The 230,686-nt window shown below is 73.2% G+C and carries 185 protein-coding genes, 1 tRNA gene and 4 pseudogenes (2 of these 190 only partly in view); 106 read left to right on the top strand and 84 right to left on the bottom strand.

Annotated features, from left to right (window positions below):
• From OOK31_RS08040 to OOK31_RS07965, 16 genes are all read left to right on the top strand, one after another.
• Positions 1–2,048: the 3' end of a non-ribosomal peptide synthetase gene (locus OOK31_RS08040; protein ID WP_267011640.1), read on the top strand. The gene continues 3,229 nt to the left of window position 1, outside the view; the window shows 2,048 of its 5,277 coding nt (coding positions 3,230–5,277); its start codon lies off the left edge, out of view; it ends in the stop codon at positions 2,046–2,048.
• On the top strand, positions 2,045–8,566 hold the full coding sequence (locus OOK31_RS08035; protein ID WP_267011639.1) for a non-ribosomal peptide synthetase: 6,522 nt from the start codon (positions 2,045–2,047) through the stop codon (positions 8,564–8,566). Before OOK31_RS08040 ends, OOK31_RS08035 begins: the two co-directional genes overlap by 4 nt.
• Before the next feature lie 4 nt (positions 8,567–8,570).
• Positions 8,571–9,587 (top strand): ornithine carbamoyltransferase, encoded by a 1,017-nt coding sequence (locus tag OOK31_RS08030; protein WP_267011638.1) that lies wholly within the window; start codon positions 8,571–8,573, stop codon positions 9,585–9,587.
• A gap of 17 nt (positions 9,588–9,604) precedes the next feature.
• Positions 9,605–10,984 carry an MFS transporter gene (locus OOK31_RS08025; protein WP_267011637.1) on the top strand — a complete coding sequence of 460 codons (1,380 nt, stop codon included), beginning with the start codon at positions 9,605–9,607 and terminating at the stop codon, positions 10,982–10,984.
• A 144-nt stretch (positions 10,985–11,128) separates the two neighbouring features.
• The gene (locus OOK31_RS08020) at positions 11,129–11,914 is read left to right on the top strand and encodes a Tat pathway signal sequence domain protein (protein ID WP_267011636.1); all 786 of its coding nucleotides are present in this window, start codon (positions 11,129–11,131) and stop codon (positions 11,912–11,914) included.
• A 56-nt stretch (positions 11,915–11,970) separates the two neighbouring features.
• On the top strand, positions 11,971–13,182 hold the full coding sequence (locus tag OOK31_RS08015) for an inositol-3-phosphate synthase (protein WP_267011635.1): 1,212 nt from the start codon (positions 11,971–11,973) through the stop codon (positions 13,180–13,182).
• Positions 13,183–13,265: 83 nt separating this feature from the next.
• Positions 13,266–14,153 carry an SCO3242 family prenyltransferase gene (locus tag OOK31_RS08010; protein WP_323188198.1) on the top strand — a complete coding sequence of 296 codons (888 nt, stop codon included), beginning with the start codon at positions 13,266–13,268 and terminating at the stop codon, positions 14,151–14,153.
• The gene (locus OOK31_RS08005; protein WP_267011634.1) at positions 14,150–15,082 is read left to right on the top strand and encodes a sugar phosphate isomerase/epimerase; all 933 of its coding nucleotides are present in this window, start codon (positions 14,150–14,152) and stop codon (positions 15,080–15,082) included. The genes OOK31_RS08010 and OOK31_RS08005 overlap by 4 nt, the downstream gene beginning before the upstream one ends.
• Positions 15,079–15,774, top strand: coding sequence for an EboA domain-containing protein (locus OOK31_RS08000; RefSeq protein ID WP_267011633.1), 696 nt, complete (start codon positions 15,079–15,081; stop codon positions 15,772–15,774). Before OOK31_RS08005 ends, OOK31_RS08000 begins: the two co-directional genes overlap by 4 nt.
• Before the next feature lie 32 nt (positions 15,775–15,806).
• Positions 15,807–16,679, top strand: a complete 873-nt coding sequence (locus tag OOK31_RS07995) for a TatD family hydrolase (protein WP_267011632.1) — start codon at positions 15,807–15,809, stop codon at positions 16,677–16,679.
• Positions 16,680–16,700: 21 nt separating this feature from the next.
• Positions 16,701–17,900: a metabolite traffic protein EboE gene (gene eboE, locus OOK31_RS07990; protein WP_267011631.1), complete on the top strand. Its 1,200-nt coding sequence runs from the start codon at positions 16,701–16,703 to the stop codon at positions 17,898–17,900.
• Positions 17,897–19,294, top strand: coding sequence for an alkaline phosphatase family protein (locus OOK31_RS07985; RefSeq protein ID WP_267011630.1), 1,398 nt, complete (start codon positions 17,897–17,899; stop codon positions 19,292–19,294). Before eboE ends, OOK31_RS07985 begins: the two co-directional genes overlap by 4 nt.
• A 31-nt stretch (positions 19,295–19,325) precedes the next feature.
• The gene (locus OOK31_RS07980; protein WP_267011629.1) at positions 19,326–20,147 is read left to right on the top strand and encodes a 4'-phosphopantetheinyl transferase superfamily protein; all 822 of its coding nucleotides are present in this window, start codon (positions 19,326–19,328) and stop codon (positions 20,145–20,147) included.
• A gap of 187 nt (positions 20,148–20,334) precedes the next feature.
• Positions 20,335–21,048 (top strand): hypothetical protein, encoded by a 714-nt coding sequence (locus OOK31_RS07975; protein ID WP_267011628.1) that lies wholly within the window; start codon positions 20,335–20,337, stop codon positions 21,046–21,048.
• A 199-nt stretch (positions 21,049–21,247) separates the two neighbouring features.
• Positions 21,248–22,027: an ABC transporter ATP-binding protein gene (locus tag OOK31_RS07970; protein ID WP_267011627.1), complete on the top strand. Its 780-nt coding sequence runs from the start codon at positions 21,248–21,250 to the stop codon at positions 22,025–22,027.
• Positions 22,027–24,588, top strand: coding sequence for an FtsX-like permease family protein (locus OOK31_RS07965; protein ID WP_267011626.1), 2,562 nt, complete (start codon positions 22,027–22,029; stop codon positions 24,586–24,588). Before OOK31_RS07970 ends, OOK31_RS07965 begins: the two co-directional genes overlap by 1 nt.
• A 78-nt stretch (positions 24,589–24,666) precedes the next feature.
• On the opposite strand, the gene OOK31_RS07960 is transcribed toward OOK31_RS07965, so the two are convergent.
• Complete coding sequence (locus OOK31_RS07960; protein WP_267011625.1) at positions 24,667–25,674, bottom strand: TauD/TfdA family dioxygenase; 1,008 nt, start codon at positions 25,672–25,674, stop codon at positions 24,667–24,669.
• A 250-nt stretch (positions 25,675–25,924) separates the two neighbouring features.
• Here OOK31_RS07960 and OOK31_RS07955 point away from each other — a divergent pair, with 250 nt between their 5' ends.
• The gene (locus OOK31_RS07955; protein ID WP_267011624.1) at positions 25,925–26,701 is read left to right on the top strand and encodes a 4'-phosphopantetheinyl transferase superfamily protein; all 777 of its coding nucleotides are present in this window, start codon (positions 25,925–25,927) and stop codon (positions 26,699–26,701) included.
• Positions 26,702–26,813: 112 nt separating this feature from the next.
• On the top strand, positions 26,814–27,395 hold the full coding sequence (locus tag OOK31_RS07950; RefSeq protein WP_267011623.1) for a hypothetical protein: 582 nt from the start codon (positions 26,814–26,816) through the stop codon (positions 27,393–27,395).
• 28 nt (positions 27,396–27,423) lie between these two features.
• Here the strand turns inward: OOK31_RS07950 and OOK31_RS07945 are convergent, their stop codons facing one another.
• Positions 27,424–29,334 (bottom strand): AfsR/SARP family transcriptional regulator, encoded by a 1,911-nt coding sequence (locus OOK31_RS07945; RefSeq protein ID WP_267011622.1) that lies wholly within the window; start codon positions 29,332–29,334, stop codon positions 27,424–27,426.
• A 122-nt stretch (positions 29,335–29,456) separates the two neighbouring features.
• Complete coding sequence (locus OOK31_RS07940; protein ID WP_267011621.1) at positions 29,457–29,906, bottom strand: Lrp/AsnC family transcriptional regulator; 450 nt, start codon at positions 29,904–29,906, stop codon at positions 29,457–29,459.
• Between the two features lie 119 nt (positions 29,907–30,025).
• Between OOK31_RS07940 and OOK31_RS07935 the strand changes: the two genes are divergently transcribed.
• Positions 30,026–31,030 carry an asparaginase gene (locus OOK31_RS07935; RefSeq protein ID WP_267011620.1) on the top strand — a complete coding sequence of 335 codons (1,005 nt, stop codon included), beginning with the start codon at positions 30,026–30,028 and terminating at the stop codon, positions 31,028–31,030.
• Positions 31,031–31,582: 552 nt separating this feature from the next.
• Here OOK31_RS07935 and meaB read toward each other — a convergent pair.
• The 4 genes from meaB to OOK31_RS07915 form a co-directional block, all read right to left on the bottom strand.
• A complete protein-coding gene (meaB, locus tag OOK31_RS07930) occupies positions 31,583–32,566 on the bottom strand; it encodes a methylmalonyl Co-A mutase-associated GTPase MeaB (protein ID WP_267011619.1) in 984 nt (327 codons plus the stop codon).
• Positions 32,567–32,576: 10 nt separating this feature from the next.
• Positions 32,577–34,763 carry a methylmalonyl-CoA mutase gene (gene scpA, locus OOK31_RS07925; RefSeq protein WP_267011618.1) on the bottom strand — a complete coding sequence of 729 codons (2,187 nt, stop codon included), beginning with the start codon at positions 34,761–34,763 and terminating at the stop codon, positions 32,577–32,579.
• Complete coding sequence (locus OOK31_RS07920; protein WP_267011617.1) at positions 34,763–36,625, bottom strand: methylmalonyl-CoA mutase family protein; 1,863 nt, start codon at positions 36,623–36,625, stop codon at positions 34,763–34,765. The genes scpA and OOK31_RS07920 overlap by 1 nt, the downstream gene beginning before the upstream one ends.
• 67 nt (positions 36,626–36,692) lie before the next feature.
• Positions 36,693–37,880 (bottom strand): ROK family protein, encoded by a 1,188-nt coding sequence (locus tag OOK31_RS07915; RefSeq protein ID WP_267011616.1) that lies wholly within the window; start codon positions 37,878–37,880, stop codon positions 36,693–36,695.
• A gap of 1,067 nt (positions 37,881–38,947) precedes the next feature.
• On the opposite strand from OOK31_RS07915, the gene OOK31_RS07910 reads away from it, so the two are divergent.
• From OOK31_RS07910 to OOK31_RS07885, 6 genes are all read left to right on the top strand, one after another.
• Positions 38,948–39,928 (top strand): TauD/TfdA family dioxygenase, encoded by a 981-nt coding sequence (locus OOK31_RS07910; RefSeq protein WP_267011615.1) that lies wholly within the window; start codon positions 38,948–38,950, stop codon positions 39,926–39,928.
• A gap of 42 nt (positions 39,929–39,970) precedes the next feature.
• Positions 39,971–40,534, top strand: coding sequence for an NADPH-dependent FMN reductase (ssuE, locus tag OOK31_RS07905; RefSeq protein ID WP_267011614.1), 564 nt, complete (start codon positions 39,971–39,973; stop codon positions 40,532–40,534).
• A gap of 39 nt (positions 40,535–40,573) precedes the next feature.
• Positions 40,574–41,617 carry an ABC transporter substrate-binding protein gene (locus tag OOK31_RS07900; RefSeq protein ID WP_267011613.1) on the top strand — a complete coding sequence of 348 codons (1,044 nt, stop codon included), beginning with the start codon at positions 40,574–40,576 and terminating at the stop codon, positions 41,615–41,617.
• Positions 41,618–41,625: 8 nt separating this feature from the next.
• Complete coding sequence (locus OOK31_RS07895; RefSeq protein ID WP_267011612.1) at positions 41,626–42,447, top strand: ABC transporter ATP-binding protein; 822 nt, start codon at positions 41,626–41,628, stop codon at positions 42,445–42,447.
• On the top strand, positions 42,444–43,526 hold the full coding sequence (locus tag OOK31_RS07890; RefSeq protein WP_323188188.1) for an ABC transporter permease subunit: 1,083 nt from the start codon (positions 42,444–42,446) through the stop codon (positions 43,524–43,526). Before OOK31_RS07895 ends, OOK31_RS07890 begins: the two co-directional genes overlap by 4 nt.
• Before the next feature lie 98 nt (positions 43,527–43,624).
• On the top strand, positions 43,625–44,968 hold the full coding sequence (locus OOK31_RS07885; protein WP_267011611.1) for an LLM class flavin-dependent oxidoreductase: 1,344 nt from the start codon (positions 43,625–43,627) through the stop codon (positions 44,966–44,968).
• Positions 44,969–45,179: 211 nt separating this feature from the next.
• On the opposite strand, the gene OOK31_RS07880 is transcribed toward OOK31_RS07885, so the two are convergent.
• Both OOK31_RS07880 and OOK31_RS07875 read right to left on the bottom strand, forming a co-directional pair.
• Positions 45,180–46,100, bottom strand: coding sequence for an NADP-dependent oxidoreductase (locus OOK31_RS07880; RefSeq protein WP_267011610.1), 921 nt, complete (start codon positions 46,098–46,100; stop codon positions 45,180–45,182).
• Between the two features lie 85 nt (positions 46,101–46,185).
• Positions 46,186–46,926 (bottom strand): DUF2470 domain-containing protein, encoded by a 741-nt coding sequence (locus tag OOK31_RS07875; RefSeq protein ID WP_267011609.1) that lies wholly within the window; start codon positions 46,924–46,926, stop codon positions 46,186–46,188.
• 157 nt (positions 46,927–47,083) lie between these two features.
• Between OOK31_RS07875 and OOK31_RS07870 the strand changes: the two genes are divergently transcribed.
• The 4 genes from OOK31_RS07870 to OOK31_RS07855 all read left to right on the top strand — a co-directional run bounded on the left by OOK31_RS07870 (position 47,084) and on the right by OOK31_RS07855 (position 50,093).
• Positions 47,084–47,479: a cell division protein SepF gene (locus OOK31_RS07870; RefSeq protein ID WP_189739116.1), complete on the top strand. Its 396-nt coding sequence runs from the start codon at positions 47,084–47,086 to the stop codon at positions 47,477–47,479.
• Positions 47,480–47,977: 498 nt separating this feature from the next.
• Positions 47,978–49,093, top strand: coding sequence for an ATP-binding protein (locus OOK31_RS07865; RefSeq protein ID WP_267011608.1), 1,116 nt, complete (start codon positions 47,978–47,980; stop codon positions 49,091–49,093).
• Positions 49,090–49,485, top strand: a complete 396-nt coding sequence (locus OOK31_RS07860) for a nucleotide pyrophosphohydrolase (protein ID WP_267011607.1) — start codon at positions 49,090–49,092, stop codon at positions 49,483–49,485. The genes OOK31_RS07865 and OOK31_RS07860 overlap by 4 nt, the downstream gene beginning before the upstream one ends.
• A gap of 122 nt (positions 49,486–49,607) precedes the next feature.
• Positions 49,608–50,093: a DUF6099 family protein gene (locus OOK31_RS07855; protein ID WP_267011606.1), complete on the top strand. Its 486-nt coding sequence runs from the start codon at positions 49,608–49,610 to the stop codon at positions 50,091–50,093.
• A 65-nt stretch (positions 50,094–50,158) separates the two neighbouring features.
• On the opposite strand, the gene OOK31_RS07850 is transcribed toward OOK31_RS07855, so the two are convergent.
• Positions 50,159–50,437: a hypothetical protein gene (locus OOK31_RS07850; protein ID WP_267011878.1), complete on the bottom strand. Its 279-nt coding sequence runs from the start codon at positions 50,435–50,437 to the stop codon at positions 50,159–50,161.
• 205 nt (positions 50,438–50,642) lie between these two features.
• Between OOK31_RS07850 and OOK31_RS07845 the strand changes: the two genes are divergently transcribed.
• The 7 genes from OOK31_RS07845 to argF all read left to right on the top strand — a co-directional run bounded on the left by OOK31_RS07845 (position 50,643) and on the right by argF (position 59,697).
• Positions 50,643–51,566: an LLM class F420-dependent oxidoreductase gene (locus tag OOK31_RS07845; RefSeq protein ID WP_267011605.1), complete on the top strand. Its 924-nt coding sequence runs from the start codon at positions 50,643–50,645 to the stop codon at positions 51,564–51,566.
• Positions 51,567–51,580: 14 nt separating this feature from the next.
• Positions 51,581–52,468 (top strand): homocysteine S-methyltransferase, encoded by an 888-nt coding sequence (gene mmuM / locus OOK31_RS07840; RefSeq protein WP_267011604.1) that lies wholly within the window; start codon positions 51,581–51,583, stop codon positions 52,466–52,468.
• Between the two features lie 54 nt (positions 52,469–52,522).
• A complete protein-coding gene (locus OOK31_RS07835; RefSeq protein ID WP_267011603.1) occupies positions 52,523–54,028 on the top strand; it encodes a 3' terminal RNA ribose 2'-O-methyltransferase Hen1 in 1,506 nt (501 codons plus the stop codon).
• Positions 54,025–56,577, top strand: a complete 2,553-nt coding sequence (locus OOK31_RS07830; RefSeq protein ID WP_267011602.1) for a polynucleotide kinase-phosphatase — start codon at positions 54,025–54,027, stop codon at positions 56,575–56,577. The genes OOK31_RS07835 and OOK31_RS07830 overlap by 4 nt, the downstream gene beginning before the upstream one ends.
• Before the next feature lie 264 nt (positions 56,578–56,841).
• A complete protein-coding gene (locus OOK31_RS07825) occupies positions 56,842–57,309 on the top strand; it encodes a hypothetical protein (RefSeq protein WP_267011601.1) in 468 nt (155 codons plus the stop codon).
• Between the two features lie 55 nt (positions 57,310–57,364).
• A complete protein-coding gene (locus OOK31_RS07820; RefSeq protein ID WP_267011600.1) occupies positions 57,365–58,591 on the top strand; it encodes an arginine deiminase in 1,227 nt (408 codons plus the stop codon).
• A 95-nt stretch (positions 58,592–58,686) separates the two neighbouring features.
• Positions 58,687–59,697 carry an ornithine carbamoyltransferase gene (argF, locus tag OOK31_RS07815; RefSeq protein ID WP_267011599.1) on the top strand — a complete coding sequence of 337 codons (1,011 nt, stop codon included), beginning with the start codon at positions 58,687–58,689 and terminating at the stop codon, positions 59,695–59,697.
• Positions 59,698–59,712: 15 nt separating this feature from the next.
• Here argF and OOK31_RS07810 read toward each other — a convergent pair whose 3' ends face one another.
• Positions 59,713–60,129 carry an ATP-binding protein gene (locus OOK31_RS07810; RefSeq protein WP_267011598.1) on the bottom strand — a complete coding sequence of 139 codons (417 nt, stop codon included), beginning with the start codon at positions 60,127–60,129 and terminating at the stop codon, positions 59,713–59,715.
• A 246-nt stretch (positions 60,130–60,375) separates the two neighbouring features.
• On the opposite strand from OOK31_RS07810, the gene OOK31_RS07805 reads away from it, so the two are divergent.
• Both OOK31_RS07805 and OOK31_RS07800 read left to right on the top strand, forming a co-directional pair.
• Positions 60,376–61,203, top strand: coding sequence for an enoyl-CoA hydratase family protein (locus tag OOK31_RS07805; protein ID WP_267011597.1), 828 nt, complete (start codon positions 60,376–60,378; stop codon positions 61,201–61,203).
• A 4-nt stretch (positions 61,204–61,207) separates the two neighbouring features.
• Positions 61,208–63,520: a bifunctional salicylyl-CoA 5-hydroxylase/oxidoreductase gene (locus OOK31_RS07800; protein ID WP_267011596.1), complete on the top strand. Its 2,313-nt coding sequence runs from the start codon at positions 61,208–61,210 to the stop codon at positions 63,518–63,520.
• A gap of 9 nt (positions 63,521–63,529) precedes the next feature.
• On the opposite strand, the gene OOK31_RS07795 is transcribed toward OOK31_RS07800, so the two are convergent.
• Positions 63,530–64,369 (bottom strand): GNAT family N-acetyltransferase, encoded by an 840-nt coding sequence (locus OOK31_RS07795; RefSeq protein WP_267011595.1) that lies wholly within the window; start codon positions 64,367–64,369, stop codon positions 63,530–63,532.
• A 215-nt stretch (positions 64,370–64,584) separates the two neighbouring features.
• Between OOK31_RS07795 and OOK31_RS07790 the strand changes: the two genes are divergently transcribed.
• Positions 64,585–65,169 (top strand): hypothetical protein, encoded by a 585-nt coding sequence (locus tag OOK31_RS07790; protein ID WP_267011594.1) that lies wholly within the window; start codon positions 64,585–64,587, stop codon positions 65,167–65,169.
• Positions 65,170–65,189: 20 nt separating this feature from the next.
• Here the strand turns inward: OOK31_RS07790 and OOK31_RS07785 are convergent, their stop codons facing one another.
• Positions 65,190–65,990: a PaaX family transcriptional regulator C-terminal domain-containing protein gene (locus tag OOK31_RS07785; protein WP_267011593.1), complete on the bottom strand. Its 801-nt coding sequence runs from the start codon at positions 65,988–65,990 to the stop codon at positions 65,190–65,192.
• A 4-nt stretch (positions 65,991–65,994) separates the two neighbouring features.
• Positions 65,995–67,614 (bottom strand): AMP-binding protein, encoded by a 1,620-nt coding sequence (locus OOK31_RS07780; protein ID WP_267011592.1) that lies wholly within the window; start codon positions 67,612–67,614, stop codon positions 65,995–65,997.
• Positions 67,615–67,733: 119 nt separating this feature from the next.
• Between OOK31_RS07780 and OOK31_RS07775 the strand changes: the two genes are divergently transcribed.
• Both OOK31_RS07775 and OOK31_RS07770 read left to right on the top strand, forming a co-directional pair.
• Positions 67,734–68,867, top strand: a complete 1,134-nt coding sequence (locus OOK31_RS07775) for an acyl-CoA dehydrogenase family protein (RefSeq protein ID WP_267011591.1) — start codon at positions 67,734–67,736, stop codon at positions 68,865–68,867.
• A complete protein-coding gene (locus OOK31_RS07770; protein ID WP_267011590.1) occupies positions 68,864–69,277 on the top strand; it encodes a RidA family protein in 414 nt (137 codons plus the stop codon). The genes OOK31_RS07775 and OOK31_RS07770 overlap by 4 nt, the downstream gene beginning before the upstream one ends.
• 55 nt (positions 69,278–69,332) lie before the next feature.
• Here OOK31_RS07770 and OOK31_RS07765 read toward each other — a convergent pair whose 3' ends face one another.
• Positions 69,333–70,712, bottom strand: coding sequence for an aminopeptidase P family protein (locus tag OOK31_RS07765; protein WP_267011589.1), 1,380 nt, complete (start codon positions 70,710–70,712; stop codon positions 69,333–69,335).
• 173 nt (positions 70,713–70,885) lie between these two features.
• On the opposite strand from OOK31_RS07765, the gene OOK31_RS07760 reads away from it, so the two are divergent.
• The 14 genes from OOK31_RS07760 to OOK31_RS07695 all read left to right on the top strand — a co-directional run bounded on the left by OOK31_RS07760 (position 70,886) and on the right by OOK31_RS07695 (position 87,252).
• On the top strand, positions 70,886–73,285 hold the full coding sequence (locus OOK31_RS07760; protein ID WP_267011588.1) for a collagenase: 2,400 nt from the start codon (positions 70,886–70,888) through the stop codon (positions 73,283–73,285).
• A 77-nt stretch (positions 73,286–73,362) separates the two neighbouring features.
• Positions 73,363–74,559: an FAD-binding oxidoreductase gene (locus OOK31_RS07755; protein WP_267011864.1), complete on the top strand. Its 1,197-nt coding sequence runs from the start codon at positions 73,363–73,365 to the stop codon at positions 74,557–74,559.
• 135 nt (positions 74,560–74,694) lie between these two features.
• Positions 74,695–75,012 carry a (2Fe-2S)-binding protein gene (locus OOK31_RS07750; RefSeq protein ID WP_267011587.1) on the top strand — a complete coding sequence of 106 codons (318 nt, stop codon included), beginning with the start codon at positions 74,695–74,697 and terminating at the stop codon, positions 75,010–75,012.
• Complete coding sequence (locus OOK31_RS07745; RefSeq protein ID WP_267011586.1) at positions 74,993–76,456, top strand: NAD(P)/FAD-dependent oxidoreductase; 1,464 nt, start codon at positions 74,993–74,995, stop codon at positions 76,454–76,456. The genes OOK31_RS07750 and OOK31_RS07745 overlap by 20 nt, the downstream gene beginning before the upstream one ends.
• A gap of 75 nt (positions 76,457–76,531) precedes the next feature.
• Positions 76,532–77,470 (top strand): dihydrodipicolinate synthase family protein, encoded by a 939-nt coding sequence (locus OOK31_RS07740; protein ID WP_267011585.1) that lies wholly within the window; start codon positions 76,532–76,534, stop codon positions 77,468–77,470.
• Positions 77,471–77,544: 74 nt separating this feature from the next.
• The gene (locus OOK31_RS07735) at positions 77,545–78,549 is read left to right on the top strand and encodes a proline racemase family protein (RefSeq protein ID WP_267011584.1); all 1,005 of its coding nucleotides are present in this window, start codon (positions 77,545–77,547) and stop codon (positions 78,547–78,549) included.
• The gene (locus OOK31_RS07730) at positions 78,546–79,565 is read left to right on the top strand and encodes a proline racemase family protein (RefSeq protein WP_267011583.1); all 1,020 of its coding nucleotides are present in this window, start codon (positions 78,546–78,548) and stop codon (positions 79,563–79,565) included. The genes OOK31_RS07735 and OOK31_RS07730 overlap by 4 nt, the downstream gene beginning before the upstream one ends.
• Positions 79,562–80,560: an ornithine cyclodeaminase family protein gene (locus OOK31_RS07725; protein ID WP_323188187.1), complete on the top strand. Its 999-nt coding sequence runs from the start codon at positions 79,562–79,564 to the stop codon at positions 80,558–80,560. Before OOK31_RS07730 ends, OOK31_RS07725 begins: the two co-directional genes overlap by 4 nt.
• 56 nt (positions 80,561–80,616) lie before the next feature.
• Positions 80,617–81,336 carry a GntR family transcriptional regulator gene (locus OOK31_RS07720; protein WP_267011582.1) on the top strand — a complete coding sequence of 240 codons (720 nt, stop codon included), beginning with the start codon at positions 80,617–80,619 and terminating at the stop codon, positions 81,334–81,336.
• A gap of 202 nt (positions 81,337–81,538) precedes the next feature.
• On the top strand, positions 81,539–83,287 hold the full coding sequence (locus OOK31_RS07715) for an ABC transporter substrate-binding protein (protein ID WP_267011581.1): 1,749 nt from the start codon (positions 81,539–81,541) through the stop codon (positions 83,285–83,287).
• A gap of 20 nt (positions 83,288–83,307) precedes the next feature.
• Positions 83,308–84,288 carry an ABC transporter permease gene (locus OOK31_RS07710; protein ID WP_267011580.1) on the top strand — a complete coding sequence of 327 codons (981 nt, stop codon included), beginning with the start codon at positions 83,308–83,310 and terminating at the stop codon, positions 84,286–84,288.
• Positions 84,285–85,271, top strand: a complete 987-nt coding sequence (locus OOK31_RS07705; protein WP_267011579.1) for an ABC transporter permease — start codon at positions 84,285–84,287, stop codon at positions 85,269–85,271. Before OOK31_RS07710 ends, OOK31_RS07705 begins: the two co-directional genes overlap by 4 nt.
• On the top strand, positions 85,271–86,275 hold the full coding sequence (locus tag OOK31_RS07700; protein WP_267011578.1) for an ABC transporter ATP-binding protein: 1,005 nt from the start codon (positions 85,271–85,273) through the stop codon (positions 86,273–86,275). Before OOK31_RS07705 ends, OOK31_RS07700 begins: the two co-directional genes overlap by 1 nt.
• Positions 86,272–87,252, top strand: coding sequence for an ABC transporter ATP-binding protein (locus tag OOK31_RS07695; protein WP_267011577.1), 981 nt, complete (start codon positions 86,272–86,274; stop codon positions 87,250–87,252). Before OOK31_RS07700 ends, OOK31_RS07695 begins: the two co-directional genes overlap by 4 nt.
• 78 nt (positions 87,253–87,330) lie before the next feature.
• Here the strand turns inward: OOK31_RS07695 and OOK31_RS07690 are convergent, their stop codons facing one another.
• Positions 87,331–89,388: a prolyl oligopeptidase family serine peptidase gene (locus OOK31_RS07690; RefSeq protein WP_267011576.1), complete on the bottom strand. Its 2,058-nt coding sequence runs from the start codon at positions 89,386–89,388 to the stop codon at positions 87,331–87,333.
• A gap of 83 nt (positions 89,389–89,471) precedes the next feature.
• Between OOK31_RS07690 and OOK31_RS07685 the strand changes: the two genes are divergently transcribed.
• A complete protein-coding gene (locus OOK31_RS07685) occupies positions 89,472–91,037 on the top strand; it encodes an MFS transporter (RefSeq protein ID WP_267011575.1) in 1,566 nt (521 codons plus the stop codon).
• Positions 91,038–91,071: 34 nt separating this feature from the next.
• Positions 91,072–91,644: a hypothetical protein gene (locus tag OOK31_RS07680; RefSeq protein WP_267011574.1), complete on the top strand. Its 573-nt coding sequence runs from the start codon at positions 91,072–91,074 to the stop codon at positions 91,642–91,644.
• Here the strand turns inward: OOK31_RS07680 and OOK31_RS07675 are convergent.
• The 3 genes from OOK31_RS07675 to OOK31_RS07665 form a co-directional block, all read right to left on the bottom strand.
• Entirely contained in the window at positions 91,641–93,032 is a 1,392-nt protein-coding gene (locus OOK31_RS07675; protein ID WP_267011573.1) for a cytochrome P450, read from the bottom strand. The two genes, OOK31_RS07680 and OOK31_RS07675, sit on opposite strands and share 4 nt — an antisense overlap.
• A 366-nt stretch (positions 93,033–93,398) precedes the next feature.
• Positions 93,399–94,928, bottom strand: a complete 1,530-nt coding sequence (locus OOK31_RS07670; protein WP_267011572.1) for a UDP-N-acetylglucosamine 1-carboxyvinyltransferase — start codon at positions 94,926–94,928, stop codon at positions 93,399–93,401.
• A 217-nt stretch (positions 94,929–95,145) separates the two neighbouring features.
• Positions 95,146–97,116 (bottom strand): amidohydrolase, encoded by a 1,971-nt coding sequence (locus OOK31_RS07665; RefSeq protein ID WP_267011571.1) that lies wholly within the window; start codon positions 97,114–97,116, stop codon positions 95,146–95,148.
• A 106-nt stretch (positions 97,117–97,222) separates the two neighbouring features.
• On the opposite strand from OOK31_RS07665, the gene OOK31_RS07660 reads away from it, so the two are divergent.
• The 5 genes from OOK31_RS07660 (at position 97,223) to OOK31_RS07640 (ending at position 104,766) form a co-directional block, all read left to right on the top strand.
• A complete protein-coding gene (locus OOK31_RS07660) occupies positions 97,223–98,230 on the top strand; it encodes a LacI family DNA-binding transcriptional regulator (protein ID WP_267011570.1) in 1,008 nt (335 codons plus the stop codon).
• A gap of 154 nt (positions 98,231–98,384) precedes the next feature.
• Positions 98,385–101,099, top strand: coding sequence for an aconitate hydratase AcnA (acnA, locus tag OOK31_RS07655; RefSeq protein ID WP_323188186.1), 2,715 nt, complete (start codon positions 98,385–98,387; stop codon positions 101,097–101,099).
• A gap of 309 nt (positions 101,100–101,408) precedes the next feature.
• The gene (gene ngcE, locus OOK31_RS07650; RefSeq protein WP_267011568.1) at positions 101,409–102,839 is read left to right on the top strand and encodes an N-acetylglucosamine/diacetylchitobiose ABC transporter substrate-binding protein; all 1,431 of its coding nucleotides are present in this window, start codon (positions 101,409–101,411) and stop codon (positions 102,837–102,839) included.
• A 43-nt stretch (positions 102,840–102,882) separates the two neighbouring features.
• On the top strand, positions 102,883–103,830 hold the full coding sequence (locus tag OOK31_RS07645; RefSeq protein ID WP_267011567.1) for a carbohydrate ABC transporter permease: 948 nt from the start codon (positions 102,883–102,885) through the stop codon (positions 103,828–103,830).
• Between the two features lie 12 nt (positions 103,831–103,842).
• Positions 103,843–104,766 carry a carbohydrate ABC transporter permease gene (locus OOK31_RS07640; RefSeq protein WP_267011566.1) on the top strand — a complete coding sequence of 308 codons (924 nt, stop codon included), beginning with the start codon at positions 103,843–103,845 and terminating at the stop codon, positions 104,764–104,766.
• Between the two features lie 62 nt (positions 104,767–104,828).
• Here OOK31_RS07640 and mgtA read toward each other — a convergent pair whose 3' ends face one another.
• A complete protein-coding gene (mgtA, locus tag OOK31_RS07635) occupies positions 104,829–107,549 on the bottom strand; it encodes a magnesium-translocating P-type ATPase (RefSeq protein WP_267011565.1) in 2,721 nt (906 codons plus the stop codon).
• A gap of 572 nt (positions 107,550–108,121) precedes the next feature.
• Here mgtA and OOK31_RS07630 point away from each other — a divergent pair.
• The 6 genes from OOK31_RS07630 to OOK31_RS07605 all read left to right on the top strand — a co-directional run bounded on the left by OOK31_RS07630 (position 108,122) and on the right by OOK31_RS07605 (position 116,654).
• Positions 108,122–109,336, top strand: a complete 1,215-nt coding sequence (locus OOK31_RS07630) for an ROK family transcriptional regulator (RefSeq protein WP_267011564.1) — start codon at positions 108,122–108,124, stop codon at positions 109,334–109,336.
• Positions 109,337–109,454: 118 nt separating this feature from the next.
• Positions 109,455–110,567 (top strand): sugar ABC transporter substrate-binding protein, encoded by a 1,113-nt coding sequence (locus OOK31_RS07625; RefSeq protein ID WP_267011563.1) that lies wholly within the window; start codon positions 109,455–109,457, stop codon positions 110,565–110,567.
• A gap of 202 nt (positions 110,568–110,769) precedes the next feature.
• Positions 110,770–111,558: an ATP-binding cassette domain-containing protein gene (locus OOK31_RS07620; RefSeq protein ID WP_267011562.1), complete on the top strand. Its 789-nt coding sequence runs from the start codon at positions 110,770–110,772 to the stop codon at positions 111,556–111,558.
• Positions 111,559–111,584: 26 nt separating this feature from the next.
• Positions 111,585–112,874, top strand: coding sequence for a sugar ABC transporter permease (locus tag OOK31_RS07615; RefSeq protein ID WP_267011862.1), 1,290 nt, complete (start codon positions 111,585–111,587; stop codon positions 112,872–112,874).
• A gap of 253 nt (positions 112,875–113,127) precedes the next feature.
• A complete protein-coding gene (gene dxs / locus OOK31_RS07610; protein WP_267011561.1) occupies positions 113,128–115,044 on the top strand; it encodes a 1-deoxy-D-xylulose-5-phosphate synthase in 1,917 nt (638 codons plus the stop codon).
• 113 nt (positions 115,045–115,157) lie between these two features.
• Positions 115,158–116,654 carry an amino acid permease gene (locus OOK31_RS07605; RefSeq protein ID WP_267011560.1) on the top strand — a complete coding sequence of 499 codons (1,497 nt, stop codon included), beginning with the start codon at positions 115,158–115,160 and terminating at the stop codon, positions 116,652–116,654.
• A 56-nt stretch (positions 116,655–116,710) separates the two neighbouring features.
• On the opposite strand, the gene OOK31_RS07600 is transcribed toward OOK31_RS07605, so the two are convergent.
• Positions 116,711–117,805 (bottom strand): LCP family protein, encoded by a 1,095-nt coding sequence (locus OOK31_RS07600; RefSeq protein WP_267011559.1) that lies wholly within the window; start codon positions 117,803–117,805, stop codon positions 116,711–116,713.
• Between the two features lie 236 nt (positions 117,806–118,041).
• Between OOK31_RS07600 and OOK31_RS07595 the strand changes: the two genes are divergently transcribed.
• A complete protein-coding gene (locus OOK31_RS07595; protein ID WP_267011558.1) occupies positions 118,042–119,067 on the top strand; it encodes a hypothetical protein in 1,026 nt (341 codons plus the stop codon).
• On the opposite strand, the gene OOK31_RS07590 is transcribed toward OOK31_RS07595, so the two are convergent.
• From OOK31_RS07590 to OOK31_RS07575, 4 genes and pseudogenes are all read right to left on the bottom strand, one after another.
• The gene (locus OOK31_RS07590) at positions 119,041–120,096 is read right to left on the bottom strand and encodes a hypothetical protein (protein ID WP_267011557.1); all 1,056 of its coding nucleotides are present in this window, start codon (positions 120,094–120,096) and stop codon (positions 119,041–119,043) included. The two genes, OOK31_RS07595 and OOK31_RS07590, sit on opposite strands and share 27 nt — an antisense overlap.
• Positions 120,093–121,010: an N-acetylneuraminate synthase family protein gene (locus tag OOK31_RS07585; RefSeq protein WP_267011556.1), complete on the bottom strand. Its 918-nt coding sequence runs from the start codon at positions 121,008–121,010 to the stop codon at positions 120,093–120,095. Before OOK31_RS07585 ends, OOK31_RS07590 begins: the two co-directional genes overlap by 4 nt.
• A gap of 66 nt (positions 121,011–121,076) precedes the next feature.
• Positions 121,077–121,823: pseudogene (locus OOK31_RS07580) on the bottom strand (NTP transferase domain-containing protein); the annotation flags it as partial.
• Positions 121,820–123,097: a DUF6716 putative glycosyltransferase gene (locus OOK31_RS07575; protein WP_323188185.1), complete on the bottom strand. Its 1,278-nt coding sequence runs from the start codon at positions 123,095–123,097 to the stop codon at positions 121,820–121,822. The pseudogene OOK31_RS07580 and the gene OOK31_RS07575, both read right to left, overlap by 4 nt.
• Positions 123,098–123,363: 266 nt before the next feature.
• Between OOK31_RS07575 and OOK31_RS07570 the strand changes: the two genes are divergently transcribed.
• A complete protein-coding gene (locus OOK31_RS07570; RefSeq protein ID WP_267011554.1) occupies positions 123,364–124,341 on the top strand; it encodes a glycosyltransferase family 2 protein in 978 nt (325 codons plus the stop codon).
• Positions 124,338–126,074 (top strand): polysialyltransferase family glycosyltransferase, encoded by a 1,737-nt coding sequence (locus OOK31_RS07565; RefSeq protein ID WP_267011553.1) that lies wholly within the window; start codon positions 124,338–124,340, stop codon positions 126,072–126,074. The genes OOK31_RS07570 and OOK31_RS07565 overlap by 4 nt, the downstream gene beginning before the upstream one ends.
• 109 nt (positions 126,075–126,183) lie before the next feature.
• On the opposite strand, the gene OOK31_RS07560 is transcribed toward OOK31_RS07565, so the two are convergent.
• From OOK31_RS07560 to OOK31_RS07535, 6 genes are all read right to left on the bottom strand, one after another.
• The gene (locus OOK31_RS07560; RefSeq protein ID WP_267011552.1) at positions 126,184–128,322 is read right to left on the bottom strand and encodes a 3-hydroxyacyl-CoA dehydrogenase NAD-binding domain-containing protein; all 2,139 of its coding nucleotides are present in this window, start codon (positions 128,320–128,322) and stop codon (positions 126,184–126,186) included.
• Entirely contained in the window at positions 128,319–129,545 is a 1,227-nt protein-coding gene (locus OOK31_RS07555) for an acetyl-CoA C-acyltransferase (RefSeq protein ID WP_030010872.1), read from the bottom strand. The genes OOK31_RS07560 and OOK31_RS07555 overlap by 4 nt, the downstream gene beginning before the upstream one ends.
• Positions 129,546–129,673: 128 nt before the next feature.
• Positions 129,674–130,426, bottom strand: coding sequence for a ferritin-like domain-containing protein (locus OOK31_RS07550; RefSeq protein ID WP_267011551.1), 753 nt, complete (start codon positions 130,424–130,426; stop codon positions 129,674–129,676).
• Positions 130,427–130,537: 111 nt separating this feature from the next.
• The gene (locus tag OOK31_RS07545; protein WP_267011550.1) at positions 130,538–131,818 is read right to left on the bottom strand and encodes a ribonuclease D; all 1,281 of its coding nucleotides are present in this window, start codon (positions 131,816–131,818) and stop codon (positions 130,538–130,540) included.
• A gap of 124 nt (positions 131,819–131,942) precedes the next feature.
• Positions 131,943–132,605 carry a response regulator transcription factor gene (locus tag OOK31_RS07540; protein ID WP_007267191.1) on the bottom strand — a complete coding sequence of 221 codons (663 nt, stop codon included), beginning with the start codon at positions 132,603–132,605 and terminating at the stop codon, positions 131,943–131,945.
• A gap of 293 nt (positions 132,606–132,898) precedes the next feature.
• Complete coding sequence (locus OOK31_RS07535; RefSeq protein ID WP_267011549.1) at positions 132,899–133,555, bottom strand: DUF3000 domain-containing protein; 657 nt, start codon at positions 133,553–133,555, stop codon at positions 132,899–132,901.
• A 91-nt stretch (positions 133,556–133,646) separates the two neighbouring features.
• Between OOK31_RS07535 and hemE the strand changes: the two genes are divergently transcribed.
• Positions 133,647–134,711: a uroporphyrinogen decarboxylase gene (gene hemE / locus OOK31_RS07530; RefSeq protein WP_267011548.1), complete on the top strand. Its 1,065-nt coding sequence runs from the start codon at positions 133,647–133,649 to the stop codon at positions 134,709–134,711.
• A 253-nt stretch (positions 134,712–134,964) separates the two neighbouring features.
• Here hemE and OOK31_RS07525 read toward each other — a convergent pair whose 3' ends face one another.
• Both OOK31_RS07525 and OOK31_RS07520 read right to left on the bottom strand, forming a co-directional pair.
• Positions 134,965–136,347: an FAD-dependent oxidoreductase gene (locus tag OOK31_RS07525; protein ID WP_267011547.1), complete on the bottom strand. Its 1,383-nt coding sequence runs from the start codon at positions 136,345–136,347 to the stop codon at positions 134,965–134,967.
• A 76-nt stretch (positions 136,348–136,423) separates the two neighbouring features.
• Complete coding sequence (locus OOK31_RS07520; RefSeq protein ID WP_267011546.1) at positions 136,424–137,446, bottom strand: DUF4349 domain-containing protein; 1,023 nt, start codon at positions 137,444–137,446, stop codon at positions 136,424–136,426.
• A 140-nt stretch (positions 137,447–137,586) separates the two neighbouring features.
• Here OOK31_RS07520 and hemG point away from each other — a divergent pair, with 140 nt between their 5' ends.
• Positions 137,587–139,044: a protoporphyrinogen oxidase gene (hemG, locus tag OOK31_RS07515; protein WP_267011545.1), complete on the top strand. Its 1,458-nt coding sequence runs from the start codon at positions 137,587–137,589 to the stop codon at positions 139,042–139,044.
• 23 nt (positions 139,045–139,067) lie between these two features.
• Positions 139,068–139,781, top strand: coding sequence for a hydrogen peroxide-dependent heme synthase (hemQ, locus tag OOK31_RS07510; protein WP_267011544.1), 714 nt, complete (start codon positions 139,068–139,070; stop codon positions 139,779–139,781).
• Between the two features lie 104 nt (positions 139,782–139,885).
• On the opposite strand, the gene OOK31_RS07505 is transcribed toward hemQ, so the two are convergent.
• The 6 genes from OOK31_RS07505 to OOK31_RS07480 form a co-directional block, all read right to left on the bottom strand.
• On the bottom strand, positions 139,886–141,532 hold the full coding sequence (locus OOK31_RS07505; protein ID WP_267011543.1) for an alpha/beta hydrolase: 1,647 nt from the start codon (positions 141,530–141,532) through the stop codon (positions 139,886–139,888).
• A 126-nt stretch (positions 141,533–141,658) separates the two neighbouring features.
• Complete coding sequence (locus OOK31_RS07500) at positions 141,659–142,708, bottom strand: TIGR04222 domain-containing membrane protein (protein ID WP_267011542.1); 1,050 nt, start codon at positions 142,706–142,708, stop codon at positions 141,659–141,661.
• Positions 142,705–144,060: a DUF692 domain-containing protein gene (locus tag OOK31_RS07495; protein WP_267011541.1), complete on the bottom strand. Its 1,356-nt coding sequence runs from the start codon at positions 144,058–144,060 to the stop codon at positions 142,705–142,707. The genes OOK31_RS07500 and OOK31_RS07495 overlap by 4 nt, the downstream gene beginning before the upstream one ends.
• 120 nt (positions 144,061–144,180) lie before the next feature.
• On the bottom strand, positions 144,181–144,930 hold the full coding sequence (locus OOK31_RS07490; RefSeq protein WP_267011540.1) for an aminoacyl-tRNA hydrolase: 750 nt from the start codon (positions 144,928–144,930) through the stop codon (positions 144,181–144,183).
• 311 nt (positions 144,931–145,241) lie between these two features.
• Positions 145,242–146,111 carry a glycosyltransferase family 2 protein gene (locus OOK31_RS07485; protein WP_267011539.1) on the bottom strand — a complete coding sequence of 290 codons (870 nt, stop codon included), beginning with the start codon at positions 146,109–146,111 and terminating at the stop codon, positions 145,242–145,244.
• A 17-nt stretch (positions 146,112–146,128) separates the two neighbouring features.
• Positions 146,129–147,490, bottom strand: coding sequence for a tetratricopeptide repeat protein (locus OOK31_RS07480; protein ID WP_267011538.1), 1,362 nt, complete (start codon positions 147,488–147,490; stop codon positions 146,129–146,131).
• A gap of 243 nt (positions 147,491–147,733) precedes the next feature.
• Here OOK31_RS07480 and OOK31_RS07475 point away from each other — a divergent pair, with 243 nt between their 5' ends.
• Together OOK31_RS07475 and OOK31_RS07470 are read left to right on the top strand one after the other, a co-directional pair.
• Positions 147,734–148,786, top strand: a complete 1,053-nt coding sequence (locus OOK31_RS07475; protein WP_267011537.1) for an NAD(P)-dependent oxidoreductase — start codon at positions 147,734–147,736, stop codon at positions 148,784–148,786.
• A gap of 35 nt (positions 148,787–148,821) precedes the next feature.
• Positions 148,822–149,514: a transferase gene (locus OOK31_RS07470; RefSeq protein WP_267011536.1), complete on the top strand. Its 693-nt coding sequence runs from the start codon at positions 148,822–148,824 to the stop codon at positions 149,512–149,514.
• Between the two features lie 258 nt (positions 149,515–149,772).
• Here OOK31_RS07470 and OOK31_RS07465 read toward each other — a convergent pair whose 3' ends face one another.
• From OOK31_RS07465 to OOK31_RS07450, 4 genes are all read right to left on the bottom strand, one after another.
• Complete coding sequence (locus tag OOK31_RS07465; protein ID WP_267011535.1) at positions 149,773–150,255, bottom strand: hypothetical protein; 483 nt, start codon at positions 150,253–150,255, stop codon at positions 149,773–149,775.
• A 1-nt stretch (position 150,256) separates the two neighbouring features.
• Positions 150,257–152,323 (bottom strand): hypothetical protein, encoded by a 2,067-nt coding sequence (locus tag OOK31_RS07460; protein ID WP_267011534.1) that lies wholly within the window; start codon positions 152,321–152,323, stop codon positions 150,257–150,259.
• Positions 152,324–152,451: 128 nt separating this feature from the next.
• The gene (locus OOK31_RS07455; protein ID WP_267011533.1) at positions 152,452–154,203 is read right to left on the bottom strand and encodes a hypothetical protein; all 1,752 of its coding nucleotides are present in this window, start codon (positions 154,201–154,203) and stop codon (positions 152,452–152,454) included.
• Positions 154,203–155,645, bottom strand: a complete 1,443-nt coding sequence (locus OOK31_RS07450) for a site-specific integrase (RefSeq protein WP_267011532.1) — start codon at positions 155,643–155,645, stop codon at positions 154,203–154,205. Before OOK31_RS07450 ends, OOK31_RS07455 begins: the two co-directional genes overlap by 1 nt.
• A gap of 96 nt (positions 155,646–155,741) precedes the next feature.
• Between OOK31_RS07450 and OOK31_RS07445 the strand changes: the two genes are divergently transcribed.
• The 5 genes and pseudogenes from OOK31_RS07445 (at position 155,742) to OOK31_RS07425 (ending at position 158,042) form a co-directional block, all read left to right on the top strand.
• Positions 155,742–156,416, top strand: coding sequence for an AIM24 family protein (locus OOK31_RS07445; RefSeq protein WP_267011531.1), 675 nt, complete (start codon positions 155,742–155,744; stop codon positions 156,414–156,416).
• A gap of 5 nt (positions 156,417–156,421) precedes the next feature.
• A pseudogene (locus OOK31_RS07440) lies at positions 156,422–156,574 on the top strand (ATP-binding cassette domain-containing protein); the annotation flags it as partial.
• A gap of 167 nt (positions 156,575–156,741) precedes the next feature.
• A pseudogene (locus OOK31_RS07435) lies at positions 156,742–157,387 on the top strand (ATP-binding cassette domain-containing protein); the annotation flags it as partial.
• On the top strand, positions 157,384–157,836 hold the full coding sequence (locus OOK31_RS07430) for a hypothetical protein (protein WP_267011530.1): 453 nt from the start codon (positions 157,384–157,386) through the stop codon (positions 157,834–157,836). The pseudogene OOK31_RS07435 and the gene OOK31_RS07430, both read left to right, overlap by 4 nt.
• A 14-nt stretch (positions 157,837–157,850) precedes the next feature.
• Positions 157,851–158,042 (top strand): hypothetical protein, encoded by a 192-nt coding sequence (locus tag OOK31_RS07425; RefSeq protein WP_267011529.1) that lies wholly within the window; start codon positions 157,851–157,853, stop codon positions 158,040–158,042.
• A 22-nt stretch (positions 158,043–158,064) separates the two neighbouring features.
• Here the strand turns inward: OOK31_RS07425 and OOK31_RS07420 are convergent, their stop codons facing one another.
• Positions 158,065–158,958, bottom strand: a complete 894-nt coding sequence (locus OOK31_RS07420; RefSeq protein WP_267011528.1) for a polysaccharide deacetylase family protein — start codon at positions 158,956–158,958, stop codon at positions 158,065–158,067.
• A 212-nt stretch (positions 158,959–159,170) separates the two neighbouring features.
• Here OOK31_RS07420 and OOK31_RS07415 point away from each other — a divergent pair, with 212 nt between their 5' ends.
• The 3 genes from OOK31_RS07415 to OOK31_RS07405 are packed head-to-tail and all read left to right on the top strand — an operon-like array spanning position 159,171 to position 161,612.
• Positions 159,171–159,671: a hypothetical protein gene (locus OOK31_RS07415; protein WP_267011527.1), complete on the top strand. Its 501-nt coding sequence runs from the start codon at positions 159,171–159,173 to the stop codon at positions 159,669–159,671.
• 52 nt (positions 159,672–159,723) lie between these two features.
• Positions 159,724–160,371: a DUF5819 family protein gene (locus tag OOK31_RS07410; RefSeq protein ID WP_267011526.1), complete on the top strand. Its 648-nt coding sequence runs from the start codon at positions 159,724–159,726 to the stop codon at positions 160,369–160,371.
• A complete protein-coding gene (locus OOK31_RS07405) occupies positions 160,368–161,612 on the top strand; it encodes an HTTM domain-containing protein (protein WP_267011525.1) in 1,245 nt (414 codons plus the stop codon). The genes OOK31_RS07410 and OOK31_RS07405 overlap by 4 nt, the downstream gene beginning before the upstream one ends.
• A 32-nt stretch (positions 161,613–161,644) precedes the next feature.
• On the opposite strand, the gene OOK31_RS07400 is transcribed toward OOK31_RS07405, so the two are convergent.
• The 4 genes from OOK31_RS07400 to zapE form a co-directional block, all read right to left on the bottom strand.
• Complete coding sequence (locus OOK31_RS07400) at positions 161,645–162,475, bottom strand: PPK2 family polyphosphate kinase (RefSeq protein ID WP_267011861.1); 831 nt, start codon at positions 162,473–162,475, stop codon at positions 161,645–161,647.
• A gap of 349 nt (positions 162,476–162,824) precedes the next feature.
• Positions 162,825–164,168 (bottom strand): alkaline phosphatase PhoX, encoded by a 1,344-nt coding sequence (locus OOK31_RS07395; RefSeq protein WP_267011524.1) that lies wholly within the window; start codon positions 164,166–164,168, stop codon positions 162,825–162,827.
• 167 nt (positions 164,169–164,335) lie between these two features.
• Complete coding sequence (locus OOK31_RS07390; RefSeq protein WP_267011523.1) at positions 164,336–164,761, bottom strand: OsmC family protein; 426 nt, start codon at positions 164,759–164,761, stop codon at positions 164,336–164,338.
• 61 nt (positions 164,762–164,822) lie between these two features.
• The gene (zapE, locus tag OOK31_RS07385; protein WP_267011522.1) at positions 164,823–165,929 is read right to left on the bottom strand and encodes a cell division protein ZapE; all 1,107 of its coding nucleotides are present in this window, start codon (positions 165,927–165,929) and stop codon (positions 164,823–164,825) included.
• A 36-nt stretch (positions 165,930–165,965) separates the two neighbouring features.
• Between zapE and OOK31_RS07380 the strand changes: the two genes are divergently transcribed.
• The 4 genes from OOK31_RS07380 to msrB all read left to right on the top strand — a co-directional run bounded on the left by OOK31_RS07380 (position 165,966) and on the right by msrB (position 169,221).
• Positions 165,966–166,733, top strand: a complete 768-nt coding sequence (locus OOK31_RS07380; protein WP_267011521.1) for a pyrimidine reductase family protein — start codon at positions 165,966–165,968, stop codon at positions 166,731–166,733.
• 147 nt (positions 166,734–166,880) lie between these two features.
• Positions 166,881–167,348: an indole-3-glycerol phosphate synthase gene (locus tag OOK31_RS07375; protein WP_267011520.1), complete on the top strand. Its 468-nt coding sequence runs from the start codon at positions 166,881–166,883 to the stop codon at positions 167,346–167,348.
• 52 nt (positions 167,349–167,400) lie between these two features.
• On the top strand, positions 167,401–168,798 hold the full coding sequence (murC, locus tag OOK31_RS07370) for a UDP-N-acetylmuramate--L-alanine ligase (protein ID WP_267011519.1): 1,398 nt from the start codon (positions 167,401–167,403) through the stop codon (positions 168,796–168,798).
• 15 nt (positions 168,799–168,813) lie between these two features.
• On the top strand, positions 168,814–169,221 hold the full coding sequence (msrB, locus tag OOK31_RS07365; RefSeq protein WP_267011518.1) for a peptide-methionine (R)-S-oxide reductase MsrB: 408 nt from the start codon (positions 168,814–168,816) through the stop codon (positions 169,219–169,221).
• 69 nt (positions 169,222–169,290) lie between these two features.
• On the opposite strand, the gene OOK31_RS07360 is transcribed toward msrB, so the two are convergent.
• The 5 genes from OOK31_RS07360 to OOK31_RS07340 form a co-directional block, all read right to left on the bottom strand.
• Positions 169,291–170,202 carry an NAD(P)-dependent oxidoreductase gene (locus OOK31_RS07360; protein WP_267011517.1) on the bottom strand — a complete coding sequence of 304 codons (912 nt, stop codon included), beginning with the start codon at positions 170,200–170,202 and terminating at the stop codon, positions 169,291–169,293.
• Positions 170,199–171,338 (bottom strand): cytochrome P450, encoded by a 1,140-nt coding sequence (locus OOK31_RS07355; protein WP_267011516.1) that lies wholly within the window; start codon positions 171,336–171,338, stop codon positions 170,199–170,201. The genes OOK31_RS07360 and OOK31_RS07355 overlap by 4 nt, the downstream gene beginning before the upstream one ends.
• Positions 171,339–171,406: 68 nt before the next feature.
• On the bottom strand, positions 171,407–172,915 hold the full coding sequence (locus OOK31_RS07350) for a class I adenylate-forming enzyme family protein (RefSeq protein WP_267011515.1): 1,509 nt from the start codon (positions 172,913–172,915) through the stop codon (positions 171,407–171,409).
• Positions 172,915–173,658: a glycosyltransferase family 2 protein gene (locus OOK31_RS07345; RefSeq protein WP_267011514.1), complete on the bottom strand. Its 744-nt coding sequence runs from the start codon at positions 173,656–173,658 to the stop codon at positions 172,915–172,917. Before OOK31_RS07345 ends, OOK31_RS07350 begins: the two co-directional genes overlap by 1 nt.
• Entirely contained in the window at positions 173,655–174,689 is a 1,035-nt protein-coding gene (locus OOK31_RS07340; protein ID WP_267011513.1) for a 3-oxoacyl-ACP synthase III family protein, read from the bottom strand. The genes OOK31_RS07345 and OOK31_RS07340 overlap by 4 nt, the downstream gene beginning before the upstream one ends.
• Before the next feature lie 185 nt (positions 174,690–174,874).
• Here OOK31_RS07340 and OOK31_RS07335 point away from each other — a divergent pair, with 185 nt between their 5' ends.
• Positions 174,875–176,362 carry a hypothetical protein gene (locus OOK31_RS07335; RefSeq protein WP_267011512.1) on the top strand — a complete coding sequence of 496 codons (1,488 nt, stop codon included), beginning with the start codon at positions 174,875–174,877 and terminating at the stop codon, positions 176,360–176,362.
• 159 nt (positions 176,363–176,521) lie between these two features.
• Here OOK31_RS07335 and OOK31_RS07330 read toward each other — a convergent pair whose 3' ends face one another.
• Complete coding sequence (locus tag OOK31_RS07330) at positions 176,522–178,723, bottom strand: GTPase-associated protein 1-related protein (RefSeq protein ID WP_267011511.1); 2,202 nt, start codon at positions 178,721–178,723, stop codon at positions 176,522–176,524.
• 361 nt (positions 178,724–179,084) lie between these two features.
• On the opposite strand from OOK31_RS07330, the gene OOK31_RS07325 reads away from it, so the two are divergent.
• Positions 179,085–181,145, top strand: coding sequence for a phosphocholine-specific phospholipase C (locus OOK31_RS07325; RefSeq protein WP_267011510.1), 2,061 nt, complete (start codon positions 179,085–179,087; stop codon positions 181,143–181,145).
• Between the two features lie 149 nt (positions 181,146–181,294).
• A complete protein-coding gene (locus OOK31_RS07320; protein WP_267011509.1) occupies positions 181,295–182,050 on the top strand; it encodes an alpha/beta fold hydrolase in 756 nt (251 codons plus the stop codon).
• 50 nt (positions 182,051–182,100) lie between these two features.
• Here the strand turns inward: OOK31_RS07320 and OOK31_RS07315 are convergent.
• Both OOK31_RS07315 and OOK31_RS07310 read right to left on the bottom strand, forming a co-directional pair.
• Positions 182,101–182,173 (bottom strand) — tRNA-His (locus OOK31_RS07315).
• Between the two features lie 50 nt (positions 182,174–182,223).
• Positions 182,224–182,982 carry a hypothetical protein gene (locus tag OOK31_RS07310; protein WP_267011508.1) on the bottom strand — a complete coding sequence of 253 codons (759 nt, stop codon included), beginning with the start codon at positions 182,980–182,982 and terminating at the stop codon, positions 182,224–182,226.
• Positions 182,983–183,076: 94 nt separating this feature from the next.
• Here OOK31_RS07310 and OOK31_RS07305 point away from each other — a divergent pair, with 94 nt between their 5' ends.
• Positions 183,077–183,931 carry a LysR family transcriptional regulator gene (locus tag OOK31_RS07305; RefSeq protein ID WP_267011507.1) on the top strand — a complete coding sequence of 285 codons (855 nt, stop codon included), beginning with the start codon at positions 183,077–183,079 and terminating at the stop codon, positions 183,929–183,931.
• Entirely contained in the window at positions 183,921–185,084 is a 1,164-nt protein-coding gene (locus OOK31_RS07300; protein WP_267011506.1) for an aminopeptidase P family protein, read from the top strand. The genes OOK31_RS07305 and OOK31_RS07300 overlap by 11 nt, the downstream gene beginning before the upstream one ends.
• A gap of 16 nt (positions 185,085–185,100) precedes the next feature.
• Here OOK31_RS07300 and treZ read toward each other — a convergent pair whose 3' ends face one another.
• Positions 185,101–186,861, bottom strand: a complete 1,761-nt coding sequence (gene treZ, locus OOK31_RS07295; protein WP_267011505.1) for a malto-oligosyltrehalose trehalohydrolase — start codon at positions 186,859–186,861, stop codon at positions 185,101–185,103.
• A 110-nt stretch (positions 186,862–186,971) separates the two neighbouring features.
• Between treZ and OOK31_RS07290 the strand changes: the two genes are divergently transcribed.
• Both OOK31_RS07290 and OOK31_RS07285 read left to right on the top strand, forming a co-directional pair.
• Entirely contained in the window at positions 186,972–187,535 is a 564-nt protein-coding gene (locus tag OOK31_RS07290; protein WP_267011504.1) for a DUF1707 and FHA domain-containing protein, read from the top strand.
• A gap of 65 nt (positions 187,536–187,600) precedes the next feature.
• The gene (locus OOK31_RS07285) at positions 187,601–188,062 is read left to right on the top strand and encodes a GNAT family N-acetyltransferase (protein ID WP_267011503.1); all 462 of its coding nucleotides are present in this window, start codon (positions 187,601–187,603) and stop codon (positions 188,060–188,062) included.
• Between the two features lie 19 nt (positions 188,063–188,081).
• Here OOK31_RS07285 and OOK31_RS07280 read toward each other — a convergent pair whose 3' ends face one another.
• Entirely contained in the window at positions 188,082–188,405 is a 324-nt protein-coding gene (locus tag OOK31_RS07280) for a hypothetical protein (RefSeq protein ID WP_267011502.1), read from the bottom strand.
• Positions 188,406–188,444: 39 nt separating this feature from the next.
• Entirely contained in the window at positions 188,445–189,704 is a 1,260-nt protein-coding gene (locus OOK31_RS07275; protein WP_267011501.1) for a M14 family zinc carboxypeptidase, read from the bottom strand.
• 193 nt (positions 189,705–189,897) lie between these two features.
• Here OOK31_RS07275 and OOK31_RS07270 point away from each other — a divergent pair, with 193 nt between their 5' ends.
• Positions 189,898–190,542: a dihydrofolate reductase family protein gene (locus OOK31_RS07270; RefSeq protein ID WP_267011500.1), complete on the top strand. Its 645-nt coding sequence runs from the start codon at positions 189,898–189,900 to the stop codon at positions 190,540–190,542.
• Positions 190,543–190,560: 18 nt separating this feature from the next.
• Here OOK31_RS07270 and lpdA read toward each other — a convergent pair whose 3' ends face one another.
• Positions 190,561–192,000 carry a dihydrolipoyl dehydrogenase gene (gene lpdA / locus OOK31_RS07265; RefSeq protein WP_267011499.1) on the bottom strand — a complete coding sequence of 480 codons (1,440 nt, stop codon included), beginning with the start codon at positions 191,998–192,000 and terminating at the stop codon, positions 190,561–190,563.
• Positions 192,001–192,083: 83 nt separating this feature from the next.
• Between lpdA and OOK31_RS07260 the strand changes: the two genes are divergently transcribed.
• Complete coding sequence (locus OOK31_RS07260) at positions 192,084–192,986, top strand: LysR family transcriptional regulator (RefSeq protein WP_267011498.1); 903 nt, start codon at positions 192,084–192,086, stop codon at positions 192,984–192,986.
• On the opposite strand, the gene OOK31_RS07255 is transcribed toward OOK31_RS07260, so the two are convergent.
• The 4 genes from OOK31_RS07255 to treY all read right to left on the bottom strand — a co-directional run bounded on the left by OOK31_RS07255 (position 192,958) and on the right by treY (position 199,555).
• Positions 192,958–194,076, bottom strand: coding sequence for a hypothetical protein (locus OOK31_RS07255; RefSeq protein WP_267011497.1), 1,119 nt, complete (start codon positions 194,074–194,076; stop codon positions 192,958–192,960). The two genes, OOK31_RS07260 and OOK31_RS07255, sit on opposite strands and share 29 nt — an antisense overlap.
• Complete coding sequence (locus tag OOK31_RS07250) at positions 194,073–195,374, bottom strand: hypothetical protein (RefSeq protein ID WP_267011496.1); 1,302 nt, start codon at positions 195,372–195,374, stop codon at positions 194,073–194,075. Before OOK31_RS07250 ends, OOK31_RS07255 begins: the two co-directional genes overlap by 4 nt.
• 4 nt (positions 195,375–195,378) lie before the next feature.
• On the bottom strand, positions 195,379–197,196 hold the full coding sequence (locus tag OOK31_RS07245) for a protein kinase (RefSeq protein WP_267011495.1): 1,818 nt from the start codon (positions 197,194–197,196) through the stop codon (positions 195,379–195,381).
• Between the two features lie 76 nt (positions 197,197–197,272).
• A complete protein-coding gene (gene treY, locus OOK31_RS07240; RefSeq protein ID WP_267011494.1) occupies positions 197,273–199,555 on the bottom strand; it encodes a malto-oligosyltrehalose synthase in 2,283 nt (760 codons plus the stop codon).
• Between the two features lie 82 nt (positions 199,556–199,637).
• On the opposite strand from treY, the gene OOK31_RS07235 reads away from it, so the two are divergent.
• A complete protein-coding gene (locus tag OOK31_RS07235; protein WP_267011493.1) occupies positions 199,638–200,945 on the top strand; it encodes an MFS transporter in 1,308 nt (435 codons plus the stop codon).
• On the opposite strand, the gene glgX is transcribed toward OOK31_RS07235, so the two are convergent.
• The gene (gene glgX, locus OOK31_RS07230) at positions 200,930–203,044 is read right to left on the bottom strand and encodes a glycogen debranching protein GlgX (RefSeq protein WP_267011492.1); all 2,115 of its coding nucleotides are present in this window, start codon (positions 203,042–203,044) and stop codon (positions 200,930–200,932) included. The genes OOK31_RS07235 and glgX overlap by 16 nt on opposite strands.
• A 295-nt stretch (positions 203,045–203,339) precedes the next feature.
• Here glgX and OOK31_RS07225 point away from each other — a divergent pair, with 295 nt between their 5' ends.
• Together OOK31_RS07225 and OOK31_RS07220 are read left to right on the top strand one after the other, a co-directional pair.
• Positions 203,340–204,599, top strand: coding sequence for an SAV2148 family HEPN domain-containing protein (locus OOK31_RS07225; protein WP_267011491.1), 1,260 nt, complete (start codon positions 203,340–203,342; stop codon positions 204,597–204,599).
• A gap of 101 nt (positions 204,600–204,700) precedes the next feature.
• Positions 204,701–205,420: an exonuclease domain-containing protein gene (locus OOK31_RS07220; RefSeq protein ID WP_267011490.1), complete on the top strand. Its 720-nt coding sequence runs from the start codon at positions 204,701–204,703 to the stop codon at positions 205,418–205,420.
• 142 nt (positions 205,421–205,562) lie between these two features.
• Here OOK31_RS07220 and OOK31_RS07215 read toward each other — a convergent pair whose 3' ends face one another.
• A complete protein-coding gene (locus OOK31_RS07215) occupies positions 205,563–206,423 on the bottom strand; it encodes a phosphotransferase enzyme family protein (protein WP_267011489.1) in 861 nt (286 codons plus the stop codon).
• A gap of 123 nt (positions 206,424–206,546) precedes the next feature.
• Here OOK31_RS07215 and mgt point away from each other — a divergent pair, with 123 nt between their 5' ends.
• Entirely contained in the window at positions 206,547–207,749 is a 1,203-nt protein-coding gene (mgt, locus tag OOK31_RS07210) for a macrolide-inactivating glycosyltransferase (RefSeq protein WP_267011488.1), read from the top strand.
• A 20-nt stretch (positions 207,750–207,769) separates the two neighbouring features.
• A complete protein-coding gene (locus OOK31_RS07205) occupies positions 207,770–208,336 on the top strand; it encodes a DUF1697 domain-containing protein (RefSeq protein ID WP_267011487.1) in 567 nt (188 codons plus the stop codon).
• A 15-nt stretch (positions 208,337–208,351) separates the two neighbouring features.
• Here the strand turns inward: OOK31_RS07205 and OOK31_RS07200 are convergent, their stop codons facing one another.
• Positions 208,352–209,197 carry an aldo/keto reductase gene (locus tag OOK31_RS07200; RefSeq protein WP_267011486.1) on the bottom strand — a complete coding sequence of 282 codons (846 nt, stop codon included), beginning with the start codon at positions 209,195–209,197 and terminating at the stop codon, positions 208,352–208,354.
• A gap of 45 nt (positions 209,198–209,242) precedes the next feature.
• Between OOK31_RS07200 and OOK31_RS07195 the strand changes: the two genes are divergently transcribed.
• Positions 209,243–210,244 (top strand): ketopantoate reductase family protein, encoded by a 1,002-nt coding sequence (locus OOK31_RS07195; RefSeq protein WP_267011485.1) that lies wholly within the window; start codon positions 209,243–209,245, stop codon positions 210,242–210,244.
• A 146-nt stretch (positions 210,245–210,390) separates the two neighbouring features.
• On the opposite strand, the gene OOK31_RS07190 is transcribed toward OOK31_RS07195, so the two are convergent.
• From OOK31_RS07190 to OOK31_RS07130, 14 genes are all read right to left on the bottom strand, one after another.
• Positions 210,391–211,173: a sirohydrochlorin chelatase gene (locus OOK31_RS07190; protein ID WP_267011484.1), complete on the bottom strand. Its 783-nt coding sequence runs from the start codon at positions 211,171–211,173 to the stop codon at positions 210,391–210,393.
• Between the two features lie 4 nt (positions 211,174–211,177).
• Positions 211,178–212,074, bottom strand: a complete 897-nt coding sequence (locus tag OOK31_RS07185; protein WP_267011483.1) for an ABC transporter permease — start codon at positions 212,072–212,074, stop codon at positions 211,178–211,180.
• A complete protein-coding gene (locus tag OOK31_RS07180; protein WP_267011482.1) occupies positions 212,061–212,855 on the bottom strand; it encodes an ABC transporter ATP-binding protein in 795 nt (264 codons plus the stop codon). Before OOK31_RS07180 ends, OOK31_RS07185 begins: the two co-directional genes overlap by 14 nt.
• A gap of 33 nt (positions 212,856–212,888) precedes the next feature.
• Positions 212,889–214,022: an aliphatic sulfonate ABC transporter substrate-binding protein gene (locus OOK31_RS07175; protein WP_267011481.1), complete on the bottom strand. Its 1,134-nt coding sequence runs from the start codon at positions 214,020–214,022 to the stop codon at positions 212,889–212,891.
• Positions 214,023–214,237: 215 nt separating this feature from the next.
• Positions 214,238–215,578, bottom strand: coding sequence for a sulfate adenylyltransferase subunit 1 (locus tag OOK31_RS07170; protein ID WP_267011480.1), 1,341 nt, complete (start codon positions 215,576–215,578; stop codon positions 214,238–214,240).
• Position 215,579: 1 nt separating this feature from the next.
• Positions 215,580–216,521: a sulfate adenylyltransferase subunit CysD gene (gene cysD, locus OOK31_RS07165; RefSeq protein WP_267011479.1), complete on the bottom strand. Its 942-nt coding sequence runs from the start codon at positions 216,519–216,521 to the stop codon at positions 215,580–215,582.
• On the bottom strand, positions 216,518–217,063 hold the full coding sequence (gene cysC / locus OOK31_RS07160) for an adenylyl-sulfate kinase (protein WP_267011478.1): 546 nt from the start codon (positions 217,061–217,063) through the stop codon (positions 216,518–216,520). The genes cysD and cysC overlap by 4 nt, the downstream gene beginning before the upstream one ends.
• 26 nt (positions 217,064–217,089) lie before the next feature.
• Positions 217,090–217,803: a phosphoadenylyl-sulfate reductase gene (locus OOK31_RS07155; protein ID WP_267011477.1), complete on the bottom strand. Its 714-nt coding sequence runs from the start codon at positions 217,801–217,803 to the stop codon at positions 217,090–217,092.
• On the bottom strand, positions 217,800–217,979 hold the full coding sequence (locus tag OOK31_RS07150; RefSeq protein ID WP_267011476.1) for a hypothetical protein: 180 nt from the start codon (positions 217,977–217,979) through the stop codon (positions 217,800–217,802). Before OOK31_RS07150 ends, OOK31_RS07155 begins: the two co-directional genes overlap by 4 nt.
• Entirely contained in the window at positions 217,976–219,682 is a 1,707-nt protein-coding gene (locus OOK31_RS07145; RefSeq protein WP_267011860.1) for a nitrite/sulfite reductase, read from the bottom strand. Before OOK31_RS07145 ends, OOK31_RS07150 begins: the two co-directional genes overlap by 4 nt.
• A gap of 217 nt (positions 219,683–219,899) precedes the next feature.
• Positions 219,900–219,983 carry a putative leader peptide gene (locus OOK31_RS39350; RefSeq protein WP_312847410.1) on the bottom strand — a complete coding sequence of 28 codons (84 nt, stop codon included), beginning with the start codon at positions 219,981–219,983 and terminating at the stop codon, positions 219,900–219,902.
• A 292-nt stretch (positions 219,984–220,275) separates the two neighbouring features.
• Positions 220,276–220,839, bottom strand: a complete 564-nt coding sequence (locus OOK31_RS07140) for a GNAT family N-acetyltransferase (protein WP_267011475.1) — start codon at positions 220,837–220,839, stop codon at positions 220,276–220,278.
• A gap of 5 nt (positions 220,840–220,844) precedes the next feature.
• The gene (locus OOK31_RS07135; RefSeq protein ID WP_267011859.1) at positions 220,845–222,110 is read right to left on the bottom strand and encodes a GAF domain-containing protein; all 1,266 of its coding nucleotides are present in this window, start codon (positions 222,108–222,110) and stop codon (positions 220,845–220,847) included.
• 527 nt (positions 222,111–222,637) lie between these two features.
• Positions 222,638–224,281 (bottom strand): acyl-CoA dehydrogenase family protein, encoded by a 1,644-nt coding sequence (locus OOK31_RS07130; protein ID WP_267011474.1) that lies wholly within the window; start codon positions 224,279–224,281, stop codon positions 222,638–222,640.
• Positions 224,282–224,298: 17 nt separating this feature from the next.
• On the opposite strand from OOK31_RS07130, the gene OOK31_RS07125 reads away from it, so the two are divergent.
• On the top strand, positions 224,299–225,414 hold the full coding sequence (locus tag OOK31_RS07125; protein ID WP_267011473.1) for a YihY/virulence factor BrkB family protein: 1,116 nt from the start codon (positions 224,299–224,301) through the stop codon (positions 225,412–225,414).
• 70 nt (positions 225,415–225,484) lie between these two features.
• On the opposite strand, the pseudogene OOK31_RS07120 reads toward OOK31_RS07125, so the two are convergent.
• A pseudogene (locus OOK31_RS07120) lies at positions 225,485–225,628 on the bottom strand (glyoxalase); the annotation flags it as partial.
• 299 nt (positions 225,629–225,927) lie between these two features.
• Here OOK31_RS07120 and rsgA point away from each other — a divergent pair.
• Complete coding sequence (rsgA, locus tag OOK31_RS07115) at positions 225,928–227,019, top strand: ribosome small subunit-dependent GTPase A (protein ID WP_267011472.1); 1,092 nt, start codon at positions 225,928–225,930, stop codon at positions 227,017–227,019.
• A gap of 292 nt (positions 227,020–227,311) precedes the next feature.
• Here the strand turns inward: rsgA and OOK31_RS07110 are convergent, their stop codons facing one another.
• Both OOK31_RS07110 and OOK31_RS07105 read right to left on the bottom strand, forming a co-directional pair.
• Positions 227,312–227,797, bottom strand: a complete 486-nt coding sequence (locus OOK31_RS07110) for a DUF456 domain-containing protein (protein WP_267011471.1) — start codon at positions 227,795–227,797, stop codon at positions 227,312–227,314.
• A 24-nt stretch (positions 227,798–227,821) separates the two neighbouring features.
• Positions 227,822–228,799, bottom strand: a complete 978-nt coding sequence (locus tag OOK31_RS07105) for a helix-turn-helix domain-containing protein (RefSeq protein ID WP_267011858.1) — start codon at positions 228,797–228,799, stop codon at positions 227,822–227,824.
• 176 nt (positions 228,800–228,975) lie between these two features.
• On the opposite strand from OOK31_RS07105, the gene OOK31_RS07100 reads away from it, so the two are divergent.
• Positions 228,976–230,686, top strand: partial view of a S8 family serine peptidase gene (locus tag OOK31_RS07100; protein ID WP_267011470.1) — the beginning only. Its footprint extends 2,051 nt past the window's final position; only the first 1,711 of its 3,762 coding nucleotides appear in the window; the start codon lies at positions 228,976–228,978; its stop codon lies off the right edge, out of view.

Here is a 230,686-nt window from a genome sequence, read left to right as displayed (position 1 = left end):
CCGGCGCGGCCCGCGCGGCCGACGACTTCGTCCACGCGGTCGTCGAGGGCGTCGCCCGCACCTCCCCGGACGAGATCGCCGTCGTCTGCGGGGACGAGAAGTGGACCTACGCCCGCCTCGAGCACCGCGCCGAGGCCCTCGCGCGGCGGATGCGGGAGCTGGGCGCCGGCCCCGAGACCACCGTCGCCGTCATGCTCGGCCGCACCCCGGACCTGATCGCCACCTACCTCGGCGTGTGGAAGACCGGCGCCGCCTACGTGCCGCTCGACGTCGCCGCCCCCAACGACCGGCTCGGCTACGTCCTGGACGACGCCGGTGCCCGGCTGCTCGTCTCCGACCTGGCCGGCGCCGCCCGGCTGCGCGGCCACCACGACGGGCCCTGGCTCGCCGTCGACACCGACGAGCGTCTCGCGGCCCTGCATTCGGCCGGTCCGCAGGACGGCTCCCGCGGCCCGACGCCGGAGCCCACCGCGGTGCACGCCGCCGACCGCCCCGGCATCGGGCTCGCCTCCTGGGCCCCCAGCGCGTCCTTCGCCGCCGCCGCGGGGGCCGCCGCCCTGGCCTCGTGCAGCGACCCGGCGCTGGCCGCCGACGGGATCGCCTCCTGGTCCGACGCCGCACGCCCGGCCGGGGGAACGGCCGAGGGCCAGGCCGCCGCCCGGCTCGCCTACATCATGTACACCTCCGGCTCCACCGGCCGCCCCAAGGGCGTCGGCGTCGAGCACCGCACCCTGCTCGCCATGCTCCGCGCCTCGCAGGCCCACCTGGACTTCGGCCAGGGCCCCGACGACGCCTGGCTGGCCCTGGCCCAGCCCACCTTCGACATCTCCTGCACCGAGCTGCTGATGCCGCTCGTCGCCGGAGGCCGGGTGGTCCTGGCCCAGGAAGCCGATCTCACCGACCACGCCGCGCAGCTGCGGCTCATCGAGGAGCACGGCGTCAGCCACCTCCAGGTCGCCCCGCCGCACTGGCAGATGCTGATCGACGCGGGCCTCGGCCGGCGCCCCCTCGTCGGCCAGACCGGCGGCGAGCCCTGCCCGCCCGCCCTGGCCCGGGAACTGTCCCGCCGCCTCCTGCGGTTCGTCAACGAGTACGGGCTCACCGAGACCACCATCGCCGCGACCCGCTGGGACGCCGACGACAACGCCCCCTCGGTGCCCGTCGGCCGCGCCTACCCGCACGTCACCGCCCGCGTCCTCGACGAGTACCTGGAGCCCGTCCCGTACGGCACCACCGGCGAGCTCTGCATCGGCGGCGCCGGCCTGGCCCGCGGCTACCACGGCCGCCCCGACCTCACCGCCGCCGCGTTCGTCCCCGACCCGTACGGCGCCCCCGGCGCCCGCCTCTACCGCACCGGCGACCGCGCCCGGATGCTGCCCGACGGCACCCTGGAGTTCGCCGGCCGCGCCGACGGCCAGGCCAAGATCCGCGGCCGCCGCGTGGAGACCGGGGAGGTGCAGGGCGTCCTCGCCGAGCACCCGGGCGTCGCCCAGTGCGCCGTCGTCGTCCACGGCACCGGCTCCACCGCCGCGCTCATCGGCTACTGGGTGCCGCGCGGCGACACCCCGCCCGGCGACGGGGAACTCCTGGACCACTGCGCCCGCCGCCTGCCGGACTACATGGTCCCCGCGCTGCTGATGCCGGTCGCGGAGATCCCCCTCACCCGCCACAACAAGGTCGACGTCAAGGCGCTGCCCGCGCCCGACCTCGCCGCCGCCCTCGCCGACGAGCCCTACACCGCCCCCGAGGGGCCGGTCGAGGAGATCGTCGCCGAGATCTGGGCCGAGGTCCTCTCCGGGGACAGCGGCACCACCCGCCGGATCGGCGCCCGCCAGGGCTTCTTCCGGATCGGCGGCAACTCCGTCCTCGCCGCCCGCGTCATCGCCCGCCTCCACGAGGAGTTCGACGTGGAGATGCCGCTGCGCGCCGTCTTCGAACACCCCACCGTCGCCGGCCTCGCCGCGGCCGTCGAAGAGGCCGTGCGCCTCGAGATCGAAACCCTCGACCACGCCGAACTCGCCATCGCCCACAGGGAGTACCAGCCGTGACCGCACCCACCGCACCCACGCAGGAAGAGCTGCGGGCGGAACTGCTGCGCAGACGGCTCGCCGGACGCGCGGGCCGCACCGCCGGCCGCGGCCCGGCCCGTACCGGGATCCCGCGCGCCGACCGGCAGGCGCCGCTGGCGCTGTCCGCCGGCCAGCGCCAGCTGTGGTTCCTCCACCAGCTCGACCCGGACAGCCCCGAGTACCTGCTGCCGCTCGCCCACCGGCTGCGCGGCACCCTCGACGAGAGCGCCCTGCGCCGCTCCTTCGACGCCCTGGCCGCCCGCCACGAGATCCTGCGCACCCGCTACCTCATCGACGGCGCCGAGCCCCGCCAGGTCGTCGACCCGGCCGGCCCGGTCGACTACGCCGTCAGCGAGGTCACCGGGGTCGCCGAGGCCAACCGGGACGCCGCCGCGGCCGCCTTCGCCCAGGCCCGCGCCACCGAGGTGTTCGACCTGGCCACCGAGGCCCCGCTGCGGGTCCGCCTGCTGCGCCTGGCCGCCGACGACCACGTCCTGGTCGTCGTCATGCACCACATCGCCTGCGACGCCCTGACCCGGCCGCTGATCCTCGCCGACCTGGCCGCCTGCTACCGGGCCGCCGGCGCGATCACCGGCCCGCTGGACGGCGTCCTGCCCGAACCGCCCGTCCAGTACGCCGACTACGCGGCCTGGCTCAACGCCCGCCAGTCCGGCCCCGCCGCCGAGGCCGCCCTCGACTGGTGGCGCGGACAGCTCGCCGCCGCCGAGCCGCTCGGCCTGCCCACCGACCGGCCCCGGCCGTCCGTGCGGGGCTGGGACGGAGCCGTCGCCGAGTTCGACGTACCGGCCGCCGACGCCCAGCGGCTGCGGACCCTCGCCGAACAGGAGGGCGCGACCCTCTTCATGGTCCTGCTCAGCGCCTACCAGGCGCTGCTGGGCCGCTGGACCGGCAAGCAGGACGTCTGCGTCGGCACCGCCGTCTCCGGCCGCACCCGCCCCGAGCTCCAGCAGATGGCCGGCTACGCCTACAACAGCCTCGTGCTGCGCGGCCGCTGGCAGGGCGACCCGGCCTTCCGGGAGCTGCTCGCCGGCAACCGCACCACCGTCCTGGACGCCTTCGACCACCAGGACACCCCCTTCGACAAGATCGCCGACGAGCTGGAACCCCAGCGCGACCTGTCCACCACCCCGCTCTTCCAGGTGATGTTCGACCTGGCCTCCGGCCAGGGCTCCGACAGCCCCGACCTGCCCGGACTCCAGGTCACCCCGGTCGGCGCCAGCGGCCGCATCGCCCGCTTCGACCTCACCATGCACCTGTCCGAGCGCGCCGACGGCTCCCTGCACGGCGCCCTGGAGTACGCCACCGACCTCTTCGAGGCCGCCACCGCCGAACGGTTCACCGCCCACTACGCCGCCCTGCTCGCGGCCGTCGCCGAGCGGCCCGGCGCCCCCCTGTCCACGCTGGAGTTCATCGGCGCCGCCGAACGCTCCCTGCTGCTCGACGGCCCCGCCGAACCGGTCGGCGCCCCCGTGGACGCCGCCGCCCTGCGGCCCGTCTTCGAGACCATCGCCGAGCAGATCGCCGCCCACCCCGGCGCGGTCGCCGTCCGGCACGCCGGCGGCGAGCTCACGTACGCCGAACTCGACGCCCGCGCCGACCGGTTCGCCCGCCGGCTGCTCACCCTCGGGGTCCGCCCCGACGACACCGTCGGCGTCCTCCTGGACCGCGGCCCCGACCTCGTCGCCGCCCTCCTCGGGATCTGGCGCGCCGCGGCCGCCTACGTACCGATCGACCCGGGCTACCCCGACGAGCGCATCGCCTTCATGCTCGCCGACACCGGCACCCGCCTCGTCGTCACCCAGTCCCGGCACGCCGACCGCTTCGACTCCGCCGAACTGGTCGTCGTCGACGACCCGGCCGAGCGGACCGCACTGGCCACCGCCCGGGCCGAACTGCCCACCTCCTACGACCTCGACCAGCTCGCCTACGTCATCTACACCTCCGGCTCCACCGGCAAGCCCAAGGGCGTCCTCATCGGCCACCGCGGACTGGCCAACTACCTCACCTGGACGGCCGGCGCCTACGCCACCGCCGGCACCGGCGGCGCCCCGCTGTTCTCCTCGGTCGCCTTCGACCTCGGCGTCCCCGACCTGTACGCGCCGCTGATGACCGGGCAGAACGTCCACCTCCTGCCGCAGGACTTCGACACCGCCGACCTCGGCGCGCTGCTGGCCGAGGGCGGACCGTACGCCTTCATCAAGCTCACCCCCGGCCACCTCGACCTGCTGTCCCAGCAGCTCACCGACGAGCAGATACGCGACCTGGCCGGCCTGGTCATCGCCGCCGGCGACTCCTTCACCCACCGGCTCGCCGAGCGCTGGGCCGCCGCCGCGGGCCCCGGCGGCACCCGGCTGGCCGCCGAGTACGGCCCCACCGAGATCACCGTCGGCAACTCCGCCTACTTCCTGGCCGAGGACGGCGCCGCCCACGGCCCGGTCACCACCGAGCTCGTCTCCATCGGCCGCGCCATCCCCCACACCACCATGTACGTCCTCGACGAACGCCTGCGCCCGCTGCCGCTGGGCGTCCCCGGCGAGGTGTGGATCGGCGGCCTCAGCCTGGCCCGCGGCTACGCCGGCCGCCCCGACCTGACCGCCGAACGCTTCCTGCCCGACCCGTACGGCGCCCCCGGCGCCCGCATCTACCGCACCGGCGACCTCGCCCGGGTGCTGCCCGACGGCAACCTCGACTTCGTCGCCCGCATCGACCACCAGGTCAAACTGCGCGGCTACCGCATCGAGCTCGGCGAGATCGAGACCGCGCTGACGGCCCTGCCCGCCGTCGCCGAGGCCGTCGCCCTGGTCCGCGAGGACAGCCCCGGCGACAAGCAGCTCGTCGCCTACGTGGTCCCCGCGCCCGGCGCCCCCGAGGCGGAACTCGCCCCGGCCGCCCTGCGCGACGCGCTCGGCGAGGCCCTGCCCGCCTACATGGTCCCCTCCGCCTACCTCGCCCTGGACGCCCTCCCGCTCACCGCCAACGGCAAGCTGGACCGGCGCGCCCTGCCCGCCCCCGGCCGCGAGGCCACCACCGTCGGCGAGCACGTCGAGGCGCGCGACGCCGCGGAGGCCTCCATCGCGGCGGTCTGGGCCCAGGTCCTCGGCCTGGACACCGTCGGCGTCCACGACAACTACTTCGACCTCGGCGGGGACTCCATCCGCGCCGTCACCCTCGTCGGCGCCCTGCGCGAGGCGGGCTGGGAGACCAGCGTCCGCGACGTGTTCGAGCACCGCACCGTGGCCCGGCTCCGCGAGGCCCTCGGCGACCAGGCCGGCGACGGCTCCGCCGAACGCGCCGACGGCCCCGTCGCACCCTTCGCCCTGATCTGCGACGAGGACCGCACCACCCTCCCGCAGGACGTCACCGACGCCTACCCGGTCTCCCGGATCCAGGCGGGCATGCTCGTCGAGATGCACGGCCGCAGCGGCGAGAACCGCTACCACAACATCACCTCCTTCCGGATCCGCGACGAACTCCCCTTCGACCCCGAGGTGTTCCAGCGCGCGGCCGACCTGATCGTCGAGCGCCACGAGGTCATGCGGACCTCCTTCGCCCTCTCCGGCTTCAGCGAGCCCCTCCAGCTGGTGCACGCCGTCGGGACCGTGTCGATGCCCTGCCTCTTCGAGGACCTGCGCCACCTGCCGCGCGAGGACCGCGAGTCCGCCCTGTGGTCCTTCGCGGACCGCGACCGCGAGGACCTCTTCGACCTCGCCGCCGCCCCGCTCATGCGGATGGCCGTCCACCTCGTCGACGACGAGAGCTGGTGGCTGTCCATCACCGAGTGCCACCCCGTCATCGAGGGCTGGAGCTACCACTCCCAGCTGATGGAGCTGCTCCGCGCCTACCGCGCGATCCGCACCGGCGGCGAGCCGGAGCCGGCCCCGCCCGTCCCGGCCGTGCGCTACGCCGACTTCATCGCCGGCGAGCTGCGCTCCCTGGAGTCCGCGGAGGACCGCGACTTCTGGCGCGAACTGGTCGACGGCCACGAGAAGTTCACCATCCCCACGGGCTGGGCGGGCGACCACGACGGCCCCGACGAGCGCTACCGGATGGACATCGAGCTGGGCGAGCTGGAGCCGGGCCTGCGCGCGCTGGCCTCCGCCGCCGAGGTCCCGTACAAGAGCGTCCTGCACGCGGCGCACAGCAAGGTCCTGTCGATGCTGACCCGGTCCGGCGCCTTCCGCGGCGGCATGGTCGCCGACGCCCGCCCCGAGGAGGCGGGAGCCGAGCGGGTCTCCGGCATGTACCTCAACTCCGTGCCCTTCCCGTACCGCAAGGGCGCCGCGACCTGGGGCGCACTCGCCCAGGAGGTGTTCGCCCGCGAGGTCGAGCTCTGGCCGCACCGCCGCTACCCGATGCCCGCCATGCGCGCGGCCGGCGGCGAGAGCCACCTGATCGACGTGCTCTTCCACTACCTGGACTTCCACCAGGTGGACGTGGAGCTCATCGACATCATGGCCAGCCGCGACGACAGCCCCAACGAGTTCCCGCTCGTCGTCGGCACCCCCGTCCGCGGCCACCTGTCCATCGCCTCCCGCACCCGGACCCTGGCCAAGGCCAACGCCGAGCGGCTCGCCTCCCTCTACAAGGCCGTCCTCGCCGACATGGCCCGCACCGGGGCCGACGGCGACGCCCGCACCGCCTTCCCGTCCACCCAGGAGCACTACCGCCTCACCGCCCCCGCCCTGCCGCACCCCGAGACGCCCGTCGACACCCTCGCCGGCTTCGAGGCGCAGGCCGCCCGCACCCCCTGGGCCACCGCCCTGACCGGCGCGGGCACCCCGGCCGACGGCACCTCGTACGCGGAGCTGGACCAGCGGGCCAACCGGATCGCCCGGCGCCTGCGGGACCTCGGCGCCGGCCCCGAGACCCGGGTCGCCGTCCTCCTCGACCGGGGCCCGGAGCTCGTCGCCGCCCTGCTCGGCGTGTGGAAGGCCGGCGCGGCCCAGCTGCCCGTCGACCCCTGCACCCCGGCCGCCCGCGTCGCCGCCCTCGGCTTCGACCTGGCGCTCACCGGGGCCGCGTACGCCGACCGGTTCGCCGCCACCGCCCCCGGGCGGGTGCTGCTCGCCGAGGACGTCCCCCAGGAGGGCGACGCGGCTCCGCTCGGCCTGGACCTCGACCCCGACCGGCTCGCCTACGTCCTGCACACCTCCGGCTCCACCGGCACCCCCAAGGGCGTCGAGATCAGCCACCGCTCGCTCGCCCACTACCTCGACTGGGCCGTACGGGCCTACGCCGAGACCGGCTCCGGCGGCGCACCCTGGTTCACCTCGGCCGGCTTCGACCTGGGCATGCCCGCCCTGTACGCGCCGCTCCTGACGGGGCAGCCGGTGCGCCTGCTGCCGCAGACCTGGCAGCCGGAGGAGTTCGGGCCGCTGCTGATGGCCGCGGCCCCGTACTCCTTCGTCGGACTCACCCCCGGCCACCTCCAGCTCCTGGAGGCCCAGCTGAGCGACTCCGAGCTCGGCGGCCTCGCCGGGATCGCCGTCTGCGCCGGCGACGCCTACCCGACCGCGCAGGCCGAGCGGGTCACCGCCCGGATCGCGGCCGGCGGCGGCCGGATGCTGCTCGGCGCCGAGTACGGACCCACCGAGGCCACCGTCGCCGCCACCTTCGGGCACGTCCGCCCCAACACCCGGCGCACCCTCGTCCCGCTCGGCTCCAACCTGCCCGGGGTGCTCCTGCGGATCCTCGACGACCGGCTCCGGCCGGTGCCCGACGGCATCACCGGCGAGCTGTGGCTCGGCGGCGAGGGTCTGGCCCGCGGCTACGCCGCAGCGCCCGCCCTCACCGCTGAATCGTTCCTGCCCGACCCGTACGGCCTCCCCGGCACCCGGATCTACCGCACCGGCGACCTCGCCCGGATGCTGCCCGGGGGAGTCCTGGAGTTCACCGGCCGCGCCGACGAGCAGGTCAAGGTCCGCGGCCACCGCGTGGAACCCGGCGAGGCCGAAGCGGCCCTCACCGCCGACCCCGCCGTCCGCGAGGCACTCGTCACGCCCGTGGACTCGGCCGACGGGGGCAAGCGGCTCGCCGCCTGGGTGGTGCCCGCCGACGGACAGTCCGTCGAGGTCCCGGCCCTGCGCGACCGGCTCCGCGCGGTCCTGCCCGCCGCCGCCATCCCCGCCGCCGTCACCGTCGTCGCCCGGCTCCCGCTCACCGCGAACGGCAAGCGCGACAAGGCCGCCCTCGCCTCCCGCGAAGCCACCGCGACCCCGCTCCCGTACACCGCGCCGCGCACCGACCTGGAGAAGGTGCTCGCCGAGGTCTGGGCCGAGGTCCTCGGCCTCGAACAGGTCGGCGTCCACGACGACTTCCGCGACCTCGGCGGCGACTCGCTGCTGGTGGCGCCGCTCCTCGTCACCGCCCGCAGGCACGGGCTCACCCTCGACCTCGCCACCGCGCTGCGCAACCACACGGTCGCGCAGACCGCCGCCGCGCTCGAAGACGGCGCAGACCACCCCGAGAAGGGCTGATCCGATGGACCCGCTGCACACCCTCGACCGGCAGGCGCGCCGCCCGGCCCGCCACCTGATCTCCATCGACGACCTCACCGACCGGGACCTGCACCGCATCGTCGCCCGCGGCGCGCAGTTCTCGGCGGGCACCGTCACCCGCTCCCGCGCCCTGGAAGGCCTGGTCGCCGGCATCTACTTCGCCAAGACCTCCACCCGCACCCGCACCGCCTTCTCCTCCGGGGCCCTGCGCGTGGGCGCCCAGATCGTCGCGTACGGACCCGGCGACCTCCAGCTCAACACCGGCGAATCCGTCGAGGACACCGGCCGCGTGCTCTCCGGCATGCTCGACGTGCTCGTCGCCCGTACGGCCGGCCCCGAGGCCGAACTGCGCGGCTGGGCCTCCCAGCACCGGATGGCCGTCATCAACGCCATGAGCGCCGAGGAGCACCCCACCCAGGCCCTCACCGACCTCACCACCCTGGTACGCCACTTCGGCCGCGTCGACGGGCTGCGCGTCCTGTACGTCGGCGAGGGCAACAACACCGCCACCGCCCTGGCGCTGGCCCTGACCCGCTTCCCCGGCGTCCACTTCGAGCTGCGCACCCCGCCCGGCTACGGGCTGCTGCCCTCCTTCACGCAGCGGGCGCGGGCCCAGGCCGAGCGGACGGGCGCCGTGTTCGTGGAGCGGCACGACATGGACGTGCTGCCCGAGGACTTCGACGTCGTCTACACCACCCGCTGGCAGACCACCGGCACCGCGAAGCCGGACGCGAACTGGCGGGAGATCTTCGCCCCGTTCCAGGTCACCACCGCCCTGTGGGACGGCAGCCCGAACGCCGTCTTCATGCACGACCTGCCCGCCCACCGGGGCGAGGAGGTCACCGCGGAGGTGCTGGACGGGCCCACGAGCATCGCCTTCGCCCAGGCCACCAACAAGATGCACAGCGCCATGGCGGTGCTGGAGTACACCCACTCCGGCTCCGAGGACGACACCGAATCCGCCCCGTCCGCCCCGCAGCTCGCGTCGGCCGTACGGTGACCCCGCCGCCGAAGACGGTGACGGACCCCGCGGTCCTGGACTGGCACCTCGCGGAGGACGGGGAGCCGCAGCCGGCCGCCGCCCCCACCGCCGCGACCGGGCCCGTACGTACGGCCGAGGCCGCGCCCGCGCCCGCGCCGCAGGACGGAGCCGACCCCGAGAAGGCCGGAGCCGACGCCGCGCCCGCCGTCGTCCCGCTGCGCCGCAACCGCGACTTCAGCCTCCTGTGGGGCGGCGCCGGACTCTCGCTGCTCGCCGGCCGGGCCACCGCCGTCGCCTACCCCCTCACCGTCCTGTGGTTCACCGGCTCGCCGGGCGACGCGGGCCTGGTCGGCACCGCACTCCTCCTGCCGCAGCTCCTCGTCCAGCTGCCCGGCGGCGCCCTCGTGGACCGCTGGGACCGCCGCAAGATCATGCTGTGGGCCGGCCTCGGCCAGGCGCTCGTCGCCGGAGCCGTCGCCGCCCTGCTGCTCAGCGGCCACTTCCTGCTCCTGGCGCTGCTCGCGGCGGCCTTCGTCGAGGGCACCCTCGGGGTCCTGCACCAGCTCGCCGAGCGGGCCGCGGTCCCCGCGGTGGTCCCCGTGGAGCAGCTGCCCGCCGCCCTCACCGGGAACGAGGCCAGGACCCGCGGCGCCGCCATCGCCGGGCAGCCGCTCGGCAGCGGCCTCGTCGCCCTGGGCTCCTCCTTCCCGTACGTGGCCGCCCTCGTCGGCCAGCTCGCCTCCGTGGCGCTGCTGTTCGGGGTCAAGGGCAAGCTCCAGGCCGAGCGCACCGGCCCCCGCCCCGACCTGGTCCGGGAGATCAAGGAGGGCCTGGTCTGGATGTGGCGCCAGCGCTTCCTGCGCGCCGTCATGGCCGCCGTGGCCGTCTCCAACGTCCTGTTCCAGGGCCTCAACCTGGCCGTGATGACCGGGATCCAGGAGAACCACGGCTCCCAGTTCCAGATCGGCGTCGTCCTCTCGCTCAGCGGGGCCGGCGGGCTCGTCGGCGCCATCAGCGGAGGCTGGTGGGCCACCCGCTTCTCCCTGCGGACCCTGGTCCTCGGCGGCCTGGCCGTCTGGACCGCCCTGATGGTCCCCGTCGCGTTCCTGCGGGACCCCTACGCCCTCGGCGCGCTGTTCGCCGCGAGCGGCTACGTCGGCGGCGTCTTCAACGTCGCGGGCGGGGTCTTCATGGTCCGCGTCGCCCCCGACCGGATGCGGGGCAGGGCCAACTCCCTCGCCATGCTCGTCGGCGGCGGAGCCATGGCCGCCGGCCCCGTCGCCGCCGGCTTCGCCCTGGAGGCGTACGGCGCCACCCGTACGGTGCTGGGCCTCAGCGCCGCCATGGGCCTCACCGCGCTCGTCGCGCTGATCTCCCCCTCCCTGCGCCGCAACCCCCTCGACAAGGCCTCGTAGAGCCCTGTCGGACCCTCCCGCGGCCCCGCCTCTGACCTGCACGGACACCGATATAGGGCAGGTATGGCGGGGCCCGGGAGAGTACAGCCATCGCACCACCGAAGATCCGTCCGCATCCGCAACAGATCCAGAAGGAGCACGACAATGCCGCTCAATTCGATGGACCGCAGGAGCGTCCTGCGGACCGCCCTGGGCGCCGCCGGCGCCGCGGCAGCCGTCACCGTCATCGGAGCCGGCCCGGCGGCCGCGCACGGCCGCCGCCCGCAGCTGCCCAAGGTCGAGGGCCTGGTCGGGGACCGCTGGGCGAGCGAGTTCTGGTACGACTACGACCAGATGTCCTACTACACCCCGTCGGACGAGATGAAGGCGGCGGTCGGGGCCATCACCGCGCCCTTCGGCGGCTTCACCAAGTCCTACGACGCCTGGGCCGCCACCCGCAAGGGCGGCCGCTACCCGCGCAGCTGGATGGAGCTCATCGAGCCCAACCGCGCCCACTTCGAGGTCCTCTCGCGGTGCCAGAAGGCCGTCTACGACAAGTGGTACCACCACGACCCGAAGGGCCTCGTCTTCGCCTTCCAGGAGTTCGGCCAGGGCACCCTGTTCGACCCGCGCCGCCCCGCCGGCAACAAGGTCCACATGATGAACTTCACGCCGCCGGACTTCACCCACGCCTACCACCGCTGGCACCCGTACCTGCAGTCCTTCCAGCTGCTGGGCATCGACCGGTCCTTCTGGGCGCACATCAACCGCCTCGTCGGCGCGGCCTGGGAGCTCCAGTCCCTCGCCCAGCCGAAGACGGACGCCAACGACAACAAGCACCTGCCGAAGCACGTCGTCAACCGCGTCACCGCCAAGTGGCTGGTCCGCTCCAACGACCGCATCAACAAGGCCTTCGACGTCTGGCCCTACCCGGTCGACCTCTCCAAGTAGTCCGGAACGGCTGAACCCCCCCCACGCACGACACGACTCAGGAGGAATGGCACACCATGCGAGACACGACCGGATCTTCACCCCGAATCGGCGTCTGGATGGTCGGCGCGCGAGGCTCGGTCGCCACGGCCGCCGTCGCCGGCGCCGCCGCCATCGTCGCGGGTGCCGCCTCCCCCGTCGGGTGCGTCACCGAAACTCCCCCGTTCCGTGACGTACCCCTCCCGGCCCTCGCCGACCTGGTGTTCGGCGGCCACGACGTGGTCGACACCCCCCTGTCGGTGAGGGCCGGGCAGCTCGCCGAGGCGGGCGTACTGCCCGCCCGGATCCTCAAGGCGCTGGACACTCCGCTGGCCGCCGCCGAACTCGAGATCCGCGACGGCTCCGCCCGCCCCGGCGAGTCCCAGTCCGCGACCGCCGCCCGCCTCGCCGCCGACATGGCCGCCTTCCGCGACCGGCACGGCCTGGAACAGGTGGTCGTCGTCAACGTCTCCTCCACGGAGCCGCTGCCCGAACCCGACCCCGCCTTCCTCGACCTGGCCTCCCTGGAGGCCGCCCTCGCCGCCGGGTCGGTCACCCTGCCCGTCAGCTCCCTCTACGCGTACGCCGCCTTCACCGCAGGCTGCGCCTTCGTCAACTTCACCCCCTCGGCGGGCGCCGCCCTGCCCGCCCTGGAGGAACTGGCCCGGCTGCGCCGCGTCCCGCACGCCGGCCGCGACGGCAAGACCGGCGAGACCCTCGTCAAGAGCGCCCTCGCGCCCATGTTCACCCAGCGCGCCCTGCGCCTGCGGTCCTGGTCCGGCACCAACCTGCTCGGCGGCGGCGACGGCGCGACCCTCGCCGACCCGGCGGCGGCCCGCTCCAAGACCGAGTCGAAGCAGCGCAGCCTCGAGGAGACCGTCGGCCACGCCGTGCAGGGCCAGACGCACATCGACAACGTCCCCGAGATGGGGGAGTGGAAGACCGCCTGGGACCACATCTCCTTCGAGGGCTTCCTCGGCGTCCGGATGACCATGCAGTTCACCTGGCAGGGCTGCGACTCGGCGCTCGCCGCCCCGCTCGTCCTGGACCTCGTACGGCTGGCCGCGCTCGGCGCCCGCCGCGGCGAGTCCGGCGCGCTGGCCGCCCTCGGCTTCTTCTTCAAGGACCCGGCCGGCTCCACCGAGCACAACCTCACCCTCCAGTACGAGGCGCTCACCGCCTGGGCCGCGAACCCGGCCCCCGCCGCCACCGCCGGCCGCGGCAATCCGCTGACGGGGGCCCGGCCGTGACCACCCCCACGGCGGCCACCGCCCCGGGGCGGGCCGCCCGCCCCGAGCCGGCCGCACCCGCCGGAGCATCCGCACCGCTGGTCCTGCCGCCCTTCCCGGGCCGGGCCTTCCACGCCCGGCGCACCCTGCGCGCCTACGCCGAACTGGTCCGGGCACCCGCCGCGATCACCGTCCCCGGCGACGTGCTGGCCGGGGCGCTGGCCGCCGGCCGCGGCAGCGGAGCGCGCACCCTCGGCCTCGCCGGCTCCTCCGTCTGCCTCTACTGGGCGGGCATGGCCCTCAACGACTGGGCCGACCGCGAACTCGACGCCGTGGAACGCCCCGAACGCCCGCTGCCCTCCGGCCGGATCAGCCCCCGCGCCGCCCTCACCACGGCGGCCGGCCTGACCGCCGCCGGCCTGGGCATCGCCGCCCTGGCCGGGGGCCCCCGCACCGCGCTGCGCCGCACCCTGCCGCTGGCCGCCGCCGTGTGGACCTACGACCTCGGCGCCAAGAACACCCCGCTCGGCCCCGCCGTGATGGCCGCCGCCCGGGCCCTGGACGTCCTCCACGGCACCGGCGCGGGACCGGCCCGCCCCGCCCTCGTACCGGCCGCCGCCGTGGCCGCGCACACCCTGGGCCTGACCCGGCTCAGCCGCCACGAGGTCGACGGCGCCCCGCCCCGCGAGGCCGCCCTCACGCTCGCCGCGGCCACCGTGGCGGCCGCCGCGACGCTGCGCCGCGGCACCGGACCCGCGCAGGCCGCAGCCCTCGCCCTCTACGCCGGCAGCTTCGGCCCCGCCCTCACCCGGGTGCTGCGCGGCCCCGGCGCCGCCCCCGAGGTCCGCCGGGCCGTCGGCGCCGGCATCCACGCCCTGCTGCCGCTCCAGGCCGCCCTGGCCGCCCGGGGCGGCGCCCCCCGCGTCGCCGTCCCGCTCGCCGCGGCCCTGCCGCTGGTGCGCCGCCTCGCCCGGAAGGTGTCCTCCACATGAGCACCCCGACCGGGCCGCGGTTCTCCTACGGCACCAACGGCCTCGCCGACCACCGCCTGGGCGACGCCCTGCGCCTGCTCGCCGACCTCGGCTACGAGGGCGTCGCGCTGACCCTCGACCACCAGCACCTGGACCCGTACGCCCCCGGACTCGCCGCCCGCCTGACGGAGATCCGGCGCACCCTGGACGCCACCGGCCTGGCCGTCGTCGTCGAGACCGGCGCCCGCTACCTGCTCGACCCGCGCCGCAAGCACCGGCCCACCCTGCTCTCCGCCGAGCCCGAAGGCCGCGCCCTGCGCCTGGACCTGCTGCGCCGGGCCGTCGGCATCGGCGCCGTACTGGGCGCCGAGGCCGTGCACTTCTGGAGCGGCACCCCCGACGCGGGCACCACCCGCGAACAGGCCTGGCAGCGGCTGACCGACGGCTGCGCCGAGACCGTGGCCCACGCCGAAGCCGCCGGCATCGACCTCGCCTTCGAACCCGAACCGGGCATGCTCGTCGCCGACCTGGCCGGCTACCGCAAGCTCCTGGCCGACCTCGGCCGCCCCGAGCGCTTCCGGCTCACCCTGGACCTCGGCCACTGCCAGTGCCTGGAGCCCCACCCCGTGGCCCGCTGCGTGGAACTCGCCGCCGACCGCCTCGCCCACGTCCAGATCGAGGACATGCGCCGCGGCACCCACGAGCACCTGCCCTTCGGGGAGGGCGAGATCGACTTCCCGCCGGTCCTCGCTGCCCTCGCCGACACCGGCTACCGGGGACTCGTCTCCGTCGAACTGCCGCGCCACAGCCACGCCGGGGCCGAGACCGCCCGCCACAGCATCGCCTTCCTGCGGAAGGCCGCCGCCGCCCGGCGACGGCCGCCCGCCCCACCCCAGCCGCACCCCCCGCACCAGCCGCAAGCGTCGAAGAAGGAGGCCGTACCGGTATGACCGCCCCCACCCTCGCCCCGCACCCCCCGGTGGCGCCCGCCACCGGGACCGACCACGCCGTGCACGACGCGCTGACCCTGCGCACCCTGGAGGAGTCCCTGCGCTCCGTCCTCGACCAGGAGCACCGGGTCCGGCTCGCCGCCGACACCGCGGCCGTGGCCGCCGAGGGCCCCACCGCCCTCGACCGCCGCTTCCCGGCCGCCGGACGCGCGTACGGCCGGGGCCCCCTCCCCGGCTGGGCCGACTGGGCCGTCGAGGACGCCGTACGCACCGTCCTGCTGCTCGCCCTGACCCGCTACGGCACCTCCGGCGCGGCCCTCGCCCGCGAGGCCGGCGAGCGCTACACCCACGGCGACGCCGCCGAGCGCCGCGGCGTCCTGCGCGCCCTGCCCTTCCTCCCGCTCGGGGACCGCGCCGTCCACCTCACCGACGACGCCCTGCGCACCAACGACAACCGGCTCATCGCGGCCGCCCTCGGCCCCTACGCCGCCGCCCACCTCGACCAGTACCGCTGGCGCCAGGCCGTCCTGAAGTGCCTGTTCACCGGCATCCCGCTGGCCAAGGTCGCCGGGCTGCACGAACGCCGCGACGCCGAACTCGCCCGCATGGCCCACGGCTTCGCCGCCGAACGGCGCGCCGCCGACCGCACCGTCCCGGCCGACCTGTGGGCCGTAGCCACCCTCGACCACTGACCGCACCAGCCGACCCCTACCGGAGCCCGACCATGCGCATCTTCGACCCGCACATCCACATGACGTCCCGCACCACGGACGACTACCGAGCGATGCACGCCGCCGGCGTGCGCGCCCTGGTCGAGCCTGCGTTCTGGCTGGGCCAGCCGCGTACCTCCCCCTCCAGCTTCACCGACTACTTCGACGCGCTCCTCGGCTGGGAGCCGTACCGCGCCGCGCAGTTCGGCATCAGCCACCACTGCACCATCGGCCTCAACCCGAAGGAGGCGAACGACCCGCGCTGCACGCCCGTCCTGGACCTGCTGCCGCGCTACCTCGCCAAGGACGGGGTCGTCGCCGTCGGCGAGATCGGCTACGACACGGTCACCGACGCCGAGGAGCACGCCTTCGCCGTCCAGCTCGCCCTGGCCGTCGAGTTCGCCCTCCCCGCCCTCGTCCACACCCCGCACCGGGACAAGGCCGGCGGCACCAGCCGCTCCCTGGCCGTGATCCGCGAATCGGGCATCGACCCCGGCTTCGTCGTCCTCGACCACCTCAACGAGGTCACCGTCCGCGAGGTCCACGACTCCGGCTGCTGGATGGGCTTCTCCATCTACCCCGACACCAAGATGACCCCCGACCGGATGGTCGCCATCCTCAAGGAGCACGGCACCGAGCGGATCCTCGTCAACTCCGCCGCAGACTGGGGCCACAGCGACCCGCTGCTCACCCGCGCCACCGGCGAGGCCATGCTCGCCGCCGGCTTCGACGAGGACGACGTGGACCGCGTGCTGTGGCGCAACCCGCTCGCCTTCTACGCCCAGTCCGGCCGGCTCGGCCTGGACGGCGCAGCAAACCTTGAAGTGGGGGACGTCCAGGCCGCGGGGCTGTACGCCGGGAACTCGATCGCCCGCGGCGGAAACTGATCAGGAAAGAGGAACCGCCTGATGCGCTTCCGCCACTCGGACGGCACCGCCGTCCACCTCGCCTACTGCACCAACGTCCACCCCGCCGAAACCCTCGAAGGGATCACCGCCCAGCTCACCGCCTACGCCGAACCCGTCCGCAAGGCCACCGGCGAACCCGTCATCGGCCTCGGCCTGTGGCTGCCGGTGGACGCCGCGGCGGCCCTCGCCGCCGACCCGGCCGCCACGGACCGGCTGCGCCGCGAGCTCACCGCCCGCGGACTGGAGACGGTCACCCTCAACGGCTTCCCCTACAAGGGCTTCCACGCCCCCGTCGTCAAGCGCGCCGTGTACTACCCGGACTGGTCCGAGCCCGCACGCCTGGACTACACGCTGAACCTCGCCCGGATCCTGGCCCGGCTGCTGCCCGACGACGCCGAACGCGGCTCCGTCTCCACCCTCCCGCTGGCCTGGCGCACGGCCTGGTCGCGGACCCAGTCGGCCGCCGCCATGCGGCAGTTCGACGCCCTCGCGGCGGGCCTGCGCCGGATCCGGGCCGAGACGGGACGCACCGTACGGGTCGCCGTGGAACCCGAGCCGGGCTGCGTCGCCGAGACCACCACCCAGGCCGTCGAAGCCCTCAAGGGCGTCGACCACGACTGGATCGGGCTCTGCCTGGACACCTGCCACCTCGCCGTCGCGCACGAGGACCCGGACACCGCCATCGCCCAGCTGCTGACGGCCGGAGTCCAGATCGTCAAGGTCCAGGCGTCCAGCGCCCTGGAGGCCGGCGACCCGTCGGACCCCCGGGTCCGGGAGGCCCTCTCCGCCTTCGCGGAGCCGCGCTTCCTGCACCAGACCCGGGAGCCCGCCCTGGCCGGCGGCGCCCTGCTGGGCTCCGACGACCTGGGACCGGCCCTGGCCGGAGCCCTGCCCGGCGAGGCGCCCTGGCGGATCCACTACCACGTACCGCTGCACGAGGAGCCGGCCCCGCCGCTGGCCTCCACCGGGCCGGTGCTGCGCGACTCCCTGCGGGCCCTGTTCGGCGGTGACCACGCCGTCACCGACCACATCGAGGTGGAGACCTACACCTGGTCGGTGCTGCCCGAGGACGAGCGGCCCGTCGGTGAGGCCGGACTGGCCCGCGGCATCGCCGCCGAACTCACCTGGACCGCACGCGAGCTGACCGGGCTCGGCCTGACCCCCACCGTTCCCGCCGCGCAGAAGGAGCCCGGCTCATGACCCCCACCGCCGCCGCCCCGGGCAGGAGGAAGACGGCCGTCCTGTGCACCGTCGGCCTCACCCCCCGGCTGCTGCCGCACATGCCGAACGTACGGGCCATCGGCGAGCAGGGCTTCGCCGCCCCGCTCGACACGGTGTTCCCCGCCGTCACCGCCACCGTCCAGGCCACCCTGACCACCGGCACGCTGCCCCGCGAGCACGGCGCCGTCGGCAACGGCTGGTACTTCCGCGACCACGGCGAAGTGATGATGTGGCGCCAGCACAACGCCCTGGTGCAGGGGGAGAAGGTCTGGCAGGCCGCCCGCCGCCGCGACCCCGGCCACACCACCGCCTACCTGTGCTGGTGGTGGGCGATGGGCGCCGACGTGGACACCGTCCTGACCCCGCGCCCCGTCTACCACTACGACGGCCGCAAGGCCCCCGACTGCTACACCGTCCCCGCCGGACTGCGCGACGAACTCACCGCCGCCCAGGGCGAGTTCCCGCTCTTCAACTACTGGGGGCCGACCGCCTCCCTCACCTCCACCCGGTGGATCGCCGGCGCGGCCCGGCACGTCGCCGACACCCGCGACCCCGACCTGTCCTTCATCTACGTCCCCCACCTCGACTACGACCTCCAGCGCTTCGGCCCCGACAGCCCCGAGGCCGTCCGGGCCGCCCGCGAGGCCGACGCCGCGCTCGGCCCGCTCCTCGCCGACCTGCGCGACCGCGGCACCACCGTCGTCGCGCTCAGCGAGTACGGCATCTCACCCGTCAGCCGGCCCGTCGACATCAACCGCGCGCTGCGCCGCGAGGGCCTGTTGTCCGTGTACAGCCAGCGCGGGATGGAGTACCTCGACCCGTACACCTCCCGGGCGTTCGCCGTCGCCGACCACCAGGCCGCCCACGTCTACGTGGCCGACCCCGTCGACATCCCGCGCGTGCGCGACGTACTGAAGTCCCTGGACGGGGTCGACGAGGTCTGGGACCGCACCCAGCAGGCCGACTACGGCATCGACCACCCCAACGCGGGCGAGCTGGTGGCCGTGTCGGAGCCCGACGCCTGGTTCACCTACTACTACTGGCTCGACGACGCCCGCGCCCCGGACTTCGCGCGCGGCGTCGAGATCCACCGCAAGCCCGGCTACGACCCGGCCGAGCTGTTCTTCGACCCCGCCGATCCGGCGGCCAAGGCGAAGGCGGCCCTCGCGGTGCTCAAGAAGAAGGCGGGCATGCGCGCACCCCTCCAGGTGGTGCCGCTCGACCCGGGCTGTGTCCGGGGCAGCCACGGGCGCCTGCCCGAGGACGACCGGGACGGGCCGCTGCTGCTCTGCTCGGACCCGTCCCAGGAACGCGCCCGCTACCACGCCACCGAGGTCAAGGACCTGCTCCTGCGCCTCGGCGGACTGAACTGACAACGCCCTCAAGGGGGGAGAGGAGGATCCGATGACCAGCCAGACCCTGGCCGCCGTCGGCCACCGCATCGACCACACGAGCCGGACCGGGGCACTGCCCGTGCCCGAGGCGGCCGCTCGGGAAGCCGCACGACTGAAGGCCACGGGGGAGGCCCACGTCTGGTGGTGGCTGCTCGAGGACCACGTGGACCAGGCCGACTTCGACCTGCTCGACGAGGTCGAGCAGGTACGCGCACGCCGCTTCCGGCACGAGAAGGACGCCGCCGCCTTCACCCGCACCCGCGCCGGCGCCCGCCGCGCCATCGGCGACCTGCTGGGCGTGGACGCCCGTACGGTGGCCCTGGGCCGCCGGGTCTGCCCCGGCTGCGGCGACCTCGAGCACGGGCCGCCGGCCGTGGCCAGCCCGGCCGTCGGGCTCGCCCTGAGCCTGACCCGCACGAGCGGGTGCGGGGTGCTCGCCCTGCACGCCGGTGACTGGATCGGCGTCGACATCGAGGCGCTGCGGCCCGTCGAATCGGGCTCCCTCGCCAGTGTGGTGCTGGCGCCCGCCGAGCACGCGTACATCCTGTCGCTGCCCGCCGGACCCGAGCGGACCGCGGCGTTCCACCGGGTGTGGACCCGTAAGGAGGCCGTCCTCAAGGGCGTCGGGCTGGGGCTGCTCGGCATCGACCTCAACGCCCTGGACGTCCGCCCCGGCACGCCCGGACCGCTCGTGGTGGACCACGGCTACCAGGGCGAGGTCAGCAGCTGGCAGGTCGACGACCTCGACCTCGACGGGAACTGGTCGGCCTCCCTCGCCCGCCCCGTCGACGGCTCCCCCCTCGGCCCGATCCTCCGCCACCGCCCGGCGTGACCCCACCGGCGGGCGCCCGGGCCGTACGCGCCACCGCACAGGCCGTACGCCCCGCCCGCGGCGCCCGCCGCCCCGGCCCGCCGGGTCCTCCCGCACCCGGCCCGGTCCCGGATCACCTCCCCGCGAGGTCCGGGCCCGGGCCGCCCACCTTCCCGTACGGAGAACCGACCCCTCCCGGAGTTCCCCCATGGCCCACCCCGCCACCACCACCGCCGACCCGGCCGCCACCGCACCCGCCCCCGCGACGGACGTGGCGGCGGCCGCCGCCGCGCCCGCGCCCGTCCGGCAGGGGCCCCCGCACACCCCCGCCCCCGGGGCCCGCGCGGTGGCCGGCGGGCTGCTCGCCGTCGCCCTGCTGCTGTCCGCGGGCGCCCTCGTGGGCGGCGCCGTCCAGGAGTTCCTGGACCGGATGGCCGGGGTCTTCGCGCTGGTCTCCCTCTCCCTCTCCGTGATGCTCGGCGTCGCCACCGTCTTCCGCGACGTCCTCACCCCCGCCCACCGGCAGCTGGCTCAGCTCCTGCACCGCGCGGCGGGCCTGGCCGGCGTCGGCTTCCTCCTCGTCCACATCGGCGTCAAGGTCGCCGGCGGCAGGATCGCCGCGAGCGAGGCCCTGCTCGGCACCGGCGACCTGCTGGTCGACCTGGGCGCCCTGGCCGCCCAGCTGTTCGTCCTCGCGCTGGTCACCGGCCTGTGGCGGGGCGTCTTCGCCACCCGCCGCTGGATACGCCCCTTCCGGATCCTGCACGGCCTGGCCTACGCCGCCTGGGCCGCCGGGGTCGTCCACGGGCTCGGCGCCGGCCGCGCCCCGGCGCTCTGGGTCACCGTCAGCTACGGGCTCTGCCTCGCCGCCACCGCCGCGGCCCTCGGCTACCGCTGGACGAGGGGGCGCCGTAGCCGCTGAACGCTGAAACGCTGAACCCCCTGTGAGCGATCGGATCCGGCCGGAGGCAACCGCCCCCGGCCGGAAACGCGTACCCGGGGGCATTTCTCGTAGAGCGAATATAGAACCGCGGACCAGGATCGGTGGCGTTGCATCCGCCACGGTGCGGATGAGGCTGCTGACATTCCCCCCTCAAAAGCATTGGAAGGACTGGTCGCGCATGAGGACCGAGACGAACAGCCTCCGCAGGCAGAGCGGCTCCGGATCCCCGGAGTTCGCACTGCGCCTGGACGGTGTCGTGAAGGAGTACGGAAAGACCGGCCGGGGCGTGCGCGCGCTCGACGGAGTCTCGGTGGGCATCGAGCGCGGTTCGTTCACGGCCGTCATGGGACCTTCCGGTTCCGGTAAGTCGACCTTCCTCCACTGCGCCGCCGGCCTCGACAAGCCCTCCAGCGGCAAGGCCTACATCGGCGACACCGAACTGGGCGGAATGAACGAGACCCAGCTGACGAAGCTGCGCCGCGAGCGCATCGGCTTCGTCTTCCAGGCCTTCAACCTCATCCCGGCACTGTCGGTACGGCAGAACGTCGAGCTGCCGCTGCGCCTGGCCGGCGAGCGCCTCGACCCCACCTGGCTGGAGGAGATCCTCACGCGCGTGGGCCTGGGCGGCCGTGCCACCCACCGCCCCGCGGAACTCTCCGGCGGCCAGCAGCAGCGCGTCGCGATCGCCCGCGCCCTGATCACCCGCCCCGACGTCATCTTCGGTGACGAGCCCACCGGCGCCCTCGACACCGTGACCGCCAAGGAGATCCTCTCCCTGCTGCGCTCCTGCGTCGACGAGACCGGCCAGACCGTGGTCATGGTCACCCACGACCCGGTCGCCGCCTCCTACGCCGACACCGTCCTCTTCCTCGCCGACGGCCGGATCGCCGACCGGATGCAGGCCCCCACCGCCGACCGCGTCGCCGACCGCATGACCCACCTGGGAGCGTGGGCCTGATGCTGCGTTATGCCTTGCAGACCCTGCGCGCGCGCAAGGGCGGCTTCATCGGGGCGTTCCTCGCCCTCTTCTGCGCGGCCGCGCTCGTCACGGCCTGCGGAATCCTCCTGGAGACGGGCCTTCGGGGGACGATCGGCACCGAGCGCTACGCCGGCGCCCCCGTGATCGTCGGCGGTGACCAGAACGTCCACCAGGTCACCGTCAAGAACAAGGGCGACAAGGTCAAGACGAAGGAGAAGGAGAAGCCGCTCGGCGAGCGCGTCTGGCTGCCCGCCGACACCGCCTCCACCCTGGGCTCGCTGCCCGGCGTCAAGGCCGCCCTCCCCGAGATCACCTTCCCGGCCTACGCGGTCACCCCCAAGGGGCAGGTCGTCAAGGGCGTCGACGAGAAGCCCTCCTACGGCCACTCCTGGACCTCCGCGGCCCTGACCCCCTTCACCCTGACCGAGGGCGCCGCCCCGGCCGGCCCGGACGAGGTCGTCGTCGACCGCGAACTGGCCCGCCGCGCCGGCATCAAGACCGGCGACCGGCTGACCGTCCAGGCCACCGGCTCCCCGCGCGCCTACCAGGTCACCGGCATCGCCGCCCCCACGGGCAGCGACCTCAAGCAGCAGACCTCCCTGTTCTTCTCGGACGCCGAGGCCGAACGGCTCTCCGGCCGCTCCGGCCAGGTCGCGGTCGTCGGTGTCCTGCCCAAGCCGGGGGTGTCCACCTCCGAGCTCGCCTCGCAGGTCAAGAAGGCCCTCGACGGCGCCCCCGTCGAGGTCGTCACCGGCGGTGAGCGCGGACCGGTCGAGTTCCTCGACGCCGCCAAGGCCCGGATCAAGCTGGTCTCCATGGGCGGCGCCATCGGCGGCACCTCCCTGCTCGTCGCGATCCTCGTGGTCGTCGGCACCTTCGCCCTCTCCATCCAGCAGCGCTACCGCGAACTGGCCCTGCTGCGCGCCATCGCGGCGACCCCCAAGCAGGTCCGCCAGCTCATCGGCCGCGAAGCGCTGATCGTCGGCGCCCTCGCGGGTGTCCTCGGCTCCGTCACCGGTCTGCCGATCGCCTACTGGCTGCACGGCAAGTTCGTCGGCTTCAAGGCCATCCCGGACACCCTCGAAGTCACCTTCAGCGTCTTCCCGTTCTTCGCGGCCATCGGCGCGGCCCTGCTGGGCGCCTGGGCCGCCGCACGGATCTCGGCCCGCCGCACCGCCCGCATCCGTCCCGCCGAGGCCCTGTCCGAGGCGGCCATGGAGCAGCGGAACTTCGCCTGGGGCCGGCTCGGCGCCGGCGCCGCGTTCCTGGTCGGCGGCGTCGTCCTCCTCGCGGTCCTCGCCGCCCTGCGCAGCGAGCCCGCGTCCACCCCGGTGACCTTCCTGTCGGTCGTCGTGCTCTCGGTGGCGGTCTCGCTGCTCGGGCCGCTGATCGCCCGGGTCGCCGTCGCCGTCCTCGGGGTCCCGCTGAAGGCCTCCAAGGTCGGCGGCTACCTGGCCACCGCCAACGCCCGCGCCAACACCAAGCGGGTCTCCGCCGCCGTCACCCCGCTCGCCCTGCTGATCGGCATGGCCTGCACGGTGTTCTTCGTCCAGACCACGATGGGCGCGGCGGCCACCGCCCAGGCCCAGGCCGGCAACAAGGCCGACTGGGTCGTCGGCTCCGCCGGCCCCGGCGTGCCCGCACAGGCCGCCGAGAACCTCCGCAAGGTCCCCGGCGTGTCCGCGGTGACCGAGGTCGTACGGACCTCCGTACGCGTCGGCCTGGAGAAGTACCCGGCGCAGGGCGTCTCCACCGAAGGCCTGACCCGCACCTGGGACCCGGGCGTCACCGGCGGCACCCTGGACGGCTTCGGCGCGCAGAGCGTCGCGCTCAGCGACGTCGCCGCCGACAACCTCGGCAAGAAGCCGGGGGACAAGCTGAAGCTGACCCTCGGCGACGGCACCGAGACCGAGCTCACCGTCGCCGCCGTCTACGAACGCGGCCTGGGCTTCGGTGACCTGACGATGTCCCACGCGCTGGTCTCCCAGCACGTCGACAACCCGCTGGCCTCCTCGCTGCTCGTCAAGACCGCCGACGCCGGCAAGCCGGGCCGCGCCGAGCTCCAGAAGGCGATCGGCCCCCTGCCGGGCGTCGGAGTGCTCGACCGCGACCAGGTCGAGGACCTCCAGGCCGAGGTGCAGCAGTCCAACGCCGAGGTGAACTACGTCGCGATGGGCCTGATCATCGCCTTCACCGCGATCGCCGTGGTCAACACCCTGGCCATGTCGGTGTCCGACCGCACCCGCGAGTTCGCCCTGCTCCAGCTCGTCGGCACCACCCGCCGCCAGGTCATGCGCATGCTGCGCATCGAAGCGGCCCTGGTGGTCGTCATCTCCTCGGTCCTCGGCACGGGCATCGCCTTCGCGGTGCTCACCGCCTTCAGCATCGGGATGACGGGCTCCGCGTCCCCCTCCATCGACCCGTGGATGTACCTCGGTGTCCTGGGCTTCGCGGCGCTGCTCACGGCCCTGGCCACGCTGATCCCGGGCCGCCTGGCCCTCGCCGGCCGCCCCGCGGACGTCATCAGCTCGCGTCAGTGACCATCACAACGGCCGGAGGGCCGGCCCCCCTCGGGGGGCCGGCCCTCCGGCCGTCGGTACGTGGTCCCGGTCCGGGCTTCAGTTGAGCACCGCACCACCACCCTTGCGGTCCACCCGGCTGCGGCGGTGGTCCAGGTGCGCGTACACCCGGTGCAGCCAGCGGTCCTGGCCGTCGTAGCGAGGAGTGAAGGAGGTCCGGCCGTGCACCGCGAGCCGGTTGTCGACCACCGCGAGGTCACCGACCCGCAGGGCCAGCGCCGACATGGTCCGCATCAGCGCCTCGCGCAGTTCGCCCATCGCGGCCTTCGCCTCGTCGTCCAGCGGGTGGGTCGCGGCGAAGTCCACCAGGATGTTCGGGTCCTGCGGATCCCCGACGAGCACCGGGTGCGCGGGAGTCACCGAATTCAGGTCGCCGAAGGACGGCGGCGGCTCGGTGAGGAAACGCGGCGCGGCCAATACGGCGACGGTCCGCTCGGAAAGCAGCGGAAGGGCCCGCCGCACGGAAGAAGTGCACAGCTTCGCATCGCCCGTCGGGTCCTCGCGCACGCAGAGGAGACCCACGTAGTCGGGCTTGTTGTCATGGAAAGCGTTCTCGACGTGGAGTTCCAGCAGCACCGAGCCGGCATTGCTCTGCGAACTTTCGCTCCCGGGAACCGGGACGACGTTCTGCACGAGGGCGCCGGTCTTCTCGCTGCGATAGGCGATGACCTCGCCGAGCTGCAGCATCGCCGCCGTGACCAGCGCGGACGCGACGGCGGGCACCCGTTCCACGGAACCGGGCACGGTCGGGGTCTCCGGCAGCGGGTCGTTGGCCACCACAGGCATGTTGCGCAGCAGCAGCACCCCGTCGGGGCCGGCGTCGTGACGGAACCGGCGCAGGGCGGCCAGTACCGTGCGCGGCAGCATCGCCGAGGCGTCGCGGACCGTGTCCAGCCAGGCCGGGTCGTCGATCAGCGCCGGCGTGGCGGTCAGTACGTCGGTGGCGACGGCGATCATCTCGGCGCGCTCGGCATCGGTGAGCGTCATGGCGTCCGGGGTGGTTCCGGTCGCCGTGAGCGTAAGGGTGTGTTCCTGGGTCCGCGGCATGAAGAAATCCTCGGGTTGATGAGCGATGACCCGAGTCAGTTTCCGGACCTGTCCTATTACATTCCTATGGGGATTCCCGTCGTGAATGCGTTCCGGTCGAGCGCGGACATAGGTATAGGCGGGAGATAGTCCCCCGCCTCATGGTGATGGGGCGGCTTTGTCCACACTTTCGCAGAGAAAATCTTCGCGAATTCCGGTGGGTCACCGCATGTCCCGCACCATCCGACGGGGGAGAAGAAGGGAGGACTTCATGGCATTACACGGAGAAGGCCCCACCCACGGCACGGCGATGGCCGTCGCCGACGCCCTCGGCGCCCGGGGAGAGGCCCACGTCTGGTGGTGGCGCACACCGGAACACACCGATCCGGCCGACCTGCCGCTCCTCGACACCGAGGAGTTCCGGCGGGCGCTGTCACTGCCGGCCGAACGGGATGCCGCCGCCTTCGTCCGCTCCCGCGCCGCGGCCCGCCGGGCCCTCGCCGGGCTGTTCGGAATCGAACCCCGGGAGATCGCCCTGGGCCGGCGCAACTGTCCCGGCTGCGGAGACGGCAGCCACGGCCCGCCCAAACTCGTCGTCCCCTCCCTGCGGGTGGCGCTCAGCATGAGCCGTACCGCGGGCTGCGGGATCTTCGCCGTCGGCGCGGGATCCGCGATCGGGGTGGACGCCGAGTCCCTGCGCCCGGTGCGGGGCAGCGCCACCACCGATGCGGACCTCACCGCCGCCGAGCAGCGCTACCTGGGGGAGCTGGCACCCGGGCCGGAGCGGGACGAGGCCTTCCACCGCATCTGGACCAGGAAGGAAGCCGTGGTCAAAGCCACCGGCCTCGGTCTGTCCGGCGTCGAGCTGGGCCGGCTGGAGACCCATCCGGCCCGCAGCGGCCCGGTCCGGGTCACCCACACCCACCGCGGCCGCACCAGTGCCTGGACCGTCGAGGACCTCGAGCTCCTCCCGGACGTCGCGGTGGCCCTGGCCCGCCCGGCGGGACCCGCCGCGCACGGCCCCGTGCACCGGCACACCGACCACTGATCCGCCCACGTTCCCGCCCCCGCCCCCGCTCTCGTTCCCGTTGTCCTCGTTCTCGTTCTCTTCCGTTCCCGCCCACCCGTTTCAGCACCGATCGAGAGAAAGGCCCCAAGCCATGACCATCGAGTCCTTCTTCCCCGTGGAACAGCTGATCGCGGAGAACGCCTTCCAGGCCGCCTCCACCACCGAAGCCCCGGCCGCCGCCCCCGCCTTCGACTCGCCCGAGCAGCTGCTGGGCCTGACACCCGAGGACCTGACCGCGTACTTCGAGGCGATCGCCGAGGCCGTGGAGCAGGACGACCCGGGCCCGGCGGCGCGCGGCGGCTGGGAGGAGCGGGAGCGGCTGCGGTTCTCCACCTGGGTCCGCCAGGTCTACGCGCACCCGCTCTCGCCCGCGGTCTTCGCCCTCCCGGTCAGCCGGCTCATCCGCGAGGTCCAGGCCGGCCAGGCCGCGGAGCTGGCCTTCCGCATCGACGTCGGCCGGGCCCGGGCGAAGGCCGCGAAGCCCTCCGCCGAGGTGCGGGCCACGGCCGCGGTCACCACGGCCTGGGCGATCGCCGCCGACGCGCTGTCCCAGTCGCCGCGTCCGCCGCGCGAGCGCGTCGTCGGTGACGTCTGGACGATCGTGCGGGAGATCATCGAGCCCGCCCTGCGCCCCACCGGCACCGTGTACCAGCGCTCGCACAGCTCCTGGTGACAGCCGCCCCGCGGCCCCTCCGCGCGGCTCATCGCATCGCGGAGGGGAAGGCGTCACGGGTCGTCAGGGAGCCCGCCAGCAGCCGTACCAGGTCGTTCCACCGGTACAGCGGCCTGCCCTGGGCGTCCAGCCCGGACAGCTCCAGCAGGGCGTGGTCCACCAGCTCGTCCAGCGAGGACTCCGCCTCCTCCTCCGCGATGCCCAGCACCAGCGCCGCGTACTGGGCGCAGAACGGCTCCGCGTCCCCGTCGGCCAGTCCGGTCAGCGCCGTCAGCTCCGGGCCGGCCAGCCGGCGTACGGAGTGCACCAGGGCCTCGCGCACGCTCACGTCGCCGTACGCCAGCTCGCCCAGCCGGGCGTCCGGGTCGGCGAGCCGGGCCGCCAGCCGGGACACGGGCCAGTGCGGGCGGGCCGCGAGCCGGGCCCCGGTGATGTGCAGGGCCAGCGGCAGCCCGGCGCAGTACGCCACCAGGTCGTCGGCGGCGTCCGGGTCGGCCTCCAGGCGGGCACGGCCCACCAGCGAGGCCAGCAGTTCCAGCGCCTCCTCGTCCTCGACCAGGGCCAGCGCGGTGGTGTCGGCGCCGGCGACCCGGGCGAGGCGGGCCTGACTGGTGATCAGCACCGCGGACTCCGGGCCGCCCGGCAGCAGCGGCGCCACCTGGCGGTCGCCCACCGCCCCGTCCAGCACGAGCAGCAGCCGGGCACCCGAGGTCCGGGTCCGGTACAGCCGGACCAGCTCCTCCAGGTCGTCCGCGGCGGAGGCCGGGGGCGGCTCGCCGAGGGCGCGCAGCAGCCGGACCAGCACCTCGGCGGGCTCCTTCGCGGAGCCGTCCGGGTGGCACAGCTCCACGAACAGCTGCCCGTCGGGGAAGCGCGCGGCGCAGTCCTGGGCCGCGCGCACCGCCAGCGCCGTCTTGCCCGCCCCGGCCATGCCGGTGATCAGCAGGCGGCGCGGACGGCCGTCCTCGCGGGTCAGCCGCTCGCGCAGCGCCCGCAGCTCCTCCCGGCGCCCGGTGAACTCCCCGTACGGGGCCGGCAGCATCGCCGGAACGCCGCGCCCCGCGGCCGGGGCCGCAGCCGTACGGACGACGGGGGCGGCCGGCGCGGGCCGCGGGCCCTTCGCCGCCGCGGGAGCGGGCTCCGGGGCGGCGGGCGCCGCGGCGCCGTCGTCCGCGGTGGCACGGGAGGCCGGGCCGCGCCCGAGCCCGAGTCCGCCGCCGAGCACCGCCTGGTAGGTGGAGCCCAGCGCCTCGCCCGGATCCACGCCGAGCTGGTCGGCGAGGACCGCGCGTCCCTCGTAGTAGGTGTGCAGCGCGTCGGCCTGCCGCCCGCAGCGGTACAGGGCCGTCATCAGCTGGGCGCGCAGCCGCTCCCGTACGGGGTGCTCGGCGACCAGCCCGGTCAGCTCGGCGGTGACCTGCTCGTGCCGGCCGACCGCGAGGTCCGCCTCGATCCGGCTCTCCAGCGCGATCATCCGCGCCTCCTCCAGCCGGGGCAGTTCCGCCTCGATCATCTGCTCGGTCGCGTTGGCGAGGGCGGTGCCCCGCCACAGCTCCAGCGCGTCGCGCAGCAGCGTGCCCGCCTCCTCGAAACGCCGGTCGGCGAGGGCCTCGCGGCCCTGCCGGTCGAGCCGGTCGAACTCGGTGAGGTCGATCCACGCCTCCGGCGCCCGCAGTACGTAGCCGGGCTGACGGCGGACGATCTCCACCTCCGAGCCCAGGTGCTTGCGCAGCCGTGACATGTACGTGTAGATCTGCGCGCTCGCCGTGGCCGGCGGGTCCCACCCCCACAGGAGTGCGCTGAGCCGGGCATCGGAGACCACGCGTCCTTCGGACAGCAGCAGCGCCGCGAGCACCGTATGGACCTTGGAACCGGAGAGCGGGATAGTGCTGCCGCCTCCCCGTTTGGCCTCGATCGGCCCGAGAAGCCTGAAGTCCATGCGGCACCCCCTTCTGGTGTGAGCATCCGTTCTGGATTCCAGAAGCTAATCGGGGGCCTTATTGGCGGGTTATCGCTGCGGATCCGGCTCCTCGGGCACGGTGATATCAGCAGGTCGGGGCGTCAGACGGGCAGCCCCGTCGGCTCCTTGATGCGCTTCATGATGATCTGGGAGTTGACCTCGGTGATCCCGGAGAGCGCCGTCAGCCTCTCGATCCACAGCCGCTCGTACGCGCGCAGGTCCGCGACGGCGATCCGCAGCATGCAGCCGGGACTGCCGAAGAGCCGGTAGGCCTCTATGACGTCGGGGATGTCCTGGAGCGCCGCCTCGAAGGCCTCGACGGCCTCCCGGTCCCGGCGGACCTCGACCGACACCAGCACCTCGAAGCCGCGGTCCACCGCCTCGGGGTCGATCACCGCGCGATAGCCCTGGATCACCCCGTCCTGCTCCAGCTGCCGGACCCGGCGCATGCAGGGGGAGGGGGTGAGGCCCACGCGCTGGGCGAGCTCCTGGTTACTGAGGCGTCCGTCGCGCTGGAGCTCGCGCAAGATTTCACGGTCGATGGCGTCCATAGCGCAATTATCAGGCCTGCTTTGTTGCAGGGCCGCCGAAACACGCAATCGCATTGCGCGTAGATCTCACTATCATTGCTACCTATAGGAAATCTGTACGAGTTGAGGGAAGGGTGGCCATGGGACGCATCGTCGTCATCAGCACCGGCGGGACGATAGCCAGCCGGTGGATGGGCTCAGGCTTCGCCGCCGAGGCCGACGGACGCGAGGTGATGGCCACCGCGCCGCTGCCCGAAGGCGTCACCGTCGAGGTCGTCGACCTGTTCAAGGTCAACAGCCCCCGGCTCACCACCGCCCACCAGCTGACCCTGCTGCGCACCGTCCACGAGGTCCTCGCCGACCCCGGCGTCGACGGCATCGTCGTCACCCACGGCACCGACACCCTGGAGGAGTCGGCCTTCCTCCTCGACCTCCACCACCACGACCCGCGCAGCGTCGTCTTCACCGGCTCGCAGCTGCCCATGGGCTCCGCCGACGGCGACGGCCCCGGCAACCTCTACGACGCCCTGCTCACCGCCGCCACCACGCGCGGCCTGGGCGTCCTGATCACCTTCGCCGGCCGGGTGCACGCCGCCCGCGGCACCGTCAAGACCCAGGCCGTGGCCCTGGACGCCTTCGCCGACCCCTCGACCGAACCCCTCGGGAAGATCGGCTTCGGCAAGGTCGCCGTACTGCGGGAGCCGCAGCGTCCGGCCCCGCTCGCGCTGCCCGCGATGCCGGAACTGCCGCCGCGCGTCGACATGGTGATGCACCACGCCGACGGCGACCCGCTGCTGCTCAACGCCGCCGTCGAGGCGGGCGCCCGCGGCATCGTCCTCGTCGGCACCGGCGCGGGCAACGCCACCCCCGAGATCGTGGACGCGGTCGCCGCCGCCGTCGCGCGCGGGGTGCTCGTCGCGCTGACCACCCGGGTCGCGGCCGGGCCCGTCACCGAGATCTACACGCACGGCGGGGCCGTCGACCTGGTCGCCGCCGGAGCCGTCCCGACCGGCACCCTGCGGGCGGGCCAGGCCCGCATCGCGGTCCTCGCCGCGCTCCTCGCGGGTACCGACCCGGCTGACCGCACCGCGATCCTCCACCGCGCCTTGGCCTCCCAGAACCCGGCCCTGACCAGCATTTCCTAACGCGCCGCACCCCTTTTTGACGCGCCGCTCGCACGGCTCGGCCGCGAGCGGCCTTACCGGCTTCGCGCCGCTGCGCCGGCCTCCGGCCGTCGGTGGCGGGGCGGGGCGGGGCCGGTTCGGGTGGCCGGGCCCGTCTGCTGTCTGCGGACCGTTGCCGCTGCGCGGGGCGGTGTCCCCTACCCGCCCTTCCACCGTTCCCGCCTCAAGCGCCGGCGGGGCTGGGAGTGCCCTCCGGGCACCCCAGCCACCACTCGGTCACCTGTCCTGGCCCTGGGCCCGGACCTGGCAGTGAAGCTGCATCCGAATGCCTACGCCGGCCACATCCAGCCTCGCCGGCGTTTGAGGCGCGGGGGTCCGGGGGCTGGCCCCCGGGAACGGACCCGCACACGAACGGCGACGCCGGCCAAAAACCAGCCCCTCCGGCGTTTGAGGAGCGGGCCCCGGGAGCGGGCCCGCACGCGGACGGCTACGTCGGCCACATCCAGCCCCGCCGGCGTTTGAGGCGCGGGGTCCGGGGCGGAGTCCCAGGGGCTTCGGGCGCGCCGGCGTTCGTCAGGGTTGGCCGAACGCGTTCAGGATGCGGTGGGCCGCCGTCGTGGCGGTGACGGTGCCCGCCCGGACCTCGGCCTCGAGCGGCGGCGCCAGCTCCCGCACGGCGGGATCGGCCCGCAGCCGTTCCAGCAGCGCGTCGCGGACCATCGACCAGGTCCACTCCACCTGCTGCTCGGCCCGTTTCGCCGCCAGCCGGCCCCCCGCCTCCAGCAGCCGCCGGTGCTGTTCGAGCCGGTTCCAGACCTCCTCCAGTCCCGTCGACTCCCGTGCGCTGCACGTCAGTACCGGCGGGGTCCACGCCGCGTCGGCGGGGTGCATCAGCCGCAGCGCGCCCGACAGTTCACGGGCGGCGGCCTTCGCGTCGCGTTCGTGCGGGCCGTCGGCCTTGTTCACCGCCAGGACGTCCGCCAGCTCCAGGACGCCCTTCTTGATGCCCTGCAGCTGGTCGCCCGTACGGGCCAGGGACAGCAGCAGGAAGGAGTCGACCATGCCCGCGACCGTGGTCTCCGACTGGCCGACGCCGACCGTCTCGACGAGCACCACGTCGTAGCCGGCCGCCTCCATGACGATCATCGACTCGCGCGTGGCCTTCGCGACCCCGCCCAGGGTCCCGGCGGACGGGGAAGGGCGGACGAACGCGGCCGGGTCGACCGAGAGGCGTTCCATCCGCGTCTTGTCGCCGAGGATGGAGCCGCCCGTACGGGTCGACGACGGGTCGACGGCGAGGACCGCCACCCGGTGGCCCAGCCCCGTCAGCAGGGTGCCGAACGCGTCGATGAAGGTGGACTTGCCCACCCCCGGCACCCCGCTGATCCCGATGCGGCGCGCCTTCCCCGCGTACGGCAGCAGTTCCGTCAGGAGCTGCTGCGCCAGCACCCGGTGGGCGGGCAGGGTGGACTCGACGAGGGTGACGGCCCGCGCGATGTAGGCGCGCTTCCCGTCGAGCACGCCCTTCGCGTAGGCCTCGATGTCGATCTTCGGCACCGACGGCCTCCTACAGCTCGTGGCCCAGGTCCGCGGCGAGCCGCGTCACCAGGTCGTGGGCCGCGTCCGGGATGACCGTGCCCGGCGGGAACACCGCCGTCGCGCCCATCTCCAGCAGCGTCGGCACGTCGGCCGGCGGGATCACCCCGCCCACCACGATCATGATGTCCTCGCGCCCCTCCTCCGCGAGCTGCTCCCGCAGCGCCGGGACGAGGGTCAGGTGGCCGGCCGCCAGCGACGAGACGCCCACCACGTGGACGTCCGCCTCGACGGCCTGACGGGCCACCTCCGCCGGGGTCTGGAACAGCGGGCCGACGTCCACGTCGAAGCCCAGGTCGGCGAAGGCCGTCGCGATCACCTTCTGGCCGCGGTCGTGCCCGTCCTGGCCCATCTTGGCGACCAGGATGCGCGGACGGCGTCCCTCCGCCTCCTCGAACCGGTCGACGAGCGCACGGGTGCGCTCCACGGACGGGGACTCGCCTGCTTCGGTGCGGTACACACCCGAGATCGTACGGATCTGGCTCGCGTGCCGCCCGTACACCTTCTCCAGTGCGTCCGAGATCTCACCGACCGTCGCCTTGGCCCGGGCCGCGTCCACCGCCAGCGCGAGGAGGTTGCCCTCACCGCTGCCGGCCGCGTTCGTCAGCGCCCGCAGGGTGTCCTGGGTGTGCGCCTCGTCGCGCTCCTCGCGCAGCCGCCGCAGCTTCTCGATCTGCTGGGTGCGCACCGAGGAGTTGTCGACCTTGAGGACGTCGATCTGCTCGTCCGTCGCCACCCGGTACTTGTTGACGCCGATCACCGGCTGCCGGCCCGAGTCGATACGGGCCTGTGTGCGGGCCGCCGCCTCCTCCACGCGCAGCTTCGGGATGCCCGCGTCGATGGCCTGGGCCATGCCACCGGCCGCCTCGACCTCCTCGATGTGCTGCCAGGCACGCCGGGCGAGGTCGTACGTCAGCTTCTCGACGTACGCGCTGCCGCCCCACGGGTCGATCGAACGGCAGGTGCCCGACTCCTGCTGGAGCAGCAGCTGCGTGTTGCGGGCGATGCGCGCCGAGAAGTCCGTCGGCAGGGCGAGCGCCTCGTCGAGGGCGTTGGTGTGCAGCGACTGGGTGTGGCCCTGGGTCGCCGCCATCGCCTCGATGCAGGTGCGGGTGACGTTGTTGAAGACGTCCTGCGCGGTGAGGGACCAGCCCGAGGTCTGCGAATGGGTGCGCAGGGACAGGGACTTGGCGTTCTTCGGGTCGAACTGCTTGACCAGGCGGGCCCACAGGAGGCGGGCCGCGCGGAGCTTCGCCACCTCCATGAAGAAGTTCATGCCGATGGCCCAGAAGAACGACAGGCGCGGGGCGAACGCGTCCACGTCCAGGCCGACGGCCTGGCCCGCCCGCAGGTACTCCACGCCGTCGGCGAGGGTGTACGCCAGCTCCAGGTCGGCCGTGGCCCCGGCCTCCTGGATGTGGTAGCCCGAGATGGAGATCGAGTTGTACCGCGGCATCTTCTGCGAGGTGAAGGCGAAGATGTCCGAGATGATCCGCATCGAGGGCTTCGGCGGATAGATGTAGGTGTTGCGGACCATGAACTCCTTGAGGATGTCGTTCTGGATGGTCCCGGCGAGCTTGTCGGGGGAGACGCCCTGCTCCTCCGCCGCCACGATGTAGAGGGCGAGGACCGGCAGCACCGCGCCGTTCATCGTCATCGACACCGTCATCTTGTCCAGCGGGATCCCGTCGAACAGCTGCCGCATGTCGTAGATCGAGTCGATCGCCACGCCCGCCATGCCGACGTCACCCGTCACGCGCGGGTGGTCGCTGTCGTAGCCGCGGTGCGTGGGCAGGTCGAAGGCGATCGACAGGCCCTTCTGCCCGGAGGCCAGGTTGCGCCGGTAGAAGGCGTTGGACTCCTCGGCCGTGGAGAAGCCGGCGTACTGGCGGATCGTCCACGGCTGGTTGACGTACATCGTCGGGTACGGGCCGCGCAGGTACGGGGCCACGCCCGGGTAGGTCTGGAGGAAGTCCAGGCCCTCCAGGTCCCGCCCCGTGTACAGCGGCTTCACGCCGATGCCCTCGGGGGTCTCCCACAGCAGGTCGCCGGTGGCGGTCCCGGTGGACTCCTTCACCGCCGCGCGCCACTGGTCCTCGGTGGCGCCGGTGGAGGCGGGGGAGCCCAGGGCCAGTTCGGAGAAATCGGGGATGCTCATCACGCAACTCCCATCCGGTCGAGTACGGAGGACAGCACGGCGACCGCGTCGCAGCCGGCGAAGACGTACTCGTCCACGGAGCCGGCCGACGTACCGGGCCGGCCCGCGAGGAACACGGTCGTGGCGCCCGCCGCGCGCAGGGCGCCGGCCACCGCCTCGGCCTGCTCCTCGTACAGGGCGTCACTGGAGCACAGCACCGCCATGCCGTCCGCGCCGCTCGCGGCGTACGCGGCCGCGGCCGTCGCCGGGTCCACGGAGACCGGGTCGTGGACCGGCTCCACACCGCCCGCCTGGAACAGGTTCGAGGCGAAGGTGGCGCGCGCGGTGTGCGCGGCCGCCGGACCCAGCGCGGCCAGGAAGATCCGCGGCCGGGCGCCGGTGGCGGCCAGGTGGGCGTCGCTGCGGGCGCGCAGGACCTCGTAGGCCTCGTCGCGCCGCACCCGGGGCAGACCCCCGGTGGCTCCCGCGGGGAGCGGTTCGCGCACGACGGGCTTCTCCGACAGCAGCGGGAACTCGCTGACCCCGGTGATCGGTTCGCGGCGCGTCGCCAGCTTCTTCGAGCGCACGGCCCAGGTGGCGGCGAGCCGGTCGGCGACCAGACCGGAGCGCAGCGCGGCCGTCTGGCCGCCCGCCCGCTCCACGGTCTGGAAGAACTCCCAGGCGGCGTGCGCCAGTTCGTCGGTGAGCCGCTCCACGTAGTACGAGCCGCCGGCCGGGTCGATGACCCGGGCCAGGTGCGACTCCTCCAGCAGGACGGTGGAGGTGTTGCGGGCGATCCGGCGCGCGAACGCGTCGGGCAGGCCCAGCTCGCTGTCGAAGGGGAGCACCGTGACGGAGTCCGCGCCGCCCACGCCCGCCGCCATGCAGGCGACCGTCGTGCGCAGCATGTTCACCCACGGGTCGCGGCGGGTCATCATCACCGGCGAGGTCACGGCGTGCTGCCGCTGGGCGCCGGCCCGCGGGGCCCCGCAGACCTCGGCGACCCGGGCCCACAGGCGGCGGGCGGCGCGCAGCTTGGCGATGGTCAGGAACTGGTCGGCGGTCGCGGCGTAGCGGAACTCCAGCTGCCCGAAGGCGGCTTCGGCGCTCAGCCCGGCCTCCGTCAGCGCCCGCAGGTAGGCGACGCCGGTGGCCAGGGACAGCCCCAGCTCCTCCCCGGCCGAACCGCCCGCCTCGTGGTAGGGCAGGGCGTCGACCGTCAGCGCGCGTACGCCGGGCCAGGCGGCGGCCGTCTCCGCGGCCAGGGCGGCGGCCCCGGCCAGGTCGAGCCGTTCACCCGTACGGGCCTCATGGCCCAGCGGGTCGGCGCCGAGCGAGGCGCGCGCGGCCTCCGGGGCCACCCCGCGCTCCGCGTACAGGTCCAGCAGGGCCCGTGCGGCGTCGGCGTATTCGGCTCCGGCGTCGAGCGCGACCGGCGCGAGGTCGAGGTAGACCCCCTCCAGGGCCCGGCCGAGGCCCCCGGCGGGCAGGCCGCCGCGGCCGACGGTCAGCCACAGCGAGGTGGTGCCGTTCTCCAGGTCGGCGAGGGCCGCCTCGTTCACCCGTACCGGATCACTGCCCGCGAGGCGCTGGCGCACGTCCCAGCCGGAGGCGCTGGTGCCTTCGGGGGTGCCGCCGCGCACGAACGGCGCGAAACCGGGGAAGCCGGTGTCGGGGCCGTCCCCGTCGGCGGGCGCGGTGTACAGCGGGCGGGTGGTGAGCCCGTCCTCGAGTGTGGTGGACAGAGCCGCTTCCGCGGCCTCGCCGGATACTTCCTTGCCCGACTTGCGCAGTACGCCTTCAACCAGGCGCTGCCACTGCTCATGTGTCGCGTCAGGAAACTCGGCGGCCAGGGAGAGCCCGTCGTCAGGCAGGACCGTCATGGCTCGAATGCTAGGGGGGCCGCTCAATCGAGACCATAACCGCCGGATGTGATCTCGCACTCCCAGGTCAGACCAGCCGAACGGCCGCAGGATCCCGGAACAGCGGACCCAGCAGAACGGTCGCCGCGGCCACCGGGAGCACCGCCGGACCGGAGTGCGGTGCGACGATCCGACCGGGGTCCGCGCACACGTGCGACTGGGAGGTCGCGGCGGCGCGGATCTCCTCCAGATAGCCCTCGTGCAGGACGCTCGACAGCTCCGTGACGACCATGACCGCCGGGTTGAACACGTCGAGCAGCAGCGCGGCGGCCCGCCCGACGGCGCGGGCCCGCTCGCGCAGCAGCCGGTCCGCGCGCGGGTCCCCGGCCGCCGCCGCGTCGACCACCAGCGCGACGGACGGATCGGGCACGATCCCGCGCCGCACGGCCTCCGCCCCGAGCGCGGTGTCGGACGCGGTCGCCTGGAGGCAGCCCGTACGGCCGCACGCGCAGACCGCGCGCGAACCGGGCACCGGCAGGTGCGCCACGTCACCGGCCGCGGAACCCGGGCCGTGGTGGATCGTCCCCTCGATCCCGAACGCGGCGTCGACGACCGTCCCCACGAACAGGTGCACCAGGCTCCGGCGCGCCTCGGGACGCCCGAAGAGGACCTCCGTCGCCGCGACGGCCCGCGCGTGGTTGTCCACCTGCACCGGCATGCCGAGCACCCCGGACAGCTCGGCGGCCAGCGGCCTGTGCCGCCACCCGAGCGCCGCGTGCCGTACGACGGTCCCCCCGTCGGGGCGGACCCAGCCGCCGAGCGCCGCCCCCACCCCGAGGAGCGGCCGGCCGGTACCGGACTCCCGCAGGAAGCGGGCCAGTTCCTCCGCGATCCGGCGCGGCAGCGCGGGATCCCCGGGATCGGGGTGGGGGAACGCCCGGCGGGCCAGGATCCGGCCGCGCAGGTCGACCAGGCCGAAGGTGGAGGCGGGCACCCCGATGTGCAGCCCGGCCGCGACCGGCCCTCCGACGGCACCCGTGTGCAGGTCCAGCGGGATCCGGGGCCGGCCCGAGGGCGCGTCCGGCCCGGCGGGCTCGGGCAGCTCCCGCAGCAGCCCGCCGCGCAGCAGCCCCGTCGCCTGCCGCGATACGGCGGCGGGACTCAGCCCGCACAACTCGGAGACCCCGCTGCGCGCCACGGGCCCGTACTCCAGCACCGTCCGCAGCACGGTCGCCGCATTGGCAACCCCCCGCCTGTCCCCGGCCCTCACCACCATCCCCCGATCATGCCGGACCCCGCCGCGGGCCGACCGCCGCCCCGTCCACCGACCCCCGGCCCCGTACCGGGGTGGTCCGTGTGGGCGGTGCGTGGCGGGTGCGTTGCGGGGCCGTGAAATCCGGCCACGGTTTTCGGCCGCCATGGGGTGGGGAACGTGCAGGTCACAGGGTGTTCGGGCGGGCTCCGGGGCTTCCCGTGGCGGGGGTTGACCGGGGGCGGGGGCGCTGACAGGCTCCGAGCCATGACCGCGAACGACCACCTCGCCCCGCGGCTCCGCACCCCCGGCCTCTGTACCGTGCCGGGCGAGTGTCCGGGCCGCTGTCCGGCCCCCGGCCGACCCTGACGCCCCCGCGCCCCGGCCCTCCCGGAGCCCGCACGCCGGGCCCCTAGGGCCTGTCGTCAAACTCCCGTCTGCTCCGGCGACGACGCGAGTTTGACGACAGGCCCTAGACGCCCCGGGCGGCCAGGCCCGCAGGACCCGCCCGTTCAAGCCCTCGTCCCAGGTGACGGCCCGCTGATCCTCGGCGGTCCGGCGCATGGTCCGGGTCCCCGCCGGTGTGCTCGCCGGTCCCGCGTCCCGCGGAGCCGAGCGTGCCGCCTGCGGGGCCGTCGTCCCGCGTGACGGTCTGCCGCTTCCCGGCGGGTCCGGCCCGTGGTTCCGGCCCCCCGGGTCCGGGTCTGCGGAGACAGGCCGTCGGAAACTCGACGGTCCGGTTCACGGGACCCCGTCACCGCCACACCGGAACCACCGAAGCCACGCCTGCGCAACGCCCCGCCGATGCCTCGGTGGTCCGGGACCCGCAGGCCCCGGCCCGGTGCCTGTGCGCCGCCACACGGCGGGTTCGGGCGGTCGGGACCGCGTGGGCCTCCGGGCTGAGGGGGCCGGGGGCACCGGGGTCGGTCGGCGGGGTTCCGGCCAGGGGACCGGGCCGGCTGTCTGGCGCGGGGGCGCCCGGCCCCTTTCCCCGCACCCCGCAGCGCCGCAGGCCACCCGCAGGCCACCACCCGTACCGACATTCCTTCCGCAGCGGAAATAAACCCCGCCGCCCTCACTGAGGAGTCCCCATGACCATCACCGCCACCGACACCACCACCCCCACCGTCACGGTCACCCGCATCGGCGGCCGCATCGGCGCCGAGATCGGCGGCGTGCGCCTCGGCGGCGACCTCGCCCCCGGAACCGTCGCCGAGGTCCGTGCCGCGCTCCTCGCCCACAAGGTCGTCTTCTTCCGCGGCCAGCAGCACCTCGACGAGGCCGACCACGAGGCCTTCGCGCAGCTGCTCGGCGCCCCCGTGGCGCACCCCACCGTCCCCTCCGCCGACGGCCGTTACGCCCTCGGCATCGACTCCCACCACGGCGCCCGCGCCAACCAGTGGCACACCGACGTCACCTTCGTCCCCGCCTACCCCGCCTTCTCCGTCCTCCGTGCGGTCACCATCCCCCCGTACGGCGGCAACACCCTCTGGGCGAACACCGCCACCGCCTACTCCCACCTCCCCGAGCCGCTGCGCGCCCTCGCCGACGGCCTGCGCGCCGTCCACTCCAACGAGTACGACTACGCCGCCCTGAAGCCCGACGCCCTTCCCGAGGCCCTCGCCCAGTACCGCGAGGTGTTCACCTCCACCAAGTTCCTCACCGAGCACCCGGTGGTCCGCGTCCACCCCGAGACGGGCGAGCGCACCCTCCTCCTCGGCAACTTCGTCCAGCGGATCAACGGCCTCACCGGCCGTGACTCCCGCACGCTCCTCGACCTCTTCCAGGCCCACATCGAGAGCCCCGAGAACACCGTCCGCTGGCAGTGGCAGGCCGGCGACGTCGCGATCTGGGACAACCGCGCCACCCAGCACTACGGCGTCGACGACTCCGACGCCCACGAGCGCACCCTGCGCCGCGTCACCGTCGACGGCGACGTCCCGGTCGGCCCCGACGGCACGCCGTCCCGCCTGATCAGCCCGGAGACCGTCCCGGACCCCGCCTTCGGCATCGCCTCCGGAGCCTCCACCACCTCCACCACCTCGGAAACCGCCACGACCCCCACCGCCTGACCTGACCCGCAACCCCCGTACGCCGCCGCCCAAGGAGCCCCCGTGCCCAAGCTGCTCGCCCTCACCGGCAGCCCCTCCACCCACTCCCGCACCGCCGTCGTCGCCGAGCACGTGCTGCGCCGGCTCTCCCACTCCGGCTTCGAGACCGCGCACCTCGCCGTACGCGACCTCCCCGCCGCCGATCTGCTGTCCGTCCGCCGGGGCGAGCCGGAGATCCGCCGCGCCCTGGAGGCCGTCGCCGAAGCCGACGGCCTGGTCATCGCGACCCCGGTCTACAAGGCCTCGTACACGGGCCTCCTCAAGGCCTTCCTCGACCTGCTCCCGCAGGACGGCCTGGCCGGCAAAACGGTTCTCCCCCTCGCCACCGGCGGCAGCCTCGCCCACGTCCTGACCATCGACTACGCCCTGCGGCCGGTCCTCGCCGCCCTCGGCGCCCGGCACGTCACCGCCGGCCGGTTCGTCCTGGACTCCTCCGTCGAGCGCGGCTCCGGTCCCGACCGGCTGCGTCCCGACGCGGAGCTGGACCTCTTCCAGGCCGTCGACGAGTTCGCCGACGCCGTCCGTGCGGCCGCCGCCGCCGGCACCGCCCTCACCGCCGCCCCCTGACCCGCGCCCCCGACCCGAACACAGCGACAAGGACCCGTCATGCCCGCAGCCTTCACCCCGCCCGCCCGTTCCCGGCGCCAGTTCCTCACCCTGCTCGGCATCTCGGCGGCCGCGGTGAGCTGCGGCACGGCCACCGCCACCAACGGCTCCTCCGGCAGCTCCGGCAAGCAGATCACCGCCCTCAAGTACCAGGGCAACGTCGGGGCCGTCACCCTCCCCGAACTCGCCGCCGACCTCGGCCACCTCGGGAACGTCACCCTCGAATGGGTGGGCAACACCATCAGCGGCCCGCAGGACATCCAGACCGCCGCCACCGGCCAGACCCACTTCGGCAGCGCCTTCAACGGCGCCGTCATCAAACTGGCCGCCGGCAAGGCCCCGATCAAGGCCGTCGTCTCGTCCTACGGCTCCGACCAGCACTCCTACGGCGGCTACTTCGTCCTGGAGGACAGCCCGATCCGCTCCGCCCGCGACCTCATCGGCAAGAAGGTCGGGATGAACACCCTGGGCGCCCACTACCAGGCCCTCCTGGACGTCTACCTCAGCCGCAACGGCCTCTCCAAGGCGGACGCGGCCAAGGTCGAGGCCCTGGTCGTCCCGCCCGTCAACACCGAGCAGTCGCTGCGCCAGAAGCAGATCGAGGTCGGCGTCCTCACCGGCGTCCTGCGCGACAAGGCCCTCGCGGCCGGTGGCCTGCGCCCCCTGTTCACCGACGTCGAACTGCTCGGCCCGTTCAGCGCCGGCACGTACGTGATGACGGAGCGCTTCATCAAGGAGAACCCGGACACCGTACGGGCCTTCGCGACCGGCGTCGCCAAGGCCATCGAGTGGTCGCGCACCACCCCGCGCGAGGAGGTCGTCGCCCGGATGACGGACATCGTCAAGAAGCGCGGCCGCAACGAGGACACCGCGACCCTCCAGTACTGGCACTCCTACGGCGTCGCCGAGACGGGCGGCCGGATCTCCGACAAGGAGTTCCAGCTCTGGCTGGACTGGCTCGGCGAGCGCGGCGAGATCAAGCAGGGGCAGCTGAAGGCCGCCGACCTCTACACCAACGAGTTCAACGGCTACGGGAAGGGCTGACGACCACCATGGCGAAGATCGTGTTCGAGTCCGTCACCAAGACCTTCCCGACGAAGGACAAGAAGCGCAAGGAGGAGTTCACCGCCCTCGACGGCATCGACCTGACGATCGAGGCGGGCGAGTTCGTGGTCGTCGTGGGCCCCAGCGGCTGCGGCAAGTCCACCCTCCTGGACCTCCTCGGCGGCCTGACCGAGCCGACCTCGGGCCGGATCCTGCTCGACGGCCGGCCGGTCACCGGCCCCGGCCTGGACCGGGGCATCGTCTTCCAGCAGTACGCCCTGCTGCCGTGGCGCACCGCACTGGGCAACGTCGCCTTCGGCCTGGAGGCGACCGGCGTCCCCCGGCGTCAACGCGCGGCGAAGGCCAGGGAGTTCCTGGACCTGGTCGGCCTCACCGGCTTCGAGGACCGGCACCCGCACGAACTGTCCGGCGGCATGCGCCAGCGGGTCGCGATCGCCCGCTCGCTGGCCTACGACCCGGACGTGCTGCTGATGGACGAGCCGTTCGCCGCGCTCGACGCGCAGACCCGCGAGTCCCTCCAGGACGAGCTGCGCCGCATCTGGCAGCGCACCGGCAAGACGGTCGTCTTCATCACGCACGGCATCGAGGAGGCGGTGTACCTCGGGCAGCGGGTCGCCGTGATCACCTCCCGCCCGGGGCGGGTCAAGGAGATCGTCCCGGTCTCCTTCGGCGACCGGGACGCCGGGGCCACCGGGGAGGACCTGCGCTCCAGCCCCGAGTTCGCCCGCCACCGCCACCGGATCTGGACCCTGCTCCACGACGAGGTGGCCCGCGCCCAGCAACTGGAGAAGGAAGAGGCCTCCGTATGACCACCGGAACCGACACCCCGACCCCGACCACCCCGACCCCGACCACCCCGGCGGACCGGTCCGCCGCCTCGGCCCCGGCGGACCGGCCCGCCGCCACCTCCGCCCCGGAGGGCCGGGCTCCCGTCCTCACCCTGGTGACCCCGGCCCCCGCCGAGCCGCCCGCCCCCGCGGTACACGAGGACGCGCCGCCCGCCCCGGCCGACGAGTCCGCCGCGCCCGCCCCGGCAGTACGCGAGGACGCCGCGCCGGCCCCGGCAGACCGGACCCCCGCCCCGGCGCCCGCCAAGACCCCCGCCCTCCGCCCGGCCAGGGCGATCGCCCGGTGGCTGCGCGCCGCCTTGCTCCGGTCGGCGGCCGTGCTCGCGCTGCTGGCCGTCTGGGAGGCCGCGCCCCGGTTCGGCCTGGTCGACGCCACCTTCCTGCCCCCGGTCAGCGAGGTGGCCCGGGCCTGGTGGGAGCTGCTGGGCGACGGCCAGCTCGGCGAGCACGCCCGGGCCAGCCTGACCCGCTCCTTCGGCGGCTTCGCGATCGCCGTGGCCGTGGCGGTCCCGCTCGGCCTGCTCATCGGCTGGTACCGGCCCGTCGCCGCGTTCCTCGGCCCGCTGCTGGAGCTGTTCCGCAACACGGCCGCGCTCGCCCTGCTGCCGGTCTTCGTCCTGCTGCTCGGCATCGGGGAGACCTCGAAGGTCTCGATCGTCGTCTACGCCTGCGTCTGGCCGATCCTGCTGAACACCATCAGCGCCGTGGGCAACGCCGATCCCACCCTGGTCCGGCTGGCCCGCTCCATGGACCTGTCCACGCCGAGGCTCTTCCAGAAGGTGATCCTGCCGTCCTCGGTCCCGGCGATCTTCACCGGCATCCGTCTCGCCGGAGCCGTGTCCATCCTCGTCCTCGTGGCGGCCGAGATGATCGGCGCCAAGGCGGGACTGGGCTACCTGATCAACGCCTCGCAGTTCAACTTCGCGATCCCCCAGATGTACGCGGGCATCGTCACGATCAGCGCGATCGGCGTGGCCTTCAACCAGGTCCTGGTCACCGTCGAACGCCGCCTCTCCCTCTGGCGCGTCCCCACCTCCTGACCCCCGCCGCGCCCGCCCCGCCCGGGCCCACCCCGGCGGAGCCCACCCGATACCACCCGCGGAGCGCACCGCTCCGCCGTTCTTCACAGGGAACAGACATGTCCGCACCCCGTACGCTCCACCTCAACGCCTTCCTGATGAACGCCGGCCACCACGACGCCGCCTGGCGCCACCCCTCCTCCAGCCCCGAGCGCGTCACCGACCTGCGCTACTTCCAGGAACTGGCCCGTACCGCCGAGCGCGGACGCCTCGACTCCATCTTCTTCGCCGACGGCCTCGCCCTCTGGGGCAAGGCCCGCTACAACGCCCTCGGCGGTTTCGAGCCGCTGACCCTGCTGTCGGCGATCGCCGCCGTCACCGAGCACATCGGGCTCATCGCCACCGTCTCCACCACCTTCAACGAGCCCTTCCACACCGCCCGCAAGTTCGCCTCCCTCGACCACATCAGCAACGGCCGGGCCGGCTGGAACATCGTCACCTCCGGCACCGTCGACGAGGCCCGCAACTTCAACCAGGACGAGCACCTGGAGCACCGCCTGCGCTACGACCGCGCCCGCGAGTTCCTCGACGTCGCCACCAAGCTGTGGGACAGCTGGGAGGACGACGCGATCGTCCTCGACAAGGAGCGCGGCATCTACGCCGACACCGACAAACTGCACCCCGCCGCCCACCGCGGCGAGTACTTCGGCGTCGCCGGCCCGCTCAACGTCCCGCGCTCGCCCCAGGGCCACCCGCTCCTGGTCCAGGCCGGATCCTCCGAGGACGGCAAGGAGTTCGCCGCCCAGTACGCCGAGGCCGTCTTCACGGCCCAGCAGACCCTCGCCGACGGCCAGGCCTTCCACAAGGACCTCAAGTCCCGCCTGGCCCGCTTCGGCCGCGCCGAGAGCGAGCTCCTCGTCCTGCCCGGCATCGCCCCCGTCATCGGTTCCACCGAGGCCGAGGCCCGGGCCCTGGAGCAGGAGCTGACCGACCTCCAGGTCCCCGAGTACGGTCTCGCGCAGCTCTCCGGCATGCTCGGCACCGACCTCACCGGCCTGCCCCTGGACGGTCCGCTGCCCGATCTCCCCGAGGAGCGGGACATCAACGGCAACAAGAGCCGCTTCACGCTCGTCGCCGAACTCGCCCGCCGCGACGGCCTCACCCTCCGCCAGCTGATCGCCCGCCTCGGCGCCGGCCGCGGCCACCGCGTCTTCGCCGGTACGCCCGAGCAGATCGCCGACCAGCTCCAGGAGTGGTTCGAGCAGGGCGCCGCCGACGGCTTCAACATCATGGCGCCCGTCCTGCCCACCGGGCTCACCGACTTCGTCGACCACGTCGTGCCGATCCTCCAGCGCCGCGGCCTCTTCCGCACCGAGTACACCGGCGCGACCCTGCGCGAGAACTACGGCCTGCCCCGCCCCGCCAACCGGCACGCCGCCGGCGCCGTCCGGGAGCCCGTATGACCGGCGCCGGCGCCGCCTCGGGCACCGGCGTCTGGTACGTCCCGCCCGAACCCGCCGCCCGCGAGGCGGCCATGGCGAGCCGCGAGGCCCTCGGCGGGTACCTAGTGCTGCGCGCCTCCCTCCACGGGGAGGGACCCGCTCTGGTCCGGGCCCGGGAGGCGGCGGCGCTGGGGGCAGGGCCGCACGCCCGGCGCCCTGCGCGCGTACGCCCTCAGACGGAGAGGACGATCTTGCCCCGGGTGCGGCCGGTGGCGCTCAGCTCCCAGGCCCTGGCGGCGTCCGCGAGCGGCAGTGCGTGTTCGACGTTGACGAGGAGCCGGCCCGCGTCGGCGAGTTCGGCGAGGGCCGTGAGGTCGGCGGTGTCGGGCCGCACCCAGATGTGCCGGGCGCCCTTCGCGTCGGCGTCTCCGTCGGCGATGGAGATCACCGGGGCGCCCTCGCGGACCACGCTCTGGAGCAGCTCGACGCCGCCCTCACCGTAGAAGTCGAGGCCCACGTCCACGCCTTCGGGGGCCAGCGCGCGGATCCGCCCGGCCGCGCCCTCCCCGTACAGCACCGGTTCGGCGCCCAGTTCGCGCAGGAATTCGTGGTTGTGCGCGCCCGCCGTGCCGATGACGCGGGCGCCGAGGGAGACCGCGATCTGCACGCCCAGTGAGCCGGTGCCGCCCGCCGCCGAGTGGATCACGACGGTCTGCCCGGCCGTGACGCCCGCGCGGGTGATGGCCTGATAGGCGGTGAGCCCGGCCAGCGGGATGCCGGCGGCCTGCTCGAAGGTCAGCTCGCGGGGCTTGCGGGCGAGGGTGCGCACGGGCGCGGCGACCAGTTCGGCGTAGGTGCCGAGCTGCACCCACTCCTTGCGGACGTAGCCGTAGACCTCGTCGCCGACGGCGTACTCGGAGGTGTCCGGGCCGACGGCCTCGACGACTCCCGCCACGTCCCAGCCGGGTATGACGGGGTGCCGGACCTCCAGGATCGGGTCGAGGTGTCCGGCCGAGAGCTTCCAGTCCACCGGGTTGACCCCGGCGGCCTTGACGCGGACGAGCACCTCACCGGGGCCGACCTTGGGCTCCGGGACGTCAACGAGTTCGAGGGTGGCGGGATTTCCGTACGCGCTGTATGCGATTGCCTTCATGATCATCCCAACCGGGGCCCCCGCGGGCCTATTCCGGAGGCCGGTCCGGTTCCACGCGCCGTTCACGCGGGACGTACGGGCCCGCTCAGGCGGGCAGGGTGTTGTGGTGCGAGCGGCGCCGGGCCGCGCTGAGCAGGGCCTGGATCTGCGCCCCCGACTGCTCGACGTCGTCCAGGGGGGAGGGGAAGGGCAGCCGTACGTCACGGTGTCCGCGCCGCTCCTCCAGGCGCAGGGTGAGCCCGTAGCGGTCCAGGGCGAGCGGCAGCGCGCGGACCACGGCGGCCGAGGGCAACGGCCGGACCAGCCGCAGCAGCAGGGTGACCAGCTCGGGGTGGTCGTCGAGGAGGTGGGTGAGCATGCCGGCCTCGTACGGGGCGAGGGGGTCGGGCCAGGCCTCGTCCAGCTCCTCCAGCCCGATGTACGAGGTGCCCTCGGCGGTTTCGAGGATCGCCTGGCCGTACTCCACGCAGGTGGTGGCCCCGGGCTCGGCGCTGTCGTCGACGAAGGGGGTGAGCAGGTGGCCCAGGACGGTGATGCGGGCGCGCACCCGGTCGCGTACCGGGGTGGGGGCGATGTCGGTGAACTCCAGCCGGATGCCGGGCAGGCCGTCGTTCAGCAAGGAGGAGGGGTGTCCGGCGGCGGGCGCGGCGGGGTGCAGGTGCAGCCGGCCGAGGACGTCGCCGCCGTCGAGGTGGCACACCTCGGTCCGGACCCCGTCGGTGACCACGGTCATGGAGTGGGCGGCCGCGAGGACGGACCGGACCCGCTCGGCCTCGGTGGGCCGGGCGGCGGCGGGCGTGGCGGCGGGGACACCGGGCAGGCTCATGCGGATCTCTCCATCGTCCGAGCTGGTTAGGTATGCCTAACCTAACCTATTCCCTCTGTGGGGTGTACCCCGCCTCCCTCGTGTCGGTGTTGGGCTGAACGGGTGAAACGCGAGAGGATGGGGGGATGCACATGAAGCGCACGGCCGAGGCGGCCCGGTGAGCAGGTACGACGTCACCGACGAACAGTGGGAGGGGCTCGCGCAGGTGGTGCCGCTGCGCAGTCGCAACGAATGGCCCTCCCGGGTGGACCACCGCACGATCCCGAAGGCGCCCGGAGCGTCGGCGGCGGAACAGCGGCGCTTCGTGGTGATCAGGGTTCAGATCTTCGCGGACGCGCGGGAGGTGGCGGAGTACCTGATCGCGCAGATCCCGGTGCTGCTGGACCTCACGGGCGCGGACAGCGAAGTGGCCAAGCGGATCCTCGACTTCAGCAGTGGCGTGGTGTTCGGTCTGGGCAGCGGGATGCACCGCGTCGACCGGAACGTCTTCCTGCTGGCGCCCGTCGGGACCGAGGTCGAGGGGATCGCGGCGGCAGCCGTCCCCCGATCGTAGGAAGGTCGTGGCGAGGGAACGGTTCGCCGGGCCCCGGGGTGTCCCGGCGGCCCGTACCGTCCGGCCATGGAAGCCACCTTGGACACCCCCGCCACGCCCTTACCCCCACGACCGACACCCCCGCCGAACCCCACCCCCCGAACCCCCGGCCCCGCAGAACGGCCCGAACCCACCGCCCCGGCCGCCTGCGCGGGGACACCCGGCCCCGCCGAAGTGGCCGCCCCGGCCGTCTGTGCCGGGACGCCCGGCTGTGCCGAGCTGCCCGAGTGTGTCGCCCCGGGCGCCTGTGGCGGGGCGGCCGGCTCCGGCGGGGAGCGCGAGGTGGCGGAGCCCGCTCTCGCGACGGGGCGGCCCGTTCGCGTCGTCGGTGCGCGGGAGCCCGGGCGGGACGGGGGCGCGCGTACACCCCGTACGGGCCGTGCGGCCCCCGGGCCGCCGGACACCGGGGCCCACGAACCCGGCGCGGCAGCGCAAGGGCAGGGGTTCCGGCGGCCCGCCGTGACCGAGCTGCGGCTCTCCGCCTTCGGGCCGCACCGGGGCGCCCGCTTCGCGCTAGGGCCCGTCACCCTCTTCGCCGGGCCCAGCGGCAGCGGCAAGTCCCAGGCCCTGGACGCCTACGAGGCCCTGGCCGCGCTCGGCTCCGGCGCCACCCTCGACGAGGTGTTCCCCGACCCCGTCGCGCGCGTGCCCGAGTCGGCCCGCCCCGACGCCGACGGGCGGCGCGGCTTCCGGATCGGCTGCACCGTCGACGGCCTGGCCGGACCGGTCCGCCTCGACCTCGCCGTCCAGGCGGAGCCCGTGCTGCGGATCGCCGGCGAACGGCTCTCCGAGGACGGCCGGATCCTGTTCAGCACCGCCCAGCGCGACCCCCGCCGACGCTCCGTCGAGGCCGCGTGGCTCACCGGCGGAGCCATCGGCGTGACCCGCGCCCCGCTCCCCGACGACCGCCTCGGCACCGCCCTGCTCCCGCTGCGCGTCGCCGGGGCCACCGTCGGGCAGCGGCAGGTGCTGACCGCTGCCGAACAACTCGTCGTCGCCCTGCGCTCGGTGTTCCCCTGTGATCCCCGCCCCGACCGGATGCGGGCCCCCGTCCCCTCGGGGGAGGGCCGGCTGAGCGGCGACTGCGCCAACCTGGCCGACGTACTGCGCCGGACCCGCCACGAGTGCGGAACCCGCCACGCACTGCTCACCGGGGCCGCGCGCACCGGCTGCGCGGGCCCGGTGGCCGGGCTGGCCGTACGCGGCCCCGGCGGCCCCGGCGGAGGGCTCGTCGCGGCCCTGCTGGAGCGCGGCCCCGGCCTGCCCGCCACCGACCTCGCCCGGCTCGGCGCGGGCGAACTCCGCTTCCTCGGGCTGGCCCTCGTCCTGCTCACCGGACCCGGCGTCCTGGCCGTCGACCCGGCCGCCGAACTGCTCTCCGCCCGCCAGGCGCTCACCGTCCTCGCCGACGGCCTCGACCGCGCCCTCGACCGGCGTCAGCGTGCCGAACTGCTGCGCCTGGCCCTGCTGTCCGGCGCCCGCGGCCACATCCGGCTCGTCGGCGCGGTCGGCGAGGACACCGCCGCAACCGCACGCGGGCTCCCGGGCGTCTCGGTGGTAGACCTGTCCCCATGAGTGCTGTCCCGACGAACGAACCCCAGGACCTGCCGGAAGGCGGCGAACGCCTGTACCGACTCCAGCGCCGGCTGGCCGATTTCGCGGCCGCCCGGGACTGGGCCCCGTACCACACGCCCAAGAACCTGGCCGCGGCCCTGAGCGTGGAGGCCTCCGAACTGGTCGAGATCTTCCAGTGGCTGACGCCGGAACAGTCGGCGGCGGTGATGGAGAAGCCGGAGAGCGCGCACCGGGTGACCGACGAGGTGGCGGACGTACTCGCGTATCTGCTGCAGTTCTGTGAGGTTCTCGGGGTGGATGTGCTCGATGCGCTGGCCGCGAAGATCGAGAGGAACGAGCTCCGCTTCCCGGTGACCGGGACATCGACACCTAATCGTCACTCTTCGGAGTGATGGCGTCGTCCACAACCATGTTTGTGTCCACAGATTTCCGAATACCCCTGGCTTTACTGGCTCGTTGCCTTCACTCTGGGTAGTGAAGGACGGCGGGATGTCGTGCGGACGGGGGACGGCATATGGATGCGGTACGGCTCATCGCGGCCGGCCGGCACGCGCTGGCACAGAGCGGGGCTGCGTGGGACATCGTGGGCGAGGCCTGGCAGGCCCAGGCGCTGGCCCAGGGGATAGGGAGCTGGCTGGCGGTCACCGGGCCGCCGGAGCTGAGAGCGGAGGCACGGGGACTGGGGGAAGCGGGAGGCAGAGGCTGCGGCGTCATCGACCGGGCCGCCCTGCGCGGTGAGGGCAGTGCGCCCGAGATGCCGCCGAGAGCGGCGCAGCTGAGCGGGGTCGGTGATGTCCGGCAGGCGCTGCTCGGACTCCAGGCGCTCCTCGGAGAGGTCGGGATAGCCCTCGTCGGAGTGGCGTGCGCGACGGACGACGAGAGCCTGTACTGGCAGTGCATAGAGTCGATCGACGCCGCCGACGAGTCCAGCGACCGGGTACGGGCGCTGCTGCGCCGGATGGCGGTCCGGGAGCGGGGGTCGGCCTCGGGCGTGGTCTGACGCCTCCGCCGGGCCGGCGGGCCCGGGTGAGGGGTCCCGCCGCGCGCGACGGGACCCGCGCACGGTCAGAAGGACCGGTCGGAGTGGCGCTCGCTCTCGTACGTGCGGCTGCCGGGCGTCACCGGTGCGGCGGGGGGAGTGCGGTCCGTGGAGTGCTGGAGGTCGGCGTCGAGCTGCGACAGGTCGGCGTTCAGCGCCGCCATCAGCTCCTCCATCTGCTGCAGCAGGCCCTTCGGCGCGCTGCCCTGGGCGGGTACCGCGGACTCCTGGCGTGCTTGGTCGTGTGCTGCCTGTCCGGTCTGTCCGGTGTGTCGGGGGGTCTCCGGCACGGACTCGTGGGACATGGCGGCCTCCTCGGCCCTGGCCCTTCCGGTGCGGAAGGGGGCGGTGGACGCGTCGGCGAGAGGCCGCCGGCGCGCGGGCCGGGCGGTCCGGCTCCGTCCGAGCCAACGATCCCCATCCGCGCTGGTCACTGGCGGGGCGACGGGCGGACCGCCCGGTTGACGCAGATTCACCCGGCAGGGGTGGGCGAAGGGCAGGATGGAGGGCATGGATCTCCGCATTTTCACCGAGCCGCAGCAGGGCGCCGACTACGACACCCTGCTGGCCGTCGCCAAGGCCACCGAGGACCTGGGGTTCGACGCCTTCTTCCGCTCCGACCACTACCTGCGGATGGGATCGGCCGACGGGCTGCCCGGTCCCACCGACGCCTGGATCACCCTCGCCGGCCTGGCCCGCGAGACCAGCCGGATCCGGCTGGGCACGCTGATGACGGCCGGCACCTTCCGGCTGCCCGGTGTGCTCGCCATCCAGGTCGCGCAGGTCGACCGGATGTCCGGAGGCCGCGTCGAACTCGGCCTCGGAGCGGGCTGGTTCGAGGAGGAGCACAAGGCGTACGGCATCCCCTTCCCGAAGGAGCGGATGGCCCGGCTGGAGGAGCAGCTGGCCATCGTCACCGGGCTGTGGGCCACCGAGCCCGGCGCCACCTTCGACTACCGGGGCGTCCACTACCAGGTGGAGAACTCCCCGGCCCTGCCCAAGCCCGCCCAGGCCAAGGTGCCCGTCCTCATCGGCGGCCACGGCGCCCGGCGTACGCCGCGCCTCGCCGCCCGGTACGCCGACGAGTTCAACATGCCGTTCGCCTCGATCTCCGACAGCGAGCGGCAGTTCGGCCGGGTCCGGCAGGCCGCCGAGGAAGCGGGCCGCAAGTCCGACGACCTGGTGTACTCCAACGCGCTGGTGGTGTGCGTGGGCAAGGACGACGCCGAGGTCGCCCGCCGGGCCGCCGCCATCGGCCGCGAGGTCGACGAACTGAAGGCCAACGGCCTGGCCGGCTCCCCGGCCGAGGTCGTCGAGAAGATCGGCACCTACGCCGCCATCGGCTCCTCCCGCGTCTACCTCCAGCTGCTCGACCTCGACGACCTGGACCACCTGGAGCTGATCTCCTCCCAGGTGCTCGCCCAGCTCGGCTGACGGGAGGCACCACCGTGCCCCGCGCGACCGGCCCGCTCGCCGACACCCTGGCCCGCAGGCCCGTACTCCTGGACGGCGGGCTCAGCAACCAGCTCACCGACCAGGGCTGCGACCTGTCGGGCGGCCTCTGGACGGGCCGTGTGCTCGCCGAGCGGCCGGACCAGGTGGAGGCCGCCCACACGGCGTACGTCCGGGCCGGCGCCGAGGTGCTGATCACCGCGAGCTACCAGATCGGCCACGACCCCGCCCTGCTCGCGCGCTCCGTCCGGGCCGCCGACAGGGCGGCCCGGGCCGCCGTGCACCCGGTCTGGGTGGCCGCCTCCGTCGGCCCGTACGGGGCGGTCCTGGCGGACGGCTCCGAGTACCGGGGCCGGTACGGGCTGACCGTGCCCCAGCTGGCGGCCTTCCACCGCCCCCGGATCGAGGCCCTGCTGTCGGCGGGCCCCGACGTCCTGGCCCTGGAGACCCTCCCCGACACCGACGAGGCCGAGGCCCTGCTGCGCGTCCTGGCCGGTACGGGCGCGCGGGCCTGGCTGAGCTACACCGTCGAGGGCGGCCGCACCCGCGCGGGCCAGCCCCTCGCCGAGGCCCTCGCGCTGGCGGCGGCCGCGCCGGAGGTGTTCGCGGTCGGGGTCAACTGCTGCGACCCGGCCGACGTCCTGCCCGCCCTGGAGACCGCCGCCACGGTCACGGCCGGACCCCTCGTCGCCTACCCCAACGACGGCTCCGTCTGGGACGCCGGCACCGGCGAGTGGCACAGCCCACCGGCCCCCGTCCCCTGGGACGTGCGGGCCTGGCAGGACGCCGGCGCCCGCCTCCTCGGCGGCTGCTGCCGGGTGGGCCCCGACCGGATCGCGGCCCTCGGCCGGCGCCTGCGGGGCCCCGGGCGGACCCATCGCTGAGGCCCTCGGAAAACCAGGGGCGCCGCCCCGGGGCGGTGGATGAGAATCGGCCGTGTGTTCCTGACGATCTCCACCACCGGCATCCCTGAACGACCCGCCACCGACCTGGGCTTCCTGCTGCACAAGCATCCCGGCAAGGCGCAGGAGTTCACCACCTCCCACGGCACCGCGCACGTCTTCTACCCCGAGGCCACGGCCGAGCGGTGCACGGCGGCGCTCCTGCTGGAGGTGGACCCCGTCGCGCTCGTGCGGCGCGGGCAGGGCAAGGGCCGGGGCGGAGCCCCCGACTCGGCGCTGGCGCAGTACGTCAACGACCGCCCGTACGCCGCCTCCTCCCTGCTGGCCGTCGCGCTCAGCGCCGTCTTCGGCAGCGCCCTCAAGGGCCGCTGCACGGCCCGTCCGGAACTGCCCGGGCAGGAGCGCCCGCTGCGGATCGAGATCCCGGTGCTTCCGGCCAGGGGCGGCGCGGACCTGGTGCGCAGGCTGTTCGAGCCGCTCGGCTGGGACTCCGTGGACATCTCGCCCCTCGCACTGGACGAGAGCTTCCCCGAATGGGGCGACAGCCGTTACGTACGGCTCGCGCTGGAGGGCGAGCTCAAGCTCGACGACGCCCTGCGCCAGCTGTACGTCCTGCTGCCCGTCCTCGACGACGCCAAGCACTACTGGATCGCCCCCGACGAGGTCGACAAGCTGCTGCGCGCCGGAGACGGCTGGCTCGCCGCCCACCCCGAGAACGCACTGATCAGCTCCCGCTACCTCGCCCGCCACAAGCGGCTGACCCAGACCGCCCTGGAGCGCCTGGAGCTGGTCCGCCTCGCCGAGGCCGACGGCAGCGAGGTCGAGGAGCTCGACAACGCCGTCGACGAGAACCGCGACACGGAGGAGCGGCCCGTACCGCTGGCCGTGCGCCGCCGCGACGCGATCCTCGCGGCGCTGCGCACCGCCGGGGCCGCCCGCGTCCTCGACCTCGGCTGCGGACAGGGCCAGCTGGTCCAGGCGCTGCTCAAGGACCCGGCGTACACCGAGATCGTCGGCATGGACGTGTCCGTGCGGGCCCTGAACCTGGCGGCCAAGCGGCTGCGGCTGGAGCGGATGGGGGAGCGGCAGAGCGTGCGCGTCCAGCTGCTCCAGGGGTCCCTCGCCTACACCGACAAACGGCTCGCCGGCTACGACGCGGCCGTGCTCAGCGAGGTCGTCGAGCACCTGGACCCGGAGCGGCTGCCCGCGCTGGAGTACGCGGTGTTCGGCGCGGCCCGCCCCCGCACGGTCCTCGTCACCACCCCGAACGTCGAGTACAACGTCCGCTGGGAGTCCCTGCCCGCCGGGCACGTCCGGCACGGCGACCACCGCTTCGAGTGGACCCGGGCGGAGTTCCGCACCTGGGCCGGCGAGGTTGCGCGGCGCCACGGGTACCAGGTGGCGTACGTCCCCGTCGGGGACGACGACCCCGAGGTCGGCCCGCCCACCCAGATGGCCGTCTTCACCGCCGCCGACCGCACGGACCGCACGGACGGCACGGACCACACCGACCACACCCCGAAGGAGGGCGAGGCGGCATGACCAGCACCGAGACCCACCGCGTACTTCCCGTCACCGACCTGTCCCTCGTCGTCCTGATCGGGGCCACCGGATCGGGCAAGTCCACCTTCGCCCGCAAGCACTTCAAGCCCACCGAGATCCTCTCCTCCGACTACTGCCGGGGCCTGGTCGCCGACGACGAGAACGACCAGAGCGCCAGCAAGGACGCCTTCGAGGTCCTCCACTACATCGCCGGCAAGCGGCTCGCCGCCGGACGGCTGACCGTCGTGGACGCCACCAGCGTCCAGCCGGAGTCGCGCCGCCAGCTCGTCAGACTCGCCCGCGAGCACGACGTCCTGCCCATCGCCATCGTCCTCGACATGCCCGAGGCGGTCTGCGCCGAACGCAACGCCGCCCGCCCCGACCGGGCCGGCCTGCCGCGCCGCGTCATCCAGCGCCACCGCAGCGAACTGCGCCGCTCGCTGCGCGGACTGGAGCGCGAGGGCTTCCGCAAGGTGCACGTCCTGCGCACGGTCGAGGAGGCCGAGGCCGCCGAAGTGGTCCTGGAGAAGAGGTTCAACGACCTCACCCACCTCACCGGCCCCTTCGACATCATCGGTGACATCCACGGCTGCTCCTCCGAACTGGAGACCCTCCTCGCCAAGCTCGGCTACGAGGACGGCGTGCACCCCGCCGGCCGCACCGCCGTCTTCGTCGGCGACCTCGTCGACCGGGGCCCCGACAGCCCCGGCGTCCTGCGCCGGGTGATGGGCATGGTCGCCTCCGGTAACGCCCTGTGCGTGCCCGGGAACCACGAGAACAAGCTCGGCCGTTACCTCAAGGGCTCCAAGGTCCAGCAGACCCACGGCCTCGCCGAGACGGTGGAGCAGCTCGGGCGCGAGTCCGAGGAGTTCGTGAAGGAGGTGCGGGAGTTCATCGCCGGCCTGGTCAGCCACTACGTGCTCGACGGCGGCCGGCTGGTGGTCTGCCACGCCGGGCTGCCCGAGAAGTACCACGGCCGCACCTCCGGCCGGGTCCGCTCGCACGCCCTCTACGGGGAGACCACCGGCGAGACCGACGAGTTCGGCCTGCCCGTGCGCTACCCGTGGGCCGAGGACTACCGGGGCAAGGCCGTCGTGGTCTACGGCCACACCCCGGTCCCCGACACCACCTGGATCAACAACACCATCTGCCTCGACACCGGCGCCGTCTTCGGCGGCCGGATGACCGCCCTGCGCTGGCCCGAGCGCGAACTGGTCGACGTACCCGCCGAGAAGGTCTGGTACGAGCCGGTCAAGCCGCTCGCCGCCGAGGTGCCGGGAGGCCACGAGGGCCGTCCGCTGGACCTGGCCGACGTCCACGGGCGCCGGGTCGTGGAGACCCGCCACCTGGGCAACGTCAATGTCCGCGAGGAGAACGCGGCCGCCGCGCTGGAGGTCATGAGCCGCTTCGCCGTGGACCCCCGGCTGGTGCCGTACCTGCCGCCGACCATGGCCCCCACCGCCACCTCCCAGGAGGGGGGCCACCTGGAGCACCCGGCCGAGGCCTTCGCGCAGTACCGCGCCGACGGCGTCGAGCGGGTCGTGTGCGAGGAGAAGCACATGGGCTCCCGCGCGAGCGTCCTGCTGTGCAAGGACGCCGACGCCGCCCGCGAACGCTTCGGGGTGACGGACGGGGCCACCGGCTCCCTCTACACCCGCACCGGACGGCCCTTCTTCAAGGACCGCGCGGTCACCGAGGAGTTCCTCGGCCGGCTGCGCGCCGCCGTCGACGGCGCGGGCCTCTGGGAGGAGCTCGGCACGGACTGGCTGCTGCTCGACGGGGAACTGCTGCCCTGGTCCCTGAAGTCCACCGGACTGCTGCGCAACCAGTACGCCGCCGTGGGCGCCGCCTCCCGCGCCGTCTTCCCGGACGCCCTCGCCGCCCTGGAGGCGGCCGGAGCCCGGGGCGTGGACACCGCGGCCCTGCTGGAACGCCAGCGCGCCCGGGCCGCCGACGCCGCCGCCTTCACCGACGCGTACCGGCGCTACTGCTGGACCACCGAGGGGCTGGACGGCGTACGGTTCGCGCCGTTCCAGCTGCTGGCGGCGGCCGGGCGGTCCCTCGCGGCCGTACCGCACGACGAGCAGCTGGCCTGGCTGGACCGCCTCGCCGACGCCGACGGGCGGGCCGCGGCCCCGCTGCTGCGCCGCACCGCCCGCGTGTACGTGGACACCGGCGACGAGGCGTCCGTGCGGGCGGGCACCGACTGGTGGCGGGAGCTGACGGAGGCGGGCGGCGAGGGCATGGTCGTCAAGCCGCTCCAGGCGTACGCCCGGGACGGCAAGGGCCGCCTCGTGCAGCCGGGGGTGAAGGTGCGCGGGCGCGAGTACCTGCGGATCATCTACGGGCCCGAGTACACCCGCCCGGAGCACCTGGAGAGGCTGCGCCAGAGGTTCCTGGGCCACAAGCGCTCCCTCGCCCTGCGCGAGTACGCGCTCGGACTGGAGGCACTGGACCGGCTGGCGGCGGGGGAACCGCTGTGGCGGGTGCACGAGCCGGTGTTCGCCGTGCTGGCCCTGGAGTCGGAGCCGGTCGACCCCAGGCTCTGACCTGCGGCTCTGACCTGCGGCTCTGACCTGCGGTTCCGGCCTCCGGCTCCGACCCCGGACCTCCGGCGGGATCCCTAACGGGTGAATCCCGCCGGAGGATGGCAGGGCGAGGCCCTCACGTAGGCCGTATGGGGGAACTTTCGTGGGGAACTCCGGGAAACCCCCCGGCGGGATCGTTCATCCAGGGCAGCGGAATGTCCGCGACCCTGGAAGGACGGAACGTCACCTATGAAGATGACCGCGCGCGGAAGCATTGCGGCGCTCATGACCTGTATGGCCGCGGCCGGTGCGGCCTCCCCGGCCGTGGCCGACTCGGTCCCGGTGGGTGTCCCGCTGGACGCCGTCGAGACCACGCTGGGCGTGGCCGCCCCGCGCGTGGCCACCGCGGTCCCGGTGCCGGTCGTCGGCGCCCCCGAGGCGCCCCGCCACCACACGGGCGACCTGCTCCCGACCCCACTGCTCCCGGTGCTGCCGATCGCCACCGACCTCGGCGCCACCCACCTCACCTCGCCGCTCCCCAACCTCGCGGGCTCGCCCGAGACGGACGGCGAGGGTTCGCTGGACGCGCCGGAGACCACCCTGCGCACCCGCAGCCCGGGCGCGGTCCTCGGGGCGCCGCTGAGCATGCCGGACGGGAGCAACTTCGGTATCCCGAACGTGGTCGCCCCGAAGCTGGGCCTCATCGCCCCGGAACTGGTCGGCGCTCCGACGGCGCTTCTCGGCCTGCGCTGAGACCGGTCCCCCGGGGCCGGTTCGAAAACCCGCCCGGTCTGGGAACGTGTACGGCATGGGATTCCATGTCGACTCCGAGACCGGGCGGCTCCGCCGCGTCATCCTCCACCGGCCCGACCTGGAGCTGAAGCGGCTCACACCCAGCAACAAGGACGCCCTCCTCTTCGACGACGTGCTGTGGGTGCGCCGTGCCCGCCAGGAGCACGACGGTTTCGCGGACGTGCTCCGCGACCGGGGCGTCGACGTCCACCTCTTCGGTGACCTGCTGCGCGAGGCCCTCGAGATCCCGGAGGCCCGCCACCTCGTACTGGACCGGGTGTTCGACGAGAAGGAGTACGGGCCCCTCGCCACCGACCACCTGCGGTCGGTCTTCGACGGGCTCTCCTCGGCCGGCCTCGCGGAGGCGCTCGTCGGCGGCATGACCAAGCGCGAGTTCCTCCAGGCGCACGCCGAACCGGTGTCCGTACGCTTCCACGCGCTGGACCTGGACGACTTCCTGCTGGGGCCGCTGCCCAACCACCTCTTCACCCGGGACACCTCCGCCTGGATCTACGACGGGGTCTCGGTCAACGCCATGCGCTGGCCGGCCCGCCAGCGCGAGACCGTCCACTTCGAGGCGATCTACAGGCACCATCCGCTCTTCACCGGCTCCGGCGCCTTCCACTACTGGTCACAGGGGCAGGTGGACTACCCCTCGACCATCGAGGGCGGGGACGTACTGGTCATCGGCAACGGCGCCGTACTGATCGGGATGAGCGAGCGCACCACCCCGCAGGCCGTGGAGATGCTCGCGCGCGGCCTGTTCGCCGCCGGTTCGGCGTCCGTGATCGTGGCGCTCGACATGCCCAAGCGGCGGGCCTTCATGCACCTGGACACCGTCATGACGATGGTGGACGCCGACACCTTCACCCAGTACGCGGGCCTCGGCATGCTGCGCTCCTACACGATCAGACCGGGGGAGGGGGCGAGCGAGCTCCGGGTCGCCGACCACCCGCCGGAGCACATGCACCGGGCCATCGCGGCCGCGCTCGGGCTGGAGCGGGTACGGGTGCTGACCGCCACTCAGGACGTGCACTCGGCGGAGCGCGAGCAGTGGGACGACGGCTGCAACGTGCTGGCCGTCGAACCGGGGGTGGTCGTCGCCTACGAGCGGAACGTGACCACCAACACGCACCTGCGCAAGGAGGGCATCGAGGTCATCGAGATCCCGGGCAGCGAGCTGGGGCGGGGCCGGGGCGGGCCGCGGTGCATGAGCTGCCCGGTGGAGCGGGACGCCGTCTGAGGCCCGGCGCGGGCCGTGACGGGGGGCTGTATATCAATACGGTGTATCGTATACACTTCCATTATCCCCTGTCAGTGCCACCCAGGAGTGCCCCCATGGCCAGCGACCTCTTCGGCCGCAGTTTCCTCAAGGAGCTCGACTTCACCGCCGCCGAGTTCCGCGGCCTGGTCGAGCTCGCCGCCGAACTCAAGGCGGCCAAGAAGGCCGGCACCGAGCGGCCCCGGCTCCAGGGCAGGAACATCGCGCTGATCTTCGAGAAGACCTCCACGCGCACCCGCTGCGCCTTCGAGGTCGCCGCCGCCGACCAGGGCGCCCGCACCGTCTACCTCGACCCCTCCGGCTCCCAGATGGGCCACAAGGAGTCGGTCCGCGACACCGCGCGCGTCCTCGGCCGGATGTTCGACGGCATCGAGTACCGGGGCGACAGCCAGCAGGCGGTCGAGGAGCTCGCCGCGCACTCCGGCGTGCCGGTCTTCAACGGCCTCACCGACGACTGGCACCCCACCCAGATGCTCGCCGACGTGCTCACCATGACCGAGCACAGCGACAAGCCGCTGGAGCGCATCGCCTTCGCCTACCTCGGCGACGCCCGCTTCAACATGGGCAACTCCTACCTGGTGACCGGCGCTCTGCTGGGCATGGACGTACGGATCGTCGCGCCCAAGGCCTACTGGCCGGCCGAGGTCGTCGTCGAGAAGGCCCGCGAGCTGGCGGCGGTCAGCGGGGCCCGGATCACCCTGACCGAGGAGGTCGCGGAGGGGGTGGCACAGGCCGACTTCGTGGCCACCGACGTGTGGGTGTCGATGGGCGAGCCGAAGGAGGTCTGGGACGAGCGGATCGCGGCCCTGTCCCCGTACGCCGTCACCATGGACGTGCTGCGCGCGACCGGCAACCCGGACGTGAAGTTCCTGCACTGCCTGCCCGCCTACCACGACCTGGGGACCAAGGTGGCCCAGGAGGTCCACGCCCGGCACGGGCTGGACTCGCTGGAGGTCACGGACGAGGTGTTCGAGTCCGCGCACTCCGTCGTCTTCGACGAGGCCGAGAACCGGCTGCACACCATCAAGGCCGTACTCGTCGCCCTGCTCGCGGGGCCCGGCGCGTAGCCGCGGCGAGGGCCGTCAGGCGTTCGCGCGCGCCGGCAGGGTGAACCAGACCGCCTTGCCGCGCGCGGTGCGGCGGTGGCCGCAGGCGGAGCTCAGGGCGCGGATCAGCAGCAGGCCGCGGCCGTGCTCCTGCCAGGGGTCGGGCTGGGCGTCCGCCGGGCGGGCGGTCAGGCCGCCGGGCGGCCGCGGGTCGCCGTCGTGCACCTCGACCTGGCAGCCGTCCGTGAGCAGCTCCACCACCAGCTCGATCGGAGCCCCCGCGGCGGTGTGCTCGACGGCGTTGGCGACCAGCTCGGCGGTCAGCAGCTCCGCCGTGTCGCTGTCGGCGGACGGCTCGACGTCGTTGAGCGCCGTACGCACCAGGGCGCGGGCCAGGGGCACGGCGGCGGCCGAGTGCGGGAGGGCGATCCGCCAGGCGGAGGCGTCGGGCAAGGCGGGACCGTCCGTTTCTCGGGGCTCGTGCGGCTCGTAGGGCTCGTGCGGGGCGGGGTTCGCCGGGAGGAGAAGCTCCCGCTTTCAACCATACGAAGTGGCACTCCGGCGTCGTAGGGCACCCCGGCCGAAGGGCAAGGGACCGAGGTCACCTCCGGTGGGGCCCTTCGGCACGTGTGGCGCGACCCCGACCCTCCTGTCGCGTTTCTGTGACGGTAGTCACCAGTCGGTGATACCGTCGTTTCCGTGAGCCCCTTCACCGGTTCCACACCAGCGACCGAACGGTGGCGCCACCTGCGGGTGACCCGGCAGGACGGCGTGGCCACCGTCACCCTCGACCGCCCCGAGAAGCTGAACGCGCTCACCTTCGGCGCCTACGCCGACCTGCGCGATCTGCTCGCCGAACTGTCCCGCGAACGCTCGGTGCACGCCCTCGTCCTGGCCGGGGAGGGGCGCGGCTTCTGCTCCGGCGGCGACGTGGACGAGATCATCGGCGCCACCCTCGCCATGGACACCGCCCAGCTCCTCGACTTCAACCGGATGACCGGCCAGGTGGTCCGGGCCGTCCGCGAATGCCCCTTCCCGGTGATCGCCGCCGTGCACGGGGTCGCCGCCGGGGCCGGAGCCGTGCTCGCCCTCGCCGCCGACTTCCGGATCGCGGACCCCACCGCCCGCTTCGCCTTCCTCTTCACCCGGGTCGGCCTCTCCGGCGGCGACATGGGCGCCGCCTACCTGCTGCCCCGGGTCGTCGGCCTCGGCCACGCCACCCGGATCCTGATGCTCGGAGAGCCCGTACGGGCCGCCGAGGCGGAGCGGATCGGCCTGCTCAGCGAGCTGGTCGAGGAGGGCGGGGCCGACGCCCGCGCCGCCGAGCTCGCCGCCCGTCTCGCCGCCGGACCCACCCTCGCCCACGCCCAGACCAAAGCCCTGCTCACGGCCGAGCTCGACATGCCGCTGGCGGCCTCCGTCGAGCTGGACGCCAACACCCAGGCCCTGCTGATGCACGGCCAGGACTACGCGGAGTTCCACGCGGCCTTCACCGGAAAGCGGCCGCCGGAGTGGAAGGGCAGGTAGCCACATGTCTGCTGACGCCATGCGGGTGGCCGTCGTGGGCGGGGGGCCGGGCGGGCTGTACGCCGCCGCGCTGCTGGCCCGGCAAGGGCACAGCGTCGAGGTCTGGGAACGCGGCGCCCCCGACGACACCTTCGGCTTCGGCGTCGTCCTGTCCGACGAGACCCTCGGCGGCATCGAACGGGCCGACACCGCCGTCCACACCGCCCTCGGCGCCGAGTTCGTCCGCTGGGACGACGTCGAGGTCGTGCACCGGGGCCGGCTGCTGACCTCCGGTGGCCACGGCTTCGCCGCGCTGGGCCGCCGCCGGCTCCTGGAGATCCTGCACGAGCGCTGCACCGGCCTCGGCGTCCGGCTCCGCTTCCACACCGGGGCGCCCGACGCGTGGGCGCTCGCGGACACGCACGACCTGGTCGTCGCGGCGGACGGGGTGCACAGCGCGACCCGCGAGAGCGGCGCCGCCCACTTCCGGCCGACCGTCACCCCGGGCCGCTGCCGCTACATCTGGCTGGCCGCCGACTTCGCCTTCGACGCGTTCCGCTTCGAGATCGCCGAGACCCCGCACGGCGTGATGCAGCTGCACGGCTACCCGTACGCCGCCGACTCCTCGACCGTGATCGTCGAGATGCGCGAAGAGGTCTGGCAGGCGGCCGGACTCGACCTGTGCGACGAGGAGGAGTCCGCCGCCCGCTGCGCCAAGATCTTCGGCGAGGCCCTGCGTGGACGGCCGCTGCGCGGCAACCGCTCCGCGTGGACGCGGTTCCGTACCGTCGTCAACGCACGCTGGTCGCACGGCAACGTCGTCCTGCTCGGCGACGCCGCGCACACCGCGCACTTCTCCATCGGCTCCGGCACCAAACTGGCCGTCGAGGACGCCCTCGCCCTCGCCGAAGCGGTACGCGACCACACCGCGGTGCCGGACGCCCTCGCCGCGTACGAGCGGGCGCGGCGGCCCGCCGTGGCCAGCACCCAGCGGGCGGCGGCCGCCAGCATGCGGTGGTTCGAGGAGATCGACGTCTACGTCGGCCAGCCGGCCCGGCAGTTCGCCTTCAACCTGCTCACCCGCAGCCGACGCGTCACCCACGAGAACCTCCGGCTGCGCGACGCCCGCTTCACCCGGGCGGTGGAACGGGACTTCGGCTGCCCGGACGCCGTCGGTACGGACGCCGTCGGTACGGACGTCGGCGCCGGAGCGGATGCCGGCGCGGGCCCGGCGGCGGTGCCCCCGATGTTCACCCCCTTCACCCTGCGCGGGCTGACCCTGCGCAACCGGGTCGTGCTCTCCCCGATGGACATGTACTCGGCGACCGACGGCGTACCGGGGGACTTCCACCTCGTACACCTGGGCTCCCGCGCCCTCGGCGGCGCCGGACTGGTCATGACGGAGATGGTCTGCGTCAGCGCCGAAGGCCGCATCACCCCCGGCTGCGCGGGCCTGTGGACGGCGGAACAGGCGGCCGCATGGAAGCGGATCGCGGACTTCGTCCACACCTCCGCGCCCGGAGTGGCCCTCGGCGTCCAGCTCGGCCACGCGGGCCGCAAGGGCTCCACCCGGGTCATGTGGGAGGGGATGGACGAGCCGCTGCCCGAGGGCAACTGGCCCCTGGTCGCCGCCTCCGCACTGCCCTACCGGCCCGGTGTCTCCGCCGTCCCGCGGGCCCTGGCCGCCGTGGACCTGGAGGCGATCCGCTCCGATTTCGCCGCGGCCGCCGTACGGGCCGCGGACTGCGGCTTCGACCTGCTGGAACTGCACTGCGCCCACGGCTACCTGCTGTCCGGGTTCCTGTCCCCGCTCACCAACCACCGCGAGGACGCCTACGGCGGCTGCCTGGAGAACCGGCTGCGCTTCCCGCTGGAGGTCTTCGACGCCGTCCGGGCGGTCTGGCCGCAGGACCGCCCGATGACCGTCCGGCTCTCGGCCACCGACTGGGCGCCCGGCGGCACCACACCCGAGGACGCGCAGCGGATCGCCGCCGCCTTCGCCGCGCACGGCGCCGACGCCGTCGACGTGTCCACGGGGCAGGTGGTGTCCGACGAGACCCCCGAGTACGGGCGCTCCTACCAGACCCCCTACGCCGACCGGATCCGCAACTCCCTGGGCGTCCCCGTCGTCGCCGTCGGCGCGATCTCCTCCTGGGACGACGTCAACTCCCTGCTGCTCGCGGGCCGCGCCGACCTGTGCGCGGTGGGCCGGCCCCACCTGTACGACCCGCACTGGACCCTGCACGCCGCCGCCGAACAGGGGTACGCCGGCCCGGCCGCGCCCTGGCCCGCCCCGTACCGGGCGGGCAGCCGCAGGCCGCCGACGGGCAAGGGCTGATCCGTCGGATCAGGCACGCGCGAGGTGGACGCGGTCCTCCAGCGGGGCGTAGCCGAGGCGCCGGTAGAGGGCGTTGCTGGTGGGGTTGGCCACGTCCGTGAAGAGCAGGACCTCGCTCGCCCCGGCCGCGTACGCCGCTCCGCTCACGGCGTGCGTCACCCCGGCGGCGTAGCCCCGGCCCCGCAGCCCGGGCGGGGTGTAGACGGGGAAGACGCGGGAGACCGCGCCGATCGGGCGGGAGAACCCGGCCAGTGACACCGGGACTCCGCCGTCCTCCCAGAGCAGGGCCCCGCCGTACGAGATCCGGTCGCGCAGGGCCGCCTCGGAGGCGGTGCCCGGCTGGCCGAGCTCCCGGTTGAACGCCTCGACCCACTCCAGCAGGAGGGGCAGGTCGGCCCCGGCGGCGGGCCGGGCGCGCCCCGGCGGGGCCGGGTCCGGGGCGGCCAGGGCGCCGAGCCGGTGGAGGCGGCTCTCCTCCACGACCCTGGACCGCGTCCCCCATGCCCGTGCCAGGACCAGGGCGTCCGCGCTGCGGGCGTTGAACTCGTCGACCCCGGCGAGCAGCGGTTCGCGGGAGAGGGCCGCGCCCAGCGCCGGGACCGCCTCGGGCGGGACGGCCCCGAGCAGCAGCGGGAAGGGCGGGGTGCGCAGCAGGGCTCCGCAGACGGCTCCGTCGGCGCCGGTCCACCAGCCGAAGAGGGGGTCGCCGGGGCCGTAGGCGTGCGGTCCTCGCCGCTCCAGGGCGTCCGCGACGGTCAGCAGGAGGGTGTCGACGACGGGCTGCGCGGCCACGACCGGGCGCGCGGCGGCCAGGTAGGCGGCCAGATCAGTGCTGAAGGTCCAGGTCATGGCCCATCCTGACGCCCCGTCGGGTGTCGGCGCACCGGAGTTTTCGCGGGTGTGCGGGGCGGGGTTCACGCGGCGCGGCGGGCTCTCCCCCGTGCGGGGGAGGCGGTCCCCTCTCGTGGGGGACGCGGTCGTACCGGTCCCGCTGGGACCTTGGAGAGGACACGGCGAGAGGGACGAGCCGGCCCCGAGAGGGGCGCGGCGGACGAGGGGGAACCATGAGCACGCGCGCACTGCTGGCGAAACTGCACGGCTCGACGGCGGCGGGCGTACCCCGCTGGGCGGCGATCACCGCGTACGTGACCACCCTGACCGTGCTGCCCGCCTCCGTCTGGCGGATCGCCGGCTTCGTCTTCCAGGCGCCGCTGATGGTGCCCAGCGACACGCCCCCCGAGGGGCACGGGCCGGTGCTGTTCCAGGACGGACCGGTGTACATCGTCGCGCTCACCGTCGTCAGCGAGGTACTGGCCCTCCTCGCCCTCGGGCTGGTCAGCCGGTGGGGGGAGATCTGGCCGCGCTGGATACCGGGCCTGGGCGGCCGGCCGGTGCCGGTCGCGGCGGCGGTCATACCCGCCGGCCTCGGAGCGGCCGCGCTCATGGTCTTCCCGTACGCGCTGGTGATGATGGCGTCCGGCCGCATGCTCGACGGGACACCGGCCACCGGGGGCCTGATCACCCACGGCTGGCAGACCGTCGCCTTCTGGATCTCCTACGTGCCGCTCGCCGCCTGGGGTCCGCTGCTCGCGGTGCTGACCGTCCACTACTACCGGCGCAGGCGCGGCGCCCCGGCCCTGGCGGCCTGAGGCCCCTGCGGGCGCACGCCCTACTGGCGCACGAAGCGGGCGCCCGCCGCGTGCAGACGGGAGTGGAGTTCGGCGAAGACCGCCGCCGCCCGGTCGCCGGGCCAGTCCGCGGGGAGGAGCTCGCGGGGCAGGCCCGGGTCGGCGTAGGGCAGCCGGCGCCAGGTGTCCAGGGCCGGGAGGTAGGCCTGGTAGGCGGCCTCGGGGGTGGGCTCGGGGCCCGACTGGAAGCCGCGCAGGACCGGCTCGTGCAGGTCGAGGAACTCCTCGTGCTGCTTGGCCAGCGCCGCCAGGTCCCACCAGCGGGCCACCGCCTCGGCGGTGGGGGCGAAGCCGAGGTGCGCGCCGCGGAAGAGCTCCACGTACGCCGTCAGGTGCAGCCGCTCCAAGGTGTGCCCGGTCTCGCCGGCGAGGTGCGCCGGGGCGATCCACACCCCCGGGGCCACCGCTCCGAAGCCCAGCCGGGCGAGCCGGGAGCGCAGCAGGTGCCGCTTGTGGCGCTCCTGCTCGGGGACGGAGAACACCGCCACCAGCCACTCGTCCGACACCGGGGCGGGCCCGTAGATCCGCCGGTCCCCGTCCTCCAGCAGCAGCCGGGCCTCCTCGGAGAGGGCGTAGGCCGCCGCACCGTCCGCGGCCTTCGCGGGCAGCAGGAAGCCGCGCCGCTTCAGCCGGGACACCGAGGAGCGGACGGACGGCGCGTCGACCCCGGCCGCGCCCAGCAGGCGGACCAGCGCGGACACCGGCACGGGGCCCTCGAAGGACCGCCCGTAGGCGCCGTAGAACGTGACGATCAAGGATCGCGGGGTGTGCAGCTCGACCACGGGTTCACTCTAGATCGCGCAGCCGGAACCGCTGAAGTTTCCCGGTGGCCGTTCGGGGCAGCGCGGGGACGAAGACGAAGACGCGCGGGCATTTGTGGGGGGCCAGCTCGCCGAGGACGAAGGTCCGCAGGTCCTCCTCTGCCAGCACCGCCCCCTCGCGCAGGACGGTGTACGCCACCGCGATCTGCCCGCGCCGTTCGTCGGGGCGGCCGACCACCGCCGCCTCCACCACGTCGGGATGGCGCAGCAGGGCCTCCTCGACCTCCGGGCCCGCGATGTTGTAACCGGAAGAGATGATCATGTCGTCGGCGCGGGCGACGTAGCGGAAGTACCCGTCGGGGTCGCGGACGTAGGTGTCGCCCGTCAGGTTCCAGCCGTCCCGCACGTACTCGGCCTGCCGGGGATCGGCCAGGTAGCGGCAGCCCACGGGACCGCGCACCGCCAGCAGGCCCGGCTCGCCGTCCGCCACGGGCCGCCCGGCGGCGTCCACCACCCGGGCCTCCCAGCCCGGTACCACCCGGCCGGTGGTACCGGGGCGGACGTCCTCGTCGGCGGCGGAGATGAAGATGTGCAGGAGTTCGGTGGCGCCGATGCCGTTGATGATCCGCAGGCCCGTGCGCTCGTACCAGGCCCGCCAGGTCGCGGCGGGCAGGTTCTCCCCGGCCGAGACGCAGCGGCGCAGCGCGGAGAGGTCGTAGGCGCCCGCGTCGTAGGGGCCCAGGGTGTCCAGCATCGCCCGGTAGGCGGTGGGTGCCGTGAACAGGACGCTCACCCGGTGCTCGGCCAGCGCGGGCAGCAGCCGGCGCGGCGCGGCCTGCTCCAGCAGCAGCGCCGAGGCCCCGGCCCGCAGCGGGAAGACGACGAGACCGCCGAGCCCGAAGGTGAAGCCGAGGGGCGGACTCCCGGCGAACACGTCGTCGGGGCGGGGGCGCAGCACGTGGCGGGAGAAGGTGTCGGCGACGGCGAGGAGGTCGCGGTGGAAGTGCATGCACCCCTTGGGGCGTCCGGTGGTCCCGGAGGTGAAGGCGATCAGCGCCACGTCGTCGGCGGAGGTCTCGACGGCCGGGTAGGGCGCGGTGTGCGCCTCGGCCAGCCGCAGCAGGTCGTCCGGCTCCCGGCCCCCGTAGGTGGTGATCCGCAGCCCGGGCACCCCGGCCTTGGCCAGGTCGTCGAGGGCGTCCACATGGCACAGGGCGTGCCGCACCCGGGCCATGGAACACACCGTCGCCAGCTCCTGGGCCCGCTGCTGGGCCAGTACGGTGACCGCCACCGCGCCGGCCTTCATGACCGCCAGCCAGCAGGCTGCCAGCCACGGTCCGGTGGGCCCGCGCAGCAGCACCCGGTTGCCGGGGACCACGCCGAGATCGACAGTGAGCACGTGGGCGAGGCGGTCGACGCGCTCGCGCAGTTCCCCGTAGGACCACACCTCGCCGGAGCCGCCGCGGAAGGCGGGCCGGTCGGGTCCGAACCGCTCGACGGTCGCGTCGAGGAGTTCGGCCCCGCAGTTCAGCCGGTCCGGGTACGCCAGCTCGGGCAGCTCGAAGAGCAGTTCCGGCCAGGCGTGGGCGGGTGGCAGGTGGTCGCGGGCAAAGGTGTCGGCGTGAGCGGAAGGCTTGAGCTCCAAGGCGGGTTCGCCCCCTTGCAACGTCCGGAGTTCGGGTGGAGCCGGCCGTGCGGTCGCCTCAGAAGCGTATCGTGATGGTGACGGCAGTCAACAGGACGCGATAAGACTGGGGCATTCGGATGACCGGATTCGCGCTCGGGGCGGAAGAAGAGGAATGGTGCGGGCAGTTGCGCGCACTGTCGGAGCAGCGGCTGAGGCCGCTCGCCGAGAAGGGTGAACCCGGCCGGGTGAACCGGCCGCTGCTGGCGGCGCTCGGTGAACTGGGCCTGCTGGAGCGGGTGTTCACCTCAGGGGCGCTGGAGCTGTGCCTGCTGCGGGAATCCCTCGCCTACGGGTGCACCGAGGCGGAGACGGCCCTGGCCCTGCAAGGCCTGGGCGCCGATCCGGTACTGCGCGCGGGCAGCGCGGCGCAGCGGGAGCGGTGGCTGCCGGGGGTGCGGCAGGGCCGGCTGGTGGCCGCCTTCGCGCTCAGCGAGCCGGGCGCCGGCTCGGACGCGGCGGCGCTGGCCCTGCACGCACAGCCGGACGGGGCGCACGGACCCGGCTGGCGGCTGAGCGGGGAGAAGTGCTGGATCTCCAACGCCCCCGAGGCCGATTTCTACACCGTCTTCGCCCGGACGGGTGAGGCGCCCGGAGCGAAGGGCATCACGGCCTTCCTGGTCCCGGCGGACCGGCCGGGACTGACCGGCGAGGCCCTGGACATGCTCTCGCCGCACCCCATCGGCTCCCTCGCCTTCGACGGGGTGCCCGTCGGCCGCGCGGACGTCCTGGGCGAGCCCGGGCAGGGGTTCGGCGTGGCCATGCGGACCCTGAACCTGTTCCGGCCGAGCGTGGGCGCCTTCGCCGTCGGGATGGCCCGGGCGGCGCTCGACGCGACGTTGGCGCACACCTCCGGCCGCACCGCCTTCGGCGGGGTGCTGGCCGACCTCCAGGCCGTCGCGCACCGGGTGGCGGAGATGGCCACCCGCACCGAGGCCGCCCGGCTGCTGGTCTACGCGGCGGCGGGCGCGTACGACAGCGGCTCCCCGGACGTCCCCCGGCGGGCGGCGATGGCCAAACTCCTCGCCACCGAGACGGCCCAGTACGTCGTCGACCACGCCGTCCAGCTGCACGGCGCGACCGCCCTGCGCCGCGGCCACCTGCTGGAACACCTGTACCGGGAGGTGCGCGCACCCCGGATCTACGAGGGGGCCAGCGAGGTGCAGCGCACGATCATCGCGAAGGAGCTCTACCGTGGGGTGACGGCCCGGTGACCCCCGACCCCTCCCCCCTGGAACGCATCAACCCGGCGGAGCTGTCCCCGGCGACGGGCTTCTCGCACGCCGTCGCCGCCACTGGCGGCCGGCTGGTGTTCCTGGCCGGCCAGACCGCGCTGGACGGCTCCGGCAAGGTCGTGGGGGAGACCCTGCCGGAGCAGTTCGAGCGCGCCCTCGCCAACCTGCTCACCGCCCTCGCGGCGGCGGGCGGCACCCCGGCCCACCTGGCCCGGGTCACCGTCTACGCGGTGGACGTGGAGGCGTACCGGACGCACGCCCGTGAACTGGGCCGCGTCTGGCACCGGCTGGCGGGCCGCGACTACCCGGCGATGGCGGTGATCGGGGTGGTCCGCCTCTGGGACACCGAGGCCCAACTCGAACTGGACGGCATCGCGGTGCTCCCGTAGGCGGCCCGCCGGGCCGGCCCCCGCCCCCGGCCCCCCGCCCCCGGCCCCGGTCGGGTCAGCCCTCGGCGGAGTCCAGGAGGGCGCCCATCCACTCCTCGATGCCGTCCACCGTGCGCGGCAGTGCGCCCGACATCAGGCGGGCGCCGTCGGCCGTGACGACGAGGTCGTCCTCGATGCGGACGCCGATGCCGCGCAGCTCCACGGGGAGGGTCTCGTCGTCCGGCTGGAGGTACAGGCCCGGTTCCACGGTGAGGACCTGGCCCTCCTCCAGCACCCCGTCCAGGTACGTCTCGGCGCGGGCCTTCGCGCAGTCGTGGACGTCCAGCCCGAGCATGTGCCCGCTGCTGCACAGGGTGTAGCGCCGGTGGAGGTCGCCCTGCGGGTCCTTGAGGACCCCCCATTCGGTGAGCCCCTCCGCGATGACCCGCATCCCGGCCCGGTGGAAGTCCCGGAAGCTCGCCCCCGGCCGCAGCGCCGCCATCCCGGCGTCCTGCGCGGCCAGTACCAGTTCGTACACCTGGCGCTGCACCGGTGAGAACCGGCCCGACAGGGGGAGGGTGCGGGTGATGTCGGCGGTGTAGAGGGTGTCGGTCTCCACGCCCGCGTCCAGGAGCAGCAGGTCGCCCGGGTCGAGCCGGCCGTCGTTGCGGATCCAGTGCAGGACGCACGCGTGGGCGCCCGACGCGGCGATGGTCTCGTAGCCCGTGCCGTTGCCCTCCGCCCGGGCGCGCAGGCCGAAGACCCCCTCGATCCAGCGCTCCCCGCGCGGGTGGGCCAGCGCGCGCGGCAGGGCCCGTACGACGTCCTCGAACCCGGCCGTGGTGTGGTCCACCGCCAGCTGGAGCTGCTCGACCTCCCAGGCGTCCTTGACGAGGCGCAGCTCGGACAGGGCGGCGGCCAGTTCCGTGTCGGTGGCGGCGTCGCGGGCCGGCGGGGAGCCGAGGGTGTCCAGGTGGGCGCAGCGGATGCCGGTCAGCAGTTCCGCCTCCGCCAGGTCGGGGCGGCGGCCCACCCAGAACTCGCCGTAGCGGCGGTCCCGGTAGAACTCCTCGGTGCCGTCGGCCCGGGCCGAGCGCGGCCGCAGGTACAGCACCGCCTCGTGGCCGTGCGGTCCGGACGGCTCCAGCACCAGGACGTGGCCCACCTGGTCCTCGCCCGTCAGCCCGGTCAGCCAGGCGTACGCGCTGTGCGGGCGGAAGCGGTGGTCGCAGTCGTTCGTGCGCACCTTCAGCTCGCCCGCCCGGACGACCAGCCGCTCGCCCGGGAACCGCGCCGAGAGTCGGGCGCGCCGGGCCGGGGTGACGGCGTGGGCGGGGACGCGCGCCGAGGCGGAGAGCGGTGAGGCCGCCCAATTCCCCGCCATGAAGCGGGACAACCCACCCGATACCGGCAGGTCGTGACTGCCGATGTTGAGGCGGGAGCGGGTGTCGGTCACGGAGGCTCCCTCAAGAAGTACTGAAGTGATGGGCGCACAGGTCTTGCCAGTGCAATTTCACATTACTATGTTACAGCTCACACCGCGGCACGTTAATCCCCGTCAAACGCCGTGTGAAGCAGGGCAGTTCTCGCACCATTTCCCCCACCTCCTCTCCCCACCAGGAGTTTTCGGTGTCCCAGCACAGAGTTGTGCGTACGTCTCTCCTCTCCGCCGCCGTCGCGGTCACCCTCCTCGCCACCGCCGGCCAGGCCGTGACCCAGGCCGCCGAGCGGGGCACCCCCGCCGCCGCGAGCGGCGTCTCCACCCCGGGCACCTTCACCTCCGGCGCACCCGCCGCCGCGCCGAACCCCTTCGACGAGGTCGACCGGCTGGCCCAGCCGCAGGAGCTCACCCCGGCGCCCGCCCCGGCCCCCGGCGGCAAGGCCGTCACCGACGGCCGCATCCCCGGCGCCGCCCCCGCCGTGGACCAGCCCGCCTCCACGGCCTCCGCCGAACGCGGCGAGAAGAGCCGCAAGACGGCCACCGCGCCCACTGCCCTCAGCGTGGCGGCGGGCGTCCCCTGCACCCTCGACGGGATCACGAACCTCGGCCCCGAGCAGTTCGCCGACTTCCTCGGCGACCAGGCCGTCACCGCCGACGGCTGCCTGCGGGGCCTCATCTGGACCTGGGACGCCCGCCTGGCGCCGGTCATGTCCGACGCCCACGTCCAGGCCGTCTCCCGCCGGATATCCAGCCTGGCCGCCGCCCATGACGGCCGTAACTCCTCCCACCTGGAGGAGATGTTCACCTACCTGCACGCCGTCGCGTACCACGACTTCTCACGCGACGAGATCGACGTCACCGACGCCCCCACCGTCGACGCGACGCGCAGGGCCATCGCCGACTACGGCAACGCCGCGCGCACCTTCGACGTCACCCCCTCCAACGCCCGCACCCTGCGCGAGGCCCTCTACGCCGCCGGCCCCGGCCTGCGCCACCACCAGCTGGGCCTCATCAAGAAGGTCCTGGCCACCATGGACCCCTCCCACCCGGCGACCAACCTCGACGCCGGCTGGGCGGGCGCCGCCCTCGCCGCACTGTCCGTCAACTACCTGGGCGTCTACCCGGGCAACCAGGACGCCGCCTTCCACGCCGCGGCCGCCGCCGACCCCGCCTACCGCGCCGCCTTCAAGGCCTTCGCCGGCTACACCCACCTCAAGGGCACCGGCAACGCCTGGGTGGCCCGTGACGCGATCGGCGAGTACGGCCGCTTCGGCCAGATAGCCGGCCTGCGCGACCAGCTCGTCGCCGACCTCGGCGCGATGCTGGAGCCCGTGAAGTCCGGCTGGGGCACCGAGCCCTGGGCGAAGATCGTCTCCTGGCTGAACTTCTACGAGGCCTGCAAGCCGTACGGGGTCTGCAAGGAGGACATCGAGAAGCAGATCTTCCCGTACACCTACACCTACGACAACGGCGCCATCAAGGTCCGCACCGCCCTCGACAAGGCCACCGTCGACCAGCTCTACTACGCCAGCAAGCAGGTCAAGACGCAGTTCCACCGCGTGCTCGGCACCGACCAGCCGCTCGCCGGGGACCCGAACAGCACCCTGAACATCGTGCTCTACGCCTCCCGCGCCGACTACGAGAACTACCACCCCATCCTCACCGGCTACGGCACCAACAACGGCGGCATCTACATCGAGAAGGGCGCCACCTTCTACACCTACCAGCGCCGCGTCCCCCAGGATTCCTCCCTCACCCTGGAAGAGCTCTTCCGCCACGAGTACACCCACTACCTCAACGGCCGCTACGCCGTCCCCGGCTTCTTCGGCGAGGGCCCCTGGTACCAGGGCGACCGGACGACCGCCATGGACGAGGGCACCGCCGAGTTCTTCGACGGCGCCACCCGCGACAACGGCATCGCCGTCCGCAAGTCCCTGGTCAAGTCCGTCATCAACGACACCGCGGGCGGCGGCCCCCGCATGTCCGTCCAGCAGCTCCTGAACGCCACCTACGACGCCGACGGGTTCCGCTTCTACAGCTACGCCGGCACCTTCTTCGAGTTCCTGTGGACCGAGAAGCCCTCCGCCCTGCGCGAGATGTACACCCACCTGCGCAACAACGACGTGGCCGCGTACGACGCCTGGCGCGTGCGCATGGGCTCGGACACCTACCTCCAGCGCGACTACAACCGCTTCCTGGACGCGCAGATCGCCAAGGTGGACCAGCTCTACGTCCCGAACACCACCTTCACCCCCAACGCCCAGCTGCGCGACTCCGCGCTCGCCTCGGTGAAGTCCTCCTTCGCCACGGCCACGTACAACACCCCGGACTGCGTGGAGAACGGCGAGCCCGGCAAGCGCCGCTTCACCTGTACGGGCAAGATCACCGCGAACCTGAAGAACTGGCGCAGCGACGACCAGAACTTCAAGGACGTGTCGGAGACGGTGGACTACTTCATCCTCGACCGGGCGGGCGCGGCCTCCAACAACCTGGCCGACATGAACTGCTCCTTCGGCGCGCTGGAGATCTGGTCCAACAAGGTGGCGGGGACCTCCCCGTTCACCTGTGAGGGCCCGCTGCGCGGCTGACCCCCTCCCGGCCGGTCCCGTACCTGACGGGGGGCGGGACCGGCCGGCACCCTCTCTGAAGAATGTGACATATTACTATCGTGACCCACTCCTCCTTGGACGTCGTGATCATCGGCGCCGGTGTCGTCGGAGCCGCCTGCGCGTACTACGCGAGCCGCTCCGGGCTCTCCGTGGCCGTGGTCGACCGCGGCCCCGTCGCGGGCGGCACGACCGGCGCGGGGGAGGGCAACCTCCTCGTCTCCGACAAGGAGGCCGGACCGGAACTCGACCTCGCCCTCCTCTCCACCCGGCTCTGGCGCGAACTGGCCGCCGTCCTGCCCCCGGAGACCGAGTACGAACCCAAGGGCGGCCTCGTCGTAGCCCCGGACGAGACCACCCTCAAGGCCCTGCGCACCTTCACGGACGCCCAACGCGCGGCCGGAGTGGTCGCCACCGAGGTGGGACCGGAAACCCTGCATGACCTGGAACCCCACCTCTCCCCGAACCTGGCGGGCGGCTTCCACTACCCCCAGGACGCCCAGGTCCACCCGGCCCAGGCGGCCGCCCGCCTCCTGGCCGCCTCGGGCGCCACCACGTACCTGAACGAGGAAGTCACCGAAATCCTCGTCCACTCCGGAACCGTGCGGGGAATCCGCACCCCCCACCGCACCCTCCACGCCCCCGCGGTGGTCAACGCGGCGGGCACCTGGGCCGGACAGATCGCCGCCCTCGCCGGAACCACCCTGCCCGTCCTGCCCCGCCGCGGCTTCGTCCTGGTCACCGAACCCCTGCCGCGCGTGGTCCGCCACAAGGTCTACGCCGCCGACTACATCGCCGACGTGGCCAGCGACTCCGCCGCACTCCAGTCCTCGGCGGTGGTCGAAGGCACCCCCTCCGGCCCGGTCCTCATCGGTGCCACCCGTGAACGCGTCGGCTTCGACCGGAGCCTGTCCACCGAGGCCCTGCGCCGCCTCGCCAGCCAGGCGGCCGCACTCTTCCCGGTCCTGGCCGACACCCGGATCCTGCGCACCTACCACGGCTTCCGCCCCTACCTCCCCGACCACCTCCCGGCGATCGGCCCGGACCCCCGAGTCCCCGGCCTCCTCCACGCCTGCGGCCACGAAGGCGCCGGCATCGGCCTGGCCCCCGCCACAGGAGCCCTGATCGCAGCCACCCTCACAGACACAGAACCCGCCCTCCCCCTGACCCCCTTCCGCCCGCACCGCTTCGACCAGGACGACGGCGAGGAGGGGGACGGGGACGGGGCGGGGTGTCGTCCGGGATGTAAAACGTGATTTGTTGGCGCGCGGTACCGCCCCACCAACGAAGCACCAGAGCGGGCGCCATAAATCATGCCTATCCCGGACGGCACCCCGCCCCGTCCCCGTCCCCCGCACCACCCACCAGGCTCCGCCCCGAGGAGGCCCCTGATGAGCACCCGCACCCCCCGCGACCTGGTCGGCGGCACCCCCGCCGAAACCCACACCGTCACCTTCGACGGCCGTGAACTCCCGGCCCAGGACGGCCAGTCCGTAGCCGCCGTCCTCTGGTCCGCCGGGATCCTCGCCTGGCGCACCACCCGCGAGGCCGCCGCCCCCCGCGGCGCGTTCTGCGGCATCGGCGCCTGCTACGACTGCCTCGTCACCGTCAACGGCCGCCCCAACCAGCGCGCCTGCCTCGTCCCGGCCCGCCCCGGCGACACCGTCACCACCCAGGAAGCCACCGGCCATGCCGACCTCGCAATCTGACGCCCCCACCACCCTCGCGGTGATCGGCGCCGGCCCCGCCGGCCTGGCCGCAGCCGTCACGGCGGCGGACCTCGGCCTGCGCGTCACCCTCCTCGACGCCGGCGAGCGCCCCGGCGGCCAGTACTACCGCCACCCCGCCCCCGGCCTCGGCGCCACCCGCCCCCAGGCCCTGCACCACGACTGGCGGGCCTTCGCCACCCGCGAGGCCGCCCTGCGCGCCCACACCGCGGCCGGCCGCATCACGTACCTCCCCCTCCACCACGTCTGGACGGTGGTCCCGCACGGCGACGGCGGCGGCGACGGCGGCGACGGCGGCGGCGAAGCCACCTGGACCCTCCACGCCGTGGCCGGCCCCGACGAAGCGGCCGCGACCCTGCACGCCCGCCACGTGCTCCTGGCCACCGGTTCCTACGAGCGCCAGCTCCCCTTCCCCGGCTGGACCCTCCCGGGAGTCATCGGCGCCGGCGGCGCCCAGGCCATGCTCAAGGGCGGCCTCGTCCTCCCCGGCCGCCGGATCGTCGTGGCCGGCAGCGGCCCGCTGCTGCTCGCCGTCGCCGGATCCCTCGCCGCCGCCGGAGCCACCGTGCCCGCCGTCGTGGAGGCCGCCTCCTACACGGCGTACGCCCCCCAGACCCCCGCCCTGCTGCGCAACCCCGCGAAACTCGCCGAAGGCGCCACGTACGGCAGTGCCCTGCTGCGCCACGGCATCCGCCTGCTCACCCGGCACGCCGTCACGCAGGCCCACGCCACCGGCACGGGCATCCGCACCCGCATCGAGGCCGTCACCGTCTCCCGCCTGGACCGCGACTGGCGCCCGCTGCCCGGCACCGCCCGCCGCATCCCCTGCGACGCCCTCGCCGTCGGCCACGGGCTCGTGCCCCAGCTGGAACTGGCCACCGGCCTCGGCTGCGCCACCCTCCGCAGCCCGGACGGTACGGTCGCCCTCGCGCTGGACGCGGAGCAGCGGACCTCCGTGCCCGGGATCTGGTCCGCGGGCGAGACCGGCGGCATCGGCGGCGCCCAACTGGCGCTGACCGAGGGCCAGATCGCCGCGCACGCCATCGCCGGACGACGGGCCCCCGCCGCCCTGACCCGCGCCCGCGCCCGGCTGCGCGCCTTCGCCGGTGCGATGGCCGCCGCCCACCGGCCCGGGTCCGGCTGGACCGGCTGGCTGCCCGACGAGGCCGACGTGTGCCGCTGCGAGGAGGTCCCGGCGGGCCGGATCCGGGAGGCCGTCGGCGACCTCGGCGCGCGGGACGCCCGTACGGTCAAGCTCCTCACCCGGGCCGGCATGGGCTGGTGCCAGGGCCGGATGTGCGGCCCGGCGGTGGCCGCCCTCGCCGGGGAGGATCCGGCGCCCGACCGGCGTCCGCTGTCCTGCCCGGTGCCGCTGCGTCACCTCGCGGGGCTCCCGCAGGCCGAAGTTCCCCCGGAGAACCGCTGATCGGGGCCGCCCGGCCCCTTGTGGCGGACTCACGCCCACTAGTAAAATGTCACACACCACACTAGGGAGTTCCTCATGAACCACGCGCCCACCCCCGCGCCCCGCCCGGACCACCGCGCCGACACCCGCACCCGCCCCTGGCACGGCATCATGGTCGCCACCACCCTGCCCCTGCGCGAGGACCTCTCCGTCGACTACGACGCGTACGCCGAGCACGTGGCCTGGCTCATCGCCGAAGGCTGCGACGGCGTGGTCCCCAACGGCTCCCTGGGCGAGTACCAGACCCTCACCGACGAGGAGCGGGCCCGCGTCGTGCGCACCGCCGTCGAGGCCGCCGGCGACGGCGCCCGCGTCATGCCCGGGGTCGCCGCGTACGGCAGCGCCGAGGCCCTGCGCTGGGCGGAACAGGCCGCCGAGGCCGGGGCGGGCTCCGTGCTCCTCCTGCCCCCCAACGCCTACCGCGCCGACGAGGCGACCGTCCGCGCCCACTACGCCGAGGTCGCCCGCGCCGGGCTGCCCGTGGTCGCGTACAACAACCCCATCGACACCAAGGTGGACCTGACGCCGCCGCTGCTCGCCCGCCTGCACGGCGACGGCAGCATCGTCGCCGTCAAGGAGTTCAGCGGCGACGTCCGCCGCGCCTACGAGATCGCCGAACTCGCCCCGGGCCTGGACCTGCTCATCGGTGCCGACGACGTGCTGCTCGAACTGGCCCTGGCCGGAGCCGTCGGCTGGATCGCCGGCTACCCCAACGCCCTGCCCAGCGCCTGCGCCACCCTCTACCGGGCCGCGGTCGCCGGCGACCTCGCCACCGCGCTGCCGCTCTACAAGTCCCTGCACTCGCTGCTGCGCTGGGACTCCAAGACCGAGTTCGTCCAGGCCATCAAGCTCTCCATGGACCTGGCCGGCCGCCCCGGCGGCGCCACCCGCCCGCCGCGCTTCCCGCTCACCGGGGAGATCGAGGCCGCCGTGCGCGCCGCGACCGAGAAGGCCCTCGCGGAGGGCCTGAACTAAGCGGTGGGGAGGCGGCCCGGGCCGTCTCCCACGACCTGTCAGAACCAGCCACTGCCCAGCAGGAGGGGCGCCTGATGCGCACACGCCACATCTACCACGCGGTCGATTCGCACACCGAGGGCATGCCGACCCGGGTCATCACCGGGGGAGTCGGGGTGATCCCCGGCGCCACCATGGCCGAGAAACGGCTCCACTTCATGGAGCACACGGACCACGTCCGCACCCTGCTCATGTACGAACCGCGCGGCCACGCGGCGATGAGCGGCGCCATCCTGCAGCCCCCCACCCGCCCCGACGCCGACTTCGGCGTGCTCTACATCGAGGTGTCGGGCCTGCTGCCCATGTGCGGGCACGGCACGATCGGCGTGGCGACCGTGCTCGTCGAGACCGGCATGGTCCCGGCCGTCGAGCCGGTCACCACGGTCCGGCTCGACACCCCGGCGGGTCTGGTGAGCGTGGACGTGCACGTCGAGGACGGCGCCGCCACCGCCGTCACCTTCACCAACGTCGCCTCCTTCTGCGTCGGCCTCGACCTCAAGGCCGAGGTCCCCGGCTTCGGCACGGTCACCTACGACCTCGCCTACGGCGGGAACTTCTACGCCTTCGTCGAACTGGACGCCCTCGGGCTCCCCTTCGACCGGGCCCGCAAGGAGGACCTGATCGCCGCCGGCCTCGCCGTCATGGACGCGGTGAACGCCTCGCCCGACCGCCCCGTCCACCCCGAGAACCCCTCCATCGCCGGGGTCAAGCACGTCTACCTCGCAGCCCCCGGCTCCGACGCCCGCCGCTCCCGCCACGCCATGGCCATCCACCCGGGCTGGTTCGACCGCTCGCCCTGCGGGACCGGGACCAGCGCCCGCATGGCCCAGCTGCACGCCCGGGGCCTGCTGCCCCTGGACACCGACTTCGTCAACGAGTCCTTCATCGGCACCGAGTTCACCGGGCGCCTGATCCGCGAGACCACCGTCGGCGGCCGCCCGGCGGTCGTCCCCACCGTCACCGGCCGGGCCTGGATCACCGGCACCGCCCAGTACTTCCTCGACCCGTCCGACCCCTTCCCCGGAGGGTTCCTGCTGTGATCGGCGTCCGCACCACCGACTACCACACCGCGGGCGAACCCTTCCGGATCGTCGACCTCACCACCGACCCGGTGGCCCCGGCGCCCGGCGACACCGTCGCCGAGCGCTGCTCCACCGTCATCGGACCCGGCGGTTCCGCGACCGCGCCGAGGCGCGGCCCGCTGGACGACGTACGGCGCCTGCTCGTGCAGGAGCCGCGCGGGCACGGCGGGATGTACGGCGGGTTCGTCGTACCGGCCGACGACGACGGGGCCCACTTCGGGGTGCTGTTCTGGCACAAGGACGGCTGGTCCACCGCCTGCGGCCACGGCACGATGGCGCTCGGCGCCTGGGCCGTGGACACCGGGCGGGTGGCCGCGCCCGACGACGGGGACGTCCAGGTGCGCATCGACGTCCCCTCGGGGCGGGTCACCGCCACCGTCCACCGGGCCGCGGGCCGCACCACCGGGGTCACCTTCCGCAACGTCCCGGCCCGGGTCGGCGCCCGCAAGGTGCCGGTCGCCACCACCCTCGGCATGACGGAGGTGGACATCGCGCACGCCGGGGCCTGCTACGCCTCGGTCCCGGCGCGGGACCTCGGCCTGGAGGTGTCCCGCGCCGCCCTGCCCGAACTGGTGCGGGCCGGGCGGGAGATCAGGGGCGCGCTGGCCACCCACCCCGCGACCTGGCACCCCGGCGGACCACTGCTGTCCGGGGTGTACGGGGTGATCCTGTACGAGGAGCTGCGCGACACCCCCTTCGGTCCGCACCAGCGCAACGTCACCGTCTTCGCCGACGGGCAGATCGACCGCTCGCCCTGCGGCTCCGGCACCTCGGCCCGGCTCGCCCTGCTCGCCGAGGACGGACACCTCGGCGCGGGGCAGGACCTGCTGCACGAGTCGGTGGTCGGCACGGTGTTCACCGGCCGGATCCTCCAGGGCGGTGTCACCGAGGTCACCGGCACGGCCTACCGCACCGGCGAGCACCACTTCACCGTCGACCCGCACGACGCCCTGACCACGGGCTTCCCCCTGTGACGGCGCTCGCCGGAGCCACCCCTTCCGGAGCCGCGGCACCCCTCCCCGCCGCCCTGCCCCAGCTCGGCCCGGCGCGGCCGCCCGGCCTGCTCACCCCCGCGCAGGCCGCCGACGCCCTCGCCGGCGCGCTGCTCGCCGGCCTCGATCCGGAGAGCTGCCCGCAGCGCACCTCCGTCCCCACCCCGGGCGGCGAACTGCTGCTGATGCCCGCCGCGTCCGGGGCGTACGCCGGGGTGAAGATCGCCGGGGTCGCGCCGGGCAACCCGGGGCGCGGCCTGCCCCGGATCACCGGCAGCTACCTCCTCCTCGACGGCCCCACCCTGCGCCCGGTGGCCCTGCTGGACGGTGAGGCCCTGACCGCCCTGCGCACCCCGGCGGTGTCCGCGCTCGCCCTGCGGTACCTGGCCCCGGCCGGGCGGCCGCTGCGGCTGGTGCTGTTCGGTTCGGGGCCGCAGGCGTACGGTCACCTCGAGGCGGTGCTCGGGGTGCGGGAGCTGGCCGGAGCGGTGATCGTGGCCCGCGATGCGGACAGGGCGGGCCAACTGGCCGCGTACGCCCGTACCCTGGGCGTCCCGGCCCGCACCGGGACCGCCGGGGACGTGGCCGGCGCGGACCTCGTCGTCTGCTGCACCACCGCCCGGGAGCCGCTGTTCGACGGCCGGCTGGTGTCCGACGGCGCGGTGGTCGTGGCCGTCGGCTCGCACGAGCCCGACGCCCGGGAGACCGACACCGCGCTGGTGCGGCGCGCGGCCGTGTACGTGGAGTCGCGTGCGGCGGCCCTGCGCGAGGCGGGGGACCTGCTGGTCCCGGAGGCGGAAGGGGCCATCGGGCCCGGTCATATCAGCGGCACCCTCGCCGACCTGGTGACGGGCCGGATCCCGGTGGGGGGACGGCCGAGTTGTCCACAGCTCTTCAAGAGCGTGGGCATGGCCTGGGAGGATCTCGCCGTGGCGGTCGCATGGTTCGAGGCCGCCGGGAGGAACAGCGCAACGTGACATTGTACGCTGTTCCTCTCCTCGTCGGTGGTGTCGGGGGTCTCGGAGGAAAAGCAATGGGTGACCTGAAGCAGCACAGTCTCATCAAGGCTCAGGAGCGGCTCCGCGACCAGGTCGGGCACGCCCTCCGAGCCGCCCTGATCGCCGGAGAGCTGCGCCCGGGCAGCGTCTACTCCGCTCCCGGCCTCGCGGCCGAACTGGGCGTCTCGGCCACGCCCGTCCGCGAGGCCATGCTCGACCTGGCCCGCGAGGGCCTGGTGGAACCGGTCCGCAACAAGGGCTTCCGCATCACCGAGGTCAGCGAACGCGACCTGGACCAGTACACCGAGCTGCGCACGATGATCGAGGTCCCGACCATCGGCCGGATCACGAAGATCGCCACGGCCGAGCAGCTGGAGGCCCTGCGCCCCATCGCGGAGGAGATCGTCTCCAATGCCCGCGAGCACAACCTCATCGGCTACCTGGAGGCCGACCGCCGCTTCCACCTCACCCTCCTCGGCCTCGCGGGCAACGACCGCCTGGTCGAGACCGTGGGTGACCTGCGCAAGCGCTCCCGCCTGTACGGGCTGACGGGCCTGGACGAGGCCGGCAAGCTGGTCTCCTCCGCCGAGGAGCACATCGAGCTGCTGGACCTGATGCTCACCGGCGACGCCGAGGCGGCCGAGGAGTGCATGTCGCGCCACCTCGGGCACGTCCGCTCGCTCTGGGCCCAGGGCCGCGACGAGCCGGTCGGCCGGACCACCATGAGCCGCCTGGGCGGCCCCGCCAAGGGCTGACCCCGGCCGCGCTCCCACCGCGCGACCGTACGACCCGCACGACTTCAGGGCCCGGACCGTCTGGTCCGGGCCCCAACCGGCGTTCCCCCTAAGGGTTTTGGACACGGCTGGATAACGTCGGCGCCAACCCCTTGTCAGTACAATTTCACATTACTATGTTACCGGTCACACCTTAAAGCGCGGCCCTTCACTGGAGTGACCCATGACCAAGCGCACCCAACTCGCCCTCGCCACCAGCCTGGTGGCGGCTCTCGCACTCGGTGCGTCGGGCTGCTCCGGCACCGCGAACAAGGGCAAGGACGGCGCCGCCCCCGCCGCGAACCCCGCCGCAGCCAACGACGGGAAGATCCTCGGCGGCACCCCGGTCAAGGGCGGCACCCTCACCGTCCTGTCCAACCAGGACTTCGCCCACCTCGACCCCGCCCGCAACTGGGTCATGCCGACCATGGACTTCGGGACCCGCCTGCTCTACCGGACCCTCGTCACCTTCAAGGCCGAGCCCGGCAAGGCCGGCAGCGAGCTGGTCCCCGACCTCGCCACCGACCTCGGCACCCCCTCCAACGGCGGGAAGACCTGGACCTTCACCCTGAAGGAGGGCGTCAAGTACGAGGACGGCACCCCGGTCAAGGCCCAGGACGTCAAGTACAACGTCGAGCGCTCCTTCGCCCCCGACCTCACCGGCGGCCCCGACTACGCCGCCCGGTACCTGGCCGGCGCCGAGGGCTACAAGGGCCCCCTCCAGGGGCAGCACCTCGACTCCGTGAAGACCCCCGACGACCGCACGATCATCTTCGAACTCAAGCGCCCGGTGGCCGAGTTCGCCGCGACCGCCACCCTGCCGACCTTCGCGCCCGTCCCCCAGTCCCAGGAGAAGGGCACCCAGTACGACGCCCGCCCCTTCTCCTCCGGCCCGTACAAGATCGAGACGTACGACCGGGACAAGAAGCTCGTCCTCGTCCGCAACGAGCACTGGGACCCCAAGACCGACACCGTCCGCAAGGCCTACCCGGACCGGTTCGTCGTCATGATGGGCCTCAAGGGCGGCCAGGTCGACGACCGCATCATCGCCGGGGAGGGCGCCGACGCCTCCACCGTCGAGTACCAGGACATGCGGCCCGAGAGCGCCCCCAAGGTGCTGCCCAAGCCCGACGTCAAGGCGCGGCTGCTCGCCGAGTCCCAGGGCTGTACCGAGATGCTCCACCTCAACAACTCCCGCGCCCCCTTCAACGACCCGAAGGTCCGCGAGGCCATGCAGTACGCCGTGGACAAGGAGGCCGTGATCACGGCGGGCGGCGGCCCCGCCCTCAACGAGGTCGCCACCGCCTACCTGCCCCCGGCCCTGTCCGGCGGCAAGCAGGCCGACACCCTGAAGATCCCCGCCTCCGGCGACCCGGCCAAGGCCAAGGAACTCCTCAAGGCCGCCGGCAAGGAGAAGCTGAAGGTCTCCCTCGCCGTCTCCACCGGCGACAAGAACAAGGCCGAGGCCCTCCAGCAGGGCCTGGCCCGCGCCGGCGTCGAGGTCGTCATCGACACCGTCGACCCGGGCGCCTACTACGACGTCGTCGGCGACCTGTCCACCACCCCCGACATGTCGCTCACCGGCTGGTGCCCCGACTACCCCTCCGGCTCCACCTGGATCCCCTTCGTCTTCGACGGACGCACCATCAAGGACAAGGGCAACCAGGGCAACAACGCGCAGTTCCGCGACGAGGCCACCATGAAGCGGATCGACGAGATCAACGCCATGGCCGACGCCAAGCAGGCCAACCAGGCCTGGGCCGACCTCGACGCCGAGATCATGAAGAAGTCCCCGTCCGTCCCGATCCTGCTGGAGCGCAAGCCGCTGCTCGTCGGCCCCAACATCGCGGGCGCCTACGGCCACCCCGTGTGGACCGGGACCATCGACTACGGGACCGTCGGCCTCAAGGACCCCTCGAAGAGCCAGGGCTGAGGAAGCGGACCGGACACACCATGACCACCACCGCACCGGGCGCCGCCGAGCAGGCGGCCCCGGACGGCGCACCCGCCGGCAAGGCCCCCCAGGGCGTTCCCCCGGGCAGCAGTCCCTGGCAGCTGGCCCGGCGGGAACTGCGCCGCCGTCCCGCCGTCCGCGTCAGCCTCTGCGTCGTCCTCCTCTTCGTCCTGATGGCCGTCGCCGCCCCCTGGCTGGGCGCGCTCGGCGGCTGGTCCCCGGACGCCTTCGACAAGACCGCCATCGACCCCTACCTCGGCGGACAGCCCCTCGGATCCTTCGGCGGGATCAGCCCCGAGCACTGGCTCGGCGTCGAACCCGTCACCGGCCGCGACCTGTTCGCCCGCGTCGTCCACGGCGCCCAGGTGTCCCTCCTGATCGCCTTCACCGCCACCGCCATCGTCGTGATCGCCGGTACGGCCGCCGGTATCGCCGCCGGCTACTTCGGCGGCCGCACCGACGCCGTCCTGTCCCGGCTCATGGACCTCACCATGTCCTTCCCCTCGCTGATCTTCATGATCGCGATGCTGTCGGTGGCCAAGGACGTCAACCGGATCCTCCTCATGACCGCCGTCATCGGGGTCTTCGGCTGGCCCGGCGTCGCCCGAGTCGTCCGCGGCCAGACCCTCTCCCTCAAACACCGCGAGTACGTCGACGCCGCCCGCGTCGGCGGCGCGAGTTCCTGGCGCATCCTCACCCGCGACATCCTCCCCGGCGTCTCGGGCCCGGTCATCGCCTACACCACCCTGCTCATCCCCGGCATGATCAGCACCGAGGCCGCCCTCAGCTACCTCGGCGTGGGCGTACGCCCGCCCACCCCGTCCTGGGGCCAGATGATCGCCGAGTCCGTCGCCTTCTACGAGACCGACCCCATGTACTTCGTCATCCCGAGCGTCTTCCTCTTCCTCGCGGTGCTCGCCTTCACCCTCCTCGGAGACGCCCTGCGCGACATCCTCGACCCGAGGGGCGGCCGGACGTGATCCTCTACCTCGTCCGCCGGCTGTTCGCCCTCGCCGGCGTCCTCCTCGCCATCGCCGCCGTCACCTTCCTCATCTTCTACGTCCTGCCCACCGACCCGGCCGCCGCCGCCTGCGGCAAGACGTGCAGCGCCGAACGGCTGGCCGACGTACGCGTCTACCTGGGCCTCGACCAGCCCGTGTGGAAGCAGTTCGCCGACTTCCTCACCGGCATCTTCACCGGCCGCACCCTCGGCAGCGGCCAGTACGCCGTCCAGTGCGACTTCCCCTGCCTGGGCTACTCGTACGAGAACTCCCTGCCCGTGTGGGACCTCCTCATGGACCGGCTCCCCGTCTCCGCCTCCCTCGCCGTCGGCGCCGCCGCCCTCTGGCTCGTCCTCGGACTCGGCGCCGGGGTCACCGCCGCCCTGCGCAAGGACACCGCCACCGACAAGGCCCTGATGGTCGGCGCGGTCGCCGCCGCCTCCCTGCCGGTCTACTTCACCTCCGTCATGCTGATCTACGGGGTCATCCGCATCGCGGGACTCCTGCCCTACCCCACCTACCAGGCCTTCACCGACGACCCGCTCGCCTGGGCCTCGAACCTGCTGCTCCCGTGGACGGCGCTCGCCCTGCTCTACGCCGCCATGTACGCCCGCCAGAGCCGCGGCTCGATGATCGAGGCGATGGCCGAGCCGTACATCCGCACCGCCCGCGCCAAGGGCATGCCCGAGCGCACCGTCGTCGTCAAGCACGGCCTGCGCTCCGGGATGACCCCGATCCTCACCATCTTCGGCATCGACCTGGGCGGACTGCTCGCCGGAGCCGTGATCACCGAGTCCATCTTCGGACTCCCCGGCATCGGACGGCTCTTCTACGGGGCGCTCGTCAGCTCCGACCAGCCGGTGGTCCTCGGCGTCACCCTGCTCGCCGCCTTCTTCATCGTCGTCGCGAACCTCGCCGTCGACCTCCTGTACGCCGTCGTCGACCCGAGGGTGAGGTACTGATGGCCGACGCACCACCCCTGCTCGAAGTACGCGATCTGCGCGTCACCTTCACCACCCCGCGCGGCACCGTCCGCGCCGTCGACTCCCTCGGCTTCACCGTCGAGGCCGGACGCACCCTCGGCATCGTCGGCGAGTCCGGCTCCGGCAAGTCCGTCACCTCCCTCGCCGTCATGGGCCTGCACCGGGCCGGCGCCGAGGTGACCGGCTCCGTGGCCCTCGCCGGACGCGAGCTCACCGGGCTCTCCGAGAAGGAACTGTCCGCCGTGCGCGGCCGCCGGATCGCCATGATCTTCCAGGACCCGCTGTCCAGCCTGCACCCCTACTACACCGTCGGCGAACAGATCGCCGAGCACTTCCGGGTCCACTTCAAGGCCGGGCGGGCCGCCGCGCGCAAACGCGCCGTCGACATGCTCGGCGAGGTCGGCATCCCCGAACCGGCCCGCCGCGCGGGGGAGTACCCCCACCAGTTCTCCGGCGGCATGCGCCAGCGCGCCATGATCGCCATGGCCCTGGCCTGCGAACCGGACCTGCTCATCGCCGACGAGCCCACCACCGCCCTCGACGTCACCGTCCAGGCCCAGATCCTGGAACTGATCGCCCGCCTCCAGCAGGAACGCGGCCTCGGCGTCGTCATGATCACCCACGACCTGGGGGTGGTGGCCCGCGTCGCCCACGAGGTGCTCGTCATGTACGGCGGCCGGGCCGCCGAACAGGCCCCCGTCGACGAGCTGTTCGCCGGCCCCGCCCACCCCTACACCCGGGGCCTGCTCGACTCCCTGCCCCGCCTCGACACCGCCGACGACGTCCCCCTGCCCTCCATCCCCGGCTCCCCGCCCTCCCTGCTGGCCCCCGCCCCGGGCTGCGCCTTCGCCCCGCGCTGCGCCCTGGCCGCCGACCGCTGCACCGAGTCGCGGCCGCGGTTCGAGGAGTACGGGCAGGGCCCGGACCGTGCGGTGGCCTGCCACTTCCCCGGAGCCCGCACCGCCGAGGAGGCGGCCCGATGAGCGACACCGCCCGACCTCTGCTGTCCGTACGGGACCTGACCATGACCTTCCCCGGGAAGCGGTCGCTGACCGGGCGCCGGGGGGCGCCCGTCCGCGCCGTCGACGGGATCTCCTTCGACCTGGAGCCCGGCCGCACCCTCGGGCTCGTCGGGGAGTCCGGCTGCGGGAAGTCCACCACCGGCCGGATGCTGGTCCGGCTCCTCGAACCCACCTCCGGCAGCGTCGCCTTCGACGGCAAGGACATCAGCCGGCTCTCCCAGAGCGCCCTGCGGCCCCTGCGCAAGAACATCCAGATGGTCTTTCAGGACCCGCACTCCTCCCTCAACCCCCGCCAGACGGTGGCCCGGATCATCTCCGACCCGCTGCTCGTCCAGGGCTGGAGCGCGGCCGACGCCCGCCGCCGGGCCGCCGACCTGATGGAACTGACCGGGCTGATCCCCGAACACATCGACCGCTACCCGCACGAGTTCTCCGGCGGCCAGGCCCAGCGCATCGGCATCGCCCGCTCGCTGGCCACCAGCCCCCGCCTGATCGTCGCGGACGAGCCGGTCTCCGCCCTCGACGTCTCCGTCCAGGCGCAGATCGTCAACCTGATGGAGCGGCTGCGCGTCGAACTGGGCCTGGCTTACGTGTTCATCGCGCACGACCTCTCCGTCGTCAAACGGGTCAGCGACCGCGTCGCCGTCATGTACCTCGGCCGGATCGTCGAGATCGGGGACAAGAAGTCCCTCTACGAGAACCCGCAGCACCCCTACACCCGGGCGCTGCTGTCCGCCGTCCCGCTGCCCGACCCGGCGGCGGAACGGCGGCGCGAGCGGATCGTGCTGCTCGGCGACCCGCCGAGCCCGGCCGCCCCGCCCCCGGGCTGCACCTTCCACCCGCGCTGCCCCAAGGCGCGGGACATCTGCCGCACCGAGCGGCCGTTGTTGCAGCTTGCCGCCTCGCGCGAGGTGGCGTGTCACTTCCCGGGTGACTGACGGGGATCCACGGGAAGAGGAAGGGCCCCGGAGCCAATGGCGTCTCCGGGGCCCTTCCGCACGCGCGGTACCCGTTCCTCAGGCGAGCGCCCCGCGGAAGAAGGCCAGCTGCTGCACCGCCACCTTCTCCCGGGTGCCGCCCGGGGTCATGTGGGTGACGCCGGGCAGTGCCAGCAGCTGGTGCGGGCGGCCCGCGTCGGTCAGGGCGCGGGAGAGGCGCAGGGTGTGCGAGGGGTGGACGTTGTCGTCGGCCAGGCCCGTGATCAGCTGGAGCGGCCGGCTGAGCTCCGGGGCGTCCGGGAGGAGCGAGTCCCGCTCGTACACCTCCGGGTGCTCCTGCGGCAGGCCCAGGTACCGCTCGGTGTAGGCCGTGTCGTACTGCCGGAGGTCGGTGGGGGCGGCCCCGGCGGACGCCGCGTGGAAGACGTCCGGGCGGCGCAGCACCGCCATGGCCGCCAGGTAGCCGCCGTAGGACCAGCCGCGTACGCCGACCCGGCCGAGGTCGAGGTCGCCGTGCCGGGCGCCGAGCGCCCGCAGGGCCGCCACCTGGTCCTCGAGGGTGACCTCGGAGAAGCCCCGGTACATGGCGTGGGTGAAGGCGGGGGAGACGTACGGGGTGCCCCGGTTGTCGACGGTGACCACGGCGAAGCCCTGGTCGGCCCACCACTGCCGGTGCTGCCAGCGCACCGGCTCGGCGCTGACGTCCTGGAAGCCGGGGCCGCCGTAGACGTCGAGCAGGACGGGCAGCCGCCGGCCGGGGACGTGGCCGCGGGGCAGGACGAGGGCGGTGGGCACGCCGTGCTCGGTGACCCGCTCCAGCCGCGGTTCCACCCGGTACGGCAGCGGCGCCGAGAGGTCGGCGGGCCGCAGCTCCCGCCCGTCGGGGGTGCGTACGGTGCGCCGGATCCCGTCGGGGCCGGCGGAGGTGAGCAGCAGGGTCCCGGCGGAGGCGGACACGCCGTGCACGCCGGGGCCGTCGGCGAGCGGGGCCAGCTCACCGGTGTGCGGGTCCAGCAGCAGCACCTGCTGCTCGGAGGGGTCGCGCTGCCCGGCCTCGATGAGCAGCCGCCCGTCGTGCACCCCGGCCACCCGGCGGACCTGGATCCCGTCGCCGGTGAGGGGCTTGCCGTCGACGGCGAGGCCGCGGGCGGCCCCGCCGGGGGTGTCGACGGCGGTGAGCATCCGCCCGTCGGGCAGCCGGGCCGGGGTGCCGGGCACCATCGGGTCCACCCACTGCGGGTGCGTGGTGCGCGAGAGCTCCCGGGTGCGGCCGGTGGCCGGGTCGGCGGTGAGCAGCAGGACGTTGCGCTGGAGCCGGTCCTGGACGGTCAGCAGGATCTCCCCGTCGGACTCCCAGCCCGCCTCCGACACGTACGGGTAGGTCCGCGCGTCCCAGTCGAGCCGTACCCGGGCGCCGTCCGGGCCGAGGACCCACAGCTGCACGTCGGCGTTGGGCCCGCCGGCCTCCGGGTACGCGAAGTCCTCCGCCGGGCGCTCGGGGTGCGCGGGGTCGGCGAACCAGCGGCGCGGCAGGGCGCTCTCGTCGACGCGGGCGGCGAGCAGGGCGGTTCCGCCGGGGGACCACCAGTGGCCCCGGGCGCGCCCGAGTTCCTCGGCGGCGGCGAACTCGGCGAGTCCCCAGCGGGCCCCGTCGTCGGGGCTGATCCGTCCGCCCGGGGCGGTGTACAGGGCGTCGTCGCTGACGTACGCGGTGCGCGAGCCGTCGGCGTCGGCCCGCGGGTCCAGGGCGGGTCCGGCGGCGGGGATCTCCTCGGGGCCATCGGCTCCGTCCCAGGTGACCGCGTAGAGCCGCCCGTAGAGGGCGAACACCGCGCGGAGGCCGTCGCCGGACAGGGCGTAGGAGCCGATGCCGGCGGCGACGAGCCGGATCCGCTCGCGCAACCGGGCCTCGGCGAGCGGGAGTTCGCCCTGCTCGGGGGAGAGTTCCCGCGGGTCGGCGAGCCGGGTCTCGGTGCCGGTGGCGGTGTCGAGGACCCAGAGGCTGTCCAGCGGGTCGGTGGGGCCGGTGGAGCGGAGGAACCAGAGGAGGCGGCCGCCGTCTCCGAAGGAGAAGGCGCGCGGTGCGCCGTAGGAGAACCGGGCCGTGTCGGCGGAGAGCCTGAGGAATGCGTCCATGGATCTCAGTGTGGCATGTGCAATGTCACACAGCATAGGCCATTCGAGTGGTGACCCTTGGGGTGCGGGCATAGCGTCGACTAGTGGACCCGAACGCACTGCCGACCAGCAACGGGACCGACGGCAAGGTCCGAGGGAGCGGAAACGGGCTGGCCCTGTTCGTGATCGCCTCCTGTCAGCTCATGGTCGTTCTCGACATCACCATCGTGAACATCGCGCTACCACACATCCAGACCGCGCTCGACTTCTCCACCGAGAGCCTGTCCTGGGTCGTCAACGCGTACACGCTCACCTTCGGCGGCCTGCTCCTCCTGGGCGGCCGCACCGGCGACATCCTCGGCAGGAAGCGCGTCTTCGTCTTCGGTGTCCTGCTCTTCGGCCTGGCCTCCCTCCTCGGCGGACTCGCCCAGAACGAGGGACAGCTGATGGCCGCCCGGGCCCTCCAGGGAGTCGGCGGCGCCATCGCCTCCCCGACCTCGCTCGCCCTGATCACCACCACCTTCCGCGAAGGCCCCGCCCGCAACCGGGCCTTCGGCGTCTTCGCGGCCGTCTCGGCCGGCGGCGGCGCGATCGGGCTCCTGGCCGGCGGCATCCTCGTCGAATGGCTCGACTGGCGCTGGGTGTTCTTCGTCAACGTCCCCATCGCCCTGCTGATCGCCCTGCTCGCCTCCCGCGTCCTGCACGAGTCCGAACGCCACCCCGGACACTTCGACGTCATGGGCGCGCTGCTGTCCACCGCGGGCATGGTCGCCCTCGTCTACGGGTTCATCCGCGCCTCCCAGGAAGGCTGGCGCGACGCGGTCACCATCGGCTCCTTCGTCGCCGCCGTGGTCCTGCTCGCCCTGTTCGTCCTCAACGAGCGGCGCTCGCCCCAGCCGATCACCCCGCTGCACATGTTCGCCGACCGCAACCGCGCCGGGACGTACGGGATCATGCTCTTCCTCGCCTGCGCGATCTTCGGCATGTTCTTCTTCCTGACGCTCTTCGTGCAGAACGTCCTCGGCTTCAGCCCGCTGGACGCCGGCCTCGCCTTCCTGCCGGTCAGCGTCATGGTCGCGCTGGCGGCCGGGTTCGCCTCCCAAATGCTGCCCAGGTTCGGGCCGAAACCCTTCATGGTCACGGGTGCGCTGTGCTGCGCGGCCGGACTGGCCTGGCTGACGCGGACCGACGTCCACTCCACGTACCTGGGCAGCATCCTCGGCCCGATACTCGTCTTCGCCACCGGTATGGGACTGCAGTTCGTCTCGCTGACGCTGATGGCCCTGTCCAACGTCGCCGACCGGGAGTCGGGTGCGGCCTCCGGGCTGCTCAACACGATGCAGCAGGTCGGCGGTTCGCTCGGGCTGTCGATCCTGGTCACCGTCTTCGGCACGGCCAGCCGCAACGAGGCCAAGGAGCAGGTGCCGGCCTTCCTGCAGACGGCCGGACCCGTGCAGAAGGCCCTCTTCGCGCGCACCGGGCAGCTCCCCAAACCCTGGGCCGACCAGGTGCTCACCTCCGGCGTGAGCGCGGCGTTCGTGGTGGCGGCGCTGTTCACCCTGGTCGGGGCGCTCATCGCGGTGTTCGTCATCCAGGTCAGACCCTCGGACCTCGAACGGCTCCAGGGCAATCACACCCCTGCGCCGGTCCCGGAGGACAAGGGTCGGTAGGGTCGACTGATCATCGGACCACGGGGGGACACCAATGTACGGATCGACCATGCGCGGAGCGGCGCTCGCGGCGCTGACCGTCACTCTGGCGGCGTTCGCCGTCGGCTGCGGCGGCGAGGAGAAGCCGTCCGCCACAGCCTCCGCCTCCGCCTCCGCCTCGGCCTCCGCCTCGGCACCCTCGGCGTCGGCCCCGCCGTCCGCCGCACCTTCGGCCTCGACCTCGGCCTCCGCCACGCCCTCACGCGGCGCGTCGGCCTCCCCGGGCTCCCCGTCGTCCCCCGGGGCCCTCGCCTCCCCGCCGGCCGAGCTGGTCCGGGACGCCTTCGCGGGACTCCAGGCCACCCTGGGCGAGTCCTGCACCCCGGGCAACTGCGCCTACTTCCTCGGGCGGGTCTACGACGAGCTCCACCGCATGGACCGCGCCATGAAGGCCGACGCCAAGGGGCCGGGCCACTTCCCGGAGCCGATCGCCCTCATCGTGAAGCTCGACAAGGAACTCGGCGGCGACCGGAGCTTCGAGAACCTGAAGAAGCACCAGACCACCCTGATCTCCACCCGCGACGAGATCAACAGCTGGATGCAGGACCACCCGGACGACTACCGCTAGTTCACCGGCACGATCCGGCAGCGGGCCGGGCCGAGCGTCCGCAGGGTGATCCCGGCGCTCACCGGGATCTCCGTGTCCACGGCCTCGAACTCGTAGGCGCGAAGGATCATCGCGAGCGCGAGCACCGACTCCAGCATCGAGAAGTGCTGCCCGATGCAGGCGCGCGGCCCGCCGCCGAAGGGGAACCAGGCGTAGCGGGGCCGCCCCGCCTCCGCCTCGGCGGTGAAGCGGGACGGGTCGAAACGGTCCGGCTCGCTCCAGTAGGCGGGGTGGCGGTGCGTCACCCACGGCGCCAGGATCACGTCGGCGCCCGCCGGAACGGTGTGCCCGCCGATCTCGGTCGCCGCGACCGCCCGGCGCCCGATCACCGGAGCCGCCGGGTAGAGCCGCATGGCCTCCTTGAGGACCTGCGTCAGGTACGGGAGACGGTCCAGGTCGGCGGCCTCCGGCGTACGGTCGCCCAGGACCCGGGAGATCTCCTCCCGGGCCCGCGCCTGCTCCTCCGGGTGGCGGCCGAGCAGGTGCAGGGCGAAGGCCAGCGAGGTCGCCGTCGTCTCGTGCCCGGCCAGCAGGAAGATCAGCACCTGGTCGCGGAGCTCGGTGGCGTCGAAGGCGGCGTCGTCCGCGCTCTGCGCGGCGGCGAGCAGCGTCAGCAGGTCCTCACCCCGCCCGTCGTCCCCGGCGGACGCCCCGCGCCGCCCGGAGATGATCCCGTCGCAGACGGCGTACAGCTCGTCCAGCGCGGCGGCGGCCCGCCGGTTGCCGGGGGTCGGCCAGGCGCGCGGGATGTTGGCGGGGGAGTAGCCGCGGCGCAGCACGTACTCCGTGATCACCGGGAAGCACCGGTCGACCACGTCCACGGTCCGCTCCACGTCGGTGCCGAAGAGGATCCGGGCCACCGCGCGCAGGGCCAGGTGCATCATCTCGGCGGACACGTCGACGATGCCGTCCCGCGCCTCCGTCCAGGAGGCGAGCACGGCGTCGGTTTCGGCGGCGACGGCCTGGGCGTAGCCGTCCACCCGCTTGCGGGTGAACAGGGGCTGCACCAGCCGGCGCTGGCGCAGGTAGTCCTCGTCCTGGCTGGTCAGCAGCCCGTTGCCGAAGGAGTCCCGGACCTCCTGGTAGAAGGAGTTGTCCTTGCGGAAGTTGGCCGCCTCCGAGGCCAGCACCCGCTGGGCGCCCTCGGCCGAGAACACGCAGTACAGCTCGGTGCGCAGGCCGGGCGGGCCGGCGGAGATCCGTACGACGTCCCCGTGCCGCTGCTGGGCGCGCAGGTAGGTACCGAGCGAGTCGGCCTTCAGGTCCAGCAGCGACCCGAGCAGCGGAACCCCCTCCAGGTCGGGGATCCCCGTACCCGCGCCCGTGCCCTGCCCTGTTTCCACTGCCATGGCCGCCCCCTCAGAAACCGTACCGACAGCCCCGATTCTGCCGCCCCCACCCCCTTCCCGACGAGGCCGTTCCCCGGCCACCCGACCGAAAACCACCGTCCGGGGAAATGGCCGAGGCCCCCTCGTCCTGCGCGCAGGACGAGGGGGCCCCATGGCCCGGTACGGCCGGGCTGCTAGTGCTGTGACCGGAAAGGTTCACCGTGTCACGGCGCCCGGCACGGCACCTCGCCGCGTTGTCGGACCACCCGAGTACGTCCAGCACAAGCGACGGCCCTCCGCCTTGCGAGGCTTCCCCTCGGCCCTGCGGGCCTGGGGAGACCCCATGCACCGGACACCGCGACCCGGCAAACCTTTCCGGCCACAGCACTAGATGTCGCGGAAGATCTCGATCTGCGCGCCCACGGAGTTGAGGCGTTCGGCGAGTTCCTCGTAGCCGCGGTTGATGACGTAGACGTTGCGCAGCACCGAGGTGCCTTCCGCCGCCATCATCGCGAGGAGGACGACCACCGCCGGGCGCAGGGCCGGCGGGCACATCATCTCGGCCGCGCGCCAGCGGGTGGGGCCTTCGACCAGGACGCGGTGGGGGTCCAGGAGCTGGAGGCGGCCGCCGAGGCGGTTGAGGTCCGTCAGGTAGATGGCCCGGTTGTCGTACACCCAGTCGTGGATCAGGGTCTGGCCCTGGGCGACGGCGGCGATGGCCGCGAAGAACGGGACGTTGTCGATGTTCAGCCCGGGGAAGGGCATCGGGTGGATCTTGTCGATGGGGGCTTCGAGCTTGGAGGGGCGGACCGTGAGGTCGACGAGGCGGGTGCGGCCGTTGTCGGCGACGTACTCGGCCGAACGGTCGTGGTCGAGGCCCATCTCCTCCAGGACCGCGAGCTCGATCTCCATGAACTCGATCGGGACCCGGCGGATCGTCAGCTCCGACTCGGTGACCACTGCGGCGGCCAGCAGGCTCATCGCCTCGACCGGGTCCTCGGAGGGGGAGTAGTCCACGTCGACGTCGATCACGGGGACGCCGTGGACGGTGAGGGTGGTCGTGCCGATGCCCTCGACCTCGACGCCCAGCGCCTCCAGGAAGAAGCACAGGTCCTGGACCATGTAGTTGGAGGAGGCGTTGCGGATGACCGTGACCCCGTCGTGGCGGGCCGCGGCGAGCAGGGCGTTCTCGGTGACCGTGTCCCCGCGCTCGGTCAGCACGATCGGGCGGTCGGGGGAGACCCCCGCCTCGACCTGCGCGTGGTAGATGCCCTCGGTCGCGGTGATGTCCAGGCCGAAGCGGCGCAGGGCGATCATGTGCGGCTCGATGGTGCGGGTGCCGAGGTCGCAGCCGCCCGCGTACGGCAGGCGGAAGTGGTCCATGCGGTGCAGCAGGGGGCCCAGGAACATGATGATGCTCCGGGTGCGGCGGGCCGCGTCCGCGTCCATCGACTCCATGTCGAGGCGGGCCGGCGGGACGATCTCCAGGTCGACGCCGTCGTTGATCCAGCGGGTGCGGACGCCGATGGAGTTCAGGACCTCCAGGAGGCGGTAGACCTCCTCGATGCGGGCGACGCGGCGCAGGACCGTACGGCCCTTGTTGAGGAGCGAGGCGCAAAGCAGGGCAACACAGGCGTTCTTGCTCGTCTTGACGTCGATGGCGCCGGACAGGCGGCGGCCGCCGACCACGCGCAGGTGCATCGGGCCGGCGTAGCCCAGGGAGACGATCTCGCTGTCGAGCGCTTCGCCGATTCGGGCGATCATCTCAAGGCTGATGTTCTGGTTGCCGCGTTCGATGCGGTTCACGGCACTCTGGCTGGTGCCTAGGGCGTCGGCGAGCTGACTCTGTGTCCAGCCCCGGTGCTGACGGGCGTCACGGATGAGCTTGCCGATGCGTACGAGGTAGTCGTCTGCCATGGGTGCACGGTATCTCAGATATGAGATGACGCTCGCGCTGGGTGTGGCGTACGGGTGTCACCCGCCGTCAGCTCGCGGGTCCGGGCCCGAAGGGGACGGCCCGGCGCGGGCGTTCCCGGGAGGCGGGTCCCGCCGCCCTGGCGGGACCCGCGTCCTCATGGAGCGGGTACAAGATGGGGAGTTGAGTCCTCCGGTTCGGTGGCGGGCCGCGGGAGCCTCACTTCGCGCCGCAGCCGCACGCGCGGTGCCGTCCGCCGTGCACCGCCGCGTACGAGGCCGGCCGCGGCCCCGCCGCCGCGCGCGCCGCCCGGGCCGAGGCGGTCCGCGCCGCTGCCGCCCGCCCGGCCGAGGAGTCCGCGTCGTGCACCATCCGGCCCCCGACCAGCGTCATCCGCACCTCGGTTGCGCTGATGTCCGCGACCGGGCAGCGGGTCACGTCCCGGTCCAGCACCACCAGATCCGCCGCCCTGCCCTCCTCCACCGTTCCCGTCAGCCCCTCCTGACGCAGCTGCCACGCCGTCCCCGCCGTGTGCATCCGCAGGGCGCTGGTCCGGCTCAGCCCCTCCAGCTCCCGGTACAGCTCGCCCGTACCGGCGGCCCCCTGCCGGTCGACCGCCGTACGCAGCTGGTTCCACACCTGGAGGTCGTCCACGGGCCAGTCGGAGCCGCCGGCCAGCCGCGCTCCCGCCGCCTCCAGGCTCCGTGCCGGGTACATCCACCGGTGCCGCCGCGGCCCGATCCAGGGCAGCAGCGCCTCCACCGTCCAGGTGTCCCGGGCCGCCCACTGGAGCTGCATGCAGGCCGCCACCCCGAGTTCCGCGAAGCGGCGCAGGTCGGCGGGGTCCACGAGTTGCAGGTGCGCGACGGCGTTGCGCGGGTCGCGCAGCCCCGTCGCGCGGCGCGCGTACGCGTACCCGTCCAGGGCCGTGCGCACCGCCCGGTCGCCCAGCCCGTGGGCGTGCATCTGCCATCCGGCGGAGTTGAACGCCGCGGTCAGCCGTCCGTAGTCCTGGGCCGACACGTAGAGCTCGCCGCGGTTGTCCGTCGGCCGGCCCGCCCCGTCCAGGTACGGCTCCAGCAGCGCGGCCGTCTGCGCCGGGTACTCGATGACCCCGTCGAGGAACACCTTCACCGTCCCGAACCGCAGGCCGCGTACCCCTTCGAACTCCCGCCGCAGTCCCCGCGCGTACGCCAGCGCGCCCGCCGGGTCCTTCGTACGCTCCACGTCGAGCCGGATCGCCGGGACGATCCGCTGGGGCAGCCGGCCGGACCCGGCCAGCTCCTGGTACAGCTCCAGTTCGTGCCGCCCGACCAGGGCGTCCATCATCGTGGTGACCCCGGAGGCGGCCGCCAGCTCCAGCACCTCGGCGCACGCCGCGAGCAGCTCCGCCCGGGAGGGCTGCGGGACGTGCCGCTTCACCAGCTCCTGAGCGTCGTCCTTGAGCACGCCCGTCGGCTGCCCGTCCGGCCCCCTCACGATCCTGCCGCCCACCGGGTCGGGGGTGGCGGCGGTGATCCCGGCGATGTCGAGGGCCCGCCGGTTCGCCCACAGGTTGTGCCCGTCGCCGCCGACCAGGATCACCGGCCGCCGGGTCGCCAGCGCGTCCAGCATCCGGTGGTGGGGCAGGGTCCCGGCGGGCAGCAGCCCGACCGGGTTCCAGTCCTCCACCACCAGCCAGCGGTCCGGCTCCGCCCCGGCGCCCCCGGTGGCGGCGAGGAACCCGGTCAAGGCCGTGCGGAGCCCGGCCTCGGTGGTCTCGGCCCCGTCCAGCGAGGGCCGCAGCGACCGGTCCCCGGCGCCCAGCGGGTGCACGTGCCCGTCGTGGATGCCGCTCATCACCGTGTTCCCGCGGGCGTCGACGACCTCGGTGTCCCGGCCGACGTACCGGCGCAGCGCCGCGTCCGTGCCCGTGGCCAGGATCTTCCCGTCCCGCCCGACCGCCACCGCCTGGGCCGGGCGGCCGTGTTCCACCCCGCTGAACACCCGCGCGTTGCGGATGACCAGGGCGGCGGAGGCGCGGCCCGGGGAGGCGGCCGAGGCGGAGCCGGCCGAGGCCCCGAGGAGCCCCGCCGCCCCGACGGCACCGGCCGCCGCGAGCAGCCCCCGCCGGGACACGGCGGAAGAAGGGGAACCGGAGGGGGAGGAGGGGGAGGAGAGGGGAGGAAGAGGGGAACGCGAAGACGTCATGACCACTCCAAACGTTGGACGTGGCGAGGACACTCTTTGATTAAGCCCGTAACCAGAACCCGCCCCGTCCCACGGATTCCGCAGCCGCCGTCCGTACGATGTCGGCGTGCCAGCACCGGGACCGACCATCGCCGACATCGCGCGCGCCGCCGAGGTCTCCACCGCGACCGTCTCCCACGCCCTCAACGGCACCGGCCGCCTCGGCGAGGGCACCCGCCGCCGGGTCCGCGACACGGCGGCCGCGCTGGGCTACGGAGTGCACCGCGGCCCCCGTACGCGCACCCTCGGCCTCGCCGTCACCACCTACGCCGACTCCGCCTGGGACTACGCGGGCATCGCCTACTACTCCCGGCTGCTCCTCGCCGCCACCTCCGCCGCCCACGCCCATGGGTACGCGCTGACCACCCTGCCCGCCGACCGTGGCGCCGAGCCCCTGTGGCACACCCTCGCCGTCGACGGGATGCTGCTGCTGGACAGCCCGCAGCGGGACCCGGTGCTGCGGGCCCTGCGGGCGCGCGGCCTGCCGGTGGTCTTCGACGGCCGGCCCGCCGATCCCCGGCCCGGCGACGTGTGGGTGGACAACGACCACGCCGCCACCACCCGCGAGGTGCTCGACCACCTCGCCGCCTCCGGGGCGCGGCGGATCGCCCTGCACGCCGGGTTCGGCGAGGAGCACTACACCGGGGCCGTCACCTCCGCCTACGGACACTGGTGCGCGGAGCGCGGGCAGCCCGCCCTGGTGGTCCCCTTCCACCCCGCGGACGAGGGCGGCCACGCCTTCGACGCGGCCTTCACCGCACCCGGCGCCACCCGCCCCGACGCCGTGTACAGCCTCTACGACCCCGGCGCCCGCCAGGTGCTGGCCGCCGCGGCGCGCCACGGCCTGCGGACGCCCGGGGACCTGCTGCTGGTCTGCGTCAGCGAGGACCCGCGCTACGCGGCGCAGGAACCCCCAGTGACCACGGTCACGCTGGACCCCGAGCGGACGGCCGTCACGGCGGTGTCCGCGCTGGTCGAGATGGTCGAGTCCGGGCATGCGGAACCACCGGGGCAGCGCACGGTCCCGGCAGGTCTCCGGGTGCGTGCCTCGTCGTCACCCCCGGGCATGTACTAGAGTTATCTCGACATCGAGATATCTGCCGAAGGCGTACCGCAGCCGCCCCCGCTGGTAAGGCTTACCTAACTTAGCCCTACCTTAGCGGATTGGCCACAGGGCGTGGCGGCAGGATTGCGGTAACAAGCGCGAATCATGCATGAAGGAGACTGTCGTGTCGGCGAACAGCTTCGACGCCCGCAGCACGCTGCAGGTGGGCGACGAGTCGTACGAGATCTTCCGGCTGGACAAGGTCGAGGGCGCCGCGCGCCTTCCCTACAGCCTGAAGGTCCTGCTGGAGAACCTGCTCCGCACCGAGGACGGCGCGAACATCACCGCCGACCACATCCGGTCGCTCGGCAACTGGGACTCGCAGGCCCAGCCCAGCGAGGAGATCCAGTTCACGCCGGCCCGCGTGATCATGCAGGACTTCACCGGCGTCCCGTGCGTCGTGGACCTCGCCACCATGCGCGAGGCCGTGAAGGCCCTCGGCGGCGACCCGGCGAAGATCAACCCGCTCTCGCCCGCCGAGATGGTCATCGACCACTCGGTCATCGCCGACAAGTTCGGCACGAAGGACGCCTTCGCGCAGAACGTCGAGCTGGAGTACGGCCGCAACAAGGAGCGCTACCAGTTCCTGCGCTGGGGCCAGACCGCCTTCGACGACTTCAAGGTCGTCCCCCCGGGCACCGGCATCGTCCACCAGGTCAACATCGAGCACCTGGCCCGCACCGTCATGGTCCGCAACGGCCAGGCGTACCCCGACACCCTCGTCGGCACCGACTCGCACACCACCATGGTCAACGGCCTGGGCGTGCTGGGCTGGGGCGTCGGCGGCATCGAGGCCGAGGCCGCGATGCTCGGCCAGCCGGTCTCCATGCTGATCCCGCGCGTCGTCGGCTTCAAGCTGACCGGCGAGCTGCCGACCGGCACCACCGCCACCGACCTCGTGCTGACCATCACCGAGATGCTCCGCAAGCACGGCGTCGTCGGCAAGTTCGTCGAGTTCTACGGTGAGGGCGTCGCCGCCACCTCCCTCGCGAACCGCGCCACCATCGGCAACATGTCGCCGGAGTTCGGTTCCACCGCCGCGATCTTCCCGATCGACGACGAGACGCTGAAGTACCTGCGCCTGACCGGCCGCGACGCCCAGCAGGTCGCCCTGGTCGAGGCGTACGCCAAGGCCCAGGGCCTGTGGCTGGACCCGGCCGCCGAGCCGGACTTCTCCGAGAAGCTGGAGCTCGACCTCTCCACGGTCGTCCCCTCCATCGCCGGCCCGAAGCGCCCGCAGGACCGCATCGTCCTCGCGAACGCCTCCCAGCAGTTCGCCCTCGACGTGCGCAACTACGTCGAGGACGACGACGAGGCGGGCAAGGAGTCCTTCCCGGCCTCCGACGCCCCGGCCGCCGCCAACGGCGTGCCGACCCGCCCGACCCAGGTCACCCTGGCCGACGGCACCTCCTTCGAGATCGACCACGGCGCCGTCACCGTCGCCGCGATCACCTCCTGCACCAACACCTCGAACCCCTACGTCATGGTCGCCGCGGCGCTCGTGGCCAAGAAGGCGGTCGAGAAGGGCCTGACCCGCAAGCCGTGGGTCAAGACCACCCTGGCCCCGGGCTCGAAGGTCGTCACCGACTACTTCGACAAGGCCGGCCTGACCCCGTACCTCGACAAGATGGGCTTCAACCTCGTCGGGTACGGCTGCACCACCTGCATCGGCAACTCCGGTCCGCTGGACGAGGAGATCTCGAAGGCGATCAACGAGCACGACCTCGCGGTCACCTCGGTCCTCTCGGGCAACCGCAACTTCGAGGGCCGCATCAACCCCGACGTCAAGATGAACTACCTGGCCTCCCCGCCGCTGGTCGTCGCGTACGCCATCGCGGGCTCCATGAAGGTGGACATCACGACGGACGCCATCGGCACCGACACCGAGGGCAAGCCGGTCTTCCTCAAGGACATCTGGCCCTCCGAGGCCGAGGTCAACGACGTCGTGGCGAACGCCATCGGCGAGGACATGTTCAGCAAGTCCTACCAGGACGTCTTCGCGGGCGACGCCCAGTGGCAGGCGCTGTCGATCCCGACCGGCAACACCTTCGAGTGGGACCCGCAGTCCACCTACGTCCGTAAGCCCCCCTACTTCGAGGGCATGACGATGGAGACCACCCCGGTCTCCGACATCGCCGGCGCGCGCGTGCTGGCGAAGCTGGGCGACTCGGTCACCACCGACCACATCTCCCCGGCCGGTGCGATCAAGGCCGACACCCCGGCCGGCAAGTACCTCACGGAGCACGGCGTCGAGCGCCGCGACTTCAACTCGTACGGTTCCCGCCGCGGCAACCACGAGGTCATGATCCGCGGTACCTTCGCCAACATCCGCCTGCGCAACCAGATCGCGGCGGGCACCGAGGGCGGCTTCACCCGCGACTTCACGGTCGAGGGCGCGCCGGTCTCCTTCATCTACGACGCCTCCCAGAACTACCAGGCCGCCGGCATCCCGCTGGTCATCCTGGCGGGCAAGGAGTACGGCTCGGGCTCGTCCCGCGACTGGGCCGCCAAGGGCACCGCGCTGCTCGGCGTCAAGGCCGTCATCGCCGAGTCCTACGAGCGCATCCACCGCTCCAACCTGATCGGCATGGGCGTCCTGCCCCTGCAGTTCCCCGAGGGCGTCACCGCGTCCTCCCTGGGCCTCACCGGCGAGGAGACCTTCTCCTTCACCGGTGTGGAGGAGCTGAACAACGGCACCACCCCGCGCACGGTCAAGGTCACCACCGACACCGGTGTGGAGTTCGACGCGGTCGTCCGCATCGACACGCCGGGTGAGGCCGACTACTACCGCAACGGCGGCATCATGCAGTACGTCCTGCGGAACCTCATCCGCGGCTGAGGACGCCCGCGGCTCCGGCCGCACCAGTGACACAGAAGGGTCGTACCCCCACAAGGGGGGTACGACCCTTCCGCGTTATTTGGCCGGGACTCAGGTTTCGGGGAGGTCTCAACTCGGAAAAGCTGACGGACAGGCGTGCGCATGATCTTGCTCACATTGACGGAAGTGGACTATACCTGTGCCCTCCGCAACCGACGCTCCGAGATCGGGACCGGACCGGGGGACGGGCGGGGAACTGCGGCGTCGTCCGCATGAGCGGCAACTGCCGTGGTCCCCGGCCTCCTTCACACTTCTGACGAAGGCGAGGACATGAGCATGGGATCAACTGGTGAGGGTCTTGGGCGCCGGGACCTGATCAAGCGCTCGGCAGCACTCGGACTCATCTCGGTGCCGACGATGAGCGCCCTGTCCGCCTGTGCCTCCGGAGGCGGGGGCACCACGAAGGGACCGGACAAGGCGCCCGTCACCAAGGAGAACCCCTTCGGGGTCGCCAGGGGCGGCAAGCTGGAGGTGGTCGTCTTCAAGGGCGGATTCGGCGACGACTACGCGAAGGCCTGGGAGGCCGCCTTCGACAAGAAGTGGGGCACCACCACCGATCACCTGGGCACCCAGGAGATCACCGGCAAGCTCCAGACCCGCTTCAACGGCGGGAACCCGCCGGACGTGGTCGACGACGCCGGAGCCCAGAAGATCAAGCTCGACGTGCTCTTCAAGGCCGGCCAGCTCGCCGACCTCACCGCGGTCCTGGAGGCCCCCTCCCTCGACGACCCGGGCAAGAAGGTCCGCGACACGCTCATCGCGGGCACCGTCGAGCAGGGCACGCAGGGCGGCAAGTTCGTCGCGCTGAACTACATCTACACCGTCTTCGGGTTCTGGTACTCGGGCAAGCTCTTCAAGGAGAAGGGCTGGGCCGAGCCGAAGACCTGGGACGAGTTCCTGGCCGTCTGCACCAAGGCCAAGGAGGCCGGCATCGGCGGCCTGGCCCACCAGGGCAAGTACCCGTACTACATCAATGTCGTCATCATGGACCTGATCGCCAAGAAGGGCGGTCTGGAGGCCATGAAGGCCATCGACAACCTGGAGCCGAACGCCTTCGAGGGCAACGCCGCCGCGCTCGCCGCCGTCGAGGCGGTCTACGAGGTGGTCGAGAAGGGCCTCCTGATGCCGGGCACCAACGGCCTCACCCATACGGAGTCCCAGACCGCCTGGAACCAGTACAAGGCCGCCTTCGTCCCCTCCGGGTCCTGGCTGGAGAACGAGCAGCTCAAGCAGACCCCCGAGGACTTCGACATGAAGTTCCTGCCGGTACCGGTCCTCGCCGACAGCAAGCTGCCCTTCACGGCCATCCGGGCCGGCGCGGGCGAGCCCTTCATCGTCCCCGAGAAGGCCGCCAACAAGGCCGCGGGCCTGGAGTTCATCCGTTCGATGCTCTCGCGCGAATGGTCCACCCTCTTCGCCCAGCAGGCCAACTCGCTCACCGTCGTCAAGGACGGCGTCGACCCGGGCGTCAAGCTCCGCCCGGGCACGCAGTCGGCGGTCGCGGCCCTCAAGGCCGCCGGGAACGACACCTTCAACTACCTCTACCCCGACTGGTACAGCGAGATGGACACCGAGATCCAGGACGCGTCCAATGAGCTGATGGCACAGCGCATCCAGCCCAAGGAATGGATCAAGCGGGCCCAGGCTGCGGTAGACAAGGCGGCCAAGGACCCGAACGCCAAGAACAACAAGCGCAGCTGACACCACGTCCACCGGTCGTGTGGAACCACCAGGGACGGACACCATGAGCAAAGTCGCCACCGGAGGCAGGAGGCGGGCCGGTTTCATCACCGGCTTCCTCTTCCTGCCCCTCGCGCTGTACCTGGCCTTCGTCATCTGGCCGTACGTCCAGACGTTCGGCTACTCCTTCACCAACTGGTCAGGCCAGTCCCCGACGTTCGACTTCATCGGCCTCGGGAACTACTCGGCCCTGATGGAGGACGAGGTCTTCCTCGGCGCCCTGTGGCACAACCTGCTGCTCCTGGTGTTCGTCCCGGTGATCACCATCCTGCTCGCCCTCTTCTTCGCCTTCATGGTGAACGCGGGCGGGCGCAGCGGGGCCGGCGGCGTACGGGGCGTGCGGGGCTCGGCCGTCTACAAGATCGTCTACTTCTTCCCGCAGGTGCTGTCCCTCGCCATCCTCGCGGTGCTCTTCGGCGCCGTGTACCGCAGTGACGAGGGCGGTCTGCTCAACGGATTCCTCATCCGGGCCGGGATCGTCGACCCCGCGCACCCCGTCGAATGGCTCAACGAACCGGACCTGGTCCTGTGGTGCCTGCTGCTCGTCGTGGTCTGGCACGGGGTCGGCTTCTACCTGGTGCTCTTCTCGGCCGCCATGCAGTCCGTCCCCCGGGACATCTACGAGGCGGCCCTGCTGGACGGCGCCGGACGCGCCCAGACCTTCGCCAAGGTCACGCTGCCGCTGCTCTGGGACTCCGTGCAGACCTCGGCGGTCTACCTGGGCATCGCGGCGATGGACATGTTCGTCCTGGTCTCCACCATGACCTCGGGCCAGTTCGGCGGCGGACCGGACCACCACAGCGAGGTCATGGCCACGGTGCTGATGCGCAACTTCCTGTACTTCGGCAAGAGCGGCTACGCCTGCGCCATGGGCGTGGTCATGCTGGTCCTGACCTTGATCCTTTCCCTCGTTACGCTGCGCGCCACCCGCCGCGAGCGCATCGAGTTCTGAGCGGGAGACACGATGACCACAGTGATCAAGGCTCCCGGCGAGGCCGCGGCGGAGCGGTCCGGCGGCAGCGGCAGCACCAAGGGGGGCGGCGGCCGCACCGAGGGGACGGCGCTCAACGTCTTCTCCCACGGCTTCCTGGCCGTCTGGGCGGTACTGATCGTCCTGCCCCTGGTCTGGCTGGTGCTCGGCTCCTTCAAGACCGACTCCCAGATCGGCGGCTCGGCCCTCAGCTGGCCCTCCAACTGGCACTTCGACGCCTTCGCCCGCGCCTGGGAGAAGGGCATCGGCGAATACTTCGCCCACACGGTGATCGTGATGGTGTTCTCGGTCCCGCTGACGATGCTGCTGGGCTCGATGGCCGCCTACGTCCTGGCCCGGTACCCCTTCCCGGGGAACCGGGTCATCTACTACTTCTTCGTCAGCGGGGCCATGTTCCCCGTGTTCCTGGCCCTCGTGCCGCTGTTCTTCATGGTCAAGCGGCTCGACATGCTCAACAGTTACCAGGGCCTCGTCCTGGTCTACGTCGCCTACTCGATGCCCTTCACCGTCTTCTTCATGCACTCCTTCTTCCGCACCCTGCCGACGGCGGTGCACGAGGCGGCGGTGATCGACGGGGCCTCCGACACCCGGATCTTCTTCCAGGTGATGCTGCCGATGGCCAAGCCCGGCCTGATCAGCGTCGGGATATTCAATGTCCTGGGCCAGTGGAACCAGTACATCCTGCCCTCCGTCCTGATGCAGCCGCAGAGCGGATCCGACCCCGAGCGCTACATGCTCACCCAGGGCCTGATCCAGCTCCAGTACCAGATGGGCTACGAGACGGACCTGCCGGTGCTCTTCGCCGGCGTGACCATCGCGATGATCCCGATGCTGGTGGTCTACCTGTCCTTCCAGCGCCAGATCCAGGCCGGCCTGACCTCCGCCACCCTCAAATAGCGCCCGGCCCGGCGGCCCGGCCGCTCCGGTTCAGCGGCCCGGGTCGGGCATCACCGGGATTCCTACAGCCAGGTGTGGAACCGGCGGATGTACCAGGTCTTCACGACCTGCGTGAGCGTGCAGTACGCGAGCAGCACGCCGATCAGCCACGGGAAGTAGCTCGCCGGCAGGGCCACGAAGCCCAGCGAGGCGGCCAGCGGCGAGAAGGGCAGCCAGAGCCCGGTCAGTACCGCCAGGACGGTCATCACCATCACCGGCCAGGAGGCGCGGGACTGGACGAAGGGGATCTTGCGGGTGCGGATCATGTGGACGATCAGGGTCTGCGAGAGCAGGCCCTCGATGAACCAGCCGGACTGGAAGAGCGCCTGGTTCGCCTCGCTGTTCGCCCCGAAGACGTTCCACATGATCAGGAACATCGAGATGTCGAAGACCGAGCTGACCGGTCCGATGGTCACCATGAAGCGGAAGATGCCCTTGGCGTCCCAGTTGCGCGGCTTGCGCAGGTACTCCTCGTCCATCCGGTCCCAGGGCGTGGCCAGCTGGGAGATGTCGTAGACCAGGTTCTGCACCAGCAGCATGATCGCGAGCATCGGCTGGAAGGGGATGAAGGCGCTCGCGACCAGTACCGAGAAGACGTTGCCGAAGTTCGACGACGCGGTCATCTTGATGTACTTGATGGTGTTGCCGAAGGTGGTGCGGCCCTGGACGACGCCCTGCTCCAGGACGGTCAGGTCCTTCTCCAGCAGGATGATGTCGGCGGACTCCTTGGCGATGTCGACGGCGGTGTCGACGGAGATGCCGACATCGGCGTCGCGCAGCGCCGCCGCGTCGTTGATCCCGTCCCCGAGGAAGCCGACGGTGTGCCCCTCGGCCTGCAGGGCCCGCACGATCCGGGCCTTCTGGACGGGGTTGGCCTTGGCGAAGACGGTCGTACGGGCTGCCAGCGCGCGCAGCGCCGAGTCGTCGAGGGGGTCGGTCTCGGCGCCGAGCACCACGTGCCCGACCTCGATGCCGACGTCGGCGCAGACCCGGGCCGCGACGAGCTCGTTGTCACCGGTGATCACCTTGACGGCGATCCCCTTGTCGGCCAGGCCCTGGAGGGCCGCGGCGGCGGAGGCCTTCGGCGGGTCGAGGAAGGCGAGGAAGCCGACCAGGGTCAGCCCGTCCTCGTCGGCGACGGTGTAGGTGTCGCGGGGGGTGTCGAGGGTGCGGGTGGCGACGGCGAGGACCCGCAGGCCGCGCCGGTTGTGGTCCTCGGCGATCCGGGTGGCGTGCCACCGCAGCTGCTCGGTGAGCTCGACCTTCTCGCCGCGGTCCGTCATGTGCGTGCACAGGCCGAGGACTTCCTCGACCGCGCCCTTGGTGATCATGACGTGCTCGGCGCGGCCGGCGCCGCCGAGCATGCTGTTGCGGCTCAGGACCACGGACATCCGGCGCCGGGCGAAGTCGAAGGGGATCTCGTCGACCATCGAGAACCGTGCGTCGACGACAACCTCCTCGGCCTCGTCGACGCGGTCGATGACCGCCTGGTCCATGAGGTTCTTCAGGCCCGTCTGGAAGTGCGCGTTGAGGTAGCCGTACTCCAGGACCTCGCCGTCCTCGTTCCCGTGGACGTCCAGGTAGCGGTCCAGGACGATCCGGTCCTCGGTGAGGGTGCCGGTCTTGTCGGTGCACAGGACGTCCATCGCACCCAGGTTCTGGATCGCGTTGAGCCGCTTGACGACGACCTTGCGCCGGGACATGGCCACCGCGCCGCGCGCCAGGTTGGCGGAGACCACCATCGGCAGCATCTCGGGGGTCAGGCCCACCGCGACGGCGATACCGAAGAGGAAGGCCTCGTTCCAGTCGCCCTTGGTGAAGCCGTTGACCATGAAGACCACCGGGACCATGACCAGCATGAAACGGATCAGCAGGAAGCTGACCCTGCGCACGCCGTTGTCGAAGTTGGTCTGCGGGCGCTCGCCCGCCAGGGAACCGGCCATGGAGCCGAAGTACGTGCCGGCCCCGGTGGCGACGACCACGCCGGTGGCGGTGCCGGAGGTGACCGAGGTGCCCATCAGGCAGAGGTTGTCGGCCTCGACCGGGTCCGTGGTCGCGCTCTGGCCGAGGTCCTGCGGCCGGGTGTCGGCCTTGGCCACCGGCAACGACTCGCCGGACAGCGCGGCCTGGCTGACCATCAGGTCCTTGGCGGTGACGAGCCGCAGGTCGGCCGGGATCAGGTCGCCGGCCGCCAGCTTCACCAGGTCGCCCGGGACCACCTGGTCCATGGGCACCTCGAAGGTGGTGGGCGCCGATCCGCTCCCGGCCCGGCGCTGCACCGCGCAGGTGGTGGTCACGAGCTTCTTCAGGGCGTCGGCGGCGCGGCCCGAGCGGTACTCCTGCCAGAAGCGCAGCAGCCCGCTGATCCCCACCATCACGGAGAGGATCACGACGCCGGGGTCCTTCGGGTCCTGCCAGAACATCACGGCGGCCAGGAAGACCAGGACACCGATGAAGGGGTTCCAGTACGCCTTCGCGAGCTGGACGAACCAGCTCGGGGCGCGCTCCTGGGCGACGGTGTTGGCACCGTGGCGCTCCAGGCGCAGCGCGGCCTCGGCGTGGGTCAGTCCGCCGCGCGAGGTGTCCACCTCCTGGAGGACCTGGACGGCGGGGCGGGCGCTGACCGCCGCGAGGCGGTCGGCGACGAGGCGGGTGCCGGCTTCGAGCTCGGCGGCCTTGCGCTCGCGGCGGGTCCGGCCCGGCGGTGCGAGCTTCGTCGGGGTACGGGGGGTGAGCATGGTCATGACGAATACCTCCCTCCACGGCGTCCGGGCAGCACGGAGCCGCGCGGTCACGTGGAGTGATCATGGGTCGGCGCGCGGCGGCACGGTGTGCCGCGGACACGCCGGTGGCATGGATGACGCAGCCCCGCGCAAGAGGTGCAGGGCATGCGGAAGGAAGGAAGCAGTGCCTCAATGGAAGGGGCACGCGGACAGCGCGGAGCTGACGCATGCACTCGAGGAGACGTCGGCCGGCCTACGGGTCAGCGGACGAGGGCGCTGCAAGGACTTCGATCGGGACTCATCCCGAACACCTCCTCGCGTAGCGCCGTCATTACAAGGCGCCCGGTCCGGCCGGAAAGGCCGCAGAGGATCGGCGCCTCAGCGACCGTAGCACGATCCCGGAGGCCCGCTCTTCATACTTTTGGTCGGTGGTGTCCCATTCGCTCCGCGTCAGGCTCTTGACGTCTGGAGGGCCAAAGGCTCGACTTAAGGTTCACAAGTTGGAGAGACGCCGGGGTCTCGGAGCGCGCAGCCGCGACGACCGGCCGGGGGGCGACGGCTGGCCGTCGCTTATGGGCAGGAGTGGATGAGTCGTGCAGACTCCCGGATCGCAGTCCTCACTGCATCGCGCGAATCTCGAACGGGTCGTGCGGGCCGTGCGCCTCGCGGGTTCGCTGACCCAGGCGGAGATCGCCCGCACCACCGGACTGTCGGCGGCCACGGTCTCCAACATCGTCCGTGAGCTCAAGGAGGCCGGGACGGTGGAGGTCACCGACACCTCGGCCGGCGGCCGGCGGGCGCGCAGCGTCTCCCTCAGCGGGGACGCGGGCATCGTCATCGGGGTGGACTTCGGCCACACCCACCTGCGGGTGGCCGTCGGGAACCTCGCGCACCAGGTACTGGCCGAGGAGTCCGAGCCGCTGGACGTGGACGCCTCCTGGGTGGACGGCTTCGACCGGGCGGAGGCCCTGGTCGGACGGCTGATCGCGGGCGTCGGTGTGAGCCGGGACAAGGTCATCGGGGTGGGGCTCGGCGTCCCCGGCCCCATCGACGTGGAGTCGGGCACCCTGGGCTCCACCGCCATCCTGCCGGGCTGGGCCGGGATCAACCCCCGCCAGGAGCTCTCGCAGCGGCTCGGCGTGCCCGTCTACGTGGACAACGACGCGAACCTCGGGGCCCTCGGCGAACTCGTTTGGGGGAGCGGGCGCGGAGTGAAGGACCTCGCCTACATCAAGGTGGCCAGCGGCGTCGGCGCCGGCCTGGTCATCAACGGTGAGATCTACCGCGGTCCGGGGGGAACCGCGGGCGAGATCGGGCACATCACCCTGGACGAGTCGGGCCCCGTGTGCCGCTGCGGCAACCGCGGCTGCCTGGAGACCTTCGCCGCCGCCCGCTACGTGCTGCCGCTCCTCCAGGGCAGCCACGGGCCGGAGTTGACGATGGAGCGGGTGGTGGAGCTCGCCCGCGAGGGCGACCCGGGCTGCCGCCGCGTCATCACCGACGTGGGCCGCCACATCGGCAGCGGGGTGGCCAGCCTGTGCAACCTCCTGAACCCGAGCCGGGTGGTGCTGGGCGGCTCGCTGGCCGAGGCGGGTGAACTCGTACTGGCTCCGATCCGTGAATCCGTGGGGAGGTACGCGATCCCCAGCGCGGCCCGCCAGTTGTCGGTGCTCACGGGGTCGCTGGGCGGCCGCGCCGAGGTACTGGGCGCACTCGCCCTCGTACTCAGCGAGATGGGCGATTCGACGCTTTTGGCGGAAAATGGGATTGGGGTACGAGCCCCCGCCGTCATGTCTTCAGTTAGATAACGGATGGCACCGTTGTCATCTCGTTAAGGATTCACTCCTTGACGACAAACTTGCGGCCGGGGTTGACTCACATCCACCTCGGCCGCAGCGTTGCGGCCTCGTCAGGGAGGTTCAACCAATGAACACGCGTATGCGTAGAGCCGCCGTAGCCGTCGCCGCCGGTGCCATGGCCGTCTCGCTGGCCGCCTGTGGCAGTGCCAAGGAAGCGGGCGGCGAGAAGAAGCCCTCGGGTGCCGCCGCCGGCGACGCCATCAAGGTCGGTCTGCTCCTGCCCGAGAATCAGACCGCGCGCTACGAGAAGTTCGACAAGCCGCTGATCGAGAAGAAGATCGCCGATCTCACGGGCGGCAAGGCCGAGGTCGTCTACGCCAACGCCAAGCAGGACGCGACCACGCAGAACTCCCAGGTCGACACGATGATCACCAACAAGGTGAACGTCCTGATCATCGACGCGGTCGACGCCAAGGCCATCGCCGGCTCGGTCAAGAAGGCCAAGGACGCCGGCATCCCGGTCGTCGCCTACGACCGCCTGGCCGAGGGCCCGATCGACGCCTACACCTCCTTCGACAACGAAGAGGTCGGCAAGGTCCAGGGCAAGGCCCTGCTGGAGGCCCTGGGCGACAAGGCCAAGGACGGCCAGATCGTCATGATGAACGGCTCCGTCACCGACCCGAACGCCGCGCTGTTCAAGAAGGGCGCGCACTCCGTCCTCGACGGCAAGGTGACCATCGGCAAGGAGTACGACACCAAGGAGTGGAAGCCGGAGAACGCCAACACCAACATGGCGGGAGCGCTCTCGGCTCTCGGCAAGGACAAGGTGACCGGCGTCTACTCCGCCAACGACGGCATGGCCGGCGGCATCATCACCGCCCTCAAGGCCGCCGGCCTGTCCCCGCTGCCCCCGGTCACCGGCCAGGACGCCGAACTCGCGGGCGTGCAGCGGATCGTGGCGGGCGAGCAGTTCATGAGCGTCTACAAGCCGTACGCTCCCGAGGCCGCGGCCGCCGCCGAGATGGCCGTCGCCCTCGCCAAGGGCGAGAAGATCGACGGGATCATCAACAACAACATCGACAGCCCGACCACCAAGGCCGTGCCGTCCGTGCTGATCCCGGTCGTCTCGCTGACGAAGAGCAACATCAAGGACACCGTCGTCAAGGACGGCGTCTACACGGTCGACGAGATCTGCACCGACAAGTACGCGGCCGCCTGCGCCACCCTCGGCCTGAAGTAAGGCCCCCCGCCGCCTCCCTTCCGGGAGGCCGGCCCCCGCGCCTGTCCGGCGCCCCGCCCCTTATTCCCCGCCATCCGCGGGGCGCCGGGCAGAAACGTTTCCCTTTTGGTTGATCCCCCGCTCCACCCCTTAAGTCGTACCCCCCGTCCGCCCCGCTCCTGCTCTTTTGCACGACATCCCCGCCGGTCAGGCGGCGAAGGAGATGGTTCATGTGTCCGCTGCGCCCGTGCTGGCGTTGCGAGGGGTCTCGAAGCGGTTCGGTGCCGTTCAGGCCCTGACCGACGTAGAACTCGAGATCCACTCCGGTGAGGTGGTCGCCCTCGTCGGCGACAACGGCGCCGGCAAGTCCACGCTGGTCAAGACGATCGCCGGCGTGCACCCCATCGATGACGGAGTCATCGAGTGGGAGGGCCGCCCGGTCTCCATCGGCAAGCCCCACGACGCCCAGAACCTGGGCATCGCGACGGTCTACCAGGACCTCGCGCTGTGCGACAACATCGACGTCGTCGGCAACCTCTTCCTGGGCCGTGAGCTCAAGCGCTACGGCGTCCTCGACGAGGTCGAGATGGAGCGCCGCGCCCGCGAGCTCCTGACCACCCTCTCCATCCGGATCCCCAGTGTCCGCATCCCGATCGCCTCGCTCTCCGGCGGCCAGCGCCAGACGGTGGCGATCGCCCGCTCGATGCTGGGCGAGCCCAAGCTCGTCATCCTCGACGAGCCCACCGCGGCCCTCGGCGTCGAGCAGACCGCCCAGGTCCTCGACCTCGTGGAGCGGCTGCGCGAGCGCGGCCACGCGGTGATCCTCATCAGCCACAACATGGCCGACGTGAAGGCCGTCGCCGACAAGGTCGCGGTCCTGCGCCTGGGCCGCAACAACGGTGTCTTCAGCGTCGCCGACACCTCGCAGGAAGAGATCATCTCCGCCATCACCGGGGCCACGGACAACGCCGTGACCCGCCGGGCGGCCCGTACCGGGGAGGCCCGCAAGTGAGCACCCACCACCCTGCCGCCGATCCACTGGGCGACGGCCCGGCGGACGGGACCGGGCACGTCGACCCGGTCAACCCGGCCGCCGCCCACGACGCCATCCCGGCCGTGGACCCCCGCCTGCTCGTCCGCGAGCAGGGCCTCTCCGGGTACCTGAGCGAGTTCGGCCGCAAGCTGAAGGCCGGTGACCTGGGCTCCATCCCGGTCGTCCTCGGCCTGATCATCATCTGGAGCATCTTCCAGAGCCTGAACTCGAACTTCCTCTCCCCGGAGAACCTCACCAACATCGCGATCACGATGGTCGCCACCGGCATGATGGCCGTCGGCATCATCTTCGTGCTGCTGCTCGGCGAGATCGACCTCTCGGTCGGCTCGGTCAGCGGCGTCTCGGGCGCGATCGTCGCCGTCCTCGCCGTCACCCACGGCGTGAACGAATGGGTCGCGATCCTCGCCGCCGTCGCGGGCGGCGCCCTGATCGGCGCCATCCACGGCTTCTTCTTCGCCAAGATCGGCGCCCCCGCCTTCGCCGTCACCCTGTCGGGCCTGCTGTTCTGGTCCGGCGCGATGCTGCAGATCCTCGGCAGCAACGGCACCATCAACCTCGACTCCGACGGCGTGGTCGGCAAGCTCACCACGTACTACTTCTCGGACGTGGCCGCCGGCTACGGACTCGCGGCGCTCGCGGTGGTGGCGTACTTCCTCGCCACCTACTTCGACAACCGCCGCCGGGAGGCCGCCGGGGTCCCCTCGCGGCCGCTCACCGAGATCCTGCTGCGCACCGGCATCCTGGCCCTCTTCACCTTCGGGCCCGCCGCCGTGTTCAACCAGTACAAGGGCCTGCCGCTCGCGGTCGTGCTCTTCGTGGTCGCCCTGGTCGCCACGGACTTCCTGCTGCGCCGCACCTCCTTCGGCCGCAACGTCTTCGCCCTCGGCGGCAGCGTCGAGGCCTCCCGCCGCGCGGGCATCAACGTGGCCGGGATCCGCATCGCGGTCTTCTCCATCGCGGGCACCTTCGCCGCCGTCGGCGGGCTCTTCTGGGCCTCCAAGATCGCGGCGGCCAACCAGAGCGCCGGCGCCGGCGACCTCCTGATGAACGTCATCGCGGCGGCCGTCATCGGCGGCACCAGCCTATTCGGCGGCCGGGGCCGGACCTGGAACGCCCTCCTCGGCGTGATGGTCATCACCTCCATCCAGTACGGTCTGGCCCTGGAGGGAATCGCGACCCCGATCCAGTACATGATCACGGGCGCGGTCCTGCTCGCCACGGTGGTCATCGACTCGGTCACACGCAAGACCCAGAAGACGGCCGGACGCGCCTGACCGCGCGCCCCGAGGCCTCACCCAGGCGGTAAGACCCGTCACAGTGCCCGGTGCCACCTCGTGTGGCGCCGGGCACCTGCGCGTGCTCGCGTGGGTACAACTGTGCGGGTATACGCCCGTTTGGCAGGTGTGACGGGACGGCCGGGTGTACAGGTATGACAAAGGCGGGACCCTCGCGGTACCGCCCGATGACCGCCCTCGCGAGCGGAACATTAGACTCGACAGACCAGCAAGCAACTGCAAGGAGGCACGGGTGCTGCTGACCCGCATCAAGGGACCGCGCGATCTGGACCGGCTCAGCCAGGAGGAGCTCAACACGCTCGCCGCCGAGATCAGGTCCTTCCTCGTCGACGCCGTCTCCAAGACCGGCGGGCACCTCGGCCCCAACCTCGGCGTGGTCGAACTGACGATCGCCCTGCACCGGGTCTTCGAATCGCCGAAGGACAAGGTCCTCTTCGACACCGGCCACCAGGCCTACGTCCACAAGCTGCTCACCGGCCGCCAGGACTTCTCCGACCTGCGCTCCAAGGGCGGCCTGTCCGGCTACCCCTCGCGCGCCGAGTCGGACCACGACATCATCGAGAACTCGCACGCCTCCACGGTGCTGGGCTGGGCCGACGGCCTCGCCAAGGCCAACGAGGTGCTCGGCCGCGAGGACCACCACGTCGCCGCCGTCATCGGCGACGGCGCCCTGACCGGCGGTATGGCCTGGGAGGCGCTGAACAACATCGCCGCCGCCAAGGACCGCCCGCTGGTCATCGTCGTCAACGACAACGAGCGCTCGTACGGCCCCACCATCGGCGGCCTCGCGAACCACCTGGCGACCCTGCGCACCACGGACGGCTACGAGCGCTTCCTGGCCCGCGGCAAGGACCTCCTGGAGCGCACCCCCGTCGTCGGGAAGCCGCTCTACGAGACCCTGCACGGCGCCAAGAAGGGCCTCAAGGACTTCATCGCCCCGCAGGGCATGTTCGAGGACCTGGGCCTGAAGTACATCGGCCCCATCGACGGCCACGACATCGAGGCCCTGGAATCGGCCCTGCAGCGCGCCAAGCGCTTCAGCGGCCCGGTCATCGTGCACTGCCTCACCCAGAAGGGCCGCGGCTACACCCCGGCCCTGGAGCACGAGGCGGACCGTTTCCACGCGGTCGGCGTGATCCACCCGGACACCGGCCTGCCGGTGAAGACGGCCGCCGCGAGCTGGACCTCCGTCTTCGCCGACGAGATGGTCAAGCTCGGCCACGAACGCCCCGACATCGTCGGCATCACCGCCGCCATGCTCCACCCGGTCGGCCTCAACAAGTTCGCCGAGGTCTTCCCGGACCGGATCTACGACGTCGGCATCGCCGAGCAGCACGGCGCCACCTCGGCCGCCGGCCTGGCCACCGGCGGCGTCCACCCGGTCTTCGCGGTCTACGCGACCTTCCTCAACCGGGCCTTCGACCAGGTCCTGATGGACGTGGCCCTGCACAAGTGCGGGGTGACCTTCGTCCTGGACCGGGCCGGTGTCACCGGTGACGACGGCGCCTCCCACAACGGCATGTGGGACATGTCCATCCTCCAGGTCGTCCCCGGCCTGCGGCTGGCCGCGCCCCGCGACGCCGAGCAGCTGCGCGCGCAGCTGCGCGAGGCCGTCGAGGTCAAGGACGCGCCGACCGTCGTGCGCTACTCCAAGGGCGTCGTCGGCCCGGCCGTCCCGGCCGTCGGCCGGATCGGCGGCATGGACGTGCTGCGCACCCCGGCCCCCGAGGTCACCCGGCCGGACGTACTGCTCGTCTCGGTCGGCGCCCTGGCCCCGATGTGCCTGGACATCGCCGACCTGCTCGACAAGCAGGGCATCAGCTCGACCGTCGTCGACCCCCGCTGGGTCAAGCCGGTGGACGAGGCCCTGGCCCCGCTCGCCGACCAGCACCGGGTCGTCGTCACCGTCGAGGACAACGGCCGCACGGGCGGTGTGGGCGCCGCCGTCTCGCAGGCACTGCGGGACGCGGGGGTCGACGTACCGCTGCGTGACTTCGGGATCCCGCAGCGCTTCCTCGACCACGCGCTGCGCAAGGAGATCATGGCCGAGATCGGCCTGACCGCCCCCGACATCGCCCGCCAGGTCACCGGCCTGGTGGCCAAGCTGGACGGGCGTTACGAGAGCGAGACGGCCGCCACCGTCGACTGACGGCGGAGCCTCCGATCGAGGCGGGGTTGCACGTCACGGGCCGGGAGATCACCCTTGAAGGGGTGGGCCTCCCGGCCCGTTCGCTTGCGCCATCACCTGTCGGAGGTGCGTCGGTGAGTAAGGATCTGAACAGCCCCTTCCGCACCAAGACGGTGGAGCAGTCCATCCGCGACACGGAGGAGCCGGAACACGCGCTCCGCAAGTCGCTCTCCGCCTGGGACCTGACGGTTTTCGGTGTCGGCGTCATCATCGGCACCGGCATCTTCGTCCTCACGGGCATCGCGGCCCGCAACAACGCCGGACCCGCCACCGCCCTCGCCTTCGTGGCAGCGGGCATCGTCTGCGCCCTCGCCGCCCTCTGCTATGCCGAGTTCGCGTCCACCGTGCCGGTGGCCGGCTCGGCGTACACCTTCTCGTACGCCTCGATCGGTGAGCTGCCCGCCTGGATCATCGGCTGGGACCTGGTGCTCGAGTTCGCGCTCGGCACCGCCGTCGTGGCGGTCGGCTGGTCCGGGTACGTGCGCCACCTCATGTCGACGAACCTCGGCTGGGACATGCCCGCCGCGCTGTCCGGGCCCGACGCGGGCGGAACCTTCGACCTGTTCGCCTTCCTGCTGGTCCTGGTGCTGACCGCGATCCTGGTCGTCGGGACGAAGCTCTCGGCCCGGATCACCGCGATCGTCGTCGCCATCAAGGTCACGGTGGTGCTGCTGGTCATCATCGGGGGCCTGTTCTTCATCAAGGCGGACAACTACTCGCCGTTCATCCCCCCGGCCCAGCCGCAGGAGGCGGGCAGCGGCCTGCACGCGCCACTGGTCCAGCTCATGTTCGGGTACGCGCCCACCAACTTCGGCGTCATGGGCATCTTCACCGCGGCCTCCCTCATCTTCTTCGCCTTCATCGGCTTCGACGTCGTGGCCACCGCGGCCGAGGAGACCAGGAATCCCCAGCGGGACATGCCGCGCGGCATCCTCGGCTCGCTGATCATCTGCACCGTGCTCTACGTCGCCGTGACGCTGGTGGTCACCGGCATGCAGAAGTACACGGAGATGTCGCCCAGCGCCCCGCTCGCCGAAGCCTTCAAATCGGTGAACCAGCCGTTCTTCGCGGGCGCCATCAGCCTCGGGGCATCGGTCGGCCTGATCACCGTGTGCATGATCCTGCTGCTCGGCCAGACCCGCGTGTTCTTCGCGATGAGCCGTGACGGACTGCTGCCGCGCGTCTTCTCCGTCACCCACCCGAAGTACCGCACGCCGTACCGGGCGACCCTCCTGCTCGGCGGGATCATCGCCGTCGTCGCGGGCTTCACCAGCCTGGAGAAGCTCGCGGAACTGGTGAACATCGGCACCCTGTTCGCCTTCGTGGTGGTCGCCCTCGGCGTGATCGTCCTGCGCCGGACCCGCCCCGACCTGCACCGGGCCTTCCGCACCCCCTGGGTGCCCTTCGTCCCGATCGTGTCGATCGCGGCCTCGCTCTGGCTGATGCTCAACCTGCCGGCCGAGACCTGGATCCGGTTCGGGATCTGGATGGCCATCGGCTTCGTCGTCTACTTCCTGTACGGGCGCAGCCACAGCCGCCTCGGCCAGTCCGGCCAGGACGCGAAGTACTAGCACGGGGAAGCGGGCCGTACGGGAGCACCTCCCGTACGGCCCGCTCCGCCGTGCCGTCAGCCCTTGGCGGGGGACTTCTTCGCCTCCGCGGGGATCTTCTGGCCGGTCCGCAGGGCCTCCCACAGCTGGGAGGCCTGCGGCTGCGCGACGACGACCCGGTTGCGGTCGACCTTGTCGTACGCCACCGGCAGCATGATGGTCTCCATGGTGCCCGGGTCCACGCCCTTCATGCTCTGCGCGAAGTCGGACAGTGCGGTCAGCGAGGCCAGGTCGGAGTCGGTGGTCAGGGACTTGGTGCCGGCGTCGGCGAGCTTGTAGAGCCGCGCCGGGTTGCCGAAGGCGTCCTGCTTCTTGATCTCGGAGAGCATGGCGAGCATGAACTGCTGCTGGAGGCCTATGCGTCCCAGGTCGCTGCCGTCGCCGTAGCCGTAGCGGGTACGGACGAACTTCAGCGAGTCGGTGCCGTTCAGCCGGTGCGTGCCCGCGTCGAGCTTCAGGCCGCCCTTCGCCCCGCTCATCGGCCGGTCCAGGGTGACGGTGACCCCGCCGAGGGCGTCGACCAGGCCCTTGAAGCCGGCGAAGTCCACCTCGACGAAGTGGTCCAGGCGGATCCCGGACATCTGCTCCACCGTCTTGACCACGCAGGCCGGACCGGCCACCGAGTAGACGGAGTTGAACATCACCCGGTTCGCCTCCGGCACCGTCTTTCCCTCGCCGTCCTTGCACTCGGGCCGGGTGATCAGGGTGTCGCGCGGAATGCTGACCGCCGTGGCCCTGGCCCGGCCCTCGGGTATGTGCACCAGCATCGCGGTGTCGGAGCGGGCCCCGCTGACATCGCCGTGGTCGAGGTCGGCATTGGCCCCCGCCCGCGAATCGGAGCCGAGGACCAGGATGTTCTGGGCGTCTCCGGCGACCTTGGGGGGACGGTTGTCGGAGCCGATCGCCTGGTCCAGGTCGACGCTGTCGATGTTCCCGTTGAGATGGCTGTACACCCACCAGCCGGACCCGGCCGCCCCGAGGACCAGTACGGCCGCGCTCCAGCCCAGGACCCGCCGGATCCGGCGGGCGCGCGAACGGGGCGGGCGGGGCGTGCCCGCGGAGGCCGTCCCGCTCTCGGAGGGCGTCGTCGTGGCGGTGGTGTCTGAAGTCATGCCCGGGGACCGGCCTTCCGAAAGGATGTGGGGAATCTCGCGGGCTTCACGATAAGCGCTCGAATACCTCAGAAGGTGATCGGGGTATCCTCATTTTGTTCTAAATGGCGAACAAGAAGGGTTGCTTGAGATCCATGGCGAGGCAATCCAAGGGCGATGCGCACCTATTCGCACCAGGCCCGCCCGCATCGGGACAAACTCAAGACCGTGACTCGAATTCCGCAGCCCTGGGCCCCGTGGCCGGGCGCTGGCTGCTCATGGGCAAGGACGGACGTCTCACCGCCTACGCGCGCGCCCGGTCCGGCCTGCTGCGCTGGACGGAGAGAGCCCCCGGCGACACCGCCTTCGGCGGCCCGGACCTCCTGCCCGCCGAAGGGCTGACCGACCTGGCGGTGGGTCAGGGACCGGACGGGTACGCCCACTTCGTGGGGAGGCGCCGCACCGCCTCCGAGGCCGGCGAGACCCGCACCTACCACCACGCCGTGCAGTACCAGAGCGGCCGCCCACTGGGCCCCTGGGAATCCCTCGGCTCCCTCTACCGCAACACGGAGATGTGCCTCAAGGCCGGTCCGCCCCGGGCGGCGGTGGACGCCCGCGGCGCCCTCCACGTCTTCGCGCGCAATGCCGGGCGCGGGTTCCACGTACGGCGCCAGGACGGCAAGGGCAAGTGGGGCGCGTGGGAGGACCTGCGCGGCAGCATGACCTTCGAGGGCGCCTGCGCCGGCTCGACCGCCGACGGCCTCGTCCGGCTGGCCGCCCCGGGTGAGAAGGGCCTCTCCTTCTGGGCGCAGACGGCTCCGGGAGGCCCGCTCACGAAGGGCGAGAACCTCCCGTACCTCGCGCACGACGGCTCGCTCTGCGCGGTGGAGACGGCCCCCGGCCGTGTCACCCACTTCTGGCACGCGGCCGACGGGAGCGGGGTGCTGGCCCACCGGGAGGGCGTCGGCGTGCTGGCCCTGGGCGGCGGACCGGCCTCCGGCGCGATCGTGGGGACCCGCGCCGTCGTCGAGGGCTACGACTGCACCGTGCTGGCCTACCGCACCGCCGGCGGCCGCACCGCCCTGGCCGCGTACCCCACGGAGTACGAGGCCGCGGGACTGTGGTGGACCGAGATCGGTGAGGAGTGCCCGGAGTCCCCGGCCCTGGCCGTGGACGCCCACGGCCGGGTGGTCATCGCCTCGATCAGTTCCCGGGGCGAGCTGCTGGTGAACCGGCAGAAGGACAACTCCGGTCTCTCACTGGGCCGCTGGCAGCGTTTCTGAGCGCGGGTGGGCCTGGGACGGGATTCTGGCCAGCCCGTGCCGGGCCACCGCCAGCGCCGAGATCCGGTGCAGGAACTCCACCGAGCGCCGCGCCGTGTCCGGGGTGATCCAGGCGTCGTCGAGCTCGCACAGCTCCACCCGTACCGGCGCACCGCGCAGCACGATCGGCAGGGTGTAGGCCACGGTCGAGGCGAAGGTCAGCACCGACTGACCGATCGGCTCGGTGAGCGCGGTCAGTTCCAGCGGCAGTTCGGGGTGCACGATCTCCATGCCCGTGGTCCCGGCGATCCGCTCCAGCTTCTGCGGGCTCTCGCGGCGGTGCGCCAGGTAGCGGCGGGCGGCGCGGCTGCGGGCGATCCACCCGACGGCCTCGATGTAGCGGTCCTGGTCGACGACCCCGGTCTCCACGAGCGAGCTGCCCGCCAGATCGGCGCCCGCCCGTACCCGTACCGGGCCGAAGGACTCGCGGCTCCACGCGTACTCGTTGGGCCGTACCTCGGTGCCCGGCGGGGCGGTCACCGGCATGCAGGTGAAGAAGGTGGCGCGGGCCAGGTCGGCGCGGGCCAGCCACCGGTTGACCGGGCCGCCCTTGGCGGAGCCCTTGACCTCGCCCTGGTGCCAGCGGCTCAGGGCCTGCCCCTCCGTGAGCAGGCTGACGAGCTCAGTGGTGGCGGTGCCGTCGTCCACGACGACCACCTCGCGGGCCTTGGAGCGGGGCAGCAGCAGCTGGATGGTGCGGGAGAAGAGATCCCCGATCACCAGCCGGTCGGCGGCCGCCACGGCCCGGCCCAGGCGCACCAGTTCGTGGGCCCGCTCCAGGTATCCGGCGCGGACCTCGTAGCGCCGCCACACCACGCCCGACCCCGAGGCGTACCGGCACAGCCGGCGGACCTGCGCCCGTGAGCGCGGGTCCGTCGGCTGGAGCACGGCGATGGTGAGGGAGGCTGCCTCGCCCGGGTGGACGTGGGCCCACTCCAGGACGTTCAGTAGTTGAGCCGGGCTCTCCACCAGGGCGAGGGTCTCGCTCATGCCGAGGTCGTCACGCCCTCGGCGGTCAGGCTGCCCTGGACGCGGCGGAGCTTCTTCATGGGGCCGAGCTCGGACTCGTAGACGCGCTTGACGCCGTCGCCGAGGGCGGTCTCGATGGTGCGGATGTCGCGCACCAGGCGGGTGAGGCCGCCGGGCTCGACGGAGGCGGCCTGGTCGGAGCCCCACATGGCGCGGTCGAGGGTGATGTGCCGCTCGACGGCGCAGGCGCCCATGGCGACGGCGGCGACGGTCGTCTGCAGGCCCGTCTCGTGGCCGGAGTAGCCCACGGGGACGTTCGGGTAGGCCGCCTCCAGGCTGTTGATCACCCGCAGGTTCAGCTCCTCCGCCTTGGCCGGGTAGGTGGAGGTGGCGTGCAGCAGGATGGTGTTCTCGCTGCCGAGGACCTCCACCGCGTGCCGGATCTGCTGGGGCGTGGACATGCCCGTCGACAGGATGACCGTCTTGCCCGTGGCGCGCAGGGCGAGGAGCAGTTCGTCGTCGGTCAGGGAGGCGGAGGCCACCTTGTGGGCGGGGACGTCGAACTTCTCCAGGAAGGCCACGGCCTCGGTGTCCCACGGGGAGGCGAACCAGGCGATGCCCCGCTCGCGGCAGTGCTCGTCGACGGCGCGGTACTCGTCCTCGCCGAACTCCACCCGGTGGCGGTAGTCGATGTAGGTCATCCGGCCCCAGGGGGTGTCCCGTTCGATGTCCCACTGGTCGCGGGGGGTGCATATCTCGGGCGTGCGCTTCTGGAACTTCACCGCGTCACAGCCCGCGTCGGCGGCGGCGTCGACGAGGGCGAGGGCGGTCGCGAGGTCGCCGTTGTGGTTGATCCCGATCTCGCCGATCACGTAGGCGGGACGGCCGGGGCCGACCTCCTTGTTCCCGATCCGGCGGATACGGCTGCTGTGCACCACTGTTCAGTGTTCCTTTCCGAGGTACTGCGAGGGGTCCGGTGGCGGGGCCACCGAGGTTCTTTACGAGTCGAGGAGGGGGGCCAGGGCGCGGGCCCGGTCGAGGTCGCCGGGTTCGTCGATCTCGATCGCCCGCTCCGGGGCGGTGGGGACGAGCTGGATCCGGCCGAAGAAGCGGTGGCCGTGCCGGCGGAAGCCGTCGGCGCGCATCGCGTAGACGGCGCCGGACTCCAGGTATTCGGGCGTACGGTCCTGGCGGCGCGGGCGGAAGGCGCTGTCGTGGTTGACGCCCCGCGCGTGGTGGCCGGGCCCGGCGTCCGGTCCGGCGGTCCACAGGAAGCCGTGGGAGGGCACCGCGGTGAAGGCGGAGTCGGCGCCGTCCCGGACGACGGCGAGGACGGTCTCGTCGACCTCCTCGGACGTCAGGAAGGGGCTGGTGCACTGGACGAAGACCAGGACGCCCACGGCCTCGCCGTGCCGCTCCTCCAGGCTGTCCAGCGCGTGCAGCAGCGCCGACTCGCTGGAGGCCCGGTCGGAGCCCAGCTCCGCCGGGCGGTCCACCACCTCGGCGCCCGCCGCGCGGGCCGCGGCGGCGATCGCCCCGTCGTCGGTGGACACCACGACCCGGGTCACGTGCGCGGCGCCGAGGCAGGCCCGCACCGCGCGGGCGACGAGGGGGACCCCGCCGACCTCGGCGACGTTCTTGCCGGGGATGCCCTTGGAGCCGCCCCGGGCGGGTATGACGGCGGTGACGTTCACGAGGTTCTCTCCTGAGGTGCGGACGCTGGTGCTGTGCCGGTGAGGGGTGGTCATACGCCGCCCCACTGCTGGATCTTCGGGGCCACGCGCTGCACGCCGAACTGGTAGGCGACCTTCAGCACCCTGCGGGAGGTACGCCGCATCGGGCCGCTCGCCCGCCGCGCCGCGGCGCCCGCGCCGGGGGAGCCGTCCGGGTCGAGGCCGCGGCGGCGCAGCAGCGTACCCATGTATTCGGGGGCGCTCTCGGCCGTGTAATAGGGGGTGATCGGCGGCAGCGGCCGGTCGCGCAATTCGAAGATGCGGCGGCGGAGTTCCCCGAAGGGGTCGACGGCGCGGATTCCCTGGTCGGCCGTCCAGGATTCGTGTGCGAGCGGGGCGGCGCCTTCGTCTATCGCGGACCAGTCGGTGACGCACCCGGAGCCGACGAAATAGTGGTTCCCGTGGACTTCCCGTACGCCGAGATCGCTCAGGATCGCCGTGGGCATTCCGCGGTGCATGGATTCGAGCGCGGCCGTGGAACTGACGGTCACCAGGAGATCGGTCCGGTCGAGCGTTTCCGACATGTTTCCGTACACGAAATGCAGGTTGGCGGGAATCGGTTCGTCCAGCTGTTCCGCCAGTACCTGGTAATGGTGCGCCTCCACATGGGTGGTTGCCTCGCCCGGTCTGCTGCGGAGTTTTACGAGTACGTCGCGCCCGGGCCGCAGCCGGGCGTGGGATATCGCCCGGCGCAGCATGTAGAGGCGGCCGTTTCGGTCGGCGGGTACCGAGGGCTGCACGGCGAAACACACCGTATAGGGATGAAGGGCGTTCGTCCGGTTCGGGTCGTACGGCCTTTGGTCGAGGAAAGGCAGGGCGGTCTGGACGATGCAGGAGGTCGGAATTCCGAGGGGTCCGTAGACGTCGGTGAACCGGCGGCGGTCGAAAGGGCTGTTGGCGAGGACGATGTCGGCGCCGGCACGCAGCAGCAGGCCGTCGGCCATCTTCTCGTAGACCACTCCGACGTAGCCGGTCATCAGGACCGGCCGGCGCGGTGCGCCGGCGAACCGGTGGGCCAGCGCGTGCAGGGCCGCGTGGGTGCTGCCGCCGACCGTGCCCAGGATGATCAGATCCGCCGTGTCGAGTACCGGGTCCGCCGCGAACTCGGGGAGCGTGGCCTCGGTGATGGAGGCGGGGGAGATGCCAACTTCGGCCAGCTGGCGGGCCGTCGGCGTGCTCCGGCCGCGGAGCATGTGCGCGTGGACCTCGCTGCCCGGCGCCAGGCCCACCGCCAGCCCCGCACCCCATTTCCAGCGGGTGTCGGAGTCTGCGAGTACGTGGATGCGCACTGGTGATTCCCGGGTCGATGGCTGAGGGCCGCCTGCCGCGCGGCCCGATAGACCATACATGCTCGCCTGAGGCCTACGGTCACGAAAAGGCCTCGGTGGGTGCGGGAGTTGTACGTCACACGATGGTGATCGCGCAGGGCCTCCGAGTGGTTCTGTCATGATGTCTTGTGTTACCTGGCCGTGGGGCCGAGGGGCGTGTGAGGCGGGCCCTGCGGGCCGTGTTGCGGAAAAGCGTTGACGAGAAACAGGTGGGGTGAGTAATTCCGATGGCGACCCTTTCGGTAATCGTTGCCATGTGTAATGTGAGGGAATACTGCCGGACGACGCTCAAGTCCTTGGCGCTGAACGCCCGGGAGGATTTCGAGTTCATCATCGTCGACGATGCTTCGGTCGACGGGACGTCGGAGATCCTGCGGGAGATGGTGCCGAGGATCCCCGGAGCCGTACTCATCCGCAACGAGCGGAACATGGGGATATCGGCGACCCGGAACATCGGCGTCTCGGCGTCCCGCGGGCGCTTCTTCACCTTCCTCGACGGTGACGACTGGTACGCGCCCGGCTATCTGGCCCAACTGGTGGGCTGGATGAGCCAGTCCGGCGTCGACTTCCTGCGCACCGGCCACGTCCGCGTGTACGGAAAGAAGCGGAAGGTCGTCCTGCCGCCGCTCGCCCCGCGGGCACTGCCGCTGAACCCCCTCGACTACATGGGGCCCGTCGACGCCTCGACCCTCATCGACTACCCCCTCGTCTGGGCCGGCATCTACGACCGTGAGAGGCTGCGGGAAGTCGGAGCCCTGTTCTTCGACGAGGACCTGCGCACCGCGGAGGACCGCCGCTGGTTCTACCAGCTGCACCTGCGCGCCCGTTCCTTCGGAGTCGTGGACCTCCACGGCGTGTTCTACCGTCGTGATGTGTCCACATCATTGACGAAGATTCCGGATGAACGGCAGCTGGACTTCCTCCCCGCCTTCCAGCGGGTTTTCGAGGAGCTCGCGGCCCATCCCCGCGGATACGAAATCTCGTTCAAAGCCATGCGAAGTCTGTGCGCGCTCGTCGTCATTCACCTGGACCGCGCCGACACGTACGACGAACACACCCGGGGCCTGCTGCTGGAACGGAGCGCGCAGACCCTCATGGACCTCCCCCCGGACATCCTGGAGGGGACGTTGGCAGGAATGGACTCCGCACGCGTGAACAAGATCAGAGGGCTGATGTCCCGGCACGAGGGCGCCGCCGCCCGATGACCCGGATATTCGCCGCCTCCACCCTCTACGGCGCCATGACCGTCGCCGCGGCCATCGACGCCGGCCAGCTCGGCCACGACGACCGCGAGCGCGTCCTGCTCGTCTGCAACAACGTCGACATCCCCGAGGTCGCCACCCCGCTGCACCAGATGCCGGGCGCCGCCGCCGTCCTCGCCCGCTTCCACCGCGTCGTCTACTGGAACGAGCTCATCTACCCGTTCCACCCGGCGCTCTGGTCCCCGCGCGACGAGGACGCCCCCCTGTGGCGCAGCGTCATGGCGGAGAAGATGGGCCTGCGCCCCGGCCCCCTGGAACTGGTCCTCGAGTCCATCCAGGTCAAGCCGGCCCAGACCCTCTGCAAGATCTTCTCGGACGCCACCCTGGCCGTGTACGCCGACGGGCTCATGAGCTACGGCCCCACCCGCAACGACCTGCACCGCTCCATCCACGGCCGGATCACCCAGGTCCTCTACCTGGACCTGGTCCCCACCCTGCTGCCCATGCTCCTCACCGAGTACGGGATCCCCTCGCAGCCCGTGCACACCGGCGCCGTCCTCAAACTGCTCGCGGAGGTCACCGAGGAGTGCCGGCCCCTCCTCGACCGGGTCCTACCGCCCGAACTGGCCCGGCGCGGCCCCGAGACCGCCGTGCTCCTCGGCCAGTACCTCTCCCCCCTCGGCATCCTCACCGAGGAGGAAGAGGAGGAACTGCACCTGCGCATGTTCCAGAACGCGCTGCGGCTCGGCTTCACCTCGGTCGTCTTCAAACCGCACCCCAGCGCCCCCTCCAGCCTCGCCGACGCCCTCGGCGAGGCGGCCCGGGAAGCGGGCGTCGCCTTCCTCGTGCTCGACCTCCCGGTCCTCGCCGAGGCCGTCTTCGTCCACCTCGCGCCGCGCCAGGTGATCGGCTGCTTCTCCACCGGCCTGTTCACCGCCCGCACCCTCTACGGGATCCCCGTCGCCCAGATCGGCGCCCTGGAGGTCATCCGGCGGATGCGGCCCTACGCCAACAGCAACCGCATCCCCGCCACCCTCACCCACGCCCTCCTCCCCGACCTGGAGGAGCCGACGAGCGCCCCGGACGACCGGGTGCAGGACATCGAGCACATCCGGCGCGAGGTCACCCCGTACGTCCAGGCCGTCGGCTACTGCATGCAGCCCAAGCGGTACCCCTTCCTGCGCGAGGTCGCCGAGGGGTACGTGGCCGCGGCCGTCGACGGGTGGGAGGGCCGCCCCGAGCTGTCCATGCACTTCAACGAGCGCACCCGCACCCGCCTCGACCTGCCCGGCCCGCGCACCTGGAAGTGGCGCAAGGGCAAGGGCTGGACCCTGCTCGGCGCCAAGGACCGCGACGAGGACGACGTCCCCTTCACCGACGTCAGCCTCAGCGGCTTCGCCTCCCTCGTCGAGGCCAAGGACGACCACGGGGTCCTGGAGGTGGGCGCCCGGCTGCTCGCCGAGCAGGAGAACCTCGACCTGCTCATCGGCATGGCCCAGGCGCACATCCGGCGCAAGGAGACCGACCAGGCCAAGCGGCGGCTCCAGCGCGCCGTGGAGATCTCCGGGAGCAGCGGCCGGGCCCTGGTGTGGCTGCGGATCGGCGAGACCGCGGCGAAGCTGGGCAAGCCCGGCGACGAACTGCGCCGCCAGGCGGGCCGCAACGCGCTGCGCATCAACCCGGCGTCCCCCGCCGCCCAGCGCCTGGTCAAGGCGGGCCGCTTCGGCCGCAGATGACCCGCAGGGGACCCCGGGAGGGGGGACCCCGGGAGGGGGCCCGGCAACGCAGAACGGCCCGTCCGCACCCCTGGTGCGGACGGGCCGTTCCCGTAGCGGATCCCGCGGACTAGGCCGGGACGCTCGCGGTGCCCGGGGCGAGGAACTTCTTGCCGTTCACCCGCTCGGAGACGCCCTCACGGTCCAGGTACGGCGTGATGCCGCCCAGGTGGAAGGGCCAGCCGGCGCCGGTGATGAGGCAGAGGTCGATGTCCTGGGCCTCGGCCACGACACCCTCCTCCAGCATCAGGCCGATCTCCTGCGCCACCGCGTCCAGGACGCGGTCGCGGACCTGCTCCTCGGTCAGGACGGAGTCGCCCTGGACCAGGAGCGCGGCGACCTCGGGGTCGAGCTCCGGCTTGAAGCCGTTCTCGGCGTTGTAGACGTAGAAGCCGCGCTTGCCGGCCTTGACCACGGCCGCCAGGTTCGGGGACACGGTGAAGCGCTCCGGGAAGGAACGGTTCAGCGTCTCGGAGACGTGCAGACCGATCGCCGGTCCCACGAGCTCCAGGAGCACCAGCGGGGACATCGGCAGGCCGAGCGGCTCGATGGCCTTCTCCGCCGTGACGACCGGGGTGCCCTCGTCGATGACGTTCTGGATCTCGCCCATGAAGCGGGTCAGGATGCGGTTCACGACGAACGCCGGGGCGTCCTTGGTGAGGACCGCGGTCTTCTTCAGCTTCTTGGCGACACCGAAGGCCGTGGCCAGCGAGGCGTCGTCGGTCTGCTCACCGCGGACGATCTCCAGCAGCGGGAGGATCGCGACCGGGTTGAAGAAGTGGAAGCCGACCACGCGCTCCGGGTGCTGGAGCTTGGAGGCCATCTCCGACACCGACAGCGAGGAGGTGTTGGTGGCGAGGATCGCGTGCGCCGGGGCGACCGCCTCGACCTCCGCGAACACCTTCTGCTTGACGGACATCTCCTCGAACACGGCCTCGATGATGAAGTCCGCGTCCGCGAAGCCCTCGGCCTTGTCCAGGACGCCGGTCACCAGGGCGGTCAGGCGGTTGGCCTTGTCCTGGTTGATGCGGCCCTTGCCGAGCAGCTTCTGGATCTCGGCGTGGACGTAGCCCACACCCTTGTCCACGCGCTCCTGGTCGATGTCGGTGAGGACCACCGGCACCTCCAGGCGGCGCAGGAACAGCAGCGCCAGCTGCGAGGCCATCAGGCCCGCGCCGACGACGCCGACCTTGGTGACCGGGCGCGCCAGGGACTTGTCCGGGGCACCGGCCGGGCGCTTGCCGCGCTTCTGGACCAGGTTGAAGGCGTAGATGCCCGAGCGCAGCTCGCCGCCCATGATGAGGTCCGCGAGAGCGGTGTCCTCGGCGTCGAAGCCGGCCTGGAGGTCGCCGTCCTTGGCCGCGGCGATGATGTCCAGCGCGCGGTAGGCGGCCGGAGCGGCGCCGTGCACCTTGGAGTCCGCGATGGAGCGGCCCTTGGCGACGGCCGCGTCCCAGGCGTCACCGCGGTCGATCTCGTCGCGGACGACCTCGGTGGTGCCGTTCAGGACGTTCGCGGTCCACAGGAGCGACTGCTCCAGGAAGTCGGCGCCCTCGAAGATCGCGTCGGCGATGCCGAGCTCGAAGACCTGCTTGCCCTTGAGCTGACGGTTCTGGTTCAGCGAGTTCTCGATGATGACCGAGATCGCGCGCTCCGCGCCGATCAGGTTCGGGAGGAGGGCGCAGCCGCCCCAGCCCGGGACCAGACCGAGGAAGACCTCGGGCAGCGAGAAGGCCGGGATGGCCTTGGAGACGGTGCGGTAGGTGCAGTGCAGGCCGACCTCGACACCGCCGCCCATCGCCGCGCCGTTGTAGTACGCGAAGGACGGGACGGCCAGCGCCGCGAGGCGCTTGAAGACGTCGTGGCCGCCCTTGCCGATGGCCAGCGCCTCGTCGTGGTTCTTCAGCAGCTCGACGCCCTTGAGGTCGGCGCCGACCGCGAAGATGAACGGCTTGCCGGTGATGCCCGCGCCGACGATGGAGCCCGCGAGGGCCTCCTGCTCGACCTGGTCGATCGCCGCGTTCAGGTTGGCGAGGGACTGCGGGCCGAAGGTGGTCGGCTTGGTGTGGTCGAAGCCGTTGTCCAGCGTGATGAGCGCGAAGCGCCCGGCGCCGAACGGCAGGTCCAGGTGACGGACGTGCGCGGACGTGACGACCTCGTCCGGGAACAGCTCGGCCGCGCCCTTCAGGAGCTCAGCGGTGGTGCTCACTTGGAGTCTCCCTCGGCGTTGAAGTTCGGGTTCTCCCAGATGACCGTGGCGCCCATGCCGAAGCCGACGCACATGGTGGTCAGGCCGTAGCGGACGTGCGGCTGCTCCTCGAACTGGCGGGCCAGCTGCGTCATCAGGCGCACGCCGGAGGAGGCGAGCGGGTGACCGAAGGCGATGGCGCCGCCGTACTGGTTCACGCGGGCGTCGTCGTCGGCGATGCCGTAGTGCTCCAGGAAGGCCAGGACCTGGACCGCGAAGGCCTCGTTGACCTCGAAGAGGCCTATGTCCTCGATCGTCAGACCGGCCTGGGCGAGGGCCTTCTCGGTGGCCGGGATCGGGCCGTAGCCCATGACCTCCGGCTCGACACCCGCGAAGGAGTACGAGACCAGGCGCATCTTGACCGGGAGGTTGTTCTCCCGGGCGAAGTCCTCGGACGCGATGATCGCGGCGGTGGCACCGTCGTTGAGACCGGCGGCGTTGCCCGCGGTGACCCGGCCGTGCGTACGGAACGGGGTCTTCAGGCCGGCCAGGTTCTCCAGCGTGGTGCCCGGGCGCATCGGCTCGTCGGTGGTGACCAGGCCCCAGCCCGTCTCACCGGCCGCCTCGTTGGTGTTGCGCACCGAGATCGGGACCAGGTCCTGCTGGATCTTGCCGTCGGCGTACGCCTTGGCGGCCTTCTCCTGCGAGCGCACGGCGTACTCGTCGGCGCGGAGCTTGGTGATCGTCGGGTACCGGTCGTGCAGGTTCTCGGCGGTCATGCCCATGAACAGGGCGGACTCGTCGACCAGCTTCTCGGAGACGAAGCGCGGGTTCGGGTCGACGCCCTCGCCCATGGGGTGGCGGCCCATGTGCTCGACACCGCCGGCGAGGGCGACGTCGTACGCACCGAAGGCCACACCGCCCGCGACGGCGGTCACGGCGGTCAGCGCGCCGGCGCACATGCGGTCGATGGAGTAGCCCGGGACGGACTGCGGGAGGCCCGCGAGGATGCCGGCCGTGCGGCCCAGCGTCAGGCCCTGGTCGCCGATCTGCGTGGTCGCGGCGATGGCGACCTCGTCGATCTTCGCGGGGTCCAGGTCCGGGTTGCGGCGCAGCAGCTCCCGGATCGCCTTCACGACGAGGTCGTCGGCGCGGGTCTCGTGGTAGATGCCCTTCGGGCCCGCCTTGCCGAACGGGGTGCGGACGCCGTCGACGAAGACGACGTCCCTGACGGTACGAGGCACGTTGGCTCTCCTCCAGGTGCGGGTGTGCACTGCTGCGCGGGGGCGACCATTGCTGAGCGCCCGCTCACCCCGTCATGCTACTTGCGAGTAACCGGTGTGGACAGCCCCTCACGGAGGAGCGGCGAAGGTCACATCCGCGCCGGGTCCGCCGCCGGGCTCACCGCCGGCCCGGGGGCCGGGCCGTCCAGCATCGCCGAGGCCATCACCGCCGAGGAGGCGAGCACCTCGGCGACGAAGGCGCGCCGGTCCACCCCCAGGACGCGCAGGGCCGGCCCGTGGTCCGCGGCGACCACCACCGCGGCGCACCCGAGCAGCCCCCGCCAGCCCGTGGTGACGGCCCGCCGCACCGGCCGCCGGTACCCGGCCAGCCCTTCGTTCAGGCGGCGGCAGTGGAAGGGGACGTGCCGCTCCTCGTCCGCCAGTATCCGGCCCGCGACCTCGCGGGTCAGTGGATCCGGGGCGCCGTCGCGCAGCGCCCGGTAGTACGCCAGGGCCACCACCTCCGCGATCATCAGCACCAGCAGCTCCACCCGCAGGCCCAGCAGCCGCCGCAGCCGGACGAAGGCCGCGTCGGTCCAGTGCCCCGAGAGGGTGCCGGCCCCGCCGGCCGCCAGCAGCAGCGCCAGCATCCGGGCGTGGTTCTGCTCCTCGGCGACGAACAGCCGGACCGCCGCGCCGTACGCGGTGTCGCCCGCCCGGTCCGCCTTGCCGATCAGCGCCGAGCCGTCACCGTCCTCGCCCACCTGGAACTTCTGGATGCTGCGGACGATCTCCGGGGGCAGCTGCGCGCCCCGCGCCCAGTCCGGATCGCCGAGCGCGGCCCGCCGCTCCCGCTCGGCCTCGAAGGCGTCCATCCATGCCGTGTACCCAGTTTTGATCATGTTCAAGAACCTAGCGATTGTTGAGCGTGTTCAAAAGCCTGGGGGTGTCATGAGCGCGTAACAGAAAACCCCCGGCCGGAGGCCGGGGGTCTGCTGTGTGTCAGGTCGCGGTCAGTCGGTCGCGGCGAGGGCCGTGACCAGGGCCGCGGTGACCTGCTCGATCTGCCAGGGGCGGGCGCCGTAGCTCGCGAGGGTCGCCGCCACCGTCTCGGGCTCCAGCCGCTGCGGGGGCTCCCAGCACAGCCGGCGCACGGTGTCCGGGGTGATCAGGTTCTCCTGCGGCAGGTTCAGCCCCTCCGCGAGCGCCGTGACGGCCGTACGGGCCGCCGACAGCCGCGCGGCGGCGGCCGGGTCCTTGTCCGCCCAGGAACGCGGCGGCGGCGGGCCCGCCGGGGTGGCACCCGGCTGCGGCAGCTCGTTCTCGGGCAGCTCCTTCGCCCGGTCCACGGCGGCCATCCACTGGTCCAGCTGGCGCCGTCCCATCCGCTGCCCGTAGCCGGGCAGCGCCGACAGCGCGTGCACGTTCGCGGGCAGGGCGAGGGCGGCCTCGACGATCGCCGCGTCACCCAGCACCTTGCCGGGGGACACGTCGCGCCGCTGGGCGATCCGGTCGCGGGACTCCCACAGCTCCCGTACGACGGCCATCTGCCGGCGCCGGCGCACCTTGTGCATGCCGGACGTACGGCGCCACGGGTCCTTGCGCGGCGGGGCGGGCGGGGCGGAGGCGATGGCGTCGAACTCCTGGCGGGCCCACTCCAGCTTGCCCTGGCGGTCCAGTTCCTTCTCCAGGGCGTCCCGCAGGTCCACCAGCAGCTCCACGTCCAGAGCGGCGTAGCGCAGCCACGGCTCCGGCAGCGGTCGGGTGGACCAGTCGACGGCGGAGTGGCCCTTCTCCAGCACGTAGCCGAGCACGCTCTCGACCATCGCGCCGAGTCCGACCCGGGGGAAGCCGGCCAGCCGGCCCGCGAGCTCCGTGTCGAACAGGGAGGTGGGAGCCATGCCTATTTCGCGCAGGCAGGGCAGGTCCTGGGTGGCGGCGTGCAGGATCCACTCGGTGCCCGACAGGGCGTCGCCGAGGGTGGAGAGGTCCGGGCAGCCGACCGGGTCGATCAGTGCGGAGCCCGCGCCCTCGCGGCGCAGCTGCACCAGGTAGGCGCGCTGGCCGTAGCGGTATCCGGAGGCGCGTTCGGCGTCGACGGCCACGGGTCCGGTGCCCGCGGCGAAGGCCGCGACGACCCGGGCGAGGGCGTCCGCGTCGGCCACGACGGGGGGGATGCCCTCGCGGGGCTCTAGCAACGGAATCGGCAGCCCATCGGACGAAACCTCGTCGTCCGGGGGGCCGCCCCCGGTGGTGGTGCGCAGGTGTGCTGCGGTCTCTTGGGCGTCGGTCACCGGTCAAGGGTATCCGTGGATGTGACGCGCCCGTCGCCGGAACGTTCCGTCGACGGGCGCGAGGGGGGAGTGCGGACGTTTCCCGGGGTTCCCCGGCAGTTCGCCCGGGGTCCTCCGGGCGGGGTCAGTGGATGATCCCCGTCCGCAGTGCGACGGCGACCATCCCGGCCCGGTCGCCGGTGCCCAGCTTGCGGGCGATCCGGGCGAGGTGGGACTTGACGGTCAGGGCGGACAGGCCCATCGAGACGCCGATGGCCTTGTTGGACTGGCCCTCCGCGACGAGGCGCAGGACCTCGACCTCGCGGCCGGAGAGCTCTCGGTAGCCGCCCGGGTGGCTCGGGGCACCCGGGGGGCGGCGGTGCATACGGGCGGCGGCGGCACCGATGGGAGCGGCGCCGGGCCGGGTGGGGAGCCCGATGTTGGTCCGCGTACCGGTGACGACGTAGCCCTTCACACCGCCGGCGAGGGCGTTGCGGACGGCACCGATGTCATCGGCGGCGGACAGGGCCAGGCCGTTCGGCCAGCCGGCGGCGCGGGTCTCGGAGAGCAGGGTGAGACCGGAACCGTCGGGCAGGTGGACGTCGGCCACGCAGATGTCGCGCGGGCTGCCGACGCGGGGGCGGGCCTCCGCGATGGACGACGCCTCGATCACGTCACGGACTCCGAGGGCCCACAGATGGCGGGTCACGGTGGAACGGACGCGCGGGTCGGCCACGACGACCATGGCCGTCGGCTTGTTCGGGCGGTAGGCGACCAGGCTTGCGGGCTGCTCGAGAAGAACGGACACCTAGGCCTCCTGGGGGAGTGGCGGGACGGGCCGGCTCGGGGAAGGAAGCCGGTGCGAACCGTGCGGATGGTCACTGACTCCTTCGGCACGTCACCCGCCCGGCTTTAGGGAATGATCACGATTTGGTGAGTAACAATTCGGGCAATTCGGACGCACGATCGATCAAGGGATGATCAGAAGCCCGCAACGGACGCCCTGCTTTGACACTCCGTTACGCCCACGCCGGTCGTTCCCGGCGCGCACACGACCGCCGGGACCCCTCGCACGACCGTCGGGACCTTTTGCACGCCCGCCTACGGGTGGTGCGGACCGCGCCGCTGTGGCAGGGACACCACGCCCGTGACGGTGTCCGTCGGCCCCACCGGGGGCAGCCCCGCGATCTGGCACAGCAGCTCGCACCAGGCGGCCAGGTGCACCGAGGTGTCGGGCACCCCTCCGACCCCCTCCCGGGGGGTCCAGGAGGCTCTGATCTCGATCTGCGTGGCCGGACGCCGCTCCGCGAGCCCGCCGAAGTAGTGCGAGCTCGCCATCGTGACGGTCCCGCTCGCCTCCCCGTACGTCAGCCCGCGCGCGTCCAGCGCACCCGTCAGCCAGGACCAGCAGACCTCAGGCAGAAGTGGATCCGCAGCCATCTCCGGCTCCAGTTCCGCCCGTACCAGCGTCACCAGACGGAAGGTCCCCTGCCAGGCGTCGTGCCCGGCCGGGTCGTGCAGCAGGATGAGGCGGCCGTCGGCCAGGTCGTCCTCGCCGTCCACGACCGCCGCCTCCAGCGCGTACGCGTACGGCGCCAGTCTCTGCGGCGGCTTCGTCGGGTCGATCTCGATGCCCGACCGCAGCCTCGCCTTCTTCAAGCCGTCGACCGCCCGCCGGAACGGGAGCGGGACCGAGCTCTCCTTCGCGCTGTCCGTACCGTCAGCGCCATCTGAAAATCGTCCCTGAGCCGCAGCCATGCCGGGAAGACTAGGCGGAACGAGCGCCCGTACGGCGCAGGGACACCCTCACCGGGCCGGGCACTTCTTCATACGTGCGAAGATTTGGCGCGTGAGCGCCAATACCCGCCCCACGGGCCAGCCGAGCCAGACGTACGATTCCGCCTTCCTGAAGGCGTGCCGGCGGGAGCCGGTCCCCCACACGCCGGTGTGGTTCATGCGGCAGGCGGGACGCTCACTCCCCGAGTACCGCAAGGTGCGCGAAGGCACGGCCATGCTGGAGTCCTGCATGCGCCCCGACCTGGTCACCGAGATCACCCTGCAGCCCGTGCGGCGCCACAACGTCGACGCGGCGATCTTCTTCTCCGACATCGTCGTCCCGCTGAAGGCCATCGGCGTCGACCTGGACATCAAGCCGGGCGTCGGCCCGGTCGTCGCGCGGCCGATCCGCCGCCGCGAGGACCTCGCACAGCTGCGCGACCTCACCCCCGAGGACGTCTCGTACGTCACCGAGGCGATCGGCATGCTCACGGGTGAACTGGGCAGCACGCCGTTGATCGGATTCGCGGGCGCGCCTTTCACCCTCGCGAGCTACCTCGTCGAGGGCGGCCCGTCCAAGAACCACGAGCACACCAAGGCCCTCATGTACGGGGACCCGGAGCTGTGGGCGGACCTCCTCGACCGCCTCGCGGAGATCACCTCCGCGTTCCTGAAGGTCCAGATCGAGGCCGGCGCCTCCGCCGTCCAGCTCTTCGACTCCTGGGTCGGCGCGCTGGCCCCGGCCGACTACCGCCGCTCGGTGATGCCGGCGTCCGCGAAGGTCCTGGAGTCCGTCGCCTCGTACGGGGTCCCGCGGATCCACTTCGGCGTGGGCACCGGCGAGCTGCTGGGCCTCATGGGCGAGGCCGGCGCGGACGTCATGGGCGTCGACTACCGGGTCTCGCTGGACGAGGCCGTGCGCCGGGTCGGCCCCGGCAAGGCGCTCCAGGGGAACCTGGACCCCGCCGTCCTCTTCTCCACCACCGAGGCCGTGGAGGCCAAGACGGACGAGGTCCTCGCGGCCGCCGCCGGTCTTGAGGGCCATGTCTTCAACCTGGGTCACGGTGTCCTCCCGACGACGGACCCGGACGCCCTGACCCGCCTGGTGGACTACGTCCACACCAAGACGCAGCGTTAGTCGGCCGCTGCGCGGGGCGGTCCCCTGCCCGCCCTTCCACCGTTCCCGCCTCAGTCGCCGGCGCGGCTCACTACACGGCGCTCCGCGCCCGCGCCTCAATCGCCGGCGGGGCTGGAAGTGCCCTCCGGGCACTCCAGCCACCGCCGGGCGACGATCCAGCCCCGCCAGGGGGCACCTCCCAGCGGTAGCTGGGGGAGTTTGAGGCGCGGGGTCTGGGGCGGAGCCCCAGGGAAGCCCCGCGCAGCGGACTCCGTCAGACCCCCGCCGCCCGCACCGCGGACACCGCGCGGCGGGCCGCCACCAGGACCGGGTCCCACACGGGAGAGAACGGCGGGGCGTAGCCCAGGTCCAGGGAGACGATCTGGTCCACGGTCATCCCGGAGGTGAGGGCGACCGCCGCCACGTCCACCCGCTTCGCGGAGCCCGCGCCGCCCACGATCTGGACACCCAGGAGGCGGCCCGTGCGGCGCTCCGCCAGCATCTTCACGGTCATCTCGGCCGCCCCCGGGTAGTAGCCGGCCGTGTTCGTCGAGCGGATCGTGGCCGTGACGAATCGCAGGCCCGCCTCCAGCGCGTCGCGCTCGCGCAGCCCCGTACGGGCGATCTCCAGGTCGCAGACCTTGCTGACGGCCGTGCCGACCACCCCGGGGAAGGTCGCGTAGCCGCCGCCCACGCCCGAGCCGATCACCTGGCCGTGCTTGTTGGCGTGCGTGCCCAGCGGGATGTGCCGGGTGCGGCCCGCCACCAGGTCGAGGACCTCCACGCAGTCGCCGCCCGCCCAGATCTCCTCGTAGCCCCGCACCCGCATCGACAGGTCGGTCAGCAGACCGCCCGAGGTGCCCAGCGGGAGGCCCGCCGCGCGGGCCAGCGCCGTGCGCGGCTCCACGCCGATGCCGAGTACCACCACGTCCGCCGGGTACTCCGTACCGGCCGCCGTGGCCACTGCCACCGCCCGGCCCTCCTCGTCGGTGAGGACCTTCGTGACCTCGGCGTGGGAGACCGTGACGATGCCCATGCCGTTCATCGCGCTGTGCACCAGGCCGCCCATGTCCGGGTCCAGCGTGGCCATCGGCTGCTCGCCCCGGTGCAGGACGGTGACCTCGAAGCCCCGGTTCACCAGGGCCTCCGCCATCTCCACCCCGATGTAGCCCGCGCCGACCACGACCGCCCGACGGCCCCGCGTACGTTCCAGACCGTCCATGAGGCGCTGGCCGTCGTCCAGGGACTGGACCCCGTACACCCCGTGCGCGCCGATGCCGGGCAGCCGGGGGCGGACCGGGCGGGCGCCCGTCGCCAGGACCAGCTTGTCGTAGTCCGTCCAGGACTCGGCGCCGCTGTCCAGGTCCCGGGCGCGGACCCGGCGGCCCGCCAGGTCCAGCTCCACGACCTCGGTGCGGGTGCGCAGGTCGATGTCCCGGGCCCGGTGCTCCTCGGGGGTGCGGGCGATCAGCTCGTCCCGGCCGGCGACCTGGCCGCCGATCCAGTACGGGATCCCGCAGGCCGAGTAGGAGGTGAACCGGCCGCGCTCGAAGGCGGTGATCTCCAGCTCCGCCGGGCCCTTCAGCCGCCGGGCCTGCGACGCGGCGGACATCCCCGCCGCGTCACCGCCGACCACCACCAGTCGTTCCTTCGCCATCGTCCGCCCCGTCCCGCCGCTGCCGCCGCCGTCATCGTCCGTCGCCTACGGGGACACGCTACGGCGGGACCGGTGCTCAGCCCTCCACATCCGCCTCAGCGCCGGTGGGGCCGGGCGCCGCCGGGGCCTCCGCGGCCCGTGCGGCCTGCGCGGCAGGGGCCTGGCGGGGCACCCGCGGGGTCAGGCCCTCCTTCGGCTTCGCCGGGCGCAGCCGCCGGTACAGCCGGAACCCGAACAGGGCGACGGCCGCCGTCAGCGCGAACGGCAGCACCGCCGCGAGCGCCAGGGCCAGGTAGCGCAGCAGCGTGGAGAACACGGTCCAGCCGCCGCCGAGGGCGTCCCCGAAGCCGGGCTCCTCCTCCTTCTTCTGCTCCGCGGGCTTCGCGGCCGGCTCGGAGACCGTGACGGTGATCGTGCCCAGCGCGGTCTGGTCCTTCAGCGCGGTCTGCTGGGCCAGCAGCGACTCCAGGTCGGACTGGCGCCGGCTCAGCTCGCCCTCCAGCATGACCACCTCGCTGAGCCCCGACGCCTTCTCCATCATGTCCCGCACCCGGGCGACGCTGGCCTGCTGCGACCTGACCCGGCTGTCGACGTCGGCGACCTTCTCGGTGACGTCCTGCGCCTCGATCTTGCGGTTCAGGAGCTTGCCGCTGCCCTCCAGGGCGCTGATCACCGAGTCGAAGCGGTCCCCGGGCACCCGCAGGGTCACCGTCGAGGTGATCCGGCCCGCGGAGTCGCGGTCGGTGGACTCGTTGCCCACGTACCCGCCCGCGCCCTCGGCCGCCGTACGGGCCGCCGCCAGGGCCTTCTGCGGTTCGGCCGTCTCGATGCCGAGCCGGCCGGTACGGATGATGTGCGGGCGTACGGCGGCGGGCTGCTGCGCCGCGGGCTGCTGTCCGGCCCTGGCGTCGGCCGCGGCCGGCGGGGCGGCCGCCCCGGCACCGGGCTTGGCAGCGGCGGCCCCCTCCCGGGGGGCGACGGCCGCCTTGTCGGAGGAGGCCGTGGAGCCGTCGGCGCCGCAGCCCGCCAGGGCCAGGGAACCGGCCAGGGACAGCGCGGCCAGAGCCGCCGCCGAACGGTGTCTGTGGAGCGTGCGCATGGTGAATACCCCCCGAGGGATCGGCTGATGTCGCCGTTTCGACGTACAGGGTCCCGTCGCGGGTTTCGCACACACGGCCTCGACGCGGTCCCGATGAGGTCACGGTCCGGCCTCGCCGGACGGTCTGAGACGATGTGTCCATGCACGAAGCGGACATGCGTACGGACAGGCCGGCCACCCCCGGCCACGTCGTCGTCATCGGCGGCGGGATCGCGGGCCTCGCCGCGGCCCACCGGCTGCTCGCCGACGGCCTGCGCGTGACCCTCCTGGAAGCCGGCCCGCGCCTCGGCGGCAAGCTGCACGCGGGCGAACTCGCGGGAGCCCGCGTCGACCTCGGCGCCGAATCGATGCTCGCCCGCCGCCCCGAAGCCGTGGACCTGGCCCGCGCCGTGGGCCTCGGCGACGCCCTCCAGCCGCCCGCCACCGCCACCGCCCACCTGTGGACCCGGGGCGCCCTGCGGCCCATGCCCCGCGGCCACGTCATGGGCGTCCCCGCCGACTCCGGCCCGCTCGCCGCCTCCGGGGTGCTCTCCGCGCAGGGCCTGGCCCGGATCGAGGCCGAACGCGACCTGCCGCCCGCCGAGCTCGGCGAGGACGTCGCCGTCGGCGAGTACGTCGCCGCCCGCCTGGGCCACGAGGTCGTCGACCGGCTCGTGGAACCGCTGCTCGGCGGGGTCTACGCGGGCAACGCCTACCGCATCTCCATGCGGGCCGCCGTGCCCCAGCTCTTCGAGGCCGCCCGCACCCACCCCCTGCTGGGCGAGGGCGTACGGGAACTGCAGCGCCGGGCGGCGCTGCGGCCCGAGGCGGCCGGCCCCGTCTTCACCGGCATCGACGGCGGCATCGGACGGCTCCCGCTCGCCGTGGCCGACGCCTGCCGGGCCGCCGGCGCCGACCTGCGCACCGGTACCCCGGTGCGCGAGGTCCTCCGTACGCCCACGGGCTGGCAGGTCGTGACCGGCGGCGCCGACCCCGGGGCCGTCGAGGCCGACGGGGTGGTCCTGGCCGTCCCCGCCGGGCCCGCCGCCGACCTGCTCGGCGCACTCGCCCCGGCCGCCGCCGCGGCCCTGCGCGAGGTCGAGTACGCCTCCATGGCCCTGGTCACGATGGCCTTCCGGCGCTCCGACCTGCCCGCCGCGATCACCGGGGGCGACGCCAGCGGCTTCCTCGTACCGCCCGTGGACGGCCGCACCGTCAAGGCCTCCACCTTCTCCAGCAACAAGTGGGCCTGGGCCGGCGCCGACCCGGACCTCTTCCTGCTGCGCACCTCCGTCGGCCGCCACGGCGACGACGCCGACCTCAAGCGGGACGACGCCGAACTGGTCGACGTCTCGCTCGCCGACCTCGGCGAGGCCGTCGGCCTCACCGCCCGCCCCGTGGCCTCCACCGTCACCCGCTGGGACGGCGGCCTGCCCCAGTACCCGGTCGGCCACCTCACCCGCGTCGCCCGGATCCGGGCCGCCGTGGGGGAGCTGCCGGGCCTCGCGGTGTGCGGAGCCCTCTACGACGGCGTCGGGATCCCGGCCTGCATCTCCAGCGCGGGGAAGGCCGCCGACGTGGTGCGTGCCACGTTGGCCACCCCTGGCACCGACCACTGATCAGCACACGGGACAATGGACACATGACTGCACCAGAGAAGATTCCCAACGCGGGGAAGAAGGCGAAGGACCTCAACGAGGTCATCCGCTACACCCTGTGGTCCGTCTTCAAGCTGAAGGACGTCCTGCCGGAGGACCGCAGCGGCTTCGCCGACGAGGTCCAGGAGCTGTTCGACCAGCTGGCCGCCAAGGACATCACGGTCCGCGGCACCTATGACGTCTCCGGCCTGCGCGCCGACGCTGACGTCATGATCTGGTGGCACGCGGAGACCGCGGACGAGCTGCAGAGCGCCTACAACCTGTTCCGCCGCACCAAGCTGGGCCGCGCGCTGGAGCCGGTGTGGTCGAACATGGCCCTGCACCGCCCCGCCGAGTTCAACAAGTCGCACATCCCGGCCTTCCTGGCCGACGAGGTCGCCCGCGACTACGTCAGCGTGTACCCGTTCGTGCGCTCGTACGACTGGTACCTGCTGCCCGACGAGGACCGCCGCCGCATGCTCGCCGACCACGGCAAGATGGCCCGCGGCTACCCCGACGTGCGTGCCAACACCGTCGCCTCCTTCTCGCTGGGCGACTACGAGTGGATGCTCGCCTTCGAGGCCGACGAGCTCTACCGCATCGTCGACCTCATGCGTCACCTGCGTGCCTCCGAGGCCCGTATGCACGTCCGTGAAGAGGTGCCCTTCTACACCGGACGCCGCAAGTCCGTCGCCGATCTGGTGGCCGGGCTCGCCTGATACCTCCCCTGGGGGGAAGGACCGGAGGACCGCAGACCAGCGGCCCCCGGTGATCGGGAGGCCCTGCCCCCGAATCGACGCAGCCGGAGACCCCGCCCGGAAGTTCAGACGACTGGCGGCAGCAGCGCCCTGGGAGCGCTTGCTGCCCGGTCGTCCAGCGACACCGGTGCGGGCTCCGGATGCGGCGCGCACGACACGCGCCACCCCGGGGTGGCGCCCGTCAGCAGATACCGCTCCACGTGCCGGTCCACGCAGTCGTTGCGTCCGCCGGCCACCCCGTGGGTGCCCGCGCCCCGCTCCGTGACCAGCGACGCCCGCGCACCGAGCCGCCGTTGCAGCTCCAGCGCCCCCGGATAGGGCGTCGCACCGTCCCGCTCCGCCGCCACGATCAGCGTCCCCGGCAGTGGGCCCCGCCCCTGCCCGACCTCCACCGGCCGCTGCCGGCCGGGCACCGGCCAGGAGGCGCACGGCAGGTTCAGGAAGGCGTTCGCCCAGGTCTCGAAGGGCGCCCGGCGGGCCAGTTCGGTGTTGTCCCGGTCCCAGGTCTCCCAGTCGGCGGGCCACGGGGCGTCGTTGCACAGCACCGCCGTGTACACGGCCGTAGAGTTCGCGGCCTCCCGCACCGTCTCCGGGTCGCGCGCGGCCTGCTCCGTCAGCGGGCCCGGGTCCCCGCGCAGGTAGGCGGCGAGGGCGGCGGCCCGCTCCGGCCAGACGTCGTCGTAGTAGGCCGTCTGGAGGTAGGCCGCGTGCAGTTCGCCCGTCCCGACGGCCCCGTCCGCCGGGGTACGGGCCACGGCCGCGCGGACCCGCTCGTAACTCGCCTGCACGGCCTGCGGGGTGGCGCCCAGCCCGTACGAGGCGTGGTGGCGGGCCGCCCAGGAGCGGAAGTCGGCCCAGCGGCGCTCGAAGCCCGGGGCCTGCCCGAGGTTGTCGAGGTACCAGACGCGCCGCGGATCCGGATCGACCGCCGAGTCGAAGACCATGCGGCGCACCCGGTCCGGGAAGAGGGTCGCGTACACCGCCCCCAGGTAGGTGCCGTACGAGGCGCCCATGAAGGTCAGCCGCCGCTCGCCCAGCGCCGCCCGCAGCACGTGCAGGTCGCGGACGTTGTCCAGGGTCGAGTAGTGGGCCAGCGCCGGGCCCGCGTGCCGGGCGCAGCCGAGGGCGTAGGCCCGGGCGGCGGCCCGCCGCTCCTGCTTGTACGCGGCCGAGGGGCGGGCCGGCACCTGGGTGGGGCCGTGCGGGAGCTGCGCCGGGTCCAGGCAGGTCAGCGGGGCGGACCGGCCGACACCGCGCGGGGCGTAGCCGACGAGGTCGTAGGCGGCGGCGACGCCCCGCCAGGCCGGCCGGTCGGCGAGCAGGGGGAAGAACATCCCGGAGGCTCCCGGACCGCCCGGGTTGTACACGAGCGCGCCCTGACGGCGGGCGCCGCCGCGGCCCGTGGCGGGGACCCGGCTGACGGTGAGGGAGATCTGCGGGCCGTCGGGCCGGGTGTAGTCGAGGGGGACGCGCAGCGCGGCGCAGCGGACGGGGGCGGGCAGCTGTTCGGCGCGGGGGCAGGGCCCGAAGTCCAGCCCGCCGGCGGCGCGGTGGGCGGCCAGTTCGGCGCCCGCGTTCCCGGCGGCGGTGCGGGCGGGCCCGGGCACCGGGCCGTCGGCACCGTCGGCGCGGGCGGACGTCGGGGCGGGGGCGCACAGGGCGAGGGACAGGGCCGCCGCCGCGGTCCCGTAGCGTGCGAGTGCCGTCCGCATGGCGGCCCCTCCATCTCATCGGCTGATCCGATGAGATGTCACCGCCCTGTCCCTGTACAGGTCCGTCGCCGGGTGTCGCACGCCGTACCCCCGAATTGCCCTACGCCGGCGCGGCCCGCCCGGGGCTCAGGAACTGCTGGAGCAGCTCGAACCGGAGGAACTGGAGCAGCTGGAGCTGCTGGAACCGCTGGAGCAGCTCGAACCGGAGGACCCGCCACAGCTGGAACTGCTCCCGCCGCAGCTGGAACCGCCGCCTCCGCAGCTGCTGCCCGAGGACCCGCAGCCCGAGCCGCCCCCGCCCGAGCCGCTGTCGCTGCTGGCGCACCAGAGCACCGGGAGCAGCTCGGCGGAGGACGTGGACGACGTGGACGGGCCCGACGTGGCGCGCGTACGCCCCCGCGACTGGGCCGCCGCGAGCCGGGTGGCGCGCGCGGCGGGCACCAGCTGGGCTCGCAGGTACGGGTCGCGCAGCCCGGACAGCCCGAACAGGGAGGTCCGTACGTAGGAGTCCTCGGCGCCCGCGTACCGGGCGCGCATCGCGGCGAGGGCCCGGCGGCCGGCCGGGGCCACCCGCTGCCCGGCCCGCTTCGCACAGACGGCGCCCATGACCACCCCGCCCACCAGGACGGGCAGCACCTTGACGATGAACGGCACCTGGGGCCCGGGCTCCAGCGCCCAGGCCACGAAGGTGAGCGGCAGCGACAGCGGCACCCACACCCCGCACACGGCGGCCTGCGCCACCCCCCAGTGCCGCAGCCCGCGCCCTTGGCCGGGCGGCGACAGCAGCCCGCGCGCGGCGAGCCCGTCCCCGGTCTCCTGCACGGCCGGGTCGAGCATGGCGGCGTAGCGCACCTGGTACAGCCAGCCGGACGGGGCCCGGCGCAGGGCCTCCAGCACGGCGCGTTCGCCGATCCCGGCGGCCCTCGCCCCGGGGCGCGGCTGGACGATCCCGGGGCCGCCGACCACCAGCCGGCCGTCCGTCAGCAGCGCGACGAGCGCGGCGTCCACCACGGCGCCCGGGCCGCCCGCCAGGAACGCGGCCTCGGACAGGTCGTGCAGGGCGGCGTCCGCGCCGGCCGGGGCCGGGCGGCCGCGGCGCAGGGCGCGCAGCAGGAGGACGGTGGAGGTGACGACCGCGATCCAGAGCAGGACGGCGAAGAGGTCGAGGGCGCTCATGCCCCCCTCCCCACCAGGGCCCGGGCCCAGCGCACGATCCGGCGGGACGGCCGGGCCCCCGCCCGGTCCTGCCACCAGGCGGTGAGCCGGCGGCGGGCGGCCGGGTCGGCCGGCAGGTCCTGGATCAGCAGGTGCTCGGCGAAGTCCAGCGCGTCGCGGCGGTACCCGGCCGTCATGGGGCGGTTGCGGGCGTAGCGGACGAACGCCTCCCGGTAGGCGGCGGGGCCGCCCAGGATCTGCGGCAGCTCGGGCGCGAGCTTCGCGACGACCGAGGCCCGCTTGGCGGTCAGGGCCCGCGCCTGGACGCGGATCCGCTGCCGGTCGAAGCCCTCGGGGACGGGGGTCCCGGCCACCAGCGCGGAGAGCAGCGCCGCCTGCCCGAGGGCCACCCGCGTCCGCGCGGCCTCACCGGCGACGAAGCCCTCCGGGTCGCCGGCGGTGACCGGGGCCCGCCCGGCCGGCGCGTGCGGCCGGCCGGGAGCCCCGGAGGCCGCCGCGGGTGCCTGCGGAGCCGCCGTGCCCGGGGCGTCCCCGGTGGCGGTCGTCACGACCTCGCGGATCCGGGACAGTTCACCGGCCAGTTCCGCCTCCGCCGGGAAGTCGTCGTCGCGCTCCAGCAGCACCCCCGGCGGGTCCACCCGCTCGCGCAGCCGGGCCAGTACGTCGAGCACCACCGGCGGCACCGGGTGCGCGTGGGTGTCGTGCCAGACGCCGTCGCGCTCCACACCCCCGGCGACGTGCACGTAGGCGAGGGCCTCCAGCGGGATCGCGTCCAGTACGGCCGCCGGGTCCTCGCCCCGGTTGACCCGGTTCGTGTGCAGGTTGGCCACGTCCACGAGGAGCCGTACGCCGGTCCGCTCCACCAGCTCCGTCAGGAACTGTCCCTCCGTCAGTTCCTCCCCGGGCCAGGAGATCAGCGCGGCGATGTTCTCCAGCGCCAGCGGCACCGGCAGGGCGTCCTGCGCGATCCGGACGTTCTCGCACAGCACGTCCAGCGCGTCCCGGGTACGGGGCACGGGCAGCAGGTGTCCGGCCTCCAGCGCGGGCGAGGAGGTCCGTACGAAGGCGATGTGCTCGGTGACCAGCGGCGCCCCCAGTGCCACCGCACGCTCCCCGAGCGCGGCCAGCTTGCCGGGGTCGGGGCGGTCGGCGCCGCCGATGCCCAGCGAGACCCCGTGCGGGACCACGCGGACACCGCGCTCGCGCAGCCGCAGCAGGGACGCGGGCAGGTGGCCGGGACAGACGTTCTCGGCCACCACCTCGACCCAGTCCAGACCCTCCAGCCGTTCGACCGCGTCCGCGATCTCCGGCCGCCAGCCGATGCCCACCCCCAGGCGTGCCATGGGCTTCATGTCCCCCTCGCCCCCTCTCGACGGTCCTTGCGGTCCTGTGCCGGTGTCATGGCCCCGACGCGCTCGGGCCAACCGTGAGCGAGGGACGTTCAGAGCAACATTTGAGGTTCCCGCCCCACCTCAGAGGCGGGCGCGCAGCGCCGGGTGGTCCGAGACCACCGTGCAGGAACCCGGGGCGATCTCCGTGAAGCCCGCGTCCCGCACCACCGGCAGGCCGCTCCCGCTGAGCTCGGCCCACCGCTCGCGCGGGGCGGTGCGTACGGCCAGCCGGAAACCGGAGTCCTGCCACGCCGCCCGCTCGGCCCGGGTCAGCTCCCACCAGGCCAGCTGCGCCGCGTGCCCGGCCTGCGCCATCGCCTTGCCGGCGGACATGTCGAGGTCCGGGTTCAGCCACAGCACCGGCAGCCCCTCCCCGGCGGCGCCGGCCGGCTCCGGGTCGTCCAGGTCGGTGCCCGACACCTGGAGCTTGGCCAGCTCCTTGGGCCAGCCGTCCAGCGGCACCGGCGGGAACACCCGCACCTCCGAGTGGTCCCCGCGCACGGTGACCCCGGGCAGGGTCCCCGCCTTGCGCCACTCCGCGCCGCGCGCCCGCCGCACGACCTTGCGGATCCGGGCGTCCTGCCAGTCGCGGACCGCCTCGGCCCACTCGCCCTCGCCGTGCGCCCGCTCGTCCGTCAGCAGGACCAGTACCGCGCGGGCGGCCGTCTCCAGGGCGTCCGTCCGGGCCGGCGGGTCCGTCTTCTCGATCCGTACGACCAGGGGCAGCACGAACTGCGGTGCCTCGTCGCGGTGCGCGTGGCCCTGCCGGAACGGGCTGTCCGCCCCTACGGCGGGTACGTCGGAGGTGTCAGGGGAGTGCTCGGTGCTCATCCCGCCAAGGATGCCAGGCTCCCCCTTGAGGATGATGCCGAGGGTGCCCGGGCCGGGCGAGGATCGACGGCATGAAGAGCGATCTTATCGACGCACTCGCCGTGTCCCCCGCAAGTCGTGTCGTATAGGGGTCCGCTGGAGCCCGGGCCGGTGTCGCGTACGGTACGGGTCCCGGTGTCGCATTCGAGCGCGGCGAAGACCCTACCACCGTGGCGGGCGTCACACTCGATGGAGTGAGGACGCGCTGCGGTGGCACGTCTGTGTAGGTAGAGCCAGCACAACCAGATCCTGGCCGTCGTCGTCGGCGGCGATCAGATGACCGGGGGTCGGCCCAGCTGGGTCATCCGCCACACGGTCCGCCAGCGCATGGGTCGCCTTGGCGGGCAGGGCACCCGTACGCCTTCGAAGAATCCGGCCCACCAGGCGGCCAGGCCGGACGGCGGGGGTCGCTGCGCGAGCGTGTACGCGGCCCAGGTCGCGAGGTAGACCGGGATCAGGACGGCGGGCAGGTGCCGCTTGGCCAGCCAGACGCGGTTCCGGCCGGTGTTGCGGTAGTAGACCGCGTGCCGGGACGCCTCGGTGCGGGGGTGCTGGAGCACCATGTCCGCCCGGTAGTCGATCTCCCAGCCGGCGTCGAGCGCCCGCCAGGCGAAGTCGGTCTCCTCGTGGGCGTAGAAGAACTGGGTGGGGAAGTCGCCTACCTGGTCGATCACGGTCATGCGGATGGCGTGGCCGCCGCCGAGGAACGTGGTCACCGGCCCGGACACCATGGGGTTCTTGCCGCCCAGACGGGGGACGTGCCTGCGCTGGCTTGCCCCGGTCTCGTCCGCGATGCGGAAGCCCGCGATGCCCAGGCGTGGCCTGCTGGCGAACACTTCCCGGACTAGGCGGAAGGTGTCGGTGCGGGGCAACAGGCCGTCGTCGTCCAGGACCACGACGACGTCCACGCCGCCGCGCTCGCGCAGCCAGGCCACGCCGGCGTTCCGGCCGCCGGGGATGCCCAGGTTGCGGGGCAGCTCCACGCCGTCCACGCCGTCCGGGAGGGGTGGGAGTTTCACGCCCTGGCCGAGGACGACGACGGTTGCCGGATCGCCTTCCTGGGCGCCCACGGAGGCCAGCAGGGCCCCCAGTTCTGCGGGCCGGTCGCCCATGGTCAGGACCACAACCCCGATCTTCGGCATTCTGGTGTTCGTTCCTTTCACGCCTGGTTGTTGAGCAGTTCGGTGGCGCGCTGGTTCAGGCTGGCCGCGCCGGCCACACCGCGCTTGCGGTACCGGGTCGCCGCCGCCTGGATCTCCCTGACTGCCTGCCTGTTGCGGTCGGAGACCACGCCGCCCATGAAGTCCAGGGACCTGGTCCACAGGCCCACGGCTTCCTCGTGCCGGTGCTGCCCGGCCACCGATCGCCCCAGGTTGGCCATGGTCAGCCCGTGCTTGAGCTGGTAGGTGCCCGGGGTTCGGCCCGCCAGGGCCCGCCGGTAGTGCCGTTCGGCTGCGGTGTGGTCCTTCATCGCGGTCAGGGTCTTTCCCATGTGGGAGGCGACCGTGGCCGCCACCGGGCCCGAGGCGGCGGCGTAGGCGGTGACTGGGTCGCGGGTGTCCGTCACGGCGTCCTCGGCGGCCAGAAGCGCCCGTGCCGCCCTGGCGCTCTGGCCGCCGGCCCCGTACGCGCGGGCGCACGTGACCAGGAGCAGGGCCTCGGTCTGCCGGTCGACCTTCCCCGCCGCCCTGCCCAGGGCGGCTTCGGCCAGCTCGGGACATGAGCGGGGGTGGCCCAGGTCAAGGGCCTGATGGGTCAGGGCCCGCATCATCCACGCGGCGTGGCCGTTCGGGTCGGCCTCGCAGGCGAGCTGGTAGCCCAGCAGGTAGTACCGCTGTGTGGCGCCCTCCCGGCCGAGGTCGTGGTGTTTCCAGCCGACCAGGCAAGCCAGCTGGGCCGCCGCCGCGAACGCCTCGGAGCGGACCGTGGCGGAGGGGAACCGGGCGGTGAGCATCGGGGCGACGGTGTCGGTGAGGTAGGCAGTGACGGTGGTCAGGCCGTGGCCGCCGCCCATGCGTTCGTCCACGCTGCGGAACGTCTCGGTCAGCTGCCGGACCGTGGTCACCTCGGTCGGGCCGACGCTGCCGCCGGTCTCGGCGGCTCGGAGCGTCGCGGCGACCGCTTCGTGGTCGTAGGCCAGAGGCAGGCCGACGGCGGCGGCGGTGAACGCGGCGCCGAGGAAGTCGCGGCGACGTTGCATGACGGACCTCCCGAGATCGGCGATGGCGGCCAGTGGATCGGCTTCCAGGACGCCACCGATGACAGCGGAGCCTAGACCGATCTCGGCGACCGTCACCCGCCGCTTCGTCCGTCTCGTCAGGGCCTCGGCAATGTAGAACGGCGTCTGGCCGGAGGGTGTACCCCCTGCAACCCAGTAGGCGACGGCCGACGGCCCGGTACTCAACCGCTGGCCGGCCTCGGCCGCCACAGAGCGGATCTCCCTGGCCAGCGCGTAGTACGTGGCCCCGGACTCGGCGATCACGTCCGCTAACGCGTTGTTCGGTGTCCGGTCCCCTGCCAATGTCGGCCCCCTCGGAAGCGATCTTGAACGGGTTGAACGGGTTGCCACTTCGCCCACGGTACTCACTTTCCGTGCTGGGGCGTTCACTGTTCATCAGCCCGCCCGGGGCTGCACCACCGCTCCTTCCGGTGGAGCCGACCCCTGCCCCGGGCGGTGCCCGCCGGGGTGGCGGGAAGGCGGTCCCAAGCCGGTCCGGTCGCAACCTCCCCGTCGCCCCCTTCCGCCGAATCCGAGGAGACCACCGTGACGTTGACCGACGCCGACCTGTCCGCCGCCCTCGCCGACTCAACCGTGGTGGTCACCGGGGGCGGGGGCCTGGTCGGCTCCCGCATCACCGCCCGACTTCGCGCGGCCGGGGCCCGCGTGATCGCCGTGGGCAAGCTCGACGCCTACCCCGCCGCCGTCTACGCCGACCTGTTCGGCGTGCACGCCACCGACCGGGACACCATCGTGGGCGACATTGCGGACGCGACCCTGATGGACCACGTCGTCCGGGAAGCGGACTACGTGATCCATGCCGCGGCCGTCGCCGATGTGGCCGCCTGCACCCGCAATCCCATGGTCGCGATCCAGACCAACGTCACCGGCACGCAGGTCCTCCTGGACGCGGTCCGCCGCTGCAACGCCCGCGTACGCCGGTTCGTGTTCGTCTCCTCGGCGGCCGTCTACGGCAACGGCGACCCCAAGCGCCACGACGTGCAGACCTGGCACGAGGACCGGCCCCTGGCCCCGCTCTCGGTCTACGCGAACACGAAGGCGTGGGGTGAGGCGCAGACCGCGCTGGTGCTGGGCAAGGCCAACGTCTCCCACACCTCGGTCCGGTACTTCTCCGTCTACGGCGAGCCCCAGACCGTCAAGGAGGGATCGCACTCCTGGGTGGTCGCCTGGATGGCGATGCGCGCGAAGCTCGGCCTCCCTCTGCACCTGAACGGCGGCGGCCGGCAGGTCCGCGACTTCGTCCACGTCGAAGACATCGCCGAAGCCACCATCAGGGCCATGCTCGCCCCCGGCGCCGACCGGCAGATCCTGAACGTCGGCACCGGCCAGGCCACGTCCATCGCCGACGTGGCTCACCTCATCCGCCGCCACTACCCCGAAGCCGAGTTCCAGGACCGGCCGCTGCCCGAGGGCGACCCGCTCGGCGGGACGGCCGGCACGGCCCGCGTGACCGCCGCCCTGGACTGGGAGCCCCGGATCACGGTGGCCGAGGGCGTGGCCCGCTACGTCGCCTGGCTCGACAACACCCCCGCCGCCCTGCCCGACTTCCTGCGCCGTGAGGCCGCCGAAGCCGCCTGAACCTCCCGCCCCGACGACGACCAGGAGCAAGCCAGGTGCCCGAGTCCATCCGTATCGGTGACTACGTCCGCCCCCCGGCCGCGTCCGGCCTGGACGCCACCGGATACGCCAAGATCGGCGAGTTCGAGCTGTCCGACTTCCTCACCCGCTGGGACGCCCTCCACGACGACGCCCTACAGGTTGTGCCCGAGCGGATCCACCCCACCGCGCAGATCCACCCCACCGCGATCATCGGCGAAGACGTCATCATCGGGCCGGGGGTCCGCGTCCACGAGTTCTCGACCGTCCGCAAGCGGTCCGTCCTCGCCGCCGGCGTGTCGGTGGGCTTCGGGTGCGAAGTGACCCACTCCTTCTTGGGGGAGAACACCGTTCTCGGCCACCAGGTGGGCGTCGGGCACTCCATCATCGGGACCGACGCCCACCTGTCCGCGAACCTCGTGATCGCGGCGATCAGCTTGTGGAACTACGACATGCGCGTACCCGTCAAGGAGATCGCCCTGCACGGCCCCGGCGACGAACCGCCCTACCGGTGCACCACGTCCCAGTTCGGCGGCCTGATCGGCGACCACGTCCAGACCGGCAGCATGATCACCCTCGGCCCCGGCATTGCCGTGGGCCGGCATTCGACCATCGCCGCGAGCGTCTGCATGGGTAGCACCATCGTTCCCCCGGCCAGCGTCGTACGGTCGTCTTCACCCGAAGTGATCATCGAGCCCCGCCGGATCTGACCGCCGTCCCCGCCGACTCCCGCCCCGACCTCCCGCCCCGGCAGCGGGCCCGCCTGTGGGCCTCGGTCCAGCGGGGCCGTGCCCACTCTGCCCGCACCGCGGCGAAGTATCCCGAGACCGGCGCCCGGGTCCGGGAGATCCTCGCGCAGCAGCCCGGCGCGGCCTGACCGCCCGGGTACGCGAAGGGGCCCCCACCAGAACCACAGACCTGGTGGGGCCCCTTCTGCTGACGTGGGAGGGTCGTTGTGCCACTCCAGGCTACGCGGGACCGGTACGGCCGCTCAGCGGCAACGTGCGGACGTTCCCGGCGCCGTCCAGGGCCTTACGGAGCCGCTCGATTTCCTCGTACTGCGCGGCCAGCTGCGACACGGCCACCGTGCGGAACACCGTCAGTTCCGCGATGGTGTCCCGGTTGGCCGCCAGCCGCTCCCGCAGACCAGCATTTTCGGCCTTCAGACGCTCTATCTGGGCGTCCCGAGGGTCGATGATCTCCCCGGTCTCCTGCGCGGCCTTCACGCGCCGCTCAAACTCCTCCGCCAGGTGCTGGTACGGGCCGGGCCGCTCGTTCCCGGCCCGGTCCTTCTTAGGGTAGAAGCCGGTGCGGGTCACGCCGGCCTCGGCGGCCAGGGTCTTCAAGTCGCACCGGCCGCCGCGCGGGAGTTCACCCCGGAGTAGCCGGTCCATCGCGGCCCGGATCGCTCCCTCGTTGTGCTGCTTCGTCTCCTCGGAGATCCGGGCCACGTCAGTCTCCTTCCTGTGCCGGGCCGGTCCCGGCGGCGTCGATTTCGTCCAGTACCCGGAGCGACCTGTCCAGGTCGGCCCGGACACGGTCCCGTTCGGCCTTGTGGCCCCGGGGGATGGAGCCGAGGAACACGCGCGTCCTCTCGGCGTTGTCGGCCCACACCTGCCGGTGGACCGGGTGGTGGGTGGCCTGCGGGCACCGTGCGGAGTCGCACATCCCCGCCATAGGCTTGGAGTCCGTGGTGACCGAAGCCCCGGCGATCTTCAAGCACAGGGCCTTATGGGGGTCCTTGAACCAGCAGTAGTTCGCGGCGCCGGCGTGGAGGAACTGGGACTGGCTTCGCAGGAGGTTGACCAGCTGCCGGTCCGACCCCATCACCTTGGGTCCCCCGGCCTGGTGATCGGCCAGGGCGGCGTCCACGTGCGTGAACGCGGCGATCACGTCCCGGGCCCCGGGGCCGGACGGCATGATGCCGGCCTGGAACTCCCGGAACGCGGTGGCGGTCAGCTCCAGGTGGTGCTTCGCCTCCTCCTCCCCGACCTCGGCCAGGAAGATGCCTTGTGCGCCGCCGGGACGGTGCGCGTAGCCCTCGGTGGTGGCCACGTGCACATGCTTAAGGTGGATTTTCGCGGCGATCAGGCCGCCGGGCCGGTTGGCCAGCGCCATGGCCAGCGTGCGGCGGAGGTTCCGTGCGTTCACGGGGCCGTCCGGGATCGGTGCCAGTCCGAGGCGGCCGCCTTCGGGGCCGTTGACCCAGGTCCGGAACTGAATGTAGATGTCGGCCGAGGCTGACCTCTTCCTGCCGAACAGGGCCCCGTTCAAGGATCCGTCCCGCTGGGCGATCCGTGCGGCCAGGCCGACAGCCCGCCAGGCTTCTTCGATCACCACCCACTCCTCCGGGACGCCGCCGAACTCCTGGCCCTTGATCAGTCGGGACGCCAGCCGGTAGCGCATGGCGCCGCTGTACGCGGGGGTGGGCGGGAGACATGAGTCCGTGGACAGCTCTGCCAGCTCACTGGCCCGCATCCCGCTAAGGGCCGCCGTGACGACCAGGCAGGCCCCCTGTACGAGACTGCCGAGGGTTCGAAGTTGCCGGTAGTCGAGTGGCAGCGTCCACGGCGCCGCGCCGTTCCCGTCCGCCCGCTGGACCAGGGCGGCACCGCGACCGTGGACGGCCGCCACGCCTACCTTCGCCGCGGCCTCTTCGATCAGCGGGCGGAGCACCTCCAGGGGCCCGATCTGAATCTCTTTGCTGACCCCGGCATCCCTCCCCAGCTGGTCCAGGTTTACTTCCAGAAGCGGGTCCGAAAGCGACCAGACCCCGCTCCGGACCCGCTGAGTGATCGACCCCCTGTCCAGCTGGGGAAGCGGCACACCGTCACGCACGCACGCATTCAGGTGCTCCGCGAACCTGTCCCTATCCCGCTTGGAGAGGGAGTACCGGATGCCGATGGTGGGGCGGGACTCCTTCCGGGCCTGCGCGCGCTCGATCTCCTCCGCGACGTAGGGGCCGAGGGTTTCGACCACCCACAGGGCGGCCGCCATCATCGGCTGGAAGACGTGGTCCGGGACCGGCCCGGAGAGGTTCCCAGCCTGCTTCTTCGCGCCGGCCACCTCGAATACGGACCGGCCCGCCCAGGGGGTGAATCCGGTGGCGTAGGCGTCGTGGGTGAACAGACCGCTGTAGAAGGCCAGGTACTGCACAGGCAGGAGAAGGTTCAAGAGCGTGGAGGGCTGGACGGTCCTGCCGTGCCTGGTGCTGCGGGAGGCGAAGGCCATGTAATGGTCGCAAAGGTTTTGGTCGACGTCAGCCAGGGTGCGGACGCCTTCCGTATGAAGCCAGTTCAACCAGAGGGCCATACTGCTGATCTGCCCGTACACCGCGCTGACCGCTTTGGGCTTGCGGAACGCGTGCGGCAGCACGGCCACGTGCTCATCCTGCGGTGCCAGGAGGGCCAGGATCATCTCCTTCGCTACGGTCCTCCACGCCGGGTTCACGATCCGGCGGAAGTCCCAGCGCAGGGCGGTGGGGGTGAGTGACTTCGGGGCCCGGGCCAGTCCCGTCATATCCCATAGGTCGTCATCGAACAGGGGGCCGCGGTTCCCGGGTGGCATCTCCAGCTGGGCAACCGTACAGACGTCCAGTCCTGAGAACGGGGACCGGCGGCCGGCGGCCGCAAGAATGCTGGGCGTCGTCATACGGTCATCTCCTCGGGGCGGACGGGAATCTGGTCGTCGGTGTCGGCCACGGCGGCCGCCGCGGCCTCCAGCACGGCGGGCGGAAACGCGGGCAGGACCTCCCGGTCCAGGTGGTCGGCGTACGGGCCGAACACCGCGACGAATTCGGCGGTGGTCATCTGCCGGTACTGCCGGGCGAAGAACGCGCGGAGCCGCAGCAGGTTGGCCGCGTGGCGGGGCATGAACACGGCGAGAGGGCACAGGAGGCACACCCATGGCCGGGCCGGACAGGGCTTTCCTGCGGGCCCGTGGAGGCCGGACAGGGGGTCTTTGCACGACGCGGTGAACACGTCGCGTTCCCCGGTCAGGAGTTCGGACAGGGCACCGTCAGTCAGGCCGAGCCGGGCCGCCTCCGCGGGGAGGTCGGCGGCCGCGCGGGCGGCCGCTTCCTGGGTGAGAACCGTTGGGGGGAGGGCACGCCGGAGGATGTCCGCCTGGCTCTCCTCGATGATCGCTTCTACTGCGTCCATCTGAGCCGGGGTCTGCGCGGTCAGGTATCGGTCCCCCTCCACGGCGGCGGAGTGGTTGGGGTCGATGGCCGTATTCCCCGTCCATCCCTTGCGGCTCAGGGTGTTCAAGTAGGTTGTCCGGATACGTGACGGGTGAAGCTGCAACGGCTTTCCGGTGTCGTCCAACAGCCCCATGCGGGCCACCAGCCCGGTGTCCTTGGCCCGCAGGTTGGTCCCGTCCGGGTCGGGTCCGCTGACGACGTACCCGTGGCCGCCTGACTCGGCCTTGAAGCGATTCGCCCGGAGCCGGAGCCAGAGTTCGTCGCGGACTTCGGGGCGGGCGTGCTTGCGCAGGAGGGCCGAGTGTTCCAGCCATCGTTCGATCAGGCGGACCGCTCGGCCGGTGAGCTTGACCGACTCCGGACCGCGCCGGCCCTTCACGTAGTCCAGGAGAATGGAGGAGTCTCCGGCCCACGTCACGTCACTGATTCCAAGGCCGGACAGGCCGTCTGGTACCACCCCGCTGTAGACGCCGAGGAGAAGGCGGTACGCGGCGGCGGTGGCGGCCGCCGGATACAGGGCCTCTCGTAGGGGGGGCAGCGTCTTGGCCGCATCAACCCGGTGCCGGTGCCATCCGATGTGCGCGGCGAACGCTTTGCTGGACATGGGCCCGTGCTGGAGGAGTTCCCGGGCGATGTTGGGCGGGGTGAGGCCGGCCACTCGCGGATCCTCGCCTCCAGCGGCCTCGGCCAGGGCCCGGCGGTGGTCGGCCCAGCTCTCTTCGACCACTTGCTGCAGGGCTTCGGTGATGCGCTGCCACTCTCCCTCCGTGTACGGGGGGAGAGGATCCGGCCGACGGCGGGCCTTGATCAGCTTCCCATCCAGGTACGGGACGACATCCGGCGGCAGGGTGCCGCTGACCTGGTGGGCGGCGCGGAGCAGGGAGCGGGACAGGTCTGCGTGTTGGACGGTGACAGCCATCCAGAACCGGAACAGAAGGGGGCGGGTCAGCTGGGACAGGCCGCCCGTGAAACCTTCCGCCGCCAGCCAACGGACCATGCCCCGGAGGTAGGAGGCGTAGTGCAGTGCCGTCTTCCGGGTGCCGATCCTTCCGTGGGGGTGGACCAGGGCGGGGAAGGCGGCGGCCAGCTCGGCGGCCAGCTGGTCGTTCGCGGTCCCGTCGAAGCGTGTCGTGTATCGGGTCCCGTCGGGAAAGACGAATTCGACCCGCACGGGGTCGTGGTGCAGGGAGGCGGGCATCAGGTGTCCTCTCCGAACTCTGCGGCAGCCTCTGCCTCGGCGTCATGGTTCGTGCGCCCGGCGGCGGCGTAGGCGTCGCGGTAGATCCGCTGGACGTCCAGGCGCCGGAGGTAGATTTCCGTGGTCGTGACGGAGGAGTGGCCGAGGAGATCCCGAAGGATCATCAGCGGGTCCGTCTTCGTGAGGTAGAGGGCCAGGCCGCCGTCTCCGCCGGTTTCGGTGATCAGCGCGGCGGCCCGCTGGTAGTAGCCCTGGACCAGGGCCTCCAGGGTCTCCATCGCGAAGGTGTGGCGGAGCGTGTGGGCGTGGACCGTGGGGAATCGGAGTTCGTAGCGTTCCCGGATGCGCTGGGAGGTGCGCCGGAGGACGGTGTCCCAGTCCACGAAGGGGCGGCCGGTGGACTGCACAGCGACCATTGGTGACGTGCCGTCGGGGTTGACCAGGCGGAGGCGTTCGGCCGGTGAGAGGTGCCGCCACCGGGTGCGGTGGTCGTTGATCCGGGCGCCTTCGTGGTCGGGTGCTTCGATGAACAGCGGCGACCCGAGGCGGGCCGGAGGCCGGTAGGGGCCGCGGGTCACGGCGGCGTCCCGGTCCAGCTCGACGTACTGGTGGACATCGGCCAGGGCCCGGTGGCTGGTCCAGGTGGCGCGTGCCTTTTGTCCCTTGGTCGTGGATTCGGCAAGCGGGAACCAGACCGGGACCGGGGTCCGTCGTGCGGGCAGGGAGGGAAGTTCGTAGGTCAGCAGGTAGGTGAACTCCTGTGCGCGCAGGCCGGTGGCTGTGACCAGGCCGCCCACGGCGGCGTTACGGGCCAGTTCTCGGCCGCGGAAGGAGTCGTCCGGGACGCCGTCCGGGTCCAACCCGGCCAGGGCCCGGAGGAAGGTGTCCCGGAACTCCGGCTCCAAGTACTTCATCGTCACGTGGGGCTTCGCGCGGCGGACGGTGGCGGTGTTGCGGCGTGCCTCTATCGCGCCGGCCTCCCTGCTGTAGCGGGTGCCCATGGCGTACGTGAACGGGACCTTCGTGCAGTGGTCGTTGTCGACGGCCCAGGAGTAGAAGCGGGACATCACGTTGACGCGGTGGTTCCAGGTGGCGCCGTCCCATCGGGCTTCGACTGGGCCGGCCAGCCGGTACTCCGCGAAGGCGCCCAGTGCGGCCCGCAGGTCTGCGCGCTCCGCGAAGGGATGCATGGAGCGGGAGGCCAGGAACTCCAGCCAAGATCGCATGGCCTGCGCGTACGAGCGCCAGGACTTCGCGGCCGGCACCCCGCTGATGGGGAGTTCGCGGAGCCAGGCGTTCACCGCGACGGTGGGGCGGGGGCCGTGCTCGTCCTCGAATCGTAGGTCGTCATCAATCAGGACCGGCATGTCCTGGCGAATGAGGGGCTCCCGGCCCAGGTCCCAGGACTCCCAGCCGTCCCGGGTGAAGTAGGTCAGCAACATGCCTACACCATAGGCAATGAGACGCACTCAAGTAGAGTGAATAGAAAGCTAGTTGCACTCCTCTTCTACCGTCTAAAGAGACAAGGTCAAAGCGCAGTGATAAGCGATCTTTTCTCGTCCGAGAACCTGGCCCAGCCGTCCGCCGCACCGGGCATGACCCTCCAGAACGCCAAGTCCGTCAAGTACGCCGTCAACGGTGAGATGTTCGCCCGCCAGGGCTCGATGATCGCCTTCCGGGGCAACCTCCAGTTCGAGCGCAAGGGCCAGGGCATAGGCGGCATGCTCAAGCGGGCCGTCACCGGCGAGGGGCTCGCGCTGATGTCCGTACGCGGGCAGGGCGAGGCCTGGTTCGCGCACCAGGGCGGCCACTGCTTCGTCGTGGACTTCGAGACCGGCGACGCCCTGACCGTCAACGGCCGCAACGTCCTGTGCTTCGACCCGAGCCTGTCCTACGAGATCAAGATGGTGAAGGGCGCCGGCATGACCGGCGGCGGCCTCTTCAACAGCCTCTTCACCGGCACCGGCAAGCTCGCGATCGTCTGCGACGCCAGCCCGGTCATCATCCCGGTCAGCCCGCAGGCCCCCGTCTACGTGGACACGGACGCGGTGGTCGGCTGGAGCGCCTCCCTGGACACCGGACTGCACCGCTCCCAGTCGGTCGGCTCGATGATCCGCGGCGGCTCCGGCGAGGCCGTCCAGCTCAAGCTGAGCGGCGAGGGCTTCGTCATCGTCCGGCCCAGCGAGGTGACCGAGACGGCGGCGGCGCACTGAACGCGCTGACCCTGACCGGGGTCTGGCACCGCCACGGGTGGCGCCGGCCCTGGGTGCTGCGCGGGATCTCGGCGGAGCTGGCGCCTGGCGCCCTCGTCCGGATCGAGGGCGCCAACGGCGGCGGCAAGTCCACCCTGCTGCGGATCCTCGCCGGCCTAGTGCTGTGACCGGAAAGGTTCACCGTGTCACGGCGCCCGGCACGGCACCTCGCCGCGTTGTCGGACCACCCGAGTACGTCCAGTACAAGCGGTGGCCCTCCGCCTTGCGAGGCACCGCACCGGACACCGCGACCCGGCAAACCTTTCCGGCCACAGCACTAGCCACCCCCACCCAGGGCCTGGTCGGCGGCCGCCCGCGCCGCCTACGTCCCCGAACGCTTCCCGGCGGCCCTGCCGCTCACCGCCGCCTCCTACCTGACCCACCTGGGCCGGGTGCACGGCCTCACCGGAGCCGAGGCCGCCCGCCGCGCGGAGGCCGCACTCGAGCGCTTCGGCGCCGCCGCCCACGCCCGCACCCCGATGGCCGAACTGTCCAAGGGGACCAGCCAGAAGGTGGCCGTCGCCCAAGCCCTGCTCGCCGCACCGGAGCTGCTCGTCCTCGACGAGGCGTGGACCGGGCTGGACGCGTCCGCCCGCACCGAACTGGACCGCGCCGTCGCCGAACGCACCGCCGCCGGGGCCACGGTGGTCTTCGTCGACCACGACCCGGGACGGCTCGCCGGGCTGCCCGACGCCCACCACCGGCTGGACGGCGGCACGCTCACCGAGGTGAGCGGGGCCCGGGAGGCCTCCGTACGCATCCACGCGACCGGGCCGCCCGGCGCCGAACCGCCGCCGGGCCTGGACGGCGCACCCGCCCCCGGCGGCGGGCTCCTGCTGACCGTGCCCGCCTCGCGCTCCGACGCCGCACTGCGCGCGCTGCTCACCTCCCGCCCGCCCTGGCACGTCCGCGCCGTGGAGGAACTGCCGTGACCGTCCTGGCCGCCCTGCTCCGCTACCAGGGCGCGCTCCTGCTGCGCTCCCAGCACTGGATCGCCCCGCTCGTCGTCTACGCGGGCTTCGTCGCGGTCGGAGTGCGCCCCGGCGACCCGGCCCTGGACTCCCTCGGCTACGCCGCCGCCGGGCTGGTCCCGCAGACGGCCTGGCTGGTGCGGATCTGCGTCACCGCCGAACCCCCGGCGGCCCGGGCCTGCGCCGCCGCCGCGGCCGGAGCGACCCGCGTGCACGCGGCAGCCCTGCTGACCGCCCTCGCCGGGGCGCTGCTCGCCGGGACCGCGGGGGCCGGCTTCGCCCTGCTCACCGGCGACCTCAAGGGGCACGACCCCGGCGGGGTGGCCCTCGCCGGGGCGCTGGCGGGGGCCGTGCTGCTGGCCGGCTGCGCGGGCGCGGCCGCCTGTCTCGTCAGCGAGCGCCGGGGCTGAGTACGCTCGGGGGCATGGACCAGCCGGAAGAGACCGCGTCGTACTGCCCCGCCCCGGCCGCGCCCGCCGGCCGGGTGCCCGGGCCGCCCTACGCCGACTGCGTGGAGTGCGGGAAGCCCACCGAGTACGGGGTCGCGACACCGGGCGTGGTGCTGTGCCCGGTGTGCGAATGGCAGGACGCGCAGCGCACCGCCTGCTCCGGCTGACCCGGCCCCGGGTGCCGCGTCCCTACTTCCCGATCAGCTCGGACACCTTGACGAAGCGGAACCCGCGCTTTCGGAGCTCGGGGACGATCTTCCGCACGGCCTCCTCGGTGACCGGGGCGGCGCTGCGCGTGCAGTGCATGACCACCACCGATCCCGGCTTGACCCCGGCCAGGACCTGTTCGGCCACCGCGTCCGGGTCCTTCGCGAAGGCGTCCCCGCTGACCACGTCCCACTGCACGGCGGTGACCTTGGCGGCGGACAGAGCCCGCAGCGCCTGGTCGTCGTAGCAGCCGCCGGGGAAGCGGAAGTACGGGACGGTGTTGACGGCGCCCGCCGTCCTGAAGGCCGCGAAGGCCTGCTCCACGTCGGCGCGGGCGGCGTCGCCGTCCAGCGCGGGCAGTCCGTAGCAGGGGGACTTGAAGGCGTGGTGGCTGTACGAGTGGTTGGCGATCTCGAAGTTCGGGTCGGTGCCGATGGCCTTGGCCTGGTCCGGGTACTCCTCGGCCCAGCGGCCCGTCATGAAGACGGTCGAGGGCACCTGGAGCCCGCGCAGGGCGGAGATCAGCCCGGGGTTGTCGAAACGTTCCCCCGAGGCGGCGCGCGGCCCCTGGTCGGAGGTCATGTCGGCGTCGAAGGTCAGCGCCACCGTCTTGTCGGTCCGCTGCCGGGCCCGCTCGAAGACGGGGGTCAGGCCGTTCGGTCCGGGGGCCATCGTCGGCGCCCTGCCCGGTGCGCCGGGCTGCGGGGCCACCGGCGCGGAGGCGGAGGCCGAGGCCGAGGCGGAGGGAGGCGCGGGGGTGGAGCCCAGGCGGGCCTGGCCGCCGCCCTGGGGAGCGCCCGCGCCGCCGCCCCCGCATCCCGCGAGGGCGGCACCGAGCGCGGTCACTGCCGCTACTTTGCGTACAGAAAGGGTCACGTACGCAAAATATATGACTTTCCGATAAGAGGGCTGCGCGACAGGCGGTCAAGCGGGCGTGCGGACTTCCCCGGACGGATGCCGCCACGGTCGCCCCGTCACCGGCCTGGCCCATCGCGGGGGCTCACCTCCGTGACCTTGGCCGGATCTCGTCGTTGGGGCGGCTGCGGCAGCCAGTCCGGTCGCCGTCAAACCCGAGGAGAGGTGGCGCGATGAAGCGTGTTCTGCAGTCGTTGCTGGTCGTGGTGTCGATCGCTGGTGCTTCGGCGTTCGGTCAGGTCGCCGTGGCGGACCAGCACGGTGACGCCTTCAACAATTCCCAGGCGCAGGAGGTCAGTCGCAGTTGTGGCGCGGTACTGAACGGCTTCTGCAACCAGAACAACGAGTTCCGGCCGATTGTCGACCTGAACATCCGCAGGCTGATCTTCGGCGACGGTGACGACAACAACACCTCCGGTTCTTCGGGTACCTCCGGCTCGTCGGGCTCCTCCGGTTCCTCGGGCTCCTCGGGTAGCTCGGGTAGCTCGGGCTCTTCTGGCTCCTCGGGCTCGTCGGGTAGCTCCGGTTCCTCGGGCGCCTCCGGTTCGTCCGGCTCCTCGGGTAGCTCCGGTTCGTCGGGTAGCTCCGGTTCCTCGGGCGCCTCCGGTTCGTCCGGCCTGCTCGGCGTTCTCGGTGGCGGAACCCTTCTCGGCGGCCTTGGTCTCAGCCGCTGACGTCGTAAACCGCACACGTGATCAGGCCCGGCGGAATCAGGAGCGCACAGCCATGACGGGCACTCAGGAACACCCTCCCCGGGTCTGGTCCCCACCGGCTCTCGCGGCGCTGGTCACGGGCGCCGCGATCCTGGCCGGTGCCGCGCTGTGGCACGGCGCGACGCTGTTCCTCTCCCTCGCACCCCCCAACGGCATCTCACGGGAGTACGCGCAGGAGATCGAAGGCCATGTCCGCCCGGAGTTCGGGCAGGACTGGAAGCTCTTCGCGCCCAACCCGGTGCAGTACAACGTGGCGATCTCGGCCCGGGTGAGGACCGGCCCGGGAGACGGCGGCCGTGTCGGACGGTGGACCGATCTGACCGCGCAGGACATCGAGGACATCCGCGGTACTCCGGTCCCCAGCCACCTGCACCAGAACCTGCTGCGCCGGGCCTGGGAGTTCTACACGGCCGCCCATGAAGACGGTGGCGCGGGGGCCTCGGACGCCCGTGCGGGCCTGTCCGAGCAGTACCTCAAGCGCATCGCGCTCCAGCGCCTCGGTCCCGCAGCGAGCGGCGAGCGGCCCGTAGAGGTCCAGATCAGAACGCGGGTCACGGCGGTGGAGCCACCCGACTGGGACCTCGATCCCCTCGACACCACGCCCCGCGAACTGACGCTGCCCTGGTGGCCGGTCGCCGCGAAGGACGGGGCGGCCCTGTGACCCCCAACGACAACCCGGCCGATGTGATCCCGCTCATTCCGGCGCCCGCTCCGGCCCCCGACGCCTCGGGCGCCGCCCCGGCGCCCGCCCGCCCGGGGACCCCGCCGGTGTCCGTCGCCGGGGAGGAGCCCGCGTCCCGGCGGTCCGTCCCCGAGCGGCTGACCGCGTTCGTCGAGTCCAGCGGCCGGACCCGGTTCCCCCACCAGGCGGCGATCGTCCGCATCGGCATCGCCTTCGTCCTCGCGAGCTTCCTCGTACGCGAATGGCCGCACCGCCGGATCCTGTTCGGCGACCTCAACCCCTGGTCGCTGGAGATGGCCGTACGGGTGATCGGGGAGGACCAGGCCTTCAGCGTGCTGACCTGGTGGTCCGGCCGGTGGTGGTTCGAGACCGTCTACCACGCCACCCTGGCGGCCGCGCTCCTGCTGATGGTGGGCTGGCGCACCCGCGGCACCTCGGTGTTCTTCATGATCGGTGTGCTGTCCCTGGAGTTCCGTTCCCCCTTCCTCGGGGACGGCGGCGACAACGTCCTGCGGATCATGGCGATCTACCTGGTCTTCCTCCGTTGCGGCGAGGTCTGGTCACTGGACGCGCGCCGACGGCGCCGGCTGCGGGAGGCCGGGGCGCCGGACCGGTCGGGGCTGCACCTGTGGCAGGGGACCGGCGTGCTCCTCGGAGTCCTGTTCGGACTTCCCCGGTGGGGCTGGAGCGGGGTGCTGTGGGCCGTGTGGGCCGCCCACGGACTCCGCCGCGCGGCCGAGCTGTGGTTCCCGCGGCACGAGGCCCGCGCGGTGCTGGACCGTCTCACCGGCATGCTGCACAACTGCGCGATGGCCGTGGTGGCCCTGCAGGTCTGCTTCATCTACGCCACCGCCGGCTGGTACAAGATCCAGGGCTTGCGCTGGCAGGAGGGCAGCGCCCTGTACTACGCCCTGCACCTGGACCACTTCCGGCCCTGGCCGTGGCTGTCCGAGCTGCTGGCCTCCGGAATGGTCCCGCTGGTGGTCATGGCGTACGCGACGGTCATCATCCAGGTGGCGTTCCCCTTCACGCTGGCCAACCGGAGGGTCAAGAACGTCCTGCTCGCCGTGATGATGGCCGAGCACGCGGGAATCGCCGTGGCTCTCGGGCTCCCGTTCCTCTCCCTGGCCATGATCGTCTGTGACGCGCTCTTCCTGCCGACCGCCCTGCTGCTGGCCCTGGACGCGCGCGTCCGACGCGCCGTGACCGCCCGGAAGTGACCGCCCGGAAGTGACTGCGGGGTGAGCGATGCTCACCCCGCCAGCAGGAGCCGGCGGCACTCCTGGACGTCGAAGTCGGCCGGCGGGTACTTCGGGCCGATGTCCTCCAGATGCTCCAGCAGCAGCTTGCTGATCGCCCAGTTGCGGTACCACTTGCGGTCCGCGGGCACCACGTACCAGGGCGCGGTCTCCGTGGAGCACTTCTCCAGCGCCAGCTCGTACGCCTGCTGGTACGCGGGCCACGCGCCGCGCGCCTCGATGTCCCCCGGATTGAACTTCCAGTGCTTGTCCGGGTTGTCGAGCCGCTCCAGCAGCCGCTTGCGCTGCTCCTCGTAGCCGATGTGCAGGAAGACCTTGACCACGGTCACGCCGTCGTCGGCGAGGGACTTCTCGAAACGGTTGATCTGGGCGTACCGGCGGCCCAGCTGACTGCGCGGCACCAGCTCGCGGACGCGGGCGATGAGCACGTCCTCGTAGTGCGAGCGGTCGAAGATGCCGATCTCGCCCGGCAGCGGGAGCGCCTTCATGATCCGCCAGAGGAAGGGGTGGTTCTGCTCCTCCGGGGTGGGCGTCTTGAAGGACTTGATCCGGCATCCGGACGGGTTGAACTGGCCGATCACGTGCTTGACCGTGCCGCCCTTGCCGGAGGTGTCCATGCCCTGGAGGACCAGCAGGATCCGGCGGCGGTCCCCGGCCGTGCTGGCCGCGTACAGGCGTTCCTGGAGGGAGGCCAGCCGTTCGGCCATCCGGGCGGTGGCGGCGACCCCCGCCGCCTTGTCGGACGGCCCGGCGGGGACGGCGGCGGGGTGCAGGGCGCCGAGGTCCACGCGCTCGCCGGGCGGTACCCGCAGCAGCGGCCGCAGCGGGACCTCCGGGCCGGGGTCGCGGTACCCCTCGGCGGCCCTGGGCCGCTCGGCGGAGATCCGCAGCAGCTCGCGCAGCGACAGGTCGGGCGCGCGCCCGGCGGACTCCTTCACCGCGGACCCCTTCACCGCGGACTCCGCCCCGGCGGACTTCGACCGCTTCGGCTCGGGCCTCACCTTCGCCTTCACCTTGGTCCCGGTCCCGCTCCCGGACTTGTTCTTCCTGTCCTTCTTTTCCTTGTCCTTCTTCGCCACCGCTACCTACCCCGATTCGTCGCTTCCGTCCGATCTTCCAACACGTCGGACGGGACCGCGAGGTGGCAAAAGCCGGGAACAGCAGGGCCGAACGTCACCTCCAGGGGCCGGTCACCGCGAAGGTGGTCCCGGGCGTGTAGGCGTTGACGAACATCGTCCGCGCGTCGGGGGAGAAGGTGACCCCCGCGAACTCCCCCCACTCCGGGGCCCCCGGCCCGCCGACGTCCTGCGCGTTGCGGGCCACCGGGTACACCTCGCCGTCCGGGGTCACCCCGAAGACGTACTGCTCCCCGCCGCCGTCCTCGCACACCATCAGCCCGCCGTCCGGGGCCAGGCAGATGTTGTCGGGGGAGTCCCCGGGCAGCGAGACGTCGGAGGCCGGGCCGAAGCGGACGTCCAGCCGGAGCCGGGCGCGCAGCGGGTCGTAGAACCAGACCTGCCCGTGGTGGTCGGCGGCGGAACCGTCGCCGCCGCGGGCGTAGGAGGAGACGAAGTGCACCCCGCCACCGCCCCAGTAGCAGCCCTCCAGCTTCTGCGCGTGGGTGATCCCGCCCGGGCCGAAGTCCTGGAAGCGGATCGGGGTCCCGGCGGCCGAGGGGTCGGGTACGGGCACCCACTCCACCGGGAACTCCGCGCCCGGCTCGTCCACGGCGGACAGGTCGGCCAGGCCGGGTACGCGCAGGGCCTCCAGCCGGCCGCCGGCCCGCAGCGAGCCCGGGCCGCCGAGCGGCCGGGCGGGCAGGAAGCGGTAGAAGAGCCCGAAGGGCCGCACGAAGGCGTCCTCCGTCTCGTAGACCACCCCCCGGTACGGGTCCACGGCGACGGCCTCGTGGGCGAAGCGGCCCAGCGCCGTCAGCGGGACCGCGCCGAGGCGGTGCGGGTCGGCGGGGTCCACCTCGAAGACGTGGCCGTGGTCGCGGGCGTAGCCGGAGGTGCCGGCCCGGTCCTCGGTCTCCTCGCAGCTCAGCCAGGTGTTCCAAGGGGTCCGCCCGCCCGCGCAGTTGACGGCGGTACCGGCGAGGCCGACGCGTTCGGCGCGGACCCCGCCCGCCGGGTCCAGCTCCAGGACGGTGCAGCCGCCGAGGGCGCCGGGGTCGTACGTGAGCCCGTCCACGGCCGGTACCCGCAGCGCGGCGGTGGTGCGGTTCTCGTGGTTGCGGACCAGCCGGACGCGGCCGCCGCCCGCGTCGAAGGCGGCCATGCCGTCGCAGTTGCCCGGTACCGGCCCCTCGCCGGAGCGCAGCGGGTCCCCGGCGCGCGAGAGGACCCGGTAGGAGAACCCGGCGGGCAGGTCGAGCAGTCCGCGCGGGTCGGGCAGGAGCGGACCGAGGCCGCGGGCGGTCCGGGCCGTGGCGGGGTTCCCGCCGAACAGTGCCCCGAGGGCCCCGCTGAAGGCGACGGTGCCCGCGGCGAGCAGGCTGCGTCGGGTGACGGACATCGGCAACTCCCCGGTGGGCGGCTGGAGATGTGACCGGCCCGTGGTACCACGCCGCCGCGGCCTGGGCCCGGCGGCGCGAGCGCCGCCCGGCGTCCGTCACCCTCCTGGAACGCCACCGGGCCCCCGCGCGTCACGCACGGGGGCCCGGTGGCGGTGCTGGGGGGCGATCAGGCGAGCGAGGCGCTCAGGGTGATCGTCGTGCCCGTCAGCGCCTGGCTGACCGGGCAGTTCTTCTTGGCGCCCTCGGCGGCGGCGACGAAACCGGCCTCGTCCAGACCGGGGACCTCGCCCACCACCGTCAGGTGGATGCCGGTGATGCCCTCACCGGGCTGGAAGGTGACGTCGGCCTTGGTCTCCAGGCGGGTGGCAATGGTGCCCCCGCCCGCGAGGGCGTGGGAGAGCGCCATCGAGAAGCAGCTGGAGTGGGCGGCGGCGATCAGCTCTTCCGGGCTGGTCTTGCCGTTCGCGGCCTCGGAACGCGCGGGCCAGGAGACGTCGTACGAGCCGAGACCCGAAGAGTCGAGGCTGACGACACCCTTGCCCTCCAGCAGGTTGCCTTCCCAGACGGTGTGCGCGTGACGCGTGGTGGCCATGGTGATCCCTTCGCAGAAGTGGAAACGGCCGGGCCCGAAGAAGCGCCCGGCCGTGCCAAACCTACTGGGAGACCAGGGGCTTCGCGTCGCGTGCGAGCGCGGTGAGCCGCGATATCGCGCGGAAGTACTTCTTCCGATAGCCGCCGTTGAGCATTTCTTCACTGAACAGCCGGTCGAAGGGCACTCCGGAGGCCAGCACCGGGACCTCCCGGTCGTACAGCCGGTCGGCCAGCACCACCAGGCGCAGCGCCGTCGACTGGTCGGGCACCGGGCCGACGTCGGTCAGGCAGACCGCCGCTATTCCGTCCGTGAGCGCCCCGTACCGGCTCGGGTGGACCTTCGCCAGGTGCTCCAGCAGGCCCGGGAAGTCGTCGAGGCTCGCGCCCGGGGTCCCGTACGCGGCCTTCGCCACCTGCTCGTCGGTGAAGGGCGCCGGGGCCTCGGGCAGGCCGCGGTGGCGGTAGTCCTGGCCGTCGATGCGCAGCGGGCGGAAGTGCGCCGACAGGCCCTGGATCTCGCGCAGGAAGTCGGCGGCGGCGAAGCGGCCCTCGCCGAGCTTGCCGGGCAGGGTGTTGGAGGTGGCGGCGAGCGCCACGCCCTGCTCGACGAGGCGGCTGAGCAGCGAGGACACCAGGACGGTGTCGCCCGGGTCGTCGAGCTCGAACTCGTCGATGCACAGCAGCCGGTGTCCGCCGAGGGTCTGCACCGTCTGCTGGAAGCCGAGGGCGCCGACCAGGTTGGTGAGCTCCACGAAGGTGCCGAAGGCCTTGAGGGCGGGCTCGGCCGGGGTGGCGTGCCACAGGGAGGCCAGCAGGTGGGTCTTGCCGACGCCGTAGCCGCCGTCGAGGTAGACCCCGCGCGGGCCGGCGGCGGGGGCGGCCGGCTTCCTGGAGAACCAGCGGCGCTTGCCGGAGCCGCTGGCGTGGGCCCCGCCGAGACCGGCGGCGAAACCGCCGAGCACGGTGACGGCCTCGGTCTGGCTCGGCTGGTCCGGGTCCGGGTCATAGGTGTCGAAGCGCACCGAGTCGAAGCGGGGCGGCGGCACCATCTCGGCCACCAGCCGTTCGGCGGGCACGCGCGGTTCGCGGGCGCACAGGGCGAGCGGGCCCGCGTCGGCTATCGGGGGCTGCCCGGGGGCAGAACCGGAGGTGGAGAGTGATGTTGACACAGCTCTTAACTCTACGGGGCGTGTCAGACTGCACCGATGCGCCGCCTGTTCCCTGTGACCGATCAGACATCAGCCGCCGACCGTGAGTGGTCGCTCGACGATCTCGCCGAGGCCTACGCGTATCCGGCGCTCGATCCCGGCGCGCACTGGCTGCGGGCGAACATGGTTTCGACCCTGGACGGGGCCGCGCAGCACGACGGGCGCTCGCAGCCCATCTCCGGCGAGAGCGACATGCGGATCTTCGGCACCCTGCGGGCGCTGGCCGATGTGGTGGTCGTCGGAGCGGAAACGGTTCGCCAGGAGGGGTACCGTCCGGCCCGCGCCCGGGAGGCCTTCGCCGCCCGCCGCGAGGCCGCCGGCCAGGGTCCGGCCCCGGCCATCGCCGTGATCACCGCGTCCATGGACCTCGACTTCACCCTGCCCCTGTTCACCTCCCCCCTGGTGCCCACCCTGGTGCTGACCGGCGCCGCCGCCCCCGCCGACCGGGTCGCGGCGGCCGCCGCCTCGGGCGCCGAGGTCGTGGTGGCGGGCGAGGGGAGCGCGGTGGACCCCGGCCGGGCCGTACGGGAGCTGGCCGCGCGCGGGCTGCGCCGCCAGCTGACCGAGGGCGGGCCCCGGCTGCTGGGGCAGTTCGTGGCCGCCGACGTACTGGACGAGCTGTGCCTGACGATCTCCCCGACGCTCACGGCGGGTGACGCCCAGCGCATCGCCGGCGGGCCCTCCGTCACGGTTCCGCACCGGCTCGTGCCCGCCTGTGTACTGGAAGAGGCCGGGTTCCTCTTCACGAGCTACCGTCGGATCTGACAAGGGGCGGAATTTGTCGTTCCGCTTAGCTTCCGCCGGGCACATACCTGGGCACACATACTGCGCAAGGTCCCGCGCGACAGCGGGGCAGGATGGTTTCCGCAGGGGCCGGCCGACCGGCCCCGGCCCATGAAGGAGAGGGCGTCCGTGTTCACGAGCGTATTGATGATCGAGCAGCCGCTGACCACGGTGGACGTGGACTTCGTCACCACCCTGCACGGAGACGACCAGGTCTCCTTCGTCGTCCTCATGCAACCCAGGGGCGACCAGGACCGACTGCTCCGCGCCATCGACGACGTAGCGCTCGGCGAGCTCCCCGAGGCCCTCCACGAGGCCGACGAGCCCGAGGGCGACGCCGCCCGGGGCCCCGCCGCACACGCGCTCGAACACTCCCTGGCGGCCCTGCGCAAGAAGGGCGCCAAGGCCGTCGGACAGATCATCGAGGCCCACCCCCTCGACCACCTCAAGGCCGTCGTCGACGAGACGAACGCCGACGAGGTGATCGTCCTGACCGCCCCGCACTTCGTGGAGGAGTTCTTCCACCGCGACTGGGCGTCCCGGGCGCGGCACAAAGTGGGGGTTCCGGTGCTCAAGCTCTTCGCCCACAACGAATAGGCTGGGCGTGCAACGTGTAAGACAAGCGCAAACGATTCCTGGAGCGACCTGAATGAAGCCCGGCCTGCCGACCGCGATGGAACGGCCCCACTTCATCGGCATCGGCGGCGCCGGCATGTCCGGCATCGCGAAGATCCTCGCCCAGCGCGGCGCGAAGGTGGCCGGCAGCGACTCCCGTGGAGACTCCGAGACCGCCCAGGCGCTGCGCGCCAACGGCGCCACGGTCCACGGCGGGCACGCCGCCGGCAACCTCGCCGAGGACTCCACCTGCGTGGTTGTCTCCAGCGCCATCCGCGCCGACAACCCCGAGCTGGCCCGCGCCGCCGAGCTGGGCATCCCCGTCGTGCACCGCTCGGACGCCCTCGCCGCCCTGATGGACGGGCTGCGCCCGATCGCCGTCGCCGGCACGCACGGCAAGACCACCACCACCTCCATGCTGGCGGTCTCCCTCTCGGCCCTGGGCCTGGACCCCTCGTACGCCATCGGCGGCGACCTGGACGCCCCCGGCTCCAACGCCCACCACGGCGAGGGCGAGATCTTCGTGGCCGAGGCGGACGAGAGCGACCGCAGCTTCCACAAGTACGTGCCCGAGGTCGCGATCATCCTCAACGCGGAGCTCGACCACCACGCGAACTACGCGTCGATGGAAGAGATCTACGAGTCCTTCGAGACCTTCGTCGGCAAGGTCGTGCCCGGCGGCACCCTCGTCGTCGCCCACGGCCAGGAGGGCGCCGCCGAGATCGCCCGCCGGGTCGCCGGCCAGGAGGGCCTCACCGTCGTCACGTACGGCGAGGAGGAGGACGCCGACGTCCGCATCCTGAAGGTCACCCCGCGTGGTCTGACCAGCGAGGTCACCGTCCTGCTGGGCGGCAAGATGCTCACCTTCACCGTCTCCGTGCCCGGCCGCCACTACGCGCACAACGCCGTCGCGGCCCTCGCCGCCGGCGTCGCCCTCGGCATCCCGGCGCACAACCTGGCCTCCGCCCTCGGCAAGTACACCGGCGTCAAGCGCCGCCTCCAGCTCAAGGGCGAGGCCGCCGGGGTCCAGGTCATCGACTCCTACGCGCACCACCCGACCGAGATGAACGCCGACCTGGAGGCCATCCGCGGTGCCGCCGGGGACTCCCGCATCCTGGTCGTCTTCCAGCCCCACCTGTTCTCCCGCACCCAGGAGCTCGGCAAGGAGATGGGCCAGGCCCTGGCCCTCGCCGACGCCTCCGTGGTCCTGGACATCTACCCGGCCCGCGAGGACCCGCTCCCCGGCATCACCAGCGAGCTGATCATCGCCGCCGCCCGGGCCGCCGGGGCCGACGTCACCGCCGAGCACGACAAGGGCGCCGTCGCCGACGTCATCGCGGGAATGGCCAAGCCCGGCGATCTCGTTCTCACGATGGGCGCGGGCGACGTCACGGATCTGGGACCCCAGATCCTCGCCCGGCTGTCGAGCTGAGGGAGCGGGAACGTCATGGCGTACGAGGTCCAGAAGACGGACGAGCAGTGGCAGGCCGAGCTGACCCCGTCCGAGTACCAGGTGCTGCGCCTCGCCGGCACCGAGCCCGCCTTCCGCGGTGAGTACACCGACACCAAGGAGGAGGGCGTCTACTCCTGTCGCGGCTGCGGCGCCGAGCTGTTCCGTTCCACGGAGAAGTTCGAGTCGCACTGCGGGTGGCCGTCCTTCTTCGACCCGAAGGACACCGAGGCCGTCGAGCTGATCGCCGACACCTCCCACGGCATGGTCCGCACGGAGGTCCGCTGCGCGACCTGCGGCTCCCACCTCGGGCACGTGTTCGAGGGTGAGGGCTACCCGACCCCCACCGACCAGCGCTACTGCATCAACAGCATCTCCCTGCGCCTCACCCCGAAGGGTGACTGACCCGCAGGGACACGCACCACGCACCGGGACCCCCGCCGCCGACGCGACGGGGGTCCCGGCGCGTTCTGCTCAGCGCCGCCGCAGCGCGGCGAGGTGGTCCTCCAGGGTGCGCCGCGGGATCCAGCCCCGGGCGCGGGACCTGGCGAGGTCCAGGACCACCGGGTGGGACAGCTGGTCCAGGGCGTAGCGGCTGAGGAACGGCTCGGTGGCGCTCAGCCGGGCCGCCGACTCCGCCAGCCGGGCCGCCGTGCGGGCCAGCGGCAGCGGCAGGTGGCGGATCCGGGCCCGGACCCCGTGGGCGCGCAGCACCGCGCCGACGGCCGCGTCCCGCCCGTACGGCTCGGCGTCCGCCACGTTGTACGCGCCCGGGGCCCAGCCGGGCGCCGCCAGGCAGGCGTCCGCCAGGTTCTCCACCGCCGTCAGGCTCAGCCGTACGTCCGGCCCCGGCAGCAGCAGGGTTCCGGCCCGCACCCGGGACAGCAGCCGGGGCAGCAACTGGGTGTCGCCCGGCCCGTACACCGCCCTCGGCCGCAGCACCACGGCGCCCCCGGCCAGCGCCAGGGCCTCGCCTTCGGCCTTCGTCCGGCCGTAGGCGTTCAGCTGGCCCGTCCGCGGATGGTCCTCGGTGACCAGGTCCCGCCCCGGGCGCGGATCGTAGACGCTGGCGCTGCTCACCCACACCACCGGCCGCCCGGCGGCGGCCCGCAGCAGCCGCTCCGTGCCCGCCACGTTCACCGCGCGCATCGCCGCCTCCGCCCGCGACCCCGGCGCCGGGTCCCCGACCGCCGCCGCGCAGTGCACCACGACGTCCGCCCCCGCCAGGTCCGGCTCCGCGCGCGCCGCGTCCCAGAACCGGTGTTCCCCCACCGGCCCCGGCCTGCGCCCCACGCACACCACCGAGGCCCCGGCCCCGGCCGCGGCCCGCGCCACCTGCCCGCCGCAGAAGCCGCTCGCCCCCGTCACCGCGATCCGCAGGCTCACGCCGCGCCCGCCCGCACCGTCAGCGAACGCCAGCCCGGCAGCGCCGCCCGCCGGTCCACCCGGGCCCGCACCACCACCGGCCGGTGCGGAGCCAGCTCCCGCAGGACGTCGGCCAGCAGCCCGACCGCCAGCCGCGCCCCGGGACAGGCGTGCGGCCCCGCCCCGAACACCAGCCGCGCCGTACCCGGCCCGGCCGGATCCCGGCCGTCGGGGTCGCGCCGGTGGGCCCCGGCGGCGTGCCGGGCCACCAGCAGCAGCCGGTCGCCCGCCCGTACCGGGCAGCCCCCGACCGTGCCGTCCGCCGCCGCGACCCGGGGCAGCACCGGCGAGGCCGCCGTGACCCGCAGCAGCTCGTCCACGAGCCGCGGCCGCAGCTCCGCGTCCGCCGCCTGCCCCCACAGCCCGGCGTCCGCGCACCAGGCCACCGCCCGGGGCAGCGCCGCCACGGTGGTGTTCACCGCGGCCACCGCCACCATCGCGTCCAGGGCGGTGGCCGCCCCGCCCCCGGAGCCCAGCAGCCGCCGCAGCCGGTGCGCGGCCCCCGCCGCGGCGGCCGCCGCGCCCGGCCGGGGCGGACCCGGCAGGTGATCGCGTACGGAAGCGGCCGCAGCCTCGGCGGCGGCCTCCGCGACCGCCCCGGCACCGGCCGGGCAGTCCAGCAGCGCGCACACCACCGACCCCGCCAGCTCCCGCGCCAGCGCCACCACGTCCACCTCCCCGCCCCGGGCCAGCGGCGCCAGCCCGCGGGCCAGCAACGGCCGCCACACCGCGCGCAGTTCCTCCACCCCGGCCGCGCCGAGCCCCTCCGCGAGCGCCCGCCGGCCGGCCCGGTGCCCGCCGCCCTCCTCGTCGAACAGCACGCCCCCGCCGCCGTCCAGCGCCGCCCGCGCCGCTCCGCCCGTCGTACCGGCCGCCGTACGGTCCAGCGGGAGCCGGGTCAGCGCCTCGCGGTACGCGTCCGCCCCGTGCACCAGCACCGTCCCGCCGAGCCGGCGCACCGGACGCCGCCGGCCGGCGCACAGCAGCGCGAACAGCAGGGGACGGCCGCGCAGGTAGACCCGCCGGTCACGCCGGCGGGCCTTGGCGTGCGTCTTCGTCGGGTGCGGGTGCGGGTGCGGCTGTGGCTGCGTGCTCACGGGGGTGCTTTCTCGTCGGGTGCGGGTCAGGGGGTCTGTGGTTCCGGGCGGGTGGCCCCGGGCCCGGGTCACCGGGTGCCTGCCTGCGCGGCGGCCGCCGCCAGGCGCCGGGCCGCGAGCGCGGACACCGCCGCCCGGTCCGGTTTGCGCGAACGCCCCGACAGCGGGATCCGCGCGAACACCAGGGCGTCCGGCCGGGCCGTGCCCATCGCCCGCAACGGCTCCGACAGGGCCGCCCGCAGCGCCGGTTCGGCCACCCCGGGCCGCGCCTGGACCACCGCCACCAGCCGCTCGTCCCCGTCGCCCGCCGGGATCCCGACGAGCACACCCAGCTCCACCCCCGGCACCTGCAGGGCCGGCTCGTACAGCCCCGGGTAGATGTTCTCCGCCCGCCGCAGCACCATGTCCTTGCACCGCCCTTCCAGCACGATCCGCCCCGACCCGTCCAGCCGCGCCCGGTCCCCCGTACGCACCCACGGATCGGGTTCCTCGCCGAGGTAGCGGTCCCGGGCCGCCGGACCGGCCAGCAGCAGCTGCCCGTCCGCGTCCCGGACCGCCCGCACCCCGGGCAGCGGGGCGCCGGCCAGGTCCCCGGCCCCGTCGAAGGCGGCCTTCTCCCGGGACTCCACCGCCGCCGCCGGGAACAGCTCGGTCAGGGCGTACACCCCCCACGCCTCCTCCGCGCCCGCCTCCCGGACCCGCCCCAGCAGAGCGGCGCTCGCGGGCGCCGAACCCGTCCACACCCGGCCCGTGAAACGGGCCCCCGCGCCCAGCGCGTCCCGCAGCTGCGGCGGGGTGAGGTAGGTGTCCCGCGGCCGCAGCCGCGCCAGCTGCCGGGCCAGCACCCCGGGGGAGCGGGCCGGCAGGGCGACGGGCGCCCCGCGCGTCAGGGCGGGCACCAGCACGAAGAAGGTGCCGCCCAGCACCGGTTCACCGGCCCCGCCGCCCGGGCCGCCGTCGAACAGCCCGGCCACCGTCCCCATCCCGGCGGCCAGCCCCGCCCGGGTGTGCACCACCGCCCGGGGCCGCGAGGTGGTCCCGGAGGTGAACACGATCACCGCGTCCGCGTCCTGCGGCCCCGCGTACACCGGAACCCCCACCCGCGGAGCCCCCGCCTCCAGCGCCGGCGCGCACCCCGGCAGCCGGGGCCCGACGGTGGCCACCGGCCCCAGCCCCGCCAGCTCCGGCAGTTCCAGCGCCGCCCGGCGGGCCAGCGGCCGCGCCCAGCCCGCGACCGCCTGCGCGGCGGCGTCCGCGAGCACCAGCGCCGGCCGGGCCAGCGCCAGGCGCGCCCGCAGCACCTCGGCCCCGGCCCCCGGGTCCAGCACGGCCCCGCGCAGCCCCAGCCGCCACAGCGCGAGCAGCACCGCCAGCGCACGCGGCCCGGGCCGCACCGCCACCCCGACGGTGTCCCCGGCGCGCAGTCCGCGCGCGTGCAGGGCGGCGGCGTACGCGTCCGCCAGAGCGGCGAGTTCACCCCGGGTGGCCCGCACCCGGGCCCTGCCCGTACGGGTCGCGGACAGCACGGCGGGCCGCTCCGGCCGGGCGCGCAGGGAGTGGTCGAGTCGGTCCAGCATCAGCGGGGGTCCGTTCCGAGCGCACCGCTGCCCTGGTCGAGGTACCAGCGGGCCGTCCCCGCGATGCCGTAGGCCCGCAGCCGGCGCGTGGAGTTCTCCACGACCATGCCCCGGCAGCGGCTGATCCGGTCGGTGTGGCGGCGTACCGCGTTCAGGAACAGCCGGTCCGTCGGCGAGGGGCGCCGCGGCATCCCGCCCACGGCCAGGTACAGATCCGCGGTGATCGCCATGTTGTTGCCCGCGTGCATCCGGTACGGGGCCCGGTAGCCGTGGCGCCGCGCGTGCTCCGGCCGCAGCCGGCCGAAGAGCGCCGCGAGCGCGACCAGCCCCGCGAAACCGGCCCGCCCCAGCGGCCCGTGCTCGTCGCGCCGCGCCGTGACCCGCCCGCACACCAGACCCGGACGGGCCAGCAGCGCGGCCCGCGCCGCGCCCGCCCAGCCGGGCAGGGGCAGGCAGTCGGCGTCCGTACGGGCCAGCAGGGTCGCGCCCCGGGTGATGGCGTACCGGAAACCGGTGTCCACGGCCGAGCCGACCCCCTTCTCGGGCTCCTCGATCACCTCCATCGGGAACGGCGCGTCCACCGCGAACCGCCGGGCGATGCCCGCCGTGCCGTCCGCCGAGGCGTTGTCGACGACCAGCAGGGTGAACTCCCGGTCCCGCTGCGCCGACAGCGCCCGCAAGGTGTCCGCGAGCCGCGCCTCCTCGTCGTGCGCGGGCACCACCACCCACATCCGGCCGCTCACGACTTCTCCCAGACCATCGTCATGATGCTGATGCCGCCGCCGAGACCCACGAACAACACCCGTTCCCCCGGCGCGAGTTCCCCGAAGATCCGGTCCAGCTGCACCCCGATGCTCGCGCTCGCCACATTGCCCAGCTCCGGCACCGTCACCACCAGCTTCCCGGCCGGCACCCCCGTCAGCTCCGCGAACCGCTCCAGGTACGGCACCGTCACCTGGTGCACCAGCACCTTCGCGAAACCGTCCCAGTCCATGCCCGTCCGGTGCAGCGTCCGGTCGACGACCGCCGTCCCCACCTTCTCGAACACCCCGCGCAGCTCGTGCCCGTCACCCCGGAAGTACGTGTACGCGTCCCCGCGCGGGTGCCGCGACCCGCCACCCGGGATGCCCCCGACCTCCCAGTGCTCCGAGTGCGTCTCACCGTCCACGTCCAGGATCCCGCCGCGCTCCACGGCCTCCACGACCACCGCCGCCCCGGCGTCGCCGAACGTGTAGCCCGCGAAGGCGGCCCGGAACTCGGCGAGGTCCGCCGGGGCGGTGCGCACCGCCCGGCTGGGCGTCTCCCCGGTGACCACGAGCGCCCGCCTGGCCCGGCCCGCCAGGACCATGCTCCGGGCCAGGTCGATGCCGTTGACGAAGCTGTTGCAGGCGTTGGTGACGTCGAGGGCGTACGCCTTCGAGCCCAGCTCCGCCTGCACGATGTGCGCCGTGGCCGGCTCGACCATGTCGCGCGAGGCCGACGCGAACACCAGCAGGTCCACGTCGAGCGGGTCGAGCCCCGCCGAGTCCAGCGCCCGCCGGGCCGCACCCACCGCGAGCGTGGACGCGTACACCCCCTCGGCCGCGACCCGGCGGGAGACGATCCCGGTCGCCTGCGTCAGGATCCGCGGCGGCAGGGCCAGGCCGCTGCGCCGGTTCACCTCCCGCTGGAGGTCGTCCGAGGACAGGACGTCCTCGGGCAGCAGGCTGCCGACGGCGGTTATCCCCGCCCGCACGGCCCGCGCTGGCTGTGGAACACACGACTGAATGAGCATGCCCCCACGATGACGACCGGAGGGCGCCCGGTCCTGAGTACGGATGCTCAGATCCGGTGCGGGGGCCCGCTGAGTAGGACCCCCGCGTTCCACCTCAGGCCGGCAGCGACACCGGCCGCCAACCCCACGACAGAGCAAGGGAGTTGTCCGTATCGTGGGTCGACCACCACGGGGGAGGCAGCAGGATGACGGCAGACCGGGAATTACCCACCCTCTTCCAGTACGGGGAGGAGTGGACGAGCCGCTGGCTCAGCGCGTCCGCGCACCTGGACGAGGAGTTCGCCCGCGCGACGGCGGTCGAACTCACCGAGGACCGGATCAAGGCACTCGGCCCGTCGCTCGGCGTCGACCTCGTCGCCGTGGCCCGGCACACCCGCCTCGCGGTGCGCCGCACGAACCTCCGCGACGGCCTGCTCGCCGTCCTGTTCGCCGCCGGGGCGGGCTGCCTGGCCCTGATGGTCCACGGGGTCCAGGCCGGACGGCCCGAAGTGCTCGGGCGGTCCCTGCTCGGCCTCGTCGGGGCGTTCGCCGCCTCCTGGGGGCTGGTGCTGGTGGCCGAACACCGGGCCCGCGTCCTGGCGTTGAAGGTGATCGCGCAGGGCGGACCGCCGCCCGAGGAGCTCGCCCCGCCCCTCGACCCGGGCCTGGAGGAGCGGCTGCGCGAACAGGAACGGGCCAACGTGGCCCCGTACCACGAGGACGCCGAACGGACGAACCCCTTCGTCGGCAGCGGCGAACGCTTCCAGGAGCAGGTCTGGCACCCCATCGACATCAGCACGCCCGCCGACGCCCCCGACGGGGGCGGGAAACTGAGCATCATCCCCTTCGACGTGCTCGACCTGCACGCCTTCGTCGAACGGGAGATGGGCAACATCGCCGGACTGGAAGGGCTGCGGGCCGCCCACCGGCTGTACGTGCGCGGCCCCATGACCCTGCACGCCGGCAAGGACCTGCTCCCCGACCGGCTGAGACCGCCCCGCGCCGTGATCCCGGAGGACATGGTGCAGGCCGGCCTGGCCCGGCCCGGACTCGGCATGCGCACGTACCTGTGCCTGGAGCGGGTCGGCGACAGCGGCCGCGTCATCGTCTGCATGCACCTGCGTGCGCGTCTTCAGCACCCCAGCCTGACCTGGGAGGTGGCCGGCTACGTGGTTCCGCCGCTGCGCGACACCTTCATGCGGGTACGGACCCTGCGGCTCGACCCCTTCGGCCACTGGTGGACCCTGTTCACCTCCACCACGGGCGCGTTCCTGCCCCTGCTGTGCAAGGTGCCCGCCAGGCTGCTGCGCCGGCTCCGGGACAACTTCCTGCGCCGGTGGGACCTGTGGTACGCGCGCTGGGTCATCGGCAAGCGCCACGTCGAGTACGACTACGGCGCCACCGGAAGCATCCGGGCGGAGGCGGCCGTGGAGCTGGAGCACATCGAGTTCTCCGACAGCACCGACGCGCTGGACTTCCTCCAGCGGCTCGAGCGGGGTGTGCTCACGGCGACCGGACAGTTCCTCGAGGCCCACCACGTGGACACCAGATCCTTCGAGCAGGCGCAGCAGGCCATCACCCACAACAACTACAACTTCCATGGGTCCATCAACGGCCCCGGCATCTATGGGGACCGCGGAACCCTTCACCTGCCCGGCGGCGGTGCGCCGCCGGGCCGCCTTCTCGGGGGCTGACGGCTTCTTGTGGGGCGAGGTCGGGGACGGGGTGGGGTGCCGTCCGGGATGGGCATGATTTATGGCGCCCCTTCCGGAGCTGCCGTTGGTGGCGGGGTACCGCGCGCCAACACATCACGTTTTACATCCCGGACGACACCCCACCCCGTCCCCGACCCCTCACGTGTGTGGTCCCCGGCCCCGGTCCGTTGTGGTGCCGGTGAGTCGGGCGCGGAGTCTGGTGGTGAGGGGTGGGCGCCGCCAGGTGCGGAACTCTTCCGCCCGGCGTTCGTCAATGGCCGCCAACTCCCGCTCGATGGTGGCGAGGTCTTGTGGCTTGAGGGTTCGTGCGATGGGCGCCAGTACTTTGTTGAGCAGGTCTGTACGGGCCTCGCGCCAGACCGGGCCCGCCTGCGGTTGGGCGGACCAGTCGGCGTAGCGTTCCGCCAGGTAGCGCGGGTCCTCGCGCAGCCGCGACTTCACCGACTCGGTATGGGCGGCGCGCCGGTACGCGGCCACGAGCTCGGCGTCCCCGCTCTCGATCAGGGCTCGGAGCGCTCCCTCGTGCCGGTCCGGCCCGAGCAGCCACCGCGCCACCGCCGCGTGCGCCCGGTCCAGGGCCCCCGCCCCGGGTGCCAGGACGCCCAGTTCCACGACCCTTCGCACGACGTCCGTGCCGGGTTCGGTTGGTTGGCCGGGGCGCAGGGTCCAGGCGAGTTCCCAGAGGAGGAGGGGTGGGCGCAGGGGGTCGGGGAGGTCCGTGCCGAAGTGGCGGAGCAGGCGGGGGGCGAGTTCCGCCGCTGCCGGGTCGGCGGCCGGGGCGGTGGCCACCGCTCGGGCCAGCAGCTCCCAGGTGCCGGACTCCCGGTGTACGTCGGGGCCCGTCTCGGCGAGGAGCAGCCCGGCTTCGGCGGCCTCCGGCGGGTTCCCGCCCCAGACGAGGCGCATCGCCGTGCGCAGCACCAGTGGCTCCGCGTACAGGGACACGCCCGAGGCCCTGAGGAGGGCGTGCAGGGTCCCGACCCGGTCCGGTTCGGGCTGTTCGGTCTCGGTTTCGGCGGCCCGCGCGCACATGCGCAGGTGGGGGGTGGTCTCCGCCGCCCCCAGGCGCAGTCCCGTCCGGGCGAAGAGTCGGACGCCGGCGGCCGGATCGCCCGCCGCGAGGGCGTCCAGCCGGTCGAGTACGAGGGCCCGCAGCACCGGAAGCCCCGCAAGCGCGTCCCGCGTCACCGGCCCGTACGCCCCGTCCGGATCGCTGACCAGGGCCAGCGCGAGCCGCCGCGCCACCTCCGGCAGCTGCCCGGTGACGTCCACCCCGAGGGCGGCGGCCACCCCGGCCAGGCGGGCCGGTTCCTGCTCCGGGTCCGTCAGCGCCGCCCGCAGGCCGGGACCCAGCTCCTCGGCGAGCCCGCGCCGGGCTCCGGCGTCGAGGGCCTCGCGGTGGGCGGCGGCCCAGTCCGCGGCCGCGGTCCGGGCATCCGGGTCCAGGGTGATCCCGGACATCAGCGCGAGCGCGGCCAGCGGGCCCGCCTCGTAGGGTTCCCCGGGCAGCCGGCGCACCCGGGCGAAGAGCTCCGCGCGCCCGGCCAGCCAGACCAGTGCGGCCGTCCGCGCCCACGGTCCCGGGTCCGGGCCGGGCCCGGGGGTGGGCGTGGTCCCGTAGAGGCGGAAGCCGTGTTCCGGGCCGGTCAGGCCGTCGGCCTCCTCGGGGAGTACGCCGACCAGCTGCTGCCGGGCGCGCCCGGGCCGCCGTGTGTACGTCGTGAAGGTGAGCCACTGCGCCCGCCGGTGCGGCAGCACGCTGCACGCGAGCATCACCCAGTGGGCCACCGCCCCGCTGTCCGCCTCGACCAGTGCGATCCGCGGCGCGCCCGGATCCTCCGCGAGCCGCCGTACGTCGGTGAAGAACCCGGCCAGCGACGGCCCCCGCGCGGCGACGAACTCCGCCAGCGCGGCCCGGTCGTGCGGTCCCGGGGCGGGGATCCGCTCCAGCGGCGGGGGCGGCCCGCCGGCCGGGGTCCGTGCGGCCCACTCGGGGGAGCGCCACGCGGTGACGGGCAGGGCGCCCCGGGCCGGTCCGGCGTCGGCGGACCCCGGCAGGTGGACGGCGTGCGCGTGGAAGGCACCCGTCCGCGCGTAGGCGGACCGGGCCAGCAGCCGGCTGCCGTCGGAGAGCAGGCTCAGGCTCAACGCCTCCGGGAAGCGGGCCAGTTCCTCCGCCGTCGGACGCTCCGGCGCCCCGCGCGGCCGCTCGTACGCGATCAGCTGCTCGGCCTCGCCCAGCAGGGCGGACGGCACGCCGGCGGTGACGGCGGTGAAGCGGAACCCGGGCCCGGACGGCCCCGAGGGTTCCCAGGCGTAGTGCAGCTGCGGCAGGCTCACGGGCACGCTCCGGCCAACTGGCTCACGTACGGGGTCTGTTGCGGGGCGCATGCTTCGCCGTACCGTTCCCCCGACCGCACACCGGGCAGGCCGGACGGCCCGAGGGCGGCATGCCCAGACTCGGTCCCCGTCATACGCTCTGCGCCCCCCGTGCAGTGTGCAGGAGGTCATTGCAGCAGATCCGAGGCCCGTTCGGGAGGGTTTCCGGACCGGAGGGGCCAGGACCGACCGGGTTCCGGCGGGGCTGTTCGTTCGTCCGCTGTACGGCCCCACGTCAGACGGGGATCTCCGTCCGGTACCCCGGGACCGCTGTTCTTGGGGCGCCCCTCGACTCCCCCCTCACCCCCAGAGGTCGTCACCCATGGCTGAACTCAACCGACGCAGGTTCCTCCAGATCGCGGGCGGAACCGCCGCGGCCACGATGCTGAACGAGAGCATCGCGCGTGCCGCCGCCATCCCGGCGCAGGGCACCACGGGAACCATCCAGGACATCGAGCACATCGTCGTCCTCATGCAGGAGAACCGGTCCTTCGACCAGTACTTCGGCGCGATGAAGGGCGTCCGCGGCTTCGGCGACCCGCGGCCCGTGCTCCAGGACAACGGCAAGTCGGTCTTCTACCAGTCCAACGGCACGAAGGACGTCCTCCCCTTCAACCCGCAGGTGAACGACCTCGGCATGCAGTTCGTCGAGGGCCTCAACCACGACTGGGCGGGCGGCCACCAGGCGTACAACAACGGCAAGTACGACAAGTGGGTCCCGGCGAAGACCGCCACCACCATGTCGTACATGACCCGGAACGACATCCCGTTCCACTACGCCCTCGCCGACGCCTTCACCGTCTGCGACGCCTACCACTGCTCCTTCATCGGCGCCACCGACCCCAACCGCTACTACATGTGGACGGGTCACACGGGCAACGACGGCACCGGCGGCGGCCCCGTCCTCGGCAACCAGGAGGCCGGCTACGGCTGGAAGACCTACCCCGAGCGCCTGGAGGCGGCCGGGGTCTCCTGGAAGATCTACCAGGACATAGGTGACGGCCTGAACGCCGCCGGCTCCTGGGGCTGGATCAGCGACGCCTTCCGAGGCAACTACGGCGACAACTCGCTCCTGTACTTCAACACCTACCGCAACGCCCAGCCCGGCAGCGCCCTGTACGAGAAGGCGCGCACCGGCACCAACGCCAAGGCGGGCGACGGCTACTTCGACAAGCTGCGCGCCGACGTGGTGAACGGCACCCTGCCGCAGGTCTCCTGGATCGCCGCCCCGGAGGCCTTCAGCGAGCACCCGAACTGGCCCGTCAACTTCGGCGCCTGGTACATCTCCCAGGTCCTGGACGCGCTCACCGCCAACCCGGCGGTGTGGGCGAAGACGGCCTTCTTCATCACCTACGACGAGAACGACGGCTTCTTCGACCACGTCGTCCCGCCGTACCCGCCGGCCTCCTCGGCCTGGGGCCTGTCGACCGCGGACGTCACCCGCGACCTCTACGCCGGTGGCGGCGGCTACGCGGCCGGCCCCTACGGCCTGGGCCCGCGCGTCCCGATGATCGTGGTCTCGCCGTGGAGCAAGGGCGGCTACGTCTGCTCCGAGACCTTCGACCACACCTCGGTGATCCGCTTCATGGAGAAGCGCTTCGGGGTGCAGGAGCCCAACATCTCGCCGTGGCGCCGCGCCGTCTGCGGGGACCTGACCTCGGCCTTCGACTTCAGCCAGGCGGACGCCACCCCGGCGGCCCTGCCCTCCACGGCCGGGTACATCCCGCCGGACCACAACGCCCACCCCTCCTACCACCCGGTCCCCCCGGCGACGGGCACCCTGCCCAAGCAGGAGGCGGGCACGAAGCCGACGCGCGCGCTGGGCTACGCCCCGTACGTGGACGGCAAGGCCGCGGTCTCCACGGGCAAGTTCACCCTGACCTTCTCCTCCGGCCCCTCCCTCGGCGCCCACTTCCACAGCACCTCGGGCAACCGTACGGACGGCCCCTGGCCCTACACCGTCGAGGCGGGCAAGACCCTCTCGGACACCTGGAGCACCTCCAGCTCCACCGGCAACAAGATCGACCTCACCGTCTGGGGGCCGAACGGCTTCCTGCGCACCTGGAAGGGCCCGGCCAAGAAGGCCGGCCCCGAGGTCACGGCCCGCCACGACGCGGCCACCGGGAACCTGCTGCTGACCCTCACCAACTCCGGCTCGGCGGCGGTCAACCTCACGGTGACCAACACCTACGGCGGCGCCCCGCAGACCTTCAAGGTCAACGCCGGTGCCACGGTCTCCCACACGGTGGACCTGCGCACCACGGGCCGCTGGTACGACGTCAAGGCCGTCTCCGACGCGGACAGCACCTTCCTGCGCCGCTTCGCCGGCCACGTGGAAACGGGCACCCCGGGCGTCTCGGACCCGGCGATCAAGACCGTCTGAGCCTTCACCGCAGGGGTGAACCGCCCCGCCCGGCCGCCCGCGAGGTCAACGCTCGACCTCGCGGGCGGCCGCGGGCGGTATGACGGTAGGCCCGGTGGGCAGAACGTACGGCGTCGGTTTCCGTACGCCCCGCCACCGAGGGAGAACGCATGGCCATCGCCCACCGCAGGATCGGCACCGGACCCGTCCGCGTCATCGTGCTGCACGACTGGTTCGGCACCTGTGCCAACTGGGGCTCCGTGCTGGAGTACCTGGACCCGGAGGGGTTCTCGTACGCCTTCCTCGACTACCGGGGCTACGGCGAGCGCCGGGACGTGCCCGGCCGCTACAGCCTCCCCGAGATCGCCGACGACGTCCTCGAACTCGCCGACCAGCTCGGCTGGGACACCTTCTCCCTGCTCGGCCACTCCATGGGCGGCAAGGCCGTCCAGCAGGTCCTCGCCCGCGCCCCCGAGCGGATCGAGAAGCTGATCGGCCTCACCCCGGTCCCCGCCGCCCCGTACGAGATGGACGAGCAGACCCACTCCCTCTTCTACGGCGCCGCCGCGGACCCGGAGAAGCGCCGGATCATCCTCGACCTGGTCACCGGCAACCGGGCGAGCCGGCACTGGCTGGACCGGATGGTGGCGCACTCCCTCGCCGTCTCCCGCCCCGAGGCCTTCGCCGGCTACCTCGCGAGCTGGCAGCCGCTGGACCTGTCCTCCGCGGTGAAGGGCAGCACCGTACCCGTGCTCGTCCTGGTGGGGGAGTACGACCTGGCGCTCACGGCCGAGGTGATGCGCGCCACCTGGCAGACCTGGTACGCGAACTGCCGGATCCACACGATCCCCGGCGCCGGCCACTACCCGCCCCACGAGACCCCGGTGGCCTTCGCGACCGAGGTGGAGGCCTTCCTCCGGGACTGAAACGCCTGTGGGGGTACGAGGAGAACCTCGTACCCCCACAGGGTCGACAGGGTGAGTGACGGGACTTGAACCCGCGGCCACCTGGACCACAACCAGGTGCTCTACCAACTGAGCTACACCCACCACGAAGGGCGGCGGACCACCCGTTCGTCGTGCACGCACAGCATAGCTGATCAGGAGGGGGGTCCCGCGACGGGATATCCGGCGGCCCGCTGGACGGCGGACGCGGCGAAGGCCCGGACCACCGGGTGCGGCTTCGTCCCGTCACCGGCGAGCTCCGGCTGGAAGAGCGTCGCGAGGAAGAAGGGGTGCCCGGGAAGCTCCACGACGCGCACCGCGCCGTCCTCGTCGTGCCCCGACAGCCGCAGCCCGTGCGCGGCGAGCACGGGCAGGTGGCGGGGCGAGGGCCCGTAGGCGCAGTGGTAGCGCTCCACGGACCGCTCCGCGCCGAGCGCCGCCTCGGCGAGCGAGCCCGGCTCGGTCCGTACGAGTCCCTCGTGCCCGACGAGCGAACAGGCCAGCGGGACGATCAGCGGGTCCGCCGCGCCCGGGTCGTCCTCGGCGTGCGGCGCGTCCGTCAGCCCGCACACGGTGCGGGCGTACTCCAGCAGGGCGTGCTGGAAGCCGCCGCAGGTCCCGAGGAAGGGGATGCCCTCCTCGCGGGCCACGCGGATCGCGGCCAGTGCTCCGTCCGCGTCGGCGTACGGGGAGCCGGGCAGCACCCACACGCCGTCGAAGCGGGCGAGGGTCCCCGAGGCGGCCGCCGCCCGTGCCTCGCCGGTCGGGATCCAGTAGGCGTCGAGGACCAGCCCGTCGCGGGCGGCCAGCGCGTCGAGGAGGACCGGGATCCGGGTGTGCGAAGCGACGTGGGGCGAGCGGTCGCCGACGAGGGCGATCCGGGCGACGGGCCGCGGGGCCGGTGAGGTGGTCATGGGGAGCATCCTCGGGCCTCGGGGAGGTTCAGCACCAACGATTGTTCCTGCATCCACCATAAGCAATGCTGATGAGATGCGGGATGCTGGAGGCATGGACCCGCACCTCCTGCGTACCTTCGTCGCCGTCGCCCGCCTCGCCTCCTTCTCCGCCGCCGCCCGCGAGCTCGGCTACACCCAGTCCGCCGTCTCCCAGCACATCGCCGCCCTCGAAGGCGACCTGCGCACCGAGCTGCTCACCCGCCGGCCCGTCGCCCCCACCCCCGCCGGGGACCGGCTGCTGGAGCACGCCGGGCCCCTGCTGCTGCGCCTCGACGCCGCCCGCGCCGACGTCCTGCGCCTGGCCGCCGCCCCGCCCGCCCGGCTCACCCTCGCCGCGTCCCCCCTCGCCGTCGGCCCCCGGCTGCTCGAGGCCCTGCCCGCCACCGGGGTCACCCTGCGCGTCCTGCCCCCGGCCGAGGTGCCCGCCGCCGTCGCCGCCGGGGACTGCGACCTCGGGCTCGTCGACGGCCCGGCCTCGCCCAGCGACCCGCTCCGGCTGCCCGACGTGGCCCCGCTGACCGTGACCGGGCTGGGCGAGGAGGAGCTCGCCGTGCTGTTCCCCGCCGGGCACCCCTTCGCCGGGCGGGCCGCCGTCCGGCTGGACGACCTCACCGACGCCCGCTGGCTCGACGCCCCCGGCGTGGGACTGCCGCTCACCGCCGCCCGCGCCGCCGTCCGCTACGAGGGCACCGACGTCCGCGCCCTGTGCGCCCTCGCCGCGGCCGGCCACGGCCTCGTCCTGCTGCCGCGCCGCGTGGCCGAGGCCGCCGGCGCCGGATCCGCCGTCCCGCTGGCCGCCGTCCCGCGCCTGGTGCACCGTACGGAACTGCTCGCGCCCGGCAGTTCGTCCGGCGCGGCCGCTGCGCTCGCCGCACGGCTCGCGGCAGGATCCCCGTATGACTCCTGAGCCCACTGCCGAGCCCACGCCTGAGCCCGCGTACGCCGACCCCGCGCCCTTCACGGCCGCCGACTACGCCGCCCGGATGGCCGCCGCCGCGCAGAGCGCCGCCGACGCGGGCCTCGCCGGCCTGCTGATCTCCCCCGGCCCCGACCTGGTCCACCTCACCGGCTACCGCCCCACCGCCGAGACCGAGCGGCTGACCCTGCTCGTCCTCGCCGCCGGCCAGGACCCGGTGCTGGTCGTCCCCGCGCTGGAGGCCCCCGACGCCGCGAAGGCGCCCGGCGCGGGCGCCCTGACCCTGCGCGACTGGACCGACGGGAAGAACCCGTACGGGATCACCGCCCCGCTCCTCGACGTCACCGGCCGCTTCGGCGTCAGCGACAACACCTGGGCCCTGCACCTCCTGGGCCTCCAGCGGGAGTTGCCCACCACCTCCTACGCCCCGCTCACCGACGCCCTGCCCATGCTCCGCGCCGTCAAGGACGCCCGCGAACTGGCCCGCCTCGCCGCCGCCGGGGCCGCCGCCGACGCCGCCTACGCGCAGATCCTGCACGTCCCCTTCGCCGGCCGCCGCGAGAGCGAGGTCGCCGACGACCTGGCCGGGCTGCTGCGCGTGCACGGCCACTCCCAGGTCGACTTCACCGTCGTCGGCTCCGGCCCCAACGGCGCCAACCCGCACCACGAGGCCGGGGAGCGCGTCATCCGCCACGGCGACATGGTCGTCCTCGACTTCGGCGGCCTCAAGGACGGCTACGGGTCCGACATCTCCCGCACCGTCCACGTCGGCGAGCCCACCCCCGAGGAACAGCGCGTCCACGACATCGTCCGCGAGGCCCAGCAGGCCGGGGTGGCGGCCGTCCGCCCCGGCGCGGGCTGCCAGGACGTGGACCGGGCGGCCCGCGCGGTGATCACCGAGTTCGGCTACGGCGACCGCTTCATCCACCGCACCGGCCACGGCATCGGCGTCACCACGCACGAACCCCCGTACATGGTCGAGGGGGAGGAGCAGCCCCTCGTCCCCGGCATGTGCTTCTCCGTGGAGCCCGGCGTCTACCTGCCCGGCCGGTTCGGCGTCCGGATCGAGGACATCGTCACCGTCACCGAGGACGGCGGGCGCCGCCTGAACAACGCCCCGCGCGAGCTGGCGGTCGTGGAGTAGCCCGCCCGCCGCCCGTCTACGGACCCAGGACCACCGCCGACTCGCCCGGCAGGTGGATCCGCCCGTCAGGACCCGGATGTGCCAGCGGCTCCCAGGCGGCCAGCACCCGTACCCCGTTGCGCCCCAGCGCGATCGTCACCGGCTCCGGAGAGAGGTTGACCGCCACCCGTACGTCGCCCCGCCGGAAGGTCACCCAGCGGCGCTCCTCGTCGTGGGCGACCCGGACCGCCGCCAGGTCCGGGTCGCGCAGGTCCGGCTGGGCGCGGCGCAGCGCCACCAGCGTCCGGTACCAGTCGAGCAGCCGGGCGTGCGGCTGCTGCCCGGGCTCCGACCAGTCCAGGCAGGAGCGGTCCCGGGTCGCCGGGTCCTGCGGGTCCGGGACCTCCTCGGCCTTCCAGCCGTGCGCCGCGAACTCCCGCCGCCGGCCCGTCCGTACCGCCTCGGCGAGCTCCGGGTCGGGATGGTCGGTGAAGTACTGCCAGGGGGTGCCGGCCCCCCACTCCTCGCCCATGAACAGCATCGGTACGAACGGCCCGGTCAGCGCCACCGTCGCCGCGCAGGCCAGCAGCCCGGGGGAGAGGGAGGCGGAGAGCCGGTCGCCCAGCGCCCGGTTGCCGATCTGGTCGTGGGTCTGGGTGTAGCCGAGGAAGCGGTGCGCGGGCGTGCGGCGGCGGTCCACGGGGCGGCCGTGGGTGCGGCCCCGGAAGGAGGACCAGGTGCCGTCGTGGAAGAAGGCCCTGGTCAGGGTCTTGGCGAGGGCGCCGAGCGGAGCCTCGGCGAAGTCGGCGTAGTACCCCTGGGACTCGCCGGTCAGCGCACAGTGCAGGGCGTGGTGGAAGTCGTCGTTCCACTGCGCGTGCAGCCCCAGCCCCCCGGCGGGACGGGCCGTGGTCAGCCGGGGGTCGCACTGGTCGGACTCGGCGATCAGGAACAGCGGCCGGGCGCTCTCCACGGCCAGCGCGTCCACGGCCGCCGCCAGTTCCTCCAGGAAGGTCAGCGCCCGCCCGTCGGCCAGGGCGTGCACGGCGTCCAGCCGCAGCCCGTCGATCCGGTAGTCCCGCAGCCAGGCCAGCGCACTGCCGATCAGGTACGCGCGGACCTCGTCGGAGCCGGGCGCGTCCAGGTTCACCGCCGCGCCCCAGGGCGTGTGGTGGGTGTCCGTGAAGTACGGGCCGAAGGCGGGGAGGTGGTTGCCCCAGGGGCCCAGGTGGTTGTGGACCACGTCCAGCACCACCCCCAGCCCCGCCGCGTGCGCCGCCTCCACGAACCGGGCCAGGCCCGCCGGACCCCCGTACGGCTCGTGCACCGCCCACGGCGCCACCCCGTCGTAGCCCCAGCCGTGCCGGCCCGGGAAGGGGCAGACCGGCATCAGCTCCACGTGCGTGACCCCGAGCGAGGACAGGTGGGGCAGGCGCGCGGCCGCCGCGTCGAAGGTGCCCTCGGGGGTGAACGTGCCGATGTGCAGCTCGTACAGCACCGCGTCCTGGAGCGGGGTGCGCGGCGCCGGGGCGGTCGGGGCGTCGGGGGCCAGGAGTTCGAGGTCGACCACGGCCGACAGGCCCGCGGGCCCGTCCGGCAGCCGCCGCCCGCGCGGGTCCGGGCGCAGCACCGGATCGTCGCCCAGCTGGAAGCCGTACCGGTCGCCGTCGCGCGCCGGGGCCTCTACGGTCCACCAGCCCTGGCGGTCCGGTCCCGGATCCGGTGTCATCTCGTAGGCGGTGTCGTCCAGTCGCATGGCGACCCGACCTGTCAGCGGTGCCCAGACCTCGAACTGCACGGACGGTCCCCTCGTCTCCGGCGGTGTCCAGCATGCGTATCGTGCCCATCATTCCGGGCCGGGCGGGGGAGTTCTGGACACTCCGCACCCGACGGGCCGACAATCACCCTGTGACGTCGAGTTTCGAGTTCTCCGCCTATCCCGCCCCGCGGCTCTCCGACGCGGAGCGCGACCGGGCGCTGGGCCAGCTCAGAGAGGGTGCGGCCCTCGGCAGGCTCTCGCACGACACCTTCCTGCGCCGGATGGAACTCGCGCTGGTCGCCCGTCGCTCCGAGGACCTCGCCGTGCTCCTCGCCGACCTCCAGACGCGGGAGCCCGCCGAAGGCCCCTGGACGGGTCGGCTGTTCGGCTGGGTGGGACGGGCCTCCGCCGTGTCCGCCGGGGTCCGGCGCGCCTGGCAGACGCAGCGGCTGCCCGCGCTGCTGTTCCCGCCGCCGGGCTCGGGCCCGCTGCGGATCGGCCGCGACCCCGGCAACGGGCTGCGGCTGAGCCACGACACGGTCTCGCGGGCGCACGCCGAGCTGAGCCTGCGCGACGGGACCTGGATCCTCACCGACCTCGGCTCGACCAACGGCACCACCGTCAACGGCCGCCGCGTGACCGGCTCGGCGGTGGTCCGGGACGGCGACCAGGTCGGCTTCGGGCGGATGGCCTTCCGGCTCTCGGCGTACTGAGACCACGGCGGGCGGGCCCGTTCCCGCCTTCGCGGCGGGGCCCGGCAGGCCGCAGGATGGGCTCCATGACCCACGCACCCGTCGTCCGCCCCGCCCGGCCCGAGGACCTCGCGCGCCTCGTGGAACTCATCCACGAGCACGTCGCCTACGAGCGCTCCGCCCCCCGCCCTCCCGGCCTCGCCGAGCGGCTCGGGCCCCTCCTGTTCGCCGAGGACGCCCCGCTGTGGGTGCTGCTGGCCGAGACCCCGCAGGGCGCGGTGGCCGGGTACGCCGCCTGCTCGCGGGAGTTCGCGTTCTGGGACGCCCGCTCCTACCTGCACATGGACTGCCTCTACCTCGCCGAGCAGGCCCGGGGCCACGGCCTGGGCGCCGCCCTCATGGCGGGCGTCGCGGACCTCGCCCGCGAGCTCGGCCTCGACCACGTCCAGTGGCAGACCCCCGACTGGAACGAGGGCGCGATCCGCTTCTACGACCGCCTCGGCGCCGGCTCCCAGCCCAAGCGGCGCTACGCCTGGCCGGTGGAGTGACCGGGTGGGGCGCAGGGGCTCAGCAGGAGTCCGGCGGCGCGGGCCAGCCGTCGGCGCCGGCGAAGAGGTAGGCGTACACGGCCCGGAGGTAGTGGTGGAGGGTGTCCTCGTCCGGGAACTCCAGGTTCGTCAGGCGCTCGTACGCGCCCACGTCGACCCGGTCGCGCAGGAGTTCCTCGAAGCCGCGGCGGACGCTCTCCGCGTACTCCGGCCGGAAGGAGAACAGGGTGCCGCGGAGGTCCCAGCCGGTGTCGTACGCCTGCTCCAGTTCGAGGTACGTGCGCAGGAAGCCCCTGAAGCGCCGGTCGTCGTCCGCCCCCGTGCCCACCGCGTTCCGTTCCACGGTGCCGGAGTGTAGCCGCTGCCTTTCCGGCGACAGGCCCTAGCTTCCGCGCAGCCGCTCGTACGCCGCCAGGACCGTCCGGGACTGGTGTTCCACCTGGGTGGCCACCGGCACCCAGCGTGCCTGGAAGCGGTCCGCGAACTCCTCGCACCACCCCGTCAGCAGCCGGTCCAGCGAGGCCGCCGAGGGATGGCCCTCGGCGCGCAGGACCCGCAGCAGCATCGCGGCCGCGCGCAGCGACAGCCGCCGCGCGAAGGCGTCGATGCTGCCGATCGACGCCGCCGTGGCCTCGGCCGGCGCCCCGCGGCCCGTCCACTCGGCGGCGACCGCGGGGATCAGCCGCAGCGTCCAGTCCACGGCCCGCAGCAGGGCGGCGGCGTCGGGGGTTCCGGTGCGGGGTCCGGCGTGGAGCGCGTCCCGCAGTCCGGCCACCCGGGCGGAGTCCTCGGTGAGCCGTCCGGCCAGCATGCGCAGGGCGCCCCGGGGGTCGGGGTGCGGGGCCGGGTCGTCCACCAGGTCCGAGGCCCACATGGGGACTTCGACGATGGCGGTCGTGCCGTGGTGGCGATGGGCGCGGTACCAGGTGCTGAGCCGGACGTCCTCCGGGTGGAAGGCCCCGGCCGGGTCGTCCCGCTCGGGCATCACGAAGATCCCGGGCCCGGGGGAGGACCAGCCGGCGGCGTCGGACGCCCCGGTCTCCACCGGGATCCGCAGCTCGGCGGCCGACTTGCCGAAGGGCTCGGCGAGACCGGGGATGTCCCGGGTGAGCTGCACCCAGGACCCGCCGAGGTCGGTCCCGTGCAGGGAGACCTGGAGCACGGGGCGCAGCTCGTCGATCAGCGAGGCCAGGGTCACGGTCTCGGGCGGGAGCCGGTCCGGGGTGAGTAAGGACGGCGCCCACTCGGGCTGTTCGGGGCCGGGCGGCCGGTAGAAGTTGCGGTGGTAGTCCGCCAGCGAGTACGGGCGCGGGGTGCGGTGCAGGTCGGCCCCGTCCGGGTCGGCGCAGAGCAGGAAGTGCCAGCCGGCTCCGCCGCCGCCGTCCCGGATCACCCGCCGGGCGAGGTCCAGCGCGGTGGCCCCGCCGACGGGCTCGTTGGCGTGGGCCCCGGCGACGACGAGCACCTCGCGCGGCCCCGGGCGGCCCGGCCGGGCGACGCTGAGCAGCCAGAGCGGCCGCCCGGCCCGGGAGAGCCCGGCCTGCCGGAGCCGCACCAGACGGGGGTGCTCGTCGGCGAGGGCCCGGGCGGCCAGGGCGAGTTCGTGGGGGGTGGGGTAGCGCATGTCACGGAGGAGGGTCACAGGGGATGCCATGCCCGCCCGGCGGAGGGCGAATCGCGCGCGTGGGGGTCGACGGGGCGCGTTCCCCGGCGGCGGCGCCGGCCGGGCGAGATCCGAAAGGGACGACCTGGGAGCACTTTCCGGCGCGGCGATGAGTTTTCCCGGTCCCGGGAGTCTCATCGTTGTCGACAGTCGACCGCGCAGGAGGAGACACGTGGCACAGCTGCTGAGGGTCCAGAACTTCAACGTCTCGAGTGACGGGTACGGCGCCGGTGAGCACCAGAGCCTCGAAAGACCGTTCGGGCACGCCGACCCGGGGCAGCTCTTCGCCTGGGCCGGGGCCACCGCGAGCTGGCCCAACCGCACCGATCCCGGCGGGAGCCGCGGCCTCGACGACTACTTCACGAGGGATTTCACCCACAACATCGGCGCCGAGATCATGGGCCGCAACAAGTTCGGACCCCAGCGCGGGCCGTGGCAGGACCACGACTGGCGCGGCTGGTGGGGCGACGAACCCCCCTTCCACACCCCCGTGTTCGTGCTGACCCACCACGAGCGCCCGTCGTTCACGCTCTCCGACACCACGTTCCACTTCGTCGACGCCGACCCAGCCGCTGCCCTGGCCCTGGCGCGGGACGCCGCCCGCGGCAAGGACGTCCGGCTCGGCGGCGGGGCCATGACCGTCCGGGAGTTCCTCGACGCCGACCTCGTCGACACCCTCCACGTCGCCGTCTCCGACGTGCGGATCGGCTCCGGCTCCCGGCTGTGGGAGTCGCCCGAGGAACTCCTCGACCGGTTCCACCTGGAGGTGGTGCCCAGCCCGAGCGGGGTGCGGCACCACCTCTTCTGGCGCAAGTGACGGTAGCGGCGGCGGCCCCTACTGCTGGTGCAGGCCCCGGCCCGCCAGGGTCAGGAAGGCTTCGCCGACGGCCTCCGAGAGGGTGGGGTGGGCGTGGATGTGCCGGGCCACGTCGGAGGGTTCGGCGTCCCAGCCCACGATGAGCTGGCTCTCGGCGATCATCTCCGACACGTGCGGGCCCACCAGGTGCACCCCGAGCACCCGGCCGTCGCGCTCGGCCACCACCTTCACGGTGCCGCCCTGGCCGTGGACCATGCCCTTCGCGACGGCCGTCAGCGGCATCGAGTTCACCACCACGTCGTACGCGGCCTCGCGCGCCTGCGCCTCCGTCAGGCCGACCGCGGCCGTCTGCGGGGCCGAGTACGTCACCCGGGGCACCGTCGCGTAGTCCACCGGGGCGCTCGCCAGCCCGGCCAGGGTCTCCGCCACCAGCATGCCCTCCGCGAAGGAGGCGTGCGCCAGCCCCAGCGAGGGCGGCGGCAGCAGGTCGCCCACCACGTGGATGCCCGCGACGGCCGTCTCCAGCCGGGACCAGTCGGCCGGCGCCACGAACCCCCGCTCGTCGGTGGCCAGTCCGGCCGCCGCCAGGTCCAGGCCGTCGGTCACCGGGACCCGCCCGACCGCCACCAGCAGGCGCTCCGCCCGCAGCTCCCGGACCTCCCCGCGCGCCGTGCGCACGGTGGCCCGTACGCCGCCCGAGGCCAGCCGCTCGACGCCTTCCATCCGGGCGCCGGTCTGCACGTCGATCCCGCGCTTCTTCAGGCCGCGCGCCAAGTGCCGGGACACGTCCACGTCCTCCAGCGGGACCAGCCGGTCCGCGGCCTCGACCAAGGTCACCTCGGCGCCCATCGACCGGTGGAAGGAGGCGTACTCCACCCCGATCGCCCCGCCGCCCAGCACCAGCACCGAATCCGGCAGCCCCGGCGCGAACAGGGCGTCGTCACTGGTCACCACCGTGTGCCCGTCGGGCTCCAGACCCGGCAGGGTCCGCGGCCGCGAGCCCGTCGCCAGCACGATCCCCCGGGCCGCGGTGAACTCCCGCCCGTCCTCGGTACGGATCGAGCGGGGGCCGGTCAGCCGGGCCCCGGTGCGCACCACACGGACCCCGGCGTGCTCCAGGTGCCCCTCCACGCCCTTGTGGTTGCGCGAGACGATGTCGTCGCGGGTGGCGGTCAGCGCCGACCAGTCCACCGAGTCGAGGCTGGCCTTGACCCCCCACCGCTCCCGGGCCTCCGCTATGCCGTCGACGAGCTCCGCCGCGTGCAGCATCGCCTTGCTGGGGATGCAGCCGCGGTGCAGGCAGGTCCCGCCGACCTTGTCGCGCTCCGCGAGCAGGACGCTCAGGCCGAGGGCCGCCGCGCGCAGCGCGGTGCCGTACCCGCCCGTGCCGCCGCCGATCACGATGACGTCGTAGGTGGTGGTGTCGTTCTCGCCGCTGGTGTCGCCGTGTGAGGTCATGTGAGGAGTCTGCGGCGGGCTTCGGCACGAGTCCAAGGCAATGATCTTCTAGGATTCATGCACGTTCTCTATGCTCCCAGGTCATGAGCCTGCGTCAGATGGAGTACTTCCTCACCGTCGTCGAGGAGTCCTCGTTCACCCGAGCCGCCGACCTGCTCCACGTCACCCAGCCCGCCCTCTCGCACCAGGTCAAGGCCCTGGAGCGGTCGGTCGGCGGTGACCTGCTGGAGCGGATGCCGCGCGCGGTGCGGCTGACCCCCATGGGCCGGGCCTTCCTGCCGTACGCCCAGCTCGCCGTCCGCAGCGCCCGGCAGGCGGAACGGGCCGCCCGCGCCGTCGCCGGGGCGGCCGGCGGGGAGCTGCACGTCGCCACCGTCCACGCCGTCGCCGTCGGCATGCTCCCGCCGCTGGCCGCCCGGTGGCGGGCCGCACACCCGGGCGTGGCCCTCGTCCTGCGCGAGTACGGCTCCACGGAGGTGCTGGAGGAACAGCTGGAGCGCGGGGCCGCCGACCTGGCCGTCGGGCCGCAGCCCAAGGAATGGGCGGGGCCCGTGGTGCCGGTGGGCCGGGAGGAACTCGTGATCGTCGTGCCCTTCGACGACCCCCTGGCCGGGCGGGGCGCCGTCCGGCTGGCCGAGCTCGCCGACCGGGACTGGATCCGCTGCGCGATGGAACCGCTGGTCGAGGGGCAGCCCGTCATCGACCGGGCGTGCGGGGCGGCCGGGTTCGTCCCGCGCACGGTGATGCGTACCGAGCACACCTCGACGGCCGTACGGATGGCCGCCGCCGGGGTCGGGATCGTCATGGCCCCGGCCCACATGGTCCGGGGCGCCGTCGGCGAGGACTGCGTCCTGCTCTCCCTCGACCCGCCGTGGCACCGGCCGCTCGCCGTGTTCTCCCGGGTTCCGCTGACGGGCGCGGCGGCGGCCTTCGCCGGGCTGCTGGGGCAGGGGGCCGCTACGGACGGGAGTGCTCGGCGAGACTGAGCAGCAGGTGGGCCGATTCCGGGTGGTAGAAGTCGGAGTGGGCGCCCACCGGGTTGATGCGGGTGCTGCGGTAGCGCCAGCTCGCGTCGACGTTGACGAAGGTGTGGTCCAGCGACCGGAGCGGGTAGGGGGTGTCGGCGCGCAGCAGCCGGGTGGACCAGACGTCGCTGGGCGCGAGGGCGCCGGCTTCGGCGAGGGTGGTGGCGGACGTGACGCGCATCCCCGAGTGGCCGATGCCCGAGCGGCCCTCCCCGAGCAGGTGCCAGAAGCCCGTCGCCCGGTCGTACCGGGAGTGGGTGAAGACCATCGGGCCGCCGACCGGTGAGGTGTGCCCGAGCGGTCCCGGGCGCAGCCGCCGGAAGGTGGAGTCGAAGGCGGAGGCGGGCGCGGCCATCTGGAACACGGTGAGCGAGTCCACGGTGAAGGGCCGCGAGGGATGGGTGGCCGTGCTCCACCCCAGGGTGTCCCCGTGCGCGGCGTCCGCCGCCGCGGTCACCGCCTCGCACAGGAAGCGCCCGCCGAAGGAGTGCCCGACCAGGTGCAGGTACTGGCCCGCCCGGGTGCGCAGGGTCCCCGGCGCCGCCGGATCGCCGCGCTCCGCGTGCAGGTAGCCCAGCAGGTGCCCCAGGACGTGCGGGGCGTAGCCCGTGCCCTCGGCGCTCATGTCGTGGGCCCGCTCGCGGACCTCCTGGTAGCCGCCCTTGGTGAGGGCGGACGAGGACGGCCAGCGTACGACGACGGTCCAGGGCGCCCAGCGGTCCTCGTCCAGCCTCGGGTAGAGCGCGGCGCGGGCGGCGCGCTGGCGGGCCATCAGCGTCAGCAGGCGACGGGCGCCGCGGACGGCGGAGTCGGGTTCCGTGCGCCAGCCGTGGACGTGGACGATGATGTCGGTGGCCCAGGAGGGCGGGTTCAGCCGGTCGGCGAGGTGCCCCGCCAGCAGGTCGGCGCGTACCCGCCGGCCCGTGGCCGAGGACAGCAGCCAGCCGTCGGTGTCCAGGTCCACGGTGGTCAGCGCGTCGGCCAACGGTTCCGCGGGCCGGGTGCGGCGGCCCAGGATCCGGGCGAGCCGGCGCGGAGCGCGTGCGGTCATGGGGTGGGTCCTTCCTGGGGTTCGGGGACGAGACGGCTGTCGAGCCCGCAGACCAGGCCGTACGTGAGGGCCAGCGGGTTGCGGTACTCGGCGGCGAACCAGCGCACGGTCTCCAGCACGGCCAGGCCGGCGGGCAGCCCGTCGACGACGTAGCGGGTCAGGAACCGCAGGGCGAACTCGGCGCCGAAGACCTGCGGCATCTCGATGCGCGGGGCGAGGACGCCCGTGGCGCCGTGCAGGACGAAGGCCGCCGAGAGGCTGTGGTAGCCGGAGGCGGCGGGGGCGCCGGCGAAGCAGACGTTCAGCACGACCATGGGGTGGAAGAGGGACAGCGTGCCGTCGCGCGCGTTGGCCTCGGTGTGCGGTTCGCGGTAGCTGTCGACGAGTTCGCCGTCGATCGGCAGCGGGTCGCTGAGCCGCATCTCCTGCCAGGTGTGGGCGCCCTGGGTGGTGTACCGGCCGTGGCAGAAGAAGTACATCAGGTCCTCGGCGAGGGCCGGCCGGCGCAGGGCGTCGAGCAGCTCGGTGCCGAGGAACCGCTCGGTCAGCTCGGTCCGGTCGTCGAGGAGTTTGCGCACCTCCGGTGCGAGCGGCTTGCCGGTCAGTTCCTCGTCGGCGTTGACGCTGGCGACGGGGCGGGTGTGCCGGGCCACGTACCAGAAGTCGCTCGGGTACGCCTTCGTCAGGGCCTCGATCTGGTGCCGGTGGCCCAGGAAGGCGTCGAACGGGTCGGCGATGGTGCCGGCGTCGTGGGCGGCCGGGCCGACGGCCAGCATGCTCCAGGGGATGTCCAGGTCGGAGACGAAGCGGATGCGCAGGTCCCGCCTGGCCAGGACGTCGAGCAACCGGGTCCGTACGAAGGCCAGCTCCCGGTCGTCACCGGCGAGCAGCTTGCTCAGCAGGTTGCGTCCCTCGGCGGCGAGGAAGGCCACCTTGGCGAGCACCTCGGCCGGGGGACGGCCGCTGAGGTCGGCGAGACGTTTGAACGGCAGCTTGTCCAGCGGCTGGTGGGGCAGGGCTTCGGGCTGGTACTCGACGAAACGCTGCCAGTGGGATATGAGTCGGGCCGACAGCGCCTCGAGCCGCTCCGCGTCCGTCTCCAGGGTCGCGTCGAGCGTGCCGTTGCTGGGCTGGGGGACGATCCGGGAATCGCCCCACAGGGAGAGGCCGACCTTTCCGCCGGCCGGCCTGCGGAGGGTGACCACCAGATCCCGGGGCCCGCAGGACGGCGGCTGGGGCAGGAGCCGGTAGAGGTCTCCGGGATCCTGGGGTGCTGTGAGTTCGAGCTCGACGTCCAAGGGTTCAGAACTCCGCTGGGTCGTGCCGGGCAGGTGCGAGGAGCGCGGGCTCCTCGACCTCCAGGGTCGCATTCAGTTCCTGCAGCACCACCCCGTGGACGCGCTCGAAGACCGTGATGCGCAGCACGTGCCGTCCGGGTGTCCGCGCGGTGAACTCGAAGGCGGCGGGCCCCTCTTCGGGGTCCTGCGGGCGGTAGCCGCGGCTGGCCGGCACGATGTCCGCCCCGGCCGCGAGGGTGGAGGCCACCAGGACGAGTTCCGCCGGTGCGGTGGTGTCCCCGGCGGGCCGGTGCCACGGATGGCCGGGCGGGACGTCGAGGACGAACTCCAGCCGTACGGGCCGGCCCACGCGGGCCGGGGCGTCGCGCATCGTCAGCCGGGGCGTGCAGGCGGGCAGCCGGGGCGGGGGCGCCGCCGCGGGCCGCCCCTGCGGCTGCGGCGGCGGCCCGGCCGGACGGGGGCCTTCGGCCGCCGCGGCGGGTCCCGCGCGTCTGCCGGGCCACCACGGCCTCCCGCGCATCAGGGCCCAGCAGTTCAGCCCGGCCCGGGCCAGCACCTGGACGATCCCGTACGCGAGGCCGAACAGCACGGAGCCCACCAGGGCCGTTTCCACGTTGGGTGCCGAGGGGCGGCTCACCAGGTGCCAGCCGAAGACGGTGACGAGCACGCCGGACAGGAAGGCGGCCACGACCCGGCTGGTGACGGTGGTGAAGAACTGCACCAGGGTGTCGCGCAGGTGCTGGTAGAGCGACTTCGGCCGCCGGTTCGCGACGGCCCAGTGGCCCGCGGCCATCGGCTCGTGCTGCTCGGCGATGCCGGAGAGGGTGACCTCGGCCGTGCCGGCGGAGCTGCGGGCCCCGGAGTGGGGGGAGAGCAACAAGGCCAGCAGGAGGCTGAGTTCGCGCTCCTTGGCGATCCGTGGCGGGCGGGCGTCGTGGATCGTCCGCACCCAGCGGAACTTCCTCAGCGGCCCGTACAGCAGGCTGCCGGAGCCGGCCAGGATCTCGTAGAGGACCATCCCCATCGCCCACAGGTCCCCCGACGGCGTCGGGGCCGGAGGCCGGTCGGTGCGGCGGTCCGCCAGCTCGGGTGCGGTGTACGGGGAGTCGGGCCGCCAGGGCCGCACCCACGGGCCGTGGTCCCCGTCGGGCGCGGGCAGGAGCCCGTAGCCGGCCAGGGCCAGGGTGCGGTCCGCGCGGAGGAAGACGTTGTGGGGGGTGAGCTGTCCGTACGCGAGACCGGCGGCGTGCAGCTCCCGGAGCCCTGCCGCCATCTCCGCGCCGAGGAAGGCCGCGCCGGCGCCGTCCAGCCGGCCCTGCTCCCGCATCAGGCGGTCCAGGGAGCGGGGCTGGACGGGATCCATGACCACCCACAGCGCACCGTCCTGCTCGAACGCGTCGTGGACGGCCAGCAGATGGGCGCTCTTCGTGTCCTCGACCCTACGGACCTGCCCCAGCAGGCTGCCGGGGGGCAGGGGCGTGTCGGTGTCGGTGTCGGTGGGCCCGGGCTTGGTGGCGAACCCCCTGACCGAAAAGCCCTTGGCCGCAGGCTTCTTGGTAGAGGGTTCCTTGCCGGAGGCCCGCTTGCCGGAGGCCCCCTTGCGGGACAGCGCCGCGGGGGAGCGGTCCCCCGGCAGCCGTCTCCTGGGGGGCCAGGTGCGGTCCTCGCGCATCCGGCCGCCCAGCGGCCGTAACTGCTGGACGAACACCTCCGCCCCGGTGCGCTGGTCGTACGCGGACCAGTACGTCACCGGACCGTGCTCCTCCCAGGCACGGTCCAACCAGTACCGCTCCTGGAGCACGCCCGGGCTCTCCAACGGCATCTCCCCGCCCCTCCACCCGGCCCAGTGGCCCGGGTGTGAGGAAGCGTAGCGGCCGGGGGCGCGGCGACGCAGGCGATCAGCGGTGGATCCACACCCCCACCGGGTGCCCGCCCAACAGGACCGCCACCTCCGCCCCCGTCCCGCCCGCCGGGCGCCCGCACCACGGCAGGACGGGCGTCCAGTCGCCCGGCGGGAGGGCCAGGCGGGTGCCGCGCCAGCCGCCCGACACGGCCAGCCGGTGCGACAGCCGGGTCACCGCCACCAGCAGCCCGGGGGAGCGGGTGAAGGCCACCACGTGCTGCGCCGCCGGGCCCTGAGCCACCAGCGGGCCGTACCCCCGGAACAGTCCCGGGCGGGCGCGCCGCAGCCGTAGCAGGGCCGCCGTCAGGGCCAGCTTCTCCTCCGCGAGACCCTGCGGCGCGGCCCCCGCGTCCAGGGCGGCCAGCGCCTCCCGGGGCAGTACGGCGGGGCGGCGGTTGTCCGGGTCCACCAGTGCCCGGTACTCGCTCTCCGAGCCCTGGTACACCTCGGGGACCCCGGGCATCGTCAGGTGCAGCAGGGTCGCCCCGAGCAGGTTCGCGCGGGCGGCGGCCGCCAGTGCGGGCGGCAGCCCCGGCGCCCGGCCCGGCACCAGGTCCGCGATCCGGGCCTCGTACGCCGCGTCGGGGTCGGTCCACGAGGTGCGCAGCCCCGCCTCCCGGGCCGCCTTCAGCAGGGCCGCCGTGAGCCGGGGGCCCCGCTCGGGTACCTCCCCGAGGCCGAGCGCGCTCTGCCGGGCCACCCAGCCGAGCTGCGGATCCGGCCCGCCCGGCGCGCCCATCGCCTCCGGGGCCTCGGAGAGCACCGCGATCCGCGCCCGGACGTCGGCACTGCGCTTCGTGTCGTGCGTGGACAGCACCGTGCCCGAGGCGGGCCAGTCCCGTTCGAGGTGCGCGCAGTACGCGTGGAAGGCGTCGGGCGCCACCGCCGGGGCCCCCGGTTCCCCGCCGACCTCGGTGGCGGACAGCAGCGGGGCCCAGCGGTAGAAGGCCCGGTCCTCCAGGGACTTGGCGCGCAGGGCCGCCGAGGTCTGGGCGAAGCGGGCCGCGAAGGCCGGATCCCGCAGCAGGAGGCCGCGTACGCCCTCCACGGCGGCCGTACCGGCCCGCTCGGCCGCCCGCTCCAGGGTCCCCGTCGAGGGCCCGGGCCCGCCCGGGTACGGCCGGTACACCGGGTAGGCGATGAGCAACTCCCGTACGGCGGGCGCCGCTTCGGGACCGGTCCAGCGCTCCAGGGTGGTCAGCTCGGCGGCCAGGTCCACGGTCAGCACCTCCCGGGCGGCCGCCCCGGCGGTCTCCTCCCAGGCGGGCAGCCCGGTGGACTCCTCGTAGGCGCGGGCCAGTTCGGCCGTGCCCGCCGGATCGGTGAACAGGCCGTCCAGCCGGTGCAGGGCGTCGTACCCGGTGGTGCCCGCCACCGGCCAGGCGGGCGGCAGCCGTTCCTCGCGGGCCAGGATCTTCTCCACCACCACCCAGCAGGCGCCGCCCACCGCCTCCCGCAGCCGCCGCAGGTACTCCCCGGGGTCCGCCAGCCCGTCCACGTGATCGATCCGCAGGCCCGCCGCAACCCCGTCGCGGACCAGCTCCAGCACCTTCGCGTGGGTCGCGGCGAATACCGCGGGATCCTCCACCCGGACCCCGATCAGGTCCGAAATGGTGAAGAAGCGGCGGTAGTTGAGGTCCGTGCGGGCCTCGCGCCACCACGCCGGCCGGTACCACTGCGCCGCCAGCAGCTCCGGCAGCGGCAGCCGCGCCGTCCCCGCGCGCAGCGGGAACTCCCGTACGTCCTCGCCCTGTTCCCCGTACCGCAGGACGCCCGCCCCGGCGTCGACCCGCCAGGCGCCCGGCTCGGCCGGGCCGCCCAGCACCGGCAGCAGCAGCTGCCCGCCGCCCGCCTCCCAGTCGATGTCGAACCAGCGCGCGTACGGGGAGTGCGGCCCCTCCCGCAGCACCTCCCACAGCGGCAGGTTCAGGCTCAGCGGCGCCGGGACCGCCATGTGGTTGGGCACGATGTCGAGCACCAGGCCGAGCCCGTGCGCCCGCGCGGCCGCCGCGAGCTCCCGCAGCCCCGCCTCGCCGCCCAGCTCGGCCCGCACCCGGGAGTGGTCGGTGACGTCGTAGCCGTGGGCCGAGCCGGGCACGGCCTCCAGCACGGGCGACAGGTGCACGTGTGACACGCCGAGCGACGCGAGGTACGGTACGGCTGCCCGCGCCGCCGCGAACGGGAACGCGGGGCTCAGCTGAAGGCGGTAGGTGGACGCCGGGATGACGGGTGTCGGAACATCAGTTTCCGAGGTACTGCTCGAGTACTGCTGGGTCATGAGAACGTACGTACCCAGTGCACGCGATTCCGTGCCATGACCCAATGCATCCGGGTGACTGCGCCGGGTTAACGTTCATCAGGTGTTTGGAACCGTCGACACCTATCGAAAAGTCATCGCCCTGACCGGGCCCCTACTCCCCTTCGTCTCGTTCTTCGCCCGACTGCCCGTCGCGATGTCCCAGTTCGGGAGCGTCCTGCTGGTCGCGGAGACCAGCGGCTCCCTCGCCACCGCCGGCATCGTCGGCGGCACCCTCTCCGCCGGCCAGGTGGTCTTCGGACCCGTCCTCGGCCGGCTCGCCGACCGCCACGGACAGCGCCCCGTGGTCCTCGGCGCCGCCGCCGTCAACGCGGTCGCCACCGCCGCGCTCGTCGCGGGCGCCCTCGGCCACCTCGCCACGGCCCCGCTGGCCGCGATCGGCGCCGTCACCGGCGCCTCCGTCCCCCTGATCGGGCCGCTCGCCCGCAGCCGCTCCGTGGCCCTGGCGCACCGCGCCAAGGCCGACGAGAGCGTCGTGGGCGCCATCCACTCCCTCGAAGGCACCCTCGACGAGGTCTCGTTCGTCATCGGCCCCGCCCTCGTGGGGATGGCCGCGCTCGTCGCGCACCCCGCCTTCGCCCTCGGCGGCGCCGCCGCGCTGGTCGCCGTCTTCGGCACCGTCTTCGCCCTGCACCCCAGCGCCGCCGTCACGGCGGGCTCGCCCGCACCGGCGCGCAGCGGGGGCCGCCGGGTCCGGCCGCCGGGCGTCGTCCACTCCGTCCGGGGGACGCTCTTCTTCCAGGGCGCCATGTTCGGCGCCTGTCAGGCCGGGATAGCCGCGCTGACCGTCCGCCTCGGCGTGCCCGGGCAGGCCGGCATGGTCTACGCCGCCATGGGCGTGGTCAGCGCCGCCGTCGGCCTCGGCATGGGTGCGCTGCCCGCCCGATTCGGGCTGCGGCTGCGCTGGCGGGTCGCCACCGCCGCCGGGCTGGCCCTGTCCGTGCCGCTGCTCTTCACCGACAGCCTGCTGCCCCTGTACGCGGTCGTCACCGTGCTCGGGGCCGCCTGCGCCCCGCACCTGATCACCGCCTTCGCGCTCACCGAGCGGTCCGTGGAACCGGCCCGGCTCGCCGAGTCGATGGCCTTCGCCGCCAGCTCGCTGGTCGCCGGCCAGGCCGTCGCCCTCGCCGTCTCGGGACGGCTCGCCGAGCGGTACGGTCCCGCCGGGGCCTTCGCCGTGGTCACGGTGGCGGCCGCGATGTGCCTGTGCCTGGCCCTGTTCACCCGGGTGCCCGCCGCCCGCGCGCACGCCACGGCCGCCGTCCCGGCCCCGGCCCGGCCCGCAGGGGCGGACACCCGCTCCGCGGTCACCGCGGACGCCGGGGAGCCGACCGCCTACGCCGGCCGCTGAAGCACCACGAGACACCGCCCTGTCAGCGCCACCCGGTCCCCGGCCGCGTACTGCGGCCCGGTGCCGGGTGGCAGTACGTCCGCCCGCGCCGTGTCCACGACCAGCCGCCACCGCGCGCCGTGCCCGGCCGGGACGGTGAAGTCCTGCGGATCGGCGCCTGCGTTGAACATCAGCAGGAACGAGTCGTCGGTGATCCGTTCCCCGCGCGTGCCCGGCTCGGAGATCGCCTCCCCGTTGAGGAACACCGTCAGCGCCCGCGCGTGCTGCGCCTGCCAGTCGCGGGCCCGCATCTCCTCCCCGTGCGGGGTGAACCAGGCGATGTCGGAGAGCTCGTCGTGGGTGCCCTCCACCGGCCGGCCGTGGAAGAAGCGGCGCCGACGGAACACCGGGTGGTCGCGCCGCAGCCACACCATCCGGCGGGTGAACTCCAGCAGGGCGGGCGGGGGTTTGCCCGGTTCGGGCCAGGTCAGCCAGGACAGTTCGTTGTCCTGGCAGTAGGCGTTGTTGTTGCCGTCCTGGGAGCGGGCGAACTCGTCGCCGTGGCTGAGCATCGGCACCCCCTGCGAAAGCATCAGGGTGGCGGTGAAGTTGCGCATCTGGCGCTCGCGCAGCTCCTGGACCTCCAGGTCCGCGGTCGGCCCCTCGACCCCGCAGTTCCAGGACCGGTTGTGGGTCTCGCCGTCCCGGTTGCCCTCCCGGTTGGCCTCGTTGTGCTTCTCGTCGTACGAGACCAGGTCGTTCAGGGTGAAACCGTCGTGGCAGGTGGTGAAGTTGATGGAGGCCAGCGGGCGCCGCCCGTCGTCCTGGTAGAGGTCGGAGGAGCCGGTGAGGCGGCCCGCGAACTCGGCGAGCGTGCGCGGCTGCCCGCGCCACAGGTCCCGTACGGTGTCGCGGTACTTGCCGTTCCACTCGGTCCACAGCGGGGGGAAGTTGCCCACCTGGTAGCCGCCCTCGCCCAGGTCCCAGGGCTCCGCGATCAGCTTCACCTGGCTGACCACCGGATCCTGCTGCACCAGGTCGAAGAACGAGGACAGCCGGTCGACCTCGTGGAACTGCCGGGCCAAGGTGGCCGCCAGGTCGAAGCGGAAGCCGTCCACGTGCATCTCGGTCACCCAGTACCGCAACGAGTCCATGATCAGCTGGAGCACGTGCGGGGAGCGCATGAGCAGCGAGTTCCCGGTGCCGGTGGTGTCCGTGTAGTGCCGGGGGTCCTCCGCGAGCCGGTAGTACGAGGCGTTGTCCAGGCCCCGGAAGGAGAGGGTCGGGCCCAGGTGGTTGCCCTCGGCGGTGTGGTTGTAGACCACGTCGAGGATCACCTCGATCCCGGCCTCGTGCAGGGCCCGGACCGCCGACTTGAACTCCAGCACCTGCTGGCCCCGGTCGCCGGAGGCGTAGCCGTTGTGCGGGGCGAAGAAGCCGATGGTGTTGTAGCCCCAGTAGTTGCTCAGCCCGTCGTTCACCAGGCGGTGGTCGTTGACGAACTGGTGAACGGGCATCAGTTCCAGTGCGGTCACCCCGAGTTTGGTGAGGTGCCCGATCACTGCCGGGTGCGCGAGGGCCCCGTAGGTGCCGCGCAGCTCCTCCGGCAGGTCGGGGTGACGCATCGTCAGGCCCTTGACGTGGGCCTCGTAGAGCACGGTGTGGTGGTACTCGTGGCGCGGCGGCCGGTCGTTGGCCCAGTCGAAGTAGGGGTTGACCACGACCGAACTCATCGTGTGCGGGGCCGAGTCCAGGTCGTTGCGCGAGTCGGGACGGCCGAAGTGGTAGCCGTAGACCTCCTCGCCCCAGGAGACGCTGCCGCTGACGGCGCGGGCGTACGGGTCCAGGAGCAGCTTCGCCGCGTTGCAGCGCTGTCCGCGCTCGGGCTCGTACGGGCCGTGCACGCGGAAGCCGTAGCGCTGGCCGGGCATGACCCCGGGCAGGTAGGCGTGCCGGACGAAGGCGTCCGTCTCGCGCAGTTCGACGGCGGTCTCCGAGCCGTCGTCGTGCAGCAGGCACAGCTCGATCCGTCGGGCGGCCTCCGAGTAGACCGCGAAGTTGGTTCCGGCGCCGTCGTACGTGGCACCCAGCGGATACGCCTGTCCCGGCCAGACCTGCATGGATAACGACTCTTCCCCTCCTGGTCGGCTTGATCCGGCATGGATCACGTCACAGCCAGATCTTCCCCGAAAGAGGGCCCGCACGCGTGGACTTGGGATGCGCCTGACGGGTGACCCGGAGAGCTGATATGCGGGTCAGCACACTGTCGGGGCATCACATAATGAGTCAACGGACAGCCGCGCCGAGGGGCGTAGGGTCACCTCGGACGGCTTCGGGCTGCAACGGGCCGCGCGCGCGGAGTACCCTTCCGTGATCACTGGAGACGGGCGTCCAGACGCAGAAGGCGGTGCACGGGTGAGCTCGGGAGGTCTGGAGCTGCCCCCTGGTGACAGCGGTCACGAGGGTGGCCCGGCGGACGCCCCTGGGGGTGTGGCGGGCGCGGCGGCGGCCGGGACGGTGTCCCTGGCGGCGCCGGCGGCCGGGGAGGTACGGGCCGGGGCCGAGCTGGACTGGGGCGCGGACGCCTGGAGCGAGGTCCGTACGCGGGCCCAGCGCGCGGGCCGTGCGTACATCTGGCTGAACCTCATCGAGCAGCGGCTGCGGTCGGTGGTCGGCGCCGTGCTGCGGCCCGTCTACGAGCCGGTGCACGGCGGCGACGACTGGGTGGTCGCGGCCGCCGGTCCCGCCGGCCAGGAGTGGGTGCAGCGCGCGGTCGCCGTCCGCGAGGTCAGCCGCCGCAAGGGCTACCTCCTCGACCCGGCCGACGACAACGTCCTCAGCTTCCTGACGCTGCCGCAGCTGCGGGAGCTGATGGTCCAGCACTGGCCGTGCTTCGAGCCGTACTTCGACGACCGGCGCGAGATCGAGCTGGCCCTCGACGAGCTGGAGGTCACCCGGAACGTGGTCTCCCGCAACCGGGCGCTGTCGCGGGCGGTCCTGGAGCAGGCCGAGCGGGCCTCGGCGCGGCTGCTGGAGGTGCTCGGCGCGGGCTCGGGCTCCCCGTCGGCGGACCGGCTGCCGATCGACGCCGTCGAGGACCTGGTCGGCGACCGGTACGCCGACGTCATCTCCGTCCACCCGGACCGGGTGCGGCTCCAGCGCCAGCTCCCGGCCGAGGACCTGTTCGGGGGCGCGCGGCGCCTCGACGCCATCGGGATAGGCCTCAACCTGCTGGTGCAGAACTTCTCCGGCCGCCGGCTCGTCCGGCTCAGTGAGGCGGGCTGCCGGGTACGGCTGCTGTTCCTGAACCCGGCGAGCAGCGCCGTCAAGCGGCGCGAGCGGGAGCTCGGGCTGCGCAAGGGCGAGCTGAGCCGGTCCGTGGAGATGAACATCCTGCACGTGCGCCGGGTGCGGGCGGGGCTGCGGGACCCCTCGCGCTTCGACATCCACGTCTTCGACGAGACCCCGCGCTTCACCGCCTACCTGGTCGAGGGCGAGTCCTCGGGCATCGCCGTGGTCCAGTCGTACCTGCGCCGGGCCCGGGGCATGGAGGCGCCCGTGCTGGTCCTGCGCGGGGGCGGCCGCGGGGTCCCCAAGGACGCCGACCACGGCCTCTTCACGACGTACCGGGAAGAGTTCGAATCGGTGTGGGAGGACTCCCGGCCGGTGTCGTGACGCGCGGGGCGGCCGCCGCCGCGGAGCCCCGGGCGCCGGGGTGTCAGTGGGGCGTGGCAGGCTGAAACGCGTTGACCGGACATACGGGGGAGGGGCGCGTCATGGAGGCGTGGCACGGGGGAGCACTGATCGGGTTCGATCTGGAGACGACCGGCACGGAGCCGGGGGAGTCCCGGATCGTGACCGCCGCGGTGGTCGAGGTGCGCGGCGGCGAGGTACGGGGCCGGCGGGGCTGGCTCGCGGATCCGGGCATACCGATCCCGGAACAGGCGTCGGCGATCCACGGGATCAGCACCGAGCGGGCCGTCGCGGAGGGCCGCCCGGTGCGCGAGGTCGCGGACGAGATCGCGCGGGCGCTGGTCGGGCACTGGCGGGCCGGGGCGGTGGTCGTCGCGTACAACGCGGCCTTCGACCTGACCCTGCTCTCGGCGGAGCTGGCCCGGCACGGGCTGCCCTCCCTCGCCGACCGGCTCGACGGGGCCGAGACGGGGCCGGTGGTGGACCCGCTGACCATCGACCGGGCCGTGGACCGCTACCGGCGCGGCAAGCGCACGCTGGAAGCGGTGTGCGGGGTGTACGGGGTCACCCTCGACGCCGCGCACGACGCCGGGGCCGACGCGCTGGCCGCCGTACAGGTGGCGCGGGCGATAGCCGACCGGCACCCGGAGGTCGCCGGACTCACCCCGGCCGACCTGCACGTCCGGCAGGGCACCTGGCACGCCCGCTGGGCCCGGGACTTCCAGTCGTACCTGCGCGGCCAGGGCAGCCCGGACGCGGTCATCGACACGGCGTGGCCGCTCCGGGGGCTCGCGGCGGCCTGAGGGTCAGCGGGCGCTCGTGCCGGGCGACCTTCGCCGAGACGGCGTCCAGCAGCGGTCCGAGCCGTTCGGCCAGCTGCTGGTCGCGGGGCCAGGTCCGCCGCCCGGGGGCGGACGCGGGCTCGCGCACGGTGGCATGCGCAGGTCAGAAGGGGTGCCAGCGGGCTTCCGCGTCCCCCTCGCGCAGGGAGGCCACCCGACGGCGGAACTCGGCGAGGGCCTTCGGGTTGGACGGCGCGTGCTGGGACACCCAGGCGCAGCTGGCCGTCTCGCGGGCGCCGCGCAGGACCGCGCAGCCCTCCCACTCCCGTACGTCCCAGCCGTAGGCGGCGACGAAGGCCCCGTACGCCGCCGGGGCCATCCCGTACCGGTCGCGGGACAGGGCCATCACCACGAGGTCGTGCTCGCGCAGGTCGGCCGACACGGTCTCCAGGTCGACCAGGACCGGCCCGTGCGGGCCGACGTGGACGTTGCGGGGCAGGGCGTCGCCGTGGATCGGACCCGGGGTCAGGTGCGGGGTGAGCGCGGCCACCTCGCCGGCGTAGGCGTCGCGCCGGGCCCGCAGGTACGCCGCGTCCTCGGGGTCCACGGCGTCCCCGGCCAGGCGCAGCCAGCGCTCGACCCCGCCCAGCAGCTCCCGCGCGGGCAGCGCGAACGGCGGTGCGGGCAGCGCGTGGAGCGGCCGCAGCAGCGCCGCGAGGTCCTCGGGGCCCGCCGGGCGGACGGCGTCCGGGAGCCGGTGCCACAGGGTCAGCGGGTGCCCGTCGACCAGCCTCGGCTTCGGTTCGGCGGCGCGCACCGCCGGGACGCCCTCCTCGGCGAGCCAGCCCGCGACGGCGAGCTCGCGCTCGGCCCGTTCCAGCAGGCCCGCCTCCCGGCCCACCTTCACCACCAGGCCGCCGACCGCGAAGACGGCGTTCTCGCCGAAGGCGAGTAGTTCGGCGTCCCCGGCCGGTCCGGTGAGGCCCGCCTCCGTCAGTACGTCCCTGGCCCGTGCCTCGTCCATGCCGCTGGTCTCGTCCTTCGCCGGTCTTCGTGGATCGGGCCAGTCTCGCATCCCGAGCACGGCGTCCGGGTGTCCGCCGCCAAAGATGTTGCACGAGACGTCTCGTCTCGCTACGGTTCTCGTATGACCTCAGCCGAACCCGCCCACATCGCCATGTTCTCCATCGCCGCGCACGGCCACGTGAACCCGAGCATCGAGGTGATCCGGGAACTCGTCGCCCGCGGCCACCGCGTCAGCTACGCCATCCCCGCCTCCTTCGCCGAGAAGGTCGCCGACACCGGCGCCACCCCGGTGATCTACACCTCCACGCTCCCCACCGAAGAGGAGCCGGACGCCTGGGGCACCGAGCTCATCGACAACCTGGAACCCTTCCTGGACGACGCCATCCAGGTCCTCCCCCAGCTCGCGGCGGCCTTCGAGGGCGACGAGCCGGATCTCGTCCTGCACGACATCACCTCCTACCCGGCGCCCGTCCTCGCCCACCGCTGGGGCGTCCCCGCCGTCTCCCTCTCCCCGAACCTGGTCGCCTGGGAGGGGTACGAGGAGGAGGTGGCCGAGCCGATGTTCGCCGGACTGAAGTCCTCCGAGCGCGGACGGGCCTACTACGCACGGTTCACCGACTGGCTGACCTCGAACGGCCTCGACGGCCGGATCGAACGCCTCCAGAGCCGCCCGCGCCGCAGCCTCGTCCTGATCCCCGAAGCGCTCCAGCCGCACGCCGACCGCGTCGACCGGTCCGTGCACACCTTCGTCGGCGCCTGCCAGGGCGACCGCAGCACCACCCAGGGCACGTGGGAACGGCCCGCCTCCGCCGAGGGCAAGAAGGTGCTGCTGGTCTCCCTGGGCTCCGCCTTCACCAAGCAGCCCGCCTTCTACCGCGCCTGCGCCGAGGCCTTCGGCGACCTCCCCGACTGGCACGTCGTCCTCCAGATCGGCAAGTTCACCGACGAGGGCGACCTCGGCCCGCTCCCGGCCAACGTCGAGGTGCACCGCTGGGTCCCCCAGCTCGACATCCTGCGCCAGGCCGACGCCTTCATCACCCACGCGGGCGCCGGCGGCAGCCAGGAAGGCCTCGCCACCGCCACCCCGATGGTCGCCGTCCCCCAGGCCGTCGACCAGTTCGGCAACGCCGACCAGCTGGTCTCCCTCGGTGTGGCCCGCCACGTCCCCATGGAAGAGGCCGACGCCGCCACCCTGCGCACCGCCGTCCTCGAACTCCTCGCCGACCCCCTGACGGCCGTCCGCGCCGAAGCCGTCCGCGCCGGCATGGCCGCCGAGGGCGGCACGCGCCGGGCCGCCGACCTCATCGAAGCCGAACTGTCATAGGCACCCCCTAAGGTGCGGCCATGACGAAGAACCCCAGTGCGAGGACGACGTACGCGGCGCTGCTGCGCGGCATCAACGTCGGCGGGAACAAGAAGGTCCCCATGGCGGAGCTCCGCTCCGTCATGGAAGGCCTCGGCCACGAAGCGGTCCGCACCTACCTGCAGAGCGGCAACGCCGTCTTCACCAGCCCCGGGACGGACCCGGACGCCCTCGCCCGCGAGCTGGAGACGGCCGTCGAGGCCCACTTCGGCTTCCGCGTGCCCTGCCTGGTCGTCGACGGGGACCACCTCGCCGCCGTCGCCGCCGCCTGCCCCTTCCCCGCGGACGAACTGGAGGGCAAGCAGCTCCACGCCACCTTCTTCTCCGCACAGCCCGGTCCCGAGCGCTTCGCCGCCCTCGACCAGGAGGCCTTCCTCCCCGAGGAGTTCCGTCTCGGCGACCGCGTCCTCTACCTCTACGCCCCGGACGGCCTCGGCCGCTCCAAACTGGGCGAGGCCCTCGCCAGACCCGCCGTGGTCAAGGGCCTCGACGTCACCACCCGCAACTGGAACACCGTCGTCAAACTGGTGGAGATGACCGCCGGCTGACCGACGGCGACCGCCTCAGGCCGCCGCGTCCAGCAGCGCCAGCTCCCGCGGGGTCAGCGCGAGCGACGCCGCGGCCAGGTTCTCCGCCAGGTGCGCGGGCGAGCCGGTGCCCGGGGTCGGGCACAGCACCGGCGAGTGGTGCAGCAGCCAGGCCAGCGCGACCGGCCCCGGCCCCGTCCCGTGCGCGGCGGCCACCGAGGCCACGGCGGCGGCGCCCGAGCGGGTCAACGCCCCGCTGCCCAGCGGGTAGTACGGCAGGAAGGCGATCCCGCGCTCCTCGCAGAGCGTCAGCACCTCGGACGAGGACCGGTCGAGCAGGTTGTACGGGTTCTGCACCGCGGCCACCGCCGTCGTCCCCAGCGCCTCGCGCAGCTGCCCGGCGTCCACCGTGTCCAGGCCGATGTGCCGGATCTTGCCCTCCTGCCGCAACTCCTCCAGCGCTCCCAGCTGTTCGGCCATCGGCACCGACGGGTCGAAGCGGTGCAGCTGGTACAGGCCGATCCGCTCCACCCGCAGCCGCCGCAGGCTCGCCTCGCACATCCCCCGCAACTGCTCGGGCCGGCCCGCCACGTGCCACTGGTCCGGGCCGGTACGCACCACCCCGCCCTTCGTGGCGACGACCAGCCTCCCGTCGTACGGGTGGAGGGCCTCGGCGACCAGCTCCTCGGCCAGTGCGGGCCCGTAGTTGTCGGCGGTGTCGATCAGGGTGACCCCCTGCTCGACCGCCGCCCGCAGCAGCGCCCGGGCCTCCTCGCGCGTGCCGCGCGGACCCCAGTACCCGCGGCCGACCAGCCCGCCCGTGCCGAGCCCGAGGCGGCGTACGGGCAGATCCCCACCGACGTCGAACACCATGTCAGTCATGGGGCGACGCTATCCCCGCGCCGCCCGTGTGCCAGGCTCGGGGGTATGCGTTACATCATCATCGGCGCCGGGGCGATCGGCGCGGCCATCGGCGGACGGCTCGCGGAAGCGGGCCTCGACGGCGTCCTCGTCGCGCGCGGCGCGCACGCCGAGGCGCTGCGCGCGGACGGCCTGCGGCTCACCACCGCCGCCGGGACCCGCGTCCACCGACTGCCCGTGGCCACCGGACCGGCCGAGCTGGGCGAACTGCGCCCCGACGACGTCCTGGTCCTCACCGTGAAGACCCAGGACGCGATCGCCGCCCTCGACGCGTGGGGCGACGCCGAGGTCGCGGGCGGCGGCACGGCGGCGCAGCGGCTGCCGCTGCTGTGCGCGCAGAACGGCGTCGAGAGCGAACGCCTCGCCCTACGGCGCTTCGCGCGCGTGTACGGGGTGTGCGTCTGGCTGCCGGCGACCTTCCTGGAGCCCGGAGCGGTCTCGGCGCTGTGCGCCCCGCTGACCGGCATCCTGCACCTGGGGAAGGCCGCCGGGGGCTCCGACGGGCGGATCCGGGCGGTCGCGGCCGACCTGGAGAAGGCCGGCTTCGGGGCACCGGTCGTCGAGGACGTGATGCGGTGGAAGTACGCGAAGCTCCTCGGGAACCTGGGCAACGCGATCCAGGCCACCACCGGCCCCGAAGCGGACCCGGCGAAGGCGGCGCTGCTGCTCCGGGCGGTCCGCGAGGGCAAGGCCGCCTACGAGGCCGCGGGCATCTCCTACGCCTCCGACGCCGAGCAGTCGGCGGCCCGCGACGGCAAGGTGGACCAGCCGCCCGGCGTCCGGGGCGGCTCCTCCTGGCAGAGCCTGGCGCGGGGCACGGGCTCGGTGGAGGCCGACTACCTCAACGGTGAGATCTGCCTGCTGGGGCGGCTGCACGGGGTACCGACCCCGGTCAACGACGTACTGCGGCACGCGGCGAACATCTTCGCCCGGGAGGGCCTGCCGCCGGGCGCCATGTCCGTGGCCGACCTGACGGCCCTGGCCGACGAGGCCGCGGCGCGGGCGTAGCCGCCCGAAAATCCAGCCCCTCCGGCGTTTGAGGAGCGGGGGTCCGGGGGCTGGCCCCCGGGAACGGCGCCTCACCTGGCAACGGGTCCGGGCAGAGCCCGGGGAACGGGCGAAGGGCGGGCAGGGGACCTCGCCCCGCGCAGCGGTTACGCCGCCAGGGCCGGGATGCGGGCCGGGAACGAGGCTGCCGCGTCGAACCTGCGGAGCAGCAGGCGGGCCAGTTCCGGGGAGGGGCCCAGGACGGCGGAGATCACGTCGGCGCCCGCGGCTTCGGCGCCCGCCGCGATGCGGTCGGGGAGCCGGCCGGGGGCGATGACGTAGGGGGCCACCGCGATCCGGCGGACGCCCTCCGCGCGCAGCGCGCGTACGGCGTCCTCCGTCCGGGGGAGAGCAGCGGAGGCGAACGCAGGCCGCACGGCGCACCAACCGGTGTGCCGCCACTCCCGCGCGATTTCAGCGATCACTGCGATCGCCTCCGGGTCGGAGGAACCGGCGGACGCGAGCACCACACCGGTGGTGGCGCGGTCCGCCGGGGTGAGGCCGGCTTCCCACAGCCGGCGCTCCAGGGTCGCCAGCAGCAGCGGCGACGGGCCGAGCACATCCGCGATCCGGACGGAGAGGTCCGGCAGGTGGGACGTGGCTCCGGCGAGCACCGCCGGGATGTCGGACTTCGCGTGGAACGCCCGCGTCAGGAGGAGCGGGAGCGCCACTATCTCGCGTGCGCCCGACAGGTAGAGCGAGGCCACCGCCCGGTCGACGGTCGGGGTGTCGAAGTCCAGGAAGGCGGTTTCCACGCGCAGCCCCGGCCGCAGCGCCCGTACCCGCCGGGTGAGGGCGTGCACGGTCGCCGCGTGCCGCGGGTCGCGGCTGCCGTGGGCGATGACCAGCAGGGCGGGGGCCTGCGGGGAGTGCGTGACGTGCGCGGACACGTGATCAGCTCTTGACCAGCAGGCCGCGGCTGCGCAGCACCCACCGCTCGACCGGGCTGAAGATCAGCAGGTCGATGGCGATGCCGACGACCAGGATCAGGATGATCGCGAGGAACACGCCCGGCAGGTCGATGTTGTTGCGGCCGTTCTCCAGCAGCTGGCCCAGGCCCAGGCCCAGGTCGGGGGAGCTGGCGATGATCTCGGCCGCCATCAGGGAGCGCCAGGAGAAGGCCCAGCCCTGCTTGAGGCCCGCGAGGTAGCCGGGCAGCGCGGCCGGCATGACCACGTGCCGGGCGCCGCTCAGCCCGGTCGCGCCCAGGGTGCGGCCGGCCCGCAGGAACAGCGGCGGGATCTGGTCGATGCCGGAGACGAGGCCGTTGGCGATGGAGGGGACCGCGCCGAGCAGGATCACCGTGAACATCATGGCGTCGTTGAGGCCGAACCACAGGACGGCCGGGGGCACCCAGGCCACCGAGGGCAGCGACTGCAGGCCCTGGAGGATCGGGCCGATGGCGGCGCGCACGAACTTCACCCGGGCGACCAGCAGGCCGAGCGGGGTGCCGATGGCCAGGGCCAGCAGGAAGCCGAGCAGACCGCGGGAGACGCTGGTCCAGATGACTTCGAGCAGGGTGCCCTTCAGCCACATGTCGGACAGGCTGTCCCACACGGCGGACGGCGCGGGCAGCTTGGTCTCGTCGGTGACCTTCGCGGCGACGAGCACCTGCCAGACCACCAGCACGAGGCCGACGGCGAGCAGCGGGGGCAGGACCTTCTTGGTGAAGACCTCGCGGACCGGGGTCCGGTGGGTCTGGACCGCGTCGAGCGCGTCGAGGCCCGCCTCCAGGCCGGCCAGGTCGTCGTGCTTGGCGCCTGCCCTCGGGGTGGTGTCAGTGCTGGCCATGGCGGCGGATCTCCCCACGCAGGTGTTCAGTGATCTCAAGGGACAGCTCGGCCACGTCCGCGTCCTCGATGCGGCGGGGCTGGGCGATGTCCACGGTCCATTCCTTCGCGACCCGGCCGGGGCGCGAGGAGAGCAGGACCACACGCTGGGCGAGGCGCACGGCCTCGCGGACGTTGTGGGTGACGAAGAGGACCGACAGGCCCGTCTCCGCCCAGATGCGGGTGAGTTCGCCGTGCAGCACGTCACGGGTGATGGCGTCGAGCGCCGCGAAGGGCTCGTCCATCAGCAGCAGACGGCTGTCCTGGGCGAGCGCCCGGGCCAGGGCCACGCGCTGGCGCATGCCGCCGGACAGCTCGTGGACGCGCTTGCCGTACGAGCCGCCGAGCCGGACCAGCTCGAGGAGCCGTTCGGCCTCGGGCTTGCGGTCGGCCTTGGCCACCCCGCGCAGGCGCAGGGCGAGTTCGATGTTCTTGCCCGCGGTGAGCCACGGGAAGAGGGCGTGCTCCTGGAACATCAGGGCCGGACGGCCGCCGGGGGTCTCGATCGACCCCGCGGACGGCTTGTCCAGTCCGGCGACCAGGTTCAGCAGGGTGGACTTTCCGCACCCCGAGGCCCCCAGGATGGTGACGAACTCGCCGGGAGCGACATCGAGGCTGATGTCGTCCAGGACGAGCTGCGATCCGGCCGGGCCGGAGAAGGACTTCGAGACGTGCTCGATGCGGGCGGCGTGCGTCTGCTCCTCGAGGGTGCCCTCGGCAGCCTTGGCAAGCGTGGTGGCCATGGTCGTCACCTCCTGGGGTTGCTAACTACGGACTTACTTGGCGCCGAGACCGGCGTCGGAGACCTCGGGCTTGCCGGCGGCCTTCAGGACCTTGTTCAGGAGCGTCAGGTCGTAGATGCCGGCCAGGTCGGGCTGCTCGATGAGCTTGGCCTTGACCGCCCAGTCCGACTGCTTCTTCAGCGTCGCGGCCAGCGGGTCGTCGGTGACCGCGATGCTGGGCCACGCCGGGTCGATGACCTTCGCGTCGAGCGGCTTGCCGCCCTCGGCCGCGAGCTTGGCGTTGGCCGAGGCCTTCGCCTTGTCCTGGTTGGCGTGGATCCACTCGTTGGTCTTCACCGTGCCGCGGAGCACGGCCTCGACCACGTCCGGGTGGTCCTTGAGGAACTTCTGCGACACGACGATGTTCGTGATCACGAACTTGTTCTCGGGCCACAGGCTGCCCTCGTCGAGGAGGACGGAGCCGCCGTCGGAGACGAGCTTGGAGGCCGTGGGCTCCGGCACCCAGGCGCCGTCGATCGAGCCCTGCTTGAAGGCGTCCGGGGTGACCTTGTTGTCCGTACGGACGACGGAGACGTCACCCTTGCCGGACTCCGGGTCGACCGACCAGCCCTTCTCGGAGATCCAGTTGAGGAACGCGACGTCCTGCGTGTTCCCCTTCTGCGGGGTGGCGATCTTCTTGCCCTTGAGGTCGTCCAGGGTCTTGATCTTGTCCGGGTTCACGACCAGCTTGACGCCGCCCGAGGCGGAGCCGGAGATGATCCGCAGGTTGGTGCTCTTGGACTTCACGTAGCCGTTGATCGACGGCGAGGGGCCGATGAAACCGATGTCGAGAGAGCCGCCGTTGAGGGCTTCGATCTCGGACGGGCCGGCGTTGAAGGACTGCGGCTTGATCGTGGTCGCGCCCAGCTCCTTCGCGATCAGGCCTTCCTGGAGGCCGACCAGAGCGGTCGCGTGGGTCAGGTTCGGGAAGTACCCGATGCGGACCTCGGAGGCGGAGAGCTTCTTCGCGCCCTCGCCGGAGGCGTTGGACGCCGCGCCCTTGGGCTCGTCCTTCTTGGCCTCGGAGCCGTAGCCGCAGGAGGCGAGCGCGCCGATCAGGAGCGGGAGAGCGGCGGCGGCGACGATGCCGCGGCGAAGGGTGGTACGGGTGGTTCCGGTGGCAGGCACGGGAGGACTTCCTCTCGTAGCGTCATGGCGTCATGACGCACGTCTTCGTCTGTGGAGCAAGGACAGGTGCAGCTCGTGGGGGGTGAGGGCGCGCATGCGGTGCGCGTACGTCATCGCGCACATCGCGCCACCCCTCCCTGGCCGCTGCCGAGGGCGCCGCTGCCTACGCGGCCGCCCTCCTTCGCGAAGGTCGAGTAGATGTCGGTGAGCATGGTCTAGAAGTCCCACCCTTCTTCATCCGCCTGGACGGTCGTCCGGGCCGTGGAGGCGAAGGACTCGCCCGCCATGCCCGCCGCCAGGGTGGTGCCGTCGGCCGGGTCGATCAGGAGGAACGATCCGGTGCGGCGCGAGTCGGCGTACGCGTCGAGCGCGAGCGGCTCGGCGGTACGGACGACGACGCGGCCGATGTCGTTGGCCACGAGCTGACCCGGGGCCGGGTGCTGCGAGAGGTCGTCGAGGGTCAGCCGCGAGGGGATCTCCTTGACGATCGCCTTGACCGTGCGGGTGGTGTGCTTGATCAGCACCCGGGCGCCCACGGTCAGGGGCTGGTCGGCGACGTGGCAGACCGTCGCGACGACGTCCTGCGTGGTGGCCGGCGCGCTCGCGGACGGCGCGATCAGGTCGCCGCGCGAGATGTCGATGTCGTCCTTCAGGCGCAGGGTGACCGACTGCGGCGCCCAGGCGATGTCCACGGACTCACCCAGGGCGTCGATGCCGACGATGGTGCTCGTACGGCCCGAGGGCAGGACGGTCACGGCCTCGCCGACGCGCAGCACGCCGGAGGCGATCTGGCCCGCGTAGCCGCGGTAGTCCGGGTGCTCCGCCGACTGCGGGCGGATCACGTACTGGACGGGGAAGCGCGCCGGGCAGGCCGTCAGGTCGTGGCTGACCGGGACCGTCTCCAGGTGCTCCAGGACGGTCGGGCCGCCGTACCAGTCCATGTTCGCGGAGGGCTCGACCACGTTGTCCCCGGCCAGGGCCGAGATCGGGATCGCGGTGATCTCCGGGACGCCCAGGTCGGAGGCGTACGCGGTGAACTCCTCGGCGATCTTCGCGAAGACCGTCTCCTCGTAGCCGACGAGGTCCATCTTGTTCACGGCCAGGACCACGTGCGGCACGCGCAGCAGGGCGGCGACGGCGGCGTGCCGGCGGGTCTGCTCGATGACGCCGTTGCGGGCGTCGACGAGGACCACGGCCAGGTCGGCCGTGGAGGCGCCGGTGACCATGTTGCGGGTGTACTGCACGTGCCCGGGGGTGTCCGCGAGGATGAACCGGCGCCGGGCGGTGGCGAAGTAGCGGTAGGCCACGTCGATGGTGATGCCCTGCTCGCGCTCGGCGCGCAGGCCGTCCGTCAGGAGCGCCAGGTCGGGGGCCTCCTGGCCGCGCTGGGCGGAGACGGCCTCGACGGCCTCCATCTGGTCGGTCAGCACCGACTTGGAGTCGTGCAGGAGCCGTCCGACCAGGGTGGACTTGCCGTCGTCGACGGAGCCGGCGGTCGCGAAACGCAGCAGGGTGGTCGCCGACAGATCGGCGAACTGCTCGGTGGTGCTGGTCATCTTAGAAGTACCCTTCGCGCTTGCGGTCTTCCATCGCGGCCTCGGACATCTTGTCGTCGGCGCGGGTCGCGCCCCGCTCGGTGAGTCGGGAGACGGCGATCTCGGCGATCACCGCGTCGAGCGTGGTGGCGTCGGAGTCGACGGCGCCGGTGCAGGACATGTCACCGACGGTGCGGTAGCGGATCAGACGGGTCTCGGGGACCTCGCCCTCCTTGGCACCGCCCCACTCGCCCGCCGTCAGCCACATGCCGTTGCGCAGGAACACCTCGCGCTCGTGGGCGAAGTAGATCTCCGGGAGCTCGATGTTCTCGCGGGCGATGTACTGCCACACGTCCAGCTCGGTCCAGTTGGACAGCGGGAAGACGCGCACGTGCTCGCCCGGGGCGTGGCGGCCGTTGTAGAGCTGCCACAGCTCGGGGCGCTGGCGGCGCGGGTCCCACTGGGAGAACTCGTCGCGCAGGGAGAAGACGCGCTCCTTGGCGCGGGCCTTCTCCTCGTCGCGGCGGCCGCCGCCGAAGACGGCATCGAACTTGAGGCTCTGGATCGCCTCGGTCAGCGGCACGGTCTGCAGCGGGTTGCGGGTGCCGTCGGGGCGCTCGCGCAGCTTGCCGGCGTCGATGTACTCCTGGACGGAGGCCACGTGCAGGCGCAGTCCGTGCTCGGCGACCGTGCGGTCGCGGTACTCCAGGACCTCGGGGAAGTTGTGCCCGGTGTCCACGTGCAGCAGCGTGAAGGGCACCGGCGCGGGCGCGAAGGCCTTCAGCGCCAGGTGCAGCATGACGATCGAGTCCTTGCCGCCGGAGAAGAGGATCACCGGCTTCTCGAACTCGCCCGCCACCTCGCGGAAGATGTGCACCGCCTCGGACTCGAGGGCGTCCAGGTGCGACAGCGCGTAGGGCGCGTCCGCGTCGGACTCGGCGTGCAGGTGAGCGGCGGTGGTCATGCCAGACCCCTCTCGGTGAGCAGCGCGTGCAGGGCCGAAGCCGACTCCTGCACGGTCTGGGTGTGCGACTCGATCCGCAGGTCCGGGGATTCCGGCGCCTCGTACGGGTCGTCGACCCCGGTCAGACCGGAGATCTCGCCCGCCGCCTGCTTGGCGTACAGGCCCTTCACGTCCCGCTCGGAGCAGACCTCGACCGGGGTGGCCACGTGGACCTCCAGGTAGGAGGTGCCCTCGGCGGCGTGCCGCTTGCGGACGGCCTCGCGGCTGTCGGCGAACGGCGCGATGACCGGGACGAGCGCCTTGACGCCGTTGCTCGCGAGCAGTTCGGCGACGAAACCGATGCGCTGCACGTTGGTGTGGCGGTCCTCGCGGCTGAAGCCGAGGCCGGCCGAGAGGAACTCGCGGATCTCGTCCCCGTCGAGGACCTCCACCCGGTGGCCCTCGCCGCGCAGCCGCTCCGCGAGGGCGTACGCGATGGTCGTCTTGCCCGCGCTCGGCAGCCCGGTCAGCCACACCGTGGCGCCCTGGTCGCTCACGCTCATCTGCTCAGTCTCCGTAAGTCGATTCATCAGCCGTGCAGTCCGCACTCGGTCTTGCCGCGCCCGGCCCAGCGGCCGGCCCGCGCGTCCTCGCCCTCCGCCACCCGGCGGGTGCAGGGGGAGCAGCCGACGGAGGCGTAACCGTCCATCAGCAGCGGGTTGGTGAGGACCCCGTGCTCCAGGACGTACGCGTCCACGTCGTCCTGGGTCCAGCGGGCGATCGGCGAGATCTTGACCTTCTGCCGCTTCTCGTCCCAGCCGACCACCGGGGTGTTCGCCCGGGTCGGGGACTCGTCGCGCCGCAGGCCCGTCGCCCACGCGTCGTACGCGGTCAGGCCCTCTTCGAGGGGCTTGACCTTGCGCAGGGCGCAGCACAGGTCGGGGTCGCGGTCGTGCAGCTTGGGGCCGTACTCGGCGTCCTGCTCGGCGACGCTCTGACGCGGGGTCAGGGTGATGACGTTGACGTCCATCACCGCGTCCACCGCGTCGCGGGTGCCGATGGTCTCCTCGAAGTGGTAGCCCGTGTCGAGGAACACCACGTCGACACCCGGGAAGGCCCGGGAGGCGAGGTGGGCGACCACCGCGTCCTCCATGGAGGAGGTCACGGCGAACTTCTTGCCGAAGGTCTCGGCCGCCCAGGTGAGGATCTCCAGCGCGGAGGCGTCCTCGAGGTCCCGGCCCGCCTGCTCGGCCAGCGCCTTGAGGCCCGTAGCCTTGAGACCGGCGTCTTGAGTGGTGGTCATATCTCGTCCCCTCCAGCTGCGTTGGACTGAAGACCCCGGGCCAGCAGCCCGAGGTACTTCAGCTGGAAGGCTCGGTTGCAGGCCCTGCATTCCCACGCGCCGTGACCCGTCTCGTTCGGAAACAGGTCCTCGTCGCCGCAGTACGGGCAGTAGAACGGGGCGGCTCGCTCGCTCACGAGAGGGCCTCGTCGCTCGCGCGGGTCACCCAGGCGGCGAAGCGCTCGCCGTCCTCACGCTGCTCCTGGAAGCGCGTGACGACCCGCTCGACGTAGTCCGGCAGACCGGCCGAGGTGACCTTGAGGCCGCGGACCTTGCGGCCGAAGCCGGCCTCCAGGCCGAGGGCGCCGCCCAGGTGGACCTGGTAGCCCTCCACCTGGTTGCCGTCGTCGTCCAGGACCAGCTGGCCCTTGAGACCGATGTCCGCCACCTGGATACGGGCGCAGGCGTTCGGGCAGCCGTTGATGTTGATGGTGAGCGGCTCGGCGAACTCCGGCAGGCGGCGCTCCAGCTCGTCGATCAGCGAGGCGCCGCGCGCCTTCGTCTCGACGATGGCCAGCTTGCAGAACTCGATGCCGGTGCAGGCCATCGTGCCGCGGCGGAACGGGGACGGCTTGACCCGCAGGTCCAGCGCCTCCAGGGCCGCGACGACCGAGTCGACCTGGTCGGCCTCGATGTCGAGGACGATCATCTTCTGCTCGGCGGTGGTGCGCAGCCGGCCGGAGCCGTGCTGCTCGGCCACGTCCGCGATCTTGGTCAGGGTGGCGCCGTCGACGCGGCCGACGCGGGGCGCGAAGCCGACGTAGAACTTGCCGTCCTGCTGCTGGTGCACGCCGACGTGGTCGCGCCACTGGCCGCTGGGCTGCTCGGGCGCGGGGCCGTCGGTCAGCTTGCGCTTCAGGTACTCGTCCTCCAGGACCTGGCGGAACTTGGCCGGGCCCCAGTCGGCGACGAGGAACTTCAGGCGGGCGCGGGTGCGCAGCCGGCGGTAGCCGTAGTCGCGGAAGATCGAGATGACGCCCTCGTAGACGTCCGGGACCTCGTCGAGGGAGACCCAGGTGCCCAGGCGCACGCCCAGCTTCGGGTTGGTGGAGAGACCGCCGCCGACCCAGACGTCGAAGCCGGGGCCGTGCTCGGGGTGGTTCACGCCCACGAACGCGATGTCGTTGATCTCGTGCGCCACGTCGAGCAGCGGCGAGCCGGAGATCGCGGACTTGAACTTGCGGGGCAGGTTCGAGAAGTCGGGGTTGCCGACGATGCGGCGGTAGATCTCGTCGATGGCGGGGGTGCCGTCGATGATCTCGTCCTGGGCGATGCCGGCGACGGGCGAACCGAGGATGACGCGGGGCGTGTCACCGCAGGCCTCGGTGGTCGAGAGGCCGACGGCCTCCAGGCGGCGCCAGATCTCCGGGACGTCCTCGATCCGGATCCAGTGGTACTGCACGTTCTGGCGGTCGGTGAGGTCCGCGGTGCCGCGCGCGAACTCCTCGGAGATCTCGCCGACGACGCGCAGCTGCTCGGTGGTCAGCCGGCCGCCGTCGATGCGGACGCGCAGCATGAAGTACTTGTCGTCCAGCTCCTCCGGCTCCAGGATCGCGGTCTTGCCGCCGTCGATCCCGGGCTTGCGCTGGGTGTAGAGGCCCCACCAGCGCATGCGGCCGCGCAGGTCGTTGGGGTCGATCGAGTCGAAGCCCGACTTGGAGTAGATCGTCTCAATGCGTGTCCGTACGTTGAGACCGTCGTCGTCCTTCTTGAACTGCTCGTTGCCGTTGAGGGGCGTGTGGTGTCCGACGGCCCACTGGCCCTCGCCGCGATGACGGCCGGTCTTGCGGCGCGCTGCGGCTGCGGGTGCGGCTGCGGGCGTTTCGGGGGTGGCGGCCATGGCGGGTACGTCCTTCATCAGCGGCTCTAGGCAGGGCAGGGGGGAGCGGCGGCGCGCCCCTGCACGCTGGAGACTCCGAGCGGGTGCGACTGAATGCCACCCTTTGGCCGGGTTTGCCGGCGGGTGAGGGCGGTCTTCGGCCTTCAGGGGGCTTGCGGGTGGTCGACGCGTCCGCGGCGGCGGGGACGACGGCGACGTGCGGCGGTGGCTGGTTCCGTCAGCGTGCCGGACAGATGGCGCTGGACATGCGGCCGAGGTCGACGTGACGTCGACTCACCAAGGCGATTCCAGCTCCATTCATGGCGGAAGCGTGTCATGGGCCGATTGGAGGAGTCCACTACTGTCCACTATGCGGACGAAGTCGTCTCGGATGACGGGATCACGTGATCGGGGTCACCTGGCCGGGTTCCTGGTCGGATGCCCTCTGGCCTCGTACGGAGCCTCGGTGGGGCTCCCGGGGAGTGCGCGGCGGTGTCCCTCGCGTCACTCCCGCACCATCGTCCGGCGCTCGGTTCAGGATGGCCGGAATCAGCCGTTACGTCCAGAGGGGCGGGGCGGGGAGCAGCCCCCCGCCCCGCCCCTCCGGGCAGGGGTCAGGCGCCGGGCCAGGGACCCGGGGTCGGGGTGTCGGTCTTCTCCTCGGTCTCCGTCCGGAAGACCTTGAACCCGCGCCGCCGGTAGTTGTCCATCGCCGTCGGGCCGTCCTGGCTGCACGTGTGGACCCAGACGCGGCGCGTGGGCTCGCGGTCCGGCCAGCGCGACGCGAGGTCCCAGGCGCGCTGCGTGCCGAAGGTCAGCAGGTGCCCGCCGATGCGCCGGCCCCGGAAGTCCGGGAGCAGCCCGAAGTACATGATCTCGACCACACCGTCCGGCTGCGGGTCCAGCTCCACGTACCCCGCCGGGGTGCCCCGGTCGTACGCCACCCACGTCTCCACGCCCGGCCGCCCCAGCTGCTCCACCCACTGGGCGCGGGTCAGCGACAGCCGGTCCGTCCAGTGGATGTCCCCGCCCACCGAGGCGTAGAGGAAGCGGCTGAACTCGGGCGAGGGGACCTCGGCCCGCTCGATGCGGATCTCCGGGCCCGGCACGGCCGCCGGAACCAGATCCTCGGGCGCGTTCATTTCGAGGGACCAGGTGGTGAGTGTGATGGTGCTCATGCGCTTCAGGGAATCACGGCCTGCCCGGCGCGGCCCAGCCGGGCCCGGACCACCGCCGGGGCCGTGGAATGGGGCAGCAGCCGCGCCGGGTCCCGGGGGCGGATCAGCTCCACCTCCACGTCCTCCGCGAAGCGGTACGGCCGGTGCGTCAGCACCCCGGCCAGGTGTCGGCGGACCCGGGACAGCTCCGCCCGGACCGTCACCGTGCGCGTCGGGTCCCCGAACAGTTCCGCCGCCAGCTCGGCCGCCGAGCGCCCGCGCGGGCTCTCCGCCAGCAGGAACAGCAGCTCGGCGTGGCGCGGGCTCAGCTCCTGCGACCAGCTGCCCGCGGCCCCGTACACCGTCGCCGACCAGGACCGGGGCCCGCTCAGGTCCAGCACCACCCGGCTCACCGCGGCGCCCGTCGCGCACGGCTCGGCGAGGCGCAGCAGCCAGCCGCCCGGCAGCGGCTCCGCCACGCAGTCGCCCAGCTGCGGGATCCACAGCCGGCCCGGACCGACCGTCTTCGGCAGCGGGATCCGGTCCGCCGGGGCCAGCCCCGTCACCGCGGCCGTCCAGCCGTGCGGGTCCACGGCCACGGCCCGGCCCGGCAGCCGGGCCAGCAGCGGGGCCGCCACCGTCCGCAGCCGCTCCAGGGACTCCAGGTGGCGCACCCGCAGCTCCCGCTCCGCGAGCCGGGCCACGGAGCTGACCCAGGCCAGCGTCGCCGGGTGCATGGTGGCCAGCGGCCCGCTGACGTCCACCACGCCGAGCAGCTGCCCGTCCCTCGGGTCGCGTACGGGGGCACCCGCGCAGGTCCAGTCGTGGTGGCTGGAGACGAAGTGCTCCGCCGAGAACACCTGGACGGGCCGCCGGGCCACCAGGGCCGTGCCCACCCCGTTGGTCCCCACCACCGCCTCGTCCCAGTCGGCGCCCACCGCGAAGCCCAGCCGGTCCGCCTTGCGCAGGATCGAGGAGTGCCCCTCCCGCCACAGCAGCCGGCCGTCCGCGTCGGCGACGACCATGATGTGCAGGGCCTCGTCCAGCGCGGGCAGCAGCCCCTCGCGCAGCACCGGGAGGATCTCCCGCAGCGGCGACACCTGCCGGCGCTCCTCGGTCTCGGCGGCGGACAGCAGCCGGGAGCGGGCGTCCCGGTCGGGGTGCACCCCGCCGGCCAGCATCCGCCGCCAGGACTCGGCGATCTCCGGGCGCGGGGCGGCGGGCGGGCGGTCCCCGGCCAGCGCGGCCGCCCGTACCCCCTTGAGCAGACGCGCCGCCTCCCGCGCGTCCATGGCCGAGATGCGCGCCACGTCTACGGCGCTGCCTGCGGTGTTGGCCACCGGAACCTCCCCGTGCTGAACAGGACGTACTGCGGAAGCCGCCCGCGGTTCCCGTACGCGCCCTTTCCCCGGGCACGTGCGGCGGGCGATTTCCGAACCGGACCGAAGGCTTGAAGGGTTGCAACCGTATGCAACTCTCGCCAACCCCCGGTCACCCGACCGAAACTATCGGCACGCCGCAGAGCGGCGTGACAGCTCCTCCTCGGGGCTTCTCGGACCAGGGGTGGTGCCGAGTCGGCGCGGCGCCACCCCCGGTCCCGTCACACCGGGCCGAGACCCGGCGCGGGGCGGTGCGCGGCCGTGGTGGTTTGGGGATCACGACGGTCCGGGCGCACGGCCACGGCGGTTCGGGGACCACGGCGGTTTGGGGACCGCGGTGGTCCGTGAACCGGCCGGGGCCCGCCCGCCCCGCGGCCGCCGGCGGCCCGAACGCCGATCCGGTCCGCCTGTCGCCCCGGTCCGGCCCCTCGCCGCCGGTGTCAGACCGCGATCCGGGCCCGTTCCACCACCGCGCCCAGGTCCAGGGTGTGCGGCAGAGTGCCGAAGGCCGAGCCCCAGTCCCCGCCGAGCCGCGAGGCGCAGAACGCGTCCGCCACCTCCGGCGGGGCCCACCTGACCAGCAGCGACCCCTGGAGCACCAGGGCCATGCGCTCCACGACCCGGCGGGCCCGGGCCTCGATCCCGTGCAGGTCGGCCAGGTCGGTCAGCAGGTTCTTGATGGCCGCGTCCAGCCGGTGGTCGGCGCCCCGGGCCAGGCCGACCTCTTGGAGGAAGGCGTTCAGGGCCTGCGGCTCCCGCTGGAGGGCGCGCAGCACGTCCAGGGCCTGGACGTTGCCCGAGCCCTCCCAGATCGAGTTGAGGGGGGACTCGCGCAGCAGGCGGGGCAGCCCGGACTCCTCGACGTAGCCGTTGCCCCCCAGGCACTCCAGCGCCTCCGCCACCATCGGCGTACACCGCTTGGTCACCCAGTACTTCGCGGCGGGCACCGCGAGGCGCAGGAAGGCCCGCTCGGTTTCCGTACCGGCGTCGTAGGCGGCCGCGAGCCGCAGGGTGAGGACGGTCGCCGCCTCGGACTCCAGTGCGAGGTCGGCGAGGACGTTGCGCATCAGCGGCTGCCGGATGAGCGGTGCTCCGAAAGCAGAGCGGTGCTCTGCGTGGTGGACGGCCTGCGTCAGGGCCTGCCGCATCAGCGACGCCGAGCCGATCACACAGTCCAGCCGGGTCGCCGCGACCATCTCGATGATGGTCCGCACCCCCCGGCCCTCCTCGCCCACCCGCCGCGCCCACGTCCCGTCGAACTCGACCTCGCTCGACGCGTTCGACTTGTTGCCCAGCTTGTCCTTCAGCCGCTGCACCGCGAAGACGTTGCGCGTCCCGTCCGGCAGCACCCGCGGCACCAGGAAGCAGGTCAGCCCTCCCGGAGCCTGCGCCAGCACCAGGAACCCGTCCGACATCGGCGCCGAGCAGAACCACTTGTGCCCGGTCAGCACGTACTCCCCGGAGGCGTCCAGCGGCGCCGCCGACGTCGTGTTCGCCCGTACGTCGCTGCCCCCCTGCTTCTCCGTCATCCCCATCCCGAACAGCACCCCGGCCTTCTGCCCGGCCGGCCGCAGGCCCTCCTCGTAGACGTGCGAGGTCAGCCGCGGCTCCCACTCCGCCGCCAGCTCCGGATCCGTCCGCAGCGCCGGGACGGCCGCGTGCGTCATCGAGACGGGGCAGCCGTGCCCCGCCTCCGCCTGCGACCACACGAAGAAGCCCGCCGCCCGCCGCAGGTGCCCGGCCGGGCGCCCCCAGGCGTCGGTGAGCCCCGCCGTCACCGCGTGCCCGAGCAGCCGGTGCCACGCCGGGTGGAACTCCACCTCGTCGATCCGGTTCCCGTAGCGGTCGTGCGTCCGGAGCACCGGCGGATTCTCGTTCGCCTGCCGGCCCCATTCCTGGGCCTGCGCCGAACCGGCCGCGCGGCCGAGCGAGGTGAGCTCCGCCCGTACCTCGTCGCGGAGTTCGGGCCCGGCGTCGGCGAGGTGACGCTCCACGCCCTCGCTGAGGGCCCGGTCGCCGAGATAGACCTCGTAGCCCACCAGGGGCGGGGCCTGGTTGCTGACTGTGTGGGTGGTGGCTGCCATGCCGATACCGTAAGGACGTGCAGCCAGCAAAAGAAACACCCGAGCGGATCCCAGGACGGCTCCACCGGGCCCGCGCCCTCTACCGCAACGTGTCGAAGCGCAAGATGGCCTGGCTGCTGCTCAAAGACACCGTCAACTCCTGCATCGAGTACCGGATCCTCGGACTCGCGGCCGAGGCGGCCTTCTTCACGCTGCTGTCGCTGCCCCCGCTCTTCCTCGGCCTCCTCGGCCTGCTCGGCTACGTGGACGGCTGGACGGGCGGCACCTTCGTGGCCAGCATCGAGGAGAACATCCTGAGCGCGGTCGGCACCGTCCTGTCCGACCGGGGCGTCAACGACATCGCGAAACCCATGCTCGACGACGTCACCAGCCGGGGCCGCCCCGACCTGATCTCGCTCGGCTTCGCCTTCGCGCTGTGGTCGGGCTCCCGCGCCGTCAACGTCTTCATCGACACCATCACCGTCATGTACGGCCTCGACGGGCAGCGCGGCATCGTCAAGACCCGGCTCCTCGCCTTCCTGCTCTACGTGATCGCCCTGCTCATCGGCGCGGTCGTACTGCCGCTGATGGTGGCCGGACCCGACGCCGTCGTCCGCCTCGTGCCCTGGAGCACCGAGGTGATTGCCGTCCTGTACTGGCCCACGGTCACCCTGCTCTCCATCGCCTTCCTGACCACCCTCTACCACGTCTCCGTGCCCGTGCGGTCGCCGTGGATCGAGGACGTGCCCGGTGCGCTCGTCGCGCTCGCCATGTGGGTCCTCGGCTCGTTCCTGCTGCGGATCTACCTCACGAACACCGTCGAGGGCCCCACCATCTACGGCTCGCTGGCCGCGCCGGTGGCGATCCTGCTGTGGATCGGCATCTCGGCCTTCGCCGTCCTCGTCGGCGCCGCCGTCAACGCCGCCATCGACCGGGTCTGGCCGTCCGTGGCCACGGCCGCCGCCCGCGAGGCCAACGAACGGGTCCGGGAGGCGGAGGCCGCCCAGCTCGTCGCCCGCGCCGCCGCCTGGCGGGCCCTGGCCGAGGGGGAGTCCGAGGACGACGAGGACGCCGGGATGCCCTCGGAGTTCCCCGAGCGCTGGTCGAACTTCCTGCCGCCCGACGACTACACGTCCCGGCTCCGCAAGCACTGAGCGGCGAGCCGGACCTGGACTTCCGCGGGCCGAGGTCGCCCTCGCCGCCGGGTACGCCGACCAGTCAGGCGGGGTCGAAGGAGCGCACGGTGTCCTCCGTGTCCCAGCCGATGCGCAGGCCTCCGGGCAGGGCGGCCTCCACGTGCGGCTGGTCCTCGGCGCCGGGCGGCACGTCCAGCCCCAGGCGGCGGTAGAAGGCGAGCGAGGCGGCCATGTCGGAGACGACCAGGCCGATCACGGGGTGGGGGCGGGGGTCTTGAAGGACACGGACAGGAAAAAGAATTGGCGCCCCGGGGAAGGGGCTTGTTACGGTGAAGCCGTTCCCGCCGGACGGTGCGGAACCGTCGGTTTGTGCATGATCCGGAGGTGAGTTCGTTGATGACTGTCGTCGCGCAGGGCGCTGCCCGCACTCAGAAGACCATCAATCTCACCCCCGTGGTCTCCGGCTGACCTCATCGTTCTCCGCGCGCCCGTGAGCGCGCGCTGCCGGGGCCACCCTGTGAAGGGTTCCCCTTGACTTCCTCGCTTTCCTCCTCTTCCCTCACCGCGCTCGGCTGGGACGAGACCTGGGCCGCCGAGTTCGCCCCGTACGCCGCGCAGGGACTCCTCCCCGGACGCGTCGTCCGCGTGGACCGCGGCCAGTGCGACGTCATCACCGCGGACGGGACCGTCCGCGCCGACACCGCCTTCGTCACCCCGCACGACCCGCTCCGGGTCATCTGCACGGGCGACTGGGCCGCCGTCGATCCCGCCGGCAACCCGCGCTACGTCAAGGCGTACCTGCCGCGCCGGACCGCCTTCGTACGGTCCACCTCCTCGCAGCGCTCCGAGGGGCAGATCCTCGCCGCGAACGTCGACCACGCGATCATCGCGGTGTCGCTGGCCGTCGAGCTCGACCTCGGCCGCATCGAACGGTTCCTCGCGCTCGCGTGGGAGTCGGGAGCGCAGCCGCTCGTCGTCCTCACCAAGGCGGACCTGGTCCCGGACCCGACCGCGCTCTCGTACCTCGTGGAGGACGTCGAGAACGCGGCCCCGGGGGTCCAGGTGCTCACCGTCTCCTCCCACACGGGAGAGGGTACGGACGTGCTCGCGGCGGTCGTCGCCGACGGGACGAGCGTGCTGCTCGGGATCTCCGGCGCCGGCAAGTCCACGCTGGCGAACGCGCTGCTCGGCGCGGACGTCATGGAGGTCCAGGAGATCCGAGAGGTCGACGGCAAGGGCCGCCACACCACGACCACCCGCAACCTCCTCGCCCTGCCGGGCGGGGGAGTCCTCATCGACACCCCGGGGCTGCGGGGCGTCGGCCTGTACGACGCGCAGGCGGGCGTCGGGCAGGCGTTCTCGGAGATCGAGGAGTACGCCGCCGACTGCCGCTTCCACGACTGCGCGCACGAGGCGGAGCCGGGGTGCGCGGTGCGGGCCGCGGTGGAGTCGGGGGCGCTGGCGGAACGCCGCCTGGACAGCTACCGCAAGCTGCTCCGCGAGAACCAGCGGATCGTCGCGAAGACGGACGCCCGGCTGCGGTCGGAGATCCGCCGCGACTGGCGCATGAAGTCGGCGGTGGGCCGAGCGAACTACGCCGCGAAGCGGGGCGGCCGCCCGTAGCCCTGGCCGGGCCGGGGTCGGGGACGGGGTGGGGTGCCGTCCGGGATGGGCATGATTTATGGCGCCCCCTCCGCAGCTTCGTCAGGTGGGGCGGCACCGCGCGCCAACACATCACGTTTTACATCCCGGACGACACCCCACCCCGTCCCCGACCCCTCGGGTCGAATTCAGCCTCGCCGGCGTTTGAGGCGCGGGGTCTGGGGCGGAGCCCCAGGGAACGGTGGAAGGGCGGGTAGGGGACAGCTCCGCGCAGCGGGACATCCGGTACCGCCCGGCCAGGGCAGGGGCAGGGTCAGCGGGGTGTGAGGACGGCCCCCAGCCAGGCCCCGGCCACCATCAGGCAGGCCAGGAGTTCCACCAGGACACTCGTCCCGACGGCCCGCATCACGGCCCGGACCGACGCCCACGCCTCCCCCCGCGCCCCGAGCCGCAGCCGCTCGCACAGGTAGATCCCGCCCACGAACCCCGGCACCGCCCCCACCACCGGCAGCAGCACGAAGCCGAGCACCGCGCCCGTGCCGGCGTACACCGCCATCCGGCGGGTGACGCCCACGCCCCGCAGCCGCCTCGGCGGGAGCAGCCATTTCACGACCTGGACCACCAGCAGCAGGGCCGTCGCCGCGACCAGCAGGGTCCACGCGCGGCCGGAGCGTTCGTGCAGGGCCCACCACAGGACTCCCGCCCAGACGAGCCAGGTCCCCGGCACGCCGGGGACCATCACCCCGAGCAGCCCGAGCAGGAGCACCAGCCCCACCAGGAGCAGCTGAGGCAGATCCATCTGCCCAGCGTGACCGACCGGTGGCTATCGGGCCACCCAGCCCCGTTCGTAGGCGTGCCAGCCGAGCTGGAGCCGGGTGGTCACTCCGGACAGTTCCATGAGGCCTTTGACGCGCCGCTGTACCGTCCGCAGGCCCAGTTCCAGGTGCTTGGCGACGCTGGCGTCGGTCATGCCCGCGAGGAGCAGGGAGAGGATCTCCAGGTCGACGGTGTCGGGGCCGCCGTCCCCTTCTTCCACGTGGCCCGTCGTGCCGAGCCGTAGCGGCAGGGACTCCCGCCACACCGCCTCGAACAGGCCGCGCAGGGACTCCAGCAGGCCCGAGGCGTGCACGACCAGGGCCGCCGGTTCGGCCCCGCGCGCGGTGAGGGGGACCATGGCGAGGGTCCGGTCGGCGATGACCAGTTTCGTCGGGACGGCGGCCGTGACCCGGATCCGCTCCCCGCGCGCCAGGGCCGTCGAGGCCTCGCGGATGCCGCTGGGCAGGGTGAGCACCTCCCGTTCGATGACCACGCGGTACTCGACTCCCCGGACGGAGGCCCGTTCCTCGGCCTCGTTGTCGGTGCCGGTGACCACCTGGGGCCGGCCGGTGACCAGTGCGCAGACCTCCTCGGTGGCGCCGAGCTGGAGCTGGTGGAAGCGGTGCGCCACGGCGCTCGCCCCGGTGACCACTTCCACGAGGTCGTGGACGTCCGGTTCGGCGGCCTCCGCCCGGTACTCCTCCGCCAGCAGCACGGCGGCCAGCTCGGCCTGCTCGAGTTCGTGCCGCTGCTGGGTGAGCAGGGCCCCGAGGGCGACGCCGGGCGGCGCGGCCACCCAGCGGCCCGGGCGGGCCGAGGACTGGGCGGCGAGTCCGTGCCGTTCCAGGTGCCGCAGGGCCCGCTCGGTCTGCGGTACCGGCAGCGTCAGCCGGTGCGCGAGGTCGGGTACCTCTGCCGCCCCCAGTGCCACCAGCGCGCGGTACGCCGACTCCTGCCCGTCGTCCAGGCCTATCGCACCCAGCAACCCGTCCACCCCCATCTCGTGCCGTTCCTGGCGGGAAGCGGCCACGGCGCAAACCCGCCGTGAACATCATCACCGCACCCCCCTGCTCTCTGCCAAGGTGTCGCCACCGCAGCACCAACATCCGTCAGCTTTGCCGTGCATTACGGCAGTTGGCCGGAATTCACCTGGGGAGAGCGATGCGCCCGATATCGCGCACGGCACTCGGCGCGGCCACAGCGGCCGCCCTCGCCGTCACCGCCGTCGGCCCGTCGGCGGCACAGCCGAGCGACACGGGGCCGGGGAAGAGACCGATCGTCGGGAGCGGGGAGGCGGGGGAACGGCCCGCCGCGCCCGTCACCGTCACCCTCGTCACCGGAGACCGGGTCCTGGTCTCGACCGACGCCGCCGGCCGCACCGCCGCCACCGCGATGCCCCGCGAGAACGGCGCGCAGCCCGTCGTCCAGACCCGGCAGAGCGGCAAGGACCTTTATGCCTATCCCGAGAGCGCCGTCAAGGCGCTCGCCGCGGGCGCCGTGGACCCGGAGCTCTTCAACGTCACCGGGCTGATCCGGCAGGGCTACGACGACGCCCACAGCAAGAAGCTCCCGCTGATCGCCGTCTACGACGGTTCGGTGGCGGTGGCGCGCAACGCCCCGCCCGTGCCGCGCGGCGCCGACCGGTCACTGGTGCTCGGCTCCATCGGGGCCGTCGCCCTGTCGGCCGACAAGGAGCACGCCGCCGACTTCTGGGCCGACGTGTCGGCGGGCAGCCGCTCGCGGGCCGCCGGCGGGCTGAAGAAGCTGTGGCTGGACGGCAAGGTCCAGGCGAACCTGGAGCGTTCCACGAAGCAGGTGAACGCCACCGCCGCCTGGGCCGCCGGGTACGACGGCAAGGGCGCCAAGGTGGCCGTCCTGGACACCGGCACCGACCTGGAACACCCCGACCTCAAGGGGCGGGTCGGCGAGTCGAAGAACTTCACCGACTCCGACAGCGATATCGACCGCCAGGGGCACGGAACCCACACCATCTCCACCGTCGGCGGCTCGGGGGCCGAGAGCGGAGGGGCGAAGAAGGGCGTCGCGCCCGGCGCCGAGCTGATCAGCGGGAAGGTGCTCAACGACCAGGGCCACGGCCTGGATTCGTGGATCATCGCGGGGATGGAGTGGGCTGTCGCGAGCCATGCCGATGTCGTCTCCATGAGTCTTGGCGACCCCTCGCAGACCGCCTGCGACGACCCGTTGGCCGCCGCCGCGGAACAACTCTCCCGGCAGGGACCGCTGTTCGTGGTCGCCGCCGGCAACTCCGGGCCCGGCAACAACACCGTCTCCTCGCCGGGCTGCGCCGCGAGCGTGCTGACCGTCGGCGCCGTCGACCGTGACGACAGCACCGCCGTGTTCTCCAGCCGGGGCCCCGCCGGACTCCAGCACACCCTCAAGCCCGAGATCGCCGCGCCCGGCGTGGGGATCTCCGCCGCGAACATGGGCGGGCGCGGGGTGTACGCGTACCAGTCCATGTCCGGCACCTCGATGGCCACCCCGCACGTCGCCGGGGCCGCCGCCGTCCTCAAGCAGCGCCACCCCGACTGGACCGGGCAGCAGCTCAAGGCCGCCCTCGTCGGCTCCGCGGACACCGCCGTCCCCGGGGACGTACGGGAGACCGGCGGCGGCCGCCTCGACGTCAAGGCCGCGGTCGACGCCACCGTCCTCGGCGCCCCCGCCGTGCAGGGCGGCGCGTACCACTGGCCGCAGGACCGCAGCGACCGTACGAGCGTCGAGGTCCCGTACACCAACACCGGTACCGAGCCCGTCGTGTTGAGCCTCTCCGTCGAGAAGGTCACCGGCAACGACGGCTCGGCCGTCCGCGGCCAGGTCGCCCGCCTGGACCGGCGTACGGTCACCGTCCCGGCCG

The organism is Streptomyces sp. NBC_00249 (assembly GCF_026342355.1).
In the GTDB taxonomy this organism is placed as follows: Bacteria; Actinomycetota; Actinomycetes; order Streptomycetales; family Streptomycetaceae; genus Streptomyces.
The sequence above is the reverse complement of the archived record's forward strand: the minus strand, read 5'-3'. Positions and strand labels throughout refer to the sequence as shown.

What these genes read in the sequence shown, in the direction of transcription:
- OOK31_RS07860 (WP_267011607.1), top strand. Translation starts at nt 49,090, where the DNA reads ATGAGTGCTGTCCCGACGAACGAACCCCAGGACCTGCCGGAAGGCGGC.
- OOK31_RS07140 (WP_267011475.1), bottom strand. Translation starts at nt 220,839, where the DNA reads ATGAGCACCATCACACTCACCACCTGGTCCCTCGAAATGAACGCGCCC.
- OOK31_RS07170 (WP_267011480.1), bottom strand. Translation starts at nt 215,578, where the DNA reads ATGACCAGCACCACCGAGCAGTTCGCCGATCTGTCGGCGACCACCCTG.
- OOK31_RS07710 (WP_267011580.1), top strand. Translation starts at nt 83,308, where the DNA reads ATGACCACCACCGCACCGGGCGCCGCCGAGCAGGCGGCCCCGGACGGC.
- OOK31_RS07740 (WP_267011585.1), top strand. Translation starts at nt 76,532, where the DNA reads ATGAACCACGCGCCCACCCCCGCGCCCCGCCCGGACCACCGCGCCGAC.
- OOK31_RS07850 (WP_267011878.1), bottom strand. Translation starts at nt 50,437, where the DNA reads ATGTCCCACGAGTCCGTGCCGGAGACCCCCCGACACACCGGACAGACC.
- OOK31_RS07110 (WP_267011471.1), bottom strand. Translation starts at nt 227,797, where the DNA reads ATGGATCTGCCTCAGCTGCTCCTGGTGGGGCTGGTGCTCCTGCTCGGG.
- OOK31_RS07380 (WP_267011521.1), top strand. Translation starts at nt 165,966, where the DNA reads ATGCGCCGCCTGTTCCCTGTGACCGATCAGACATCAGCCGCCGACCGT.
- OOK31_RS07895 (WP_267011612.1), top strand. Translation starts at nt 41,626, where the DNA reads ATGGCGAAGATCGTGTTCGAGTCCGTCACCAAGACCTTCCCGACGAAG.
- OOK31_RS07620 (WP_267011562.1), top strand. Translation starts at nt 110,770, where the DNA reads ATGGTTCATGTGTCCGCTGCGCCCGTGCTGGCGTTGCGAGGGGTCTCG.
- OOK31_RS07750 (WP_267011587.1), top strand. Translation starts at nt 74,695, where the DNA reads ATGAGCACCCGCACCCCCCGCGACCTGGTCGGCGGCACCCCCGCCGAA.
- msrB (WP_267011518.1), top strand. Translation starts at nt 168,814, where the DNA reads ATGGCGTACGAGGTCCAGAAGACGGACGAGCAGTGGCAGGCCGAGCTG.
- OOK31_RS07215 (WP_267011489.1), bottom strand. Translation starts at nt 206,423, where the DNA reads ATGGACGAGGCACGGGCCAGGGACGTACTGACGGAGGCGGGCCTCACC.
- OOK31_RS07675 (WP_267011573.1), bottom strand. Translation starts at nt 93,032, where the DNA reads ATGGCAGTGGAAACAGGGCAGGGCACGGGCGCGGGTACGGGGATCCCC.
- OOK31_RS07965 (WP_267011626.1), top strand. Translation starts at nt 22,027, where the DNA reads ATGCTGCGTTATGCCTTGCAGACCCTGCGCGCGCGCAAGGGCGGCTTC.
- OOK31_RS07500 (WP_267011542.1), bottom strand. Translation starts at nt 142,708, where the DNA reads ATGAGCGCCCTCGACCTCTTCGCCGTCCTGCTCTGGATCGCGGTCGTC.
- OOK31_RS07640 (WP_267011566.1), top strand. Translation starts at nt 103,843, where the DNA reads ATGACCACAGTGATCAAGGCTCCCGGCGAGGCCGCGGCGGAGCGGTCC.
- OOK31_RS07335 (WP_267011512.1), top strand. Translation starts at nt 174,875, where the DNA reads ATGACGGCAGACCGGGAATTACCCACCCTCTTCCAGTACGGGGAGGAG.
- OOK31_RS07260 (WP_267011498.1), top strand. Translation starts at nt 192,084, where the DNA reads ATGAGCCTGCGTCAGATGGAGTACTTCCTCACCGTCGTCGAGGAGTCC.
- OOK31_RS07460 (WP_267011534.1), bottom strand. Translation starts at nt 152,323, where the DNA reads ATGACGGGACTGGCCCGGGCCCCGAAGTCACTCACCCCCACCGCCCTG.
- OOK31_RS07670 (WP_267011572.1), bottom strand. Translation starts at nt 94,928, where the DNA reads ATGGCAGACGACTACCTCGTACGCATCGGCAAGCTCATCCGTGACGCC.
- OOK31_RS07715 (WP_267011581.1), top strand. Translation starts at nt 81,539, where the DNA reads ATGACCAAGCGCACCCAACTCGCCCTCGCCACCAGCCTGGTGGCGGCT.
- OOK31_RS07155 (WP_267011477.1), bottom strand. Translation starts at nt 217,803, where the DNA reads ATGACCACCACTCAAGACGCCGGTCTCAAGGCTACGGGCCTCAAGGCG.
- OOK31_RS07790 (WP_267011594.1), top strand. Translation starts at nt 64,585, where the DNA reads ATGAGCACGCGCGCACTGCTGGCGAAACTGCACGGCTCGACGGCGGCG.
- OOK31_RS07525 (WP_267011547.1), bottom strand. Translation starts at nt 136,347, where the DNA reads ATGGCGAAGGAACGACTGGTGGTGGTCGGCGGTGACGCGGCGGGGATG.
- OOK31_RS07340 (WP_267011513.1), bottom strand. Translation starts at nt 174,689, where the DNA reads ATGCTCATTCAGTCGTGTGTTCCACAGCCAGCGCGGGCCGTGCGGGCG.
- OOK31_RS07690 (WP_267011576.1), bottom strand. Translation starts at nt 89,388, where the DNA reads ATGGACGCATTCCTCAGGCTCTCCGCCGACACGGCCCGGTTCTCCTAC.
- OOK31_RS07955 (WP_267011624.1), top strand. Translation starts at nt 25,925, where the DNA reads ATGGCATTACACGGAGAAGGCCCCACCCACGGCACGGCGATGGCCGTC.
- OOK31_RS07505 (WP_267011543.1), bottom strand. Translation starts at nt 141,532, where the DNA reads ATGCGGACGGCACTCGCACGCTACGGGACCGCGGCGGCGGCCCTGTCC.
- OOK31_RS07680 (WP_267011574.1), top strand. Translation starts at nt 91,072, where the DNA reads ATGTACGGATCGACCATGCGCGGAGCGGCGCTCGCGGCGCTGACCGTC.
- OOK31_RS07520 (WP_267011546.1), bottom strand. Translation starts at nt 137,446, where the DNA reads ATGCGCACGCTCCACAGACACCGTTCGGCGGCGGCTCTGGCCGCGCTG.
- OOK31_RS07285 (WP_267011503.1), top strand. Translation starts at nt 187,601, where the DNA reads ATGACCCACGCACCCGTCGTCCGCCCCGCCCGGCCCGAGGACCTCGCG.
- OOK31_RS07255 (WP_267011497.1), bottom strand. Translation starts at nt 194,076, where the DNA reads ATGACCGCACGCGCTCCGCGCCGGCTCGCCCGGATCCTGGGCCGCCGC.
- OOK31_RS07800 (WP_267011596.1), top strand. Translation starts at nt 61,208, where the DNA reads ATGTCTGCTGACGCCATGCGGGTGGCCGTCGTGGGCGGGGGGCCGGGC.
- OOK31_RS08005 (WP_267011634.1), top strand. Translation starts at nt 14,150, where the DNA reads ATGAGCACCCCGACCGGGCCGCGGTTCTCCTACGGCACCAACGGCCTC.
- OOK31_RS07980 (WP_267011629.1), top strand. Translation starts at nt 19,326, where the DNA reads ATGACCAGCCAGACCCTGGCCGCCGTCGGCCACCGCATCGACCACACG.
- OOK31_RS07410 (WP_267011526.1), top strand. Translation starts at nt 159,724, where the DNA reads ATGACGGGCACTCAGGAACACCCTCCCCGGGTCTGGTCCCCACCGGCT.
- OOK31_RS07900 (WP_267011613.1), top strand. Translation starts at nt 40,574, where the DNA reads ATGCCCGCAGCCTTCACCCCGCCCGCCCGTTCCCGGCGCCAGTTCCTC.
- OOK31_RS07880 (WP_267011610.1), bottom strand. Translation starts at nt 46,100, where the DNA reads ATGAAGGCAATCGCATACAGCGCGTACGGAAATCCCGCCACCCTCGAA.
- OOK31_RS07700 (WP_267011578.1), top strand. Translation starts at nt 85,271, where the DNA reads ATGGCCGACGCACCACCCCTGCTCGAAGTACGCGATCTGCGCGTCACC.
- mgtA (WP_267011565.1), bottom strand. Translation starts at nt 107,549, where the DNA reads ATGACCATGCTCACCCCCCGTACCCCGACGAAGCTCGCACCGCCGGGC.
- OOK31_RS07495 (WP_267011541.1), bottom strand. Translation starts at nt 144,060, where the DNA reads ATGAAGCCCATGGCACGCCTGGGGGTGGGCATCGGCTGGCGGCCGGAG.
- OOK31_RS07485 (WP_267011539.1), bottom strand. Translation starts at nt 146,111, where the DNA reads ATGCCGAAGATCGGGGTTGTGGTCCTGACCATGGGCGACCGGCCCGCA.
- mgt (WP_267011488.1), top strand. Translation starts at nt 206,547, where the DNA reads ATGACCTCAGCCGAACCCGCCCACATCGCCATGTTCTCCATCGCCGCG.
- hemG (WP_267011545.1), top strand. Translation starts at nt 137,587, where the DNA reads ATGCACGAAGCGGACATGCGTACGGACAGGCCGGCCACCCCCGGCCAC.
- OOK31_RS07305 (WP_267011507.1), top strand. Translation starts at nt 183,077, where the DNA reads ATGGACCCGCACCTCCTGCGTACCTTCGTCGCCGTCGCCCGCCTCGCC.
- OOK31_RS07565 (WP_267011553.1), top strand. Translation starts at nt 124,338, where the DNA reads ATGACCCGGATATTCGCCGCCTCCACCCTCTACGGCGCCATGACCGTC.
- OOK31_RS07935 (WP_267011620.1), top strand. Translation starts at nt 30,026, where the DNA reads ATGGGACGCATCGTCGTCATCAGCACCGGCGGGACGATAGCCAGCCGG.
- OOK31_RS07970 (WP_267011627.1), top strand. Translation starts at nt 21,248, where the DNA reads ATGAGGACCGAGACGAACAGCCTCCGCAGGCAGAGCGGCTCCGGATCC.
- OOK31_RS07910 (WP_267011615.1), top strand. Translation starts at nt 38,948, where the DNA reads ATGACCATCACCGCCACCGACACCACCACCCCCACCGTCACGGTCACC.
- OOK31_RS07490 (WP_267011540.1), bottom strand. Translation starts at nt 144,930, where the DNA reads ATGAGCACCGAGCACTCCCCTGACACCTCCGACGTACCCGCCGTAGGG.
- OOK31_RS07185 (WP_267011483.1), bottom strand. Translation starts at nt 212,074, where the DNA reads ATGGCCAGCACTGACACCACCCCGAGGGCAGGCGCCAAGCACGACGAC.
- OOK31_RS07450 (WP_267011532.1), bottom strand. Translation starts at nt 155,645, where the DNA reads ATGTTGCTGACCTACTTCACCCGGGACGGCTGGGAGTCCTGGGACCTG.
- OOK31_RS07550 (WP_267011551.1), bottom strand. Translation starts at nt 130,426, where the DNA reads ATGATCAAAACTGGGTACACGGCATGGATGGACGCCTTCGAGGCCGAG.
- OOK31_RS07415 (WP_267011527.1), top strand. Translation starts at nt 159,171, where the DNA reads ATGAAGCGTGTTCTGCAGTCGTTGCTGGTCGTGGTGTCGATCGCTGGT.
- OOK31_RS07350 (WP_267011515.1), bottom strand. Translation starts at nt 172,915, where the DNA reads ATGCTGGACCGACTCGACCACTCCCTGCGCGCCCGGCCGGAGCGGCCC.
- OOK31_RS07890 (WP_323188188.1), top strand. Translation starts at nt 42,444, where the DNA reads ATGACCACCGGAACCGACACCCCGACCCCGACCACCCCGACCCCGACC.
- OOK31_RS07820 (WP_267011600.1), top strand. Translation starts at nt 57,365, where the DNA reads ATGGGATTCCATGTCGACTCCGAGACCGGGCGGCTCCGCCGCGTCATC.
- OOK31_RS07200 (WP_267011486.1), bottom strand. Translation starts at nt 209,197, where the DNA reads ATGACTGACATGGTGTTCGACGTCGGTGGGGATCTGCCCGTACGCCGC.
- cysD (WP_267011479.1), bottom strand. Translation starts at nt 216,521, where the DNA reads ATGACCACCGCCGCTCACCTGCACGCCGAGTCCGACGCGGACGCGCCC.
- OOK31_RS07130 (WP_267011474.1), bottom strand. Translation starts at nt 224,281, where the DNA reads ATGGCAGCCACCACCCACACAGTCAGCAACCAGGCCCCGCCCCTGGTG.
- OOK31_RS07665 (WP_267011571.1), bottom strand. Translation starts at nt 97,116, where the DNA reads ATGACGTCTTCGCGTTCCCCTCTTCCTCCCCTCTCCTCCCCCTCCTCC.
- OOK31_RS08000 (WP_267011633.1), top strand. Translation starts at nt 15,079, where the DNA reads ATGACCGCCCCCACCCTCGCCCCGCACCCCCCGGTGGCGCCCGCCACC.
- OOK31_RS07960 (WP_267011625.1), bottom strand. Translation starts at nt 25,674, where the DNA reads ATGCCGCGGACCCAGGAACACACCCTTACGCTCACGGCGACCGGAACC.
- scpA (WP_267011618.1), bottom strand. Translation starts at nt 34,763, where the DNA reads ATGAGCATCCCCGATTTCTCCGAACTGGCCCTGGGCTCCCCCGCCTCC.
- OOK31_RS07205 (WP_267011487.1), top strand. Translation starts at nt 207,770, where the DNA reads ATGACGAAGAACCCCAGTGCGAGGACGACGTACGCGGCGCTGCTGCGC.
- lpdA (WP_267011499.1), bottom strand. Translation starts at nt 192,000, where the DNA reads ATGACCTCACACGGCGACACCAGCGGCGAGAACGACACCACCACCTAC.
- OOK31_RS07145 (WP_267011860.1), bottom strand. Translation starts at nt 219,682, where the DNA reads ATGGCCGCCACCCCCGAAACGCCCGCAGCCGCACCCGCAGCCGCAGCG.
- OOK31_RS07825 (WP_267011601.1), top strand. Translation starts at nt 56,842, where the DNA reads ATGACCTGTATGGCCGCGGCCGGTGCGGCCTCCCCGGCCGTGGCCGAC.
- OOK31_RS07310 (WP_267011508.1), bottom strand. Translation starts at nt 182,982, where the DNA reads ATGACCACCTCACCGGCCCCGCGGCCCGTCGCCCGGATCGCCCTCGTC.
- OOK31_RS07645 (WP_267011567.1), top strand. Translation starts at nt 102,883, where the DNA reads ATGAGCAAAGTCGCCACCGGAGGCAGGAGGCGGGCCGGTTTCATCACC.
- OOK31_RS07975 (WP_267011628.1), top strand. Translation starts at nt 20,335, where the DNA reads ATGGCCCACCCCGCCACCACCACCGCCGACCCGGCCGCCACCGCACCC.
- OOK31_RS07395 (WP_267011524.1), bottom strand. Translation starts at nt 164,168, where the DNA reads ATGTCCGTCACCCGACGCAGCCTGCTCGCCGCGGGCACCGTCGCCTTC.
- OOK31_RS07590 (WP_267011557.1), bottom strand. Translation starts at nt 120,096, where the DNA reads ATGAGCGAGACCCTCGCCCTGGTGGAGAGCCCGGCTCAACTACTGAAC.
- OOK31_RS39350 (WP_312847410.1), bottom strand. Translation starts at nt 219,983, where the DNA reads ATGAATGGAGCTGGAATCGCCTTGGTGAGTCGACGTCACGTCGACCTC.
- OOK31_RS07995 (WP_267011632.1), top strand. Translation starts at nt 15,807, where the DNA reads ATGCGCATCTTCGACCCGCACATCCACATGACGTCCCGCACCACGGAC.
- OOK31_RS07390 (WP_267011523.1), bottom strand. Translation starts at nt 164,761, where the DNA reads ATGGCCACCACGCGTCACGCGCACACCGTCTGGGAAGGCAACCTGCTG.
- OOK31_RS07830 (WP_267011602.1), top strand. Translation starts at nt 54,025, where the DNA reads ATGACCAGCACCGAGACCCACCGCGTACTTCCCGTCACCGACCTGTCC.
- OOK31_RS07735 (WP_267011584.1), top strand. Translation starts at nt 77,545, where the DNA reads ATGCGCACACGCCACATCTACCACGCGGTCGATTCGCACACCGAGGGC.
- OOK31_RS07455 (WP_267011533.1), bottom strand. Translation starts at nt 154,203, where the DNA reads ATGCCCGCCTCCCTGCACCACGACCCCGTGCGGGTCGAATTCGTCTTT.
- OOK31_RS07135 (WP_267011859.1), bottom strand. Translation starts at nt 222,110, where the DNA reads ATGGACGCGCGGGAGGCGGCGCGTCTGCTCAAGGGGGTACGGGCGGCC.
- argF (WP_267011599.1), top strand. Translation starts at nt 58,687, where the DNA reads ATGGCCAGCGACCTCTTCGGCCGCAGTTTCCTCAAGGAGCTCGACTTC.
- OOK31_RS07245 (WP_267011495.1), bottom strand. Translation starts at nt 197,196, where the DNA reads ATGCCGTTGGAGAGCCCGGGCGTGCTCCAGGAGCGGTACTGGTTGGAC.
- OOK31_RS08015 (WP_267011635.1), top strand. Translation starts at nt 11,971, where the DNA reads ATGCGAGACACGACCGGATCTTCACCCCGAATCGGCGTCTGGATGGTC.
- OOK31_RS07600 (WP_267011559.1), bottom strand. Translation starts at nt 117,805, where the DNA reads ATGACTTCAGACACCACCGCCACGACGACGCCCTCCGAGAGCGGGACG.
- hemQ (WP_267011544.1), top strand. Translation starts at nt 139,068, where the DNA reads ATGACTGCACCAGAGAAGATTCCCAACGCGGGGAAGAAGGCGAAGGAC.
- OOK31_RS07855 (WP_267011606.1), top strand. Translation starts at nt 49,608, where the DNA reads ATGGATGCGGTACGGCTCATCGCGGCCGGCCGGCACGCGCTGGCACAG.
- OOK31_RS07625 (WP_267011563.1), top strand. Translation starts at nt 109,455, where the DNA reads ATGAACACGCGTATGCGTAGAGCCGCCGTAGCCGTCGCCGCCGGTGCC.
- eboE (WP_267011631.1), top strand. Translation starts at nt 16,701, where the DNA reads ATGCGCTTCCGCCACTCGGACGGCACCGCCGTCCACCTCGCCTACTGC.
- ngcE (WP_267011568.1), top strand. Translation starts at nt 101,409, where the DNA reads ATGAGCATGGGATCAACTGGTGAGGGTCTTGGGCGCCGGGACCTGATC.
- OOK31_RS07320 (WP_267011509.1), top strand. Translation starts at nt 181,295, where the DNA reads ATGGCCATCGCCCACCGCAGGATCGGCACCGGACCCGTCCGCGTCATC.
- OOK31_RS07940 (WP_267011621.1), bottom strand. Translation starts at nt 29,906, where the DNA reads ATGGACGCCATCGACCGTGAAATCTTGCGCGAGCTCCAGCGCGACGGA.
- OOK31_RS08030 (WP_267011638.1), top strand. Translation starts at nt 8,571, where the DNA reads ATGGACCCGCTGCACACCCTCGACCGGCAGGCGCGCCGCCCGGCCCGC.
- OOK31_RS07325 (WP_267011510.1), top strand. Translation starts at nt 179,085, where the DNA reads ATGGCTGAACTCAACCGACGCAGGTTCCTCCAGATCGCGGGCGGAACC.
- OOK31_RS07425 (WP_267011529.1), top strand. Translation starts at nt 157,851, where the DNA reads ATGGACCAGCCGGAAGAGACCGCGTCGTACTGCCCCGCCCCGGCCGCG.
- cysC (WP_267011478.1), bottom strand. Translation starts at nt 217,063, where the DNA reads ATGAGCGTGAGCGACCAGGGCGCCACGGTGTGGCTGACCGGGCTGCCG.
- OOK31_RS07775 (WP_267011591.1), top strand. Translation starts at nt 67,734, where the DNA reads ATGACCGGATTCGCGCTCGGGGCGGAAGAAGAGGAATGGTGCGGGCAG.
- OOK31_RS07885 (WP_267011611.1), top strand. Translation starts at nt 43,625, where the DNA reads ATGTCCGCACCCCGTACGCTCCACCTCAACGCCTTCCTGATGAACGCC.
- OOK31_RS07745 (WP_267011586.1), top strand. Translation starts at nt 74,993, where the DNA reads ATGCCGACCTCGCAATCTGACGCCCCCACCACCCTCGCGGTGATCGGC.
- OOK31_RS07570 (WP_267011554.1), top strand. Translation starts at nt 123,364, where the DNA reads ATGGCGACCCTTTCGGTAATCGTTGCCATGTGTAATGTGAGGGAATAC.
- OOK31_RS07920 (WP_267011617.1), bottom strand. Translation starts at nt 36,625, where the DNA reads ATGACGGTCCTGCCTGACGACGGGCTCTCCCTGGCCGCCGAGTTTCCT.
- OOK31_RS07915 (WP_267011616.1), bottom strand. Translation starts at nt 37,880, where the DNA reads ATGGTGGTGAGGGCCGGGGACAGGCGGGGGGTTGCCAATGCGGCGACC.
- OOK31_RS07300 (WP_267011506.1), top strand. Translation starts at nt 183,921, where the DNA reads ATGACTCCTGAGCCCACTGCCGAGCCCACGCCTGAGCCCGCGTACGCC.
- OOK31_RS07795 (WP_267011595.1), bottom strand. Translation starts at nt 64,369, where the DNA reads ATGACCTGGACCTTCAGCACTGATCTGGCCGCCTACCTGGCCGCCGCG.
- OOK31_RS07180 (WP_267011482.1), bottom strand. Translation starts at nt 212,855, where the DNA reads ATGGCCACCACGCTTGCCAAGGCTGCCGAGGGCACCCTCGAGGAGCAG.
- OOK31_RS07945 (WP_267011622.1), bottom strand. Translation starts at nt 29,334, where the DNA reads ATGGACTTCAGGCTTCTCGGGCCGATCGAGGCCAAACGGGGAGGCGGC.
- OOK31_RS07845 (WP_267011605.1), top strand. Translation starts at nt 50,643, where the DNA reads ATGGATCTCCGCATTTTCACCGAGCCGCAGCAGGGCGCCGACTACGAC.
- OOK31_RS07195 (WP_267011485.1), top strand. Translation starts at nt 209,243, where the DNA reads ATGCGTTACATCATCATCGGCGCCGGGGCGATCGGCGCGGCCATCGGC.
- OOK31_RS07220 (WP_267011490.1), top strand. Translation starts at nt 204,701, where the DNA reads ATGGAGGCGTGGCACGGGGGAGCACTGATCGGGTTCGATCTGGAGACG.
- murC (WP_267011519.1), top strand. Translation starts at nt 167,401, where the DNA reads ATGAAGCCCGGCCTGCCGACCGCGATGGAACGGCCCCACTTCATCGGC.
- OOK31_RS07875 (WP_267011609.1), bottom strand. Translation starts at nt 46,926, where the DNA reads ATGAGCCTGCCCGGTGTCCCCGCCGCCACGCCCGCCGCCGCCCGGCCC.
- OOK31_RS07695 (WP_267011577.1), top strand. Translation starts at nt 86,272, where the DNA reads ATGAGCGACACCGCCCGACCTCTGCTGTCCGTACGGGACCTGACCATG.
- treY (WP_267011494.1), bottom strand. Translation starts at nt 199,555, where the DNA reads ATGACCCAGCAGTACTCGAGCAGTACCTCGGAAACTGATGTTCCGACA.
- OOK31_RS08020 (WP_267011636.1), top strand. Translation starts at nt 11,129, where the DNA reads ATGCCGCTCAATTCGATGGACCGCAGGAGCGTCCTGCGGACCGCCCTG.
- glgX (WP_267011492.1), bottom strand. Translation starts at nt 203,044, where the DNA reads ATGCAGGTCTGGCCGGGACAGGCGTATCCGCTGGGTGCCACGTACGAC.
- OOK31_RS07950 (WP_267011623.1), top strand. Translation starts at nt 26,814, where the DNA reads ATGACCATCGAGTCCTTCTTCCCCGTGGAACAGCTGATCGCGGAGAAC.
- OOK31_RS07535 (WP_267011549.1), bottom strand. Translation starts at nt 133,555, where the DNA reads ATGGCTGCGGCTCAGGGACGATTTTCAGATGGCGCTGACGGTACGGAC.
- OOK31_RS07985 (WP_267011630.1), top strand. Translation starts at nt 17,897, where the DNA reads ATGACCCCCACCGCCGCCGCCCCGGGCAGGAGGAAGACGGCCGTCCTG.
- OOK31_RS07720 (WP_267011582.1), top strand. Translation starts at nt 80,617, where the DNA reads ATGGGTGACCTGAAGCAGCACAGTCTCATCAAGGCTCAGGAGCGGCTC.